Origin of the sequence: Streptomyces sp. NPDC013457, assembly GCF_043089925.1 — a bacterium.
GTDB lineage: Bacteria > Actinomycetota > Actinomycetes > Streptomycetales > Streptomycetaceae > Streptomyces.
Window position 1 is genome coordinate 1 of the sequence record NZ_JBICBL010000006.1, and the last position, 225,719, is coordinate 225,719.

General features: G+C 72.2%; 200 protein-coding genes, 7 pseudogenes and 1 riboswitch (1 of these 208 running past the window's edge). Of the genes and pseudogenes, 103 read left to right on the top strand and 104 right to left on the bottom strand.

Going from position 1 to position 225,719, the window contains the following annotated elements; genetic code table 11:
- The 3 genes and pseudogenes from ACF1G2_RS17265 to ACF1G2_RS17275 all read right to left on the bottom strand — a co-directional run.
- Positions 1-173, bottom strand: a pseudogene (locus tag ACF1G2_RS17265) (histidine kinase); the annotation flags it as partial.
- A gap of 182 nt (positions 174-355) precedes the next feature.
- Positions 356-598, bottom strand: a complete 243-nt coding sequence (locus tag ACF1G2_RS17270; protein ID WP_391799044.1) for a hypothetical protein — start codon at positions 596-598, stop codon at positions 356-358.
- On the bottom strand, positions 595-1,497 hold the full coding sequence (locus tag ACF1G2_RS17275; RefSeq protein ID WP_391799045.1) for a universal stress protein: 903 nt from the start codon (positions 1,495-1,497) through the stop codon (positions 595-597). The genes ACF1G2_RS17270 and ACF1G2_RS17275 overlap by 4 nt, the downstream gene beginning before the upstream one ends.
- A gap of 233 nt (positions 1,498-1,730) precedes the next feature.
- Between ACF1G2_RS17275 and ACF1G2_RS17280 the strand changes: the two genes are divergently transcribed.
- Together ACF1G2_RS17280 and ACF1G2_RS17285 are read left to right on the top strand one after the other, a co-directional pair.
- Entirely contained in the window at positions 1,731-2,354 is a 624-nt protein-coding gene (locus ACF1G2_RS17280; RefSeq protein WP_391799046.1) for a CBS domain-containing protein, read from the top strand.
- 22 nt (positions 2,355-2,376) lie between these two features.
- Positions 2,377-3,366 (top strand): Acg family FMN-binding oxidoreductase, encoded by a 990-nt coding sequence (locus tag ACF1G2_RS17285; RefSeq protein WP_391799047.1) that lies wholly within the window; start codon positions 2,377-2,379, stop codon positions 3,364-3,366.
- A 2-nt stretch (positions 3,367-3,368) separates the two neighbouring features.
- Here the strand turns inward: ACF1G2_RS17285 and ACF1G2_RS17290 are convergent, their stop codons facing one another.
- From ACF1G2_RS17290 to ACF1G2_RS17300, 3 genes are read right to left on the bottom strand one after another with little or no spacing between them, the layout of a single operon-like run.
- Positions 3,369-5,762, bottom strand: coding sequence for a glycoside hydrolase family 65 protein (locus ACF1G2_RS17290; RefSeq protein ID WP_391799048.1), 2,394 nt, complete (start codon positions 5,760-5,762; stop codon positions 3,369-3,371).
- Positions 5,759-6,550 carry an HAD family hydrolase gene (locus tag ACF1G2_RS17295; protein ID WP_391799049.1) on the bottom strand — a complete coding sequence of 264 codons (792 nt, stop codon included), beginning with the start codon at positions 6,548-6,550 and terminating at the stop codon, positions 5,759-5,761. Before ACF1G2_RS17295 ends, ACF1G2_RS17290 begins: the two co-directional genes overlap by 4 nt.
- On the bottom strand, positions 6,550-7,629 hold the full coding sequence (locus tag ACF1G2_RS17300) for an alcohol dehydrogenase catalytic domain-containing protein (protein WP_391799050.1): 1,080 nt from the start codon (positions 7,627-7,629) through the stop codon (positions 6,550-6,552). The genes ACF1G2_RS17295 and ACF1G2_RS17300 overlap by 1 nt, the downstream gene beginning before the upstream one ends.
- A 287-nt stretch (positions 7,630-7,916) precedes the next feature.
- On the opposite strand from ACF1G2_RS17300, the gene ACF1G2_RS17305 reads away from it, so the two are divergent.
- On the top strand, positions 7,917-8,570 hold the full coding sequence (locus ACF1G2_RS17305) for a CBS domain-containing protein (protein WP_391799051.1): 654 nt from the start codon (positions 7,917-7,919) through the stop codon (positions 8,568-8,570).
- 18 nt (positions 8,571-8,588) lie between these two features.
- Here the strand turns inward: ACF1G2_RS17305 and ACF1G2_RS17310 are convergent, their stop codons facing one another.
- The 5 genes and pseudogenes from ACF1G2_RS17310 to ACF1G2_RS17330 all read right to left on the bottom strand — a co-directional run.
- Positions 8,589-9,185 carry a hypothetical protein gene (locus tag ACF1G2_RS17310; protein WP_391799052.1) on the bottom strand — a complete coding sequence of 199 codons (597 nt, stop codon included), beginning with the start codon at positions 9,183-9,185 and terminating at the stop codon, positions 8,589-8,591.
- A 48-nt stretch (positions 9,186-9,233) separates the two neighbouring features.
- A complete protein-coding gene (locus ACF1G2_RS17315; RefSeq protein WP_391799053.1) occupies positions 9,234-9,737 on the bottom strand; it encodes a flavodoxin domain-containing protein in 504 nt (167 codons plus the stop codon).
- Complete coding sequence (locus ACF1G2_RS17320) at positions 9,734-10,204, bottom strand: Hsp20/alpha crystallin family protein (protein WP_391799054.1); 471 nt, start codon at positions 10,202-10,204, stop codon at positions 9,734-9,736. Before ACF1G2_RS17320 ends, ACF1G2_RS17315 begins: the two co-directional genes overlap by 4 nt.
- Before the next feature lie 302 nt (positions 10,205-10,506).
- Positions 10,507-10,899 carry a universal stress protein gene (locus ACF1G2_RS17325; RefSeq protein WP_391799055.1) on the bottom strand — a complete coding sequence of 131 codons (393 nt, stop codon included), beginning with the start codon at positions 10,897-10,899 and terminating at the stop codon, positions 10,507-10,509.
- Positions 10,900-11,003: 104 nt separating this feature from the next.
- Positions 11,004-11,357: pseudogene (locus ACF1G2_RS17330) on the bottom strand (universal stress protein); the annotation flags it as partial.
- A 536-nt stretch (positions 11,358-11,893) separates the two neighbouring features.
- Between ACF1G2_RS17330 and ACF1G2_RS17335 the strand changes: the two are divergent.
- Positions 11,894-12,292 carry a molybdopterin-binding protein gene (locus ACF1G2_RS17335; protein WP_391799056.1) on the top strand — a complete coding sequence of 133 codons (399 nt, stop codon included), beginning with the start codon at positions 11,894-11,896 and terminating at the stop codon, positions 12,290-12,292.
- 92 nt (positions 12,293-12,384) lie between these two features.
- Here ACF1G2_RS17335 and ACF1G2_RS17340 read toward each other — a convergent pair whose 3' ends face one another.
- Positions 12,385-13,077 carry a PucR family transcriptional regulator gene (locus tag ACF1G2_RS17340; protein WP_391799057.1) on the bottom strand — a complete coding sequence of 231 codons (693 nt, stop codon included), beginning with the start codon at positions 13,075-13,077 and terminating at the stop codon, positions 12,385-12,387.
- A gap of 38 nt (positions 13,078-13,115) precedes the next feature.
- On the opposite strand from ACF1G2_RS17340, the pseudogene ACF1G2_RS17345 reads away from it, so the two are divergent.
- The 5 genes and pseudogenes from ACF1G2_RS17345 to ACF1G2_RS17365 form a co-directional block, all read left to right on the top strand.
- Positions 13,116-13,502: pseudogene (locus tag ACF1G2_RS17345) on the top strand (molybdopterin cofactor-binding domain-containing protein); the annotation flags it as partial.
- A gap of 147 nt (positions 13,503-13,649) precedes the next feature.
- Positions 13,650-14,162, top strand: coding sequence for a molybdopterin-dependent oxidoreductase (locus tag ACF1G2_RS17350; RefSeq protein WP_391799058.1), 513 nt, complete (start codon positions 13,650-13,652; stop codon positions 14,160-14,162).
- Positions 14,163-14,271: 109 nt separating this feature from the next.
- Entirely contained in the window at positions 14,272-14,664 is a 393-nt protein-coding gene (locus tag ACF1G2_RS17355) for a molybdopterin-binding protein (RefSeq protein ID WP_391799059.1), read from the top strand.
- A 96-nt stretch (positions 14,665-14,760) separates the two neighbouring features.
- Positions 14,761-15,576, top strand: coding sequence for a molybdate ABC transporter substrate-binding protein (gene modA, locus ACF1G2_RS17360; RefSeq protein ID WP_391799060.1), 816 nt, complete (start codon positions 14,761-14,763; stop codon positions 15,574-15,576).
- Between the two features lie 102 nt (positions 15,577-15,678).
- Positions 15,679-17,634, top strand: coding sequence for an ABC transporter permease (locus ACF1G2_RS17365; protein ID WP_391799061.1), 1,956 nt, complete (start codon positions 15,679-15,681; stop codon positions 17,632-17,634).
- Between the two features lie 141 nt (positions 17,635-17,775).
- On the opposite strand, the gene ACF1G2_RS17370 is transcribed toward ACF1G2_RS17365, so the two are convergent.
- Positions 17,776-18,195, bottom strand: coding sequence for a molybdopterin-binding protein (locus ACF1G2_RS17370; protein WP_391799062.1), 420 nt, complete (start codon positions 18,193-18,195; stop codon positions 17,776-17,778).
- A 718-nt stretch (positions 18,196-18,913) separates the two neighbouring features.
- On the opposite strand from ACF1G2_RS17370, the gene ACF1G2_RS17375 reads away from it, so the two are divergent.
- Positions 18,914-20,419 carry a cryptochrome/photolyase family protein gene (locus ACF1G2_RS17375; RefSeq protein ID WP_391799063.1) on the top strand — a complete coding sequence of 502 codons (1,506 nt, stop codon included), beginning with the start codon at positions 18,914-18,916 and terminating at the stop codon, positions 20,417-20,419.
- Between the two features lie 41 nt (positions 20,420-20,460).
- Positions 20,461-21,717, top strand: coding sequence for an NAD(P)/FAD-dependent oxidoreductase (locus ACF1G2_RS17380; protein ID WP_391799064.1), 1,257 nt, complete (start codon positions 20,461-20,463; stop codon positions 21,715-21,717).
- Between the two features lie 60 nt (positions 21,718-21,777).
- Here the strand turns inward: ACF1G2_RS17380 and ACF1G2_RS17385 are convergent, their stop codons facing one another.
- From ACF1G2_RS17385 to ACF1G2_RS17405, 5 genes and pseudogenes are all read right to left on the bottom strand, one after another.
- Positions 21,778-22,032, bottom strand: a complete 255-nt coding sequence (locus tag ACF1G2_RS17385) for an alkyl sulfatase C-terminal domain-containing protein (RefSeq protein WP_391799065.1) — start codon at positions 22,030-22,032, stop codon at positions 21,778-21,780.
- A gap of 142 nt (positions 22,033-22,174) precedes the next feature.
- A complete protein-coding gene (locus tag ACF1G2_RS17390; RefSeq protein ID WP_391799066.1) occupies positions 22,175-23,680 on the bottom strand; it encodes a SulP family inorganic anion transporter in 1,506 nt (501 codons plus the stop codon).
- A 35-nt stretch (positions 23,681-23,715) separates the two neighbouring features.
- Positions 23,716-23,856: pseudogene (locus ACF1G2_RS17395) on the bottom strand (carbonic anhydrase); the annotation flags it as partial.
- A gap of 69 nt (positions 23,857-23,925) precedes the next feature.
- Complete coding sequence (locus ACF1G2_RS17400) at positions 23,926-24,303, bottom strand: hypothetical protein (protein WP_391799067.1); 378 nt, start codon at positions 24,301-24,303, stop codon at positions 23,926-23,928.
- Between the two features lie 247 nt (positions 24,304-24,550).
- Complete coding sequence (locus tag ACF1G2_RS17405; RefSeq protein WP_391799068.1) at positions 24,551-25,954, bottom strand: DUF5685 family protein; 1,404 nt, start codon at positions 25,952-25,954, stop codon at positions 24,551-24,553.
- Between the two features lie 330 nt (positions 25,955-26,284).
- On the opposite strand from ACF1G2_RS17405, the gene ACF1G2_RS17410 reads away from it, so the two are divergent.
- A complete protein-coding gene (locus ACF1G2_RS17410) occupies positions 26,285-26,662 on the top strand; it encodes an FKBP-type peptidyl-prolyl cis-trans isomerase (RefSeq protein WP_391799069.1) in 378 nt (125 codons plus the stop codon).
- A gap of 25 nt (positions 26,663-26,687) precedes the next feature.
- Here ACF1G2_RS17410 and ACF1G2_RS17415 read toward each other — a convergent pair whose 3' ends face one another.
- Positions 26,688-28,202 (bottom strand): DHA2 family efflux MFS transporter permease subunit, encoded by a 1,515-nt coding sequence (locus ACF1G2_RS17415; protein ID WP_391799070.1) that lies wholly within the window; start codon positions 28,200-28,202, stop codon positions 26,688-26,690.
- 412 nt (positions 28,203-28,614) lie between these two features.
- Between ACF1G2_RS17415 and ACF1G2_RS17420 the strand changes: the two genes are divergently transcribed.
- On the top strand, positions 28,615-29,532 hold the full coding sequence (locus ACF1G2_RS17420; protein ID WP_391799071.1) for a squalene/phytoene synthase family protein: 918 nt from the start codon (positions 28,615-28,617) through the stop codon (positions 29,530-29,532).
- A 347-nt stretch (positions 29,533-29,879) separates the two neighbouring features.
- The gene (locus ACF1G2_RS17425) at positions 29,880-30,416 is read left to right on the top strand and encodes a transglycosylase SLT domain-containing protein (protein ID WP_391799072.1); all 537 of its coding nucleotides are present in this window, start codon (positions 29,880-29,882) and stop codon (positions 30,414-30,416) included.
- A 113-nt stretch (positions 30,417-30,529) separates the two neighbouring features.
- Here ACF1G2_RS17425 and ACF1G2_RS17430 read toward each other — a convergent pair whose 3' ends face one another.
- The 8 genes from ACF1G2_RS17430 to ACF1G2_RS17465 form a co-directional block, all read right to left on the bottom strand.
- A complete protein-coding gene (locus ACF1G2_RS17430) occupies positions 30,530-31,069 on the bottom strand; it encodes a 2'-5' RNA ligase family protein (protein WP_391799073.1) in 540 nt (179 codons plus the stop codon).
- 86 nt (positions 31,070-31,155) lie between these two features.
- Positions 31,156-31,494: a hypothetical protein gene (locus ACF1G2_RS17435; RefSeq protein WP_391799074.1), complete on the bottom strand. Its 339-nt coding sequence runs from the start codon at positions 31,492-31,494 to the stop codon at positions 31,156-31,158.
- 154 nt (positions 31,495-31,648) lie between these two features.
- The gene (locus tag ACF1G2_RS17440; RefSeq protein WP_391799075.1) at positions 31,649-32,752 is read right to left on the bottom strand and encodes a class I SAM-dependent methyltransferase; all 1,104 of its coding nucleotides are present in this window, start codon (positions 32,750-32,752) and stop codon (positions 31,649-31,651) included.
- A complete protein-coding gene (locus ACF1G2_RS17445; protein ID WP_391799076.1) occupies positions 32,749-33,945 on the bottom strand; it encodes a glycosyltransferase in 1,197 nt (398 codons plus the stop codon). The genes ACF1G2_RS17440 and ACF1G2_RS17445 overlap by 4 nt, the downstream gene beginning before the upstream one ends.
- Positions 33,942-34,820, bottom strand: coding sequence for an alpha/beta fold hydrolase (locus tag ACF1G2_RS17450; RefSeq protein WP_391799077.1), 879 nt, complete (start codon positions 34,818-34,820; stop codon positions 33,942-33,944). Before ACF1G2_RS17450 ends, ACF1G2_RS17445 begins: the two co-directional genes overlap by 4 nt.
- A gap of 3 nt (positions 34,821-34,823) precedes the next feature.
- Entirely contained in the window at positions 34,824-35,147 is a 324-nt protein-coding gene (locus ACF1G2_RS17455) for an acyl carrier protein (RefSeq protein WP_391799078.1), read from the bottom strand.
- Complete coding sequence (locus ACF1G2_RS17460) at positions 35,144-40,102, bottom strand: beta-ketoacyl synthase N-terminal-like domain-containing protein (protein WP_391799079.1); 4,959 nt, start codon at positions 40,100-40,102, stop codon at positions 35,144-35,146. Before ACF1G2_RS17460 ends, ACF1G2_RS17455 begins: the two co-directional genes overlap by 4 nt.
- Position 40,103: 1 nt before the next feature.
- Positions 40,104-47,360: an SDR family oxidoreductase gene (locus tag ACF1G2_RS17465; protein WP_391799080.1), complete on the bottom strand. Its 7,257-nt coding sequence runs from the start codon at positions 47,358-47,360 to the stop codon at positions 40,104-40,106.
- 462 nt (positions 47,361-47,822) lie between these two features.
- Between ACF1G2_RS17465 and ACF1G2_RS17470 the strand changes: the two genes are divergently transcribed.
- The 3 genes from ACF1G2_RS17470 (at position 47,823) to ACF1G2_RS17480 (ending at position 49,390) form a co-directional block, all read left to right on the top strand.
- Complete coding sequence (locus ACF1G2_RS17470) at positions 47,823-48,194, top strand: hypothetical protein (RefSeq protein WP_391799081.1); 372 nt, start codon at positions 47,823-47,825, stop codon at positions 48,192-48,194.
- A gap of 92 nt (positions 48,195-48,286) precedes the next feature.
- Positions 48,287-49,114, top strand: coding sequence for a DUF1206 domain-containing protein (locus tag ACF1G2_RS17475; RefSeq protein WP_391799082.1), 828 nt, complete (start codon positions 48,287-48,289; stop codon positions 49,112-49,114).
- 111 nt (positions 49,115-49,225) lie between these two features.
- Positions 49,226-49,390 carry a hypothetical protein gene (locus ACF1G2_RS17480; RefSeq protein ID WP_352190666.1) on the top strand — a complete coding sequence of 55 codons (165 nt, stop codon included), beginning with the start codon at positions 49,226-49,228 and terminating at the stop codon, positions 49,388-49,390.
- Positions 49,391-49,444: 54 nt separating this feature from the next.
- Here the strand turns inward: ACF1G2_RS17480 and ACF1G2_RS17485 are convergent, their stop codons facing one another.
- From ACF1G2_RS17485 to ACF1G2_RS17495, 3 genes are all read right to left on the bottom strand, one after another.
- Complete coding sequence (locus tag ACF1G2_RS17485) at positions 49,445-50,089, bottom strand: dihydrofolate reductase family protein (protein ID WP_391799083.1); 645 nt, start codon at positions 50,087-50,089, stop codon at positions 49,445-49,447.
- 109 nt (positions 50,090-50,198) lie between these two features.
- A complete protein-coding gene (locus ACF1G2_RS17490; protein ID WP_391799084.1) occupies positions 50,199-50,795 on the bottom strand; it encodes a hypothetical protein in 597 nt (198 codons plus the stop codon).
- A gap of 121 nt (positions 50,796-50,916) precedes the next feature.
- Positions 50,917-51,369, bottom strand: a complete 453-nt coding sequence (locus ACF1G2_RS17495; RefSeq protein WP_391799085.1) for an Lrp/AsnC family transcriptional regulator — start codon at positions 51,367-51,369, stop codon at positions 50,917-50,919.
- 102 nt (positions 51,370-51,471) lie between these two features.
- Between ACF1G2_RS17495 and ACF1G2_RS17500 the strand changes: the two genes are divergently transcribed.
- The 3 genes from ACF1G2_RS17500 to ACF1G2_RS17510 all read left to right on the top strand — a co-directional run bounded on the left by ACF1G2_RS17500 (position 51,472) and on the right by ACF1G2_RS17510 (position 54,673).
- Positions 51,472-52,431 (top strand): SMP-30/gluconolactonase/LRE family protein, encoded by a 960-nt coding sequence (locus ACF1G2_RS17500; RefSeq protein ID WP_391799086.1) that lies wholly within the window; start codon positions 51,472-51,474, stop codon positions 52,429-52,431.
- A gap of 64 nt (positions 52,432-52,495) precedes the next feature.
- Positions 52,496-53,482, top strand: coding sequence for a glutathione S-transferase family protein (locus tag ACF1G2_RS17505; protein ID WP_391799087.1), 987 nt, complete (start codon positions 52,496-52,498; stop codon positions 53,480-53,482).
- Between the two features lie 90 nt (positions 53,483-53,572).
- Complete coding sequence (locus ACF1G2_RS17510; protein ID WP_391799088.1) at positions 53,573-54,673, top strand: hypothetical protein; 1,101 nt, start codon at positions 53,573-53,575, stop codon at positions 54,671-54,673.
- Positions 54,674-54,743: 70 nt separating this feature from the next.
- Here ACF1G2_RS17510 and ACF1G2_RS17515 read toward each other — a convergent pair.
- Both ACF1G2_RS17515 and ACF1G2_RS17520 read right to left on the bottom strand, forming a co-directional pair.
- Positions 54,744-55,924: pseudogene (locus ACF1G2_RS17515) on the bottom strand (PQQ-dependent sugar dehydrogenase).
- Between the two features lie 231 nt (positions 55,925-56,155).
- A complete protein-coding gene (locus ACF1G2_RS17520; protein WP_391799089.1) occupies positions 56,156-56,962 on the bottom strand; it encodes a class I SAM-dependent methyltransferase in 807 nt (268 codons plus the stop codon).
- A 200-nt stretch (positions 56,963-57,162) separates the two neighbouring features.
- On the opposite strand from ACF1G2_RS17520, the gene ACF1G2_RS17525 reads away from it, so the two are divergent.
- From ACF1G2_RS17525 to ACF1G2_RS17540, 4 genes are all read left to right on the top strand, one after another.
- Positions 57,163-59,124, top strand: coding sequence for an acyl-CoA dehydrogenase (locus ACF1G2_RS17525; RefSeq protein WP_391799090.1), 1,962 nt, complete (start codon positions 57,163-57,165; stop codon positions 59,122-59,124).
- Positions 59,125-59,262: 138 nt separating this feature from the next.
- Entirely contained in the window at positions 59,263-59,571 is a 309-nt protein-coding gene (locus ACF1G2_RS17530; protein WP_391799091.1) for a hypothetical protein, read from the top strand.
- A 175-nt stretch (positions 59,572-59,746) separates the two neighbouring features.
- Positions 59,747-60,391: a GAP family protein gene (locus tag ACF1G2_RS17535; RefSeq protein WP_391799092.1), complete on the top strand. Its 645-nt coding sequence runs from the start codon at positions 59,747-59,749 to the stop codon at positions 60,389-60,391.
- A gap of 160 nt (positions 60,392-60,551) precedes the next feature.
- Positions 60,552-60,836, top strand: coding sequence for a hypothetical protein (locus ACF1G2_RS17540; protein ID WP_391799093.1), 285 nt, complete (start codon positions 60,552-60,554; stop codon positions 60,834-60,836).
- A gap of 27 nt (positions 60,837-60,863) precedes the next feature.
- Here ACF1G2_RS17540 and ACF1G2_RS17545 read toward each other — a convergent pair whose 3' ends face one another.
- Positions 60,864-61,352, bottom strand: a complete 489-nt coding sequence (locus tag ACF1G2_RS17545) for a DinB family protein (protein WP_391799094.1) — start codon at positions 61,350-61,352, stop codon at positions 60,864-60,866.
- 39 nt (positions 61,353-61,391) lie between these two features.
- Entirely contained in the window at positions 61,392-62,021 is a 630-nt protein-coding gene (locus ACF1G2_RS17550) for an SAM-dependent methyltransferase (protein ID WP_391799095.1), read from the bottom strand.
- Between the two features lie 86 nt (positions 62,022-62,107).
- Between ACF1G2_RS17550 and ACF1G2_RS17555 the strand changes: the two genes are divergently transcribed.
- Positions 62,108-62,716, top strand: coding sequence for a helix-turn-helix domain-containing protein (locus ACF1G2_RS17555; protein ID WP_391799096.1), 609 nt, complete (start codon positions 62,108-62,110; stop codon positions 62,714-62,716).
- 25 nt (positions 62,717-62,741) lie between these two features.
- Here the strand turns inward: ACF1G2_RS17555 and ACF1G2_RS17560 are convergent, their stop codons facing one another.
- Positions 62,742-63,098, bottom strand: a complete 357-nt coding sequence (locus tag ACF1G2_RS17560; RefSeq protein WP_391799097.1) for an HGxxPAAW family protein — start codon at positions 63,096-63,098, stop codon at positions 62,742-62,744.
- A gap of 84 nt (positions 63,099-63,182) precedes the next feature.
- Between ACF1G2_RS17560 and ACF1G2_RS17565 the strand changes: the two genes are divergently transcribed.
- On the top strand, positions 63,183-63,707 hold the full coding sequence (locus tag ACF1G2_RS17565) for a MarR family transcriptional regulator (RefSeq protein ID WP_391799098.1): 525 nt from the start codon (positions 63,183-63,185) through the stop codon (positions 63,705-63,707).
- A gap of 17 nt (positions 63,708-63,724) precedes the next feature.
- Here ACF1G2_RS17565 and ACF1G2_RS17570 read toward each other — a convergent pair whose 3' ends face one another.
- Positions 63,725-64,948, bottom strand: coding sequence for a saccharopine dehydrogenase family protein (locus tag ACF1G2_RS17570; RefSeq protein WP_391799099.1), 1,224 nt, complete (start codon positions 64,946-64,948; stop codon positions 63,725-63,727).
- Between the two features lie 118 nt (positions 64,949-65,066).
- On the opposite strand from ACF1G2_RS17570, the gene ACF1G2_RS17575 reads away from it, so the two are divergent.
- Positions 65,067-65,789, top strand: coding sequence for a TetR/AcrR family transcriptional regulator (locus ACF1G2_RS17575; RefSeq protein WP_391799100.1), 723 nt, complete (start codon positions 65,067-65,069; stop codon positions 65,787-65,789).
- A gap of 110 nt (positions 65,790-65,899) precedes the next feature.
- On the opposite strand, the gene ACF1G2_RS17580 is transcribed toward ACF1G2_RS17575, so the two are convergent.
- Positions 65,900-66,562 carry a DUF4232 domain-containing protein gene (locus ACF1G2_RS17580; protein WP_391799101.1) on the bottom strand — a complete coding sequence of 221 codons (663 nt, stop codon included), beginning with the start codon at positions 66,560-66,562 and terminating at the stop codon, positions 65,900-65,902.
- Positions 66,563-66,974: 412 nt separating this feature from the next.
- On the opposite strand from ACF1G2_RS17580, the gene ACF1G2_RS17585 reads away from it, so the two are divergent.
- The 7 genes from ACF1G2_RS17585 to ACF1G2_RS17615 all read left to right on the top strand — a co-directional run bounded on the left by ACF1G2_RS17585 (position 66,975) and on the right by ACF1G2_RS17615 (position 75,189).
- On the top strand, positions 66,975-67,847 hold the full coding sequence (locus ACF1G2_RS17585; RefSeq protein WP_391799102.1) for an NAD(P)-dependent oxidoreductase: 873 nt from the start codon (positions 66,975-66,977) through the stop codon (positions 67,845-67,847).
- A gap of 203 nt (positions 67,848-68,050) precedes the next feature.
- Positions 68,051-68,974 (top strand): NAD(P)-dependent oxidoreductase, encoded by a 924-nt coding sequence (locus tag ACF1G2_RS17590; RefSeq protein WP_391799103.1) that lies wholly within the window; start codon positions 68,051-68,053, stop codon positions 68,972-68,974.
- Between the two features lie 251 nt (positions 68,975-69,225).
- On the top strand, positions 69,226-70,653 hold the full coding sequence (locus ACF1G2_RS17595; protein WP_391799104.1) for a flavin monoamine oxidase family protein: 1,428 nt from the start codon (positions 69,226-69,228) through the stop codon (positions 70,651-70,653).
- A gap of 252 nt (positions 70,654-70,905) precedes the next feature.
- On the top strand, positions 70,906-72,135 hold the full coding sequence (locus ACF1G2_RS17600; RefSeq protein WP_391799105.1) for a cytochrome P450: 1,230 nt from the start codon (positions 70,906-70,908) through the stop codon (positions 72,133-72,135).
- A gap of 5 nt (positions 72,136-72,140) precedes the next feature.
- On the top strand, positions 72,141-72,344 hold the full coding sequence (locus ACF1G2_RS17605) for a ferredoxin (protein ID WP_391799106.1): 204 nt from the start codon (positions 72,141-72,143) through the stop codon (positions 72,342-72,344).
- Positions 72,341-73,741 carry an activator-dependent family glycosyltransferase gene (locus ACF1G2_RS17610; RefSeq protein WP_391799107.1) on the top strand — a complete coding sequence of 467 codons (1,401 nt, stop codon included), beginning with the start codon at positions 72,341-72,343 and terminating at the stop codon, positions 73,739-73,741. Before ACF1G2_RS17605 ends, ACF1G2_RS17610 begins: the two co-directional genes overlap by 4 nt.
- Positions 73,742-74,010: 269 nt before the next feature.
- Positions 74,011-75,189, top strand: a complete 1,179-nt coding sequence (locus ACF1G2_RS17615) for an acyl-CoA dehydrogenase family protein (RefSeq protein WP_391799108.1) — start codon at positions 74,011-74,013, stop codon at positions 75,187-75,189.
- Here ACF1G2_RS17615 and ACF1G2_RS17620 read toward each other — a convergent pair.
- The gene (locus tag ACF1G2_RS17620; RefSeq protein ID WP_391799109.1) at positions 75,180-76,064 is read right to left on the bottom strand and encodes an SDR family oxidoreductase; all 885 of its coding nucleotides are present in this window, start codon (positions 76,062-76,064) and stop codon (positions 75,180-75,182) included. The two genes, ACF1G2_RS17615 and ACF1G2_RS17620, sit on opposite strands and share 10 nt — an antisense overlap.
- Before the next feature lie 64 nt (positions 76,065-76,128).
- Between ACF1G2_RS17620 and ACF1G2_RS17625 the strand changes: the two genes are divergently transcribed.
- Positions 76,129-76,497 carry a winged helix-turn-helix transcriptional regulator gene (locus tag ACF1G2_RS17625; RefSeq protein ID WP_391799110.1) on the top strand — a complete coding sequence of 123 codons (369 nt, stop codon included), beginning with the start codon at positions 76,129-76,131 and terminating at the stop codon, positions 76,495-76,497.
- A 56-nt stretch (positions 76,498-76,553) separates the two neighbouring features.
- Here ACF1G2_RS17625 and ACF1G2_RS17630 read toward each other — a convergent pair whose 3' ends face one another.
- Positions 76,554-77,300 carry a class I SAM-dependent methyltransferase gene (locus ACF1G2_RS17630; RefSeq protein ID WP_391799111.1) on the bottom strand — a complete coding sequence of 249 codons (747 nt, stop codon included), beginning with the start codon at positions 77,298-77,300 and terminating at the stop codon, positions 76,554-76,556.
- A 273-nt stretch (positions 77,301-77,573) separates the two neighbouring features.
- Between ACF1G2_RS17630 and ACF1G2_RS17635 the strand changes: the two genes are divergently transcribed.
- A complete protein-coding gene (locus ACF1G2_RS17635; RefSeq protein WP_391799112.1) occupies positions 77,574-78,071 on the top strand; it encodes a cupin domain-containing protein in 498 nt (165 codons plus the stop codon).
- A gap of 18 nt (positions 78,072-78,089) precedes the next feature.
- Here the strand turns inward: ACF1G2_RS17635 and ACF1G2_RS17640 are convergent, their stop codons facing one another.
- Complete coding sequence (locus tag ACF1G2_RS17640) at positions 78,090-79,511, bottom strand: PLP-dependent aminotransferase family protein (RefSeq protein WP_391799113.1); 1,422 nt, start codon at positions 79,509-79,511, stop codon at positions 78,090-78,092.
- A gap of 47 nt (positions 79,512-79,558) precedes the next feature.
- Between ACF1G2_RS17640 and ACF1G2_RS17645 the strand changes: the two genes are divergently transcribed.
- Complete coding sequence (locus ACF1G2_RS17645) at positions 79,559-80,023, top strand: carboxymuconolactone decarboxylase family protein (RefSeq protein WP_391799114.1); 465 nt, start codon at positions 79,559-79,561, stop codon at positions 80,021-80,023.
- A 23-nt stretch (positions 80,024-80,046) separates the two neighbouring features.
- On the opposite strand, the gene ACF1G2_RS17650 is transcribed toward ACF1G2_RS17645, so the two are convergent.
- Entirely contained in the window at positions 80,047-81,345 is a 1,299-nt protein-coding gene (locus ACF1G2_RS17650) for a GDSL-type esterase/lipase family protein (protein ID WP_391799115.1), read from the bottom strand.
- A 579-nt stretch (positions 81,346-81,924) separates the two neighbouring features.
- Here ACF1G2_RS17650 and ACF1G2_RS17655 point away from each other — a divergent pair.
- Positions 81,925-82,392: a lamin tail domain-containing protein gene (locus ACF1G2_RS17655; RefSeq protein WP_391799116.1), complete on the top strand. Its 468-nt coding sequence runs from the start codon at positions 81,925-81,927 to the stop codon at positions 82,390-82,392.
- Between the two features lie 410 nt (positions 82,393-82,802).
- Complete coding sequence (locus tag ACF1G2_RS17660; protein WP_391799117.1) at positions 82,803-83,063, top strand: hypothetical protein; 261 nt, start codon at positions 82,803-82,805, stop codon at positions 83,061-83,063.
- Positions 83,064-83,108: 45 nt separating this feature from the next.
- Here the strand turns inward: ACF1G2_RS17660 and ACF1G2_RS17665 are convergent, their stop codons facing one another.
- Positions 83,109-83,393 carry a hypothetical protein gene (locus ACF1G2_RS17665; RefSeq protein WP_391799118.1) on the bottom strand — a complete coding sequence of 95 codons (285 nt, stop codon included), beginning with the start codon at positions 83,391-83,393 and terminating at the stop codon, positions 83,109-83,111.
- Positions 83,394-83,658: 265 nt separating this feature from the next.
- Between ACF1G2_RS17665 and ACF1G2_RS17670 the strand changes: the two genes are divergently transcribed.
- Positions 83,659-84,096: a nitroreductase family deazaflavin-dependent oxidoreductase gene (locus tag ACF1G2_RS17670; protein WP_391799119.1), complete on the top strand. Its 438-nt coding sequence runs from the start codon at positions 83,659-83,661 to the stop codon at positions 84,094-84,096.
- Positions 84,097-84,196: 100 nt separating this feature from the next.
- Here the strand turns inward: ACF1G2_RS17670 and ACF1G2_RS17675 are convergent, their stop codons facing one another.
- Positions 84,197-84,652: a suppressor of fused domain protein gene (locus tag ACF1G2_RS17675; protein ID WP_391799120.1), complete on the bottom strand. Its 456-nt coding sequence runs from the start codon at positions 84,650-84,652 to the stop codon at positions 84,197-84,199.
- Positions 84,653-85,726: 1,074 nt separating this feature from the next.
- Between ACF1G2_RS17675 and ACF1G2_RS17680 the strand changes: the two genes are divergently transcribed.
- On the top strand, positions 85,727-86,488 hold the full coding sequence (locus tag ACF1G2_RS17680; protein ID WP_391799121.1) for a hypothetical protein: 762 nt from the start codon (positions 85,727-85,729) through the stop codon (positions 86,486-86,488).
- A 3-nt stretch (positions 86,489-86,491) separates the two neighbouring features.
- Here the strand turns inward: ACF1G2_RS17680 and ACF1G2_RS17685 are convergent, their stop codons facing one another.
- Positions 86,492-87,973, bottom strand: coding sequence for a fused MFS/spermidine synthase (locus tag ACF1G2_RS17685; RefSeq protein ID WP_391799450.1), 1,482 nt, complete (start codon positions 87,971-87,973; stop codon positions 86,492-86,494).
- A 235-nt stretch (positions 87,974-88,208) separates the two neighbouring features.
- Positions 88,209-89,306: a methyltransferase domain-containing protein gene (locus ACF1G2_RS17690; RefSeq protein WP_391799451.1), complete on the bottom strand. Its 1,098-nt coding sequence runs from the start codon at positions 89,304-89,306 to the stop codon at positions 88,209-88,211.
- 83 nt (positions 89,307-89,389) lie between these two features.
- Between ACF1G2_RS17690 and ACF1G2_RS17695 the strand changes: the two genes are divergently transcribed.
- The 4 genes from ACF1G2_RS17695 (at position 89,390) to ACF1G2_RS17710 (ending at position 94,296) form a co-directional block, all read left to right on the top strand.
- Complete coding sequence (locus ACF1G2_RS17695; protein ID WP_391799122.1) at positions 89,390-90,118, top strand: ribonuclease H; 729 nt, start codon at positions 89,390-89,392, stop codon at positions 90,116-90,118.
- Positions 90,119-90,191: 73 nt separating this feature from the next.
- Positions 90,192-91,232 carry a vWA domain-containing protein gene (locus ACF1G2_RS17700; RefSeq protein ID WP_391799123.1) on the top strand — a complete coding sequence of 347 codons (1,041 nt, stop codon included), beginning with the start codon at positions 90,192-90,194 and terminating at the stop codon, positions 91,230-91,232.
- Between the two features lie 109 nt (positions 91,233-91,341).
- Positions 91,342-92,250 (top strand): allantoinase PuuE, encoded by a 909-nt coding sequence (gene puuE, locus ACF1G2_RS17705; protein ID WP_391799124.1) that lies wholly within the window; start codon positions 91,342-91,344, stop codon positions 92,248-92,250.
- Between the two features lie 288 nt (positions 92,251-92,538).
- Positions 92,539-94,296: a lysyl oxidase family protein gene (locus ACF1G2_RS17710; RefSeq protein WP_391799125.1), complete on the top strand. Its 1,758-nt coding sequence runs from the start codon at positions 92,539-92,541 to the stop codon at positions 94,294-94,296.
- A 102-nt stretch (positions 94,297-94,398) separates the two neighbouring features.
- On the opposite strand, the gene ACF1G2_RS17715 is transcribed toward ACF1G2_RS17710, so the two are convergent.
- Positions 94,399-95,484, bottom strand: coding sequence for an S-(hydroxymethyl)mycothiol dehydrogenase (locus ACF1G2_RS17715; RefSeq protein WP_391799126.1), 1,086 nt, complete (start codon positions 95,482-95,484; stop codon positions 94,399-94,401).
- A gap of 226 nt (positions 95,485-95,710) precedes the next feature.
- Between ACF1G2_RS17715 and ACF1G2_RS17720 the strand changes: the two genes are divergently transcribed.
- The 3 genes from ACF1G2_RS17720 to ACF1G2_RS17730 all read left to right on the top strand — a co-directional run bounded on the left by ACF1G2_RS17720 (position 95,711) and on the right by ACF1G2_RS17730 (position 98,165).
- A complete protein-coding gene (locus ACF1G2_RS17720; RefSeq protein ID WP_391799127.1) occupies positions 95,711-95,944 on the top strand; it encodes a hypothetical protein in 234 nt (77 codons plus the stop codon).
- A gap of 27 nt (positions 95,945-95,971) precedes the next feature.
- Positions 95,972-96,394 (top strand): acyl-CoA thioesterase, encoded by a 423-nt coding sequence (locus tag ACF1G2_RS17725; protein WP_391799128.1) that lies wholly within the window; start codon positions 95,972-95,974, stop codon positions 96,392-96,394.
- A gap of 151 nt (positions 96,395-96,545) precedes the next feature.
- On the top strand, positions 96,546-98,165 hold the full coding sequence (locus ACF1G2_RS17730; RefSeq protein WP_391799129.1) for an MFS transporter: 1,620 nt from the start codon (positions 96,546-96,548) through the stop codon (positions 98,163-98,165).
- 78 nt (positions 98,166-98,243) lie between these two features.
- On the opposite strand, the gene ACF1G2_RS17735 is transcribed toward ACF1G2_RS17730, so the two are convergent.
- The 5 genes from ACF1G2_RS17735 to ACF1G2_RS17755 form a co-directional block, all read right to left on the bottom strand.
- On the bottom strand, positions 98,244-99,137 hold the full coding sequence (locus ACF1G2_RS17735; RefSeq protein WP_391799130.1) for a geranyl diphosphate 2-C-methyltransferase: 894 nt from the start codon (positions 99,135-99,137) through the stop codon (positions 98,244-98,246).
- 17 nt (positions 99,138-99,154) lie between these two features.
- A complete protein-coding gene (locus ACF1G2_RS17740) occupies positions 99,155-100,540 on the bottom strand; it encodes a family 2 encapsulin nanocompartment cargo protein terpene cyclase (RefSeq protein WP_391799131.1) in 1,386 nt (461 codons plus the stop codon).
- Positions 100,541-100,929: 389 nt separating this feature from the next.
- Positions 100,930-102,342 carry a family 2B encapsulin nanocompartment shell protein gene (locus ACF1G2_RS17745; RefSeq protein ID WP_391799132.1) on the bottom strand — a complete coding sequence of 471 codons (1,413 nt, stop codon included), beginning with the start codon at positions 102,340-102,342 and terminating at the stop codon, positions 100,930-100,932.
- A gap of 564 nt (positions 102,343-102,906) precedes the next feature.
- Positions 102,907-103,341: a VOC family protein gene (locus ACF1G2_RS17750; RefSeq protein ID WP_391799133.1), complete on the bottom strand. Its 435-nt coding sequence runs from the start codon at positions 103,339-103,341 to the stop codon at positions 102,907-102,909.
- A gap of 149 nt (positions 103,342-103,490) precedes the next feature.
- Positions 103,491-105,323 carry a CAP domain-containing protein gene (locus tag ACF1G2_RS17755; RefSeq protein WP_391799134.1) on the bottom strand — a complete coding sequence of 611 codons (1,833 nt, stop codon included), beginning with the start codon at positions 105,321-105,323 and terminating at the stop codon, positions 103,491-103,493.
- A 324-nt stretch (positions 105,324-105,647) separates the two neighbouring features.
- On the opposite strand from ACF1G2_RS17755, the gene ACF1G2_RS17760 reads away from it, so the two are divergent.
- Positions 105,648-106,343, top strand: a complete 696-nt coding sequence (locus ACF1G2_RS17760; RefSeq protein WP_391799135.1) for an MOSC domain-containing protein — start codon at positions 105,648-105,650, stop codon at positions 106,341-106,343.
- A gap of 139 nt (positions 106,344-106,482) precedes the next feature.
- Complete coding sequence (locus ACF1G2_RS17765; RefSeq protein ID WP_352192338.1) at positions 106,483-107,010, top strand: NUDIX hydrolase family protein; 528 nt, start codon at positions 106,483-106,485, stop codon at positions 107,008-107,010.
- Positions 107,011-107,089: 79 nt separating this feature from the next.
- Here the strand turns inward: ACF1G2_RS17765 and ACF1G2_RS17770 are convergent, their stop codons facing one another.
- The 6 genes from ACF1G2_RS17770 to ACF1G2_RS17795 all read right to left on the bottom strand — a co-directional run bounded on the left by ACF1G2_RS17770 (position 107,090) and on the right by ACF1G2_RS17795 (position 111,967).
- On the bottom strand, positions 107,090-108,175 hold the full coding sequence (locus ACF1G2_RS17770) for a S1 family peptidase (protein WP_391799136.1): 1,086 nt from the start codon (positions 108,173-108,175) through the stop codon (positions 107,090-107,092).
- 213 nt (positions 108,176-108,388) lie between these two features.
- Positions 108,389-108,757: a hypothetical protein gene (locus ACF1G2_RS17775; protein WP_391799137.1), complete on the bottom strand. Its 369-nt coding sequence runs from the start codon at positions 108,755-108,757 to the stop codon at positions 108,389-108,391.
- Between the two features lie 148 nt (positions 108,758-108,905).
- On the bottom strand, positions 108,906-109,481 hold the full coding sequence (locus ACF1G2_RS17780; protein ID WP_391799138.1) for a hypothetical protein: 576 nt from the start codon (positions 109,479-109,481) through the stop codon (positions 108,906-108,908).
- Positions 109,482-109,636: 155 nt separating this feature from the next.
- Positions 109,637-110,440 carry an SGNH/GDSL hydrolase family protein gene (locus ACF1G2_RS17785; RefSeq protein WP_391799139.1) on the bottom strand — a complete coding sequence of 268 codons (804 nt, stop codon included), beginning with the start codon at positions 110,438-110,440 and terminating at the stop codon, positions 109,637-109,639.
- Between the two features lie 146 nt (positions 110,441-110,586).
- Complete coding sequence (locus tag ACF1G2_RS17790) at positions 110,587-111,171, bottom strand: hypothetical protein (RefSeq protein WP_391799140.1); 585 nt, start codon at positions 111,169-111,171, stop codon at positions 110,587-110,589.
- A gap of 46 nt (positions 111,172-111,217) precedes the next feature.
- Positions 111,218-111,967: a lysophospholipid acyltransferase family protein gene (locus ACF1G2_RS17795; RefSeq protein ID WP_391799141.1), complete on the bottom strand. Its 750-nt coding sequence runs from the start codon at positions 111,965-111,967 to the stop codon at positions 111,218-111,220.
- A gap of 327 nt (positions 111,968-112,294) precedes the next feature.
- On the opposite strand from ACF1G2_RS17795, the gene ACF1G2_RS17800 reads away from it, so the two are divergent.
- On the top strand, positions 112,295-113,737 hold the full coding sequence (locus ACF1G2_RS17800; protein WP_391799142.1) for a S1 family peptidase: 1,443 nt from the start codon (positions 112,295-112,297) through the stop codon (positions 113,735-113,737).
- A gap of 23 nt (positions 113,738-113,760) precedes the next feature.
- Here ACF1G2_RS17800 and ACF1G2_RS17805 read toward each other — a convergent pair whose 3' ends face one another.
- The 3 genes from ACF1G2_RS17805 to ACF1G2_RS17815 all read right to left on the bottom strand — a co-directional run bounded on the left by ACF1G2_RS17805 (position 113,761) and on the right by ACF1G2_RS17815 (position 117,178).
- A complete protein-coding gene (locus ACF1G2_RS17805) occupies positions 113,761-114,324 on the bottom strand; it encodes an HPP family protein (protein ID WP_391799143.1) in 564 nt (187 codons plus the stop codon).
- Positions 114,325-114,656: 332 nt separating this feature from the next.
- Positions 114,657-115,538 carry a diacylglycerol/lipid kinase family protein gene (locus ACF1G2_RS17810; RefSeq protein WP_391799144.1) on the bottom strand — a complete coding sequence of 294 codons (882 nt, stop codon included), beginning with the start codon at positions 115,536-115,538 and terminating at the stop codon, positions 114,657-114,659.
- Positions 115,539-115,582: 44 nt separating this feature from the next.
- Positions 115,583-117,178 (bottom strand): FAD-binding oxidoreductase, encoded by a 1,596-nt coding sequence (locus ACF1G2_RS17815; RefSeq protein WP_391799145.1) that lies wholly within the window; start codon positions 117,176-117,178, stop codon positions 115,583-115,585.
- Between the two features lie 74 nt (positions 117,179-117,252).
- On the opposite strand from ACF1G2_RS17815, the gene ACF1G2_RS17820 reads away from it, so the two are divergent.
- The 3 genes from ACF1G2_RS17820 to ACF1G2_RS17830 all read left to right on the top strand — a co-directional run bounded on the left by ACF1G2_RS17820 (position 117,253) and on the right by ACF1G2_RS17830 (position 120,435).
- Positions 117,253-117,852 (top strand): TetR/AcrR family transcriptional regulator, encoded by a 600-nt coding sequence (locus ACF1G2_RS17820; RefSeq protein WP_391799146.1) that lies wholly within the window; start codon positions 117,253-117,255, stop codon positions 117,850-117,852.
- On the top strand, positions 117,849-119,408 hold the full coding sequence (locus ACF1G2_RS17825; RefSeq protein WP_391799147.1) for a glycerol-3-phosphate dehydrogenase/oxidase: 1,560 nt from the start codon (positions 117,849-117,851) through the stop codon (positions 119,406-119,408). The genes ACF1G2_RS17820 and ACF1G2_RS17825 overlap by 4 nt, the downstream gene beginning before the upstream one ends.
- A 160-nt stretch (positions 119,409-119,568) precedes the next feature.
- A complete protein-coding gene (locus ACF1G2_RS17830; RefSeq protein WP_391799148.1) occupies positions 119,569-120,435 on the top strand; it encodes a PhzF family phenazine biosynthesis protein in 867 nt (288 codons plus the stop codon).
- A gap of 32 nt (positions 120,436-120,467) precedes the next feature.
- Here the strand turns inward: ACF1G2_RS17830 and ACF1G2_RS17835 are convergent, their stop codons facing one another.
- The 4 genes from ACF1G2_RS17835 to ACF1G2_RS17850 all read right to left on the bottom strand — a co-directional run bounded on the left by ACF1G2_RS17835 (position 120,468) and on the right by ACF1G2_RS17850 (position 125,455).
- The gene (locus tag ACF1G2_RS17835; protein WP_391799149.1) at positions 120,468-121,172 is read right to left on the bottom strand and encodes a helix-turn-helix transcriptional regulator; all 705 of its coding nucleotides are present in this window, start codon (positions 121,170-121,172) and stop codon (positions 120,468-120,470) included.
- A 1-nt stretch (position 121,173) separates the two neighbouring features.
- Positions 121,174-122,550, bottom strand: a complete 1,377-nt coding sequence (locus ACF1G2_RS17840) for a nucleobase:cation symporter-2 family protein (protein WP_391799150.1) — start codon at positions 122,548-122,550, stop codon at positions 121,174-121,176.
- A gap of 399 nt (positions 122,551-122,949) precedes the next feature.
- A complete protein-coding gene (locus ACF1G2_RS17845) occupies positions 122,950-124,737 on the bottom strand; it encodes a serine/threonine-protein kinase (RefSeq protein WP_391799151.1) in 1,788 nt (595 codons plus the stop codon).
- 70 nt (positions 124,738-124,807) lie between these two features.
- Entirely contained in the window at positions 124,808-125,455 is a 648-nt protein-coding gene (locus tag ACF1G2_RS17850; RefSeq protein WP_391799152.1) for an alpha-ketoglutarate-dependent dioxygenase AlkB, read from the bottom strand.
- Positions 125,456-125,580: 125 nt separating this feature from the next.
- On the opposite strand from ACF1G2_RS17850, the gene ACF1G2_RS17855 reads away from it, so the two are divergent.
- Positions 125,581-126,306 (top strand): SMI1/KNR4 family protein, encoded by a 726-nt coding sequence (locus ACF1G2_RS17855; RefSeq protein WP_391799153.1) that lies wholly within the window; start codon positions 125,581-125,583, stop codon positions 126,304-126,306.
- On the opposite strand, the gene ACF1G2_RS17860 is transcribed toward ACF1G2_RS17855, so the two are convergent.
- Together ACF1G2_RS17860 and ACF1G2_RS17865 are read right to left on the bottom strand one after the other, a co-directional pair.
- Positions 126,303-127,466, bottom strand: a complete 1,164-nt coding sequence (locus ACF1G2_RS17860; protein ID WP_391799154.1) for a glycosyltransferase — start codon at positions 127,464-127,466, stop codon at positions 126,303-126,305. The two genes, ACF1G2_RS17855 and ACF1G2_RS17860, sit on opposite strands and share 4 nt — an antisense overlap.
- 126 nt (positions 127,467-127,592) lie before the next feature.
- Complete coding sequence (locus tag ACF1G2_RS17865; RefSeq protein ID WP_391799155.1) at positions 127,593-128,189, bottom strand: HD domain-containing protein; 597 nt, start codon at positions 128,187-128,189, stop codon at positions 127,593-127,595.
- Between the two features lie 72 nt (positions 128,190-128,261).
- Here ACF1G2_RS17865 and ACF1G2_RS17870 point away from each other — a divergent pair, with 72 nt between their 5' ends.
- Both ACF1G2_RS17870 and ACF1G2_RS17875 read left to right on the top strand, forming a co-directional pair.
- Positions 128,262-128,630 carry a VOC family protein gene (locus ACF1G2_RS17870; protein ID WP_391799156.1) on the top strand — a complete coding sequence of 123 codons (369 nt, stop codon included), beginning with the start codon at positions 128,262-128,264 and terminating at the stop codon, positions 128,628-128,630.
- Positions 128,631-128,721: 91 nt separating this feature from the next.
- Positions 128,722-129,642 carry a glycerophosphodiester phosphodiesterase gene (locus ACF1G2_RS17875; protein WP_391799157.1) on the top strand — a complete coding sequence of 307 codons (921 nt, stop codon included), beginning with the start codon at positions 128,722-128,724 and terminating at the stop codon, positions 129,640-129,642.
- On the opposite strand, the gene ACF1G2_RS17880 is transcribed toward ACF1G2_RS17875, so the two are convergent.
- Both ACF1G2_RS17880 and ACF1G2_RS17885 read right to left on the bottom strand, forming a co-directional pair.
- Positions 129,590-130,864, bottom strand: coding sequence for a sensor histidine kinase (locus tag ACF1G2_RS17880; protein WP_391799158.1), 1,275 nt, complete (start codon positions 130,862-130,864; stop codon positions 129,590-129,592). The two genes, ACF1G2_RS17875 and ACF1G2_RS17880, sit on opposite strands and share 53 nt — an antisense overlap.
- A 77-nt stretch (positions 130,865-130,941) precedes the next feature.
- Positions 130,942-131,601 carry a response regulator transcription factor gene (locus ACF1G2_RS17885; RefSeq protein ID WP_352191315.1) on the bottom strand — a complete coding sequence of 220 codons (660 nt, stop codon included), beginning with the start codon at positions 131,599-131,601 and terminating at the stop codon, positions 130,942-130,944.
- 88 nt (positions 131,602-131,689) lie between these two features.
- Between ACF1G2_RS17885 and ACF1G2_RS17890 the strand changes: the two genes are divergently transcribed.
- The 5 genes from ACF1G2_RS17890 (at position 131,690) to bla (ending at position 136,566) form a co-directional block, all read left to right on the top strand.
- Positions 131,690-132,193 (top strand): hypothetical protein, encoded by a 504-nt coding sequence (locus ACF1G2_RS17890; RefSeq protein WP_391799159.1) that lies wholly within the window; start codon positions 131,690-131,692, stop codon positions 132,191-132,193.
- Entirely contained in the window at positions 132,190-133,251 is a 1,062-nt protein-coding gene (locus tag ACF1G2_RS17895; protein ID WP_391799452.1) for a peptidoglycan-binding protein, read from the top strand. The genes ACF1G2_RS17890 and ACF1G2_RS17895 overlap by 4 nt, the downstream gene beginning before the upstream one ends.
- Positions 133,248-134,057, top strand: a complete 810-nt coding sequence (locus tag ACF1G2_RS17900; protein ID WP_391799160.1) for an ABC transporter ATP-binding protein — start codon at positions 133,248-133,250, stop codon at positions 134,055-134,057. The genes ACF1G2_RS17895 and ACF1G2_RS17900 overlap by 4 nt, the downstream gene beginning before the upstream one ends.
- The gene (locus ACF1G2_RS17905; RefSeq protein ID WP_391799161.1) at positions 134,057-135,262 is read left to right on the top strand and encodes an ABC transporter permease; all 1,206 of its coding nucleotides are present in this window, start codon (positions 134,057-134,059) and stop codon (positions 135,260-135,262) included. The genes ACF1G2_RS17900 and ACF1G2_RS17905 overlap by 1 nt, the downstream gene beginning before the upstream one ends.
- A 374-nt stretch (positions 135,263-135,636) precedes the next feature.
- Positions 135,637-136,566: a class A beta-lactamase gene (gene bla / locus ACF1G2_RS17910; RefSeq protein WP_391799162.1), complete on the top strand. Its 930-nt coding sequence runs from the start codon at positions 135,637-135,639 to the stop codon at positions 136,564-136,566.
- Between the two features lie 3 nt (positions 136,567-136,569).
- Here the strand turns inward: bla and ACF1G2_RS17915 are convergent.
- Positions 136,570-137,916 (bottom strand): annotated as a pseudogene (locus ACF1G2_RS17915) (amidohydrolase); the annotation flags it as partial.
- A gap of 297 nt (positions 137,917-138,213) precedes the next feature.
- Here ACF1G2_RS17915 and ACF1G2_RS17920 point away from each other — a divergent pair.
- Positions 138,214-138,699 (top strand): SRPBCC family protein, encoded by a 486-nt coding sequence (locus ACF1G2_RS17920; RefSeq protein ID WP_391799163.1) that lies wholly within the window; start codon positions 138,214-138,216, stop codon positions 138,697-138,699.
- Positions 138,700-138,748: 49 nt separating this feature from the next.
- On the opposite strand, the gene ACF1G2_RS17925 is transcribed toward ACF1G2_RS17920, so the two are convergent.
- Positions 138,749-139,303 carry a DM13 domain-containing protein gene (locus tag ACF1G2_RS17925; RefSeq protein ID WP_391799164.1) on the bottom strand — a complete coding sequence of 185 codons (555 nt, stop codon included), beginning with the start codon at positions 139,301-139,303 and terminating at the stop codon, positions 138,749-138,751.
- Entirely contained in the window at positions 139,287-140,828 is a 1,542-nt protein-coding gene (locus ACF1G2_RS17930; RefSeq protein ID WP_391799165.1) for a glycosyltransferase family 87 protein, read from the bottom strand. The genes ACF1G2_RS17925 and ACF1G2_RS17930 overlap by 17 nt, the downstream gene beginning before the upstream one ends.
- 113 nt (positions 140,829-140,941) lie before the next feature.
- Between ACF1G2_RS17930 and ACF1G2_RS17935 the strand changes: the two genes are divergently transcribed.
- Together ACF1G2_RS17935 and ACF1G2_RS17940 are read left to right on the top strand one after the other, a co-directional pair.
- Positions 140,942-142,084: a molybdopterin-dependent oxidoreductase gene (locus ACF1G2_RS17935; RefSeq protein WP_391799166.1), complete on the top strand. Its 1,143-nt coding sequence runs from the start codon at positions 140,942-140,944 to the stop codon at positions 142,082-142,084.
- Positions 142,085-142,261: 177 nt separating this feature from the next.
- Positions 142,262-142,486, top strand: coding sequence for a hypothetical protein (locus ACF1G2_RS17940; protein ID WP_391799167.1), 225 nt, complete (start codon positions 142,262-142,264; stop codon positions 142,484-142,486).
- On the opposite strand, the gene ACF1G2_RS17945 is transcribed toward ACF1G2_RS17940, so the two are convergent.
- Genes ACF1G2_RS17945 through ACF1G2_RS17955 form a run of 3 tightly spaced genes read right to left on the bottom strand, consistent with a single transcriptional unit; the run spans position 142,462 to position 144,719 of the window.
- On the bottom strand, positions 142,462-143,214 hold the full coding sequence (locus tag ACF1G2_RS17945; protein ID WP_391799168.1) for a class I SAM-dependent methyltransferase: 753 nt from the start codon (positions 143,212-143,214) through the stop codon (positions 142,462-142,464). The two genes, ACF1G2_RS17940 and ACF1G2_RS17945, sit on opposite strands and share 25 nt — an antisense overlap.
- Before the next feature lie 60 nt (positions 143,215-143,274).
- Complete coding sequence (locus ACF1G2_RS17950; protein WP_391799169.1) at positions 143,275-143,982, bottom strand: DUF2064 domain-containing protein; 708 nt, start codon at positions 143,980-143,982, stop codon at positions 143,275-143,277.
- Positions 143,979-144,719, bottom strand: a complete 741-nt coding sequence (locus tag ACF1G2_RS17955; protein ID WP_391799170.1) for a glycosyltransferase family 2 protein — start codon at positions 144,717-144,719, stop codon at positions 143,979-143,981. Before ACF1G2_RS17955 ends, ACF1G2_RS17950 begins: the two co-directional genes overlap by 4 nt.
- A gap of 116 nt (positions 144,720-144,835) precedes the next feature.
- Here ACF1G2_RS17955 and ACF1G2_RS17960 point away from each other — a divergent pair, with 116 nt between their 5' ends.
- Together ACF1G2_RS17960 and ACF1G2_RS17965 are read left to right on the top strand one after the other, a co-directional pair.
- Entirely contained in the window at positions 144,836-145,582 is a 747-nt protein-coding gene (locus ACF1G2_RS17960; protein WP_391799171.1) for a response regulator transcription factor, read from the top strand.
- 3 nt (positions 145,583-145,585) lie between these two features.
- Positions 145,586-146,698 (top strand): sensor histidine kinase, encoded by a 1,113-nt coding sequence (locus ACF1G2_RS17965; protein ID WP_391799172.1) that lies wholly within the window; start codon positions 145,586-145,588, stop codon positions 146,696-146,698.
- Here ACF1G2_RS17965 and ACF1G2_RS17970 read toward each other — a convergent pair.
- The 3 genes from ACF1G2_RS17970 to ACF1G2_RS17980 all read right to left on the bottom strand — a co-directional run bounded on the left by ACF1G2_RS17970 (position 146,673) and on the right by ACF1G2_RS17980 (position 149,955).
- Positions 146,673-147,728 (bottom strand): NAD-dependent epimerase/dehydratase family protein, encoded by a 1,056-nt coding sequence (locus tag ACF1G2_RS17970; protein ID WP_391799173.1) that lies wholly within the window; start codon positions 147,726-147,728, stop codon positions 146,673-146,675. The genes ACF1G2_RS17965 and ACF1G2_RS17970 overlap by 26 nt on opposite strands.
- A gap of 106 nt (positions 147,729-147,834) precedes the next feature.
- The gene (locus ACF1G2_RS17975) at positions 147,835-148,566 is read right to left on the bottom strand and encodes a VOC family protein (RefSeq protein WP_391799174.1); all 732 of its coding nucleotides are present in this window, start codon (positions 148,564-148,566) and stop codon (positions 147,835-147,837) included.
- A gap of 165 nt (positions 148,567-148,731) precedes the next feature.
- Positions 148,732-149,955, bottom strand: coding sequence for a cytochrome P450 (locus ACF1G2_RS17980; RefSeq protein WP_391799175.1), 1,224 nt, complete (start codon positions 149,953-149,955; stop codon positions 148,732-148,734).
- A gap of 307 nt (positions 149,956-150,262) precedes the next feature.
- Between ACF1G2_RS17980 and ACF1G2_RS17985 the strand changes: the two genes are divergently transcribed.
- The 3 genes from ACF1G2_RS17985 to ACF1G2_RS17995 all read left to right on the top strand — a co-directional run bounded on the left by ACF1G2_RS17985 (position 150,263) and on the right by ACF1G2_RS17995 (position 153,275).
- Positions 150,263-152,254, top strand: a complete 1,992-nt coding sequence (locus ACF1G2_RS17985) for a discoidin domain-containing protein (protein ID WP_391799453.1) — start codon at positions 150,263-150,265, stop codon at positions 152,252-152,254.
- A 91-nt stretch (positions 152,255-152,345) separates the two neighbouring features.
- Positions 152,346-152,978: a TetR/AcrR family transcriptional regulator gene (locus ACF1G2_RS17990; protein ID WP_391799176.1), complete on the top strand. Its 633-nt coding sequence runs from the start codon at positions 152,346-152,348 to the stop codon at positions 152,976-152,978.
- A gap of 78 nt (positions 152,979-153,056) precedes the next feature.
- Positions 153,057-153,275 carry a DUF6296 family protein gene (locus ACF1G2_RS17995; protein WP_391799177.1) on the top strand — a complete coding sequence of 73 codons (219 nt, stop codon included), beginning with the start codon at positions 153,057-153,059 and terminating at the stop codon, positions 153,273-153,275.
- 38 nt (positions 153,276-153,313) lie between these two features.
- Here ACF1G2_RS17995 and ACF1G2_RS18000 read toward each other — a convergent pair whose 3' ends face one another.
- The gene (locus tag ACF1G2_RS18000; RefSeq protein ID WP_391799178.1) at positions 153,314-154,081 is read right to left on the bottom strand and encodes an NPP1 family protein; all 768 of its coding nucleotides are present in this window, start codon (positions 154,079-154,081) and stop codon (positions 153,314-153,316) included.
- Positions 154,082-154,231: 150 nt separating this feature from the next.
- A pseudogene (locus ACF1G2_RS18005) lies at positions 154,232-154,558 on the bottom strand (MFS transporter); the annotation flags it as partial.
- Positions 154,559-154,710: 152 nt separating this feature from the next.
- On the opposite strand from ACF1G2_RS18005, the gene ACF1G2_RS18010 reads away from it, so the two are divergent.
- Complete coding sequence (locus ACF1G2_RS18010; RefSeq protein ID WP_391799179.1) at positions 154,711-155,436, top strand: transporter substrate-binding domain-containing protein; 726 nt, start codon at positions 154,711-154,713, stop codon at positions 155,434-155,436.
- Between the two features lie 307 nt (positions 155,437-155,743).
- Here ACF1G2_RS18010 and yidD read toward each other — a convergent pair whose 3' ends face one another.
- The 3 genes from yidD to ACF1G2_RS18025 form a co-directional block, all read right to left on the bottom strand.
- The gene (yidD, locus tag ACF1G2_RS18015; RefSeq protein ID WP_391799180.1) at positions 155,744-156,178 is read right to left on the bottom strand and encodes a membrane protein insertion efficiency factor YidD; all 435 of its coding nucleotides are present in this window, start codon (positions 156,176-156,178) and stop codon (positions 155,744-155,746) included.
- Positions 156,179-156,275: 97 nt separating this feature from the next.
- A complete protein-coding gene (gene fusA, locus ACF1G2_RS18020) occupies positions 156,276-158,354 on the bottom strand; it encodes an elongation factor G (protein WP_391799181.1) in 2,079 nt (692 codons plus the stop codon).
- 428 nt (positions 158,355-158,782) lie between these two features.
- Entirely contained in the window at positions 158,783-159,868 is a 1,086-nt protein-coding gene (locus ACF1G2_RS18025; RefSeq protein ID WP_391799182.1) for an enoyl-CoA hydratase/isomerase family protein, read from the bottom strand.
- Between the two features lie 182 nt (positions 159,869-160,050).
- Between ACF1G2_RS18025 and ACF1G2_RS18030 the strand changes: the two genes are divergently transcribed.
- The 8 genes from ACF1G2_RS18030 (at position 160,051) to ACF1G2_RS18065 (ending at position 169,030) form a co-directional block, all read left to right on the top strand.
- On the top strand, positions 160,051-161,079 hold the full coding sequence (locus ACF1G2_RS18030; protein WP_391799183.1) for a 3-oxoacyl-ACP synthase III family protein: 1,029 nt from the start codon (positions 160,051-160,053) through the stop codon (positions 161,077-161,079).
- Complete coding sequence (locus ACF1G2_RS18035; RefSeq protein ID WP_391799184.1) at positions 161,076-161,819, top strand: glycosyltransferase; 744 nt, start codon at positions 161,076-161,078, stop codon at positions 161,817-161,819. Before ACF1G2_RS18030 ends, ACF1G2_RS18035 begins: the two co-directional genes overlap by 4 nt.
- Positions 161,819-163,300 carry a class I adenylate-forming enzyme family protein gene (locus ACF1G2_RS18040; RefSeq protein ID WP_391799185.1) on the top strand — a complete coding sequence of 494 codons (1,482 nt, stop codon included), beginning with the start codon at positions 161,819-161,821 and terminating at the stop codon, positions 163,298-163,300. The genes ACF1G2_RS18035 and ACF1G2_RS18040 overlap by 1 nt, the downstream gene beginning before the upstream one ends.
- Positions 163,297-164,649 carry a cytochrome P450 gene (locus ACF1G2_RS18045; protein ID WP_391799186.1) on the top strand — a complete coding sequence of 451 codons (1,353 nt, stop codon included), beginning with the start codon at positions 163,297-163,299 and terminating at the stop codon, positions 164,647-164,649. The genes ACF1G2_RS18040 and ACF1G2_RS18045 overlap by 4 nt, the downstream gene beginning before the upstream one ends.
- Positions 164,646-165,554 carry an NAD-dependent epimerase/dehydratase family protein gene (locus tag ACF1G2_RS18050; protein WP_391799187.1) on the top strand — a complete coding sequence of 303 codons (909 nt, stop codon included), beginning with the start codon at positions 164,646-164,648 and terminating at the stop codon, positions 165,552-165,554. Before ACF1G2_RS18045 ends, ACF1G2_RS18050 begins: the two co-directional genes overlap by 4 nt.
- A 65-nt stretch (positions 165,555-165,619) precedes the next feature.
- Positions 165,620-166,762, top strand: a complete 1,143-nt coding sequence (locus tag ACF1G2_RS18055) for a PP2C family protein-serine/threonine phosphatase (RefSeq protein WP_391799188.1) — start codon at positions 165,620-165,622, stop codon at positions 166,760-166,762.
- A gap of 109 nt (positions 166,763-166,871) precedes the next feature.
- Complete coding sequence (locus tag ACF1G2_RS18060; protein WP_391799189.1) at positions 166,872-168,299, top strand: FAD-dependent oxidoreductase; 1,428 nt, start codon at positions 166,872-166,874, stop codon at positions 168,297-168,299.
- A gap of 125 nt (positions 168,300-168,424) precedes the next feature.
- Positions 168,425-169,030: a GntR family transcriptional regulator gene (locus ACF1G2_RS18065; protein ID WP_391799454.1), complete on the top strand. Its 606-nt coding sequence runs from the start codon at positions 168,425-168,427 to the stop codon at positions 169,028-169,030.
- A 10-nt stretch (positions 169,031-169,040) separates the two neighbouring features.
- On the opposite strand, the gene ACF1G2_RS18070 is transcribed toward ACF1G2_RS18065, so the two are convergent.
- Positions 169,041-171,266: a PAS domain-containing protein gene (locus tag ACF1G2_RS18070; RefSeq protein ID WP_391799190.1), complete on the bottom strand. Its 2,226-nt coding sequence runs from the start codon at positions 171,264-171,266 to the stop codon at positions 169,041-169,043.
- Between the two features lie 136 nt (positions 171,267-171,402).
- Between ACF1G2_RS18070 and ACF1G2_RS18075 the strand changes: the two genes are divergently transcribed.
- The 4 genes from ACF1G2_RS18075 (at position 171,403) to ACF1G2_RS18090 (ending at position 176,863) form a co-directional block, all read left to right on the top strand.
- Positions 171,403-171,657: a LapA family protein gene (locus ACF1G2_RS18075; protein WP_391799191.1), complete on the top strand. Its 255-nt coding sequence runs from the start codon at positions 171,403-171,405 to the stop codon at positions 171,655-171,657.
- A gap of 11 nt (positions 171,658-171,668) precedes the next feature.
- Positions 171,669-173,312, top strand: a complete 1,644-nt coding sequence (locus ACF1G2_RS18080; protein ID WP_391799192.1) for a SpoIIE family protein phosphatase — start codon at positions 171,669-171,671, stop codon at positions 173,310-173,312.
- 183 nt (positions 173,313-173,495) lie between these two features.
- On the top strand, positions 173,496-175,520 hold the full coding sequence (locus tag ACF1G2_RS18085; protein ID WP_391799193.1) for a phosphocholine-specific phospholipase C: 2,025 nt from the start codon (positions 173,496-173,498) through the stop codon (positions 175,518-175,520).
- Between the two features lie 285 nt (positions 175,521-175,805).
- Positions 175,806-175,992, top strand: a riboswitch (cyclic di-AMP (ydaO/yuaA leader).
- Between the two features lie 4 nt (positions 175,993-175,996).
- Entirely contained in the window at positions 175,997-176,863 is an 867-nt protein-coding gene (locus ACF1G2_RS18090; RefSeq protein ID WP_391799194.1) for a transglycosylase SLT domain-containing protein, read from the top strand.
- An 8-nt stretch (positions 176,864-176,871) separates the two neighbouring features.
- Here ACF1G2_RS18090 and ACF1G2_RS18095 read toward each other — a convergent pair whose 3' ends face one another.
- The 4 genes from ACF1G2_RS18095 to ACF1G2_RS18110 form a co-directional block, all read right to left on the bottom strand.
- On the bottom strand, positions 176,872-178,149 hold the full coding sequence (locus tag ACF1G2_RS18095; protein WP_391799195.1) for a phosphoribosyltransferase family protein: 1,278 nt from the start codon (positions 178,147-178,149) through the stop codon (positions 176,872-176,874).
- 55 nt (positions 178,150-178,204) lie between these two features.
- Entirely contained in the window at positions 178,205-179,317 is a 1,113-nt protein-coding gene (locus ACF1G2_RS18100; protein WP_391799196.1) for a CapA family protein, read from the bottom strand.
- Between the two features lie 169 nt (positions 179,318-179,486).
- Entirely contained in the window at positions 179,487-180,404 is a 918-nt protein-coding gene (locus ACF1G2_RS18105; protein WP_391799197.1) for an AAA family ATPase, read from the bottom strand.
- Between the two features lie 3 nt (positions 180,405-180,407).
- Positions 180,408-181,628 (bottom strand): RNA ligase, encoded by a 1,221-nt coding sequence (locus tag ACF1G2_RS18110; protein ID WP_391799198.1) that lies wholly within the window; start codon positions 181,626-181,628, stop codon positions 180,408-180,410.
- Positions 181,629-181,894: 266 nt separating this feature from the next.
- On the opposite strand from ACF1G2_RS18110, the gene ACF1G2_RS18115 reads away from it, so the two are divergent.
- The 5 genes from ACF1G2_RS18115 (at position 181,895) to ACF1G2_RS18135 (ending at position 187,345) form a co-directional block, all read left to right on the top strand.
- Positions 181,895-182,518: an ankyrin repeat domain-containing protein gene (locus ACF1G2_RS18115; protein ID WP_391799199.1), complete on the top strand. Its 624-nt coding sequence runs from the start codon at positions 181,895-181,897 to the stop codon at positions 182,516-182,518.
- Between the two features lie 317 nt (positions 182,519-182,835).
- Positions 182,836-183,999: a YncE family protein gene (locus ACF1G2_RS18120; RefSeq protein WP_391799455.1), complete on the top strand. Its 1,164-nt coding sequence runs from the start codon at positions 182,836-182,838 to the stop codon at positions 183,997-183,999.
- An 11-nt stretch (positions 184,000-184,010) separates the two neighbouring features.
- Positions 184,011-185,279: an amidohydrolase gene (locus ACF1G2_RS18125; RefSeq protein WP_391799200.1), complete on the top strand. Its 1,269-nt coding sequence runs from the start codon at positions 184,011-184,013 to the stop codon at positions 185,277-185,279.
- 98 nt (positions 185,280-185,377) lie between these two features.
- Positions 185,378-186,322, top strand: a complete 945-nt coding sequence (locus ACF1G2_RS18130; RefSeq protein ID WP_391799201.1) for an endonuclease/exonuclease/phosphatase family protein — start codon at positions 185,378-185,380, stop codon at positions 186,320-186,322.
- A gap of 306 nt (positions 186,323-186,628) precedes the next feature.
- Positions 186,629-187,345 carry a flavodoxin family protein gene (locus ACF1G2_RS18135; protein WP_391799202.1) on the top strand — a complete coding sequence of 239 codons (717 nt, stop codon included), beginning with the start codon at positions 186,629-186,631 and terminating at the stop codon, positions 187,343-187,345.
- A gap of 162 nt (positions 187,346-187,507) precedes the next feature.
- Here ACF1G2_RS18135 and ACF1G2_RS18140 read toward each other — a convergent pair whose 3' ends face one another.
- On the bottom strand, positions 187,508-191,062 hold the full coding sequence (locus ACF1G2_RS18140) for a DNRLRE domain-containing protein (protein ID WP_391799203.1): 3,555 nt from the start codon (positions 191,060-191,062) through the stop codon (positions 187,508-187,510).
- Positions 191,063-191,574: 512 nt separating this feature from the next.
- Between ACF1G2_RS18140 and ACF1G2_RS18145 the strand changes: the two genes are divergently transcribed.
- The 4 genes from ACF1G2_RS18145 (at position 191,575) to ACF1G2_RS18160 (ending at position 201,169) form a co-directional block, all read left to right on the top strand.
- The gene (locus ACF1G2_RS18145) at positions 191,575-198,387 is read left to right on the top strand and encodes an RHS repeat-associated core domain-containing protein (RefSeq protein ID WP_391799204.1); all 6,813 of its coding nucleotides are present in this window, start codon (positions 191,575-191,577) and stop codon (positions 198,385-198,387) included.
- A 16-nt stretch (positions 198,388-198,403) separates the two neighbouring features.
- On the top strand, positions 198,404-198,841 hold the full coding sequence (locus ACF1G2_RS18150; protein ID WP_391799205.1) for a hypothetical protein: 438 nt from the start codon (positions 198,404-198,406) through the stop codon (positions 198,839-198,841).
- Positions 198,842-199,073: 232 nt separating this feature from the next.
- Positions 199,074-200,348 carry a VWA domain-containing protein gene (locus ACF1G2_RS18155; RefSeq protein ID WP_391799206.1) on the top strand — a complete coding sequence of 425 codons (1,275 nt, stop codon included), beginning with the start codon at positions 199,074-199,076 and terminating at the stop codon, positions 200,346-200,348.
- Entirely contained in the window at positions 200,348-201,169 is an 822-nt protein-coding gene (locus ACF1G2_RS18160; RefSeq protein WP_391799207.1) for a hypothetical protein, read from the top strand. The genes ACF1G2_RS18155 and ACF1G2_RS18160 overlap by 1 nt, the downstream gene beginning before the upstream one ends.
- A gap of 125 nt (positions 201,170-201,294) precedes the next feature.
- Here the strand turns inward: ACF1G2_RS18160 and ACF1G2_RS18165 are convergent, their stop codons facing one another.
- The 8 genes from ACF1G2_RS18165 to ACF1G2_RS18200 all read right to left on the bottom strand — a co-directional run bounded on the left by ACF1G2_RS18165 (position 201,295) and on the right by ACF1G2_RS18200 (position 209,997).
- Positions 201,295-201,972: a response regulator gene (locus ACF1G2_RS18165; RefSeq protein WP_391799208.1), complete on the bottom strand. Its 678-nt coding sequence runs from the start codon at positions 201,970-201,972 to the stop codon at positions 201,295-201,297.
- Positions 201,969-203,300 (bottom strand): sensor histidine kinase, encoded by a 1,332-nt coding sequence (locus ACF1G2_RS18170; RefSeq protein WP_391799209.1) that lies wholly within the window; start codon positions 203,298-203,300, stop codon positions 201,969-201,971. The genes ACF1G2_RS18165 and ACF1G2_RS18170 overlap by 4 nt, the downstream gene beginning before the upstream one ends.
- 17 nt (positions 203,301-203,317) lie before the next feature.
- Complete coding sequence (locus ACF1G2_RS18175; protein WP_391799210.1) at positions 203,318-204,475, bottom strand: acyltransferase; 1,158 nt, start codon at positions 204,473-204,475, stop codon at positions 203,318-203,320.
- On the bottom strand, positions 204,468-205,421 hold the full coding sequence (locus tag ACF1G2_RS18180; RefSeq protein ID WP_391799211.1) for an alpha/beta hydrolase: 954 nt from the start codon (positions 205,419-205,421) through the stop codon (positions 204,468-204,470). The genes ACF1G2_RS18175 and ACF1G2_RS18180 overlap by 8 nt, the downstream gene beginning before the upstream one ends.
- A 144-nt stretch (positions 205,422-205,565) precedes the next feature.
- The gene (locus tag ACF1G2_RS18185; protein ID WP_391799212.1) at positions 205,566-206,843 is read right to left on the bottom strand and encodes a YncE family protein; all 1,278 of its coding nucleotides are present in this window, start codon (positions 206,841-206,843) and stop codon (positions 205,566-205,568) included.
- A 123-nt stretch (positions 206,844-206,966) separates the two neighbouring features.
- Positions 206,967-207,176, bottom strand: coding sequence for a hypothetical protein (locus ACF1G2_RS18190; protein ID WP_391799213.1), 210 nt, complete (start codon positions 207,174-207,176; stop codon positions 206,967-206,969).
- Positions 207,139-207,618 (bottom strand): (2Fe-2S)-binding protein, encoded by a 480-nt coding sequence (locus ACF1G2_RS18195; protein WP_391799214.1) that lies wholly within the window; start codon positions 207,616-207,618, stop codon positions 207,139-207,141. Before ACF1G2_RS18195 ends, ACF1G2_RS18190 begins: the two co-directional genes overlap by 38 nt.
- A gap of 15 nt (positions 207,619-207,633) precedes the next feature.
- Positions 207,634-209,997 carry a molybdopterin cofactor-binding domain-containing protein gene (locus ACF1G2_RS18200; protein WP_391799215.1) on the bottom strand — a complete coding sequence of 788 codons (2,364 nt, stop codon included), beginning with the start codon at positions 209,995-209,997 and terminating at the stop codon, positions 207,634-207,636.
- A 200-nt stretch (positions 209,998-210,197) separates the two neighbouring features.
- Between ACF1G2_RS18200 and ACF1G2_RS18205 the strand changes: the two genes are divergently transcribed.
- Positions 210,198-210,860: an NADPH-dependent F420 reductase gene (locus ACF1G2_RS18205; RefSeq protein ID WP_391799216.1), complete on the top strand. Its 663-nt coding sequence runs from the start codon at positions 210,198-210,200 to the stop codon at positions 210,858-210,860.
- Between the two features lie 60 nt (positions 210,861-210,920).
- Here the strand turns inward: ACF1G2_RS18205 and ACF1G2_RS18210 are convergent, their stop codons facing one another.
- Positions 210,921-211,838 carry a glutamate ABC transporter substrate-binding protein gene (locus ACF1G2_RS18210; RefSeq protein ID WP_391799217.1) on the bottom strand — a complete coding sequence of 306 codons (918 nt, stop codon included), beginning with the start codon at positions 211,836-211,838 and terminating at the stop codon, positions 210,921-210,923.
- Between the two features lie 177 nt (positions 211,839-212,015).
- Positions 212,016-212,432, bottom strand: a complete 417-nt coding sequence (locus ACF1G2_RS18215; RefSeq protein ID WP_391799218.1) for a hypothetical protein — start codon at positions 212,430-212,432, stop codon at positions 212,016-212,018.
- A gap of 150 nt (positions 212,433-212,582) precedes the next feature.
- On the opposite strand from ACF1G2_RS18215, the gene ACF1G2_RS18220 reads away from it, so the two are divergent.
- Positions 212,583-213,023 carry an OsmC family protein gene (locus ACF1G2_RS18220; RefSeq protein WP_391799219.1) on the top strand — a complete coding sequence of 147 codons (441 nt, stop codon included), beginning with the start codon at positions 212,583-212,585 and terminating at the stop codon, positions 213,021-213,023.
- 157 nt (positions 213,024-213,180) lie between these two features.
- Complete coding sequence (locus tag ACF1G2_RS18225; protein ID WP_391799220.1) at positions 213,181-213,810, top strand: type 1 glutamine amidotransferase domain-containing protein; 630 nt, start codon at positions 213,181-213,183, stop codon at positions 213,808-213,810.
- Between the two features lie 30 nt (positions 213,811-213,840).
- Here the strand turns inward: ACF1G2_RS18225 and ACF1G2_RS18230 are convergent, their stop codons facing one another.
- Complete coding sequence (locus ACF1G2_RS18230) at positions 213,841-215,286, bottom strand: carboxylesterase/lipase family protein (RefSeq protein WP_391799221.1); 1,446 nt, start codon at positions 215,284-215,286, stop codon at positions 213,841-213,843.
- A gap of 139 nt (positions 215,287-215,425) precedes the next feature.
- Here ACF1G2_RS18230 and ACF1G2_RS18235 point away from each other — a divergent pair, with 139 nt between their 5' ends.
- Positions 215,426-215,797, top strand: a complete 372-nt coding sequence (locus ACF1G2_RS18235) for a hypothetical protein (RefSeq protein ID WP_391799222.1) — start codon at positions 215,426-215,428, stop codon at positions 215,795-215,797.
- A 223-nt stretch (positions 215,798-216,020) separates the two neighbouring features.
- Here ACF1G2_RS18235 and ACF1G2_RS18240 read toward each other — a convergent pair whose 3' ends face one another.
- Both ACF1G2_RS18240 and ACF1G2_RS18245 read right to left on the bottom strand, forming a co-directional pair.
- The gene (locus ACF1G2_RS18240) at positions 216,021-216,551 is read right to left on the bottom strand and encodes a GNAT family N-acetyltransferase (protein ID WP_391799223.1); all 531 of its coding nucleotides are present in this window, start codon (positions 216,549-216,551) and stop codon (positions 216,021-216,023) included.
- A 127-nt stretch (positions 216,552-216,678) separates the two neighbouring features.
- The gene (locus tag ACF1G2_RS18245; protein ID WP_391799224.1) at positions 216,679-217,050 is read right to left on the bottom strand and encodes a cupin domain-containing protein; all 372 of its coding nucleotides are present in this window, start codon (positions 217,048-217,050) and stop codon (positions 216,679-216,681) included.
- A gap of 326 nt (positions 217,051-217,376) precedes the next feature.
- Here ACF1G2_RS18245 and ACF1G2_RS18250 point away from each other — a divergent pair, with 326 nt between their 5' ends.
- The 5 genes from ACF1G2_RS18250 (at position 217,377) to ACF1G2_RS18270 (ending at position 221,137) form a co-directional block, all read left to right on the top strand.
- A complete protein-coding gene (locus ACF1G2_RS18250; protein WP_391799225.1) occupies positions 217,377-217,757 on the top strand; it encodes a VOC family protein in 381 nt (126 codons plus the stop codon).
- Between the two features lie 286 nt (positions 217,758-218,043).
- Positions 218,044-218,430 (top strand): SPW repeat protein, encoded by a 387-nt coding sequence (locus tag ACF1G2_RS18255; RefSeq protein ID WP_391799226.1) that lies wholly within the window; start codon positions 218,044-218,046, stop codon positions 218,428-218,430.
- 210 nt (positions 218,431-218,640) lie between these two features.
- A complete protein-coding gene (locus tag ACF1G2_RS18260; protein WP_391799227.1) occupies positions 218,641-218,997 on the top strand; it encodes a DUF805 domain-containing protein in 357 nt (118 codons plus the stop codon).
- Between the two features lie 201 nt (positions 218,998-219,198).
- On the top strand, positions 219,199-220,491 hold the full coding sequence (locus tag ACF1G2_RS18265; RefSeq protein ID WP_391799228.1) for an ATP-binding protein: 1,293 nt from the start codon (positions 219,199-219,201) through the stop codon (positions 220,489-220,491).
- Positions 220,492-220,558: 67 nt separating this feature from the next.
- Positions 220,559-221,137 carry a YdeI family protein gene (locus ACF1G2_RS18270; RefSeq protein WP_391799229.1) on the top strand — a complete coding sequence of 193 codons (579 nt, stop codon included), beginning with the start codon at positions 220,559-220,561 and terminating at the stop codon, positions 221,135-221,137.
- A gap of 19 nt (positions 221,138-221,156) precedes the next feature.
- Here the strand turns inward: ACF1G2_RS18270 and ACF1G2_RS18275 are convergent, their stop codons facing one another.
- Positions 221,157-221,657 carry a GNAT family N-acetyltransferase gene (locus tag ACF1G2_RS18275; protein ID WP_391799230.1) on the bottom strand — a complete coding sequence of 167 codons (501 nt, stop codon included), beginning with the start codon at positions 221,655-221,657 and terminating at the stop codon, positions 221,157-221,159.
- A gap of 162 nt (positions 221,658-221,819) precedes the next feature.
- Here ACF1G2_RS18275 and ACF1G2_RS18280 point away from each other — a divergent pair, with 162 nt between their 5' ends.
- Positions 221,820-222,470: an NADPH-dependent F420 reductase gene (locus ACF1G2_RS18280; protein WP_391799231.1), complete on the top strand. Its 651-nt coding sequence runs from the start codon at positions 221,820-221,822 to the stop codon at positions 222,468-222,470.
- On the opposite strand, the gene ACF1G2_RS18285 is transcribed toward ACF1G2_RS18280, so the two are convergent.
- Complete coding sequence (locus ACF1G2_RS18285) at positions 222,467-223,696, bottom strand: hypothetical protein (protein ID WP_391799232.1); 1,230 nt, start codon at positions 223,694-223,696, stop codon at positions 222,467-222,469. The two genes, ACF1G2_RS18280 and ACF1G2_RS18285, sit on opposite strands and share 4 nt — an antisense overlap.
- Before the next feature lie 198 nt (positions 223,697-223,894).
- Between ACF1G2_RS18285 and ACF1G2_RS18290 the strand changes: the two genes are divergently transcribed.
- Positions 223,895-225,364: a PP2C family protein-serine/threonine phosphatase gene (locus ACF1G2_RS18290; RefSeq protein WP_391799233.1), complete on the top strand. Its 1,470-nt coding sequence runs from the start codon at positions 223,895-223,897 to the stop codon at positions 225,362-225,364.
- 253 nt (positions 225,365-225,617) lie between these two features.
- Here the strand turns inward: ACF1G2_RS18290 and ACF1G2_RS18295 are convergent, their stop codons facing one another.
- A protein-coding gene (locus ACF1G2_RS18295; protein ID WP_391799234.1) for a hypothetical protein crosses the window boundary here: on the bottom strand, positions 225,618-225,719 show its 3' end. It continues 1,392 nt past the right edge of the window; the window shows 102 of its 1,494 coding nt (coding positions 1,393-1,494); the start codon falls outside the window, past its right edge; the stop codon is at positions 225,618-225,620.

The window sequence follows — 225,719 nt, forward strand, 5'->3', positions numbered from 1 at the left end:
ACCTGCGACAGGTCGAGTTCACGGCCGACGGCCATGACGGCTTCGAGCAGCCCGTGGAGTCGGTCCCTGGTGCCCCGCACCTCGTCGATGCGCACCTGGACCTCGTCCAGCAGCTCGTCGAGTCTGAGGCGCGGAAGCCTGCCGTCCGCGGGCTCGGGGCCTTCACGACCCATCGACACCTCCGGCTGCGACGAACGCACGGTCTCCACCCCGAGCGGGCACTTTCACCGTAGTCCGGATGTGCCGTCGATTCCTGTCGGCCGGTCTCGGAGGGCCGGGCAGCTGCCCGCACCTCGGCGGGGGGTCGACGCGCCGCTGAGGTCGTCACCGCGGACTCACCCCACGGGGAGGGTGATCACCGGGCAGTGTGCGCTGTGCAGCAGGCCGTGGACGACGGCTCCCGGACGGCGACAGCTCGCAGCGAACCCCGCCGGAAGTCGGCCTCCGCGAAGGCCCACGCCGGAGCGGCGCGGGAGGACTCGCTGCCGTCGACGCCGACGACGAGATGCGCGGGCCGCTGGGTGACGTGTTCGGCGTCCGTGCTGCGGCGGGACCGCGACCACGAGGTGCTGTACCGGCGATGCGTGGTACCGGTCATGATGTGTTCCCGTGTCCGGGTCCGCGGCGGGGAATGAGCTCCACCGGGCAGTGGGCGTGCTGCACCACGCCGAGCGTGGTGCGCCCGAGGGTCGGTCCGAGGTATCCGGGCGACCGGCGGCCACCGACGACCAAGAGGTCGGCATGCCACGACGCGTCGACGAGCTTTCCTGGGACGCTTCGGGCCTTCTCGCCGTCCGCATACACCCTGAGGTCCGGGAAGGCATCCCGTATCTGGCCGGCGACCGTCCAGGGCGGGAGGGTCCGGTCACCTGCGGCCGTCTGCGTGCCGTCGCCCGGCGCCGGGCCCGTTCCGGCCGACCGGGTGCCGTTCCCGACGTGCATCAGTCGCAGCGGCACCTTTCTCAGCAGTGCTTCGCCTGCGGCCACCCGGGCACAGCCGAGGTCGGCCTCGTCCCGCACCGCCGCGAGAACCGCGCCCGTCTCCGCGGCTTCCGTGGCCCCGCGCACCACGACCACGGGCGTGTCGGCGTTCGCCACGGTCTCGAGTCCGACCGAGCCGAGCAGGAGGGAGGAGAACCCGCCCCGGCCCCGGTGCCCGACGACGATCGTGCTGCTCGGGGCGGCGACCTGCCGCAGTGCGGCCGACGGCTCGCCCCGGTCGAGTTCTGTGATGACCGCCAGTCCGGGATGGCGCGCCGCAACGGCCTCGGCGGCCCGGTCGAGGATCTCCAGGCCGGTCCGTTCGAGGCGAGCGATCTCGCCCTGGGAGAGGATCGGAGCGTGGCGCTCGACGTCCGTCGCGTGGACGAGGTACAGGCCTCTGCCCCGACGAGCCGCTTCCGCGGCCGCCCACATGACCGCCGCCTGCGCGGACGGCGATCCGTCGACACCGACGACGACCGTACCGAGAGCGGGAGCTCCCATGGTGTCGTTCATGGCTCCTCCTCCCGGCCCCTGGGGCTCCCCTCACGCTAGCAGTCACGTCGGGGCCGGGAGCAGCGCCGCAGGGGGTAAGGGCGGGGACCGAAGGTCCCTCGGCCCCGGAGTCCGAGGACCACGGGCCCGGTCGGCCCCGGTCCTGGACCGTTCGGCCCCTCGCAGGTCCGGAGTGCGCGAGGGACGGTGGTGGCGAAGGCACCCGGACACGGGTCGACAGCGGAGGCGCAACGATGAGACAGACCAAGGTCGGCGGCCTCATGACGGACGAAGTGGTCTCCGCGATCAGTTCGTCATCCTTCAGGGACGTGGCCAAACTGCTGGCCGCACACGACATCAGCGGGGTGCCCGTCGTGGACGCGGACGACCGCGTACTCGGTGTCGTCTCCGAGAGCGACCTCCTCGCCCGCCGGGAGCTCACCGCCGGTGAACTCATGACGACCCCGGCCGTCACGGTGCACGCCGAGCAGACCGTTGCGGACGCGGCGCGGCTGATGGTACGCCGCTGTGTGGAGCGTCTCCCCGTGGTCGACGAGGAGGAGCGGCTGGTCGGCATCGTGACCCGGCGTGATCTCCTTCGCGTCTTCCTGCGCCCCGACACCGAGATACGCCGTCGGGTGAGGGAGGACGTCCTGGCGGACACCATGGACCTGCCGGGGGACGCCGTGGACGTGCACGTCCTGGACGGGGTGGTGACACTCGGCGGCCGCCTGCCACGTCGGAGTCAGGTCCCGATGTTCCTGACGCTCACCGAACAGGTGGACGGCGTCGTCGCCGTCGTGGACCGGCTGTCCGCGCGCGTGGACGACTCGCGGCTCGCACCGCCGGTGCGAAGCGCCCATGACATGCCCTGGTAATCGCTCACAGACAGGACGCACCGTGTCCGACACCGCCCTGACCCGGACGCTCGTGACCTCGCTGATCGAGGACGCGGTCACGGCGCCGTCGATGCACAACGCACAGCCCTGGAACTTCCTCCACCGGTCCGGCACCGGCGTCCTCGAGCTGTATGGCGATCCCGACCGCACCATGCCGTACGAGGACCCCGACCGGCGTGCCCTCCATCTCGGCTGCGGCGCCGCCCTGTTCAACCTCCGGGTCGCCGCGGCCCACCACTCACTGCACGACGACGTCCGGCTGCTGCCCGACCCCGAGGACCCCTGGCATCTCGCCGACGTGCGGCTCCTCCCGGCCGCCTCGCGGGACGACGGCCTGGGGGCGCTCCACCCCGCCCTGAGGCGGCGGCACACGAGCCGCTTCCCGTTCTCCGAGGAGCGGATCCCCTCCGAAGTGACCGACGGACTGTGCGCGGAGGCCCTCCTGGAGGGTTGCCGGCTCGTCGTTCCCGGAACATGGCACACGGACACCGTGCTGGACCTCGTCCACGATTCCGAGATGCTCGAAGCCGTCCACACGGCGGTACGCACGGAGATCGCCGCCTGGACCCGCACCGGCGCGGCGGGCGAGGGCCCAGGGACCGAGGGCATCCCGTCGTACGCCTTCGGCCCCCGGCAGTACGACGTGACCTCCCCCGTACGCGACTTCGGCTCTCACCGCAGCGCTTCCGGCCGTGGCTCGGCCGTGTTCGAGAAGCGACCCCAGATCGTGCTGCTCGGCACGGGCACGGACACCCCGGGCGACTGGCTGAAGGCAGGCCAGGCAATGCAGCGCGTGCTGCTCCGGGCCACACTCGACGGCCTCTCCACTTCCCTGATGTCGCAGCCGCTCGAGTGGCCTGAACTCCGCTCGGTCGCCCGCGATCCGCTGTCCGCGATGGGGTTCGTCCACATGGTGATCCGTCTGGGCTACGGCCCGGAGGGCCGGGCCACGCCGCGCCGCCCCGTCTCCGATGTGCTCCGCTTCGTCTGACCTCACCCGAGGCGGAACCAGCGTTCCTCCCCGGGAGCGACGGTCCCCCGTCGTTCCTCCGAGAGGATGATCGTGAGCGGGCTCGGCGAGGAGTCCGGCACGCGGACACCGAGCCGGCCGGGAAGCATCCGCAGCCGCACACCTCGATGCCCGGCCAGGCAGAGGGTGAAGGCGAACCGGGGGATCTCCCGCAGCGCCACGGGGGTCACGCGCAGTCCCTCCGGCCCGGCTTCCAGGCCGGTCATCCCGCGCTCGACCAGGTCGACGGTGCCCGCCATCGCGCCGAGGTGGATGCCTTCGCCGGTCGTTCCGCCCTGGACGTCGGCCACGTCGCCGAGCAGGGCCTCCTGGCAGTAGTCCCACGCCTGGGCACCCTTCTGACGGGCCAGCACCCAGCCGTGGACCAGGCTGCTGAGCGTCGATCCGTGGCTGGTCCGCCGCAGGTAGTACGAGGTGGTGGCACGCCACACGTCGTCGTCCAGGAAGTATCCGAGCCGACCGAAGAGGTCACGCAGCTCCGCGGGTCGGAAAAGGTAGCCGAGCATGAGGGTGTCGGCCTGCTTCGACGCCTGGTACCGGTTGACCGTGTCGCCCTCGGCCTCCAGGATCCGGTCGAGTCTGCGGATGTCGCCGTACCGGTCGCGGTAGTGGCCCCAGTCCAGTTCGGCCAGATCTCCGTAACCCTCGAACTGGCCCACCACGCCATGGTGGAAGGGCACGTACAGGCGGCGCGACACCGCCTCCCACCGGGAGAGCTCGTCGTGGTCGAGCGACAGACTTCCGGTCAGCTCCTCGCGCCGGGCCTCGGGCAGTTCGCCCAGCAGGTCGAGGGCCCGGGCGAGGACCCAGGCGGCGGTCGCGTTGGTATACGCGTTGTCGTCGATGCCCGGGGTCACGGCGTCCGGGTACGCGTCGTGGTACTCGTCCGGTCCGACGACACCGCGGAGCCGGTACCGGTCGCGCTCGGCGTCGTACGCGGCCGCGCCGGCCCATTGGCGGGCGACCTCCAGGAGGATCTCCGCTCCGGCGGAGTGGAGGAATCCGCGATCCCCGGTGGCCTGCGCGTACCGCCAGACGTTGAGCGCGACGGCCGAGCTCACGTGGCGCTGGAGGTGGGAGTGATCGGGCAGCCAGCGGCCCGATCGCGGGTTCAGGTGGAGCTCCTGAGTCTCCTCACGCCCCGAACTCGCGCTCTGCCAGGGATACATGGCTCCCTGTCCACCCGCTCTTCGCGCCGCGGCACGTGCGGCGGGCAGCCGACGGTGACGGTACATGAGCAGAGCTCGGGCCACCTCGGGGAAATGCAGGGTCACGTACGGCAGGACGAAGAGCTCGTCCCAGAAGACGTGGCCCCGGTAGGCCTCGCCGTGCAGCCCTCGTGCGGGCACGCCGACGTCGAGTTCGGCCGTGTGGGGGGAGAGCGTCTGCAGCAGATGGAAGAGGTGGAGACGCAGCACTCGTCCCGGTTCTCCTGGGACGCGCAACTCACCCTGTTCCCAGAGCCGTTGCCAGGACGCCTTGTGCGTCGAGAGAAGAGTGGGGAAGGCCGGAGCGATCGCGGCGGCGTCGACGGCCGCAGCCCTGGGCTCGTCGGCGGGCCGGTCCAGAGAGGTGTACAGGGCGAGCGTCTTCACCACGGTTGCGGATCGGCGGGGGCCGATGGGCAGACGGTACGTCTGAACGGCGCGCGCCCCTCTCCTGCCCTCCGAGGCACGGCGCGAGGGCGAGGTCCCCAGTCGGACGGCCATCGCGATCCGGATGCCCGACTCGACGGTACGGCAGGAGAGCCAGGCGACCCCGCCGGGCTCGAAGCCGGTTTGGTGGTCCGTGAGGTGACGGCCGTCGAGATCCCGGTATCGCTCGACGCCGGCGTTGACGACGGCGCCGTCCAGGACGGACTCGATCTCGACGGCGCCGCTCCAGCCGTAGGCGCGGAACCTGCTGCGCTGGGCCGCGATCCGCGCGTCTCCCATGTGGACGATCCGGACGTGGGTCACATGCAGACCGCGACCGTGTGTGTCCTGGAATTGCAGTCGGCGGGTGAGCACGCCGCCGTGCAGGTCGAGGCGGACGTCAAGGTGGCGCAGCGATGCCGAGTCGGGGTCGAGCCATGCGCCGGGCGGGGCGTCGTCCGGGAGGCAGCGGTAGCGCAGAAGTGTCCAGTTCGGCAGGTTGACGATGTCCTCGTTCTCGACCCTTGCGCCGTCGACGAGAGAGGTGAGTCTGTCGTAGCAGCCGGCCAGATAGGTCCCCGGGTAGTGAACGGGGCCGGCCGGGCACTCGGGTGCGGATCCGCGGGTCGCGAACCTTCCGTTGCCGAGCGTGCACAACGCTTCGACCAGGCGCTCCCGTTCCGGCTCGTAGCCGTCGTAGTCCCAGCTCCATTCCGAGGTCATACGCGCGCTCCCCACACCTGTTCCACCAGGGCGACGAGGTCGGGGGCGACCGTGTCGGCGCCCTCCTCCCGCAGACGGCTCGTGTTGCGCCGGTCCGGGGTGCGGTCGAGTCCGGCGACGAGCCCGAAGTTCCCGCGGCGCGCCGCGGTGACTCCGGCGACCGCGTCCTCGACCAGCACGCTGTCCTGGGGCCGGATCCCGAGGAGACCGGCCGCGTGGAGGAAGAGTGCGGGGTCCGGCTTCCCGGCGAGGCCCAGCCGGGCCGTGTCCTCGCCGTCCACCACGACCGCGAGGAACCGGCCGAGCCCGGCCGCGGCGAGCAGCGTCCGGGCATGCCGGGACGCGGACACGGCGGCGCACGGGACGTGATCCCTGTGCAGGGCGGTGAGTGCGGGCTCGGTATCCGCGAAGGCCACGACCCCCTCGGCACGGAGCGCGTCCTGGAATGCCCGTTCCTTGCGTGCCGCGACGGCCCAGACCGTGCCGCAGCCGGGCGGGTCGTCTGGCCGTCCCGGAGGGAGCCGCAGGCCTCGTGACGCCAGGAACGCCCGAGCCCCGTCGTACCGGGACCTGCCGTCGACGAGCCGACGGTACTCGGCGTCCGCGTCGAAGGGCGGTTGCGTCGCACCGCGCGACCGTGTCCCGCTGTCGGGCGCGAGTTCGTCGAGGCAGGCGTCGAACGCGGTCTTCCATGCCGCCGCGTGCAGGCGGGCGGAGTCGAGCAGAACGCCGTCGGTGTCGAGGACGACACCCCGTGGCAGCCGATTCCTCGGGCTTCGGCCGACCATCACGCTGCCGGTGAGGCCGGGACGCTCACGGCCGCGTGCTGCGGGCCGCCCAGCGCCACCTTGATGGCGCCGGTCCGGGCCGCGCGACCGAACACCTCGTACGCCTCCTCCATCTCGGCCAGCTCGAAGCGGTGGGTGATCAGTTCCGCCGACGGCAGCCGCCCCGCCGCCAACAGGCGCAGCAGCATGGGCGTGGACGCGGTGTCCACGAGCCCGGTGACGATCGTGACGTCCTTGATCCAGAGGTCCTCCAGGTGGAGGACCGCGGGCTTGCCGTGGACGCCGATATTGGCGACCCGGCCGCCCGGCCGGACCATCCTCGTGCACATCTCGAAGGACTCCGGCACGCCCACGGCCTCGATCACGGCGTCGGCGCCCAGGCCGTCCGTCAGATCCTCGACGAGCTGCTCCGGGCCCTCGTCCGCGCTCACCGTGGCGTCCGCGCCGAGCTTGCGGGCCGCGGCCAGTCGCGACGCGTCGAGGTCGACGGCGACGATGCGTCCGGGGCTGTAGAGGCGGGCGGTGGAGACGGCGGCGAGGCCGATGGGTCCCGCGCCGACCACGACGACCGTGTCGCCGGGCCCTACGCCGCCGTTCAGGACACCGACCTCGTAGGCGGTGGGGAAGATGTCGGCGAGCAGGACGGCGTCGAAGCTGTCGACCGTGTTCGGGAGGGCGTACACGGACAGGTCGGCGAACGGCACCCTGACGTACTCCGCCTGGGTGCCGTCGACGGTGTGCCCGAGGACCCATCCGCCCCCGCCCCGGCACTGCCCGTAGCGGGACTCTCGGCAGAATCGGCAACGGCCGCAGGCCGAGATGCAGGAGATCAGCACGCGGTCGCCCGGTCGTACGGTACGGACGTCGCCGCCCGTCTCGACTACGGTGCCCACCGCCTCGTGACCGAGGACGCGGCCGGGCTCCACCTCCGGCACGTCGCCCTTGATGATGTGCAGGTCGGTGCCGCAGATGGTCACTGCGTCGACGCGGACGATCGCGTCGGCGGTGTCCTTGATGTCGGGATCCGGCACGTCCTGCCATGCGATGCGGCCCGCCCCCTGGAACACGAGTGCCTTCATGACGGCTGCCCTCCTCCTGCCGTGCCCCGCGGGTCTCTTCCCAGGGGCTCGACGTCAGGCTCGCCCGGAGGAGGTCCGCGGCACATGTGCCGGTCAGGCCACAATCGGGGCCCCTCGGCCCCTGCCGCACGCTCGCGGCGGTGTGACGGTGAAGACGGGCCGACGGCCCGGTTCCCTGTCGACTGCGGTCGCTTCCAGGGTTTCGCGAACCTGCGGAGACGCAACCGGGAGCGGAGATGTGCGGGTGACGTGCCGGAGGCCCATCATGAGCACGAGAGGAAATTGCGATGGCTCCAGACCTCTTCACTGTCGCGGACGGCATGACCACGAAGGTCGTCGCCGTTCTGCCCGGCGCGGGCTTCAAGGAGATCGTCGCCGCCATGGAGCGGTGGAAGGTGACGGCCGTGCCCGTCGTCGAGAGGGGAGGGCGCATCGTCGGAGTGGTCTCGGAGGCCGATCTGCTCCTCAAGGAGGAGTTCCACGACCACCCCCTCGGCATCATCGAGCAGATGCGGCGCCTCGACGGCACGGCCAGGGCCGGCTCGCGCCGCGCGCAGGACCTCATGACCTCGCCGGCGGTCACCGTCACCCCCGACGCGACCCTGCCTCAGGCCGCCCGCCTCATGGCCGCGCACCACGTCAAACGACTGCCGGTCGTCGACGCGAGCGGGACGATCCAGGGGATCGTGAGCCGGGCCGACCTGCTCAAGGTGTTCCTCCGCCCGGACGACGATCTCGCGGCCGAGGTACGCAGCGACGTGGTCGACCACCTGTTCCCGCTCTCACGCGGGCAGGTCCACGTGCAGGTGGACGCCGGGGTCGTGACCCTGTCCGGAGAGGTCGGTGACAGCGCGCGCATCCCGCTCGCGGTACGCCTGGCGCGCGCCGTCGAAGGCGTGGTGGACGTACGGTGCGCGCTCACCGCCCCGGACCGGGAGTAGCCACGCCTCCCGGAGCGGTCAGTCGTCACCGTTCCCGGGGGCGCCGCCGCCCCTGCGGAGCCGCCCGGACCATACCGGCTCCACCTGTTCCCACTCCTGCTCCCAGGCTTCGAGGCTGTGCGCCTCGCTTCTCCGTCGTACGAGGAAGAGAACTCCGGCCCCGGCCGTTCCCACCGCTCCTGCGACTGCGGCCCCGCCCGCCAGTGAGGTCAGCGACCGATCTGCGGCGCCGCCCGGGCCGCGTGCCGGGACTCCTGAGTCGTCCACCCAGATCGTCAGGGTGTGCCCCTCGGGCGTGCGGGGAGGAACGGAGACGGTCCCGGACCGCCGTACGTCGCGGGGGTACTCCCATACCGCCGGAGCGACGGACTGCGGCTCCGCACCGTACCGCGCGGCGACGGGCTGCTCCTTGGCCCGCTCGGTGGTGGTCGCCGTCACCTGGTGGCGGTGGACGGCGAGTTCGCGGTCGGCCTCGGCTCCCGCGCTCCACAGCATCCCCGCTGCCACCGCACCGCAGATCAGGGCGATCACGAGGACGAGGGCGAAGGCACTCCGACCGGCGGGGCCGCTCCCGTGCAGGGAGAGTCCGCGGTCCGCCCCCTGGTGATGGACCATGTCGCACCTCCGGGTGAGGCGGCCCGCCGAGAGCTGAGCGGCATCCCGTCATGGGGCGAAGCCGAGTTCCATGCCGATGTGGTGCGCCCACGCCTGGATCCGTTCCGGATTGCGGAAGTCCCCGCCCCTGCCCCGGCTGACCATGTGGCGGGCTACCGGGTCCGACGTCTCGGCGGTCACCGCGCCGCCGAAGGTGACGTGCTCACGGGCTCCGATCTTCTCCATCCGCCTGGCGACCCCGCGTACGGGCGGGATGTCGTGATCCTCCGCGGAACGGTCGAGCGGACCGCTGCTGAAGAGCCAGACGGGTCGGTGCCGCAGCTGCTCGGCGTTGCGCCGCGCGCACCGCCGGGCCTTGCCGCTCCAGTGCCCGGCGTAGAGGGCTCCGCCGAGGACGACTCCGTCGTAACCGCTGACGTCGGTGACGGTGTCGGCCGGCAGGACGACGGAGTCGAAGCCGTCGTCCCGGAGCGTCTGGCCGATCTCCTCGGCGATTCCGGCGGTGGCACCGGCCTTGCTGCCGTACGCCACCAGGACGCGCTTGGCGTTCATCGCGCTCCTCCCCCTGCCTTGGCGTCGGCCCGCTTCACGGGAATGATCCGCCCGGCCGATATCTCCTGCTCAGGCATCGGGACACGGATGGTGAGGATGCCGTCCGCGTAGGAGGCGTCCACGCCGTCGGCCGGGATCGTGCCCGGGAGGCGGACCGTCCGGCGGAACGATCCGTAGCGGAACTCCGAGTGCTCCTTGTCCTCCGTGCTCTCGCCGTGCTCCGCGCTCACGGTGATCAGGTTGTCGTCGACCTTGATGCTGATGTCCTTGTCCGGGTCCATGCCCGGCAGTTCCGCCTTCAGGACGTACTCCCCCTCCCCGAGGGTCGTCTCGACCGGGATGGAGTGGGCGGCGGAGCCGGGCCGCCAGCCCGGCAGCCCCGGGAACTCCCTGTTGAACCAGTCGTTGAAGTCGGGGATGTGGCTGTGGCGGGCGGAGTGCCTGCGTGCCGCCTTCTCTCCGGTCATCGTGTGCTCCTCGGGGTGCGTGTCGGCGTGCGCCGCCCTCGCGGGGCGGCCGCGGCTCACGTGCAGGGCCGGTGCGGCCTCCTGTGTCCACCCTCCCGTGGGGTGCGTTCCGGGCGAAGTACCGAAGGGGTCGAGGGGCCTGGGCCGGATGGGCCGTATCCGCGATGGACCGACCGGCCCCTCCGGACCGCCACTCCGTATGTCCCGGCCCCGGTCCGCGAGGGGGATGTACGTCCTGTGGTGGTCGTAGGTACGACGGCCCTCGCGGTCGCGGTCGCGGTAGAGGTCGACGAGTCCGCGGGTCACCTGCCGGAAGCACGCGGGACGGTGATCACCGGGCATCCCGCGTGGTGCAGCAGGCCGTGGACCGTCGAGCCGAGACGCAGGCCGGAATAGCCGCCGCGCCCTCTGCGCCCCACGACCACGGCGAGGGATTCCTGTGCGGTCATGGCGAGTTGCTCGACCGGGTGACCCCGGAGAACCTCCTGGGCGACGAGGACGTCCAGGTACCGCTCCGCCCACTCGGCCACGGACTCGGCGAGCAGCCGTCGGCGCCTGGACAGTCCCGCTCCGCCGTCGTCACGGGCGACCACAGGACGCGGCCAGACCCAGGAGGCGCGCAGCCGGGCCCCGCGCAGGCTCGCCTCCTCGACGGCGTATGCGACGGCGGACCGGGACGAGTCGCTGCCGTCCACCCCACAACGAGGGTCTGGGGGTGGATCGCCGTGTGCTCCGGTCCCCGGACCACGACGACGGGGCAGTCTGCTCGGGCGCTGAGCGGGACGCTCACCGACTTCCCGCCGGGGAACTCGGCGGCTCGTCCCAGGCGCCGCGATCCGAGGACGACGAGCGCGGCTTCCGCCGCCTTGTCGCACAGCACCGTCGCGGGCACGCCGTCGTCGAGTTCGGTCGCGGTCCGCAGCTTGCCATGGAGCACCCGGACCAGATCCTCGGCATTCGCGAGGGCCGACTCCGCCCGCAGCCGTGGCGCGCTGCGAGGGGAGAACACGTGGTACCCGAGGCGGGCGCGGGCGGGCGGGACCGCCGCCACCAGACGCAGCCGTAGTCCTCGGCGAACGGCCTCGTCAGCGGCCCAGACGAGAGCGGGGATGGACTGGTCTCGCGGATCGACCCCGATCAGGATGTCGTTCACGGCGACTCACCCTGCGCGACGAAGGCGAGCGGAATGATCTCCACCGGGCAGTGTGCGTGGTGGAGGAGGCCGTGTACGCCGGTCGGTGGCGGCCGCGTGCACGAGAGGGAGGGGGCGGCCCCGGCGGTCGGCTTCGGCGGCGGCCCGGAGCGGGGCTCCCCCGGCGGAGGCCGAGCCGTCGGTCTCCGCGATGACGCGACCCAGTGCAGGCCGGGTCGGGATCTCGCTGGTCATGGCTTCTCCTCGGGCTGTGTGCCGCGGGGTGGGACGGGCATCCCAGGGGCGACATCTCTCACGCTCGCACCGCGAAGGGGTGGCTGCGCATGGGCCCTTCGGCCTTTATCGGGTCCGGGCGGCCCCCTCTCCCTCGGCCGTGGGCTGAGGGACGACGGATACCGGACCGTACGCATGGTGCAGGGTGCGCTGGGCGAGCCGTCCCAGCTCCATGCCGAGGGGGCCGCGTGCCTCCACCTCCGTGAACAGCGCGCACGAGCCCGCTGCGGCGTCGAGGCATCGGCGTGGCCTATTGTGCGGGTGTGCCGTCGTACAGCATTGGGCAGGCCGCGCGGCTGCTCGGAGTGAGCTCGGAGACCGTTCGCCGGTGGGCGGACGGCGGCAAGCTGGGCATGGAGCGGGAGGGGTCCGGCAATCGGGTGATCGAGGGCGCTGCCCTGGCCCGCTTCGCCCAGGAGCGGGGTGCCGGTCTCCATGCCGTCCCCGAGGGTGACGTGCCGACCTCGGTCCGCAACTCCTTCGTGGGGATCGTGACCGCCGTACGGGTCGACGACGTGGCCGCGCAGGTGGAGGTCCAGTCGGGTCCGCATCGGCTGGTCTCGCTGGTGACACGGGAGGCGGTCGAGGAGCTGGGGCTCGACGTGGGCGTCACCGTGACCGCCCGGGTGAAGTCGACCAGCGTGCACATCGACGTGCCCTGACCCTCCGGCACGGGCCCCTCCTGGACCGGGCACCTCCGCCGTAGCCCCTCCGCCATAGCCCCTCCGCGACGGCCCTCTCCCCCGCAGGCGCTTCAGCGGCAGAGCAGTGCCGCGTGCAGGTCCACCCTGTGGTCGAGCCGTGACAGGTCCCGGCCGGTGAGGGTCTCGATGCGTTCGACGCGGTAGTGGACCGTGTTGACGTGGATGTGGAGGGCCTCGGCGGTCCTCGCCCACGAGCAGTCGTTCGCCAGGAAGGCCTCCAGGGTCTCCAGGAGCATCGCGCCCGATCCCCGGCCGGCGCCGACGAGCGGCCCCAGGGTCGTCTCGCGGTACACGTTCCGTACGTCGGCGGGGATTCCGGCCATCAGCTTGCGCAGCCCGTCGAGGTCGTCGAGGCCGGCGACGCCCGCCGAGGAGGGTCTGCCGTACGCGCTGACGCCAGGGCGTAACGGGCCTGCGTGAGCGCCGTGTTCAGTCCCGTGGTGCCGGCGGTCGGCGACGGCGAAGGCGGCGGTCGGCAGGTGCTGCAGCGCCTCCCTCAGCGCGGCGCCGCACCCTGCCTCTCCGTTCGGCTTCAGGGCCGCGACGACCACGGTGTACGCCTCCGCGTCACCGAGGCCGCAGGCGGCCAGCGCGCTCCGCACGCGATGCGCGTCGACGTACGAGGCGCCCACCGCATCCGCGAGGTCCTCGAACGCCGTTCTGTTCGCCGCGCGGTCCCGGTCCTGCCGCCGCCGGTGCCGGCCGAGGAACTCGGCGATCTCCTGGAGGACCCGCGGAGGCACCTGGCCCGCCTCGGGCAGGTGGAGGTGCCAGGTGTCGTGTGCACGCCGCCGACGCCGGCAAGGTCATGAACCCCATGCAGTGCCGCGGGCAGCTCGAGGGCGGAGTCGCCCAGGCCCTCGGCGCGACGCTCTTCGAGACCGTCCGGATCGACGAGCGCGGCGAGGTCACCACCGCAGCCTTCCGACGCTACCGGCTCCCCCAGTACGCCGACGCCCCCCGCACCGAGGTCCACTTCACCGAGACGTCCGACGCCATCGGCCCGCTCGGGGCCAAATCCATGAGCGAGAGCCCCTTCAACCCCGTCGCCCCCGCGTTCGCCAACGCGCTCCGCGACGCCACCGGCATCCGCTTCACCGAGCTGCCCGTGACCCGCGACCGTGTGTGGCTGGCTCTGGACGAGCAGGCTGGGAACGTCGGTCGATGAACCGGGAGAATACGAGGGCTCGACTCGTAGCAAGCTCACAAATGCTGGGGACGGAGCCTCAATCGAGTGGCAGACATGGTTCTTCGGTCCGCCGGTCGGGTATCACTGCGCGCAGCCGCTGCACCGATCTCCCCGAGGGGACAGACGATGAGCCGGCCGAGCGCCGCACCCCACTCCGCGCCCGTAGCCCTGCCCGCCCGTGCCGGAACCTTCGACCTCTGGGGGGACGTGGCCCACCCGGCCGCCCTCACCGTCCCCGACCTGCGGCAGGGCTGGGAGCAGCACCGGGCCGACGTGGTCTTCGACTGCGCCACGGCGGGACCGCAGCACCACACCTTCGTCGGGGCGCTCCTGCGCGAGGTCGCGGCCGTGGCGCAACCTCGCTTCGACCCCGTACGTCGCAAGGAGCGCTCCCGCTTCCTGCTGGCCGTGAGCGGTGGCGACGGCCACCACGCCGTTCTCTCCTGGGCGGAGATCGATCCCGACTTCGGGAACGCACCCGTCCTGCTCGCGACCCGTATGGACGACGAGGTGCTGGACGCGGCCGGCACCCAGCTCGTCGTGCCGTCGGACCGATGCGGCGCACGCTACGTCAGCGCCGTGACCGGGATCTGGATCGGCAGCCCTCGCCTTCCCGGAGGCCGTACGTCCGAGGACTGAGACCCCGGGCGCAGCTTCTCGTCCCTTCCTCCAACTCACCTCTCATTCGCAATGGAGGCTCCCACGATGTAGTTGCAGATACGAGTGAGACCGCCCTACGGTGTCGCACATGCAGTCCTACACCATCGGGCAGGCCGCACGACTTCTGGGCGTCAGCCCCGACACCGCGCGGCGCTGGGCGGACGCGGGCCGTGTCGCCACCCACCGCGACGAGAGCGGCCGGCGCGTCATCGACGGCGGGTCGCTGGCGGCGTTCTCCGCGGGGATCGCGCAGGGCGACGACGACGAGGACGCGTCGTACACGTCCGCGCGGAACGCGTTCCCCGGCATCGTCACGGGGATCAAGCTCGGCGACATCGCGGCCCAGGTCACCATCCAGGCCGGTCCGCACCGGCTGGTCTCCCTCCTCACCCGTGAGGCAGTGGAGGAGCTGGGACTGGAAGTCGGCATGCAGGCCACCGCCCGCGTGAAGTCGACCAGCGTGCACATCGACCGCACCTGAGCACTGACCCCTCACGCAGTACCGAGACACCTCGGCCGTCGGCGCGACCGGCCCCCATCCGCACTTTCCGTTCGTCCCCAAGGAGTTCAGACCCTCATGTCCCTCACCCTGTCCGTGGCCGGACGTCGTGCCGCTGCCGCCGCGCTCACCGCCGCGCTGCTCGTCCCGCTCGCGGCCTGCTCGTCCGACGACACCAAGAAGGGCACCGGCGGGTCCCCCGCCTCCGGTACCGCGAGCGGCGCGCCCGCGGCCGACCTGACGGTCCTGGCGGCCGCCTCGCTGACCGACGTGTTCAAGACGGCGGGCGCCGCGTACGAGAAGGCGCACCCCGGCACGAAGGTCACGTTCTCCTTCGCGGGCTCGCAGGAACTCGTCGCCCAGGTGTCCCAGGGCTCGCCCGCCGACGTGCTGGTCACCGCCGACACCAAGAGCATGGACAAGGTGAAGGCCGACACCGGCACCCCGGCGATCATCGCGAAGAACCGTCTGGTCATCGCCACCGGCGAGGGGAACCCGCACAAGGTCGACGACCTCAAGGACCTCGCGGACACCGAGATCAAGGTCGTCCTCGCGGCGCCCGAGGTGCCGGCCGGCAAGTACAGCAAGCAGATCCTCGACGCCCAGAAGATCACGGTGAAGCCGGTCTCCCAGGAGCCCAACGTGCGCGCCGTGCTCAGCAAGGTCGAGCTGGGCGAGGCCGACGCCGGGCTCGTCTACAAGACCGACGCCGAGAGCGCCAAGGACAAGGTCGACGCCGTCGAGATCCCCGACGCCCAGAACGCCGTCGCGCAGTACCCGGCCGCCACGCTGAAGGACTCCAAGAACGCCGAGGCCGCTGCCGCGTTCGTGGCCTGGCTGTCCTCGCCCGAGGGCCAGAAGATCCTGCAGGACGCCGGCTTCCAGAAGCCGTAACGGACGGACCGGGATCGGTCAGATCGCGAGGGGCTGTCCGTCCGGGGGGAACGGACAGCCCCTCCTCATGAGTTCAGGTGCTTCATGTCTTCGGGGTCATCGATGAAACGATCAGGCGTACGCACGTCCGGCGCGCGTCCGCCCCTCACGCTGGCGCTGCCCGCGCTCGCGGCCGTGGCCTTCCTGGCCCTGCCGCTGCTCGGCATCCTCGTCCGGACCGAGTGGGGCGAACTCGCCGACCATCTGAGCTCGCCGGGCACCGTCGAGGCACTGAAGCTGTCGCTGCTCGTCTCGTTCTGGGCCCTCGGTCTCTCGCTGGTCCTCGGAGTGCCGCTTGCCTGGCTCCTCGCCCGAGTGCCGTTCCCCGGCAAGGCGTTCGTCCGCTCGCTCGTGCTGCTGCCCATGGTGCTGCCGCCGACGGTCGGCGGTGTCGCACTGCTGCTCGCCTTCGGCCGGCGCGGGCTGCTCGGGCCGTGGCTGGAGGACGCCTTCGGGATCACGCTGCCGTTCCACACCTCCGGTGCCGTGGTCGCGGCGACGTTCGTCGCCATGCCGTTCCTCGTCATCAGCCTGGAAGGCGCGCTCGGCGGACTGCGTCCCCGTTACGAGGAGACGGCGGCCTCGCTCGGCGCGTCACCGGTACGCGTGTTCTTCACCGTCACCCTCCCCATGGTGGCGCCCGGAGTGGTCGCGGGCGCGGCGCTCACCTGGGCGCGCGCCCTCGGCGAGTTCGGCGCGACGATCACGTTCGCCGGCAATCTGCCGGGCACCACCCAGACCCTGCCGCTCCAGGTGTACCTGCTGCTCCAGGACGAGCCGGAAGCCGCGACGTCCGTCTCGCTGCTGCTGCTCGCCATCGCCATGGGCGTCCTCGTCGCCCTGCGCGGACGGTGGACGGGCACCCCTGCCGGCCGCACGCGCCGCACGGCCCCCGAGGCCGGTGCGACCCCCGCCGCGGCGGAGCCGGCGACCGAGGTCATCCAGCCGGTCGCCGCGCCCGCGCCGCCGGTTCCGGCCGGAGAGCGCTGGGCGCTGCACGCCGACGTCACCGGCTTCACACACCTGACGCTGGACGCCGAGCCCGGCACCACCATCGCCGTCGTCGGCCCCAACGGCGCCGGCAAGACCACCCTCCTGCGCGCCCTGCTCGGTCTGACGCCCCGGGCGCACGCGGAGCTGACCCTCGGGGGCACCGACGTCACCGGGCTGCCGCCCCACCGGCGACGCGTGGCCTGGGTGCCGCAGGACGGCGCGCTCTTCCCCCACATGTCGGCCCTCGCGAACACCGCGTACGGTCTGCGCGCCCAGGGCGTTCCCCGCTCCGAGGCCCGACGGGAGGCCCAGGGCTGGCTCGACCGGCTCGGCGTCGGCCATCTGGCCCACCGTAGGCCGACGCAGCTGTCCGGCGGGCAGGCCCAGCGCGTCGCCCTGGCCCGGGCCCTCGCCGCCCGCCCCCGGCTCCTCGTCCTCGACGAGCCGCTCGCCGCCCTCGACCAGACCACCCGCGCCCACGTCCGCCACACCCTGCGCGCCCACCTGGCGGGCTTCCGCGGCGTCTGCCTGATCGTCACTCACGACCCCGTCGAGGCGGTCTCCCTCGCGGACCGTGTCCTGGTCGTCGACGAAGGGCGCGCGCTACAGGACGCGACCCCGAGTGAGGTCACCCGGCACCCCCGCTCCCCCTGGGTCGCCAGGATGCTGGGCCGCAACGCCTGGGTCGGCAGGGCCACGGCCCACGGCCTGGCACTCGACGCGGGCGGCTCCCTGGTGACCGCCGACCCACTGGAGCCCGGCACGGAAGCCGTCGCCGTGATCGCCCCCGAAGCGGTGGCCGTCCACCGTGAGAAGCCCGGAGGCAGCCCTCGTAACGTGTGGCCCGGAACCGTCCGCGAGATCACCGCAAGCGGCAGCAGGCTGCGGATCCTCGTCACCTCCGACAAAGCCCCCGACCTCGTCGCCGAGATCACCCCCCAGGCCGCCGCCGAACTCGGCCTCGCCGACGGCGTGTCCGTCTGGACCAGCGTCAAGGCGACCGAAGCCACGGTCGTGGCGCTGTGACCGGCCGGAAGGAACGAGATGTCGAGATGTCGAGATCAGCGGTGCGGCGGGGCGTCTCCGCCCCCTGGCGACGCCACCGACTCCGGTCCTGAGGCTGCCTCACGCGCCGAGGAGGCGGCCCTCCGGCGCTGAGTCGGGAGATCAGGCGGAGGCGAGAGAGATCTCGGTCGACTTGATCAGCGCTACGACGGACGTTCCGGCGCTCAGGCCGAGGTCCTCGACGGCGTCCCTCGTGATCGCGGCGGTCAGGTCGCCACCTTCCACGGAGACCTTCACCGAGCTCATCGCCCCGCCGGTGGACACCTCGGTGACCGAGCCGGCCAGCTGGTTGCGGATGGAGATGCCGTCGACGGGACCGGTCGCGAGAGCGACCTCCGTGGACTTCACCAGCGCCCTGACCACGGAGCCCTCCGCCAGGCCCAGGTCCCTGACGGCATCGACGGTGATCGCGGCGGTGATGTTCTGACCGCCGGCCAGACGCACCTTCACGGACGCCATGGCCTCGCCCGAGGTGACGGCGGTGACGGTACCGGAGAGCTGGTTACGAATGGACAGGGTCATGGAACACGCCTCGCAGAGCCGGAAACGGAGCAGTCGTCACATCTGTGACCTGCGTCATCACCGACGCTAGTGGACGGGAAATCCCCCGCGGCGACACGCGTCGCATCCACCAGCCGAATGGACGCGATGCCCTCGCGAACTCGCAGGCCGGCTGCTGATCCCCATCCGCCGGACGGGCCCCATGACCTGACGCTCCACCGACTTCTCGTCAGCCGCCCACGCCGGATCCACATCAGCGAGACGATTTCGAGAACAGTCCTCGCAGATGAGCGCCAAAACGCCCCGTGTGCCTCTTGGATGATCCACCGTATCGAGACCTGCGGCGAGGGTCGAACTCTGTGTCCTGATCCAGTCGCCCCAACAGCCTGCCGCTTGCTTGACTGTGCCTCACCGGCCCCGGCGCGGCGGAGTGGCTCTCGCCGCGACGGGTCGACCGGGCCACGAGGGCCCTGCGCGTCGATTCGCGATGTTCGGCGCGCAGGGGCCGGGGCCCGTCCTGCCGGAGGCGGCGTGCTTCGGCCGGCCCGAGATGCTTCTCGAGGCCGGCGCCCGGGACGAGCGCTCCGGCCACCTGCGGACGCAGCCGACGTACCGGGGCTCGCTCGTCACCGTGCACGCGACTCCCCGACCCCGCCCCGCGCCTGCCGCATCCGCCGGGCGCCCGCGGGGCGAAGGTGAAGGGACGGTGCGACAGAGCGCCGCGCACGGACGGACGCGCATGACGAACCCACACTGGCTCTTCGGCGATCAGCTCGGTCCCTCCTTCCTCCAGGCGGGGGACGGCGGGCCCGCCCGAGACGCGCCCGTGGTCATGATCGAATCGCGCTCCGTCTTCAGACGCCGCCGTTTCCACCGGGCCAAGGCGCACCTGATCCTGTCGGCGATGCGGCACCGCGCCGCCGAACTCGGCGACCGGGTCACGTACCTGCGGGCGGACACCTACCGGGAAGGACTCCGGAAGGCCGTCGGCCGCGAGCGGGTGACGGTGCACCACCCCACCTCACGGGCGGCCCTGCGTCTCGTACGGTCGCTCGCCGACGTCACGGTGCTGCCTCCGCGCGGGTTCCTGGTCCGGCAGGAGGACTTCGCCGCCTGGGCGGCCGGCCGGCGCACGCTCCGCATGGAAGCCTTCTACCGCCAGGTCCGCCGTGACCACGACCTCCTGATGGAGGGCGGGGAGCCGGCCGGCGGCACCTGGAACCTCGACCACGAGAACCGTCGGCCGCCGCCGCGTGGGGCCCGCTCGCTCGGCGCGTCCCCGCCGTACCGGCCCCGGGAGGACGCCGTCGACGAGGAGGTCCGGCGCGACCTGGACCGCTGGGAACGCGACGGGGACGTCTCCTTCGTCGGCCGCGACGGTCCGCGGGCGTTCCCGGCGGACCGCCGGGAGGCCCTGGCCGCCCTGCGGCGCTTCCTGAGCCACCGGCTCGCCGGGTTCGGCGCGCACGAGGACGCCATGCTCGCCGACGACGCCACCATGAGTCACAGCCTGCTGTCCTCGTCCCTGAACCTCGGGCTGCTCGACCCGGCCGAGTGCGTGGAAGGGGCGGAGGCCGTCTGGCGGGAGGGTGATGCGGCGCTCAACTCGGTCGAGGGGTTCGTCCGGCAGGTCGCCGGCTGGCGCGAGTACGTCTGGCAGCTCTACTGGTACTTCGGCGAGGACTACCGGACGTCGAACGCCCTCGGCCACACCGGTCAGCTGCCCGACTGGTGGGACGACCTCGACGCGGACGCCGTCTCGGCCCGGTGCGTGGCGACGGCACTGCGCCAGGTCAGGGACACCGGATGGACGCACCACATCCCGCGCCTGATGGTCCTGGGCAGCTACGCCCTCCAGCGCGGCTGGGACCCGGCAGCCGTGACGGACTGGTTCCACCGCAGCTTCGTCGACGGATACGACTGGGTGATGCTGCCCAACGTGGTCGGCATGTCGCAGTACGCCGACGGCGGCCGGATGACGACGAAGCCGTACACCTCCGGCGGCGCCTACATCGACCGCATGAGCGACCTGTGCGGGCCCTGCCCCTACCACCCGGACCGGCGCGTCGGCGAGGACGCCTGCCCGTTCACGGCGGGGTACTGGGCCTTCCTCCACCGGCATCGGGACAGCCTCGGCCACAACGCCCGCATGTCCCGGGCGTTGCGTGGTCTCGACCGGTTGCGGGACCTGTCCGCCCTCCTGGAGCAGGAGCGGGAGCGCGCGCAGCGGGACACGCCCCCATGAGCGGTCTCCCCGCAGAGGACAACCCAGGGAAAGAGGACGGCATGGAACGGACGGCGAACAACGGAACATACGACGCGGTGGTCGTGGGAGCAGGCGCCGCCGGCCTGGCCTGCGCCGGTGACCTGAGTGCGGAGGGCCTGCGGGTGGTGCTCCTGGAGGCCGGCGACACGGTAGGCGGGCGGATGCGCACCGACCGGGTGGCCGGATTCACCGTGGACCGCGGCTTCCAGGTCTTCAACACGTCGTATCCGCAGGTGAAGCGCCGCATCGACCTGAGGGCACTGCGGCTGCGGCCGTTCACCCCCGGGGTGCTCGTGCACACCGAAGGCGGGCCGCGCCGGTTCACCGACCCGAGCCGGCGCCTGAGGGAGAGCCGGGATCTGCTCCCCGGACGGCTGGCCTCCGGTCGCGACCTGCTCGCCCTCTCCGCCCTGTCGGCCCGGGACGCGCTGGCCCCGGCGTCGGTGCTGCGGCGCGGCTCCGACGGGACCACCCTCGACGCTCTGGCCGCGGCGGGCGTGTCGCCGCGACTGGTCGAGACGTTCTTCCGGCCGTTCCTGTCCGGCGTCTTTCTGGAGGACCGGCTCGAGACCTCGGCGCGCTTCTTCCACCTGGTGTGGCGGAGCATGCTGCGCGGCACGCTCTGCCTCCCGGCCGGAGGGATCGGCGCCGTGCCCGTCCAGCTCGCGTCCCGGCTGCCGCGGGGCGCGCTGCGTACGGAGACCCCGGTCGCCGCGCTGACACCCGGAGGCGTGACCCTCGCCGACGGCAGCGAAGTGCCGTGCCGCGCCGTCGTCGTGGCGACCGGGCAGCGGGTCGCGGCGGAGCTGCTCCCGGGGCTTCGTGTCCCGGACGGACGGACCGTCACCACGGTGTACCACGCGGCGGCGCGGCCTCCGTCGGAGGAGCCCGTCCTCGTCGTCGACTCCCGGCGCAGGTTCCTCAACACGTGTGTCCTCACCGCCGTCCAGCCCGGGTTCTCCACCGACGGCCGGGCGCTGGTGTCCACCTCGGTGCTGGGCTCCCCCGGCGCGACGGACATGGCACCCCTGCTGCGTGCCCTGGGCGAGGTGTACGGAGCGGACACGGCCGACTGGGAGCTGGTGCACCGCGTCACGGTCACCGACGCGCTGCCGGCGATGCCGGGCCCGACGCCGCTTTCCCGCACCACGCGGTGGGCGCCCGGCCGGTACGTGTGCGGGGACCACCGGGCGACCGGTTCCCTCCAGGGCGCGCTGGCGTCGGGGGCGAGGGCGGCCCGCACGGTCCTGGAGGACCTCCGCTCGGGCGCGGTCTGAGGCGCCCGCGCCGCGGGGCCGACGTACGCCTTCACGAACCGACGTGTGCCGGCCGAACTGTCAGAACAGCGCCCCCCAGGGCGTGACGATGGCGAAGTCGGGGTCGGGCTCGCCGAGAAGGTCCATGAGCCCGGAGAGCCGGCCGAGGTCGCCGTCGACCGTCAGCCGCCCCTCCTCGACCAGATCGGCGGCGGAGGCGGCACCGAGGAGCAGAGCGCGCAGATCGTCCTCGGCGAGCGTCAGCTGGACGTCCGGCGGTGCGGCCGCCGGTCCGGTGCCGGACACGTGTGTGAGCACGCCGTTGCGCAGACGCATACGGGCCAGGCAGCCGGGCAGCCGACTGGCCGCCCGGCTGCCCGGCTGCCTGGTCCCGGCCGGTTGGACCCGGCCGCTCGGGCCTGGCCGCTCAGGCCTGGCCGATCGATCCCGGTCGGCGGTCCCGGTACGAGACCGGGCGTCAGCGCGAGGGGCCCACCGGGGCCGCGGCCGCGTCCTCACGGCGGTCGGGGGCGGTGGCCGCGCGCACGGCCTCGGCGTCCGCGCCGCCGTGCCGTTCCGCCCATGTCTCCAGCGCGGCGCGGCAGGCGTGGTCGAGGTGGTGGACACCGGTGAGGTCCAGGACCACCCGTCGGTCGCTCGGCAGGGCTTCCAGGCTGTCGAGTATCTGGGGCAGCCGAAGGAAGGTGACCGTCCCCTGAAGACGTACGCGGACCACTCCGCGACCGTCGTCGGTCTGTTCGATCCGGAGCTGTGAGGCCTCCCACGCGGCCTTTCCGACCGACAGGGCGAGGCCGATCAGGACGCCTTCGAACATGCCGACCGAGACGATCGCCGCCGCCGTCGCCACGAGGACGACGGCCTCGCCCCGGTGGCGTCGCCACAGTGTCAGGACGCCCTTGAAGGGGATGAGCTTCCAGCCGGCGTGCACGAGGATCCCGGCCAGCGCCGCCAGCGGGATGTACGCGAGGACGGCGGGCAGCAGGGCGACGAAGAGCAGCAGCCAGACACCGTGCAGGATCCGGGACGCCTTGGTCCGGGCGCCGGCCTCGACGTTGGCCGAGCTCCGCACGATGACCGCGGTGAGCGGCAGCGCACCCAGCAGCCCGCACACCGCGTTGCCCGCGCCCTGGGCGACGAGTTCCTTGTCGTACTCCGTGCGCGAACCCGCGTGGAGCCGGTCGACCGCCGCCGCGCTGAACAGCGATTCGGCGGAGGCGATCAGGGCGAACGCGAGGACCGTGCCGAGGAGGACCGGATCGGCGAGGGAGGAGAGGGCTTCCGTGCCCGGCAGGTGGACGGCCTCCAGCACGCCGCCGACCCGCACGGTCTCCACCGGAAGACCGAACACCGCGGTCGCGAGGGCGGCCAGCAGCACTGCCACCAGGGCTCCGGGAACCGCCCGGACCCTGCCGGGCATCCGTCGCCATCCGACGATGACGAGGACGGTGCCGGCGCCGACGGCGAGCGACACGAGGGCCGTGCGGCTGCCCAGTGCCTCGACCAGCGCGCCCGGCAGGCCGGCGAGCTCGTCGAGACCGGAGTCCGGGGCGGGGATGCCCGCCGCGGCGTAGAGCTGCCCGGCGATGATGACCAGCCCGATGCCCGCGAGCATGCCCTCGACGACGGAGAGGGAGATGGCGCGGAACCACCGGCCCCACCGGAGGAGGCCCATGGCGATCTGCAGCACACCGGCCGCCAGCACGATGGCTCCGAGCGCGGCGAGTCCGAAGGCGCGGACCGCTTCGAGGACGAGAACGGTGAGGCCGGCGGCCGGACCGGAGACCTGGAGGCTGCTGCCCCGCATCAGGCCGGTGACGAGACCGCCGACGATGCCGGTGATGAGGCCCAGTTCGGCGGGGACGCCCGAGGCGACGGCGACGCCGAGGCAGAGCGGAAGGGCGACGAGGAAGACGACGAGCGAGGCGGCGACGTCCTGCCGCAGGAAGGGGAAGGAGCGGAGCATCGGGACGTCCTTCCTCACAGTGCCTCGAAGGCGTCGGACCCGGTGACCAGGGCGGGTACGACCCTGGAGTCGGAACAGGTGATGAACAGGACGGGCGGGGACTGGCCCGCGGTACGCGCGGCGAACTCCTCAGAGCGCTGTCCGTATCGGCGGGCGATGTCGACGAGGGGCTGCATGAATGATTCCTCCTGGCGCGCCGTGGGGGCGCGTCGGGCTGACAGGTCGGCGCAGGTCGGCAGCGCCTGTCAGCAGCGGAACACCTGCAGGGCGGAGGAGTCGTGGCGGTCGTTCGGTCTCGGCCCGGTGTCCGTGCCACCGGGGCGGGCCGCCGACGCATCCACGAGCGGGACGGTGCGCGTGACCGCCGGCAGGCAGGGAAGGCCTGCGTTCGCGGCGAGGGGCCGCCGCCGGTCACGGTGGAGGACGGACCCGTCGGAGGTGTCGGCCTCGCCGCCCCCCGCGTGTGCGGACTCGAACGCCGCGGCCGGCGCGACCTGCTGGGCGCAGGGCCGGGGAAGCTGTGTCGCGGACGCGACGGGGGAGAGTGAGAGGCCGGCACAGACGAGGACGAGGGCGTAGAGGAGGGCCGCGCGCAGCGTCGCGGACACGCGGACGGACCACATCCGGGCGCGCCTCCCTCCGGTCGAACCATCATCAGGCTTCACCAAAGCAAGCCCAAGTGCGAGTCAAGGAAGAGTAATACGCCCAAGTGAACGGCGTTCCGCAACACCCTTGCCGTACGAAGGTTTTCGAATGGAATCGGCCTGATGTTGACGCGAACGGCTCCATCGACACGCGTACGCATCGCACGAACGGAGCGGCCCACCAGGATTCCTGGTGGGCCGCTCCTCCGCATGGCTCATCCGTTGTTCAGTCGCAGCAGTCGCAGCAGCACTTGCAGGGGTTGCAGCAGCCTCCGCCACAGCCGTCGCCCGAGCCGCCGCAACCACCGGACCCACCACCGGACCCACCGCCGGAGCCACCGGAGCCGCCGGAGCCACCCGACCCGTGACCTCCGCCCGAACCGCCCGAGGAGCCCCCGGAGTTGCCGCCGCCATGGCCGCCGAACCAGCCCTCACCCCCGGAACCGTCCCTGCCGGACCCGCCGCTGCGATTGCCGTCGCCGAACTGCCAGGACTCCCCGTCACCCGGGTCCGCGTCGTCGTCGCAGCGGCAGCAGTTGTAGCAAAGCCTGCAATCGCCACACAGTCGGCGCACCTCGCGGCAGCGGCGGCACTGCCCCTCCGGCGGCCGGCCCGATGCCGTCGGCGCGCCCCCCGGGCCCGCGACGGCGAGCGCACCGACACCGCACGCCTCGCCCGCGCCGCCCTGCGAGGGCTCTTGCGTCGCCGTACGGCGGCCCAGCCAGGGCAGCATGCGCACGCCGCGCGCCGGGCGGCTGTGCCGATGGTGGCGATGCCGGGGGTCGAAGACCCGATCGACGGCACGCTCCAGCTCGCCGCCCAGAAGCGCCCGCACCAGCCGGCCGTCGACGAACTCGGCGTCGGACAGGGAAAGCCGGATTCCGTGAACGGCGTCGTCGCAGAGCCTGCGGACCTCGGCGCGGTCCGCTCCTGTCACGGCGACGGGGTTCCACGCGCCCGACGCCTCGTCCGCGTCCAGGTCCTCCACCGCGTCCAGCAGATGCGCCAGTCGGCCGAACAGACGACCGGCCTCCGCCAGCGGTTCCGCGTTGGCCGGGCGGTCCGTGAGTACGGCGGTGTACGCGAAGGCGGCGGCGGTCGCCGTCTCCGTGGGCTCCGTGACCGTCAGCAGCGAGCCGCCCGGGCCGGTCGACCGCTCGATCTGCGGCTGCCGCTCGACCGCCTCGAGCAGCACCGCGGTGTCGAAGCCGAGCCGTTCGCCGCCTGCGGCGCCGGCACGGTCCCAGCCCCGCGCGATCCGGCGGGCCGCCAGCGCAGCCGGGCGGCGTCCCAACAGGCCGTCGCCGTCGGCCACATGGTCACGTATCTTCGCGGCGGCCAGCACCAGGGACACCGTCGCCGCAAGCCGTGCGCCCTCGCCCTGCGCCACGTCGGCCGACCGCATCCCGCGCAGCGGGCACGGACCGGCCTCTCGCCGCCAGTCGCCGCTTCGCTCCGACTGAGCTTCGGTCAGTACCGAGATGATCAGACCGTCGTAGTTGGTGGCCACCCTCGCGAACTGCCCGTACTCTCCGCGCAGCGCCAGGCACAGCCCGCACAAGTGCGCCATCCACTCGGTACGCAAGCCCTCGCCCAGCCGATGACGGCATGGCCTGATGATTCCGAACACCGGATCTTCCCCCGTAGATCAGCTACCTGAACGCAGCCGGTCGGACGGCTCACGGACGAAAGTCCGCGCAACTGGTCCGACCGGCATGGACGTCGACGGCATGCGCCGTCGACGTGCGGTCATTTTAGATGGTCTCTTCCGAGGGATGCCCGCGCTGGTCCGGACGCGGCCCCGGTCTGTGGCGGGACCGTCGACGACGAGCACCGGCCCTTGTGGCACGCCGGCCGATCAGTGTTCTCGGTAGCGTGATCCTCGGAGCGCACGGGTGTCACCGTGCACCCGGCCGGTCCGTGCAGGGCGGGCCGCTGGAGAGGAACGAGGCGGCAGGACATGAGCGAACCGACGAAGCCCGAGATCGACCTTCCGGAGGGCGAGGCTCCCACAGAGCTGACCATCCGGGACCTCGTCGTCGGGGACGGGCCCGAGGCGAAGCCGGGCAGGGTGGTCCGGGTTCACTACGTCGGAGTCACCTTCGCGTCCGGCAAGGAGTTCGACGCCTCGTGGGACCGGGACCAACCCTTCAAGTTCGCCGTGGGCGGCGGCAGGGTCATCAAGGGCTGGGACCGGGGAGTCAGGGGGATGAAGGTCGGCGGCAGGCGCGAGATCATCGTTCCCCCGCGCCTCGGCTACGGCAACCAGTCCCCCACCCCGTTGATCCCGGCCGGTTCCACGCTCGTCTTCGTGGTGGACCTGCTCTCCGTGGCCTGAGGAGGACCTGGCCGCCCGGCAGCACCTAGGTGGTTGTGGGTGCGGTCTTGGTCGCCGTGGTGCCGTCTTCGTCCTGGGCCTCTGGCGCAGCGGGGGCCTGCGGGACGGGCGGCGTACGGACGAGCAGCGCGACCAGGACCGTCAGCCCTCCGAGTACGGCGCCAATGCCGAACCCCCACCGGATACCCGTGGCCAGGGCCTCCGTCGGGCCGGCGCCGTAGGCTGCTGCCGTGGCGGCGCGTCCCGACATGACACTGATGACCAGGGCGGTGCCTGCGGCGGCCGCGACCTGCTGGAGCGAGCCCAGGATGGCCGAGCCGTGGGGGTAGAGGTGCGGCGGAAGCACGGACAGACCCGAGGTGAAGACGGGGGTGAAGACGAACGCCATGCCGGCGCTCAGGGCGACGTGAAGGGCGAGCACGACCCACGGAGACGTCTCTTCGCCCGTGAGGGCGAACAGCGCCAGGCAGAGCGCGGTGAGCACGGCTCCCGGGACGACCAGCCGCGGCGCGCCGAGCCGGTCGTAGAGCTTGCCGACCTGAGGCCCGAGCAGGCCCATCGTCAGGCCGCCCGGGATGAGGAGCAGCCCGGTCTGCAGTGAGGTCAGCCCGCACACCTCCTGCAGGTAGATCGGAAGCAGGATGAACGCACCCATGAGCGCCATGAAGGACAGACACATCAGGCCGAGCGCCACGGAGAAGTGACGGAACGTCAGGGCGCGCAGGTCGAGGAGCGGCGTGGACGAGCGCTGCAAGGCCAGCTGCCGCCAGGTGAAGAGGCCGACCAGCACGGCACCGACCAGGGTCGTCGCCTCCGGCAGCACGACCGCCGTTGCCTCGTCCCCGGCACCGAGGCCGCTCAGGCCGTAGACCAGGGCGCCGAAGCCCGCTGCCGCCAGAGGGACGGACAGCCAGTCGATCGGACCGGCCTGCGGTTCGCCGATGTTGACCAGCTTGCGCTGACCGACTATCGCCATGGCCGCGGCGATGGGCAGGACCGCCAGGAACAGCAGGCGCCAGTTGCCCAGCTGCAGCAGCACGCCGGAGACCGCCGGACCGAGGGCGGGCGCGACGGAGATGACGAGGGTGATGTTGCCCATGACCCGGCCGCGGTCCTGCGGGGGCACGAGGGTCATCAGCGTCGTCATGAGCAGAGGCATCATGACGGCGGTGCCGCCGGCCTGGATGACACGCGCGACCAGGAGCACGGGGAAGGCGGGCGCGGCCGCGGCCAGCGCCGTACCGACGAGGAACAGCGCCATGGCCAGGCCGAAGGCGGTCCGGGTCGTCACGCGCTGGAGGAACCACCCGGTCACCGGGATGACGACGGCCATGGTGAGCATGAAGGCCGTGGACAGCCACCCCGCGGCTGCCGCCGTGACCTCGAACTCGCGCATGAGCCGCGGGATCGCGTTGACCATGATCGTCTCGTTGAGGAGAACGACGAACGTGGACAGCACGAGGATCCGCAGCACGGCAGTGACACGGTCGGGCGAGTGGGTGGGGGTTGCGTGGGGTGCGAGCATGGCGCCTTCCGTCATGTGAGTGTCCTCCGCGCGTAGCAGGTCACACCGACAGACCGCGGCGCCGGGAAGAACTCATCGGTGTTCCCCGATCCTGTCCGTCCCACCGCCCGAGCTCAAGCCATTTAACGGCTGCCGCGAACGGCGTCGGAACGGTCCGGGACACGGTCCTCGACCGTTCCCGTGCCGCGCAGCCCGCCTCGGTCGACGTATCAGCGAGCCCGGTGGCGGACACCGTCGGCGAGGGGCACGAACCGTGACGACTCCGCCCATCCACGAGACGCGCTTCTCTCGCGCGACGCTGCACGCCGGAACCCGGGACGCAGCGACGGCGAGACTGCACGGCGGCAGCGTGACCGACCGGGCGTGTGGAGGAATGGTGCACCAGGCGTCGTCGTAGGCTCTCAGCGGGCGTGGAGAGGGGATCGGTATGTGGCAGCGGCATCTCGACCGGGCCGGGGTCAGGGAGCCGCGGCTACGGCGGGACTACACGGAGCAGCGCCGGGCGGTGCGAAGGTTCGCGACCGCCGAGTACGCGGCCGCGCGGCTGCTGCTCCCCGCCGCACTTCTGCCCCATGTCGTCGCCGCTGTCGCCTTCATGCACGACACCGACGACCGGATCGATCGCGGGGCGCCGGACGTTCGGGCGGCCGCGCTCGTGGAGTGGGGCGGGCTCGTGCGGAAGGCGTTCGCCGAGGGTGACTCCGCGCTGCCCGTCCTGCGTTGCCTGGTGAGCACCGCCGAGCGGCACCCGAGCGTGCGCGCCCACGTGGACGCGTTCCTGCGGGGCTGCGAGCGCGAGGTGGCGTGGCGCACCATCGCGGACGAGGAGCAGCTGGAGCGGTATGTGCGGGAGTACTCGCTGCCCGCGCTGATGCTCACAGCCTGTCTCCTCGCCCCCGCCGGCGCGCCGGCCCGGGAAGCGTTCACGGACGGCTGTCACCGTCTCATCCACGCCATGCAGCGCATCGACTTCCTGGAGGATCTGGCCGAGGACGTGCGCGGGGGCCGGACAGGTGTCCCCGCCGACGCGGTGGCACGCCACGGCGCGGACCTCACCCGGCCCGACGCCGCCCTGGGCCGGCTCGTCCAGGAGCAGGCGGACCGGGCCGCCACCGGCCTTGCGGCGGCCGCGGCCCTCGCGGGCGTGGTGGACCCGCCGTACCGACCCTTCATCCGCGCCCTCGTGGGTGTCCAGTCCCTCCGCCTCGACGCGGTACGCCGGGCGGGCGCGACGTTGGCGACGCACGGCTCCGGGCCCCCCGCGCCGGCGGCGGCCCTTCTCCTGCTGCGGGAGACGGCTGCGCGGGCGGCCAGCGCACGGAGTGTGATCTCGCATGATCGGTGAGTCATGTGGAAGCCCGGGCAGGAGGCGTGGCTGTGATGCCCCGCACAGGAGCCACGTCACGTCTTAGGAGAGGTAGTACTGCGGCGTTCCGCGGTGCCGCGCCCTGGCGCCTTGCGTACGACCGGCAGGGCATTTGCTACGTGATGGGGTAGTACGTCACATCCTTGCGCCGCGATCGGTGGGGCCCTAACCATGGCTGTCGTTGCGGGGATCCCGGTACGGGCCGGAGCACAGCACGCTCGCCCGACCGCCCGATCCCCCAGCCGCCTCGCGGAGAGCCGCTTCTTGCGCCGTACCGCGTTCGGCCGGCATCCCCACGTCGTCCCCAGATGGAGAGTCACTCGCGTATGACCGCCCCCACGCAGAACACCACCCGCCGCATCGTCCGCTTCCGCAAGCTGTCCGTCGCAGGCATAGCCACCGCCGGTGCCGCAGCCGCGGCGCTCACGCTGGCCCCTTCGCCCGCTCAGGCCGCCCCGGTACCGGCGAACGTCTCGGCGTCCCAGGTGTCGGCGGTGGACGCTCCGGTCGCGAAGAAGGCCAAGAAGGCGAAGAAGCAGTACGCCGACAACCTCGACGGCTGGATCAAGGAAGCCCTGGACATCATGAAGTCCGAGGACATCCCCGGCAGCTACGAGGGCCTGCACCGCAACATCATGCGTGAGTCCTCCGGCAACCCCGACGCCCAGAACAACTGGGACGTGAACGCGCAGAACGGGACGCCGTCGAAGGGCCTGCTGCAGGTCATCCAGCCCACGTTCGACGCCTACCACGTCCCCGGCACCCCGCACGACCTGACCGACCCGGTCGCCAACATCACCGCGGCCGCCAACTACGCGGCCGACAAGTACGGCTCGATCGACAACGTCGACTCCGCCTACTGATCACCTTCCCCGGCCCGACAGCCGCCTCGCAGGCGGCCGTGACGGGGGAACACGACGAGGGGCCCGGCTGAGCCGGGCCCCTCAACCATGGTCGCGGGACAGGATCGAGCTGTTCATCCCCCGAGCGGGAAAGACGCCCGTTCCTGCCACTTCGTCCCGTCAAACACGATGAGTTCGACCGACGAGACGCGCGAGGTGAACGGGAGCTTGCCGAAGAGCTCGGCCTCGATCTCTTCCATGACGGTGTCGTCCTGACCTTGAGAGACGGTCAGGTGCGGCACGATCTCGGCGAACCGGCCGCCGTACGGCGGTGCCTCAGGCCAATGGTCGGCGATCGCCTCCGTGAGCCGCCGCAGCGGCGTGTCAGGTTCGGGGACGAGAAAGAGCACTTCCGGAAGCCGCCCGCATCTCTCGAACCGCAGGTCGAACGCCGGGTGGCTGCCCAGCACCTCGGCGAGAGCGGAGTGGACGAGCGCGTCTGTCCGGCTCTCGTCGAGGAACGGGAAGAGCACCGTGACGTGGGCTGGGACCCCGGCGCGGGCTGAGGGGTCGAGCCGTTCACGCCACCTGCGGACCGCCGGCTCCGCCTCCGGAATCCGGACGATGAGCGCCGTCATGCCCGCCTGAAACCCACTATTCCTGTCATCTGCCATGACACCGGAGGGTGTCATGGCAGCCGCAGACGGCGCGCTCCGATTCCGCTGCTCGGTCTTCCCTCCGGCCCGGTCGGGGGAAGCCCTCAGGGGCCTTCGTCGAACAGTCCGGCCTCCACCTGGAAGGCCAGCGTCTGCAGCACCTCGGTCGACGAGATGTCGCTCTGGCCGCTGTCGTGCGTCATGGCCAGGCTGGTGAAGGCCAAGGTGAAGCCCGCGACCATGGTCTGCAACGCGGGTCCGAGAGCCGAAGCGACGAGCCGGGCCACCTCCTGCGGGGTGGCATCGGCCGGCACCCTGATGGAGGGCAGCATCTCGTTCAACATCTGCGTCACCACGCTGGATCCGAACTCGGAGCTGTCCTCGTTCTCCCCTGCCTCCGCGGCGCGGCGGATCTCCGCGGCCTCCGTCAGGATGCCGATCACTCGTTTCAGAACCTCAGCTCGCTGCATCCGACAGAGCCTAGGCCCACCGTGGCCGGCCAGTCTCGACCTCTGCTCGCGCACACCGGGACCGCAGCTGCGGGCGGCCGCGGTCGGTCAAGAGCGATCAGACATCGGTGCCCTTCCGGGCAGCCCGTCAGTCGGGCACGTACGAGGTGCTGTCGGGTCCCCGTCTGGCTATCAGGCGGTACGCGTTCGTCAGCCGTAGGCGGCCGGCGAGCGGGCGGGCCGCCAGCCGGTCCAGGGTGGTCGCCGCCAGCAGCAGGGGTACGCCGGCGAGCAGGACGGCCGTCCTCGCCGCGCGGCGCCACGGTCCGGGTGGGGAGGAGAGCCACGGCAGGTCCTCTCGTGGGGCGAGCGCGTCGAGTGCGATCCATGTCGCGGCCACCAGGTCGACCGCGTCGTGCGCCTCGGTGCGTTCCTCGGCGAGGACGGTGAAACCCGTCTCGGTCAGCCGACGGCGCAGGTTCGCCGCCGGTGCGAGGTGCAGGTGCTGCGGCTGGAGCCAGGGCAGCCACCAGCGGCCCAGCAGCCGCGCGAACCGGCTCTCGGGGTCCGGGACGTCGATCACCAGCAGCCCGCCCGGCCGTAGCACGGTGTGCGCGGCCTCCAGTTCCCGCCAGGGGTCGGTGGAGTGCTCCAGGTAGTGGAACATGCTCACCACGTCGTACGAGCAGGCCATCGGCTCGGCGAGCTCGGGGAACGTTCCCCGGTGGCCCCGGCGTACGCGGCCGGCCCGCTCGGCGAGTTCGGCGCCTTCGGAGCGGTCCAGGCCGTCGAAGACAACTGCCGGGAGCACGGTCCGGGCGTTCTCGCAGAAGTGGCCGTGTCCGGTGCCGACGTCCAGCCACTCGGCGGCGGCTCCCGCGAGGTGCGGCCGTAGGGACTTCGCCCGGGAGTGGTATGCCGCGACGCGCCCGCCGAACAGGCCGCCGAGGCGCTCCTCGCCGAGGCCGTCGTAGAAGTCCCGGTAGTAGAAGGCGAGTCCGCGCTCGTTCAGCCGGGGATTCTGGAACACGTGGGCGCAGTCGTGGCAGCGGTCGAGGGTGAAGACGCCGGGCTTGTGCTGGAGCAGGTCCGTGGTGCGCAGATGCTCGCCGAGCCGGGGCGAGCCGCACCAGGGACACACAAGGGCGCGTGGTGCGAAGAACGCGGCGGTGCCCTCGGCCAGATCCTTGCCGTACGCGGAGCGCAGTGCGGCCACCCGAAGCGTACGGGCCTCGCGGGATACGGAACTCATGCGTCCTCCTTCTTGCCCTCGGCCAGCCGTTCCAGATGGAGGGCGGCGGCCGTGGCGCCGCCCGCGCTGCGGAAGGCCCGTGCGACGTGGCGGGCCGCCTCCCGGGGACGTGGGTCGGAAAGGACGGTGTCGACGGCCGCCCCGATCGTGTCCGCGGATGCCCGGCCGAAGCGGATCCGTACACCGGCCCCGGCATCGGCCACCTGCGCGGCGACGACCGGCTGGTCGTCCCGGATGGGCGCCACCACCAGGGGGACGCCGTGCCAGAGCGCCTCGCACACGGTGTTGTGCCCCGCGTGGCAGACGACAGCGTCGGCGTGCGCGAGCAGCTCCAGCTGAGGGACCACGGGCAGGGTGATGACATCCCGGTCTTCAGGTCCGGTGCCGAGGGTGCCCTCCGGATCGACGACGACGGCCTGCACCCGGTCGGACCGGGCTCGCAGCGCCTGGGCCGCACGGTCCAGGAAACGCGCCCCCACATCGGTGTTGGCGGTGCCCAGGGTGACCAGGACCAGTGACCGTCTCGGATCGAGCCGCTTCCAGGGGAAGGCGGCGGCGGAAGGCCGGGCGGTCAGGGAGGGGCCGACCCAGCGCACCCGGTCGCCGCCCCGCGCGGGAGACCCCGCCAGCTCCGGGGTGCTGAAGGCGAGCACGAGGTACGGAGAGAAGCGCGGGTCGCCGCTCCCCGCAGGATCGCCGATCCGGGCACGCAGCTCACCCAGCAACGCCGCGTTCCAGGCGGCGACGCGGGGCATCGACGCCAGAGCGTCCGTGAACTCGGCCGAGGTCGTCGCCGACGTGGCCCACGGCAGCCCCAGATCCTCGGCGACAAGGGCGCCTGCCAGTGCCTGCTGGTCGGCGACGACCACGTCGGGCCGGAAGGCGTCGACCGCCCGCCGTACGCCGGGCGCCATCGCCTCGGCGAGCGGGACGAGGAAACGCTCCCACAGGAACCGCAGCGCCTCAGGGCCGCGGATCTCCGAGGGCCGTGTGCTCTGTTCGGCGCCCCCGGCGGCCGCGGCGGCCGGTGGGCACGGGTGGACGGTCGCGTCCCCGCCCGCGAGGCGCTGGACGAGGGCGGGCTCGCCCGCCCATGCCACCTGGTGGCCCCGGGAGGTGAGCGCCGCCGCGACGCCCACGGCCGGGTTGATGTGCCCGACCAGCGGCGGTACGACGAAGAGGAAACGGCTCACCGGACACGCACCGCGTCGCGGTCGCCGGCCGGGGACGCGTGCCGGCCCACCCAGTCCAGGACGAGATCGCGTACCCGGCCCGGCGCCTCCACCAGAACCGAGTGCTGGTGACCTGGGAGCGACTCGGTCGCGCAGTGCGGCAACAGCGACCGTATCCGCGGTGCCTGCGCGGCCAGATCCGAGTCGGCGCCGTAGAGGGCGAGGACCGGGCAGCGGATCGCGCGCACGTCGTCGTCGCCCAGGACCGCGCTCGCCGGGATGTCCCGGGCGAGGGTGGTGTCACGGACGAGCCGGCCGGCGGATTTCGCCAACCGGGCGGTGTGGCCACCGTGATGGGCGGCGATCCAGTCGAGAGCGGCGTCCTCGTTCACGCTCATCTCATGGCGGACCCGCTCCAGCAGACCGCCGAGCTTGACCGCCCAGGACGGGGTGGCCGGCTCCGACTCGATCACCACCATGCCGGCGACCCGCTCCGGCCGGAGCAGCGCGTATCCGAACGCGACCGTACCGCCGAAGGAGTTGCCCACCAGATGGACCGGGTTCTGGATGTCGAGTCGATCCAGGAGTGCGTCCAGGTCGTGGACGAACGCCCCGAGCGTGTAGCCGCGCTCGGGCCGTCCGCTGCGGCCGTGGCCCCGGTGGTCGTACATGACCACGTCCAGGCCGGCGGCCGCGAGGGCCGGAGCGACGGTGAAGTAGTAGCTGGCCAGGCTGTCGGTGAGCAGCCCGTGGAGCAGGACTACCGTGGCGTCCTGGGCGGCGGCTCCATCGCCGAGGGGGGTGGCGGCCGTTCCGTCGGCGGGGCGCGCGGCTGCCGGGCGGGCGGCCAGGCGCTGGACGTGCAACCGGACGTCGCCGGTGTCGACGATCGCCATGGCTCAGTCCCGCCCCTCGGCCTTCAGGCACAGACAGACGTGCTCGACGAGCCGGCCCACGCTGAGTTCGACGATCTCCTCCAGCTCCATGGAGGCCACGAACTCGGCGAAGTCGACGGTGCTGCCGTAACGGTCCCGGAGCAGGCCGGCGAGCGTCACGAGATCGATGCTCTCCAGTTCGAGGTCGCGGCCGAAGCGCGTCTCCATCGTGATCTCGGTGTCGTCGAGTTCGTACTCCACCAGGACCTGTTCGATCATGTCCGTCAGTTCGGCGAGAACCGCCGCCTCGTCCGCCCGCGCGGAGTCGAAGGGCTGGGTGGTGGTCACGTCTGATCCCTCTCGTCACGTTCGGTGCCCGCCCCCGGCTGCTCCGGGTCCGGGCCGGTGGTCCAGGCGACGACGTACACGCGCGGTGGCAGGCCCGGCGGATTGGCGACGCGTTCGCAGCTCACCCGGTACGTACGGGTGGGCGCGTCCGGCGGGCGCACGGTCACGGTCAGCCGGTTGCCTTCCGCGCCCGTCACCTCGAAGGCGCGCGGCCGTCCGCCCAGACCCGTGCCCTCGGCCTTGGCGACCGCCTCCTTCGCCGCCCAGAAGCGCGTGAACCACAGCGCCGCCTGCTCCCCGCCCCCGTCCCCTCCGACGGCCTGGCGGGCCGCCAGCAGTTCCTGTTCGGCCGGGGAGAGCGCGGTGGCGACGGTCGCCCCGCCGGGCAGGGTGACCTCCTCGATGTCGATCCCCACGCCGCATCCGCCTGCGCCGGAGCCCTCGTCGGCGCCCCGGGGCCGGTGCGGGTGCGGGTATCGGTATCGATGGTGGTGCCGGTGCTGGGCCAGGGCGACACCGGCCTCGGCGCAGTGGGCGACCGACACGTCCAGCGGCGGGAGTTCCCGCCCGTGACGGCCGGTGACGTACGGACGCCCCGACGCCTCGTTGCCGACGACGAGCTCGGCGGGGTACACCGGCCCCTCCCCGTCCGCCCACAGCAGGCGACGCACGGCGTCCTTGGCCGCGATCCGTCCGAGCAGCCACTGCCGGCGGCCCCGCGGTGACCGCTCCGCGTACGCCGAACGTTCCGGGCCGCCCAGCGCGTTGCGCATGATCAGCTCCCTTGAGGCGAGGTCGGGCCAGCGCTCGAAGACCAGTGACCAGCCGCCGGGCCGAACGGCGGAGAGCGTGTTGCGGTCCGGGAACCGTTCCACAGGCCGGGTGTGCGGGTCGTTGTCGAAGCGCCGGTCCTGCCAGCCGGTCAGCTGTGCCCACACCCGCCCGGAGACGGTGAGCACCGCGTCCGCTTCGAGGACCGTGTCGGTGAGGGACACGATCCGGATCACGCATTCCACCGGTGTGCCGGGGGCCGGGTGAGGGCCGAAGAAGCGCATCTGTCGCATCCGCACGGGGAAGACCACGGTGCGTTCGGTGTGCGTCGCCATGATCCAGTAGCCGAGCACCTGGCCCACGTTGTCCAGCAGAGCGCCCGGCGCCGGCGGGGTGGTCAATGTGGCGCGCACGTGCCGGTCGCCGATGGCGGTCAGCCGGCTCATGCCCTGGTACGACGGACCGTGGAACATCCACCGCTCGCGGTAGACCTGCTGCGCGGTGTGCGCGGGCACGCGCTCGGAGCCGGGCTCAGGGGACGGAGGGGCAGGCGGCGCCTCGGGGTGACGGTCTGCCAGCTCCACCACGGCGCGGGCGTCGGGGCCGAACGACACCACGACCCGGTCCCGCCCCTGCGAGGTCACTGTGACGGGCACGTCCACGGGATCGGCTGCCGTGAGCCACCGGTCGAAGCACGCGTCCTGCACGGCTACGGCCACGCTGCCCGGCACGGCCCGCTCGGCCGCCGCCATCAGGTGCGCCACGATCGTGGTGGCCGGCACGACGGGCCAGCGGTCGGCGACGTCGGGCCAGCCTTCGCGCTGCGGGAAGAAGCAGTGGTCGAGCAGGTACGGCATCTGATCCACGCCGACCCGTACGCGGTCGTGCCACGCCGTGCCGGGAGCCCGTGGGTCGGCCGACGCGGACCCAGCCCCGGACTCGGACTCCCACTCCGACTGCACGGGCACGGCGGGCGCAGACCCGGACGGTGCGGTCGGGGGGGCGGCGGTGCTCCTGACCGACGCTGTCGCCGGTCGCCCGGACGTACGGGGCGTCCCCGCCGTTGCCATCAGGGTCGCGGCCGTCTGCGCGGTCTCCCTCAGCAGGGCCGACAGTTCGCCGGCCAGAGGCGACACGGTCGCGGCCGGTTCGAGAGCGGCGGCCGGATCCGCGGTCCGGTCCGCGGCCTGGTCCCGGGTCAGCGCGGCCACGAGCGCCGGGTCCGGCGCCAGGTTCACCAGCGCGCTGCCCAGGTCGAGGCGGACACGTTGCCCGGCCGACGCCGGGGCGGGCGGGGACGACGGGACGGGGGACGACGGGGCGGCGGCGACACGCGGCCCGGGTGCGTTCAGCAGGCGGGGGTCGGTCTCCGCCCCGGCCGTCCACAGCGCGGTGGCCACCCTTCGGAGCTGTGCCAGGCCTGAGCGGTGCGGGGAGTTGGCGGCAACGACCAAGTGGTCCCGGCCGGCCAGCGTGTCACCGACGAGTGAGCCGAGCTGCCCCGGCCCGGCCTGGACGAAGACCCTGAAGCCCGCTCCGTACAGAGCCTCGGTCAGCCTCCGGAAGCGGACCGGTTCGAGGAGATGGCGTACGAACAGGGCGCGGACCGCGGCCTCTTCCCCGGGGAAAGGCGCCGCCGTCGTGCCCGACCAGACAGGAACGTGAGGGGCCCGCAGCCGCATTCCGTCGGCGGCCGCCTTGATGGGCCCCAGGAGCGGTTCGAGCATCGGAGTGTGGAAGCCGGAGCGGAACGGCAGGACTCGGACGAGGACGCCCTCGGCGCGCAGTCCGGCCGCGAACCTCTCCACGGCCTCGGGAGGGCCGCACACCATCGACTGGTTCGGGGCGTTGTCGTGGGAGAGGACGACGGACGGATGTCCGCCGTCGGCCAGGCGCCGGGTCACCCGGTCCGCGTGGGCGCCCACGGCGGCGTACGCGAGGTCGACGCCCCGGACCGACTCGGGGTCGAGGGCGGTCATGAAAGCGTCGACGGCCGCCTCTTCGTAGAGCCCGCCGACGGCCATCGCCGTCCATTCGCCGACACTGTGCCCGGCCACGGCGTCGGGGACGACGCCGATGCGGCGCAGGGCTGTGTCGAGCAGCCGTCCGACGGCGACGACACCGAGCCCGTGACGGCCGAGGCCGCCACCGGGCTCGCGCGTCCGGCCGTCGAGGTTCGGCGCAGGCGCGGGGAGGAGCGGACGGGGCAGCCCGAAGTGGTCGGCGATGTCGTCGACACGGGGCGCGAACTCCCCTTCCAGGCCGGGGAAGAGGAAGGCGGTCCTGCCCCTCGCGCCGCAGCCGAGCAGGGGGCCGGGACGGAACCAGACGTCGTTGCGACCGTGCCAGGCCTCCCCCTTGGCGACGACCCGGCGGGCCAGTGCGAGCCGCTTGGGCGTGGGGCCGACGATGCCCAGCCGTACGGGTCCCGCGTCCACACCGGGCGGAGTGCGCGGGTCGGCTGCGTCGAGCAGCGCGCCGAGCGCCTGGGGCGTCGCCGCGCTCACCAGCAGCACGGGCTCGCTCTCCTGGACCACGGCCCGGGGCGGCCCCGCAGGTGCGGCGAGGTGCGCTGTCGTGAAGGGAGGGCCACCGGAGGTCGCGGGCGCCTGTTCGAGGACGACGTGGGCGTTGATGCCCCCGAAGCCGAACGCGTTCACGGCGGCCCGCCGCGGCCGACCCGGCCCGTGCACCCATGGAACCGCTTGGGAGAGCGGGGCGAAGCGGGTGGAGGCCAGCGCCGGATGCGGGTCCTCGCAGTGCAGCGTGGGCAGCAGCGTGCCGTGGTGGACGGCGAGGGCGGCCTTGACCAGTCCCGCGACGCCGGCCGCCGGCATGGCGTGCCCGATCATGGACTTCACCGAACCGATCACCGGCCGGTTCCCGGGATCGGCTCGATCCGACGGATCCGTGGCGTCCGCCGTCGCCACTCCGGACCGCCCCGCCGACTCTGGTGACCCTGGCGGCCCGAACACCTCGCGCAGCGTGGCAAGTTCGGCGGCGTCACCGGCCGGAGTACCGGTGCCGTGGGCCTCCAGCAGGCCGAGAGAGCCCGGCTCCGCGGGATCGAGACCGGCGGCCCGCCACGCGGCCCGGACCGCCCGTGTCTGCCCGGCGGGATCGGGATTGACCAGCCCCGAGGTGCGGCCGTCACTGCTGACACCGGTCCCCCGGATCACGGCGTAGACCCGGTCGCCGTCCCGCTCGGCGTCGGCGAGGCGCTTGAGCACCACCACCCCCGTGCCCTCACCGATGAGGATGCCGTCCGCGCCCCGGTGGAAGGGGCGGATCCGTTCACTGGGCGAGAGAGCGCGCAGCTGCGCGAAGACGCTCCACAACGTGATGTCGTGGCAGTGGTGCACACCTCCGGCCAGCATCACGTCGCAGCGTCCGGAGACGAGCGCGGCCACCGCCTGGTCCACGGCCAGCAACGACGAGGCACACGCCGCGTCGACGGTGTAGGCGGGGCCGCGCAGATCGAGACGGTTGGCCACCCGGGAGGCGGCGAGATTGGGCACCAGACCGATGGCGTCCTCCGGCCGTCCGGGCCCGAGACGGTCGGTGAACGCCTCCCGTACGCGCTCCAGTTGCCCCTCGTCCAGGCCGGGCACGAGATCACCGAGTGTGCGGACGAGCTGCCGGGCCGTACGGACACGCTGGTCGAGGCGGACCAGGCCCGGCGTGAGGTAGCCACCGCGGCCGAGGACGATCCCGACCCGGTCGCGGTCGGGAAGCCGTTCCGTGCCGCCCGCGTCCGCGAGGGCGCTCGCCGCGACGTGCAGGGCGATGAGCTGGTCGGGCTCCGTACCTGGCACCGAGTGCGGCATGACGCCGAACCGCGTGACGTCGACCTCTGCGACGGCGTCGACGAAGCCGCCCCGCCGGCAGTACACCCGGTCGGCGACGGCCGGTTCCGAGGCACTGCCCGGGTGGTAGTACGCGCTGTCCCAGCGTCCCGGAGGCACGTCGCCGATCATGTCGGCGCCGGTGGTGAGGTTCTGCCAGTACGTCGCCAGGTCGGGCGCACCGGGCAGCATCACCGCCATGCCGGTGATGGCGACGGGCGCGTGGGCCGCCGCTGCGTACGACGCGTGGGCGGCACCTCCGGACGAGAAGGGCCTGCGGGCGGCGCCTGCGGGCGCGAGCGGCGCGGCGCCGGCCCCCTGGTGGGCGGGGAGGGTCATCTCACCACTCCGAGGCGGTGTGGACGACCGAGCGGGCCGTCTCCTCGCCCCAGGCCAGCTCCCGCAGCAGCGCCAGGGCTCCCTCCTCCGGATCGATGAGCGTGATCCCGCGCCGCGCGTAGCTGCGGGCCAGCTCGGGGCCGACCATGCCGGCGTGGTCGTCGGACGGCGCCCACGGACCCCAGTGGACCGTCAGCGCGCGTCGGCCCGTCCGTGCGGCCCAGGCGGCGCCGAGGGTCTCCAGGGCGTCGTTGGCGGCCGCATAGTCGGCCTGGCCGCGATTTCCGAGTACGGCGGCGACGCTGCCGAACAGCACGGCGAAGGACGGCGGCCGGGGCAGTTGCTCCACGGCGGCGAGCAGCGCCGCCGCGCTGTCGGTCTTGGTGCCGTAGACACGCCCGAACGACTCGGGAGTCTTCTCCTCCATGAGCCGGTCCTCGATGATTCCGGCGGCGTGGATCACGCCGTCGACGCGGCCGTACTCGGCGTGGATCTCCTTGACCGCCTGAAGCACGGCGGTCGACTCCCGGCAGTCCACGCTGCGGTACCGGGCCCGGCTCCCCGCTGCGCGCAGCGCGTCCAGCGTCGCGGTCACCTCACGTCGGGCCAGGATCAGATCGGCGGCACGTTCGACCGCGGCGGGGCCGTCGTAACGCCCGGTCCCCGCCAGTACGGACCGCAACTCGGCCCTGTCGGGGGCGCCCGCGGTCTGCGGGTCCTCAGGCCCGTCGGGTGCCGGGGTGCGGCCCAGGAGCTCGATGCGGCACCGGGAGGCGGTCGCGAAGGCACCGACGCACCGCGCCGTGATGCCACGGGCTCCGCCGACGACGATCACGACGCTGTCCCGGTCAAGGCCCAGCGCCTCCGCCTCGGCGGCTCCCTCGCCCGAGGGGCCCGCTCCCGTCGTGCCGAGCGCGCCGAGCGGCTGCGCGGTCAGCTCGGGAGCGAACCTCCCGGCCGGGGTGCGCAGGACGACGGGCAGGGCGTCGTCCGCGAGGAGTTCGGCCGCCAGCGCGTCGGCCGCGTCGGCGGGGGCCTCGGCGGTGCCCGGGTCGAGCACGACGCAGCGTACGCCCACGGCCGGGTACTCCCGGGCGGCGGTCCGCAGGAGCCCGTCCACCCCGGCGGCCCGGACCCCGTCCGCCGCGCGGGCCAGGAGCAGCCGCCGGGGTGCGCGCAGAAGGAGGTCCCGTACGAGGGGGAATCCCGCGGGCAGGAACGGTGCGCCGTCCTCCCCCAGGGCCGCGAGAAGGACGACACCGTCCAGGGACTCGTCCACCTCACCCGGTACGGGATCGCCCTCCAGGACGACTGCTTCGGCGCCAAGTCGGGCCAGGCGGGCGGACAGTTCGGCGGCGACACCGCGGAAGACGCCCGTGCCGTCGCCGATCAGGACGTACCGCGACCCGGCGAGGGCATCCGGCCCGACTCCCGCCTCCGGCACGGGAACAGGAGCGGGCACCGGCAGCATCCGCAAGCGGCGGGGCGCGGCGATCCGCGGCCCTTCTTCCGCGGCACCGTCGGGTCCGGGCGTGGCAAGGGTGGGCGCGGCGGGGCCGGGAGCCGCCGGCGAGACCGTCCCACCGGCGCCGGGAGCCGCCGGCGAGGTCTGCCCACCGGGGTCGGGAGCAGCCTGCGGGACCTTCCCACCGGCACCAGCAGCGCGGCTGTACATCCAGCGCGCGATCGCCGACGCCGTCCGGGCGCCCGTGAGCTCCTCCAACTCCCCGTCGTCCAGAACCGGCGCGGCGTCACCCGCGCCGCCCAGGCGCCTGGCCAGCTCACCGGCGATCTCGGCGCGCTTGATGGAGTCGACGCTCAGGTCCGCCTCCAGGTCGAGGTCGGGCTCCACCATGTCCAGGGGGTAGCCGGTGCGCTCGCTGATGAGTTCCAGGACCGTGCGCAGCACACCTTCCTCGGTGAGATCCGCGGCCGTGGCGGCACCGGACGCCGCCGAAGGCGTGAGCGTCTGTGCGAGCGCGGGGGCGGGGGTGGGCGCGGCGAGCTCGGCGTACGGCGGCACGGCGGCCGGCAGGCCTGCCGGCTCGTGCGGTGTCGTCGGTACGGGCAGAGGGGGTCTGCCTCCCGCGGCGGCGCCGAAGTAGGCGAGCAGGACGTCGCGTTGCGCGGAGATCATGTCCCGGCTGGTCCGGAGGAATTCGGCGACGAGGGCATCGGCCTCACCGGCCGGGGTCTGACCGGGATTCGTTGTCACGGGCGTCTCCACGACTCGTCTGGCCGGCGCGAGGGCGCCGGGGAGCGGATCGCCGGCGGCGGTGCGGACGAGGTGTCCGTCCACCGTCCAGCCGGGTCGGCGCGGTGCGGTTGCCTGATCGAAGTGCCTGCCGCCGTCTCCGTCGAAGTCCCTGCCGCCGTCGATGCCTACGGCTTCGCGGCCCCGGAACATCCAGTCCGTCGCCACCGGCAGCCCGGCGACGGCGAGCCTGGCGAGCGCGTCCAGGAGGCCGGCCAACCCGCTGTCGGCACGCGGCTCGCAGGCGACGACACGGTGCGGGCGCCCGCCGAGGATGTCGGCGACGAGGCGGGTCAGGACGCGACCGGGCCCCACCTCGACGAAGGTGCGCGCACCGGCCTCGTACATCGCCTCGATCTGCTCCACGAAACGCACCGGGGCGCCGATCTGGGCGGCGAGCTCGTCGCGTACGAGGTCGGGGGCGGAGACGTAGGGGCGGGCGGTACGGTTCGACCACACCGGGAACTCCGGCGCGTGGAGCGGCTGTTGCTCAAGGGCTCGCCGGAAGACGGGACCGGCGGCGGCGAGCGGCGGACTGTGGAAGGCGCAGGCGACCGGCAGCCGCTTCGCTCCGTGCCCGGCGTCCCGCAGTCTCCCCAGCGCCGCTTCGACGGCGGCCGTCGGGCCGGACAGGACACTCTGCCGTGGGGCGTTGTGGTTGGCGACGACGAGGCCGTCCGGCATCCGACCCCCGAGAGCCGTGTGGATCTCCTCGGGTGTGGCGGCGACGGCGGCCATGGCACCGGGATCGTCGCCGGCCGCGTCCAGGATCGCCGCCGCGCGCGCGGTGCTGAGGCCGGCCAGGGCGTCGGGGTCGAGGACGCCCGCCGCGCACAGGGCGACCAGCTCGCCGTAGCTGTGGCCGGCGGCCAGGTCGGGGCGCACACCGGAGCGGGCGAGGAGGTCGTACAGGGCGAGTTCGACGACGCCCAGGGCCGGCTGGGCGGCCCGGGTGTCCGTCAGGGCCTGCCGGGTACGTTCCCTCGCGGCGTCGTCGAACACGGCGGGCGGGTAGAGGGCCTTGGCGATGCGGGCCCCGTCGCCGGTGTCCAGCAGCCGGCCGAGTTCCGGGAAGGCCGTGAACAGGTGCGCTGACATCCCCGGGCGCTGGCTGCCCTGCCCGGGGAACAGGAACGCCGTGAGACCGGGGTCGACGGCTTCCTCCGCCGCGAGGTGAAACCCGAACGGCGGACTTCCCGGCGCGGAGGCCCGCCGGCCCCCGGCGGCGCTCTCGCGCCCCCCGGGAAGAGGGGCGTCGCCCGTCCCCGCCGCGTCACCCGTTCCCCTCGCGTCGCCCGTCCCCGCCGCGTCACCCGTTCCCGCCGCGTCGGACACCCCCGCCCCGTCGGACGCCCCGGAATCCAGGGCGGCGAGGGCGTGCCGCAGTCGGCGGCACAGCTCGGTCACGTCGTGGGCCACCAAGGCCGTGTGCACGCGTCCGTGGGTACGGCCCGCGCGGTGCGAGGCCGTGGCGGCGAGGTCGCGGAGCCGCCAGGGGGCGGTGCCCGCCTCGGCCGCGGCGGCGAGGTCGAGCAGCTCGGCGACCGCGCGGCGGGCCGACGCACGCGTGGGGCCTCGGAAGGTGAACAGCTCCGCCGGCCAGAGGTCCCTGGAGTGGACCGGCGGCGCCCCGTCGCCGTCGTGCGCGGCGAGGACGACGTGGAAGTTGGTCCCGCCGAAGCCGAAGGCGCTCAGGCCCGCGAGCCGCTGTCCGGGCGCGGCGGGCCACGGCAGCGCCTCCCGGTGGAAGACGAACGGGCTCTCGTCCTCCTTCCATACGGCGAGAGGCCGCTCCAGGTGCAGCGTGGGCGGCAGTACCCCGGTGTGCAGGGCGAGCGCGGTCTTGATCAGCCCGGCCAGTCCCGCGGCGCACTTGGTGTGCCCGATCTGCGACTTCACCGACCCGAGGACACACCCACCGGGTGAGGCACCCGCCTGGTCGAACACCTCCGTGAGTACGCCGAGTTCGGTACGGTCGCCCACGACGGTGCCGGTTCCGTGGGCCTCCAGGAGGGTGACCTGAGCCGGCGAGACGCCCGCAGTGCGGTAGGCGCGTTCCAGCGCGGCGCGCTGGCCTTCCGGGCGCGGGGCGGTCAGCCCGAGGGACCGGCCGTCGCTTGAGCTGCCGACCCCCTTGATGACGCCGTACACGCGGTCGCCGTCGCGTTCGGCGTCCGCGAGGCGCTTGAGGACGACGCAGGCCACGCCCTCACCGAGCGCGATGCCGTCGGCGCTCTCGTCGAAGGGCCTGGAGCGGCCGGTCGGGGAGAGCGCGTGCACGGAGGTGAACAGGGCGTAGTCGTTGATGCCGTTGTGCAGGTCGGCGCCTCCGCACAGCATCAGGTCGCTGGTGCCGAGCACCAGTTCCTTGCAGGCGGCGTCGACGGCGGCCAGGGAGGAGGCACAGGCGGCGTCGACGGTGTAGTTGGCGCCGCGCAGGTCGAGACGGTTGGCCACCCGCCCGGAGATGACGTTCGCGAGCATGCCGGGGAAGGAGTCCTCGGTGAGCCGCGGCAACTGCTCGTCGAGGCCTGCGGGGAGGTGCCCGTAGTAGGAGGGGAGCACGGCGCGCAGGGTGGCGGCGTTGGCGAGGTCGCTGCCCGCCTCGGCGCCGAACACGACACCGGCCCGCGTACGGTCGAAGACCCGCCCCTCCTCGCCGTATCCGGCGTCGTCCAGCGCGTGCCGGGCGGCTTCGAGCGCCAGGAGCTGTACGGGCTCGATGCTGCCCAGCGAGGCCGGCGGGATCCCGTACCGCAGCGGGTCGAAGGGGATCCGGGGCAGGAACCCGCCCCACCGGGAGGCGCTCGCGGCCCCCGGTTGCGTGGAGTGGTGCACGGCGGGGTCCCAGCGCTCCGGGGGGACTTCGGTGACGGCGTCGTGCCCGTCGAGGACGAGCGCCCAGAAGGCGGCCAGATCCGGCGCCTGCGGGAACATGCAGGCCATGCCGACGATCGCGACGTCCAGCGGCGCGGCTGTGGGCACGGGCGCCGCGGCGCGGTGCGTGTCCGGTGCGAGGCGCTCGCGGAGGTCGGTGGAGCGCCGGTCGAGGAAGGCGACCGCATCGTCGGTGACAGACGCGTGGAGTGCGGCGACCGTGGTGGTCGTCGTGCGCAGCACGGCCACCTCGCCCGCCATGAACATCCCCTCGGCGTACTGGCGGGACTCGTCCACGGGCTCCAGGTCTCCGGCCGCGGTGCGCTCGACGCCTTTGCTGGCGATGCGCAGCCGGCCGACGTTGAGGCGTTCCAGCCGCTCCCATGCCTCGCGGCCTGGGACGCCTTCGGCGCGCAGCGCGGCCTCCAGGTCGCCGAAGCCGTCGCTGAACGGGCTGGGGACGCAGCGGGTCGCGTGCCCGGGGGCGGTCCTCAGCAGTGCGGTCCGCTCGGCGGCGAGGACTTGTCTCTGGAAGAGCGGTTGCACCGCGCCGCACGCGACCGCCTCCTCGGTGAACAGGTAGGCGGTGCCCATCAGGACGCCCACCGCGCAGCCGCGGGCGGCGAGGGGGGCGGCGAGCGCGGCGACCATGGCGGCGGAGCGGGCGTCGTGGACGCCACCGGCGAACAGCGCCTCCACACCTGCCGCGGCTTCCGGGTTCTGGGCCGTCCAGTCGCCCAGCACGGCCAGTTGGGCCTCCCAGAGCGGGAAGCTGTTACGGGGTCCGACATGGCCACCGCATTCGGCGCCCTCGAAGACGAACCGCCGGGCGCCCTGCTCCAGGTACTGGCGCAGCAGACCGGGCGAGGGCACGTGCAGGAAGGCCTTGATGCCGTCGGCTTCCAGGTCGTGTGCCTGCGAGGGCCGGCCCCCGGCGATGATGACGTGCGTGGGCCGGTGGGCGCGTACGGCCTCCAGTTGGGCGGTGCGGGTCTCCTCGGGTGCGAAGCCGAGCACGCCGACGCCCCAGGGCCGGCCGGCCAGAGCGGCGCCCGCCGCGGCCAGCAGCGCATGGGCCTGGTCACGGCCGGCGAGCGCCAGGGCCACGACGGGCAGGCCCCCGCCGTCGGACACGGCGGCGGCGAAGTCGGCACCGTCGCTGACCCGGGTCATGGGGCCCTGGACGATCGGCAGTTCGGTGCCCAGTGCGCGGCTCATGGGCGATCCGCGACGCAGGACGTCCGCGGCTCCGTCCCCCTCGACCGCGGCCGACACCGCCTGGGTGACGGCGCGGACGGCGCCCGCGGCGTCGCGGAACCGGTCGGCGAAGCGGAGTGCGAGAAAGCCGTCCTGTCCGACGGGCAGCAGTTGCCTCATCGGGTCACGGCCTCCCAGCAGGGCCGCCACCCGCTCTGGATCGTCGGGCGCTTCGTCCGCGAGCGCGTCCCCGGGAACGCGGCGGCGCAGGAACCGGTGACCTGCGAGTACGGTGGTGTCGGAACCGTCCGTCCCTCGCAGGAGGGATGCGACGGGCGCGGGAACCGCCGATTCGGCCAGGAGCGCGAGCTGGGTGTCGAGCACCACCCCCGCCGCCCCGCCCACCACGGCGGCGGCCGCCGTGTCCGGCGCCATGCCGCCGCAGGCCCACACCGGCGGGCCGTCGGGGCCGACCATGTCGAGGAGCCGCTGGAGCAGGACGAACGTGCCGAGTTCACCGATCCGTCCACCGCACTCGCTGCCCCGGGCGACGAGTCCGTGGACGCCGGCGGCCAGGGCGTCCCGGGCCTCGTCCGCATCCGTCACCTCGGTCAGCACGCGGACACCGTCAGGGAGTTCACCGGGCCGCCAGGAGGCCCCGTGGGCGAGCACCACGGTGTGCGGCAGGATGCTCCCGCGCACCACACTGTCGACGGGTAATCGGCACCGCGGTCCGACGCGGATCCCGTGACGCGCCGGGAGCCACCTGCGCAGGTCCGCCCACGCCTCCCTGGCCGCACGGTCTCCGGTGCCCAGATCAAGCACGCCGAGCCCTCCCCCGCGTGTGACGGCGGCCGCGAGCCGCGCGTCGGGCTCGCCGAAAGGAGTCACTCCGATGACCAGGTCCAGGACGTACTCTGCTGACGTCATAATTCTCCGAATGTGCGATGCATTGCCCGGGAATAATTTCGGTCAAACAAAAGAGCCGAACAAAAGGCATGGGGTCGCGCGGGCCCGCGGCAAGAAGATCGGGCCGTTCGGTGGACGCAGCGAAAGTAGCGCCAAGTTACTGAAGGGTCAACGTCCTGACCCTGATCAGAGCGGTCCAGGCGGCGGACGACGTACCGCCCCAGGGCGATGGAGGCTAAAGCAACGCGCCCTTCGCCCCACACGTCACGGAGAAAGAGCGGCGCGAATGCAATGCACACCCGCACGCATCGAGAAGCCATAAGTACTGGCCAGTAGGCGCTCGCGGTCCAGCGTCGCGCATTCCCCCTCTGTCCGGTTCACGACCTTGGGCAGACCCTCGCTCCCCCGCGGAGCGGCGGCCGGGGGCATGGGTACATACTCACCGGTAACACGTCAGCGTCCGCCTCTTCCCGAAGGAGCCCCATGCCTCGGCCCAACCGTCCCGCTCTTCTGCTCGCCGGCCTGCTGGCCGCCGCGGGCACCGCACACTTCGTCGCACCGCGGCAGTTCGACGCCATCGTCCCCGAGGCACTGCCCGGCAGCCCTCGGGCCTGGACGAAGGCGAGCGGCGTCGCCGAGCTGACGCTGGCCGCGGGGCTCGCGATTCCGGCGACGCGCCGGGCGAGCGCCGGAGCGGCGGCCCTGTTCTTCGCGGCCGTCTTCCCGGCCAACGTGAAGATGGCGTACGACTGGCGCGACCGCCCCGCCGCGGCCAGGACCCTCGCCTACGCCCGCCTCCCCCTCCAGGTGCCCCTCATCCTCTGGGCCAGGAAGGCGGCCCGCGCCGAAGACTGAGCGCCTGGCGTCCGGTCCCGGCGGAGGAGCGGGGGTTGGGCCGGTGGAGGCGGGGAACCCGATGGTCCTGACCAGGAGGGGAGTGACCGGAGATGACCGCAGCGAGTTCGTCCACGGTGGCCAGAAGGGTGGCCCGCGGCGACGCCGTCCGTGGCGGGGCGCGTATGGGTTTCGTGGCGCGTGGGGTGCTGTATCTGCTCGTCGGGGCGCTGGCCGCACGGATCGGCCTGACGGGTACGGGCGAGCAGGCGGACCGGGGCGGGGCCCTGGCCGAAGTCTCGGGGACCCCGTTCGGCGCGGTGCTGCTGTGGGCGCTGGGGGTGGGCCTCGCCGGTATGGCCCTCTGGCGGCTGTCGGAGGCCGTGTTCGGTGCCGCAGGCCCCAAGGGCGACGGCGCGGCCAAGCGGGCCATGTCCGGGGCGCGTTGTGTGTTCTACGGCGCCACCGCGTTCGTCGTGTTCTCCTTCGCGGCGGGCTCACGGGACAGCGGGGCGGGGTCGAGCGACCAGCAGAGCCAGGACATCACCGGCCGGCTGCTCGGGCTGCCGGGGGGCCAGTGGTGGGTCGGCGCGGTGGCCGTCGGTTTCGCGTCGGCCGGTCTGTGGCTGGCCGGGAGCGCGGTGATGCGGAGGTACCGCAAGCACCTGACGTGGGGGCAGATGTCCCGCAAGGCCCGGCGCTTCATGGATGTCACCGGCACGGTCGGTGGGGTCGGGCGGGCTTGCGTCTTCGCGGCGGTGGGCTGGTTCGGCGTCAAGGCGGCGGTCGAGTTCGATCCGGCGGAGGCCAAGGGCATGGACGACGCGATCCGTTCGTTCGCGCAGACGTCTGCCGGACCGTGGCTGCTCGTGGCTGTGGCGGTCGGACTCGTCCTGTTCGGCGTCTTCTCGTTCGGTCAGGCGAAGTGGCGGAAGGTCTGACCTTCGCGGGAGGCGGACGGCAGGCGCGTGGGGCGGGCGGCAGGCGTGTGGGGCGGACAGCGCCCCCCGTACACTCATGAGCCGATTCCACCGCAGGTAAGGACCAGCGCAGTGAACCAGTACGACCCCATGGGCCGGGCAGCGGCCGACGCTCCGATCTACGCGACCCTCGTCCGGGAGCGCGGAGACGTTCCGGCGGAGGCGAGGCAGGTGGCCGCGCGGGTGCTGGAGGAAGCGGACCGGGCTGTCGACTTCAGCTCGGTCCGTACCATCTGAGCGGACCTCGGGCACGGCTTGCCCCCAGCCCCGGGCCCAGGCTGTCCGGACCGGTCACTTCCGCCAGAACAGGTGGTGCGTCACCCCGCTCGGGCTGGGCACCACGTCCAGATGGAACCGGTCGAGCAGCTCGTCGGGTGACTCCCAGAGTCGCACTCCCGATCCGAACGTCACCGGCGAGACCACCACGTGCAGGGTGTCGACGAGATCGGCGTCGAGGAACTGCCGGATGGTGCTCGCCCCGCCCCCGAGTCTGACGTCCTTGCCGTTCGCAGCCTCCTTGGCCTGCTCGAGGACCGTGGCGGGGTCGCCGCCGACGAAGTGGAAGGTGGTGTCGGCGAGTGTGAACGAAGGCCGTCCGTGGTGGGTCAGGACGAACACCGGAGTACGGAACGGGGGCTCGTCGCCCCACCAGCCCTGCCACTCGAGGTCGGGCCAGGGGCCGCGCTGGGGCCCGAACTTGTTACGGCCCATGATCTCGGCGCCGATGTTGCGGTCGTAGTCACGCGTGAAGTAGTCGTCGAGACCCCGACTGCCCCCGGGCTCGGTGCGCATGGTCCAGCTCGCCGTCGCGCCCGCCCAGGCGAACAGCTTCCCTGGATCGACATGGCCGAACGGCCTCTCCAGGGTCTGGTCCTCGCCGGCGCCGATTCCGTCACTCGAGACGTTGAAGTTCTGGACCCTCAGCAGCTGAGCCACGTGTTCCTCCTGCGCTCCACGACGCCGCCCGCCGCGAGCGACGCCCGCCCGGCTCGCGCCGCTGCCATTCTGCCGCCCGGGACCGCCGCCCGCCGCCGGCGACACCCCATCAGCGAAGACCGCGCTTCTCACGTTCGGCCTCGATCAGCCGCTCCATGAGTTCTTCCGGGTCCACCGTGAACTCGGTGTCGTCGAGGGCGTCGTGGTTCTCGGTGCTCAGCGGCAGGCCGAGCTCGGCGAGATCGGCGGCCAGCCGGGTGAACGCGATGCGCTCGTCGGGCTCGTCCTGACGGTACGCCTGCTCGGCGGCACGCCCCTCGGTCAGGGTGAGTCCGCCCACGCGCCAGAAGGTGAACTCGGTGTCCAGCTCCACGAGGCGCCACGCACGGTCCGCGGGTTCGTCGGGGTGCAGCCAGTAGCCGATCCACCCCTTGCCGCCCTTCGCCACGAGCTTGGCGTGCGTGGCCATCTCCGCGGCTCCGGCGTTGACGGCCTGCATCTCTGGGTCCGCGAGTTCCTTCTCGCTCAGATAGCTGGTGTCCAGGAGCGGGTGGACCTCTCCCGCCTCGAAGAAGTCGAGGTCGAGAAGGTGAGTGAAGTCGGTGCGGCCGTCCCACTGCGCCACCAGCAGCACGCGCAGGTCGTCGGGTATCGGTCTGCCGTCCAGCCGCTCGCGGGAGAACTCGGCGAGCCGTTCCTCGTACATGTGCCCTCTCAGGAAGTCCAGGCAAGATCCTCGCGTCAACGTAACAGCGAGGTCCGACAAGCGGGCGGGTGTGCCGACGGCCGCCGACCACACCCGTGATCCGCACCGGCGGCGCGCACGATCACCCCTGATCGGCCGTCAGCGGCGAGACCTGCCGTTCGAAGAAGGTCTCCAGGACCACCGTGGCCCGGGTGCCGCTCACTCCGTCGATCGCGTAGATCCGGCGCAGCACGTCCTGCAGCTGCTCGGTGGTCGCGGTCCTGACCTTCACCAGGACCGATGCGCTGCCCGCGATGATGTGCGCCTCCAGGATCTCGGGGAGGGCGGCGAAGCTCTCGGCGGTGTCCCCCATCCAGGACGTCGAGTCGACCGTCACGTACGCCAGCACGCCGCCGCCCACCGCCGCCGGATCCACTTCGGCCGCGGTGCGCCGGATCACTCCGCGTTCGCGGAGCTTCCGTACGCGCTCATGGGCCGCGCCGGCCGAGAGACCGACGGCCTCGCCCAGCGCGGCGTAGGACCGGGTGGCGTCCTGCTGGAGCAGTGCCAGCAGGGAGCGATCGATGTGATCCACGACTCTCCATTCGAACAGATCTTGCGTTGACCATAGCTCATCCTCCAGGCTTCCCGATGTGCCGAACCACATTCGACACTTGCCTGGATCGGGAGGACCACAATGACCACCGAGCGGCCCGCGCTGTACGAGATGTTCGACGACCGGTTCCGCACCGGCCGATGCATGAACGGCGATGAAGGCCTGGAAGTCCTGTACACCGGCTGCCGTTGGGCCGAGGGGCCGGTCTACGTGCCCGCCTGGCGGCAGTTGGTGTGGAGCGACATCCCCAACGACCGGATGCTGCGCTGGGACGAGGAGACCGGCGCCGTCGGCGTCTTCCGCCGCTCCGCCGGTCACACCAACGGCAACACCCTGGACCGCGAGGGCCGGCTGGTCACCTGCGAGCAGGGCAACCGCAGGGTGACACGTACCGAGCACGACGGCACGCTCACGGTGCTGGCCGACCGCTGGCAGGGCAAGCGTCTGAACAGTCCGAACGACGCGGCGGTCAAGTCCGACGGCTCCGTCTGGTTCTCCGACCCCGACTTCGGCATCACCAGCGACTACGAGGGCCACCGCGCGCAGAGCGAGATCGGCTCCAACAACGTCTACCGCATCGACCCGGCCACCGGCGACGTGCGGCTGGTCGCCGACGGGTTCGGCGCCCCGAACGGACTCGTCTTCTCCGCCGACGAACGGCAGCTCTTCGTCTCCGACACCCGGGCAGGCTTCATCCGGGTCTTCGACGTACGCGACGACGGCACACTCTCCGACGGCCAGGTCTTCGCCGCGGCCGCGGCCCGCGGGACCGCACGCTTCGACAACCTCCGCTTCGACGACGGCGGCCGGCTCTGGGTGGCCGCGATGGACGACGGGGTGCACTGCTACGACCCCGACGGCACTCTGATCGGGCGGCTCGACATTCCGGAGACGGTCGCCAACATCACCTGGGGCGGTGCGAAGCGCAACCGTCTCTTCATCGCCGCGGAGACCAGCCTCTACTCGGTGGTCATGGGGGTCACGGGTACCCACCCGACCGGACCGGGGCGCAGGCTCTGGCTGGATTCCGCGCCTAGGTGACCTTTCGGGGAACGCCGGCGACGGGACAGGCGTACATGTGGCTCCCCATGGCTAGGCTCGGAGTATGGCTGGTGACGGTGAGTTCAAGCGGGACAAGCGCTACATCACGACACGCATCACGGCCGACGGCCGCGACGGATATCCCGTGGAGCCCGGACGCTATCGCCTGATCATCGCCAGGGCGTGCCCGTGGGCGAACCGGGCGGCGATCGTCCGGCGCCTGATGGGTCTCGAGGACGTGATCTCGATGGGCGTGGCCGGGCCGTTGCACGACGAGCGGAGCTGGTCGTTCCATCTGGACCCGGGCGGCAAGGACCCGGTGCTGGGCATCGAACGGCTGCAGGAGGCGTTCTTCGCCCGCCGGCCGGACTATCCGCTGGGCATCACCGTGCCCGCGCTCGTCGAGGTCTCCACGGGTCAGGTGGTGACCAACGACTTCGAGCAGATCACGCTCGACCTGGGCCACGAGTGGGCGGCGCACCAGCGGGAGGGCGCGCCAGAGCTGTACCCGGAGGCACGGCGCGACGAGATCGACGACGTGGCCGACAAGGTCTTCCACGACGTGAACGACGGTGTCTACAAGTGTGGCTTCGCGCGCTCGCAGGAGGCGTACGCCAGGGCGTACCAGCGGTTGTGGGAGCGGCTGGACTGGCTGGAGCAGCGACTGACGAGCCGGCGCTACCTGGTGGGTGACACGATCACCGAGGCCGATCTCCGGCTCTTCCCCACACTGGTCCGGTTCGACGCCGTCTACCACGGCCACTTCAAGTGCAACCGGCAGAAACTGACGGAGCTGCCGGCCCTGTGGGCCTACGCGCGGGACCTGTTCCAGACGCCCGGTTTCGGCGACACGATCGACTTCGACCAGATCAAGGCCCACTACTACGTGGTGCACCACACCATCAACCCGACCGGGATCGTCCCCGGCGGCCCCGACACGAGCGGCTGGCTCACCCCGCACGGTCGGGACGCGCTCGGTGGACGGCCGTTCGGCGACGGCACACCGCCCGGTCCGCCGCCGCGGTCCGAGCGAGTGCCCACGCTCGCCTGAACGACCCCACCACGGCACCACGTACGGCTGTGCGATCATCGGAATCACGATCATGGGGATACCGGATCACGCAGAGCTGAGGAGTGCGGAGTGAGCGCGGGCGGGGGGCGGGGCGGTTCGGCCGTGCCCGACGAGGAGTGGGATCGGTTCCTTCGGGACTCGGTGGCCGGAACGGCGGATGCCCCCAGGGAGCTGTCGGCCGAGGAGCGTGGCAGGACCGCGAAGTCGCCCGAGCAGCGGCCCGTCGGCGGCGCACCGGTCTGGCGCGCGTCCGCACCCGCCCGGCCTCGCCGTCGGGGTAGGGGATGGTACGTCGCCGGCATGGCCGCCGCGGTGGCGGTGCTGGCCGCCTCGCTGACGCCCGGGCTCCTCACCGACTGGTTCGGCGCGGGCGACATCAGGCCGCTTGCCGTGGAATCGGGACGCCCCGACCAGGCGCCCCCGCCGGAGACCCCGCGACGTGCGACGCTCGCGGAGCCGTTCCTCGGCTCACCTGCGGCGCGCTGGGCGGACGGCGCGGCCGGGGTCGGCATGCCGCGCCCCAAGGCGACGGGCTGGATGAACAGCGACCAGGTCGGGCGCGCGCTGGACCGGACGCGGGACTTCCTCACCTGGTCGAATCTGGACCGGCAGGTGCTCGAAGGGAAGCGTCCCGCGCGGGCGATCTCCCTGATCAACCCTCACCAGCAGGATGTCCAGGCCTTCCTGGGCTCCGCCTTCCGCAAGCCCGACCGGGAGACCGACCCCGTCCTGCTCTTCAGCCGGTTCGACCCGGCCACGACCCGACTCGTCGGCGAGACCGTGAAGACCCGCGGCCGGCTCACCTTCGAGGAAGGACCCAAGGGCTCGGTACGGGTCACGGGGGACGTCACCTACGTGTACCCCGTGGTCCGCGCGGAGGGCGGCAGCGAGGACGTCGTCCGGACCATCGTGCGGCGCGAGGTGGTGGTCAGCTGGGACGATCCCACGAAGGTGGTCACCGAGCCGGGGACGTTCTCCCTCGTCTCGTACAAGGCCGACATGACCAACGGCGGCTGCGGCCCCGTCACCGGCTTCCTCACCCCCGACTTCGACCGTTCGAGCGCGGACGCGGAGACGAACGGATCCACTGTGGATCCCTACGACCGCAGCACGTCGATGGCCGAGCGCCCGGAGCCGGACGGGGGATGCGGGACCGCGACGCGGTCGTAGCCTTCTCCCGCCGTGTGCCGTCCGGCTTCGCCTCCCACCGGAGAGCCGGACGGCATACGGCGCTGGTCGGCTACGCCGGGTCGATACGGGCGATGTTGCCGCCGATCGCGAGGACGTACAGCTCGCCCGCGCGGCCCTCCACGAAGGAGATGACCTCGCCACCGTTGACGACGAGGTCGTTCTCCGCCGTCACCTTTCCGTTCTTCAGCGCGAGGGAACGGATGGTGCCGTCGCAGTAGTCGCTGAACACGTACTGACCCCTGAGGGCCGGGATCGCGCTCCCCCGGTACACGAACCCACCGGTCACGCGCAGCCGAGACCGGTTCGGGCGTACTCGTGGATCGGGCGCACATGGTTCGCCGGCTCGGTGCCGCCCCGGAAGGGGTGATTGCCCTCCATCTGGGACCAGCCGTAGTTCTCACCGCCCTTGCTCCTCGCGGGCGCCCAGTCGATCTCCTCCCAGTCGTTCTGACCGACGTCGCCGATCAGCAGGTCACCCGTACGCGAGTCGAAGGAGAACCGCCACGGGTTGCGGAGCCCGTAGGCCCAGATCTCGTCCCGCGCGCCCGGGTCGTCGGCGAAGGGGTTGTCCGAGGGGATCGCGTACGGCGTGCCTCCGCGCGGGTCGATCCGCAGCAGCTTGCCGAGCAGCGTGTCGAGGTTCTGCCCGTTGCCGTGCGGGTCGCCGCCGGCGCCTCCGTCGCCGAACGCGATGTAGAGGTATCCGTCGGGCCCGAACCTGATGTCGCCGCCGTTGTGGTTCGCATACGGCTGAGTCTGGGTGAGGACGGTGCGCCGGGTCTCCGGCCGGATCCTGCCTTTCCGGACGGCGAACTCGTCGATGGTGCTGGTGCCTTCGAGATTCGTGTACGAGATGTAGAGGTGTGCGCGTGCCGGGTCGAACGCGATGCCCAGGAGGCCGCGTTCCCCGTCCGTGGTGGTCTCGGAGGAGATGTCGAGCACAGGTTCACCGAGCCCTTGAGCGCCCAACACCCTGACAGTTCCCGCACGTTCGGCGATCCAGATGGCGCCACCGGGTCCGGCGGCGCCGGCGGTCGGATTGCGCGCCGTGGCGACGCCGGTGAGCCTGATCTTCGCGGCGTGCGCGCCGTGCGTCACTTTCGCGGCCTGCGCGGTCGTCGCGGTCGACTGCCGGGCTTCACGGCTCTCCGCGGAGGCCGTGGTCAGGGCGAGGGAGGCGACGACACCGAGGGCGCAGATGACCGCCGGGCTTCTGGTGCGCATGTTCACCGTGATCCTCCTGGAGGCGGCGACGGGGGAACCCGGCTGCTCGGGGCGACGTTGGGGCGGCGTCGCACGCACCAGCACGCGGCCGGGGTGGAGGGAAGGGGGTACCGCTGGCCACGGAGGAGACTACGGGGACTCGGGCAATTGGTATAGGCCAAGTGCGGCACCCCGCCCCCGCACGGACGGCGGGGTGCGGGGTGCGGGGTCGCGCGACGGCGGTTCCTGGTCTCGGGGTCAGGTCTGCGGGCGCGTGGCCGTGACGACGTAGTAGTCGAGGCTGCCCTGCTCGTAGGCCTTCAGAAAGTTGCGCGGCCAGGTGCCCGGCTTCCACTGGTCCGACAGCCAGCGGTCCCAGCCCTGCCACACATCGGGCCCGATGGACACGGCCTGGGCGTCCGTCAGACCCGCCCGGCTGAACGCGTCGGTCACGAGCGAGACGGGGCGCGCGATGTCCAGCCCGTCGGCGTACGACTCCAGGCAGGACGCGAGCCGGGCTCCGTTTCCCGGATCGTCGTCCGGGGTGAAGAAGCTCGCGACGACCACCCGGCCACCGGGCCGCAGTACGCGGGCCGTCTCCTGGGTGAAGGCGATCATGTCGTCGAAGTGCTGGGCCGCCTCGACGCTGTAGACACAGTCGAACTCCCCGTCGGCGAACGGCATCTCCTCCGCCGCACCCCGGACGAAGCGGAGCCCCGTCGGCGAGGTCTCCAGCAGCTCCGCGTTGGTCCGGCGCGCGCGGTCCAGCTGTTGCGGATGGATGTCCATACCGGTCACCTGCTCCGGTCCGTACTCGCGCAGGGCCAGCGCGCAGCCGACACCGAGCCCGCAGCCGACCTCGACGATCCGGCGGCCGGCCAGCGGACCGGCGGCGTCGAGCACCTGCCGGTACATGTCGCTCTGACTGCGCACCCGGTCGTCGACCGTGATCGGTCCGGCGAGGTCGATCGAGCGCCAGTACCCGAAGTTGATGAACCCTCCGGCGAACACCGGGACCGAACTGAGGTCGGCCGGACCGTACGTCTCCCGGACAGCGGCCCGCATTTCCACCGATTCTTCCACCACTCGCGTCACCTCCGCGAACAGTCTGGTGCCCGGAGCCACCCCTGTCGACGACGCCCCGCCCCACTCGACCCGAAAGGGGCGGCTCCGGAAGCCGACGTGCCCGCCGCGCCGCCCGTCGGCTCCGGCCCGCCACCCGGCCGGCGCCGGTTGATCTTGCCGCGGCGGGGTAGCGAAGCGGCATGGCCCTCGACAACTCACCCTCCACGGCGACCGGCTACATACAGCCCGACATCGACGTCCGTGCACTGGCCGCCGTACTCGACGGCGAGTACGCCGGGATTCGCGACCTCGTCCGGAGCAATCTGGGGACGCACGCCTCCGTACTCGACGAAGCCGACGAACTCGGCGTGGACGCGTTCCGCGAGCGGGTGCGCGAGATCGTGGTCGAGATGGCGGCGACGGGCCAGACCGGCATGGGCTTCCCGGCGGAGTACGGCGGCGGTGGCGACGTCGGAGCCTCCATCGCCGCGTTCGAGACGCTGGCCTTCGGTGACCTGTCCGTGCTGGTGAAGACCGGTGTGCAGTTCGGGCTGTTCGGGGGCGCCATCCTGCACCTGGGCACCGAGCGCCATCACGAGACCTGTCTGCCGCGGCTGATCACCGGCGAGCTGATGGGCTGCTTCGCGATGACCGAGACCGGTCACGGCTCCAACGTCCAGGCGCTCGGCACCGTCGCACGGTACGACCCCGCACGCCAGGAGTTCGTCGTCACCACCCCCGACGACCGGGCGCGCAAGGACTACATCGGCAACGCGGCCCGCCACGCCGAGCTGGCGGTCGTCTTCGCCCAGCTGGAGGTGGACGGCCGGTCCGAGGGCGTGCACGCCTTCCTCGTGCCCATCCGGGTCGACGGCGAGCCGGCACCCGGCGTCCGCATCGAGGACGACGGCCGCAAGATGGGTCTCAACGGCGTCGACAACGGCCGCATCTGGTTCGACGGTGTACGGATCCCACGCGAGGCGCTCCTCAACAGGTTCGCCGACGTCAGCCCGGAAGGCGTCTACGAGAGCTCGATCGAGAACCCGAACCGGCGCTTCTTCACCATGCTCGGCACGCTGGTGCAGGGCCGGGTGAGTGTCGGCGGCGCCGGGGTCGGCGTCGCCAAGGTCGCTCTGGCGGTCGCCACGAAGTACGGCGCGCGGCGACGGCAGTTCGAAGCCACCTCCGGCGCCGAGGAGCAGGTACTGCTCGACTACGGCCTGCACCAGCGCCGGCTGCTGCCGCTCGTCGCCCGGACGTACGCCCTGCACTTCGCGCAGGACGTCGTGCGCTCGCACCTGCACGACGTCTTCTCCGGCATCGAGGACGACGCACAGGCGCGGCGCCGGCTCGAATCGCGGGCCGCCGGCCTCAAGGCGCTCGCCACCTGGCACGCCACCAGGGTCGTCCAGGAGTGCCGCGAGGCCTGCGGCGGCGCCGGGTACCTCGCCGTCAACCGGTTCGCCGCGCTGAAGAGCGACAGCGACGTCTTCACCACCTTCGAGGGCGACAACCACGTCCTGCTGCAGCTCGTGGCCAAGGGGCTGCTCACCGACCACGCCAGCGAGTTCGAGGACCTCGACCAGCTCGGCACGGTCCGTTACCTCACCAACCTCGCCGTGGAGACGGTCATCGAGCGCACCTCCGCCCACAAGCTGCTCGAGCGGGTACGCGACCTGCTGCCCGGCGGCGACGAGTGGGACCAGGAAGCCGGTCTGCGCGACTCGGAGTACCAGCTCGCCATGGTCCGCTTCCGGGAGGAGCACATGCTCGCCGGGCTGGCCCGCCGGATCAAACGCGGGATCGACCAGAAGCGTGACCCCGGCGCCGTCTTCTCGCAGGTGCAGGACCATGTCATCGCGCTCGCCCGTGCCCACGTCGAACGGCTGGTGACGGAGGCCTTCGTCGACAAGGTGCGGGCGATGCCCGAGGGCGACGAGAAGGTGGCCCTGGCCCTGCTGTGCGACCTGTTCGCCCTGTCGACGATCGAGGCCGACCGGGCCTGGTTCATGGAGCACGGCCGGCTGACAGTCCAGCGTTCCAAGGCGATCAGCCGGGAGGTGAACGACCTCTGCCGCAAGGTCCGGCCTGTGGCGGTCGACCTCGTCGACGCGTGGGGCATCCCGCCCGAGATGCTGCGCGCACCGGATCTGGTGGGCTGATCCGGGACGGCCCTGAGGCGTGGTGCGGTGAGCGCGCAGGTGGCCGGCCGGTGGGCCGGCCGGCGTACCGGCGGCTTCGGCACGACAGACGGGGGAAGCAGTACGCCACGCACACTCTGGCCTACGCGAGGAGTCGCCATGACCACGTTCGTCATCACCGTTCCCGGCACGTTCCTTACGCGGATCACCGATTCCGCGCGCGCGGTCCTCGAACGGGAGCTGGCGTCCCAGCACACCGACGTGAGCGAGAGCGAGGGTCTGGACCTCCTCACGCTGAACGGGGACGGCACCTTCTCGATCCGCCTCGAGATCGACGCACGGGACCGGTACGAGGCCGAACTGGACGCCACCCGTCTGGTCGCGGCCGCCTTGAAGGACGCCGGAATCGCGGAAGGCGACGCACCCCTCGGCCCGCCGGCGGTCACGGGCATCGACAGCGACCTCTGACCAGCCCGAGTCGAGGCGGAGCGGCCGGCAGGGGGTCACGGGCGTGGCTGGCTTGACCGGCCGGGCCGCCCCCTGCAAAGTCGGAACGCGGTCCCACACGACGCGGTGACCCGACTGCTCGGCCCCCCTGTCCCCACGTTGCGGACACCCTCGAGACCAAGGAGCGGCTGTTCCGATGGTCCTCGACCTGATGGTGATCGGTACGGCCATCACCCTGGGGCCCTTGCACAACAGCGCCTTCATCCTGCTGCTCTCCTCCCGGCGCGGTGTCCGTAAGGGTCTGGCGTTCCTGTTGTCGTGGCTGGCCAACCTGATCGCGGTGATCGCCGTCGTGGTGCTGCTGACCGGCGGTCAGCCTCCCGCGCGTCACAGCGCGCCCTCGACCGCCGGGATCGCCGTGAAGCTCGCGATCGGCCTGGCTCTGGTGCTGTACGGCGGGTACCGGCACCGGCGGCCGCCCCGCCCGCACGGCCCGCCCCGCTGGACCGCCCGGATCGACAACGCGTCGGCGGTCACGGCAGCCGGTCTGGCATGGCTGCTGCAGCCCTGGGGTCTGGTGGGCGCGGGCGCCGCGACCGCTCTCGACGCGGATCTCTCCACCCTCACCGACTGGCTCGCGCTGTCGGGCTACTGCCTGCTGGCCACGCTCAGCCTCATCGTCATGGAGATGTACGTCGTCTGGTCGCCCGCGGTCGCGAACGCCCGCCTGAACGCGTTGAGGAACTGGCTGGAGCACCACCAGGAACAGCTGGTGGTCACACTGGCCCTGCTGCTCGGCCTGTGGCTGTCGGCCCGGAGCATCTACGAGCTGGTCGCCTGACACGGGCGGCCCGGAGGGCGGCCTCGACCCGGCGAACAGGCGGCACGACCGGTTCGGCGTCGGCTCTTCAGGTGATTGTCGGACGCCTCATGATCCGGACAGTCGTCGCAGGGTACGACTCCTCAGCACCAGTCGAACCCTGCACTGAGGAGCCATGGCGATGTACGCAGCTGTCCGGAGGTACGAAGGGGTGACCGATCCGGCTGAGGCAGGCCGCGTCGTGAGCGAGGGGTTCGTGCCGCTCATGCGCCAGGTCTCCGGTTTCGTGGCCTACTACTGGGTCGACGCCGGGGACGGGGTGATGGTCTCGACCAGCGTCTTCCAGGACCGGTCCGGCGCGGAGGAGTCCATCGCGAGGGCGGCCGACTTCGTGGCGGAGAACCTCGCCTCGCTCCTCCCCAACCCTCCCCAGATCTCGGCAGGCGAGGTCGTGGCCTCCGCCTGACGGCCGCACGCGCGCTCCGGCACGGGATCAGCGGCCGGTCGTGCCGTCGATGAGTTCGCGCAGGATGTCCGCGTGGCCCGCGTGCCGGCCGGTCTCCTCGATCATGTGGGTGAGCGCCCAGCGGATGCTGGGAGCGGGGCGGTCCGGCCGCGGTCGGGGAACCCGCGCGCCGAGATCGGTGCACGTGTCGAGAACGCCGTTCGCGCGCTCGACCGCGTCCCGGTAGCGGGCGAGGACATCGGCCACGGTGTCCGTCGGTGCGGCTCGGAACGTCGCCTCCCAGTCGGCGACGTCGTCTCCGAGGAACATCGAGCGCTCGACGAAGGTCAGGTGGTTGAGCAGGCCGAGCAGGTTCGTGCCCGACGGCACCGCGGCTGTTCGCACGTGCGGTTCGGGGGCGCCTTCGACCTTCGCGGCGATCGAGTTCCGGAGGTGGTCGAGAAATCCGCGCAGGACCTCCGCCTCGTCGTTTCCGGTCCGGGGCGGCGGGGTGTCGCGGCGCCTGGTGCCGGGCATCGGGATCTCCCTTGCTCTGTCGATGGGGCGGCGGGGGTGTCAGGCGGCGCGGCGGACGAGGAGGACATGGTCGGTGACCTCGGCGGTACGTCCGTCCGGGCCGGTCGCGATCCGGCGGGGCGCGTCGGCACGCTCGACCGTCCATGTCTGCGGCGCCAGACCGATGCTCACCGCGACCTCACGCGGGGTCGGAGGGCGAACGCCGGAACCCTGGTCCCACGACCATGGCGCGACCGAGCCGTGGTCGACGACCAGCAGTCGCCCGCCCGGGCGCAGTGCGAGCGCGGCGGAGCGCAGGACTGCTGACCGGTCCAGGTCGAAGGGAGTGTGCAGGTAATGCGCGCAGACCAGGTCGAATGCGCCGGGTGGGAACGTCCGCCGCAAGTCGGCCCGCACGGGCGTGACGCGGTCGTCCAGGCCGTGCGAGCGGGCGACGGCGGCGAGCTGTTCGACAGCCACCCCCGAGACGTCGACGGCGGTGACACGCCATCCCGCGCGGGCGAGCCACAGCGCGTCGCCGCCCGCCCCGCAGCCGAGGTCCAGCGCGTCACCGGGCGGCAGACCCGTGACCGTCTCGGTGAGACGGGCATTCGGCCGCCGCTCGCCGGCCTCCGCTCGCGCCGCGTGGACGCCGTCCCAGAAGGCGACCGTATCGATCCTGCTGTTCATCAAGACTCCTTGTGTCGGTACGCACCGAGTCTCGCCAGGCCCCCACGACAAGGCACGGAATCTTGCGGTTACTGCAAGATGGCCTGATGGATCACACGACGGACGAGGACGTGCTCGACGCGGTGGGGCCGCGCCTTCGCGCACTGCGCCGTGCCCGCGGCATCACTCTCGCCGACCTCGCGGCGACGACGGGCGTGTCGGAGAGCACTCTGTCCCGGCTGGAGAGCGGGCACCGCCGGCCGAGCCTGGAGTTGCTGCTGCCTCTGGCGCGCATCTATGACGTTCCGTTGGACGATCTCGTCGGTGCCTCACGCACGGGCGATCCGCGGATACACCTCAAGCCGATCAGCCGGTTCGGCATGACGTTCGTGCCCCTGTCCCGGCGGCCGGGCGGGGTGCACGCGTTCAAGATGATCATCCCTGCCACCCACGAATTGCTCGAACCGACGCCGCAGACCCACGAAGGCTTCGAATGGCTCTACGTACTCACCGGACGCCTGCGGCTCGTCATCGGCGAGCGCGACCTGACGCTGCCGTCCGGTGAGGCGGCGGAGTTCGACACGTCGATGCCTCACTGGCTGGGCAGCGCCGACGGAGGCGCGGTCGAGCTCCTCGTCCTGTTCGGCCCGCAGGGGGTGCGTGCGCACGTACGCGCCGACCCGGTCGTCACCGGCCGCCGTGTCCCGAAGGGCTGACGGTCACCCGAAGGACAGAGCCTTGCTACGACGACTGTCCCGCGAGTGCGGGCTCGATCGCCGCGGCCGGGGCCTCGGCGGGATTGCGGCCCGCAAGGCGGCAGCCGAGGCAGTCGGGATGGCCCCGGCGTGCCGCCGCGTCACGGACGCGCCAGTGCTGCTGATCGGCCGGCCGGGGTCCGGAGGGTTTGCCCCATCCCGCCAGGTGGAGACACCAGGTGGTGAGCACGGCGAGGGCCACGACCCCGGCGCCCAACAGCAGCCCCGCGGTCGAGTGGGCGGCGAGCGCCACACCCGTCGCCGTACAACCGATGGTGGCGATGCCGGTGCCTGTCCAGCCGGCGACCGTGTGGCCCAGATCGTGGTCTCCGTGCGCGCTCACGGCGCCTCCTCGGGAAATGGGATGCTCAGGTGGCGGGCCGCGGCCCACCCATAGATGTCTTACCTCGCGAGATAATTTACTTAGATGCTAAGGGGAAATGTGGTGCAGGGCAAGGCACGTCCGGCGGCGACGGCGGAGCAGGCGCTGTATGCGATGGACCGGATGATCGCGACCGCGCAGTTCGGGCAGCAGGACATCGCGCGGCTCCTCGGCCTCAACGTCACGGATCTGACCTGTCTCGGCTTCCTCGTCGAAGCCGCCACGGCCGGCGAGTCGCTGGTGGCCGGCGACCTCGCCGACCGGGCCCGGCTGACCACCGGTGCGGTGACGGGCGTCCTCAACCGCCTCGAGAAGGCCCGGTACATCCGGCGCCAGGCGGACCCTCAGGACCGCCGGAAGGTCCGGCTCGTCATGGAAGAGTCCGCACTGGAGCGCATCCTCCAGGCCTACGGCCCCTTCTACGAGCGCCTTGGCCTCCTCTTCGCGGACTACAGCCCTGACGAGGTCGCCGTACTGGCGGACTGGTTCACCCGCGCCAGGGCCCTGCTGCAGGACTCACTGGACGAGATCCGCACGGGGGTCTCCGCATCGCCACCGTCCGACCGCTGACCGCCCCGCCGGGCGGGTCAGCTCTCTTCGCGCAGCCCCCACGGAGACCCGTACGCGCCGAGCAGGTCCAGGAACGGCCGGGGCGGCAGCGCCTCGGGGCCGAGGACGCCGCTTGCCTTCCACGTACCGTCAGCGATCAGCTCCAGGGCGATCACCGGGTTGATGGCGGTCTGCCAGACCACTGCCTGGGAGCCGTACTCGCGCATCGACCACTCGTTGTCGACCACGTGGTACAGGTACGCCTCCCGCGCCGCGCCGTCCTTGGTTCCCTTGACCCAGGTGCCCGCGCAGGTCTTGCCCTTCATCCGGTCCCCGAGCGTGGCGGGGTCGGGCAGACAGGCGGCGACCACGTCGCGCGGGGAGACCTGGACCGGTCCGTCGGCGCCGGGGACGGTGACCTTGGCCGTGGAGTCGAGCCCCAGATCCCGGAGGGTCTTCAGCTTGGCGATGAAGTCGTCGCCGAGGCCGTACTTGAACGTCACCCGGCGGGCGTCCACCCAGCGGGGCATGAGGAGGACCTCCTCGTGCTCGACGTTGACGCACTCCACGGGGCCGATGCCCTCGGGGAAGTCGAAGACCTCCGGCTCGCTGAAGGGCGCGGTGGTGAACCAGCCGCGGCCCTTCTCGTGCACGACGGGCGGGTTGAGGCACTCCTCGATGGTGGTCCAGATGCTGAAGGAAGGCGCGAAGTCGTAGCCCTCCACGGTGAGGTTCGCACCGTCGCGGACGCCGATCTCCTCGATCTCGTCGAAGAGTTCGTCGGCCGCGTACCGGGCGAAGACGTCCGAGAGGCCGGGCTCCACGCCCATGCCGACCAGGGCGAGGCGGTCGGCGTTCTCCCAGGCCTCGGCCAGGGCGAACTGCTCGTCGCCCAGCTTGACCCCGCACTGTTCGTAGGGTGCGGTGGGGTGCGGAACGGACAGTGACATCGCCATGTCGACGTAGTGCACACCGGCGGCGAGCGCCGCGTGGAACAGCGGCATCACGAACCTGGGGTCGGTCGCGTTCAGCAGCACGTCGCAGCTCTCCTCGACGAGGAGGCGCCGGACCGCAGCCTCGTCGGAGGCGTCCAGACGGTGGGCGCTGAACCGGCCCTCCTGGTCGTCGAGCGCTGCCACGGCGGCCTCGGCCCGGGCCGGATCGTAGTCGGCCACGACCATGCGGGTCAGGAAGTCGCGGCGGGCCGCGATACGGGTGACGGCGGTTCCGACGCCGCCGGCGCCGACGAGAAGTACGCGCATGTCACACACCACTTTCGCTAGACGGTCCCGGCGAGCGCCTGGGAACACCTCGATGCAACACGGTCCCGGCGGTTAAGGTCTACAGCGTTGGCATAAGGAGCGACGGGACGGTGGAGTGATGCCGAAGAAGGTGGTTCCGGAGGCGGAACGGCGCAGGCGGCGGCCGACCCGGCAGGGCTCCGTGCTGTCGGAGAGGCTGATCGTGGAGACAGCGCTGCGGATGCTGCGCGAGCACGGGAGCGCCGGACTGACCGCACGTCGGCTCGGCGCCGCTCTCGGAGCCGACCCCAGCACCCTGTACAGGTACTTCGCGGGCCTGGACGGTCTGACCCGGGCCATCGGCGAGGAGCTGATGGGGCGCGCCCTGGACAGTTGGACGGCCACCGGGAGCTGGCGCACCGACCTGCGTTCTCTGGGTCTGGCCATCCACGCCTCCTACCTCGCCCACCCGCAGGCCGCCCTGCTGACCGCCAGCCGTGTCACCGGCCGCCCCCGGGAGATCGAGGTGGACGAGACGATTCTCGGCATCCTGCGCGGCGCGGGCTTCGGCGAGGCGGACGCCGTCGGCGTGTACCACGCCTTCATCGACCTGGCCCTGGCCTTCGCCTCCCTGGACGCGGGCGCGCTGGCGATCAAGGACGAGGTCAGGGAGGCGGACGAGGACATGTGGTCCTCCACCTATGCCCGGCTGCCGGCCGAGACACATCCGCACATCGCCGCCACCGCACACCTCCTGGCCGACCGGATGAATCGCAGCGCCTATCCGGTCGTGCTGGACACCCTCCTGGGCAGCGCGGAGGCACGGCTGGCCTCCGCGCGGAACGGCACCGGCGCGGCGTGAGGCGAGTCCCGACGACGGGACATGAAGGCCGACGACAGCCGGCGCCCCGGCGGCTCTCCCGCCCGCGCGCGCCTCCGCCGCGCGGCGGAGGCGCCCGAGCGGGAGACCGGCTACAGGCTCAGCGCGTCCTCGGCGTTGTCCATCCACGCGGTGACCGAGTTGTCGTCGGAGACGTTGAGTCCGGGCGTCGAGGCCTTGAGCGGGACCTGCTTCAGGTCGGACTCGGTGTTCATGGTCATCGCGATCGAGGAGACAGTCTTGCTCTTGGCGCCCTTCAGGCCGCCCATCAGGCCGGCATAGGCGGACTGGCCCGGTGCGAGCCGGATGGCCTCCTCGATGCCAGGGGCCGTACCGCGCTCCGTCGCCTGCCCGTCCAGGTCGCCGAAGGTCACGACGGGGTGGCCGAGCACCCGGCACGGCTTGCCGGACTTGTTGGTGACCTTCAGCAGGTAGCTGCTGGTCGTGGGCTCTGCAAGGCTCGCGGTGAACGTCACGTCGAAGGTGCTGCAGGGGAAGACGTCGTAGTCCGGATCGACCGACGGCGACGCCGGCTTGCCGGGCGCGGACGGCTTGGCGGATGCGGACGGCTTCGCAGGCGAGGACGGCTCGGCGGGCGAGGACGACTCGGCGGGCTGCGACGGCGAGGCGGGAGTCGCCGACGGTACGCCGGCCCCGCCCGCGGCACCGTCCTCGCCGGGACCGCAGGCGGTCAGGGCCAGCGCGGACACGGTGACGACGGTGACAGCGGCAAAGGCTCTGCTCAAGGTGCTCATGGCGTACTCCCCCGATGACGGCGTGAAACGTTCCTCTGGTGGACTCCAGGTTCGCGCGTGTGCTTCACAGTTCGGTGACAGCGCCTTGCCGAATCCACCACGGTTCATCTCGCGGACCTCTGGGGGCTCGAGCGTTCCTCGACGACGTGCGGAAGCGGCCGCGCCCCCGATCAGCGCAAGGGCTTCCCCTGCCGGCCTCCGGTCGATGACTCGCTGGTTACCGTTCGATGAGGGGCGAATTCCGGCGGGCCGATAGCTTCTGGACAGCTCACCCATGCGGAGCGTCGCGTGCCAGCGCCCATTCGAATCAGAGAAGATGGTGCCATTTTTCTATGAGTCTCACTGCAGACACCGCCGGTTTCCCGAGGAGTTCGGCAGCGCGTTGCCCTGAAGGCGGGACGGTGTGATGGCAATGGACGACAACACTCCGGTCACGGTCATCGGCCTGGGGCTCATGGGCCAGGCGCTGGCCGGCGCGTTCCTCGGTGCCGGGCACGCCACGACCGTGTGGAACCGGTCCCCCCAGAAGGCGGACGGGCTCGTCGCCGACGGCGCCACGCTCGCCCCTTCGGTCGCCGAGGCGATCGCCGCCGCCCCGCTGGTGATCGTCTGCCTGACCGACTACGACGCCGTGCGTGAGGTCCTGGAGCCCGTCCGCTCCGCCCTCAGGGGCAAGACCCTGGTGAACCTCACCTCCGGGCACTCCGAGGGAGGCAGGCAGACGGCAGAATGGGCCGCCGGCCTCGGAATCTCGTATCTCGACGGCGCGATCATGGCCATTCCGCCCGTCATCGGCACGGAACACGCGGTACTGCTCTACAGCGGCCCCGAGGACGTGTTCGGCGCCCATGAGGCCACCCTCGCCCGCCTGGGCGCGGCCACCCACCTCGGCGCCGACCACGGGCTGGCGTCGCTCTACGACGTGGCCCTGCTCAGCATCATGTGGGGTGTCCTGAACAGCTTCCTGCACGGCGTCGCGCTGCTGGAGACGGCAGGCGTGAAGGCGACGACGTTCTCCCCGCTGGCCAACCAGTGGATCGGTGCGGTGACGAACTTCGTGTCCGCCTACGCGGAACAGATCGACCAGGGCGCGTACCCCGCGCACGACGCCACGATCGACACGCACTGGGCCACCATGGTCCACCTGATCCACGAGAGCAAGTCCACCGGCGTCCCGGTCGAACTGCCGCAGTTTGTCGCTCAGTTGACGGATCGCGCGATCGCGGCGGGCCATGGCAAGGACAGTTACGCAGCCATGATCGAGCAGTTCAGGAAGCCGTCCTGACCTGCTCGATCGCGCGGCGGACGGCTGTCGTGCTCACGACGGCCGGCGTGCGGCCCTCCCTTACCTCCAGGTAAGTGCTTACAAAATAGTGCGCACTTGGCAACCCGTCAGATCGGCGGAAGGATCGTTCCAGCCCCTGGGTGCGGCAGTCGATCCGACCCCCCACGTGCGGCTGACGTCCCGGTTGGCCAAGGAACGAACCCATGCGGAAGATGGAGACCACGAACATGAACGAGTACGCCCCCCAGCCCGCTGAGGCCACACCTGTCACCGTCATCGGCCTCGGCTCGATGGGGCAGGCGATCGCCGGTGCATTCCTCGCGGGCGGCCACCCCACGACCGTCTGGAACCGGACTGCCTCCAAGGCCGACGCCCTCGTCTCCCAGGGTGCGACCCTCGCCACGACCCCCGCCGAGGCGGTCGAAGCCGGCGAACTCGTCGTCGTCTGCGTACTGGACCGCGACGCGGCCCAGGAGATCCTGAACCCGGTCACCGGCCGTCTGGCCGGGCGCGGCCTGCTCATGCTGACCAGCCTCTCCCCCACGGAGGCCAACGAGACCTCCGCATGGGCGGCCCAGGAGGACATCGCGTTCCTCGGCGGCGCCATCATGGCCACCCCGGACCTGATCGGCAACCCCGAAGAGGCGTCGCTGCTCTATGCCGGTTCGTCCGCCGTGTTCGAGAAGCACAAGGCGGCGCTGGCGCTGCTGGGCACCTCGACGTACCTCGGTGACGTCGCCGCCCGTGCGTCGCTTCTGGAGACGGGTCTGCTGGCGTCGATGTACTCGATGTTCGCCGGGTTCTTCCACGGTGCGGCGCTCGTCGGCACGCAGGGCGTCACGGCCGAGGAGTTCACCGCGCTGGCCGTGCCGTGGCTCAAGGCGATGACCACGTTCCTGCCCGGCCAGGCCGAGTTCATCGACAAGGGCGACTACACCACCGACGTGCAGAGCCTGGCGTTCAACAAGGGCGGCCTGGACCACATCATCCACATCAGCGAGGACCAGGGCATCGGCACCGATGTCATGAAGCCCATCGCCGAGCTCATCGACCGTCAGGTCGAGGCGGGCCACGGCGCCGACAGCCTCGCCCGGCTGATCGAGGGGATCAAGAGCCCCAAGGCGTGATCGTCTGAGCACACACGTCTCTTCGAGGGGCCGTCGGTTCGCCGACGGCCCCTCTTCGTGCGTCCGGGGAGACCATCGCGTGATGTCGGGCCACGAGGGTTCCCGCGTGCGGTGCGGCGGATGCGCGCACCGCACGGAGAGACGGTCGATTACCGCCCCGTTACCAGGGCATGGGGAAGCGATGGACGGGCGCTGGTCGCTCATCTGGCTGAATTCAGGCCAGCAGCGGATCACTCAGCGCAAGGAGCGTCATGCAACCGGAGAACAGCATTCCCCGCCCGGGCCACGCCTACACACCGCGCCGCAGGACACTGCTCAAAGTCGCCGGGCTGGCCGGAATAGGCACAGCGACCGCGGCTGCCTCCACGGCGCGGGCCGCCGGCACGAAGGCGGACGCCACGTTCGACGTGATCGTCATCGGCGCGGGCTTCGCCGGTGTCACCGCGGCGCGCGAGCTGCAGGCCGCGGGCAGGAGGACGCTGCTGCTCGAGGCGCGTGACCGTATCGGCGGGCGCACCTGGACCACCACGTTCCAGGGGCAGATGGTGGAGATGGGCGGCACCTGGGTCGATGCCAAGCAGCCGCTGATCCAGGCCGAGATCAAGCGGCACGGGGTCCGGATCCTGGAGGACCCCGCGCCGGAGAAGGTCATCTTCCGTAATTCCGGCCAGTTCAGGGCGTTCACCCCGGAGGAGGCCTTCGGTCGCCAGGGCGAGCTCTTCGAGCGTCTCGTCGCGGGCTCGAAGGACGCCTTCCCGCAGCCCGAGCAGCCCTTCCTCCGGGCCGACGTGGTGGCGGAACTCGACAAGCTCACGCTCCGGGACCGGCTCCAGCAGATGCGCCTGACGCCCGAGGAGGAGGACTGGATCACTCCGGTCACCGCGGTCGAGGGCGGCGCGGCCCGTGGCGGGCTGGCCGACCTGTGCCAGACCCACGCCCTGTGCGGTTACAGCTACATGGGTTACCTCGGTCTGAACACCTACCGCCCTGAAGGCGGTATGACCCCGCTCCTCAAGCGGATACTGGACAGCTCGGGCGCCCAGCTGAAGCTCGCCTCCCCGGTCCGGTCCGTCTGCGACAACGGTTCCAAGGTCACCGTCACGACCCGCGCGGGCCAGTCCTACTCGGCGGCGGCCGTCGTCGTCGCGGTTCCGGTGAACGTATGGAAGTCGATCCAGTTCACGCCCTCGCTTCCGGCCGCCCACGCGACCGCCACCCAGGAGACGATGTCCGTCACCGCGGGTCAGAAGTTCATGATGAACGTCCAGGGCGACGTGGGCCGGTTCGTCGCCCAGCCGCCCGAGGGCCACCCGCTGCTGACCGCCGTTCCCTGGGCGCAGACCCCCAACGGCCTTCTCATGGCCGGTTTCAGCTCCGACGCGACGCTGGACACCGGCAATGTGGACCAGGTACAGGCCGCCGTCCAGTCCCTGGTGCCGGAAGCCCGGGTCACGGCGGTCAAGGCGGCCCGCTGGGGCCTGGAGCCGTTCTCCCAGGGCGCGTGGTCCTGGATGCAGCAGGGGCAGATGACCAAGCTGCTGCGGGCCGTCCAGCAGCCCCACGGACGGATCTCCTTCGCCACCAGCGACATCGCCACCGGGTGGTCCGGGTTCGTCGAGGGCGCCATCGAGCGAGGCGTCGAGGCCGCGGCGCAGGCCTCCCGAGCGGTGACCCGCTAGCGGGCCTCCTTCGGGCCGTGCCGGCGTCGCGGGCTCCCGCCGGTGCCTGTACGGCCCACCGGACCGCGCGGCGCAGGGCCGGTTCGGCGCGGAGAGGCCAGTGATCGGGCCGTTACTGCGCACTTGAGGCGGCTGTGTACGTTCCATGCAAAACACTTCGCGTCAATGGAGAACCGTCCCAGGCCAGACGCGGATCACCCGCAGGTCGCACGCAGATCAGACTCCGAACGTCCGGACTCAGGAGATCTATCCATGACTTCTTCGATGCCATCGCTCTTCACTCCGGAGTATTACCAGAACCAGTACAAGGCTTTCGCGTGGCTGCGCGAGAACTCGCCCATTCACGAGTTCCGGTTCCCCGTCGGCGACATACGCACCTGGATCGTGTCGCGTTTCGACGACGTGCAGGCCGTGCTCGCCGATCCCCGGTTCAGCAACTTCGCGCCCACCCACGGAAGTTCCGAGTTCAAAGAGTCCGGCATGATCCTCGGCGCCGACACGGTCGTCTCACGCATCATGACCGTGCTCGACCCGCCGGACCACACCCGCATCCGCAAACTGGCCATGGGATCGTTCACCCCACGCCGGACCGCACAGTGGCGCGAGCCCACGGAACGCGTCGTCCAGGCGGAACTCGACCGGCTCGAGAAGCAGGAGAGCCCTGATGCCGTGGCGTACGCGAGTGCGATCCCCGCGGCCGTCATGGGCGAGATCCTCGGCATTCCGCTCAGCCAGTACAACGAGATGCTCGACGCGATCGAGCGGGCGTTCCACCCGGACGACGACAAGGGCAGCGCGCAGCGCGCGTTCGAGGAGATCGCCGACTACGGACGCACCCTGATCATCGAGAAGCGCTCGATGCTCGGGGACGACCTGATGTCGAGCTTCATCGAGGCGCGCGACGGGGACGAGCGGTTCAACGAGGACGAGCTCGTCGCCATGCTCGCCCTCATGATCATGGCCGGTCTCGACACCACGCGGAACCTGATCGGCTCCTCGATCCTCGCCCTCTTCGACCACCCCGACCAGCGGCTGCTGCTGCCGAAGTGGCCCGAGATCCAGGCGACGGCCGTCGAGGAGTTCCTCCGCTACGAGGGTGCCCTGTGTGTGGGCGTCTTCCGTTTCGCCAAGGAGGACATGGACTTCCGCGGTACGAAGCTGCCCGCCGGCGCCCCGGTCGTCGCCGCGCTGCAGTCGGCCAACCGTGACCCCGACCGCTTCACCGATCCCGATCGCCTCGACCTCACCCGCAGCGGCCCCCGCCACCTCGGTCTCGGGCACGGACTGCACAACTGCCTCGGGGCCGCCCTCGCCCGGCTGGAGGCCCAGATCGCCATTCCCGCGATCTTCGAACGCTTCCCCGACCTGTCGCTGGCCGTCCCGCGCGACGAAGTCACCTACGCCGAGAACTGGCTGCTGCGCGGCCTCGTCTCGCTCCCCGTCGAGCTGGGCGCGAGCAGGTCCCACCGGACCGGCGGGTGAACGCCGTGACCGCGAGGCTGACGATCGATCGCACCGTCTGCGGTGGCGGCGGACTGTGTGCCATCACGTATCCGAAACTCTTCCGGCTCTCCGACGACGGCCACGCCGTCGCCCTGGCGGCCGAGCTCCACGACGCCGACGACATCGCCGCGGTGGAGGACCTCGTCGCGTGCTGCCCCACCGAGGCGATCACCCTCACGTCCGGATGACGACGTCCGCACCGGCCCACGGAGCGGCCCCGCCCCGCCGGGTCGCCGTGCGGCGGTGGAGTCCGCCCAAGCACCCCATGGAGAAGACCCCCATGCGTGTCCTGTTCACCATCTGGCCGGCGACGGCCCACGTCTACCCGATCGTGCCGCTGGCCTGGGCCCTGCAGGCCGCGGGGCACGAGGTGGTCGTGGCCTCTCATCCGGCCGTCGCGCCGGCCGTCAACTCGGTCGGCCTGACAGCGGTCTCACTGGGCGACGAGACGACACTTCCCCCGCCGCTCGGCGCGGGCAAGCCCCCGACCGCGGAGACGACGCGCGTCCTGGACCGCATCACGCGAGCGCTGGCCATCGACCCCGCCGATGAGCACGCCTGGCGGTTCCACCGGGACTACATGCTGCCCGCGATCCGTGACTTCCACCCGGTGGACGTCACGGCCCAGGACCCTCAGCCGCTGCTTGACGAGCTGGTCGGGTTCTGCCGGAGCTGGCAGCCCGACCTGGTGCTGTGGGACCCCACGATGCCGTCGTCACCCGTGGCCGCCCGTGTCTCCGGCGCGGCCCACGCGCGGTTCCTGTGGGGCCTTGACCACTTCACCTGGGCCAGGGACCTCTTCACCGAGCGCACCAGGCAGCCCGGGCCGGCGCTGACGGACGAGGAGCCGCAGATCGCCTCGCTGCGGCCGATGGCGGAACGGTACGGCTTCGAGGTCGACGACGAACTCCTCAACGGCCAGTGGACCGTCGACCCCATGCCGACCTCCGCCCGGCTCCCTTCCGGCCTCCGTACGGTGCCGATGCGCTGGGTTCCGTACTCGGGAGCGGACGTCCTGCCCCCCTGGCTGTACGCGAAGCCGGAACGCCCCCGGGTGGCGCTCTCCCTGGGTGCCTCGATCCGGGTCTTCTCCAAGGACAGCGAGGCGCTCATCGCCAATCTGCTGAAGGCGCTGGGTGAACTGGACGTCGAGGTGGTCGCGACCCTGAACCAGGCGCAGCTGGAGGGGATCGATCACGTTCCCGACAATGTGCGCACCGTCGACTACGTGCCGCTGGCCCAGCTCCTCCCGACCTGCTCGGCACTGATTCACCACGGCGGCTACGGCACCATGTGCGCCGCCGCCGCGGCGAACATCCCGCAGATCGTCGCCATGGACAACTACCAGGGAATGGAAGGCCCGCTCAGCGCCCGGTTCGTGACCGAGTCCGGAGCGGGCCTGGTGATCAGGCGAGAAGCGCATTCCGCGGCCGACATGCAGAAGCGGATCGACCGCGTCCTGACCGAGCCGTCGTTCCGCCAGGGCGCCGCGGACATCCATCGGGATCTGCTCGCGACACCCGGCCCGCGCGAGACGGTGTCCGTTCTCGAAGGGCTCACGGCGCAGTACCGGCGCAGCGTCTGACCAGCCTGCGCGTCGAGCGGTTGCCCCCACGTTCCCGAACGACGGGAGCGGGGGGCAACCGCCTTCTTCCGTACGGGAACTGCCGGCCCCCTGCCGGGCGGAGGTCACATTCTTCGGTAACGGAGGACTCATCGCCCGTGGTGGGCAACGCGATTACCCCGACATTACTCGGCACGAACCCAGCGCTCCCATAATCGGAGAAGAGCCGCGTTGAAAGCGCGTATCGCAAGCATTCGCACACCGACGCCCATGAGAGTTGAGGAGTCAGGATGACCACGCCTGCAATTGAATCGGATTCGATACTGGACGCAGTGCGAGAAATCGTCCCCCGGCTCCGTGAGAATGGCATCAAGGCCGAAGAGAACCGCTGGATCCCGGACGAGAACATCGAGCTTCTGGAGAAGGCCGACGTCTTCCGGATCGCCGTCCCGAAGCGATTCGGCGGGCTCGACCTGCCCGTCGCGGACCAGGCGCGGATCATCGAGGAGGTCGGCCGCGGCTGCGGCTCCACCGGCTGGATCCTGTGCTCCTGGATCTCCAGCGCGTGGATCGCCACCCAGTACTCCGACAAGGCCCAGGAAGAGATCTTCGCCGACGGCGCCGTCCGCATCTCCGGCGGCTTCACCCCGACCGGGACGGCGGTGGAGACCGAGGGCGGGTACATCCTCAACGGCAGCTGGCGCTTCAACACCGGCATCCGCGGTTCTCACTGGAACGTCCACGCCGCCATGCTCGAGCGGCCCGGCCAGGAGGACGAGGAGATCTTCGCCATCGTGCCGGCTTCGGAGGTGGAGATCCTCGACGACTGGCACGTCTCGTCGGCATCCGGCACGGGCAGCTCGACCACGCGCCTGAAGGACGTGTTCGTCCCCGCGCACCGTGTCGCCGGCGCCGTCGAGGCGCTCGAAGGCCTCGTCGAAGGCCGGAGCAACACCGGCGCGACCGGCCGCAACTACGGCCTCACGGCCCTGGTGATGGGGCTGTCCGTCCCTGTCTACACCGGACTCGCGCGCGCCGCTCTGGAACTCTTCCTGGAGCGGCTCCCCGGACGGGGCATCGCCTACACCCACTGGGCCGAGCAGCGTGAGCACCCCTACACGCAGATCCAGGTCGCCACGGCGGCGAACAAGATCACCGCCGCCGAGGCGCTCGCGGCCGGCTGGCTGCGCCGGATGCAGGAAGCGGCCGATTCCGGCGAGCAGCTGCCGATGGAGCAGCGGGTGGCCATCCGCGGACAGATGGGGTACGCGGTCCAGCTCGCCAAGGAGGCCGTCGGCGTCCTCCACGACGTGAGCGGCGCCTCGATCATCCAGCGAGCCGTGCCCTTCCAGCGCGTCCACCGCGACATCGAGGGACTGTACCTGCACGGCCTGATGACGCCCCTGGGCAGCCTGGAGGCCCACGGCCGAGTCCTGGTCGGACTCGACCCGGACACCGACTACCTGTAGGCCCCCTGGGCCCGGCTCCCTCCCTCCGAGGGGGCCGGGCCGGCGTCCGCCAGCCACTGGAGAGTGGTGCGGGGGGCCAGGCCGAGCAGCTTCTGGGCGGAGCGGGCGGAGGCGATCGCGTTGTCCGGGAGCGTGGCCAGGAAGTCGTACAGTCCCGCCACGCCGCCCGCCGCACCGCTGCCCAGCAGGGGTGCGAGGGATTCCGCGAACGCCGCGGGTGTGAGGGCCTCGTAGGTGACCGCGCGTCCCATACGGGCCCCGAAGGCCTCGGCCAGTTCCGGACCGGTGGTACCGGGATCGTGGCCGACCTCGACCAGGCCGTTGACGTCCGGGCGCCGGAACAGGGCCACCGCCGCATCGGCGACGTCGAGGTGCGAGGCCCACGAGACGGCGTAGTCGCCGCGGAGCGGGTAGCGGAGCACGCCCTGCTCGCGGGCACCGGTGACGACCGGCGGCAGGAGCAGGTTCTCCAGGAACAGTCGCGGTGCGATCACCGCGTGGGAGGGGCTGCCGGCCTTCAGCCCGTCGATGACCGTCACGACCGCAGGGTCGGCCATCTCGACGGGCGTACCACCGCTCGTGGAGAACACGACTCGCGCCGGGCGGGCAGCGGTCAGGGCCGCGACGACGTTGCGCGCGTACGCCAGCCGGTCCTGCTCCGCACCGAGCGGGAGGTGGACGAAGACGCCTTCGGCCCCGCGATAGGCCTCGGTCAGTGCTTCGACGGAGTGGAAGTCGACCGCCCTGACCCGCGCGCCCGCCACGACGGCGTCGGCGTTCCGGGTGAGGGCGGTCACGGACGCGCCGGAGGCGGCGAGCGCGGCGGCGACGGGGGCACCTTGGGCGCCGGTGGCGCCATGGATCACATAGCTCATGAAATCCATTAGTGCACACACTGCACCGGTTACTTCAACTGCACTAATGGGCTACCGTGGCATCGTGACCACCACTCCCCTGCCCGAGTGCGGTGTCGCCCGGTTCCTCGCCCTCCTCGAAGGCCCGTGGGCGACCCTCATCGTGCGCGAGCTGCTCCATGGCCCGCACCGCTTCACCGAGCTGCGCCAGGCGCTCCCCCGCATCAGCCCGCACACCCTCACCAGCCGTCTACGCCAGTTCGAGACCTACGGCCTCGTCACCCGTACCGCCTTCCCCGAGATCCCCCCGCGCGTCGAGTACCGCCTCACCCCGCTCGGCGAAGGGCTGCGCCCCGTCCTCGAAACGATGGCCGAATGGGCCACGTCGATCCCGGACCCGGCCTCCTCCGACGCCGGGGCCGACGCGGACACGGACGCTCCCCGAGCGGTCTAGGACACGCCACCGCCCGGGGCCGGCCCGCGCTCCCCACCGTGCCCGCCCAGGGGCCGTCAGGCGCGGCAGCGCAGCATCTCGAACGCCGGATTGGCGCGGTAGTCCGCCCAGAACGCGTCACCGTGCGCGGCCACTCCGGCGGGCGACACCTCCGTCTGCACCCACTCGATCCCGCTGAACCCCGCCTTCGACAGACACGTCTCGAACACCTCGCGCCGCGCCGGGCCGGCGGTGAACGTGATCGGCGCCCCCTCCAGCAACGCGGTGATCCGAACCCGCGGGCCGGTGCCGCCCTCCTCGCCCGTCAGCTCCGTGAGGAACCCGTACTCACGCGGTGACGGGCCGGAGAAGTCGTAGTCCGGCGTCTGGTGGAGCATGAAGAACTCGCCCCCGCTCCTCAGGCTCCCGTGCACCTTCCGGCACAGGTGCTCGAACTCGGCCACCGTCTCCGCGTAGTTGAGGAACATCACCGCGGTCGCCACGTCGAACCGCTCTCGCACCGGCGCCAGGTCGGCCACATCACCGACCTCGTAGCGCACGCCCAGCGGGGCCGCCCGCTCGATGCCCTCCGCGGCGCGGATCATCTCGCCGGATACGTCGACGCCGAACACGTCCGCCGCACCGCGCCGCTTCAGCTCACGCGTGTAGAAGCCGGTACCACACGCAAGATCGATGACCCTCCGACCCGCGACATCCCCGACCATGCCGAGGAAGCTGGGCGCCTCCACATACCGGGCCAGCGGCAGAGCCTTGAACCCCTCGAAGGCCTCACCGATCTCGTCGTACAGCTCCTGCGTGCTCATCGCACACTCCTCCCGTGAGGTCGCCCGAGCCCCGGGCGACATCGGAAGTCTCTCCACACCCGAAGGCCGGATCGCACTGGCAGATGCCACTAAGAACGGTCAACCGGCCCTTCGTACATACGAATTGCGGTGCCTCACGCCCGTCGCACGCGCTCGAATTGACCCGAGTTTCCCCGCCTCCAATGCACCCGTCCATGGGTCTTTCCGGAGACTAGATTCATGGGTGTCGCCAGGAACACCGGGCGGCGGAACCACGGAGATACGGGAGTCACCATGACCTTCACCAGCACCCCGAAGCCCGTCCTCGTCCGCGCCGACGAGGCCGAGAGCCTGCAGGACGGAGCGACCAGCCTGATCACGCTGCTGGCCGACGCGAACGCCACCGGCGGTGCGCTGACCGCCAATCGCGCGACGCTGCAGAAGGGCTCGCCGGGCGCCCCCGCCCACTTCCACACCCGCGCCACCGAGATGTTCTACGTGCTCGACGGGTCCATGCGGATCCTGCTCGACGACAAGGTGCTCACGCTCGGTGCGGGCGACTTCCTGACCGTCCCGCCGACCGTACCGCACGCCTTCGCGCCGGCCCCGGACAGTGGGGCCGAGATGCTGGTCGTCTTCACTCCGGGGATGGACCGGTTCGACTACTACCGGCTCCTGGAGCGCGTCTACCGGGGCGAGGCCACGATCCAGGACATCCGCGACAGCTCCGAGCAGTTCGACAACCACTACTTCGAGAGCCCTGTCTGGCAGGCGGAGCTTGCCCGGCGCTGAACTCACCCACCGTGGGTGTCACGGTGGGGGCGGCAGGATCCGGCAGAGCGCGTCCAGGGCGGCGGCGTACGCGTGGTCGGGCGGGGTCGCGTAGCCGACGACCAGCCCGTCGAAGAGCACCGCCTCGGTGGCGGGGTGCCGGAAGCCGGAGAGTCCGTCGAGGGCGAGACCGAGCCAGGTGGCGGCGTTCACCGCGGCAGCCTCGGTGCCCGGAGGCAGCCGCAGTACGGCGTGCAACCCTGCCGCGATTCCGGTGACTTCGATGTGCGGCGCGTGCTCGGCGAGAGCGGCGACCAGTCGGTTCCGGCGGTCCCGGTAACGCTGGCGCATCTGCCGGACGTGCCGGTCGTAGGCACCGCAGGTGATCAGGTCCGCGAAGGTGAGCTGGTCCACCGCACTGGTCCAGCGTTCCCGCCTCCCCTTCGCCGTGAGGACCGGACCGACCAGATGCTCCGGCAGCACCATCCAGCCCAGCCTCAGGGCGGGCGACAGGCTCTTGCTGGCCGAACCGACGTACAGGACGTGGTCGGGATCCAGCGCCTGGACGGCGCCGACCGGTTCGCGGTCGTACCGGAACTCGCCGTCGTAGTCGTCCTCGATCACCACACCGCTCCGGGCACGCGCCCAGTCGACCGCCGCGTTGCGCCGCGCGGGATCGAGCGGCCCGCCGACGGGAAACTGGTGGGCCGGTGTGAGCAGTACCGACCGCACGCCACGGCGCCCGTCCAGGTCCTCCGTTCTCGTGCCGGACTCGTCCAGGCCGAGCGGAATCGTCCGTACTCCGTCGGCCGTCAGCAGGGAGCGGTGGAACGGCAGGCCGTACGCCTCGACGGCGAGCGTTCCGCGCAGCACACCGCCGCCGAACAGCAGCCTCAGCGCGTCGGAGAAGCCCGAGCAGATCACGATCCGCTCGGGGCCGGTACGCACGCCCCGTACCCGGGCGAGGTAGTCCGCGAGCGCGGTGCGCAGCTCGATCCGGCCCTGTGGGTCGCCCGGCCCGAAGGCGTCGTTCGGGGCCGCGGTGAGCGCCCTGCGGGTCGAGGTCGACCATGCGTTCCGCGGGAACGACGCCGCGTCCGGCTGACCCTGCATCAAGTTGTGTACGGGCGCGGCCGGTCCCGTCGGCGGCTTCTTCGGCACGCGCACGGTCCTGGCGGGTGCTGCGCGCTCCGCGACCCGGGTCCCTGAACCCTGCCGGGCGGTCAGCCAGCCCTCGGCGACCAGTTCCGCGTACGCGTCGGCGGCCGTGTTCCGTGAGATGCCGAGGTCGGCCGCGAGCGAGCGGTAGGGCGGCAGCCGTATGCCGGCGGCCAGCCGCCCTTCCTGGATCGCCTCGCGCAGAGCCCGGGCGAGGGCGGCCCGGCGCGAGCCCGTTCCGGCCAGCTCAAGGTGCAGGTCGGCACCGATGCGCTCGGCCAGATTGACCCAGGATTCCGCCACTTGAATGCACCTCTCGGGGGGTCTGTGGGTTCCCTAGGTTAGTGACCATGCAGAACACCACCGCACCCCGAATCGACTTCGCCGCCACCGCACCCAAGGCGTTCAAGGCGCTCATCGGTTTCGACAGCACGGCCCGCGAGGGGATCGATCCGGCTCTGGTCGAACTCATCCAGATCCGCTCGTCCCAGCTCAACGGCTGCGCCTACTGCCTCCACATGCACGTCGGAGACGCCCTCAAGGCGGGCGAGGACGCCCTCCGTCTGCACATGGTCGCGCTCTGGCGTGAGGCCAGGCACTACTTCACCCCGAAGGAGCAGGCCGCGCTCGCCCTCACCGAAGCGGTCACTCTGGTATCCGTCGGCGGCGTCCCGGACGAGGTGTACGCCCGGGCAGCCGCCGAGTTCGACGACACCGAACTCGCCCACGTCCTCGCGGTCGTCTTCGCCATCAACACCTGGAACCGCATCGCCGTCAGCACCGCGAAGGCGGCCGGCACGGACGAGCGCCGATAGGTCGCTTCGACTGCGGCCTGGGCTTACGGAATGGTCAGCGAGCACACCCGGCTGGCGGGGTCGAAAAGACGCAGGTCTCTGATCATCTTCTTGGCGAGGAAGAGGTGGCCTCGTTGGTCCGGGTGCAGTCCGTCGCCGAGAAGGTTCGGAGGCACCGTGCCACCGTTGCTCGCGAGCCAGTGCGCGTGGTGGTCGATGAGCACGACACCCAGCTCCGTCGCGACCTCGCGCATGACAGTGACGTAATCGGCAAGGGCGGCGTGGGTCGGCCACCGGTTCAGGTCGACCGGATTCGGGGTCTGGAGCACGGGTACGGCACCGCCGGGGAGTGCGCGGACGTTCGCCACGAGCTTGCGCAGGTTGGCCCGGTACACATCGCGTCCGGTCGCGGCCGTGGCGGCGTCGTTCGTACCCAGCATGATCGACACGACCTTGGGCTGGAACGCGGAGACGCGGTCGGCGAATTTCGCCACCAGGTCGTTGGTGGTGCTTGCGCTGACGCCGGTGTCGATGACGAAGTCGCTGTGCTTGGGCTTGCCGAGTTCCCAGCGCAGCCGCTCCTGGAAGTGCTCGCAGTAGCTGCGCCAGCCGTTGGTCCAGAGCGCGCCGTGGGTGATGCTGTCGCCCGTGGTCAGCCAGACGGCCGGAGCGCTCGAGTTGAGGATCGAGGAGAGCGTGCCGAAGTCGACGAGGTCGAGGCGCACGCTCACCGAGGCCACCTCCCTCGCCGACAGGACCCTGCCGTAGACGGCGACGCGTTTGATGGTGCCGGTGTAGAACCCTGTGCCGCCGAGGTGTTCGCTGTCGACGTTCCGCGCGATGTTGAGCGCGGTGAGGTTGGCCGCGCCGGCGAAGAAGTTCGCCTGAGGCGTGGTGAGGACGCGGCGCCCGTCGGCGTAGAAGGTGGTCCCGCCGCTGTTGACGGTGATCGCGACGGTGTGCGGCAGACCGTCGTCGTACATGGTGCGCGTGAGGTGGTTCTGCTTGACGATTCCGTTGCCGCGCACGGAGAACTGCAGCCTGCCGGCACTGACGCAGACGGCGACGTACGTCCCCGGCCTCGTCGGGTCCGAGGCGCTCACCAGTGTCATCCCCGGGTTGCGGCTGGTCGTGCCGAAGGTGACCAGGATCGTGCCGGCGGCGAGTCCCCGTACCTTCGAGACCTCGCTGGACAGGTCGGTGAACGACTGCCCGTCGTAGACCCTCTCGACCCGGTGGTCCAGCACGGGCGGCATCGGCGAAGCCGCGAAGGCCCGTCTGAACGGCGTGGCCAGAGGGGCGGCCAGGGCTCCCGCGGCGAAGAGGACGGATCGTCTGCGCACAGTGATTCCTCTGCGGTCGGAGGGGCGCTCGCACCGAGCGCCTGCCTCGGTGAAACTGCCGCGCGGCGACGTGGGACCCGACTCTCCCGCGTAACCGCAGCCTGACGCTACGACAGCCAGGGGTGTGTCGTAAGGCGAGCAAACGTCACGTAGGCGTACGGCACGCGGAGAGCGGAAGACGGCGGCGGACCGTGCCGCGTCGCCTTCGTGTGCGAGGGCCTGGCACGTGTGCGAAGAAACGTGCAGAACGGCCGTTACACGGGCCCGCCACCTGATCGGCGGAGCATGTCGGGTGGCGCGATCGGTGGCGCGTCGAGGCCCGCAAGGGCTTGCCGTCGACGATACGACGGGTGGGTGCAACGGTCAGTGAATGTCAGGCCGCGCCCGTCGGGATGCTTGATCGATACAGGCGACAGTTACGGAAATGTCCGTAATCGGTAACCGCGCTCGGCGGGCGTTCCGACGCGTCCGGCGAGGCGGCACAGTTTGCGTCACCCGGCCCACACCGGACCGGAATCCACACCGCTCTCACCGGCGAGTCTCTGCTGGTGAGGCGCCGTTCTCGAGGAGACATCACACATGTCTGCTTCTTCGACCGCCCGCCGTATCGCCGCCACCGCCCTCGCGGCCGGCGCCATGGTCTCCGTCGCCGCCCTGCCGGCCGCCGCGCACGACGGCGACCGCCACCGCCAGGAGCGGGTGGAGATCAGCCGCGTCCAGGCCGACAGCCCCGGGCGCGACAATCGCTCCAACCGGTCGCTGAACGGCGAATGGGTCGAGATCACCAACAACTCCCGCCACGCGGTGAACCTGGACGGCTGGACCCTGCGGGACAGCGACGGCAACCGCTACCGCTTCGACGACTACCGTCTGCGTGGCCGCGCCACCGTCCGGATCCACACCGGACAGGGCCGCGACACCCGCACCGACCTCTACCAGGACCGCCGCGACTACGTCTGGGACGACCGCGACAAGGCCACCCTCAAGGACGACCACGGCCGCACCGTCGACACCGAGTCCTGGGGCAGCCGCCACCACCACCACTGACCCGACGATCCGGCAACCTGGTCTCCGCTCGTCCACGGCGGACCGTCAGGCCGGCCGGGTCGGCGTGATCGGCCCCTTCTGAGAGTGCGTGCGCCGGGCAGCCTGAGCTGTCCGGCGCACGCGCGTGGGGCGGGACGGGGCGGGTGCTGGCATATGCCCATGTTCTCCGTGCACGCCCCTGTCGCACGCCGGGCTGCCGGTGGCAATGTGTCCGTACGCGGTCCCCGCACACCACCCCGGAAGGGGACCGCGCCCCTGGTTCCGCCTGCCGTCCGGCGGGCGGGACCACGCCGCCCCTTCCCGGCTCCCCACGGGAAGGGTCCAGGCGTGCGCCCGGATTGTCAGACCCCCCTCGTAACGTCGTGAACGAGGGCCGGACCACGCCGGCCACCGGAGCACCGGAGCAGGTCATGGGCGAGATCAGTGTCGACAGACAGCACCTGGACCACTTGCTGGCCGACAGCGCCAGCCCGTACGGCAAGCCGTATCAGGAGGCCTTCGCCGCGCTCGCCGCGTCGCACCGCGGCCGCCCGGCGGCGGAGATCCTGCCGCTGCTCCGTGCGGCCGCCGACCAGGCCCTGCTCGGCTTCACGCCGGCCGATCTGCGCGAGCAGGCGGAGGCGATCAGCACCGGCGCGCCGTACACCCTGAGAATCATCGTGACCGGGTGACGAGCGGCTGCGCGTTCCCCGTGGGGAGGGCTCGGCTACGCCCTCCTACACCCCTTCGAGCCTCGCCAGGACCAGCGCCAGGGGCAGTGTGACGACGGCGAGCGCGAGTCCCGCCGCGGCAAGCCCCCCGCGGATCTCCCGCTTGCCACGAACCCCCAGGTAGGCGGCGATCAGCGGAAGGACACAGCACAGCAACAGGCTGAAGCGCCAGCCTTCCTCGCTGATGAAGAAGACCATCACGGCCACACAGGCCGGGACCGACATGACGGTCATCATGCGGCTGCGTGAAAGGAAGAGTTCGAGGTCGTCGACTCCGCTGAAGAAACTCATGCCCCGGCCCCTGTCGCCCTCTTCGCCGCCTGTCGTCCGATGATCGTAGCGACCGACCCCGAGCCGGGACCCACGGGAGCCGGGTGGGTGAATCTCGCCGTCGGCGTGCGCTCTCGGGAATACACCTGGTGCGGGAGTGGCTGCACCGTACGTCGGCGGGGAGATGGTGGTCGCCACGCGGCGCTGCCATGGAGACAGTCCCGACGGCGGTTGTCGGCTGGCGTCAACGGGATCCGGTGTCGCCTGATCTCAGGGAAGGGTGTCCATGCCACTCGAAGGCGTATACGAGCCCAGTCCGTCACAGTGGGTGCGGAACCAGGTCGAGCTGTACGAGTCGTCAGGCGGTACGAAGGGAACGACGATGCGGGGCCTGCCCGTCGTCCTGGTGACGAACGTCGGCGCGAAGAGCGGAAAGATCCGCAAGACGCCGCTGATGCGGGTGGAGCACGACGGAGCCTACGCGCTCGTCGCGTCGAACGGCGGCGCGGTGAAGCATCCGGTCTGGTACCACAATCTGGTCGCCTCCCCTCTCGTCGAACTGCGCGACGGCCAGGATGTCTGGGACATGAAGGCCCGCCTGATCACCGGCGAGGAGCGGCAGGCGTGGTGGGAGCGCGCGGTGGCCGCCTTCCCCGACTACGCGGACTACCAGCGCAAGACCGATCGGGAGATTCCCGTCTTCGTCGTCGAGCGGACCGCCTAGGCCGGACTCCGGACGCGTCCGGACCCGTCGCAGCCCGCCCCGCGCCCCCAGGACATCTGTCCCGGGGGCGCGCACTTCGTACCGACTCCGCCCGCCCGTCTCAGACCACGGAGGCGCGCCCTGGATCGACGGGGTCGATCTCGTGCTCGTCGAAAAGGACTTCGAGCGCCTCGAGACCCCTCTCTCGGCGGTAGTCCTTCTCCGCTGCGGTGATCGGCAGCAGCCACAGGATCCGGGCATGGGCTCCGCCGTCCCACTCGCAGACCTCGAAGTCGGGTCCGAAGGGATACGGCAGGCTCACCAGGTAGTGGTCGCACTCGGAGTCGTCGAGCCACGGCCGGCCGATGGGGACGGTGTGTCCGACGTCGAGTCGCTGGTGTACCGGTCCGCAGTGGTAGTACGCGTTGACGGTGACGCTCTCCAGGTTGATCCATTCGTCGCCCGGTGCCGCAAGGAAGAACTCCGTGCCATGGCCGTCGTGCTGAGTCGCCGCCCAGCAACCCGACGTCACGTACAGCCACCAGTCGCCCGGATGCGCGGGATGAACCCGGAACACCCGGAATCCCGGCACGCGATCCTCGATGGGCCCCGCCACGCCCGGGACCTCGTCGATGAGGCGACCCGGGAGCCTCCGACGGAGGTGATCGAGAAGAGCAGTGCGTGCTGCGGTGTCCGGCATCCGATCATGATGCCCGCGGCCTTCACGCAGGGCGTGCAGGGGGCCTGAGATCACGACCCACTTTGAAACTGGAACGCGGACCCTGAGGGGTACGACCCCGGAGACGCGAGCGTTCACCCTGACGGCAGGCACGACGTCCCGTGACCGGCCCCCGGTCATGATCGTTACCCGCAGTGGCTGCGTCCTCCGGCCTTGGGGCCTGGGCGCGCGTACGACTGGGCCGACGGTGAGGAACGACGAGTGGGTGGCTGGATCAGTGTCGGTCTAGGGGCTGCGGCTGCCCTGTGCCCGCTGCCGCAGCACGGCGATGTCTCCGTCGTCATGGGACACGACCTCTCCGGGCCTCGTCTCGTGGTGTGCGCCCCGGACGTCAGCGTCGACATGGGTTACGGCGATGAGGCGCCCGGACCCCGACAACCGGCGTGCACACCGTCGTCCCCGCCGTCGACTCCACCGCCTGTGGCGGGGCCGTCTCCCTCCCCTCCGGCCCCGTCGGCCCCGCAGCCTGCACCGGCACCGGCACCGGCACCGGCACCGCCGACGCCTCACAGCACGTCCGGCCCCGTGCTCTCGGCTCCGCCGGTAGCTGCTCCGCCCTCGCCCGCTCCCCCTCCCGAGCCGGCACCGCCGTCGGACCCCGTGCCGAGCACCGCTCCGGCCCCGCCCTCGTCGCGGCCGGCGGACGCGCCCCCGGCCTTCCGTTGGGTGCCGCGGTCGCACTACACCGGCGGGCCGTCGCGTCCGGCTCCCGCCAGGATCTCGATGACCATGTCCACGGTCGTGGTCACCCTCCCGGCTGTTCTCGCCGCGGCCGCCCTCCGACCGGGGTCCCGTCGCCGCGGCCGAGGCTGACCGTCGTCTCCCCGATGGGTCCGCGGATCCCCGGCCGCCCGGCCCACCGCGTCGGCCCGCCCCTCGTCCACATCGCTTCACCTGTCATGGAGTTGTCCTATGCCGGAATGGCTCGTCTACACCCTGGCCTCTGTCCTGGTCTGCGTTCTCGTCGTCACAGCGACCGTCGTACGGCACCGGCGCGTAGCAGTCGACGAGGACACCTCCGAGACCCCGGACGTGCTGGAGTACATGGTCATGATGGTCGGCGTCGTCTACGCCATCGTGCTCGGTCTGGCGATCGCCGGCGTGTGGGAGGCCCGTAGCGCGGCCGAGGACACCGTCCAGCGAGAGGCCCAGGCGCTGTACGAGATCGACCAACGCCTGGACGTCTATCCCGCCGCGTTCCGGACGCAGATCAAGACACACATCGACGCCTACGCCCGGCACGCCGTCACCGCGGAATGGCCGGCCCTGAAGGACGGCACGCCCGTCGACGACACCGGCGCCGAGCTGTTGGGCCGTATCCGCAGCGACATCGCCCACCGCGCACCGGCCGACGAACTCCAGGCTCAGGCCTATCAGCCGCTCCTGGACCAGGTGGCGGCCGCGGACGACGCCCGTCACCAGCGGCTGGACACCTCCGGTACGACACTGCCCGCCGCGCTCTGGTTCGGCCTCGTCGCCGGGGCCATGGTCACCCTCGGCCTGCTCTACACCCTGCAGATCCGCCGCTCCGCGCGCGAACTGCTGCTTGCCACCGCCTTCAGCGCCCTGGTGGTCTTCCTCCTCTTCCTCGTCTGGAGTTTCGACGCGCCCCTCGGTCACTCCGGGACGGACTCGGCCCAGCCCCTGAGCGACCTGATCACCACCGCGGTCTGAGCGTCACCGGGTGCTCTGTGGGCGGTACGGCTGGAGGAGCTGGTCCACGGGTGCGTAGTCGTCGGTGAGTTGTCGGGCGTCGCCGATCCAGGAGGTGAGGTCGGCGCCCGTGGCGATCTTCCAGCCGGTTCCTCGGGCGTCCAGCGCTTCCTGGGTCGCGCGCAGGTCGAGCGGCCGGTCGGAGGCGACCACGACGAGGTTGCCTCCCTTGGAGGTGGCGGTCGGGTCGAGGCCGATGTCGGCGGGTTCGCCGAGGACGGCGACGTGCTCGAAGGTCGCCCCGAGGGTGGCCACTTCGGCACGGGCGAAGGCGAGGCCTCCGTGATCGATGAGGTTGGCCACGTACAGGCCGTCGTCGTCGAGCACCCGCCGAACGTCGGCCATGGCCTCCACGGTGGTGAGGTGCCACGGGACACTGACGCCCCCGAAGGCGTCGCCGACGACGAGGTCATGGCCGGCATCGTCCAGTCGCCGCAGGCCGAGCCTCCCGTCCTCGACGCGCACGTCGATACCGCTCTGCGTGCTCAGACCCAGCCGGCTGTGGTCGAGGTGCACGACGCCGCTGTCGATCTCGGACACGAGGCTGCGCGTTCCGGGCCGGGTGGCCGCGAGGTAGCGGGGAAAGGTGAGCCCTCCGCCGCCCACGTGGTGGGCGGCGAGTGGCCGACCCGCGGGAAAGGCCGTGTCGACCACCGCCGCGATGGCGCGCACGTACTCGAACTCCAGGTACGTCGGGTCGTCGACGTCGACGTACGAGTGCCGCACGCCGTCCAGAACGAGCGTGCGGCCGCTGTCCCGGTCGGCGTCCGCGACGACCCGTGCGCAGTGGTACCGGGTCTCCGTGTCGCAGGCACCGGGCGCGACCGTGGTGGCGAGGCCGCCGCCCACGACCACGAGCGTCAGGGCCGCCGTGCCGCGCCATCCGCGCGTGCGCAGCTCGATCACGGCCGAGCCGGCCACCAACAGCGTTCCCAGGCCGATCAGGATGGCGCTGACCGGCAGCCGGGAGATGAGGACGAAGCCGGTGAGGATCGTGCCGACGATGGCGCCGAAGGTGCCGACACCGGAGAGTCGGCCGACGACCGTCCCGGTCTCGGCGAGGCTGGTCAGTCGCAGCTTGGTCACGATCGGCGTCACCGCGGCGAGCAGCGCGCCCGGCAGGAGGATGGTCAGCGACGCGATCAGCAGGAGCAGCCCCGGCGCCCACTCCGCCGTGCTGCGCAGCACGACGGGGGTGAGGGCGACGACCACTCCCGACAAGCCGAGTGCGGGGCCGATCAACCGGCTCGGATCGACCTGGTCGGCGATTCGCCCGCCCAGCCAGGAGCCGGCGGCGATCGCCGTGAGGGCGATGCCGATCACCAACGTACTGGTCTCGAGGGTGAGTCCGAGGTAGGGAGCCAGCAGCCGTAGAGCGACGATCTCCACCACCAGGACCGCGGCCGACGACCCGAACACGAGCAGGGCGGCGGTCCAAGGGCCCATGCCGTGAGGGCGGGGCGTGCCTTCGACGACAGGCTTGGCGGACAATCCGGTCACGGGAGACATCCTTGCTTACGGCTCAGCGGAACAGCCTGGTCACAACTCGGCGTGCACAACGGAACCATGGTCCCGAAGCAGCCGCCGGGGATTACCGTAACCCGGTGGCTTCACTCTCCCGGGACAGGGAGCCCTGCCGCCGTCGAGCCTCGGCCGGGCTCGGCCGAGCCGCGTCCGGTGGTCAGGCCACGAGCAGGCGGAGACCGAGGTCTGCCGCGTCGAGGCCGGCGAGGGCGCGGTTGCGTTCGGCCCAGCGGCCGGAGTCGAGATCGTCGCCGAGGCTCCGTACCGCCCGCTGCTCGGCCTCAGGGCCGACCTTCGTCCACACCGACATCGCGCGGCGTACGTGATCCTCCAGATACGCCCCCGGTCGGCGCCAGTACGCCTCGAACAGGCCGTCCTCGCAGTCCCAGGGGACGGGCACCGGTTCGGCGCGGGCGCCGATCGCGTCGGCCATGGCCGTGAGCGACGGGAAGTCCGCGAGGACGGCGGCGAATTCGGGCAGGTAGTCGCGGGTGAGCCAGAAGCGGTCCGGCCATCCGGGCTCGTCCGTGTCGAAGGTGAGCACCACCACGCGGCGGGCCACCCGCCGCATCTCGCGCAGCCCCGCGATCGGGTCACCCCAGTGGTGAACGGTGGAGACGGCCATCGCGACGTCGAAGGACGCGTCCTCGAACGGCAGGCTCTCCGCGGAGGCCGCCACGCACGGCGCCGATCCGGGCGGCCGCTGCGCCCGCATGACCGCCGACGGCTCCACCGCGGTCACGTCGCGATCGGCGGGCTCGTAGGAGCCGGTGCCGGCCCCGACGTTCAGAACCGTCTGCGCGTCCCCGAGCGCGGCCCAGATCTGTGTGGCGATCCGCGGCTCGGTGCGCCGTGTCGCCGTGTACGCACCGCCGATCTCGTCGTACAACCGTGCACCCAGCATCCGCAGTTGCTCCTCCGGGGTCACCTTCACTCCCTTCGCCCGTGCCTCGAGTTCCCTGTCGACGGCCGCCATCATCGCTTCGGCGCGATCACGCCGTTCCCGCAGCAGGACGCGCAGTCGGCGCAGGTGCGCGACGGCGTCGGTGGAGGGGTCGCCGACCAGTTCCGCGACCTCCCGCAGCCCGAAGCCCAGCCGGCGATAGGCCAGCACCTCCCGCAGCCGCTCCACGTCGGACGCCGCGTAGGCGCGGTACCCGGCCGTGGTCCGCGCCGACGGGCGAACCAGCCCGATCTGGTCGTAGTGATGCAACGTGCGGACGCTCACCCCGGCCAGCTCGGCCACGCGACCCACGGTCCAGTAGTCCTCCACGGCACCGACTATGGAGCCTGACGCCGCGTGAGGCTCAAGGCGGGGAGGCATGTCAGGATCGTGGGATGACGGAAACGAAGATCATCGCGGCGTGCGACGGCGCGTCGAAGGGCAATCCGGGGCCCGCGGCCTGGGCGTGGGTCGTCGCCGGGGCGGACGGGGAGGTCGGCCGCTGGGAGGCGGGCCCGCTGGGCAGGGCGACCAACAACGTGGCCGAGCTGACCGCGTTGCTCAAGCTCCTGGAGCACCTCGACCCGGGTGTGCCGGCGGAGGTGCGGATGGACTCGCAGTACGCGATGAAGGCGGTCACGACCTGGCTGCCGGGCTGGCGACGCAAGGGCTGGAAGACGTCGGCCGGCACCCCGGTCGCGAACAAGGACCTCGTGGTCCGGATCGACGAGCTGCTCACCGACCGGCGCGTCGACTTCGTGTACACCCCCGCGCACCAGGTGAACGGGGACCGTCTCAACGACGCCGCGGACCGCGCGGCGAGCCACTCAGCCCGTACGCAGCAGCCTGTCGGCTCGGCCGCGGGGTCGCCTCTGCCTCCGCCGGAGACCGCTCCGCCGGGCGGGCCGAAGCGCGGCGGGGCGACGGCCCGCAGGCGCACGGGGAGCTCATCGGGCGAGCGGGCCTCGGGCACGCGCTCCGCGGGCGAGCGGTCCTCGGGCGGTTCGGTGAAGGCGAAGTTCCCCGGCCGGTGCCGCTGTGGAACGCCGTACGCCAAGGGCGAGACCATCGCCAAGAACCCCGACGGCTGGGGCCACCCCGGCTGCGTCACCGCGGCGGGCTGATTTCAAGATCGATTGTCAGTGGTGGGTGAGACGGTGGAGCCATCGATTCGGAGCGAACGAGGGGGAGCCCGTCATGTCCGGAAGCCAGAACTACATCAACCACGTCGCCCTGGTGCTGGATGCCAGTTCGTCCATGTCGCACCTGCGCGGCAAGGTCGTCGAGGTCGCCGACCAGCAGATCGCCTATCTCGCCCGCCGGTCGAGGGAGCTTGAGCAGGAGACACGTGTCACGGTGTACGTCTTCGCCGACAAGGTGGAGTGCGTCATCTACGACAAGGACGTGCTGCGGATGCCGTCCCTGAAGGAGCTGTACCGGGTCGGCGGGATGACGGCTCTGCTGGCGGCCGCTCTGAAGTCGCAGCGGGAGCTGGCGCAGACGGCTCAGCTGTACGGCGACCACAGCTTCCTGACGTTCGTGCTCACCGACGGACAGGAGAACGCGAGCCATCGCTGCCCCGACACCCCGTCCAAGAGCCCGCGCGAACTGGTGGACGCCGTGGCCGAGATGATCAGGTCGCAGGAGGACAACTGGACGCTGGCCGTCCTCGTGCCGGACCAGATGGGCAGGCGCGAGGCGATGCAGGGCGGCTTCCCGAAGGACAACATCGCCATCTGGGACGCCACGAGCACGCAGGGGCTCGAGGAGGCCGGCCAGGTCATCCAGCAGGCCACCGAGAAGTTCATGGTGGGCCGGGCGCGGGGCATCCGGGGTTCGCGCGCGGTGTTCTCCACGGGCGGGGAGGCCGTGAACAAGGAGACCGTCAAGGCGGCCGGTCTCGTCCCGGTGGATCCGTCCGGGTACCAGCTGATCCCGGTGGCTCGTGACGCGGGGATACGGGACTGGGTCGTCGAGTGCGGGCACACGTACCGCACCGGTGGGGCGTTCTACCAGCTGAGCAAGTCGGAGAAGGTCCAGGCACAGAAGAAGATCGCGGTGCTGGAGAAGAAGACGGACCGGGTGTACACCGGGCCCGAGGCGCGAGCGCTGCTCGGGCTGCCGGACGTCGAGGTGCGCGTCAGGCCGGACCACAACGACGACTTCACGATCTTCGTGCAGAGCACCAGCGTGAACCGGAAGCTCGTGGCGAACACAAGGCTTCTGCTGATGCTCTGACCTGATGTCAGCCGACCGGAGGAGGGCTTGCCCCGGACCGCGCCCGGTCGCGGAGGCGCGGGGCGCGTCGCGGTGCCGGCCCGGTGGGCGCGGCGGTAGCGTGCCGCCCGTGTCCGAGCATCCACGTGACCTCGTCGGCTACGGGGCCGAGCCGCCGCACGCCTCCTGGCCCGGGGGCGCCCGCGTGGCCGTCAGCCTCGTCCTCAACTACGAGGAGGGCGGCGAGCAGAACGTTCTCGACGGCGACGCCGCCTCCGAGGGGTTCCTGCACGAGATCGTCGGTGCACCGCCGGTGGTCGGGGGACGCGAGCTGAATGTCGAGTCCATGTTCGCCTACGGATCGCGTGCCGGTTTCTGGCGCATCCACCGGACGCTCGCGGCGCACCGTGCCCCGCTCACGGTCTACGCCGTGGCTCAGGCGCTGGAGCGCAATCCGGATGCGGCGCGGGCCATGGCCGGCGCGGGCTGGGAGGTGGCGAGCCACGGCTGGCGCTGGATCGACTACCGGCATGTGCCCGAGGACGTCGAGCGGGCAGACATCGCGCGCTCGGTCGCCACGATCGAGCGGCTCGTCGGGCGCCGTCCCGTCGGCTGGTACACCGGCCGGACGAGCCCGCACACACGGCGGCTCGTCGCCGAGGAAGGCGGCTTCCTCTACGACAGCGACGACTACGCGGACGACCTGCCGTTCTACGTCGAGGCGGCCGGACGACCGCATCTCGTCCTCCCGTACAGCCTGGACGCGAACGACTTCAAGTTCCTTCTCGTCCACGGGTTCACGACCGCCGACGACATGCTGGCGTACCTGATCGACACGTACGACACGTTGCACGCCGAGGGTGCCGACCGGCCGCGGATGATGAGTGTCGGCCTGCACTGCCGGATCGTCGGCCGCCCCGGCCGGATCCGCGCGCTCGACGGCTTCCTGCGGCATGTCGCGCGGCGGGGCGGGGCGTGGGTCGCCACGCGCGAGCAGATCGCACGTCACTGGCTCGCCACGCATCCGCCGCGGCGCTGAGGCACGGGCCCCCCGTCACGTCAGCCCGGACGGTGTCGGGGGCCCTCACTCTCAACGGCCCCCGGCTGTACGGAAGTTTTCGCGCGCCGCCCCCGCGACCGCGGACGGTAGCCGTCCGTTTTCTCCGTAACAGCACTATCCGGCCAATGTCGCGGCGATTTCTTCCCTGCGGACAACCGGGCGCCCGGCACTCTCCTCTCACCGCGCAAGGAGGCGGTCGTCCTCTGTCGAAGCCGTGAACGGCCGCTGCCCCCTTCCTTCTCACAGCACCCGGAAGACGAGGGAACGATGACCAGAACGCGTACCACCCGACTGCGGCGTCCGCTGCTCGCGGGCACCACGGCCATCGCTGTCATGGCCGTGACGGCCGGATTCGTGGCCACCACGTCGAAGTCGGCGAACGCCGCCGCGGGGCCCCGCCTGAGCCTCATCGCGGCGAGCAACTCGATCACGCTCACCTCCTGGAAGGAGGAGCCGGGCGTCTACCTGGATCTCGGCACCTATCTCACGGCGGAGGGGTCGCCGCTGGAGCTGAAGGTGACCCGGAAGTCCTACAAGGACCCGGTGACCATCACCCAGACCGTGTTCGAGGGCGGCAAGGCCAAGGCCAAGGCGCTGCCGAACGGCACCGTGAAGGACTTCTCCGGGCTGCCGGGCTTCGCGGAGATCACCGTCACGGACAAGGCGGGCAAGAAGGTTCTCAGCCGTACCGAGAGCTTCTGCCCGAACAACGCCAGTGGCCGTGTGCGGCCCGACGCGCCCGCCACCTCGAAGTATCCGGAGAGCTGCCCGACCAATCCCTTCACCCTCGGCTCCGTGTGGGGCGTGGAGAAGGGCTGGGCCGCGAACACCTACGCGGGTTCCTACACGCAGCCGGTGAAGCTGCCGGTCGGCACGTACACCGCCACGGTCGCGATCGCCAAGAAGTACCGTGATCTGTTCGGCATCGCGAACAAGCCCGCCACGGTGAAGGTGACCGTGGAGGAGCGCAGCTACGAGAACGGCCGGGGTGTCGCGGCTCGTACCGCGAGCCCGGGTGAGCACGCCGGCCACGGCTCCGGCCACCAGGCGCCGGCCTCCGGCGCCGCGCACGCCGGCCACGGGCCGGGGCACGCGCCGACGCCCGCCCAGGCGGGCGCGGCGCTCACGAGCGGCGCGGGTCCTTCGTACAACGTGGGTCACGGCCCGCTGAAGGCCGCCCCGCCCGCCCTGCCGTGGGCGCTGAAGAAGCAGCAGACGTCGGCGCGTGCGACGGAGGTCGGCGACACCGGGGGCCAGACGGACGGTTCGCGCAAGGCGCCCGCCCTGGGACCGCTGTCCAAGCGGCCCACCGGCAAGCCCGCCGTCCCCGACGTCCCGAAGCCCGATCTGCGGTCGCTGCCTGCCTACGGCATCACCATCAGTGACGGTTACGAGGACGTCCCCGGCAAGGACTATCTGGCCTTCAGCGCCAACGTCTGGAACGCGGGCCCGGCGCAGCTCGTGGTGGACGGCTTCCGCTCGCCCGGCAAGGCCAAGATGGACGCCTACCAGTACTTCTACGACGCGAAGGGCAAGCAGGTCGGCTACACCCCGACCGGCACCATGGAATGGGACCCCCGGCCGGGGCACGTGCACTGGCACTTCACCGACTTCGCCAGCTACCGGCTGCTGAAGGCGGACAAGAAGGAGACCGTGCGCAGCGGCAAGGAGGCCTTCTGCCTGGCCAACACCGACGCGGTCGACTACACGGTGAAGAACGCCAACTGGCACCCGTACAACACCGATCTGTCCACCGCCTGCGGCCAGGAGAACTCGATCTCCGTCCGTGAGGTCCTGGACGTCGGCTCCGGTGACACCTACACGCAGGACCTGCCGGGCCAGTCGTTCGACATCACCGACCTGCCCAACGGCACGTACTACATCCAGGTGCTGGCCAACCCGGAGAACCGGCTGAAGGAGACCAGCACCGCCAACAACAGCGCCCTGCGGAAGGTCGTGCTCGGCGGAAAGCCGGGCAAGCGGACGGTGACGGTTCCGGCGCACGACCTGGTGAACGCGAACTGACGGTACGTCCGTAGCGCACACTCACCCGGAGGCCTCCCCGTGGCCGTCTCGCCCCGGGGAGGCCTTCTCACGCGGCGGGACGAGCGGCGAGGTCGCCACCGCTCACAGGACCACCACCGAGCGCAGGACGTCGCCCTCGTGCATGCGGGCGAAGGCCTTCTCGACGTCGTCGAGCCCGATCGTCTCCGTGACGAAGGCCCCGAGGTCGATACGGCCCTGCTGATGGAGGTCGATCAGCATCGGGAAGTCGCGCGAGGGCAGGCAGTCGCCGTACCAGGACGACTTCAGGGCTCCGCCGCGGCCGAAGACGTCGAGCAGGGGCAGTTCGAGCTTCATGTCCGGGGTGGGGACGCCGACGAGGACGACGGTCCCCGCGAGGTCTCGGGCGTAGAAGGCCTGCTCGTACGTCTCGGGCCGGCCGACCGCCTCGATGACGACGTCCGCGCCGAAGCCGCCGGTCAGCTCGCGGATCGACGCGACCGGATCGGAGGAACGGGAGTTGACGGTGTGGGTGGCGCCCATCGTCCTCGCCGTCTCGAGCTTGCGGTCGTCGATGTCGACGGCGATGATCCGGGCCGCGCCCGCCAGCCGTGCTCCGACGATCGCCGCGTCCCCGACACCCCCGCAGCCGATGACCGCGACGGTGTCCCCGCGGCCGACGTCGCCGGTGTTCATCGCGGCGCCGATGCCCGCCATCACGCCGCAGCCGAGGAGCCCCGCCACGGCCGGCGACACGGCGGGGTCGACCCTGGTGCACTGTCCGGCGGCGACCAGGGTCTTCTCCGCGAACGCGCCGATCCCCAGTGCGGGGCTGAGTTCCGTGCCGTCGGCCAGCGTCATCTTCTGCCGCGCGTTGTGGGTGTCGAAGCAGTACCAGGGGCGCCCCCGCTGGCATGCGCGGCAACGTCCGCACACCGCACGCCAGTTCAGGACGACGAAGTCGCCGGGCGCGACGTCGGTGACGCCCTCGCCAACCGACTCGACGACCCCGGCGGCCTCATGGCCGAGAAGGAACGGGAAGTCGTCGTTGATGCCTCCCTGTTTGTAGTGCAGATCCGTGTGACAGACCCCGCAGGCCTGCACCTTGACCACTGCCTCACCCGGCCCCGGATCCGGCACCAGCACCGTCTCCACCCGTACCGGCTCGTTCCTGCCGAGGACGACCACGCCCTGAACCCGCTGTGTCATACGGCCGATTCTTCCCCTTCTCGGTCCCGTTCATGGTGTGCCGTGCTGCCTCGATGGCGAATTCCGTACGAAGCGCGGCGGTCACGCCTCCGGGGCGGGGCGCTCACCGGGGGCCACACGGTGCGGGCTCGGTGCGGGCTCGGTGCGAGTGCGGTGTAAATCTGATGCACTTCCGCACCAGATCCGTATCATGGTGCGTGGATCGGCATCCGAACCGGAAGGCATCATGACCGTGAATCAGCTCCCCTCCCATCCCGACAGCGAGCGGCTCTCCGTGACGCTCTGCCCGCCCGCCGTGACGGCCGTCGCGGAACTCGCCGCGGCCGGCGGGGTCAGCAAGGCGGACGTCATCAACCGGGCGATCCTGCTCCTGGGCTTCGTCGAGAGCGAGCGCGCCAAGGGCCACGACCTGATGATCCGTGACGCCGAAGGTGCGCTCGAGCGCATCCACATCCTCTGAGACCCCGACAACACCGAGAGGCACACCGTGGCAGATCCGTTTTACGTACCCGTCGTCGTACGCGGGTACGAGACCGACACCCAGGGCCATCTGAACCAGGCCGTCTACCTCCAGTACGCGGAGCACGCGCGCTGGTCGCTGCTGGAGAAGAGCGGCATCCGGCAGAAGGACCTGCTGGAGAAGGGTGTGGGGCCGGTGGCCCTGGAGGTGACGGTGCGGTACCTGAGGGAGCTGCGTGCCGGCGACGAGGTGGAGGTCACCTGCACCTTCGTCTGGGGCGAGGGCAAGACCTTCCACATCGAGCAGACGATCCGCAAGGTGGACGGCACCGTGGCCGCCGAGGTGACCGGCGTGGGCGGTCTGCTGGATCTGAAGGCGCGCAAGCTCGTCGCCGATCCGCGCGCGCACTTCCGTGAGCTGGCCGCGTCCCCGGAGGAGTTCGGCCTCTGACCCGGGCGGATCCGTACACCCGCACGGCCGAACGGGGGCGACTCTCCCTCGGCCGTGCGCGGGGCCCGAGAACGCCCTGATCGCCGTGGACCGCGGCGGCGGGCGCTCGGGCCCGGATGCGTCGGGGCGGGTCCGGGGTGATCATCCGAACATGGCAGGTACTCCCCCACCCCCCGAGACGGCCCGCGACAGCAGCGCAGGGGCGCCCCGCCAGACACTCGCTCTCACGGCGATGTTGTTCGCGGTGTCCATGACGTTCATCGATCAGACCATCGTGTCGATCGCGGCGCCGACCATCACCGACCAGCTCGGCCTCTCGGCCTCGGGCATGCAATGGGTGGTCAACGCCTATCTGCTCTCCCTCGCCGCGTTCTTCGCGCTCGGCGGACGGCTCTCCGATCTCTTCGGACACCGCCGCATCATGCTGATCGGCACGGTCGTCTTCGTCGTCTCCTCGGTGCTGTGCGGCTGCGTCCCCTCCGGCGGCTTCGCGCAGGCATGGCTCATCCTCTTCCGAGCCACCCAGGGCCTGGGCGCGGCGCTGATGTTCCCGGCGGCGCTGGCCGTCGTCGTCGCCGTCTTCCCCGTCGGCCGGCGCGGGCGGGCCCTGGCTCTCTTCTTCGGTCTGTCGGGGGCCCTGACGGCGGTCGGACCCCTTCTGGGCGGCTGGCTGACGCAATGGACCTGGCGGGCGATCTTCTGGGTGAACGTGCCCGTCGCCGTCGTCGCGATCGTCCTCGCCGTGCTGGCCCGGATCCCGGAGAAGCGCCGGGCCGAACAGCTCGACGTCGTCGGTGCGGTACTGGTGGCGGCCGGTATGGGCCTGAGCGTGCTGGGCTTCCAGCAGGCCGCCGCCTGGGGCTGGAGCAGCGTGGCGACCTGGGCGTGCGTCGTCGGCGGCCTGGCGATCCTGGCGGTCTTCTACGGCTACGAGCGGCGTGTCAGCCATCCGCTGATCAATTTCGACGTCTTCCGGGACCGGGCCTTCACCGTCGACAGCCTCGTGCTGTTCTTCGCCATGCTCGCCTTCGTGCCGGTGTTCTTCTTCGCCTCCGTGTACGCGCAGGTGTCGCTGAGCGCCTCACCGAACCAGGCCGCGCTGTTCCTGCTGTACTTCTTCATCGGTTTCGCCATCGCGTCGCAGTGGGGCGGCAAGATCCTGGACAAGCGCGGCGCCCGGCCGGCGATGAAGATCGGCTGTGCGCTCGGCGCGGTGGGCTTCTACCTCTGGGCGGAGAAGCTCACCGACCTGTCGATGCACGACCAGTGGCCGTACGCCGCCATGGCCGGCGCCGGCATCGGATTCCTTCTCGCCCCCGCCTCCACGGACGCCGTCAACCGCTCCATCGACGCCTCGTACGGCGAGGTCACCGGGATCACCCAGACCATCCGCAACTACGCGGCCGCGATCGGCATGGCCGTCTTCGGTACGGTCCTGACGCACGTCACGACGGACCGGGTCACCTCCACGCTGGAGGAGCGCGGTCTGCCGTCGGCCGAGGCCGGATCGACGGCCCGTCAGGTCGCGGAGGCGGTCAGCGGGCACCCGGACGGGAAGGGCCCGTCCGGCGACGGGCCGGTCGCCCAGGCGCTCAAGGGGGCCGGCGACGCGATCCGGCTGGACTTCGCCGAGGCGAACCAGTGGGTCTTCTACGGCATGGCGATCGCGCTGGCCGTCGCCTTCGTGTGCGCGCTCGCCCACCCGGGAACCCAGGTCACGGCGGGTCGGAGCGAGGACGTCCCGGTCGGGGAGTCCGCGCCGCGGAGCTGACCGCCGGGGCCGGTCCGCCGCGCGCCGAAGGGGCCGGGTCCGCGTCGGCGGCGGGCCCGGCCCCTCGGGGCGGTGGGGTCAGACGCGGTCGGCGGCGATGAGGACGTACTGGAAGGAACCGTCCTTGTACGAGTTGATGAACGCCTCCTCGATGCCGGTGACCAGCGACGACGTGGCCCGCAGCTCCCAGTAGGGCAGGGTCTCCGGCGTCAGGTCGATGACGGCCTGCGGGACGAGGCGGTTGTCGGCCATGGCGCGCAGGTACTCGCGGCGCGAGTGGATGTTGCACTCGAAGTGGGCGTTGATCTGGGAGACCCACTTCGAGGGCTGGCCGTACCGCGGGTTCCAGCAGCCGGTGATGGTGACGTAGCGGCCACCGACCTCGAGGATGCGGGAGTGCTCGGCGAACAGGTCGTGCAGGTCGACGTACATGCTCGACTCGTTGTTCCAGGAGGCCGCGGCCTGCCCGGTCTCGAAGGGCATGTCGAGCATGTTGCAGACCCGGGCGCGGACGTGGTCGCCGATACCGAGCTCGTGGGCGCGGTTGTTGGCGAAATCGGCCTGCTTGGCGGAGAGGGTCACGCCTTCGACCTTGCATCCGAACCGCTGGTGGGCCATGACAAGGGAGCCGCCGCGTCCGCAGCCGGCGTCCACGAGGGTGTCGTCGCCCTCGATGGCGCCGAGGTGGTCCAGAAGGATGTCGGTCTGCGCCGACTCCAGGCGGTGGAGTTCGGCGATCAGCTTCTTCTCGTACTCGCTGTCGGCCGGGTCGCCGAGGGCGGCGTGGTCGATGTCACCGATGCCGTAGTGGTGGTGGTAGAGCCCGTCGACGTCGCCGAGGCGGAGGTTCACGGGCCGGGCCTCGTGGTCCCAGTACCGGGCGATGTCGCCCTGGTAGGGGGAGGCCGGGGAGGGGACGAAGGGAGAGCCGGCGGAGGTGGAGACGGAGGTGGTGGTGAGCTCAGTGGTCATGGATGGTTCCTTTGTATTTACCAGAAATCGGGCAGGCTGTAGCGGTAGGTGTTGGTCTGGTGCCAGTAGTGGTTGCCGTCGACCCACACGGCGACGCCGCGCAGGAAGCGCAGGACGTTCGGGACGGGGCAGGCGGCCGCCAGGGCGGCGGCCTCCGCCTCGAAGGCGTGCATGAGGTCGTTGTGGACCTCGACGGCCTTGAGGTAGGCGTCACGCTCGGAGAGGTTCTCGCGTTCGGCGATCACCACGGGCAGGTTCAGGTGCCGGCCGGGGCTGGCGAGTTCCTTGGTGTACGAGTAGAGGTCGTTGACGATCGTGGTCGCGTTCCCGGCGAGCGCGATGACCCGCTGCATGGCGGGCTGGGCGTGCAGGTCCGCGGGGAGCTCGTAACCGCCGACGGCGTCGGTGATGGTGGGGCAGGGACGGAAGTTGTTGAACTGGCGCATCGCCAGGTACTCCCACACCTCGGGGACGTGGTCGGTCTCGGACCACGCGGCCTCGGCGAGGTACCCCATGTGAAGGCGGGCCATGTCGTGCCGGAACCGGTCCGCCTGGGAGGGTGTGGCCTGCTGGAGGAAGTACTCCATGGCGGAGCGGTACGCGCGCCGGGGGGCGTCCGCGTGGAGCGAGTCGGCCCAGGCCCCCTCGTACTCCTTCGTGGTGTGCACCGGGTCGAGGGCGGTGTGCGCGAGCAGCAGCCGGCCACCCAGGCCGATGGGTGAGCCGCCGTGGTCCTCGCAGTAGCAGTCGTCGACGGCGTTCTCGGCGACCATCAGCCGGGTGGCGAGCATCAGATGGTCGATGGTGGGCGCGTCCGGGTGGCAGGCGACCATGTAGCGGCCGACGGAGAAGCCGTCGAACTGGTCCTCCCACTCCTCGGGAACCGCCTGTACCTCGTCCACCGCCCAGGACTTGATCCTGCGGCTGACCTCCTCGACCCGTACGGGGTCGGGCTCGGCCACCGGGTGGAAGTAGAGGCCTGGGATGGGGGTGCCCTCCGCCGGGGCGCCGGGCGCCGGCGGGGCGGCCTCCTCGCTCAGGGTCAGGTGCAGGCCTGCCGTGCCCAGGCCGCTTGGTCCGCGGAGGACCCGCTCCAGGGCGGGCTCCGCCTGATCGGCGACGGCGGCGGACGCGGCTTCGGCCACGGCGGCGGTCGGGGCGTCGGTGGTGGGCCCGGCCACTGGTGCTGCTGCCGCTGCGGGGCGCGGCAGGGTGAGCGGGGCGGGCGGCCCGGGGAGAGCGGGCGCGGGCGCGGTGTCGGGCCCGGGTGGGGTGTCCGCCGCGGTGTGAGGCGTGTCGGTGGCAGGAGCGGAGGCGAGGGTGGTGGCGAGGAGGTGGGCCCCGAAGTGGGCCGCGGCGGTGGGCAGGCTCGACTGCAGCGGGGAAAGCCCGGGATCGGGCATCCGTGGCTCCTTGGTGAGGTGGGTGGGCAGTCCCTGGTTCCGGACGCGCACGCCCGGACCGGGTGCGTCGGGGCCGTCGCGGCCGCCGGACGATCGTCCAGGGGTGTCTCGTGGGTCGGGATCGGGAACGGGAGCGAGGCTCGGCCTCTGGCTCTGGCTGGCTCTGGCTCTGGCTCGGACTCCGGCTTCAGGCTCGGCCCGGCTCGTGCTCAGGGGTTCCGGCGCGGGGCGGAGTGCGACGCCCGGGCCGGTCAGTGAGCGGCGCCCCCGCCGGTGCGCTCCGCGGGCCGCGCCATTCGAGCGCCCCGGCAGCGCGGCGAGTCGCCGTGCACGGGGTCTCGTGGGCCTGGCGCCGACCCCGGCGCCGTCCTGAATCCGTCGTGCATGCCCTAGTCGCGCCTGCGCGCGATCTGTACGTTCTCCAGCACGCCGAGCGCGTTGGGCACCAGGATGGCGGCGGAGTAGTACGTGGTGACCAGGTACGAGGTGATGGCCTGCTCGCTGATGCCCATGAAGCGGACCGAGAGGCCGGGCTCGAACTCCTCGGGCAGCCCGGTCTGGTGGAGGCCGATGACGCCCTGGTTGTCCTCCCCGGTCCGCATGGCGAGGATCGAGCTGGTGTTGTCCTCGTTGATGGGGATCTTGTTGCAGGGCAGGATCGGGACCCCACGCCAGGCGAGGACGCGCTCCCCGTGGAGTTCGACGGTGTCCGGGTAGAGCCCGCAGGCGTTGAGCTCACGCCCGATGGCCGCGATCGTCCTGGGGTGGGCGAGGAAGAACTTGGTGCTGCGGCGGCGGCAGAGCAGCTCGTCGAGGTCGTCCGGGGTGGGTGGTCCCGAGTGCGTCTGGATGCGCTGCTTGAAGTCGGCGTTGGCGAGCAGGCCGAACTCGCGGTTGTTGATCAGCTCGTGCTCCTGGCGCTCGCGCAGCGCCTCGATGGTGAGCCGGAGCTGTTCCTTGGCCTGGTTCATCGGCCCGTTGAAGAGGTCGGAGACCCTGGTGTGCACCCGTAGGACGGTCTGGGCGACGGAGAGTTCGTACTCGCGGGGCTTGAGCTCGTAGTCCACGAAGGCGCCGGGGAGCCGGGCTTCGCCGACGTGGCCGGCGGACATCGCGATCTCGGCCTCGCCGTGCTTGTTCTGCCGCTGCCGGGGAAGCGAGCCGAACTGCTGGATGTGGGCGTGGAGATGCGGCGCCGAGGCCACCACGGCGTCGAAGTCGCGCCGGGACAGACTGAGCAGCGTGCCCGCGGTGGCGGCGACGGCGGTGCTGTCCCAGGGGCCGCCGCCGTCGAGGAGTGCGTGGTCCCCGAACCGGTCGCCGTCGGCGAGGACGGCCACGGCGACCTCGTCGCCGTACTTGCCGAGGGCGCTCTGGGTGACGCGACCGCGGGCGATCAGGTGGATGTGCTCGGCGGGGGTTCCGCGCTCGACGAGCACCTCGCCTTCGCGGAAGTCGCGTTGGACGCACCGGCCGGCGATCTCGGTCAGCACCTCCACGTCGTCGAAGCCGCGGAGCAGGGCGAGTTCGCCGAGCTCGCGGGGGATCACGCGGACGTCGGCACCGTCCTGGACGAACTCGATGCGTCCGTCACCGACGGTGTAGCTGAGCCGGCGGTTGACTCGGTAGGCGCCGCCCTTGGTCTCCACCCAGGGGAGCATCCGCAGCAGCCAGCGAGAGGAGATCTCCTGCATCTGCGGGGCGGACTTGGTCGTGGTGGCGAGGTTACGGGCAGCCGCAGTACTCAGACTGGAGGGCCGGGGCGGCTCTACTTGCGCTTCCGGGCTGGTCTCGACAGTCATCGGGCGAGCGCTCCTTCGCGAGGCGATGATCGGCGTCCACACGCGTCAACCGGTGAAAGAAGGACGACGGAGAGGAAGTAGGGAGAGAAGCGGAGGAAGAGGGGCGTACCGGGAATTCCTCCAGATCCCGTGGAACAATAACGTCCGGTAAGCCCGGCTCACCCCGGGAGAGGGCATGGTTACCCAGATGCAGTGATCTTGCTCGGCACCGTGTTTACCCCGGGAATGGACGACATCCGGACACGGGCGAGGCAGGGGTGTGACGCGTCGCAGGGAGACGTCTTGGGTGCGGCTCGCCGACGGGCGGAGGGTCACGCGCGCGCCTGGCGTCCTCGGGAGGGCCTGGCGGTCAAGCGCTCGGCTCGACGCCCGGCAGAGAGCGGGCGCCCTGATCCGGCCAGGGCGGAGGGCAGGCCTGGTCGGCGTCGGAGCCGCCTGCCCGCAGGTCCGTTCGAGTCGTACGGGTCGGTGATCGGCCCAGCGCGCGGGGCGCCCGACGGATACGACGTCACCTCGAAGGGGCCGTGCGCCGACCGCAGTTGGCGGCGCACGGCGGGCCCTGCCTCAGTCCAGGCAGAACTCGTTCCCCTCCGGGTCCTCCATCACGATGATCCCCTCGTCGATGCCGTCGGGCTCGAGCCGGTACTGCCGCTTGGCTCCCAGCGCCTCCAGCCTGGCGGCCTCCTTCTCCAGCGTGGCCATCCGGTCGTCCCCGGTCTGTCCGGGCGCGGCACGGACGTCCAGGTGCAGGCGGTTCTTCGCCGTCTTGCCCTCGGGGACCTTCTGGAAGAACACCCTCGGCCCCCGGCCGTCCGGATCGGTGATGGCCGACCGGTCGTTGTGGTTCTCGGGCGGCACGCCCCACGCCGTCAGGGCGGCCGTCCAGTCGGGGAAGCCCTCGGGCGGCGGTGCGAGGCGGTACCCCAGCGCCTCGGCCCAGAACGCCGCCAGCGCACCTGGATCGCCGCAGTCGTACGTCACTTGGAATTCCTTGGCCATGCCGCCTCCGACCGCTCGAACTCTGCCAGTCCTCGCCCGGGCGTCTCCCGGGGCGCCCGGCCATCCTCGCACCGGTCTCTGACACCTGGCATGACGAAAGGGAGGTGGGCGGCCGGCCACCCAGGGTGGCCGGCCCTGCCTCGCGGGCGTCAGCCTCGGCGGGCGCCGAAGACCTGGGTCCAGTACGGGCCGCCTTCGTCGTGGACGCCGATGCCGATCTCCTTGAAGTCGCAGTTGAGGATGTTCGCGCGGTGGCCGGGGCTGTTCATCCAGGAGTTCATGACCTGCTCCGGGGTGCTCTGGCCCATGGCGATGTTCTCGCCGTAGGTCGACCAGGGGTACCCGGCGGCCGTGACGCGTTCGCCGGGTCCGTCGCCGTCGGGGTTGGTGTGGTCGAAGTAGTCGCGCGCCGCCATGTCGTCGGAGTGGCCCTGGGCCGCCCTGGTCAGGGTCGCGTTCGCCGAGAGCGGCCCGCATCCCGCCTTCGCACGCTCGGCGTTGACGAGGCTGATCACCTGGTCGGCGACCGAGTCCGAACCGGAGCCGCCCTGCTTGCCCGCACCTGTCCCGCTGTCCGAGCCCTTGCCGGAATCGCTGCCGGGCCGCGTGGTCTTGGGCTTGGGCGACGAGGTGCGGGGGGCGGCCGTCCTGGTCGGTTCGGAAGTGGCGGTGCTCTTGGGGCGGGGCGATGCGGTGGTGGCCCTGGCGCTGGGCGATGCCGACGTCGAGGCGGAGGCCGATGCCGATGCCGATGCCGTCGAGGGGGTGGCGGAGAGGCCGTTGGGCTCCTGCGCGAGCGGCAGGTCCGGGGCCGGGGCGGCCGCGCGGTTCGCTTCGAGGAGTTCGCCCTCTCCCCCGCGTCCTCCGCTCAGGTAGAAGGATCCGCCGGTGAGGGCCACGACGGCCATCCCCGCGGTGACGGCGACCTTGCGGCGGCTGCGTTCGCGCTCCTGCCGGCGGCGACGGCGCGCGTTCCGGGCCGCCCGCGGGCCGGGCCCGCCGGTCCACGCCGCGTGCGCGTCCTGCGGCACGCCCGGTGCGTACGGCGGGGTGAGGTCGACGTGACCGATGAGCTGGGTCTGGTCGGCCTCGTCCAGGTCGGCGGCCGGATCGTGGCTGCCCGCTCCGTCGTCGAACGGGTCCGGTGCCGGGGAGGCGTACGCCGTCTGCGCGTACGAGGTCGTCTTCGGGTTCTCGGCGGCCGTCAGCCCCATGAGCAGCTTCGTCGGCGGGGGGACCAGGGGCAGTCCGGCCAGCAGCGTCTCCGTCGGCACGAGGCCGCGCCAGCGGGCGGCGCACTGCACGCAGCCGCCTGCGTGCCTGGCCAGGTGCTCGCGCCAGGGGGCGGAGGGGCGGCCGTCCCAGGTCCCCGCCTCGTACCCCAGGGCGGGGCAGAGCGGGTTCGTCGCGAGTGCGCCGACGACGACCCGTGCCGCGTCGAGCCGGGCCCGCATTCCCTCCACCCGTACGGCCGTGTTCTCGACGGACCACTGGAGGGCCGCGGCGACCTCGTACCGGCTCAGCTCTCCGGTGCACTCCAGCCACCACAGCGCCAGCAGGTCGGCGTCCTCGGGCTCGATCCAGCGGGCCGCCTCCGCGGCCTCGCGCTGCTGACCGGTCAGGTAGAGGTGTCCCACGGTCGCGTCCGCGAAGTCCGGGCCGGGGGCGGCGAGTGCGGCCGCGTCGCCGAGGAGCCGGCTGTGCTGCATGTGCCTGCGGACGCCGTCCACGGCGATGGCCACCAGCCAGGGGCGGAAGGCGTCCAGGTCCCGAAGGCCGGCCAGCCCGTCGAGGGCCCGCAGCATCGTCTCGTGTGCGAGGGCGTCGACGTCCTGGTGTCCGTTCAGCGCGCGCCCGACGATGTTGTAGACCAGGGGCAGATGGGTGGCGACCAAGTGGTCCCGTGCCCAGGCGTCGCCGTACTGCGCCGCCCTGACCAGCTCCGTATGGTGCCCCTGCTCCGTACCTATGCCCTGATTCACGCTGTCTGTCCTGCCTGTTGAAGATGTCGGCACATGGGAGATGCCGGCGCGGCCGGCCGATAACGGGAAACGGCGCCTCCGTGACGTGATGTAGGTCACTCGACCTGGAGGACGTTCGTTCCGCGCCCGCGGGCAACAGCGCGACTCCACATGCATATACGGCGCGAACGCCGGGCCTGTCTCACCGCGGGCCGGTCCGGCGGCGGGCCGGGTACGTATGGCGGGAAGTCGGCCACGGGTGTCCCGGGAGGTACTGGAGCCCCGGGGCCGGCGGCACGAGAATGCCGTCTGACAGCGCCGGTCCGGGACCCGAGAGAGATTCACGTGCACCTTCGAGAAGTCTGGCGATTCCCCGTCAAGTCCATGCGCGGGGAGCGGCTGAAGAGCGTCGAGCTCACCGACAACGGTCTGACCGGTGACCGGCACATCCACGTGCGCGACTCCCGCGGTCTGCTGACCGCCCGGGTGCGCTCCCGGCTGCTCGGTCTGTCGGCGACGACGTCGGACGACGGCGGCGTGCTCGTCGACGGGCATCCGTGGGACGGCCCGGAGGCGGCGGCGCTGATCCGGGGCGCGGCCGGCCCCGACGCGGAGGCGGTGCACTACACCGGCCGGGAGAGGTTCGACGTCCTCAACCTGACCGTCATCACCGACGGGGCGGCGCAGGCTCTCGGCCACGACCCGCGGCGGCTCCGTTCCAATCTGGTGATCGGCGGCGTACCCGGGCTCGCCGAACGCGACTGGCCTGGCCGTACGCTGCGCATCGGGGGCGCCGTCATCGGCGTCCTCAAGCTGCGGTCCCGCTGCGTCATGACGACGGTCGACCCTGACACGGGCGAGCGGAACCACGACGTGCTGCGCGACATCCACCGGTTGTACGACGGGACGTTCGCGCTGGACTGCTGGGTGGCCTCCGCCGGCACCGTGACCGAGGGCGACGAGGTCCGGCTGACCGACGAGGAGTGGCCGGAGCCGGTGCGCGGCGGTTGGATCGTCGGGGCGCCGTACCTGGTGCCCTGACGACTCTCGCCGGGCGGGGCGCTCCCCCGGGGTCCGCCCCGCCCCGCATGCCGTCGTCCGCCCGCGTTCCCACCCGCCTGGCAGACACGCGATCTGGGCCGAAGGCCGACCTGGAAAGTATGATCAAGCGATGTCTGACATGACCGAGACCACGCCCGGCTGGCTGACGACGGACGAGCTTGATGTCGCCAGGGCCCGGATGCCCATCCTGTACGTCGAGGCCGTGCCCGTGCGGGTGGACGACAGCGGCGAAGTGACCAGCATCGGAGTGCTTCTGCGGATGGGTGCGGAGGGGACGATCAGCCGTACGCTGGTCTCCGGGCGTGTCATGCACCACGAGCGGGTCCGTGACGCGCTGCTGCGCCATCTGGAGAAGGACCTCGGCCCGGTGGCCCTGCCCCGCGTTCCCGCCTCGCTCCAGCCCTTCACGGTCGCCGAGTACTTCCCCACGGCGGGCATCACCCCGTTCCACGATCCGCGTCAGCACGCGGTGTCCCTCGCGTACATCGTGCCGGTGGCGGGTGACTGCCGCCCGCGCCAGGACGCGCTGGATCTGGTGTGGTTCAGCCCGCAGGAGGCGGCCTCCCCTGCTGTGCAGGGTGAGATGCCGGGCGGCCACGGGGTGCTGCTGAAGCAGGCCCTCGCACATGTGGGACACGCCTACTGACGTCTCCGGGCACCCCGACCACGACGGCGGGCCCGCCTCCATCGGGAGGCGGGCCCGCCGCGACGGTCGATCCCGCGGGTCAGCCGATCTCGGCGCCGAAGGTCGACAGCGCCTCGGTCACGGGCTGGAAGAACGTCTCCCCGCCCGAGGAGCAGTCGCCACTGCCACCCGAGGTGAGGCCGATCGCGGTGTCGCCGGCGAAGAGCGAGCCGCCGCTGTCGCCGGGCTCGGCGCAGACCGACGTCTGGATGAGGCCCTCGACGATGTCGCCGTTGCCGTAGTTCACGGTCGCGTCGAGGCCGGTGACCTGACCGTCGTGGACCTGGGTGGTCGAGCCGCTGCGCTGCACCTGCATGCCGACCGTGGCGTCGCCCGCCTTGGTGATGGGCTGGGCGCTGCCGTTGTAGAGGTCGACCTCGCTGGGGTGCGGGGTGTCGCCGCTGTACTTCACCAGCGCGAAGTCGTTGCCCGGGAACTGGGAGTCGACCATCGAGCCGATCGCGGCGCCACCGGCCGAGTCGGACCATTCGCTGCCGGTCTCGCCGCAGTGTCCGGCGGTGATGAAGTGGGGCTCGCCGTCCTTCACCACGTTGAAGCCGAGGGAGCAGCGGCCCCCGCCGGAGTGGATCGCGTCGCCGCCGGAGATGAAGGGCTTGAACTCACCGGCGGTGCGCTTGAGTTCGGCCTTGCCCCCGAGGCCCTTGACGACCTGCTGCAGCGTGGTGAGCTCGGCGCCCGAGACGGTGCGGTCGGCCGTGACGACCACCTTGTTGGTGACCGGGTCCGTGGCCCAGGAGGTGCCCGGGATGGTCGCCTTGTCGGTCAGGGTCTCCCGCGCGTCGGTCAGTTCGGCCAGGGTGTTCTCGACGATGCGGGGCTTGGCGCCCGCCTCGCGAACGGTCCGGGCGGCGTCCTCGGACACCACGTTGACGACGAGCGCCTTGGTGGCGGCGTCGTAGTAGGCGCCGGCCTCGGCCGTGCCGAGGTCCACCTTGAGGGAGAGGGCGAGCGTTCCGGCGGCCGGCGCGGTCAGCGTCTTGACCGAGAGCTGCTCGGTGCTGTCACTGGCGTTCGCACTCTGGAACGTGATACCGGCGACGACGAGGGCGGCGACCGCGCCACCCGCCACGACGGTCTTTCGCCTGGCTATGCGACGGTGCTTCAAAATTGACCTCCTGTGGGGGCCGTGCCCGGACGATGAGGGGTGTCCGGGTACGGAGGATGACCCGCCGCACTATTCCGATGCGTCGCAGTCGCACACAAGAGCCCATTGCAGACGCACACGCGACAACTCGCTTGCGTTCACAGGTTCTTCACGCCGCGGCCCTGCCTGGGCAGGGTTTGTCCCACTCCCGCGAACGTCCGGGCGGCGGTCCCGTCACTGACCCCTCTCCATGCGGATGGTCTGCCGGAGCTCGTCCGCCGCTTCCCTGCTGTCACCCTCACGCTGCTCCAGCAGCGCCGCCGCGATGGCGTCCAACTTGGCCTGGATGGCGTGTGTGTCACGGCGTTCGGTGTTCTTCAGCAGAGTGAGCAGGAGGAGGTTGACGGCCGTCATGAGATGCCCCGCGAAGATCAGCCACGGCACGGGCAGGTGCGCGAAGTGCACGGCGATCATGCCGAGGAACAGGAACACGCACAGGACGTAGAACAGCGGCGAGCTGGTGACGTTCGACGCCCGCTCGGCGTAGGCGGCGAACCAGTCGCGCCCGTCACCGCCCCGCTCCGCGGGATGCTGAGTGGTCATGCCGGCCATCGTCGCCGCTCGGAGCCCGTCGTCGCGGGACCCGCCCCGACGGGGCGCGCCGGTGGTCCCGGCCGCCCGCCCGCGTCGGAGCCCCGCCGGAGCGTCCGGGCGGGTCGCCCGGACGCTCCGTCACGGAGTGGTCGCCGGGTCAGCAGCCGCCGCAGTTGTAGAAGGTCACGTCCCAGTGGTTGCCCTCGTCGGCGTAGACGTTGCCGGCACCGGACCTCCACTGCGGAGCGCCGTCACCGCGCACACCGATGTAGGTGAACGTGTTCTTCACGTAGTTCGTGACGCAGGTGGCCTTGGAGAAGTCGAGCTTGTAGCCGTTCCAGTGCGAGTACGTGCCGGAGGCGTGGCCGGTCTCGGTGCCGCCGGTGATGTTCAGGGCGCAGCCGCTCGCACTCCTGAGGGTCTGGGCGCCTTGGGCGGTGGCGAGGTTGAGCTGTTCGAAGGAGGTGCAGGTGGGGTTGTTCCGGTCGGAGCAGCCGCCGGACGAGGACCAGGTGATCCCGGAACTGCGGAACATCGAGGTGGCCGTGGCGTGGCTGATCTTGGTCGCCGCGTGCGCGTCGGTCGCACCGCCGATGACGCCCACGCCGGGAGCGAGGAACGCGCCGAGCACGAGCGCGAGGGCGGTGAGGACCGCGCGGAGCGCGGTTCCCGGTGTCCGGCTCGTGGCCGTGTCGGCGGCCCGAGAGGTGTTCGGGGCCTGTGGATGCTTCATGAGCTTTCCTCCTGGTGCGGATTGCGGCGGACGGAAGCGTGGAGCCTTTCGAGCCGGTCGAGCCGGTCGAGCTGGTGGACCGGAGGGTCTACCCGCGTCGACTCCTGGGCGTGGGAGACCTTGGAACACGGCCCGGGAACGCCCGGGCAGGAAGGTCAGGCGGCCGAGCGGAACGCCGGGAGGTAGCCGCCGGACTGGCCCGTGGCCGTGGGGTGGTAGCTGTTGGAGACGGGCACCGTGAGGCTGTGCAGCCAGGCGTTGCCCGAGCAGATCTCGTGGCCGGTGAACTCGTCCACGACGCTCGAGTACGTGAATCCCGCGTTGGCGGCCTGCTTGGCGAGCATGCCGTTGAGGGCGTCACCGCCCCGGTTGATCGCCGCACGCTCGGTCTCGCTCAGCCCGGCGATGCAGCTGCCGCTGAGCTGGTAGAACCGCGGATAGCCGAGCACGACGACGTGAGCCTGCGGGGCCCTGCTGCGGATGGACGCGTAGAGGGACGAAAGGCTGCCGGGCAGGGTGTTGTCGATCTGCGAGATCGCGGAGTTCACCGCGTTGACGCAGGTCGCCTCGCTCTGCAGGACGCAGGTCTGCATGATGTTCGCGAACCCGACGTCGTTGCCGCCGGCGGTGACGCTGACCAGCGTGGTGGAGCTGTTGAGCGGGGTCAGCTGGCTGTTCTTGACCGTACTGGTGGTCGCTCCCGAACAGGCGGTGAAGGAGAACGAGGCGGGCGCGTTGGCCGCCGCCCACAGGGACGGATAGGCCTTGCTGCTGCGCTGGCAGCTGCCGCTGTCGGACAGGTAGCTGCCGGCGCCCACTCCCGAGGAGTAGGAGTCGCCGACGGCGACGTAGCGCTCCCCTGCCGCCGTGGCGGCGGAGGCGGGCTGGGCGAGGCCGAGGGCGGCGGCGGCCATGGCGAGGAGCGCGGGCAGAACCCGTCTCAGCCTGGATGCGTACATGACAAACAGCTCCATAGGACGGTGCGCGGGCAGGAGTTGTTGAAGCGTCACTCTTGTAGCAGTGATCGACGTCCTCGCGATAGACGCGCGGATCGGATTGTTTCCGTGAGCCCCCGAGACACCCCGAGTCCTCTGATGAGGGTGCGTCAGGCTGCCGTGCCGTAAGGGGCGGACGACCAGCGCCGGATCACCTGAAGACAGACGGTCGCGGCCACCAGGAGACGCCGCTGCTCACTCTCGGCCCGCGGGTCCGGTTCGACCTCGTACCGCTGCAGACCGTCCATCGAGCGCCATGTCGAGACCGTCACCCGGCCCACCGCGCGGTCGAGATGGTCCTGGACGAGCCAGGTCCGGCCCATCACCGCGGTGCGGGTGAGCCGCAAGGCGCCGCTCCCGGTCCGTATGTCGAGCAGACGTGTGCGGTTGACCCGGCCCGGCGCACGGGCCTCACCGAGGGGCAGGCCGTCACCGTCGGTCAGCCGGAAGCGCGGCCGGGCGATCACCCCCTGGGAGACGAGGTCGACACCCAGCACGGACCGGCCTGCGAGGTCCTGGAGGACGTACGCGAAGGTTCCGCGCTCGTGCAGGTGTGCCAGGACCGTGCCGTCCTCGGCCGCCACGTGCATCCTGGGACCGTGATAGCGGCGCAGGACCGGCCGCTTCGGCTCGGTGAGGATCAGCCTGCCGAGGGCGAACAGCTCGTGGACCGGGCCCGCTTCGTCGCCGCCCATGCCGTGGCCCCTCCGCCGTCACTCCCGCCGCCCCGAGTATGGCCGGTCATGCACCGTGCCGAGTAGCTCCGTGCGCGGCCGAGTTGTCCGGCACGCCGATCGTGACGGCCCGCCCCCGGCCGGCCCGCCCTCGGCCGAGCCGTCGTGAGCGGCCGGCCGCGCAGCGGTGTGCGGCCGTGCTCCACGCGTGCGTCACGGACCGGCGTGCCGTGTGGGTCGCGGCGGCCGTGTCGGCGGGCAGTCGCGGTGGCGTCCCGATGTGGACGTGCAGGCGCGGCCTGCGCAGCGGCGCGGTCAGCAGTCCGGCCAGCTGCTTGGTGGCGCCGCCCGAGGTGATACGGCGGGCACCGGCCTGGCCGAGGGGGACCAGCGGGACCCCGGCGGCCGCTGCCAGCCGGGCGGGCCCGCTGCGGAAGGCCTGCGGCGGCGCGTCCGCCGAGTCCGGGCGGTCCGGGATGCACCCCTCGCCGTAGACCAGGACGTGGCGTCCGGCGCGCAGCGCGGCCTCCGCTTCGGCCAGTGCCTCGGCGGCCCGCGCGGTCCCACGGCGCACCGGGACGTACCCCTCGCGGGTCAGGGCGCGGCCCAGGAGCGGAATGCGCCAGAGGCCGGCCGCGCAGAGCACGACGGGCTCGATGCCCATACGGCGCAGGGCCGCGAGGACCACGAGCGGGTCGGCGAGGCTGGTGTGGTTGGCGACGATCACGGCGCCGCCCTCGGGTACCCGCGGGATGTCGGCCGTGACGGCCAGCCGTCCCAGGAGGGGGACGACTGCGGAGGCGAGGCGGCTGAGCATGCGGGGCCTTCCTGACTGACGGTCGCGGGTGCAGGCCCTCATCGTCGGACCACGGCACCGCGGCGGACCTGAGCGCCCGTACTCATCCGCGCACATGTCCCCGGACCCAGGGCTGAGTACGTGTGTCACGCCGCAGGCAGCTCATCGGCCACCGCGTGTCCCGAGTCGCGAGCCGCGAGCCCCGAATCGCGGCGAACTCCGTTGCCGGGAAGGGCAGATGCGACTCGGGCTGAACACGCGCCGCCTCCCGCACGTACTGACGGGCGGGTCCCGGTCGGCGGGGCCTCAGGTGGTCGAAGCGGCGCGGCGGCACGACGAGGGAGCGGGATGAGGCACGCACGACGGGGCGTGAGGCGGGTGATGCGGCTCGCCGCCGCAGGCGGGCTGGTCTGCGGTTCGCTGATGGTCACGTACGCGGTGGCCGGCGAACCGTCAGGAGCGGGCACGGGCACGGTCGGGACACTCAGGGCGGGAGGTGATCCGGCACGGGCGGCGGCGGAGATCGTGACCCGGCTCGGCGACACCCGTACCGCCGGCAGCTGGACCGGCGCGGACGGCCGGACGGTGGTCGGGGTGACGGACGCCGCCGCGGCGGCCGAGGCCAGGCGGGCGGGCGTGGCGCCGAAGCTGGTCCGCCACAGCATGGACCGCCTGCGCGCCGCGACCGAGACCCTCGCGGCGCAGCCCCGGGTTCCGGGCACCGCGTGGGTGACGGACTACTCCTCCAACCGGATCGTCGTCCGGGCCGACAGCACCGTCTCCGCCGGCGACTGGTCGCGGCTCTCCGGGGTGGCCGGGAGCATGGGGGACGTCGTGCGGATGGAACGCACGGAGGGCAGGTTCACCACCCGGGTGAGCGCGGCGGCCCCCATCTTCAACGACGGCGGCCGGTGCTCGGTCGGCTTCAACGTCACCGACGGACGTGACGTCTTCATCCTGACCGCCGGACACTGCGGCGGCGCCGGAACGACGTGGTTCCGGAACCCGGACGACTCGCGCCCGCTCGGGACCACCGTCACCGCCGACTTCCCGGGCGGGGACTTCGCCCTCGTACGGTACGAGGACGGCGCGTCGCTCGACGGCGCCGACATGGTGACGCTCGGCGGGCGGCAGGGCATACGGATCATCGGTGCGGCCGAGCCGGTCGTCGGCCAGCAGGTCTTCCGCAGCGGCAGCACCACCGGGCTGCGCACCGGCCGGATCACCGCTCTGGACGCGACCGTCAACTATCCCGAGGGCACCGTCACCGGGCTGATCGAGACCACGGTCTGCGCGGAACGCGGCGACAGCGGCGGCCCCCTGTTCTCCCGGGGGCTCGCCCTCGGCGTGACCTCCGGCGGCAACGGCAACTGCGCGCGGGGCGGCATCACCTACTTCCAGCCCGCGCTGAAGGCGATGCAGACGCTCGGGGTGAGGCTGGTCGACCGGGACACCGACCCCGGCCGGCAGCCGAGTCCCGGCCTGCCCTCCCCCACGTCCGGGGCCCCCTCCGACGGCTCCACCACGGACTCCCCCTCGCCGCGGCCCACCTCGTCGGCCGACGCCCAGGCGGGCCCTCCCGGAGCGCCACCGGCGGCGGGCGGCACGGGGGGCGGTTCGGGCCCGGGCACCGTCTCCGGGATCGCGGACGACTTCGGCCCGCTGGGGGGTGTGGCGCCGGGCCTCGGCGTCGTCGGGGCGAGTCTCGTCCTGCTGTTGATCAGCCGCTGGATCGAGGCCAGGCAGGGCAGGCGCAACTACCAGGACTACTACTCCCAGACATGGGCCTGAGCCCCGGGCGGACCGGGAGCGGGTCACCACCAGTAGGCGGGGTACCTCGGTGAGGTGCGGCGGATGCGGGAGCCGGCGTACCCCGTCAGTACGAGCAGGACCGTCGCACCGAAGAGAAGCGGGACGAAGCGGGCGGGCGCGGGTGTCTGGAGCACGATGACGACGGCCGTCGCGCAGGCGGCGGAGTGGGGCGTTCGCGCGAAGGTGGTCAGCGCCAGGGTGAGGCCGGCGGCGACGGCGGCGGTCCACGCGTTGCTGCCCCCGACGGCGAGGGCGGCGTACCCCGTGGCGGCGCCGAGGAGGTGGCCGACCACGACACTGCGGGGCTGGGCCAGGGGCAGCGTCGGCGCGGCGTGCACCAGCGCGGCGCTGGCGGCCAGCGGAGGTATCAGCACCGGCTCGTGGATGACCGCGCCGATCGCGACCAGGGTCAGCAGAACGGCCGTCGCGGCGCTCACGCTGTGGAACGCGGCCAGCGGAGTGGGCCTGGCCGGCGCGCGGCCGGTGAAGCGGGCGGGGCCTTCTCGGCGGGGAGCGTCGACGGGGGCACGGGCGGGCTGGGGACGCGAGGGGGCGTCGGTGGTCATCTGTTGCTGTTTCCGTGGCAGGCGGCCGGGGGCCGGTCGGGGCGGTGGCGGTACGGCGGACGCGAGGACGTCCTGGGGCTCTGTGATCGACAGCCGGCCCGGCCCTGCGCATCGCCCTGGTGCGGCGGCGCGACCGTCCATGACTCTAACCTGCGGGTTTGTCGCCGTTCGTGGCGGGGTGGGTGCCCGGCGACACGAGGACGGGCCGCCCGCTGTGTGGGCGGGCGGCCCGTGGTCGTACGAAGAGGACGGGGTACCGCGTCCCGGCCGTGGGTCTGGGACGGCCGGGACGCGGCCCTTCCGTCCCGTGGGGGGTCAGAAGGGCGGAGAGGTCAGACCAGGACGTTGAGCGCCCCCGGCTGCACCCGCACCGTCACCGGCAGGGTCGCGTCGACCTCGCCGTCGGCGCCGTACGGGAGCGGACGGTCCGCCTCGATGCGGATCTCCCTGCCGCGCAGGATCTCCACCTGGGGGCGGTTCACGTGCGCCCCGGTCTTGAGCTCGTTCATCGTCGCGAAGAAGTGCCGCTTGGGCGCGTCACCGATCACCACGACGTCCAGCAGCCCGTCGTCGACGCTGGCGCCGGGCGCGACGTTCCGGCCGAAGCCGTAGAAGCCGGAGTTCGCCGCGACCACGGTGTAGCCGGAGCGTTCGTGCGGCACCCCGTCGACGGTGATCCGGTACGTGGCCGTTCGCCAGGCGAGCACGGCCCGCAGGCCGCCCGCGTAGTACGACGCGGCACCGCGCAGCAGACGCGAGGCGTTGGCGTGGCTGTTGGCGACCGCGTCGACGCCCGCGTACACGCTGCCGAGGACGGAGATCCGCGCGTGCGTCGCGGACTCCACCTCGATCGTGTCGACCGCGCGCGGTGCGCCGTCGAGCAGCACCCGTGCGAGCCCCGGGGCGTCGGTGGGAAGCCCCAGCGCCCGGGCGAAGTCGTTGCCGCGGCCCGCGGGGACCAGGCCGAAGACCGTGTCCGTACCGCTGAGCGCGCCGCCGACGCACCCGGCCATCCCGTCACCGCCCACCGCGAGCACGACCTGGCCCTGTGCTCCCGCCCGGCGGGCGAGTTCCTGCGCGTGTTCCAGGCTGCGGCTGTACACGGTGTCGAGCCGCGCGCCCGCTTCACGCAGCAGCCGGGCCAGCGGGAGCAGGGCCGCTGTCCCGCTGGAACCCCCTGCGGTGGGGTTGACGACGGCGGTGAACTGTCGCATGGATCAGGCCTCCGGACGGGAGAAGGGGTCGGTCGAGGAGACGGTCAGCGGACGGGGATGAGCACCCCGGGGCTGAGCACGCCCGACGGGTCGACCTCCGCCTTGACCGCCTGCAGCATGCGCACTCCCAGCGGGCCGATCTCGCGGGCGTACCAGTCGCGGTGGTCGGTGCCGACGCCGTGGTGGTGGCTGATGGTGCCGCCCGCCGCGAGGATCGCGTCGTTGGCAGCACGCTTCACGGGGGCCCAGTGGGCGACCGCGTCCTCTCCCTGCGCCGAGACGACGGTGAAGTACAGCGAGGCGCCGTTCTCGTAGGTGTGCGAGATGTGGCACATGACGAGCGGCGGGGTTCCGGCCTCGGTGAGGGAGCTCGTGAGTGCCTCGCGTACCGCCGTGTACAGCTGGGGCAGCGTGGACCAGAAGCCCGCGGTCTCCAGCGTCTCGGCGAAGGCGCCGGCGTCGAGCAGGGCGTCGCGCAGGTACGGCGCGTTGTAGCGGCCGTGCTCCCACCGGTCACCCGGTTCCTCGCCGACGTACTCGCCGCCGCAGGCCAGCAGGATCTCGCGGGCGGCGGCGCGCCGGGCGGCCGTCTCCTCCTCGGTGCCCTCGTAGCCGGTGATCGCCATGCAGCCGGAGCCGGCCGGGGTGTCGGCGGCGCCGATCGCGTCCGGCTGGGCGAGTCCGATGAAGGTCTCGGTCTCGTCCGAGAGCCGCAGCACGGTGGGGCGCGGGCCGTCCTGCGCGAGCCGGCGCAGGGCGGCGGACCCGGCCTCGAAGGAGGCGAAGCGCCAGCCCTCGTAGACACGCTTCTGCGGCAGGGGACGGATCCGCACGGTGACGGCCGTGATGACTCCGAGGGCTCCTTCGGAGCCGAGGATCAGCTGGCGCAGGTCGGGGCCGGCGGCCGAGCGCGGGGCGCGTCCGGTTTCCAGCGTGCCTTCGGGGGTGGCGACGATGAGGGCGAGGACCATCTCGTCGAAGCGTCCGTAGCCGGCGGAGGCCTGGCCGCTGGAACGGGCCGCGGCGAAGCCGCCGACGGACGCCCACTCGAACGACTGGGGGAAGTGGCCGAGGGTCCAGCCCTTCTCGTTCAGCAGCGCCTCGACGCGGGGTCCGCGCAGGCCCGGCTGGAGCGTCGCGGTACGGGACACCTCGTCGACGGCCAGCAGCTGGTCGAGGCGGCGCAGGTCGAGGGCGACGAACGGCCGCTTCGTCTCGGGCCTGAGGCCGCCGACGACGGAGGTGCCACCGCCGAAGGGGACGACGGGGAGGCCGTGGGCGGCACAGGCGCGCAGCACGGCGAGCACCTCGTCGTGGTCGGCGGGGAGGACCACGGCGGCCGGGATGTCCTCGACCTCGCCGGCGCGGATGCGGAGCAGGTCGGGGGTGGACTTGCCGCGGGTGTGCCGGATCCGGCTCTCGGCGTCGTCGCGCAGCGCGTCCTCGGCCGCCAGCGCCGACCGCAGCGCGGTGCGCGCCTCGTCGGTCAGGACCGGCGCGGGGAGCTCGATCTCGTCGAGGGTCGACGGTCCGCTCTCCCGGGGGGTGACGCCGAGCAGGTCGCGCAGCAGGCCGGTCACCGCTTCGGGCAGGGGGGCCGCCTTGGCCGGGTCGCCCCAGCCGCTCCACAACATGTCCATTTCGAGATGTTCCTCTCGGTCTGATTCACGGACGGTGCTGCCGCTCGGCCCGTACTGGCATTACACTGTGACAGATGACGCCCATTCGTCACAACCACTCGGACGCAGATCCCGTGCTGGACGCCGCGCGCGACTGCGTGCTCGCCGTCGGCGTACGGCGCACGACCCTGACCGACGTCGCCCGGCGCGCGGGCGTGTCCCGGATGACGCTGTACCGGCGATGGCCCGACGTCCGCAGTCTCGTCGGCGACCTGATGACCCGTGAGTGGATCGCCGTCGCCGCCCAGGCCATGCCGGCCCCCGGCGACGGCCGGCCCGTGCGGTCGCGGATGGTGGACGGGCTCGTCGCGGGCGCCGCCGCGTTCCGTGCGCACCCGCTCTTCCACAAGATCCTCGACGTGGATCCCGAACTGCTGCTGCCCTACATCCTCGACCGCCGGGGCGCGAGCCAGGAGGCCTTCCTCGGGCTCCTCGTCACGGCGCTCGGCGAGGGGCACGCGGACGGGTCCGTGCGCCGTGCCCCCGTGGACCTGCAGGCGAGGTCCCTGCTGCTCGTCGTGCAGTCCTTCACGCTCTCGCTGCGCACCATGACCGACGAGAGCGATCCCGAACTGAGCGAAGCCGCCTTCCTCGACGAGCTGCGCACCCTGCTGGAGAGGACCCTCACCCCATGAACTCCCTGAGCAGCCCCTCCCTGCCCGGCTCCTCGCTCGACGCGGAGCGACGGAGCCGTGAGCTCGCCGAACTCGCCGACGGCGCCCAGGTCGACGTCCTGGTCGTGGGACTCGGCGCCACCGGCGCGGGAGCCGCGCTCGACGCGGCGACGCGCGGCCTCTCCGTCGCCGCGATCGACGCCCACGACCTCGCGTTCGGCACGTCCCGCTGGAGCTCCAAGCTGATCCACGGCGGGCTGCGCTACCTCGCGAGCGGGCAGCTCGACGTCGCCCACGAGAGCGCCGTCGAACGCGGCATCCTGATGGAACGGACCGCTCCCCACCTGGTCCGCGCCCAGCCCTTCGTCCTCCCCCTCACCCCGCTCGTCAGCCGCGGGCAGGCGGCCCTCGCGCGCGCCGGGTTCTTCGCCGGCGATCTGCTGCGCGTCTCCGCCCGTACGGCACGCACCACTCTGCCCGCCCCGCGCACGCTCTCCGCCGTCGAGACGCGCCACCTCGCCCCGGCCCTGCGCCCCACGGGACTGCGCGGCGGGCTGCTCTCCTGGGACGGCCAGCTCACCGATGACGCCCGGCTGGTCACCGCGATCGCGCGCACGGCCGCCGCGCACGGCGCCCGTGTCCTCACCCGGACCCGCGCCCTCGAACTCACCGGCGACGGCGCCCGGGTACGCGACGAGACGACCGGCCAGGAGCTGCGCATCCGCGCCCGCGTCGTCGTCAACGCGACCGGTGTGTGGGCGGGCGGCCTCGTCGAGGACGTACGGCTGCGGCCCTCCCGGGGGACCCACCTCGTGCTGCGCGACGTGGACCTCGGCCGGCTCTCCGCGGGCCTGCACATCCCGATCCCGGGCGAGACCAACCGCTTCGTGCTCGTCCTCCCCCAACAGGACGGGCGGGTGTACGTCGGGCTCACCGACGAGCCCGTCGACGGCGACGTGCCCGACGTGCCGGAGGTGCCGGAGACCGACATCGGCTTCCTTCTCGACGTCCTCGGCTCCGCCCTCGACGTCACCGTCCGACGCGCGGACGTGGTGGGAGCCTTCGCGGGTCTGCGCCCCCTCCTCGACACCCGCGGGGAGGGAGGCCGCACCGCCGACATCTCCCGGAAGCACGCGGTGCTCACCTCGCCCGACGGGATCGTCACGGTGGTCGGCGGCAAGCTCACCACGTACCGGCGCATGGCGCAGGACGCCGTCGACGCCGCCGTCGCCGCCCGAAGCCTCACCGCCGGCCCGTGCCGCACCGCCTCCACGCCGCTCGTCGGCGCGGCACGGCCGCGGACCCTCGCCCAGCTCGACGTGCCCGCGCGTCTCGTACGCCGGTACGGCACCGAGGCGACGGCCGTGCACGAGCTCGGCGTCGAGAACCCGGAGCTCGCCCGGCACGTCGTTCCCGGCCATCCGGTCACCTGCGCCGAACTGCTCTGGGCCGTCCGCCACGAAGGGGCGCTGGACGCCTCCGACCTCCTCGACCGCCGTACCCGCATCGGGCTCGTCGCCGAGGACCGTGACACGGCCGAGGCGGCGGCGCTCGACGCGCTGGCCCGAACGGCCTGACGTCCGGGCGCCCACGAAGGCCCGGTGCTCCGCGCGGCGGGAAGGCTCCCGCCGCGCGGAGCGCGTGCGCGGGATGCCGGGCGGTCCGAGGCGCCCGCTGCGGCCGATGCGGCTCCAGCGCGACGGGAACAGCCGGACAGGTTCCGGAGTTGTGCCGATCATGACGACTCAGCACGCGGTCCTGCGCTACACCGCCTTCTCCACCGACCCGGCAGGCGGCAACCCCGCCGGCATCGTCCTGGACGCGGCAGGGCTCGACGACAGCGCCATGCTCGCCATCGCAGCGGACCTCGGCTACAGCGAGTCGGCGTTCCTGACCGCCCCGCCCGCGGACCTCGACGGCGCGGACGGACGGGCCTTCACGATCCGGTACTTCAGCCCGAAGGCGGAGGTCCCCTTCTGTGGTCACGCCACGGTGGCGACCGCCGTCGCCCTCGGCGAGCGGTTCGGCTCCGGCGAACTGGTCTTCGCCACACGGGCGGGGACCGTGCCGGTGAGCGTGACCGAGGACGCCGGTGCCGTCCGGGCCACACTCACCACCGTCGAGCCGTACGTCGAGACGATCGGCGACGCGGACCTCGTCGAGGCGCTCGCCGCTCTGGACTGGCCCGCCGGCGACCTCGACCCCGCGCTGCCCCCGCGCATCGCCTTCGCGGGCGCCCGCCATCTCGTCCTCGGTGCGGCGACGCGCGAGCGGCTCGCCGACCTCGCGTACGACTTCGCGCGGCTCGAAGCGCTGATGCACCGGCTCGACCTGACCACCGTGCAGCTGGTGTGGCGCGAGTCCGGAACCGTATTCCACGTGCGCGACCCGTTCCCGGTCGGCGGCGTCGTCGAGGACCCCGCGACGGGCGCGGCGGCCGGTGCCTTCGGGGCGTACGCCCGCGAACTCGGCCTGGTCCCCGGTGCCTCGGTCCTCACGCTCCACCAAGGCGCCGACATGGGGCGCCCGAGCCTGCTGACGGTGGAACTGCGCGAGGGCGAGGCCCGGGTGCGGGTCAGCGGAACGGGGACCCGCATCGTCTGAGCGAGCCCGTGTCGGCGTCGCGCGGTGACCGCTCACCTCGGCGGCTCGGGATGGTGGCCGACGAGGTGGAGGAACCGGTCCGGCAGGTCGTGCAGCCAATCCGCGCGCTCCGTGGCGAGTTCCCTGAGCCGGGCGGTGTCGTTGCGGGCGACGAGGTGGCCCATGTAGCGCTCGTTGAACCGGGCGTACTCCTGGTGCAGGGCGCGGAGCACCTGGGCCACCGTGCGCTCGGGCGCGGCGACGAGCCGCGCGAGCGAGGCGGTGTGCTGTTTCCACCGGCCTTCGACGGCGTGGCGGAGCAGCTCGTCGAGGTCGCCCGCCCGCCGCATGACGCGGAGCAGTTCGTCCGGCGCGAGTCCGAGGGCGTCGGCAAGCCCCAGCGTCTGGCGGTCCGTTCCGCTCCAGCGGTGATCCCTCTCCGCGCGCGCGTAGGCGTCGGCGTCCATGCCGATGCGCCGGGCCAGTCTCTCCGCGCTGAACTGCCGGGCGAGGCGGTGCTCACGCAGGGATCTCGGGTGCCGCGCCATGAGCTCGGGGGTGGGGCACCAGAGCGCGTCGGCCAGCGCGAAGAGTTCGGCCTCCGACGGTGTCATCGCCCCTGTCTCCCAGGCCAGTACGGCCGTCACGGAGCGATGCACCCCCAGCTGTGCCATGGCGGCGACGACCTGTTCCGGGGCCAGACCGATGCGCAGCCGTGCGGCCCGGGCCCGGTCGGGAGAGAACGGGGGCTGGGACATCTCAGCGGGCCGTGGTCGTCTGCGGGCTCGTACCGTCGTCGTGTACGGCGAGGCCGTCCCAGTCGATGGCCTCCCGTCCACGCCGGCGCTCGAACGCGTGGAAGAACAGGTTCAGCAGGACCGCCGAGAGCGTGCCGAGGGTGATTCCGCTGCCCAGGACGGCCCGCACCTCGGTGGGCATTCGCTCGAAGAAGGGCGCCACGGCGGTCGGGAGCATCGCCGCGCCGAGACTGACGGCCAGGACGAGGGCGTTGCGTTCCTGCCTCAGGTCGACCTTGGCGAGGATCTGGATGCCGACGGTGGCGACCATGCCGAACATCACGACGGCCGCCGCGCCGAGGACGGGGTGGGGAACGGAGGCCACCACCGCGCCCGCCTTCGGTACGAGTCCGAGGAGGATCATCAGGACGCCGGCCGCCACCACGACGAACCGGCTGGTGACACGGGACATCCTGACCAGACCGATGTTCTCGGCGAACGCCACGTACGGGAAGGAGTTGAACACTCCGCCGAGCACCGTGGCCAGACCGTCGGCCCGCAGGGCGCGGCCGACCGTTTCGCCGTCGACCTGCCGATCGGTGATCTCCCCCATGGCGTAGACGTCTCCGGTCGTCTCCACCATGGTGATGAGCATGACGACGACCATGGCGATCATGGGGAAGACGGAGAAGTGCGGCATCCCGTAGTGGAAGGGGGTGCTGACGCCGAGCCAGTCGGCCTGTTCGACCGCGCCGAGGTCCGCGTCACCGAGCAGCCAGGCGACCGCGGTGCCGCCCACGAGCCCGAGGAGGACGGCGACGCTGCGCAGGAACGGGCCTCCGAAGCGCACCACCAGCAGGATGAAGAGCAGTGTCCCTCCCGCGTAGGCGAGGCTGGCGTGGTCGCCGTAGCGGGGCCCGCCGTTGAGCGCGGAGCCGCCGCCGACGTCCTGGAGCGCCACCGGTATGAGGACGACGCCGATGACCGTGAGGAGGGTGCCGGTGACGATCGGGGGGAAGTACGCGGTGAGTCTGCCCGCGAACGGGGCGAGGAGGAAGATCGCGACACCGCCGGTGATCACGGCGCCGTACACCACGAGAAGACCGGCCGTGCCGCCGCCCGCGCCCTGGCCGATGGCGATCATCGGTGAGACGGCCGTGAAGGTCGCTCCCTGCACGAGCGGCAGACGGGCGCCGATCCGCCAGAAGCCCCACGCCTGGATGATGGTGGCGATGCCCGCGGTGACCAGGTCGGCGTTGATGAGGTAGACGAGCTCCTGCCGGGAGAGTCCGAGGCTGTTGCCCAGGATCACCGGCACGAGCACCGCACCGGCGTAGAACGCCAGGACGTGCTGGAATCCGTAGAGCGTGAGCGTGGGGAGCGGAAGAACCTCGTCCACCGGATGCGTGGTGGTGCGGGGTCGTCGGCGGGGGGCCAGTGGTGCCATCTCTGCCTTGCCTGAGGGTAGGTGAATGAGAAGGCGCGACGCCGGTCGCGCGGGAAGGCCTCGAAGGGGGCATCCGGGCGGCCGCGCTGATCGGGCGGTTCACCGGCTGGCGGCACGGGGTTACCGGTGCGCGGCCAGGCGTCCAGACATGGAGGCGTGTCGAGCCGGGGCCATGAGGCCCGGGCCGGACACCGATCCTGACGGACGTGTCCGGCGCCGCGCAAGACGGTGCACCATGCTTTTTGAAGTAAAACCCTGAAGTAACTTAGGAATCAGTGGCCATGGAGTGCTCCAGGTGCGGATTTCGTTGCCGTGCACCGGCCGTTGGATGTCGGGCCGGTGCACGTCGGCTCAGGACGCCGGGTGGCTCGACACGACCTTTCCGCCGGTGTCGGCGGCGAGGTAGCCGACCGCGCTGTACTCGTTGATGAGGTAGAAGCGCAGGGTCGGGCGGTCGTCGTTGAAGGTCCAGCGGTCGACGATGACGTAGCGCATGTTCGGGTTGTCGACCTTCAGTTCCTTCTCCCCGCGCTTCATGAGCGCGGGGAGACCGTCCCAGGCCATGGCCGAGACGTCGAACGGCTGCTCGTCGGCGGCGTCCGCGGAGATGGTCCCGCCGGGGCCGGTCTTCCGGGCCACCCCGTTGCGGTACTCGTACGCGTCGTAGGTCTTCGCGCCGGGCCGGGTCGGGATCTCGGCGAGGGCGTACTCCTCGTAGATCGTCAGCTCCTTCATCGTGGCCGAGCCGCCGGCCTCGCGGAACGCCGCGATGACGGCGCGGACGTTCGCCGTCGTGAGAAGCGTGCCGCGGGTCGTGGGCGCGGCGTCGGTCTGCGAACCGCCGCCCTTCCCGGTGCCGCCGGCCGAGATGCCGGCGCCCGGGGTCCGGCCCGCTGTCGTGGGAGTCGTGCCTCCCTTGCCCTCGGAGCCCGTACCGCCGTCGGGGAGCAGGTTCACGATGCCGACGGTGACCGCGGCAGCCGCGAGGACGAGCGAGACGGCGAGCACGGCGGTTCGGCGGCGGGTGGGGGGTGTGCGGGGCCCGGAGGGTGAGGCGGGCTGCGTGGGCGGTCCGAACCCGCCGCCGAGTCCGCCGCCGAGTCCGCCGCCGAATCCGGCGACCGCAGGCGGCGCGTGGGAGGGGACGGTCGGGGTGGCCCACGGCTGCGGGACGGGCTGCTGCTGAGGCTGCGCGTACGCGGGGTGGGGATGCGATGGCGGATGAGGCTGCGGATGGGCGTGCGGCGGGCCGAAGGGGCCGGGGGCCGCTTCCGCCGGTGCACTCGTGCCGGAGTGGCCGGACGCCGCCTCGGCCAGCAGTTGTTCCAGCCGCGCCGCGTCGGGACGCGACGCCGGGTCGCGTACGAGGAGTCGGGCGAGTACGGGAGCCAGCGCACCGGACCTCACCGGCGCCGGGATCGGGTCGTCGAGCACGGCGACGACCGTCGCGAGGCTGGTGGACCGGCGCAGCGGGTGGTGGCCCTCGGCGGCGACGTACAGGAGCATTCCGAGCGACCAGAGGTCGGAGGCCGGGTTGCCCTCCTCGCCACGCACCCGCTCGGGGGCGATGAACTCGGGCGAGCCGATCAGGTCGCCCGTGGCCGTGAGCCTCGACGTCGCCTCGCTGATCACGGCGATGCCGAAGTCGGTGAGGACGGCGCTGCCGTCGGGGCGGAGCAGCACGTTGGCGGGTTTGACGTCGCGGTGATGGATGCCGGCGGAGTGGGCGGCGCGCAGGGCGGAGAGAACCTGTCGCCCGAGCGTGACGACCTCGGGGACGGACATGGGTCCCACGGCGAGTCGGTCGTACACCGAGCATCCCTCGACGAGCTCCATGACGATCCAGGGGTGCGAGCCGTCCTGGGGCTCGACGATGTGGTGGATCGTCACGACGTGGGGATTGGAGAGCCGCGCCAGCGCCCGGGCCTCGCGGACGGCCCGCTCTCGCATCTGTGCGGCGAGTCCGGGGTTCGCCTCCTCGATGGCGGGGTCGGGAGGACGTACCTCCTTGAGGGCGACATCGCGCTCCAAGGCGATGTCACGTGCTCGCCAGACGGTGCCCATGCCGCCGCTGCCCAGTCGGGAGATCAGGTGGAAACGCCCGTCGACCAGGGGTCTTCGGTCCTCGCTCGCGCTCATGAGCGGTCATGGTATGCGGTGCCGGTGACAGGCCGTACGTCGGCGGCCGCCGTCCGCCCGTGCGCGCGGGTCAGCCCACGCCCCGGGGACGGAACTGGACGCTGATGCGCGGCCCGACGGCGCGGCTCGTCTTGGGGACCGCGTGTTCCCAGGTGCGCTGGCACGAGCCGCCCATGACCACGAGATCGCCGTGCCCGAGGGGGAGCCGGAGGGCGACGGGGCCGCCGCCGCGGGGGCGGAGGGCGAGGTCGCGGGGGTCTCCGAGGGAGAGGATGGCGACCATGGTGTCGTGGGTGGCGGAGCGTCCCGTCCGGTCGCCGTGCCAGGCGACGCTGTCGCGGCCGTCGCGGTACAGGCAGAGGCCGGCGGTCACGAAGGGCTCACCGAGCTCGGAGGCGTAGTGGGCGCTCAGGCTCTCCCGGGCCTCGAGGAGGGCGGGATGCGGGAGGGGGACGCCCTCGCGGTAGTAGGCGAGGAGACGGGGTACGGCGACCACGTTGTCGTACATCGTGCGCTCCTCGGCCTGCCACGGGACGTCCGCGGCCAGCTGCTCGAAGAGCGCGTCGGCTCCGAGGAACCACCCGGGGAGGTGGTCGACCCAGGCACCGCCGTCGAGAGCGGTCCGCCGGACCCCCTCCAGCGGACCGGGCCGGCTGTCGTCGCCCTGGTCGAAGAGCGAGCCCTGCAGTCCGGGCATCTGTGGTCGTGGTGCGGTCATGGTTCCAGCGTAGACGAATATTCGCACGTATGAGCGAATCAAGCGCCGGCGGCGGCGCCACGGGGGACGGCCTCGTCCGGATGCACGCAAAAGGGTGTGTCGGCGTGCACCGATATCGTCCCGGCATGACACATGAGTTCGACATGGCGCGGTCGCTGGGTGCGGCGGTACAAGACCGCCGGGGTGCCTGGGAGTTCATCCGCGGGTTCGTCGCGGACTGGGCGGAGGGGCTCGCCGACGACGGCTGGAATGAGACGGACCTCGCGGCCGCGGAGAAGAGGCTCGGCCTCCGGCTGCCGTCGGCCCTCCGAGAGGCGTACCTGCTGTTCGGCCGCCGCAAGGACCTCACCAGCAACCACGACGTGCTGCTCGGCCCCTCGGAGCTGTATGTCGACGAGGCCGGGAAGGCCCTGGTCTTCCGGCACGAGAACCAGGGGGCCGCGTCCTGGGGAATCCGGCTCGCGGAGCTGACGGACGACGACCCGGCCGTCCTCGTCAAGACGGACCTGGCCGACAAGGCTGCCGAGCACTGGGAGAACTGGCTGGAGCGGCTGTCCCTGTGCTTCGTCGAGATCGTGCTGTCGGAATCCGTGCAGGCCGAGGGCGAGCTCTGCGACTTCCTGTGCGACTTCGACGACCGCGGAGTCGAACTGCTGGAGGAGAACTGCACCCGGCTGCCGTTCCCGGCCTATCCGATGAGCGAGGAGGACCACCCCACGCGTTGGTTCCTCGGCCATGACGTGCTGCTGCGCGACGACGGCGCGTTCCTTCTGGCCCGCGGCCGCACCGAAGCGGCCCTCGACGGCATCCGTGAGCTGGTTCCGGGCGACTGGCTGAACGACGCCGGTTAGATCCCGTCGAAGAGCAGCCGGGCGGCCGTGGCCGCGCCGTCGGTGCGGATCGTGCCGGACACCGCCTCTGCCCGTACCCGCGACTCGGGCGTCAGAGCCGTCTTCAGCGCGGCCGAGAGGGAGGCGGCGGTCGGAGTCGGACCGTCGTGTGCCACGCCGATGCCCAGCGCGGACACCCTGCCCGCCCAGTACGGGTGGTCCGCGCCCTGCGGTACGACCACCTGAGGCGTCCCGGCCAGGGCGGCCGTCGTCGTGGTGCCCGCGCTGCCGTGGTGGACGACCGCGGCCGTCCGGGCGAACAGGGCCTGGTGGTTGACCTCGCCGACGGCGAAGCAGTCGTCCGCATCGTCGATCAGGGGCAGGTCGGCCCAGCCGTGCGACACGACCACGCGACGGCCCTGCTCCCGGAGCGCCTCGACGGCCGCCCGGGCGACGTCCTCGGGGGCGCCGAGGGGCGTGCTTCCGAAGCCGACGAAGACCGGTGGTGTCCCGGCGTCCAGGAACGCCACCAGCTCGGGCGGTAGCGGACGGTCGTCCGGCCTGAGCCACGCACCGGTCTGGACGACGTCGAGCTTCGTGGCCCGCCACGGGCTCAGGACCGGATCCGTCGCCAGCCACGGGCGGTCGGTGAACGCGTAGTCGCGGACGTTGTCCAGCGGCGGCAGGCCGATCGCCGCACGGTGCGTGTCGATCGCGTCGCCGAACATCTCGTTCGCATTCCGGGCGTCCTCGTCCCACAGCGTCCGGTTGTCCGTCACTCCCGGTGACAACGACCGGCCCCGACGGCCGGGCGGCCGCTGGTACGGCGACGGGAGGACGACCGGCTGGTGGCTCACGTGTATATGACGAACCTCCAGTTTCTCGGCCACCGACCGCGCGGCCGCCGTGACCGGCAGCGGGCCGCACGCCACCAGCGCGTCACACCCCTCCGCCGCCGAGGCGACAGGGCCGAACTGTGCGGCGATCAACTCGGCCGCACGCTCCGCCAGCCCCAACGCCGACCCGGGCTCCACCGAGGCCACCACCTGACGCACGGGCCGGCCCACCGGGATCAGGGTCACGCCGACGTCGGCGAAGAGCCGTGCGAACTCCTCGTCCGGCGGCGCGCAGACCCGTACCTCCGCCCCCGACTCCCGGAGCCGCACCGCGAGTCCCACCATCGGCTCGACGCTTCCGCGCGCCCCATACGTCGACAACAGCACACGCACTTCGGCGACTCCCGTTTCAGTCGGCTCCGGCCCGGTGCCCATTCTCCTTCACGCCCGGGGCCACGCCTCCACCGGCTTTCACGTCAGGGCATGCCGGTGAGCCTCCGAGAGCGGCCCGAGGATCGGGTCGCCGAACGTGGCACGCAGCTCGTCGAAGACCCGGACCTTGTGCGCGCCGTAGCGGGAAAGGTGGGCGGCGTACGTGTGGGGGCGTACGAAGGTCGGCGGGGTCGTCTTGCTGTGGAACTTGTCCGCATACATCACGAGCCGTTCCTCGTGGGTCGCCGCCAGGTAGTCCCCCGGCGGCAGCGGAAGCCCCTGCTCACGAATGTCGTGCCGGCTCAGTCCCACACCTGTGTGGCAGGAGCAGAACCGGCACAGGGCCTCCGGCAGCCCCTCCTCCGCCAGGATCTCGTGGCCCAGCACCCCGTGGCGTACGTAGTTGCGGTGGTCCAGCCGGCCTTCGGCGTCGTACAGGCGGTAGACGCCGATGTCGTGGAGCAGGCTGCCCGCCCGTACGAGGTCTCCGTCGACGGTGAGGTCCGCGACGGGGAGCAGTTGCCGCGCGATCTTCCAGACGATCTCGCAGTGGGTGAAGACGAGTTCGAAGGCCTCCGCGCTCGGCGCGTGCTTCCGGTGCAGCGAGCGGATCTCGTCGACCGAGGGACAGTTCATGCCTGGGAGGGTAGAGGCCGTCCGGATCAGGGCGACACCCGGCGGTGTCGCGAGTACCGAGGAGTTGTCTCCATGTCCCCGCTGATGCGGCTTTCGGCCGTCACGCTCGACTGCGCCGATCCCCTGGCCCTGGCCGTCTTCTACCAGCAGGCCACCGGTCTCGACCTGCACCCCTCGTCCGACGGCGACTTCGCCGGTGTCGTCGGGGCGGACGGGCTGCTGATCGGATGTCAGCGGGTCGACGGCCACCGGGCGCCCGAGTGGCCAGGCCAGGACGTGCCGCAGCAACTGCATCTGGACTTCACCGTCGACGATCTCGACGAGGCGGAGTGCCGTCTGGTGGAGCTGGGCGCGACCAGGCCGCAGTACCAGCCGAACGAACGGTGGCGCGTCCTCGTCGACCCGGCCGGGCATCCCTTCTGCCTCACCACGGCAGGCTGAGACTCTCCGTGCGTACGTCCACGGCGTGGCGGGGGTGTGCTCCGGTGTGGTGACCGCCGTGCGGGGCCGCCCGTCGTACTAGCCTCGCCGCATGCGTCCGGCACACCTCCGCACCGCCCTGGTCACGGCCACCGCCGTGGCCCTGCTCTGTCTCACCGGTGCCACCGCCACCGGTACGCGGCCCCCGGCGCCGGCGGACGTCGTCGTCCGCGAGGACGACGGCCCCGTCGCCTCGCCGTTCGTCCGTGCGGCCGGGGCGCCGATGACGGTCGTCGCCCATCGCGGTGCGTCGTCGCTCGCGCCGGAGAACACGATGGTCGCCCAGGAGGTCGGACGGCGCTCCGGGGCCGACTACATCGAGAACGACGTCCAGCTGAGCCAGGACGGCGTGCCCTACCTGATGCACGACGCGACCGTGGACCGTACGACGAACGGCAGCGGGGACATCACCACGCTGAGGTCGGCCCAGCTCGACCGGCTCGACGCCGGGTCCTGGTTCGCCCCGGTCTTCACCGGCGCCCGCGTCCCCACCCTCGCCGCCCAGCTGGCCGACCTGCGGACCCGCGGCGGGAATCTGCTCCTCGAGATCAAGCGGGCCGACACCCTCCAGCAGGTCGCGGCCGTCCTCGACGTCGTCGAGGCGGAGCGGATGACGGGCCGGGTCCTCGTCCAGAGCTTCGAGCCCCGGCATCTGCGCTGGGTCCACGAGCTGGCCCCCGGACTCCCCCTGGCCCTCCTCCGCAGCACCCTGGACGCCGACCCCGTGGCCGTCTCGAAGGACCTCCACCTCGCCTCGTACAACCCCAGCGGAGCGGCGCTGGAGGCCCGGCCAGGCATCGTCGCCGACCTGCACGAGGCCGGCGTCGCCACATGGGTGTGGACGGTGGACACGGCCGACAGGTGGAGCAGGTACGAGCAGTACGGCGTCGACGGTGTCATCACCAACCGCCCCGCCGAGCTCACCGGCTGGAACCACGCCCGGTCGGGGACGCGAAGCGTACCCGGACCGTGAGGCCGCCGCCCTCCCTGTTGGCGGAGGCCTCCGCCGTCGCGCCGTGGGCGCGGGCGATCGAGTCGACGATCGAGAGGCCGAGGCCCGCGCCCTCTCCCGGGGCGTGCGTGCGTTCGGTCAGGCGGCGGAAGGGTTCGAAGAGCAACGGGACCACGTCGGGAGGTACCGCGGGGCCGGTGTTCTCCACCTCGATGCCCTCCGGTCCCGTACGGACCTGGACGCGGCCGCCCGGCAGGTTGTGGCGTACCGCGTTCGCGACGAGGTTGTGCAGCAGGCGGTCCAGCAGGACGCTGTCGCCCGGAACCGTCAGGGGGCGGGCGTCGAGCCCGACGGTCACGCCGCGCTCCTCGGCCTCCGCCTCCAGCGCCTCCGTCGCCCTGCGCGCGGCCTCGTGGACGGCCACCGGCCTCCGCTCCCGCAGGCCCTGGTCGCAGGCGGCGAGCAGCAGCAGCCCGTCGATGGTCCGTTCGCTGTCGTCGGCGACCTCGATCAGCTTCGCCCGGATCCGCGCGACCCGCTGCGGCTCCGGCTCGCCCGCGAGTCCGATCTCGGCCGCGGCCCGCTGAACGGCGAGCGCGGTCCGCAGCTCGTGCGCCGCGTTGGCGGCGAACCGCTGCTGCGCCGACACCAGCCGTTCCATGCGCCCGAGCATGTCGTCGAAGGTGTCCGCGAGGTGCTTCAGCTCTCCCGGCGGGCCTTCCAGGGCGATCCTCTCGTGCAGGTTCTCCCCCGACAGGCGGCGGGCGGTGTCGGTGATCACGGCGACGGGCCGCAGGACCCGGCCCGCCATCCACCAGGCGAGGGCGACGGACACGATCGCGTAGACGGCGAGGACGACGAGGGAGACCGTCAGCAGCCGCTCCAGGGCGGCGCTCTCGGCGGCGTCGCTCAGCGTCCGGGTGATCGCCATCCCGCGGCTGACACCGGGTGGCAGCGGGCCCGGGCTCGCGGGAACGGCCTCCCGCCACAGGGGCGACGCGGTGGGGTCCGGGGTCTCCGCGGTGGCGGGGAGGTCTTCGAGGCGCTGCGCCGGTACGGCGGTGGTCATCGCCACGCTGATCGAGGCGTAGAGCCCCTCTTTGACCAGGAAGTACACCACTCCCGTGAGCAGCGCTCCGGCCAGCAGCAGCAGGCCGCCGTACAGCGCCGTCAGCCGCGAGCGTTCGCCGCCGGCGACGCGCCGCGCCACCGCCGTGATCCGGCGGGTTCCCGCGCCGCCCACGATCCTCCGGGTGTCCTCTCCGCCCGGCTCGGTCCCGGCCGGCCGAGCGTCCGGGCTCCCTGCCGGGTTCCGGCGGCTCACGACGCGATCCGGTAGCCCGCGCCCGGCACCGTCTCCACCACCGGCGGCTCGCCCAGCTTGGCCCGCAGTTTGCTGAGGGTCACCCGGACCGCGTTCGTGCGGTAGCTGGTGTGCTCCTCCCACACCTGCTCGATCAGGTCCTCACCGCTGACCACGGCTCCCTCGGCGCGCAGCAGGGCCTCCAGGACCGCGAACTCCTTGCGCGACAGCTGCAGATGGCGGCCGTCGCGGCTCGCCTGGCGGCGGGCGGTGTCCAGGACGATCCCCGCGCGTTCGAGGACGGGCGGCAGCGCGGGCCGGGCGCGCCGGCCGAGGGCGAGGACGCGGGCGAGCAGTTCGTCGTACGCGAAGGGCTTGGTCAGGTAGTCGTCGGCGCCGAGGCCGAGGCCGTCGACCCGGTCCCGTACGGTTCCCGCCGCCGTCAGCATCAGGACCCGGGTCATCAGACGCTGCTCGACGACCCTGCGGCACACGTCGTCCCCGTGCATCCCCGGCAGGTCACGGTCGAGGACGACGACGTCGTACTCGCCGAACTGCATCTTCCGCAGCGCCTCCAGGCCGTCGCCGGCCACGTCGACGGCGAGCGCGTCACGGCGCAGCCCCTCGGCGATCATCTCGGCGAGGAAGGCCTCGTCCTCCACCACTAGTACACGCATGCACCCTGTGTATCGGAAGAGACCTTTCGTCTCTGTTAACCGATCCGCTGAGAGAAACGAAACACCTCCCGCCCGCACGATCCGGGGCATGACGACTCGACGTACCCGAGAGACCCTCCAGCTGGCCGCCGCGGCCTCCCTGGCCGCCCTCTGCCTCCTCGCCACCGCCTGCACCGCCGAGGGGGGCGGCAAGTCCGGCGGCGAGACCGTGAGCGAGGAGGGCAAGAAGGCCGACCAGGCCCTGGAGCACCGGAAGTGTCTGCGCGAGCAGGGCCTCGACGTGCCCGAGCCCAAGCCGGGCGAGGAAGGCGTCGGCCTGACCATCGGCGGCGACGGCATGTCCAAGGAGAAGATGGAGAAGGCGTTCAAGGCCTGCCGGGACAAGGGCGGGGCCGGTATGGGCAAGGAGCTGACCCAGGCCGACAAGGACGAGATGATCAAGTACGCCCAGTGCATGCGGAAGAACGGCTTCGACATGCCGGACCCGACCTTCGGCGAGGGCGGAGTGTCCGCCGCACGGCCCATACCGCAGGGCGCGGAGATGAAGAAGTTCGAGAAGGCCAACAAGGCGTGCGAGAGCGTGTCGCGATGAGCGGGCGGCGCAGGCTGGTGGCCGCCCTGGCCACGATCGCGGCGGTCGCGGGCGGTGGCGTGGCCGTCACCGCGCTGGATCCGGGGGAGGGACAACAGGCCGTCGCCGACCCGCGGCTGCCGCCCTCGACGGTGCCGCTGACCCGCGGCGACCTCAGCGACAGCTCCCAGCAGGAGGGCACGCTCGGCCACCTCGGGGAGCGCAGGATCAACGCGGGCCCGGCGGGCACCCTCACCTGGCTGGCGCCGAGCGGCTCGACCGTGGAACGGGACGGGCGGCTGTACGAGGTCGACGGCAGGCCGGTCCGGCTGATGTACGGCGCCGAGCCCATGTACCGGACGCTGAAGACCGGCGACAAGGGGAAGGACGTCCGTCAGCTGGAGGAGAACCTCGCCGCCCTGGGGTATGTCGGCTTCACCGTCGACGAGGAGTTCTCGGCGAAGACCGCCGACGCCGTGAAGCGGTGGCAGAAGTCCCACGACCTGAAGCGGACGGGCACGGTCGGCCCCGACACGATCGCCTTCGCCGGCAGCGCGGTCCGCGTCAAGGAGGCGGGCGCCGCGTCGGGCGACCAGGTCGCCCCCGGTCGGCCGGTGCTCACGGTGACGGGTTCCGAGCGTGTCGTACGGTTCCGGATCCCTGTCGCGGACGCGGGTCTGGCGAAGGCCGGCACCCGGGTCGTCGTACAGCTCCCGGACGGGACGCGCGCCCCGGGGAAGGTGTCCTCCGTCGGCAGGACGGCCTCCGCGGGAGACGATCCTCAGGACCGGACGCCGAAGATCGACGTCAGGGTCTCCTTCGACGCGCCGGGGAAGGTCACGGGAGTCGACCAGTCCCCCGTCACCGTCGAGCTCACCGGCGAGACGCGCAAGGACGTCCTCACGGTCCCCGTCAACGCGCTGCTCGCGCTGCCGGACGGCGGCTTCGGCATCCAGGTCGTCGAGAACGGCACGGCAAGGGACGTCGAGGTGGAACTCGGCATGTTCGGCCAGGGCCGGGTGGAGATCAGCGGCAGCGGGCTGCGGGAGGGCATGAAGGTCGGGGTGCCGTCCGCATGACCGACATGACCGATACGGCCGATACAGCCGATGCCGGAACCGTGAGTACGGTCGTACGGCTCACCGGCGTCACCAAGGAGTACGCGGGCGGGGTCCGCGCGCTCGACGGGGTCGATCTGACGGTCGGCGAGGGGGAACTCCTCGGCATCGTGGGGCCGTCGGGATCCGGCAAGTCCACCCTGCTGCACATCGTCGGCACCCTGGACCGGCCGAGCGCCGGCACCGTCGAGATCGCGGGGCACGACGTGGCCTCGCTGACCGACCGGCGGCTCTCCGCGCTGCGCTCCCGGCACATCGGCTTCGTGTTCCAGGCGTTCCACCTGGTGCCCGGGGTCGGCGCGCTGGAGAACGTGGCCGAGGGGCTGCTCTACTCCGGACTCCCCCGGGCCCGGCGGCGGACGATGGCCGCGGACGCCCTCGACCGGGTCGGGCTCGCCGACCGGATGGGGCACCGGCCGCACGAACTGTCGGGCGGGCAGAAGCAGCGGGTCGCCATCGCCCGCGCGGTCGTCGGCGAGCCGGATCTGCTCCTCGCCGACGAACCGACCGGCGCGCTGGACTCGGCGTCCGGAGAGGCGGTGATGGAGCTGCTGCACGAGCTCAACGCGCAGGGCGCCACGATCGCGGTGATCACCCATGACACGGAGATCGCCGGACGCCTGCCTCGCCAGGTGCGCATCCGCGACGGGCGGGTCACGGCGGACACCTCGAACACGGCGGGCACGGCGAACACGGCGGGCACGGCGAGTACGGCGAGTAGGGCGGGCAAGGCGCACGGCAGCGCGCTCGGAAAGGCCGGCGTCTGATGCCCCGTACACGCAGGCCGCTCAGGGCCGCCCGTCTCACTCCGCGTGACGTCCTCCACGTCGGGTCGGCCGGATTGCGCAGCCGTCCCGTACGGGTGGTGCTGTCCGCACTCGGCATCGCCATCGGGATCGCCACGATGATCGCCGTCGTGGGCATCTCGGCGTCGAGCCAGGCCCAGTTGATCCGCCAGCTCGACGCTCTCGGCACGAACATGCTGGTGGCGAAGCCGGGTGAGGGGATGTTCAGCGGGGAGGAGGTCAAGCTGCCCAAGGAGGCGGTCGGCATGGTGGGGCGGATCGCGGGCGTCGAGGGCGTGGGGGCCACCGGCGAGCTCACGCACTCGGTACGGCGTTCCGAGAAGATCCCCGAGGGCGAGACCGGCGGCATCGCGGTGAAGGCCACCACGGAGGGGCTGCTCGGCGTGGTGCGCGGCGGCATGGCCACCGGCACCTGGCTGAACGCCGCCAACGGGCGCTACCCCTCCGTCGTCCTCGGCCATGTGGCAGCCGAGCGGCTCGGGATCACCGAGCCGGGTCGTCAGGTCTGGATCGACGGCCGGTACTTCACGGTCGTCGGCATCCTCGACCCGCTGCCCCTCGCGCCGGAGATCGAGCGCTCGGCGCTGGTGGGCTGGGAGGGCGCGCAGAAGCTGCTGGGCTTCGACGGGCATCCGACGGCCGTGTACGAGCGGTCCACGGACGCGTCCGTGGAGACCGTCCAGAAGCTGCTCGCCCCGACGATCGACCCGCAGAACCCACAGAACGTCCAGGTGAGCGACCCGTCCTCGGCGCTGAAGGCCAAGGCGGCCACCGAGGGCGCGTTCTCCACCCTGCTCCTGGGTCTGGGCGGGATCGCCCTGCTGGTGGGCGGGGTAGGCGTCGCGAACACCATGATCATCTCGGTGCTCGAACGCCGCCACGAGATCGGCCTGCGGCGCTCGCTGGGGGCGACACGGGGTCAGATCAGGATCCAGTTCGTCACGGAGTCCCTGATGCTCTCCGGTCTCGGCGGCGTCGCGGGCGTGGCGCTGGGCGGCGCGGCGACGGGCGTGTACGCGTACACCGGCGGGCTGCCCTGGGTGGTCCCGCCGTGGGCGGTCGCCGGCGGCTTCGCCGCCACGCTGGTGATCGGCACGGTCGCGGGTCTGTACCCGGCGGTCCGGGCGTCACGGCTCTCCCCGACGCTGGCGCTCGCGGCGGCGTGACGGGACGGACGGCGGCCCCGCCGGCTCCGTCGACGGCGAGGCCCGGGGCTGCTGCCCCGGGCCTCGCCGTACGGGTGCGGAGACGCGTGGCCGACCAGCCGCGGCCGGCCGGCTCGTGGAGGTCAGTCGCCCTCCCGGGCCAGGCGCTCCCAGGTCGTCGCGAAGGCCTTCAAGCGAGACGATCACGCCGTGGATCGTCGCATGTCCCACTGACACCGCCGTGGGCTGTCCACCCGGGCGCGGGCGGCACGTCGGAGACGGCGTCCGGTGCGAGACACACCGACCGCCGAGCCGCGGCGTCGCGACGGGATGGCCCGGTGGCAGAGTGGAGCGGACAGACCCGAACGCCCCACACCCGACCGGAAAGCCTCCCCATGCGGCTCCACCGTCCCCGGCACCGACTCCTCGCCGTACTGGCCGCGTTCGCGCTCGTACCGCTCACCGGATGCGGCGGCAACCGTCCTCCGGCGGACAGCGCCCCGCCGCCGCGGGAGTCGGCCACCGCGCCGGACGGCGTGGCCGCGGCCCGGGCACGGTTCCGGGCGCTGGAGCGGAACTACGGTGCCCGGCTGGGCGTGTACGCCCTCGACACCGGCAGCGGCCGCGAGGTCGCGTACAACGACAGCGCCCGGTTCCCCTACGCCTCTACCTTCAAGGCCCTCGCCGCGGGTGCCGTGTTGCGCGAGAACCCCGGCGACGGCATGAAACGGGTGGTCACGTACTCCCGGGACGACCTGGTCGCCCACTCCCCCGTGACCGAACGGCACGTCGCCACCGGGATGACGCTCGCCGAGCTGTGCGACGCCGCCGTACGGTACAGCGACAACACCGCCGCCAACCTGCTCTTCGACCGGATCGGCGGTCCCGGGGGACTGCAGGCGACGCTGGCGGAGCTGGGCGACGGCGTCACCCGGATGGAACGGCGCGAGCCCGAGCTCAACGAGTGGGCGCCCGGCGCCACGCGTGACACCAGCACCCCACGGGCTCTCGCGGGGAGCCTGCGTGCGTTCGTCCTCGGCGACGCGCTCCGGCCCGACGGGCGCGCCGCGCTGACCACCTGGCTGCGCACCAACACCACCGGCGCGGAACTGATCCGCGCCGGTGTCCCCGAGGACTGGACGGTCGGCGACAAGACAGGGGCGGGCGGTACGTACGGCACGCGGAACGACATCGCCGTCCTCTGGCCGCCCGGCCGCGCCCCCATCGTCCTGGCCGTCCTGTCCAACCGTCTCACCGCCGACGCCTCGTACGACGACAGGCTGATCGCCGAGGCGGCGGCGGCCGCCACCGAGGCGCTGTCCTGACCCTCAGAGGCTCGCGTCGCGGTGGGTGGGGCGCCCGTCGAGGACGGTGAGGAGCACGGGGAGGTCCGCGAGGTCCGTCGCGGCGACGGTGAGCGGGCTGTCGGCAAGGACGGTCAGGTCGGCACGGTGGCCGACGGCGAGACGGCCCGCCTCGTGCTCCTCCCCCGCCGCGAACGCGGGACCCGTCGTCATCCCCTGGAGCGCCTCCAGGGCGGTCAGCGCCTGCTCGGGGCCGTGCGGGGGCTGGGTGAGGTCACGGGTCGGGCGGCGGTGGCGGGCTCCCGCCATCACGCCCAGCGGCGGGAACGGCGCGATCGGCCAGTCGGAGCCGAGGACGACCGTGGCCCCGGCGTCCCACAGGTCACGGCACCGCCACGCGCGCGAGGCGCGCTCCTCGCCCAGCCGGCGGGACCAGTTGTCGGTGTGGTCGGCGCGGGTGAAGTCGCAGCAGTGGGTGGGTTGCATGGACGCCAGGACGCCGAGCTCGGCGAACCGGGCGGGTGTGTCGTCGGGGACGCTCTCGATGTGTTCGATCCGGTGCCGGACCACGCCGCCGCCTCCGCCACCGGCTTGGGCCTTCTCGACGGCGTCGAGGACGTGTCGGACGGCCGCGTCGCCGATCGCGTGGGTGGCGGTCGGCACGCCGGCGCGGTGCAGTTCGCCCACGATCCGGGTGTAGACCTCGGGGTCGGGCCAGAAGGCGTGCGTCGACTCGCCGTGGCAGTCCGGCCGTTCGAGCCAGGCCGTGCCGTTGTCGATCGTGCCGTCCATGAACAGCTTCACCCCCGCGACGCGCCACAGCTCCCCGCCGGTGCCCTGCCGCGCGACGAGGGAGCGCAGCCCCTCCTCGTCGATACCGGGCTGGCACCAGGGGGCGACCCGCAGCCGTAGCGGGAGTTCGCCGGCCGCTTCGAGCTCCGCGTACAGGGCGAGGCTGTCGCCGTTGGCGTCCATGGCGTGCCCGCCGGTCAGGCCGGCGGCGGCCATCCGGCGCAGCGCGACGGCGAGGCGGTCGCGACGCTCCGCGTGCGTGGGCTGCGGCGCCGCGCGTTCCACGAGTTCGCAGGCCGCGTCCTCCAGGAGCAGTCCGGTGGGCCTGCCCGCCTCGTCGCAGACGATCTCGGCGGCCTGGCCGAAGGTCCGCGGTCCGTCGATGCCGGCCAGTTCGAGGGCGCGGGGGCTGGCCAGCATCGAGTGGGCGTCGAAGAGTTGGAGCAGCGCGGGTACGCCGTCCAGTACGGGGGCGAGTGCGGCGTACGCGACGGGCCGGTCGCCGAACACGTTCGGGTCCAGGCCCCAGCCGGACAACCACGCGCCGGGGGCGAGCGTCCGGATCTCGCGCGCGAGGGCGAGACCCCGGACAGCCCGTTCTGGCACGCGGGCGGGGTCAACCTGGCCGGCGCGTCGGCGCTGGGCGCGGGTGTCGCCGCGGCCGCCCTGTGCGTCAACACCCTCTACACCGGCCCCATCGCCGCCGCCCTGGGCGGAGTGGACCTCGCCCTGCCCGTCGGCATCGTCGTCACCTCGGCCTGCTACGCGCTCCTGACGCGGACGTCCGTCCGGGGACGCTCCGCCACTGCCGCGTGACCGGGTCGGTCCGCTAACCTACCCGCCGGTAAGTCCGACGCAGCGACAGGGAGGTCGTCGATGGGGCGCCAGTGGAGTCTTGAGGAGTCCGTCGTGGTGGACGCCGCGCCGGAGGTCGTGTACCGGCTGGTGGCGAACCTCCGGGACATGGGCCGGTGGAGTCCCGAGTGCCGGGGGGTCTGGGTGGCGCGCCCTCCCGTGACCGCCGGGAGCCGGTTCGTCGGCTTCAACCGGCGGGGGCTCTTCGTCTGGTTCACGACCGGGCGGGTGTCGGTCGCCCGCGAGGGCGAGGAGTTCACCTTCGACGTCGGCGCCTTCGGGCTGCCGATCGCCCGCTGGGGCTATCGCTTCGCGGCCGAGGGGACGGGTACGCGAGTGACGGAGACCTGGCAGGACCTGCGGACCGGCCGGGGTTCGCGCCTGGCGGAGGTCCTCGGCACCGTCTTCGCGGGCACGAACCCCGAGCGCCGGATCGCCGTCAACCGCGACGGAATGCGGACGACCCTCGACCGGATCGCGCGCACCGTGGCGGCCCCGGCCTCCTAGCGCCTCGCCCGGGGGCCCGCGCGTCGGCGCAGACCCCCGGGCGGACATGTCAGACCCGCAGGCCGGCCGCACCGAAGGAGACGTCGAAGCGGTCGCACCAGATGGTGACGCTCGTGAAGGCGGACGGGTCGGTGCCGGGCGGGAGCGGGTAGTTCTGGTCCCCCTTGTTGCCCTTCAGCCTGCCCAGGCTGATGTACCTGCCGTCGTCGAAGACCCGCCAGCCCGCCACGCCCTCCTTGACCGGGGCGTCGGTCAGCCACACGCGCAGGTCCGGGCCGTTGCTGGTGTTCAGGTCCTCCAGGCGCAAGGTCAGGCTGCCGTCGGCGAGGCGGATGAGCTTCGCCGTACCGGTGGTCCTGTGCTCGTGGCTGATCAGGTCGCCCTGGGCGACCGTCTGCGGCCCCGCTGCGGGGCTCGCGCCACCGGGAGAGGAGGCGGGCCCGGGCGACGAGGCGGACCCGGGCACCGCCGTCGGAAGGGCCTCGTCGACCGTCTCGTCCTGCCACAGCTTCCAGGGCTGGAACCAGTAGAGCCCCAGGGCGGCCAAGGCCACCGCCACCGCCGTCGCGCCCCAGAGCAGCGACTTCTTACCCCCACCTGCCACGATCGTCCTCGTTCCGTGCTGTCGTACGTCGGTCCTGGGCATTCCATCCCACCGCGCGGGGGGCGCGCCACATGCGCCCCGATGACGAAAGTCTTACGTCACACGCGGGATCCACGGCACCGGCCGCCCGACGTCCGCGCGGCATCGTGGCTCCACCGCCCCGGCGGCGCAGCAGGGTGCCCGCGAGGACGGCGACGGCCGCGGCGGCGTACGCGAGGGTCCCCACCGCGTTCGGGTCGTCGAACGCTCTGCCCGCCACGTACTTCGCCGCCCCCGCCACCGCCACGAGCAGCCACTCCCACCGGCCGTCCAGGGCGACCAGCGCGACGAGGAGCAGGGCGTACCAGGAGTATCCCGGGGTCAGCAGGAGGAAGGCGGTCCCGGTGACCAGGAGCGCGCCGCTCCACGGGCGTTCGGGATCTCCGCGCCGTACGACATGGGCGCAGCAGACGAGCAGGGCGGCGACCAGCGCAGGCACGGCCCACGACGGGGGCAGCACGAGCCGGAGCAGGGCGTAGCGGTTGCCGGCGTCCGCGTCGTCGTACCCCTCCTCCTCGACATAGCCGCCGAGGTAGCCGAGGACGGAGCCGTCGGAGATCAGCAGGTAGGGCAGATAGGCCAGTACCGTCACGGCCCCGGCCGGCACCAGGATCGCGGCCGCGTCCCGCACGCGCCGTACACCGGACAGCGCTCCGGGCAGCACGATCGCGGGCATCAGCTTCACGGCGACGGCGGCTCCCACGAGCGCGCCGCCCGCCACCCGGTGGCGGGCGACGAGGCCGAGTCCCGCGACGGCGAACAGTACGCCGAGCGTGTCGACATGGGCGTTGTTCACGGCTTCGAGGGGGACGGCCGGGCACCAGGCCCAGAAGACGGCGGTGCGGGGATCGCCGCGTCGGCGCAGGATCCGCAGCAGGAGGCCGGTGATGCCCACGGACAGGAGCGCGCCCCCGATCTGAAGCGGCTTCAGGCGGGCGCCGTCCGGGGCGAGCAGGTGGACGCCGAGGAAGTACCCCTCGGCGATCGGTGGGTAGATGGTGTGCACGGTGGGGCGGTTGACGCGGGTGCAGTGGTGTGCGGCGGGGGCCGGAGCGGCGTCGAGCGTCGCCGGGACCCGTGCGACGTCCGGGCTCCGGCAGGCCGCGGCGCCGCTCGGGAACAGCCAGTCGTCCCGGAGCGGGGCGAGTTCGGGGTCCGCGGGAGCGTGGTCGTAGGGCGGGATGCCCGCCGCCTGCACCCGGCCGTCCCAGGCGTAGCGGTACGCGTCGGTGCTCGTACGCGGCGGGGCGAGCAGGCCGGTGGCGGCGACCAGCGCCGATCCCGCCAGGACGAGGACGACCGCCTGACGGGGCGGCACCTTGCGCAGGGCGAGGGCCGCCGCGGCGAAGAGTGCCCAGGAGGCGGCGTACCACCACGACAGGCGGCCCGGATCGGTGTGGTAGCCGTCCTCCCGGACGGTGCACACGAGGACCGTGACGAGAGCGGCCAGGAGGCCGCCGGCCACCGCGGTACGAGGAGAGATCACATTCCGCAGCGTCGCAGCCGGACGCCGCCCCGAGGGGCCCGCCGCCCCGGCCGTCCGAGTTCCGTAAGGAGTCGATCCGCCTCCCGAGGCCCGGTGCACGGTGAGATGGGAGCGTGAAATCCCCCCTCGCGACACCGCCCCTGCCCACCTTCCGCGGCCGTCTCCATGACGGGAGAACGGCCACGGCGATCGGCCGCTGGCTCGGGCTCGCCCTCGCGGTCTGTTTCCTCACCGGCGTCACGAGCCACTATCTGCAGCGGCCGCCGGACTGGCTCGCCGACGTCCTGCCGAGCAGGCCGACGTGGGGCTACCGCTTCAGCCAGGGGTTGCACGTGGCGAGCGGGATCGCCGCGATCCCGCTGCTCATGGCGAAGCTGTGGGCCGTCTATCCGAGGCTGTTCGTCCGGCCGCCGCTGCGGTCGGTACGGCACGCGCTGGAGCGTCTGTCCGTGGCCGCCCTGGTCGCGGCCGGAGTGTTCCAGCTGTTCACCGGGTTGCTGAACATCGTCGAGTGGTACCCGTGGCCGTTCTCCTTCGTCCCCGTGCACTTCGCCGTCGCGTGGCTGCTCGCCGGCGCGCTGCTGCTGCACGTGGCCGTCAAGTGGCCGGACATCGCGTCCCATTGGGGGCGCCGCTCCCCCGGCACGCTGACTCTTCCGGCCGAGGACGAGCCCGACCGACGCTCGCTTCTGACGGGCGTCGCGGCGGGCGTGGCCGCGGTCACGCTGACGACGGTCGGCCAGTCGTTCACGCCGCTGAAGCGGCTGGACCTGCTCGCGCCGCGTCATCCGGACCATGGAACGCAAGGCCTGCCGGTCAACCGGACCGCCGTCGCGGCCGGGGTGACCGCGGCGGCCACCCGCGACTGGCGGCTGACGGTCGCCGGGCCCCGGTCGTACGCGCTGGGCCTGGAGGAGCTGCGCGCGCTGCCGCAGACCGACGTCCGGCTGCCCATCGCCTGCGTGGAGGGGTGGAGCGTGGAGGCGCGCTGGACGGGCGTACGGATCCGGGATCTGCTGGAGCGTGCGGGGGCGTCACCACGGTCACGGGTACGGGTGGTGTCCCTGGAACGCCGGGGCGCGTACCGGGTCATGGAGATGGGAGCGTCGTACGCGGAGGATCCGGCGACGCTGCTGGCGCTGCGGCTGAACGGGCAGGTGCTGTCGCTGGACCACGGCTTTCCGGCACGGATCATCGCGCCGAACCGGCCTGGTGTGCTGCAGACCAAGTGGGTCGCCGGGCTGGAGGTGCTGTGAGCGTGGTCCGGTACGTGTGCGGTGCGCTGGGGGTCGCGCTCATGGTGCTCGGGGCGGTGCTGGTGGTGCGGACCGGAACGGTCGGGGAGGTGGTTCTCTGGCTGGCGGGGGCGATCGTGCTGCACGACGGGGTGATCGCGCCGGTCGTGCTCGGGGGTCGGGCTGCTGATCGCCGCGGTGCCGGCACGGGGCGCGGTGCGCGGTGGTCTGATCGTGGCGGGGAGTCTGACCCTGATCGCGCTTCCCCTCATGGTGCGGCCGGGGGCCCCGCCCAACCCGACCGCCCTTCCCCTCGACTACGTCCGCAACTGGCTGGTCCTGATGGGGGTGGTGGCGATCGGGACGGGCGTGGTGCTCGGCGCACGACGGCTGCCGGCTCAGCGGCGGCGTCGCCGGAGCTGAAGGAAGCTCCGGTTCCCGGCCCGCCAGCGGCGTTCGACCCGCCACCCGGTGGCGTCGGCGTACGCGGGCAGGGCCCGGGCGCCGACGCGGGCCCAGCGGAAGTCGGCGCCGTGCGCTCCGCGGCCGTCGACGACCCGGACGGCGACCCGCTCGTCGACGTCGGGGGCGGCCGCCTCCACGAGGAGCTGTCCCTCGGGTTCGACCAGTTCGGCGGCGCGTGCGAGGAGCTGTCCGGGGTCGCCGCCGATGCCGATGTTGCCGTCCATGAGCAGGACGGTGCCCCAGCGGCCCTCGGCCGGCAGCGGGTCGAAGACGGACCGCAACAGGGCGGTGCCGCCGCCGTCGACCGTACGGTCGACGGCCTCCTGGCAGACGTCGATGCCGAGGACGGGCCGCCCGGCGGCGGCCAGCGCGTGCACCAGGCGTCCGGGTCCGCAGCCGACGTCCAGGACCGCGCCCTCGCAGCGGTCGAGCACCGTGCCGTCGGCCGGATCGGCGACCGCGCACCATCGTTCGACCAACCTCCAGAGGCAGCAGCCGGCCGTCGTCGCGCCGGAGGAAGACAGGGCCGCGACCGGAGCGGAGGGCGTCCGCCCAGGGGTCGGCGAGCCAGGGGTCGACGAGGCCGCCGCCGGGGGACGACGGGACGCGGGCGGTGACCGGGGTACGGGCCGGGACACGTCGCGCTCCGGCCGCCTGGGCGGGCGGTGAGGTGTGTACCTCGTCATCGGCGTACGTTCCCGCGGTCCCGAAGTTGTCGGCCGTACCGCACTCCGATTCCAGCGCGCTCATGCGGCACCCGTCGCCGTCGTGGGCGCGGTCGCGGTCGGGGTCGCGGTCGCGGTCAGGGTCGCTGCCGCCGTCGCGGTCGCGGTCGCCGTCGACGTCGCCGTCAGCGCGTGGTGGGTGGCGGCGAAGCGCGTGCCGGGGGCCGCTTCGGCGACGGCCTGGGCGTCGGCGGCCGTGTCGACGTCCCGGAGCCACGGCAGATCGCGCACGTGCAGACCCGCGTCCGTGAGGCGGCGGCGCTGCACCGTCCCGGTCTCGGGGACGGACATGGGGACGCCGCGCAGCAGGGCGGGGTCCGGTGTCGCGAGGCCGAGCGCCCAGAAGCCGCCGTCCTCCGCCGGACCGAACCACGCGTCGCAGCCGCTGAAGTCGAGTCCCGTGCACAGGAGTTCCGGGGACACCTGCGGGGTGTCCATGCCGACCAGCAGGGTGGGGCCCGTACAGGAGGCGAACGCGGCGGCGAGACGCGCGTCCAGGCCGCCGGGGCTCTGCGGCACGGTCTCGAAGCCGCGCGGGAGCCAGTCGCCCGGTGCGCCGTCGAGGACGAGGACCCGGCGGTCGGCCGGGGTGGCGAGCACCGTGGCCAGGGTGTCGGCGAGCGCCGCCTCGGCGAGGCGCGCCGCCTGCTGCGGGCTGAAGGGCGGGGTGAGCCGGGTCTTCACCCGCCCTGGTACGGGTTCCTTGGCGATGACGAGAAGGGTGCTCACCGGTTCGCCTCCACTCGTGCCGCCGGGGCGGTCTCCTCCGTGGTCGGGTGCGCCTCGCGCAGGACCTTGCGCATGTCGCGGACGGCATGCCAGGTGCCCAGCCAGGTGCCGGTGACCTTGGACTTTCCCGTACGGGACAGGTACGGGACGTCCCGCTCGGCCACCCGCCAGCCCGCGTCGGCGGCGCGCACCACCATCTGGAGGGGGTATCCGCTGCGCCGGTCGGTGAGGTCCAGGGCGAGCAGCGCGTCGCGGCGCGCGGCGCGCATGGGGCCGAGGTCGTGGAGGCGGAGTCCGGTGCGGCGGCGCAGCATGCGGGCCAGGGCGACGTTCCCGGCCCGTGCGTGCGCCGGCCATGCGCCGCGTGACGCGGGTCGCCGTCGGCCGAGGACGAGATCGGCCTCGCCCGCGGCCACCTGGGCGGCGAACGGGACGAGCAGGCCGGGGTCCAGCGAGCCGTCGCAGTCGCAGAAGCAGACGATGTCGGAGTCGGCGGCGAGCAGCCCGGCGTGGCAGGCGGCGCCGAAGCCGCGGCGCCGCTCGGTGACGACGGTCGCCCCGAGGTCACGGGCGATCCCGGGGGAGCCGTCGGTCGATCCGTTGTCGACGACGATCGGCCGCCAGCCGGGCGGCACGCGCTCCAGGACCCAGGGCAGCGCCCGGGCCTCGTCGAGGCAGGGCAGGACGACGTTCACCGCGTACGTGGTCGCGGAAGGCGATTCGGTCACGGATTTCACCGTACGAATCCGGACGGGACAGAAGGGATCCGCGGACCTTACGAAACGCGGACGTCGCTCCCCTGCGCCACCCCCGAGGTGCGCGAACGGCACGGACCGGTGCGAGGCTGGCCCCCATGCAGCAGCCTGAGCAGTCCGAGGGGACACCACAGCGCGTCCTGGTGGTGGACGACGATCCGACCGTCGCCGAGGTGGTCACCGGCTATCTGGAGCGGGCCGGATTCGCGGTGGACCGGGTGGCCGACGGGCCGTCCGCGCTGTCCGCCGCAGGGGCACGGTGGCCGGATCTCGTGGTGCTCGATCTGATGCTTCCGGGCATGGACGGCCTGGAGGTCTGCCGGCGGTTGCGGAGCATCGGCCCGGTCCCGGTGATCATGCTGACGGCGCGCACCGACGAGGAGGACCGCATCCTCGGCCTCGAGATCGGCGCGGACGACTACGTCACGAAGCCGTTCAGCCCGCGCGAACTGGTCCTGCGGGTGGAGGCCGTGCTCCGCCGCCACACCACCGTCCGGCGGCCCGGTCCGCTGCTGCGGGCGGGCGGTCTGGAGGTCGACCCGGCGGCGCGGCGCGCTACGAGGGACGGGCGGCCGCTGGCGCTGACGCTGCGTGAGTTCGACCTGCTGAGCTACTTCCTGCTGCACGCCGGCGAGGTGTGCGACCGCGAGCGGCTGATGCGGGAGGTGTGGGGGTGGGACTTCGGTGATCTGTCGACGGTCACGGTCCATGTGCGCCGGCTGAGGGGGAAGATCGAGGAGGATCCGGCGCGTCCGACGCTGATCCAGACGGTGTGGGGCGTCGGCTACCGCTTCGAGGCGGCCGCCGACCGGCCCGCCGCGCCCGCGCCGCCGACGGAGGGCTGAGCCGTGCGCGACATACTTCTCATCGCCCTGTACGCCTTCTTCGGCGCGGCCGCGGCCGGGGTGCTGGGGGCCGGGCTGCTGCGGTTGCTGCGCAGCCGCTCGGTCGCCGTGTCCCTCACGGTCGTCGCGAGCGTCGCCGTGACGGCGATGCTCTCCGGGACCCTCGCCGTGGCGTGGGCCATGTTCCTGTCGGCGCACGACCTGTTCGTCGTCACCACGGTCGTCGCGATGGCGGCGGCCGCCTCGCTCGGCACCGCGCTGCTTCTGGGTCGCCATGTCGTCGTCAGCTGCCGGGAACTCGCCGTCGCGGCGCGGGACTTCGGGGAGGGCGGGGTCTTCTCCGCGCCTCGTGTGCCGGCCCCCGCCGAGCTGGCTGCACTCAGCCGTGAGCTGTCGGCGACCAGTGCGCGGCTCGCCGAGTCCCGGGAGCGCGAGCGCGCCCTGGAGGCGTCCCGGCGTGAGCTCGTCGCCTGGATCTCGCACGATCTGCGCACGCCGCTCGCCGGTCTTCGGGCGATGTCGGAGGCTCTGGAGGACGGAGTGGTCGCCGATCCGGTCCGCTACCACCGGCAGATCCGGACGGAGGTCGACCGGCTCAACAGCATGGTGGGCGATCTGTTCGAGCTCTCCCGCATCCACGCGGGGGCGCTGACGCTGAGCCCCGTCCGGGTCTCGGTACACGACCTGGTGGGCGACGCGCTGGCCGGCGCGGTGCCGCTCGCGCGCGAGCAGGGGGTGCGGCTGGTGGGCGAGCGGGTCGCGCCCGAGCCGGTGGAGGTGGACGGCCGGGAGATGACCCGGGTGCTGGCGAACCTGCTGGTGAACGCGATCCGTCACACTCCGGCCGACGGCACGGTAGCCGTGGCCGCCGAGCGCCGCGCCGAAACCGTCGTCCTGTCGGTCACGGACGGCTGTGGCGGCATCCCCGTGGACGAACTGCCGCGCGTCTTCGACACGGGGTGGCGCGGCACGGAGGCCCGGACCCCGCCCGGTGGGGCGGGACTCGGTCTAGCCATCGTGCAGGGCATCGTGGAGGCCCACGCGGGGCGCGCCGACGTGCGCAACGTGGAGGGCGGCTGCTGCTTCGAGGTCACGCTCCCCGCAGCTCGCTCGTAGCGAACTCGGTCATGCCCTCGGCGAAGCCGACGGCGGGACGCCAGCCCAGGTCGGCCCGGAGGCGGGTGGGGTCGGCGGTGATGTGGCGTACGTCGCCGAGGCGGTACTCCCCCGTCACGACCGGCGGCGGTCCGCCGTGGGCGGTGGCGAGCGCCGTCGCCATCTCGCCGACCGTGCGGGGGTCGCCGCTGCCCGTGTTGTACGGGGTGAGTGAGGCGGGCGCCCGGTCGGCGAGGGCCTCCAGGGCCAGGGCGTTGGCGGTGGCCACGTCCCGTACGTGGACGAAGTCCCGCCGCTGTCCGCCGTCCTCGAAGACCCGGGGCGCCACACCGCACGCCAGGGCGGAGCGGAAGAGCGAGGCGACTCCGGCGTACGGGGTGTCGCGGGGCATGCGGGGTCCGTAGACGTTGTGGTACCGCAGGGAGACGGCACGGCCGCCGGTGGTGCGGGCCCAGGAGGCGGCGAGGTGTTCCTGGGCGAGTTTGGTGGTGGCGTACACGTTGCGGGGGTCGGCGGGCGCGTCCTCGCCGACGAGCCCGGGCGCGAGTGCGGCGCCGCACCGGGGGCAGCGGGGCTCGAACCGGCCCGCCGCGAGGTCGCCTTCGGCACGGGGACCGGGACGCACGGGCCCGTGGGTGGGGCAGTCGTAGCGGCCCTCGCCGTAGACGACCATGGAGCCGGCCAGGACGAGGCGGCCGATCCCGGCCTCGGCCATGGCGGCGAGGAGAACGGCGGTGCCGAGGTCGTTGCAGGCGACGTAGTCGGGGGCGTCGGCGAAGTCCTTGCCGAGGCCGACCATGGCGGCCTGGTGGCAGACGGCGTCGACACCGTCGAGCGCGCGGGCGACGGTCTCCCGGTCGCGCACGTCTCCGTGCAGCCACTCGGCCGCCGCGGGCGGCGACGGCGGCGGTCCGGAGTGGGCCGCCGGGAGGAGGGCGTCGAGGACGACGGGGTGATGGCCGCGGGCGGCCAGGGCGTCGACGATGTGTGAGCCGATGAAGCCCGCGCCGCCGGTGACGAGTACACGCATGGGGATCACCGTACGGAGCGGGCGGGGGGTGCGGGTGGCGTGCGCGCCGACGTCCGGGATTCGTAAGGTCCCGTCCGCCGCGCCGCCCGGGCGGTGGGACCGGTCGTCAGCGGGGAGGCAGGACCCGAAACTCCTGGCCGTCGGGGTCCACGAGCAGCACCGGCGCGGGCTCGCCCGTGGTGGTCGCGGTGGGGTTGTCGAGGCGCGTGGCTCCGAGGGAGAGGAGACGTTCGACCTCGGCGTGCTGGTCGCCGTCCGCGGGCGGGGCGAGGTCGAAGCGCAGGCGGGCCCTTCCGGTCCTGTCCATGTACGGCGGCCCGCCCCAGGTGATCTTCGGCCCGCCGTGCGGCGAGCGGATCGCGGTCTCCTGGTCCTGGTCCCAGACCAGGGGCCAGCCCAGTGCCCGGCTCCAGAAGTACCCGACCTCCTGGGAACCGTCGCAGGCGAGCGCTCCGATGAAGCCGCATTCGGCGAGGAAGGCGTTCCCCGGCTCGATGACGCAGAACTCGTTCCCCTCGGGGTCGGCGAGGACCACGTGCCCGTCGTCGGGGCTCTGGCCGATGTCGATGTGGCGGGCGCCGAGTTCGAGGGCTCTCGCCACGATCTGCCGCTGGTCCTCGTCGTTGCTCGTGAGGTCGAAGTGCAGGGGGTTCTGGTCCGTCTTCGGCTCCGGGGCCGGGAGGAACCGGATCAGGAATCCCGTGTCGTCGGCCGGCCGGAGGACGATGCCGCCGTCCGGGTCGTCGGTGGTCTTCCAGCCGAGGAACTCGCTCCAGAACCTGGAGAGACGCTCCGGGTCGTTCGCGTCGTAACAGAGGGCATGGAGGCGGGACGTCATCCCTCGGTCTCCGATCCGCCGGCTCGTCGCCCGAGCATCGATCGCCTCGGGCCGTCACCGGACATGTGGGCGGCCAGTCGTGGCGCAGCCTGACCGTGGACGGCCGCGCCGGTCAACTCGTTTTCCGGTGCCCGCGCGTCCCCGCGGGCGCCGTGGAGGCCGGGTCTACCTCGGGTGGAGGCGGACCGGCAGGGACTGGTGGCCGTTGCTGATCAGCGAGGGCAGGGGGCGGAGTTCGGCGGGGTCGACGGCGAGGGCGAGGTGGGGGAAGCGGGTGAAGAGGTGCTCCAGTGCGGTGGCCACCTCCAGCCGGGCGAGGGGGGCGCCCAGGCAGTAGTGGATGCCGTGGCCGAAGGTGAGGTGGTCCTTGGCCGGGCGGGTGACGTCGAAGTCGTCGGCCGTCGGGCCGTGCCAGTCGGGGTGGCGGTTGGCCGCCGCGTAGGAGGCGAGGACGGCGTCGCCCCGGGCGATGGTCCGGCCGTCGGGGAGCGCGATGTCGGTGACGGCGTAGCGGAGCGGGAGGTGCGCTACGGCCGGTTCGAGGCGGAGGGTCTCCTCCACCACGTCGTTCCAGCCGGACCGGCCGGCGCGGACGTGGGCGAGCTGGTCCGGGTGGGTCAGCAGGGAGGTGACCGCCTGGTCGATGACGTTGACCGTCGTCTCGTACCCGGCGCTGATCACCAGCAGGAGCGTGTCGCGCAGTTCGGCCTCGCTGAGGGCGGAGCCCTCCTCGTCGTGCGTGGCGATGAGGAGCGAGGTCATGTCGTCGCCCGGTTCGGCCCGCCTGGCGGCGATGAGGTCGTCGAGGAGCCCGTAGAGGCGTACGGCGTTGGCCGCGGCCTCCTCTGCCGTGAGCGTGGTGTCGAAGACGCCGTCCACGAGGGCGCGGAAGCCGGCCCTGCGGGTTTCGGGGACGCCCATCATGTGGCCGATGAGGGCGATGGGCAGGGGGTAGGCGAGACGTTCGCGCAGGTCGACGACCTCTCCGTGCGGCTCGGCCGCCAGGCCGTCGAGGAGCCCGGTCACGAGGGTGTCGACGACCGGTTGCAGGGCGGCGACCCGGCGGGCGCTGAAGGCGGGAGCGACCAGGCGGCGGAGGCGGGCGTGGTCGGCTCCGTAGGCGGTGAACATGTTCGTGACGGCGACCCAGAGGGCGAGCGGCCAGTCGCGTACGGCCTCGTCGAAGGCCGGCCAGTGGCGGCGGCCGTCCTTGGAGACGTCCGGGCCGGTCAGCAGTTTCCTGAGCAGGACCGGGTCGCTGACGGACCACGCCTGTACGCCGAGGACGTCCACGAGGGTCGCGGCGCCGTGGGCGCGCAGCAGCCGGTGTTCGGCGTGACGGTCGGCCCCTGTCGGGTCGAGGACGATCGGGATGTTCGGCCGGTTCACGGGGAGTCCTTTCGGCGGCGCGTGGAGCGAGCGGTTCCCAGCGTGGAGGTCCCACGCTTCTGACGGAAGATCAGAAAGCCGCCCCGATGGCCGGATCGAGGCGCTACCCTCTCGCATCAGGTCATCTGTCCCGGACTCTTGACTCCCTTACCCGGAGTCGGGATCCTTCACCACACCTTTCGCGCGGAACATGACAATTCCCCGACCGAAGACGTGAGTGATGTCCATGATTCCCCCCACGCACAGCCGTACGTCCGGCAGGCGCGGGCCGCTGGCCGTGCTGTCGCTGCTGCTCGCCACGGTGGCCATGCTGCTCGGGCCCGCGCCCGGTTCGGCCGCCGACAGCTCCTGGTGGGACCCGACGGCCCGGCCCGCCCCCGACTCCGAGATCAACGTCACGGGCGCACCGTTCAAGGGAACGAACGAACGGGGCGAGGTGCGCGGCTTCGTCGACGCGCACAACCACCTGATGTCCAACGAGGCCTTCGGCGGCCGCCTCATCTGCGGCAAGAACTTCTCGGAGCAGGGCGTGGCCGACGCGCTCAAGGACTGCCCCGAGCACTACCCGGACGGCTCGCTCGCGGTCTTCGACTTCATCACCAAGGGCGGAGACGGCAAGCACGACCCGAACGGGTGGCCGACGTTCAAGGACTGGCCCGCCCACGACTCGCTCACCCACCAGCAGAACTACTACGCCTGGGTGGAGCGGGCCTGGCGCGGAGGTCAGCGGGTGCTCGTCAACGACCTCGTCACCAACGGGGTCATCTGCTCGGTCTACTTCTTCAAGGACCGCAGCTGCGACGAGATGACCTCCATCCGCCTGCAGGCGCGCAAGACGTACGAGATGCAGGACTACATCGACAAGATGTTCGGCGGCCCGGGCAAGGGCTGGTTCCGGATCGTCACCGACTCCGAGCAGGCCCGCGACGTCATCCAGCAGGGCAAGCTCGCGGTCGTCCTCGGCGTCGAGACCTCCGAGCCCTTCGGCTGCAAGCAGATCCTCGACGTCGCGCAGTGCAGCCGGGCCGACATCGACCGCGGCCTCGACGAACTCCACCAGCTGGGCGTGCGCAGCATGTTCCTCTGCCACAAGTTCGACAACGCCCTGTGCGGGGTGCGGTTCGACAGCGGCACGCTGGGGACCGCGATCAACGTCGGCCAGTTCCTGTCGACCGGCACCTTCTGGAAGACCGAGAAGTGCACCGGCCCGCAGCACGACAACCCGATCGGGCTCGCCGCGGCGCCGCAGGCGGAGAAGCAGCTCCCGGCAGGCGTGACGGTCCCCGGGTACGCGGCCGACGCGCAGTGCAACACGCGAGGTCTCACCGAACTCGGCGAGTACGCGGTGCGCGGCATGATGCAGCGCAAGATGATGCTCGAGATCGACCACATGAGCGTCAAGGCCACGGGCCGCGCGCTGGACATCATGGAGTCCGCGGACTACCCGGGCGTCATCTCGTCGCACAGCTGGATGGACCTGAACTGGACCGAGCGCGTCTACGGGCTCGGCGGTTTCATCGCCCAGTACATGAACGGCTCCGAGGGCTTCATCGCGGAGGCGAAGCGGACCGAGGCGCTGCGTGACAAGTACGGCGTGGGGTACGGCTACGGCACCGACATGAACGGGGTCGGCGGCTGGCCGGGCCCGCGTGGCGCGGACACCCCCAACCCGGTGAAGTACCCCTTCCGCAGCACCGACGGCGGCTCGGTCATCGACCGGCAGAAGACCGGGCAGCGGACCTGGGACCTCAACACCGACGGCGCCGCGCACAACGGCATGGTGCCGGACTGGATCGAGGACATCCGGGTGGTCGGCGGCCAGGACGTGGTGAGCGACCTGTTCCGGGGCGCCGAGTCCTACCTCGACACCTGGGGCGCCTCCGAGCGGCACCGGGCCGGCGTGAACCTCGCCTCGGCGAAGCCGGCGGCGGCGTCCACCACGGAGTGGTGGAACCCCTTCACCACGTTCGCGGCGAGCCGGGCCGTCGACGGCGACCCGGGGACCCGCTGGGCGAGCGAGTGGAAGGACGGCCAGTGGCTCCGGATCGATCTCGGTTCGCCGCAGCTGGTCAAGAAGGTCACGCTCGACTGGGAGCGGGCGTACGGCAAGGCGTACCGTATCGAGGTCTCCGACGACGGCGCGGCCTGGCGTACCGCCTGGTCGACCACGAGCGGTGACGGCGGTCTCGACACCGTCACGTTCGCCGGGACGACCGCGCGGTACGTCCGGATCTTCGGTCAGCAACGCGGCACCGACTGGGGGTACTCCCTCCGCGAGGTCGGCGTCTACAGCGGCTGAGGGCCGCCCCGGGCGGGGTGACGGGGCTGAACGCCTCGTCGCCCCGCCCGGGGCCGTTCGGACCCGGGCCGCACCAGAAAGGAACCACCGCATGCCCCGTATGCCGCTCGCCGAACGGCGCCGGCAGTTGACCGAGGCGGCCATCCGCGCCATGACCCGGGACGGCGTGCCGCGCACGACGACCCGGTCCATCGCGGCGGAGGCGGGCGTGTCACTGAGCGTCTTCCACTACTGCTTCGACTCCAAGCAGGCCCTGCTGGAGTCCGTGATCACGGCGATCACCGACCACTACGTCGGCACGGTGAAGAAGGCGCTGCGGCCGCGCGCGACGTTCAGGGAGACCATGCGGGCCGGATTCGAGGCGTACTGGGAGCATGTCCGCACCCATCCGGGCGAGCACATGCTGACCTACGAGCTCACCCAGCACGCGCTGCGCACCCCGGGGTTCGAGGAGCTGGCGCGCCGTCAGCACGAGCGGTACGCCGAGATCTACCGGGAGCTCATCGAGGAGCTCGACGCGAGCATGGTGCTCGACATCCTGGTCCCCGTGCCGGTGCTGGCCCGCTATCTCGCGTCGGTCACCGACGGTCTGACCCTGAACATCCTCGTCCTGGGCCACGACGAGGAGTCGGCGGCGCTGCTCGACCTGGTCACCGACCAGGTCGCGGCGCTCGTCAGGGACGGGGCCGGCGCCGCCCCCTCCGGTGCGCGCGCCGCCGAATGATCGGTTTCCGGCGTCCGTCCGGGCAGCGGTGCCCCGCGGACCGCCGATTCGGCGTCAGGTGTCGGTATAAACAGGCGCATGCAGCATGCCGAGCGGTTCGAGCTGACCTTCCCGACCTCGGGTGACTCCATCGTCGTCACCCGCACGGACCGTAAGGGGGCGGGCGGGCACCCCGTGTACTCCGACGAGACGGGCATCGTGCAGGCCGAGATCGACGAGGACGGCAACGTCCGCATGCTCGCCAGCGGCGGACACCAGAGTCACGACGTGCCCACCCGCGCCGTCCCCGTGGACTGAGGCGTCCCCGGGGGCGGCACGGCAGGCGTGGGGGCCGCTCAGGCGTACGGGTCGAACGGGATGCCTGCGGGCTTCGCCTCGGCGAGGTGCGGGGCGAAGCTGCCGTCCTTCAGGCCGAAGTGGGCGCTTCCGAAGTCCGTCTGGACCAGCTTGTCGCGGACGCCCGCCGGGTAGCCGTTCCAGCCGACGAGGGCCGGGAACTGCCACTGGCCCTTGTGGTTCTCCGGCGGCTCGTCGTTCGCGTTGGCGGGGCGGAAGCAGTGGGTGCTCACACCGTCCTTGTGGTAGACGACCTTGGGGTGTGTCCCGTCCCAGCGGATCTGGTCGCGGCCGTACGTGTTGAAGTCACCGTGCGCGGACGTGGAGACGTACTTGGCCTGGTTGTCCTGGATCCAGACCACGACGTGCTCCCAGTCGTGGCGGTGGCCGCCGAGGGAGATGCCGGGGATCGCCTGGTCCTTCTCGAAGTAGAGCCCGTAGAGGACGGCGCACCAGCCGTTGTTGCACTTGGAGCGGGAGTAGCTGTTGGTGTTGTCCAGGTCCCAGGCGTCCCGGCACGAGCCGTTGAGGGCGCCCGTGGGCTTGAGTCCCGGGTTGACCGTGCCGTCGGGTCCGATGGCCGCCGAGGAGTAGCAGCCGTCCGTGTCGTAGTCGAACGCGGGCTGGAACGTCCGGTCGAGCCCGTCGGCGTTGGCGGGCAGCGGCGGGGGCGGCGCGGCGAACGCGCTGCCCGAGACCGCGACGACCAGCGCGATGCTGCTGCCGAGGGTGAACGTGACCCTGCGGGTCCACGAACTCGTCTTCAACTGCGTCCTCCTGAGGGACCGCCGTGCGGGGCGCGAGAGGTGATGCGGGGGTTGCTCGATTGGCATGCCCAGATCAGTTCTCTCGAACCCCGCTGTCGCCAGGAGGACCGGCCGATGACGGCGCGGTGAAGGGTGGCGGTCGACGGCCCGTCAGGCAGGCGCCCCGGACGGCAGGTGCGGCGAGGCGGCCTCGTCGGCCCCGTCGGCATCGTCGACGCCTTCGGTACCGGCCGCCGGCGCGACGGGGATGAGGTAGGCGACGACCGCGGCGGCAAGACCCACGCCGCTGCCGCTGAGGAGGGCCACACGGAAGGCGTCCTCGGAGGGCAGGAGACGGCCGGCGAAGTCCGTGGTCATCTGCGCCAGGACCACGCCCGCCACCGCCGCGGATACGGAGCTGCCGATGGAACGCATCAGCGTGTTGAAGCTGTCGGCCGACGCGGTCTCGGAGCGGGGCACGGCGCCCACGAGCCGCGCGTCGGTCTTGGAGCTGGTCACGAACGCCGCGTACCTCCGGCGCTTCAACAGCGACATCGAGCGCCTGGAGGGGCGTCCCTGGCCGCGCCCCCGGCCCAGCGACCCGGGCGGCGGGCCGACACCCCCCGAACGGCTGTCCTAGACTCCGCCGCATGACGACTCCGACCGCGGACATCGCCCGGGATCTCGCGCCGACCGGCGTACTTCGGGCCTCGATCAACCTGGGCAACCCGGTCCTGGCGCACGGCACGCCCGGCGCCCCCGGCGGGGTCACCGTCGACATCGCCCGGGAGATCGCCGCGCGTCTCGGCCTGCCCGTCGAGTTCGTCTGCTTCGACGCGGCCCGCAGTTCGTACGAGGCGATGACCACGGGCCGCGCGGACGTCTGCTTCCTCGCAGTGGAGCCGGCGCGCGAGGCCGAGGTCGCCTTCACCTCCCCGTACGTCCTGATCGAGGGGGTGTTCGCCGTGCCCACGGGTTCCGGGTTCGCCACCTCCGCCGACGTCGACCGGGAGGGGGTACGGATCGGTGTGAAGCGCGGCTCCGCGTACGACCTGTACCTCACGCGCACGCTGCGGTACGCGACGGTCGTACGCGGCGAGGAGGGGGTCGACACGTTCCGTGCGGAGGGCCTGGAGGTCGCGGCCGGGATCCGGCAGCCGATGACCGCGTACGTAGGCGCGCACCCCGACGTCCGGCTGATCGAGGACCGGTTCATGGAGATCCGCCAGGCCGTCGGGACGACTCCGGCGCGGCGTCCCGGCACGGTGCGTTTCCTCACGGACCTCGTCGAGGAGCTGAAGGCCTCCGGCTTCGTCGCCGAGGCACTGCGCCGCGCGGATCAGTCCCCCACCCTGGTGGCCCCGCCCCGGGACTGACTCGACCGGTCCTGTGGATCCGGCGCGCCACACGGAGGTCCGGCCTTCGGTGTCCGAACTCCTCCGCACGAGCACGGCGATGCCGTCCGTGCGCCGGGAAGCGGGGCGGACCCGCGCCAGGAGGGTGTCGCCTCGTGGCGGCTGACGGACTCCGGGCCGGTGCCATGCCAGCGGGCGGGCTCGGGAGGCCCGGCGGCCGCGGGGGCCCGGCGGCTCGGGAAGCCCGGCGGCTCGGGAAGCCCGCGGCTCGGGAAGCCCGCGGCTCGGCTCGTGGCTCCCTGGGCGGGTTGGCCGCCGGGCCGGGCGCTCAGTCCGGGACGGGGTCCGTGAAGCCGCGGCGACGGGCCGCCGCCGGGCGGCAGCGGAGCAGTCGTGCCACCGTCAGTCGCCCGCCCCGGAGCGCGCCGTGGCGGCGCAGTGCCGTGACCGCGTACGTGGAACAGCTCGGCGTGTACGGGCAGCACGGCGGGCGGGTCGGGCTGATCTCCTCCCGGTAGTGCCGGACGCCCGCGTGCAGCGCCCCGGCCACCCGCCCCTGCGGCCGGTCGGCCGTCGCGCGCGGGCCGGACGCGGGGCGCAGCAGCGCCGCGATCAGGGTCGGAAGCAGCACCAGCGCCATCTGGGGGCAGTGCATCGCGCACCACGAGGTGCAGTCGTCGAAGGCCCATGCACAGCAGCCCTCTTCCTTCTCCTCGCGCCGCTGCTCGCGCCGCGACCGCGCGGACCCGTTCCATCTCGTCATCGCGCCCCCTCCGTTCGCCGACATGATCATATGTGCGGCGCGGTGGGCGGCCCGACGGGCCCGCCCCCCACCGGGGAAGCGGGCCCGTCGGCCGCTGTCAGGCCCTCGTGCCGACCACCGTGGCCGGCGCGGGTGCGTAACCCGTGGGCCGGGTGGTGAACGTGCCCCGGCCCTGGGTGCGGCTGCGCAGCCGGGACGCGTAGCCGAACAGCTCGGCCAGCGGCACCGTCGCCGTGAGGACCGCCGTCCCGGCGCGCGCCGTCGAGCCGGAGACCCGGCCCCGGCGGGCGGCGAGGTCACCGAGCACACCGCCCACGGCGCTGTCGGGCACCGTGACCGTGACCTCGACGACCGGCTCCAGGAGCGTCATCGCGCTCGCGCGCAGCGCCTCACGGAGCGCGAAGCGGCCCGCCGTACGGAACGCCATCTCCGAGGAGTCCTTGGAGTGGGTCGCGCCGTCCGTGAGCGTCACCCGCACACCGGTGACCGGATGGCCTCCGAGGGGACCCTCCGCGAGGGCGTCCCGACAGCCGGCCTCGACCGCGCGGACGTACTCCTGCGGCACGCGGCCGCCGGTGACGGTGGAGGAGAAGGCGAACTCCCCCGCGCCCGGCTCCTCGGCGTCGAGCGGTTCGACGTCGAGGACGACATGGGCGAACTGCCCCGCACCGCCGTCCTGCTTGACGTGCCGGTACACCAGCCCGGAGACCCCGCGGGCGACCGTCTCCCGGTAGGCCACCTGCGGTCTGCCGACGACGATCTCCAGGCCCTGGGCCAGGCGGATCTTCTCCACGGCCACCTCCAGATGGAGTTCGCCCATGCCCGAGAGCACGGTCTGGCCCGTCTCGGTGTCGGTCCTGACCGTCAGCGAGGGATCCTCCTCGACGAGCCGGGCCAGCGCGGACGCCAGCCGGTCGGTGTCGAGACTCCGGCGCGCCTCGACAGCGACCGAGACGACGGGGTCCGCCACCGTGGGCGGTTCGAGGAGCAGTGGGGCCGAGGGCGTGCAGAGCGTCGCACCCGCGCGCGCCTCCTTCACGCCGACGACCGCGACGATGTCCCCGGCCACAGCCCGGTCCACCTCCGTGTTCCGGTCGGCCTGCACGCGCAGGATCCGGCCGATCCGCTCCGTTCGACGGGCCGCGACGTCGAGCACGACATCCCCCTTTCCGATGGTCCCCGCGTAGACGCGGAGGTACGTGAGCCGCCCGGTGGCGGTGGAGTTGACCTTGAAGACGAGCGCGGCGAACGGTTCCTCCGGGTCGGCGGCCCGCTCCTGCTCCGCGCCGTCCGCCGTGCCGCGTACGGGCGGTACGTCGAGGGGCGAGGGCAGGTAGGAGACGACGGCGTCGAGCAGCGGCTCCGTTCCGCGGTTGCGGTACGCCGAGCCGCACAGCACGACGACGGCGTCCCCGGTCCGGGTCAGGTCGCGCAGCGCGGCCGTGAGGGTCTGGGCGCCGAGCGAGGACGTGTCGCAGAACTCGTCGAGCGCGGCCGGGTGGAGTTCCGCCACCGCCTCTTCGAGCGCGCGGCGCCGACGCCGCGCCTCGTCCACGAGCGCCTCGGGCACGGGGCCCTCGGCGTACGTGTCGGCGCCGGCGGCCCAGACGAGGGCGCGCATGCGGACGAGGTCGACCACACCGCTGAACTCGTCCTCGCGCCCGATCGGCAGCTGCACGACGAGCGGAACCGTGTGCAGGCGGTCCCTGATCGACGCCACGGCCGTGTCGAGGTCGGCGCCCGCGCGGTCCAGCTTGTTGACGAAGGCGATCCGCGGGACGCCGTGCCGGTCGGCCTGGCGCCACACGGTCTCGCTCTGCGGTTCGACCCCCGCGACGGCGTCGAACACCGCGATCGCGCCGTCGAGGACGCGCAGGGAGCGTTCCACCTCGTCGGAGAAGTCGACGTGTCCGGGTGTGTCGATGAGGTTGATCCGGTGGTCGTCCCAGACACAGCTGACCGCCGCCGCGAAGATGGTGATGCCGCGGTCGCGTTCCTGCGCGTCGAAGTCGGTGACGGTGGTGCCGTCGTGGACCTCGCCGCGCTTGTGGGTGGCGCCGGTGAGGTAGAGCATCCGCTCGGTGACGGTGGTCTTGCCGGCGTCGACGTGGGCGAGGATGCCCAGGTTGCGGACGCGGCTCAGGGAGGTGGTGAGGCGGGGAAGGTGGGTACGCACGGCCCGGACCTTTCGGTGGGTTCGAGAAAGGGCGGCGCGATTCCCGGACGAAGCGGCCCGGAGGCGGGCGGAGCACGACCCCACCGGACGGCACGAGGCCTGCGGGCAGGCGGACTTCACATGCGCGAGGCTCCTGGGTCCCCAGGGCGTCACGACGTGTCCGTGCCAGGCGGTTCGCGGGTGTGCCGGCCGAGCGGCCCGGAGGCTCCTCGGAGGTGAGGAGGGGTCAGGCGTTCGTCACGGGCTTCCGGTGGCGGCCGCGCAGCCGGCACCGGGCAGGGAGAGACATCAGGATCACGTCGTACCGGGACCGGGGCACGACGACAGCGGTGTGGCGACACATGGTCGGGCTCCCCTCTTCGGTCGTCGGCGCGCGCCGTGATCTCGGCGGCACGTGCGGCGAGTCTAGAGAAGGGAGCCCGGTCGCGTCACCGGAGTTTTCGCGGGTCGCTCGGCCGGGTGAAGTACCGAGCCACGTCGGCGTCCGTCACCTCGGCGAGCGTGGGCGGTGTCCACCGCGGATCGCGGTCCTTGTCGACGACCTGCGCACGGATGCCCTCGACGAGGTCGGCGGAGGAGAGGGCGATGCGGGAGAGCCCGAACTCCATGTCGAGGGCGGCCTCCAGAGAGTCCAGGGTCCGGGCGCGGCGGACCGCCGCGAGGGTGACCTTGAGTGCGGTCGGCGACTTGGTGAGGAGGACGGTGGCGGTCTCCTTCGCCTCGGGGGCGCCGTGGTCGAGGAGCCGGTCGACGATCTCCTCCACCGTGTCGGCCGCGTAGCAGGCGTCGATCCACTCGCGCGCGGCGGCCAGTCGGCCGGGCGGCGCCGTCCGCGCGAACCGGGGCAGCACCTCGTGCGCGGGGGCCCTGGTGAGCTCGTCGGCCAGACGGGGTAGGTCCTGGGAGGGTACGAAACGGTCGGCGAGGCCGGCGAGGAGGGCGTCGGCCGCGTCGGCCTGTGCGCCGGTGAGGGCGAGGTGTGTGCCCAGCTCGCCGGGCGCCCGGCCCAGCAGGTGGGTGCCGCCGACGTCGGGGGCGAAGCCGATGCCCGTCTCGGGCATCGCGACACGGGAACGTTCCGTGACGACGCGGATGGAGCCGTGGGCCGAGACGCCGACTCCGCCGCCCATCACGATGCCGTCCATGAAGGCGACATAGGGCTTGGGGTAGCGGGCGATGAAGGCGTTGAGCCGGTACTCGTCGCGCCAGAAGCCGAGGGTGGCGGTGCCGCCGGAGCGGGCGTCCTCGTGAATGGCCCGGATGTCGCCGCCCGCGCACAGTCCGCGCTCCCCGGCGCCCTGGAGCACGACGGTCTCGACGGCCGGATCGCGCTCCCAGGCGGTCAGCGCCTCCTCCATGCGGAGCACCATCGGGTGGGTGAGCGCGTTGATGGCCCGGGGCCGGTTCAGAGTGAGGAACCCGGCCCGCCCCTCCGTGCGCACCAGGACGTGCGGAGCTTCCGCCGCGTCCGTCGCCGGGGTTCCGCCGGGCGTCTTGGAGGACCCCGCCGTCATCGTGGGGGCTCCGTCACGCCGGAGGCCTGAATGAGTCGCATGTTCCCGTCACCTTCCACCGGACGATCTTCCGCCCACCGTATCGGCAGGGCCGGACCGTGCCGGGGGACGGGTCTTTTCCTCAGGGAGGTTGAGTACGGGCACTCAGGCCGGGGGCCGTCGTCCTTCGTAGCCTCCGGCGTATGAACAGTCATCAGGCCGTCGCGGACGGCCCTCTCCGTATCGGGATCACCGGGGTCGGCGCGTGCCTGCCCGATCGGGTCATGGATTCGGAGCGGCTGCGGCAGCGGGTCGTGGCCGGCAGTGGGATGGCGTTGCCCGCCGGGGTGTTCGAGCGGGCCACCGGGATCGTGACCCGGCGTGTCGTGGGGCCGGGCGAGTACGCCTCCACGCTGGCGGTGGGGGCCGCCCGGCAGGCCCTCGCTCGGGCCGGGGCCGAGCCGCAGGACATCGACCTGCTGGTGTTCGCCTCCGCCACGCGTGACATGGTCGAACCGGCCACCGCGCACATCGTGCAGGCCGAACTGGGCTCCCGGGCCCATGCGTTGGACGTCACCAACGCATGCAACAGCTTCGTCAACGGCATCGACCTGGCCCGGAGCATGATCCTGGCCGGGCGGGCCCGGCGGGCACTCGTCGTCACCGGGGAGACGCCGAGCCGTGCCGTACGCCACGACCCGTCGGATCCGGCCCAGTTCCGGGACGGGTTCGCCGGCTACACCTTCGGCGACGCCGGCGCCGCGGTGGTCCTGGAGGCGGTGGACCGCGGCGGGATCCTCGACGTGGACACCGAGACACACTCCGAACACTGGCCGGTGGGCGGGATATTCGGCGGCGGTTCGCGCCATCCGCGCGGCGACGAGCACACCTACTTCCGGGGCGACGGCAGCGAGCTGCGCGAGGTGTTCGAGAAGGTGGGCACGTCGGTCGTCGACCGGGTGCTGCACCGTACGGGACTCGAGTGGCGGCACTTCCGGTACGTCCTGGTGCACCAGGTCACCGTGCCGTACCTGCGGCGGTTCGTGGAGATCACCGGCGTTCCGGAGGACCGGCTCGTCGTCACCGTCCCCGAGCTCGGCAACATCGCGAGCGCGACCCTGGGGGTCCAGCTGGAGCGGGTCCAGGCCGGACTGCGCAGCGGTGACCGCGTACTGTTCGTCGGCCTCGGCGGCGGCGTCAGCATCATGACGATGGTCTGGGAGAAGGCGTGAACGACGCACTGTGGGTCGTGGTGCCCGCCCACCAGGAGGCCGCGCGCATCGGCGCCACGCTGGAAGCGCTCGCCGCCCAGGACGACCGGGACTTCCAGCTGGTCGTGGTGGACAACGCGTCCGAGGACGACACCGCTGCCATCGCCCGCGCGTTCGCGCGGCGGGCGCCGTTCCCCGTCCATGTGCTCGACGAGCGGGACAAGGGCGTGGGGTGCGCCGTGGACACCGGGTTCCGGTACGCGATCGGGCACGGGGCCGCGCTGCTGGCCCGTACGGACGCCGACTGCCTTCCGCACCCCGGCTGGAGCGCCGCCGCCCGGGCCGCGCTGCGCGGCGGCGCGGGGCTGGTCTGCGGCCGGATCGACGCCCGCAGGGACGAGCACGGACCGGTCGGCCGCGCACTGTTCCGTACCCTCGTCCGCGTCGCCGCGCTCTTCGGCCGGGTGCGGCCCGCCCACCGGCGGCGGCACGGCTACCTCGCGCCGTACCGGATGCACGCGGGCAACAACATGGCCATCACCGCGTGCCTGTACGAGGCCGTAGGGGGGATGCCCCGCCGCCCCTCCCCCACCGACCGGCTCTTCCTGAACCGGGTGCGGCGGCGCACCACGGCCATCGTGCACGCCCGCGACATGGTGGTGGAGAACTCCACCCGGCGCCTGCGGGCGTACGGAATCGTCGGAACCGCCCGCTGGTACCTGGACCGGGGACCGGGGCGGCACGGGGAGGACCCTCGCTGATGCTGGACGCTCTCGCCCACACCCTGCGGTCGGACCCCGGCCGCCCGGCCGTGCTCGGCACCACCCGGTCCGGCGCCGTCCGGACGAAGGCCACCTGCGGGGAGCTCGCCGACCTCGCGGACCGCTACGCCTCCGCGCTGCACGCGCGGGGTCTGCGGCGCGGCGACACGGTCGGGGTCGCGGTACGGCCCGGGCCGCGGGCGCTCGCCGTGATGCTGGCCGTGCACCGGCTCGGGCTGCGGGCGGCCGTGCTCGACCCGGGCGCCGGTCCCGACGTGCTGCGGGCCCGCCTCGCGCTGGCCCGCCCGGCCGTCGTACTCGCCGACGCGCCCGCCCAGGCGGTCGCCGGCTGGGCGCGGCCGCTCGCCCGCCGGGCCCGGCTCGCGCTTCCGGACCTCGCGGAGCTGGGCGGGCCCGTGGCCACGGTAGGGCGCCGACTGCCGGGGTGCGCCCCGGCGTTGGAGGCGGTGACCGGGACGTCGGTGCTGCCCCGTGCGGTCGACGAGGACGGGGACGCGGTGATCGTCTTCACCTCGGGCACGACCTCGCGCCCGCGCGCGGTGGTGCACACGCGGGCGTCGCTCGCCGCCGGAATGGCGACGGTGACCGATCTCGTCCGTCCGAAACCGGGGCTCCCCGTGCTCGGGGGTACGTTCTTCGTCCTCGTGCCGTCGCTCGCGAGCGGCGCGCCGGTCGCGCTGCCGGCCCGGTCACCGCGCGTACTGGCCCGTCAGATGCGTCGTCTCGCCCCGCAGGCCACCTATCTGACACCACCTCAGCTGAGGGCGACGCTGGCCGCCGACGCGCGGTTCGGCGGTCGGGTGTGGACCGGTTCCGCCCCGGCGAGCGCGGAGCTGCTCACGCGGGTGCGGCGGGCCGGGGCGGACGAGGCGTGGGGCGTGTACGCGCTCACGGAGCTCTTCCCGGCCGCGGCCGTCGAGCAGGCGGAGAAGGCGGCCTTCCCGGGCGACGGCGATCTGGTGGGCGCGCCGCTGCCCGGGGTGACGGCGCGGACCGGGCCGGACGGCGAGCTGCTGCTGTCCGGGCCGGGGGCCCGGAACCGCTACCTCGGCGAGGATCCCGACCCCTGGATCCGTACGGGCGACCGGGGGCTGCTGGACGGGCGCGGCCGGATGGTGCTCGCGGGGCGCTGCAAGGACATGGTCCTGAGAGGGGCGGAGAACATCTACCCGGGTCTCTACGAGCCGGCGCTGCACGTGCCCGGTGTCGAACTCGCGCTCCTGGTGGGCGTTCCGGCCGGTGACGGCGACGAGCGCCTGGTCGCCGTCGTCCAGCCGCGCCCGGGGGCCGACCGCGGCGACGTCCGGGCGGCGCTGGCGGGCCCGCTGCGCCGCATGGGCACCGCACGCCCGGACGCCGTCCTCCTCGCCGACATCCCGCTGTCCGGCCGCTCCCTGAAGCCGGACCGCGCGGCGACGGCCAGACTGGCGGCGACCCGTCCGACGGAGCCGGTCCGATGACGTCGACAGGGACGGACGGGAACGCTGCGCCGGATTCCGGCGCGCGGCCGGCAGAGCGGGCGAGGGTGCGGGCCGCCGCACCCGAGACCGGTTCGGCGTCGCCACCTCCGACGCCTGCCCCGCACGCCGCACAGGACGGCGGTACCGAGCTGCGCGCCGCGCCGGGCGACACGCTCGCCGCGGCCGACGACGCGGCGGGGTACGGGGCCTGTCCGGCGCCGGGCGCTCTGCGCCGGGCGCGGCGGCGCGACCGGCGGGTGTATGTGCGGGCGCACCCTTTGCTGTTCGCCCTGCTCGGGGCGGTCCGCGGGCGGGCGGTGACACGGCTCGGGCGGGCCGTGGTGGTGAGCGGTACGGAGCCGTACCGCGAGGCCCTCACCAGGATCCCGCTGGACCGTGCGGCGGCCGGCACGACCGGGGGCGCCGCGCGCGAACTCTCCGGTGGGGGAATCCTGTTCGACCAGGACGGGGGCGACCACCGCGACACCCGCCGCGCCGTCGCCGGTGATCTGGGCGCCGCCGGTGTGGAGCGGCTGCGCCCGGTGTGGCGGGCCGTGCTGGTCCGCCGTCTCGCCCCGCTCGCGGCGGGGCGTCCCGTCGACCTCGTCCCGCTGGCCCGCGAGCTCGCCGGTGCGACCGTCCGGACCCTCCTGGAGTCCCGCGCCGACGCCTCGGCCCTCGCCGAAGCGGCGGCGGAGGCCGCGGCCGCCGCCGTCCGCGACCACCTCCCCGGTCCCCGGCCGCCGGGCTCCGCCCGCGCGGCGGCGAGAGCCGCCGCACGGCTGGAGGCGCTCCTGGCCGACGGTCCCGGGGAGTCGACGGCCCCGCACGCCCTCCACTCCATGATCGCCGTCGCGGCCGTCAACACCACCGTCGCCGCGGTGCCGCGCGCCGTCGCGTGGTGCGCCGACGGCGGTCTGTGGGAGCAGGCGGCCGACGCACGGCTGCGGCCCGCGCTCGTCGACGAGTTGCTGCGCGTCACCGCGCCGTCCCCGCTGCTGCCGCGCGTGGCGGCCGCCGATGCCGTGCTCGACGGGTGCCCGGTGAAGGCCGGGGACCGGCTCGTGCTGGTGGCGCGGCATGCCGTGGGAGCCGACCGCGAACCGCCGGACGCCCTCCGGCCCGCCCCGCCCGCCGTCGCACGGCTCGTCTTCGGTGCCGGTCCGCACGCCTGCCCCGGGGCGCGGCTCGCGCTCGCGCAGCTCGACGACGTCCTGGCCGCCCTCGCCCCGTACCGTCCGGGCGTCGTCGACGCCCGTGTGGACCGGCGTGCCGCCCTGCCCGGCTGGCGCCGGCTGACCGTGCGCGCGACGGCCGCGCCCCGCCCCCTCACGGAGGACCGCGTATGACCACGATCGCCGTCACCGGTGCGAGCGGCTTCTGCGGCTCCCATGTGGCCGCCCTCGCCGCCGCGCGGGGCTCCGACGTGCTCTGCCTGGGGCGCCGGCCCGGGCCGGTGGGCCGCCACGTGCCGTGGGACGCCGAGGCCGGACCGCCCGACCTCGCCGGGGCGGATCTCGTCGTGCACTGCGCGGCGGCGGTCGGCGACCCCGTGCCCGGTTCGCCGGCCGAGGCGGCGATGCGGGCCGTGAACGTCGACGGCACCGCCCGGCTCCTGGAGGCGGCGGCGGGCCGCCCGGTGGTCTGGGTGAGCAGCGCCAGCGTGTACGAGCCGGGTCCGGGCCGGGACCGGATCACCGAGGACCACCCGGTACGGGGGCAGCTGAACGCCTACGGCCGGACGAAGGCGGCGGGCGAGGCCCTGGCGCTCGCGGCCGGCGCGGTGGTCCTGCGGCCGCGGGCGGTCTACGGCCCCGGCGACCCGCACCTCGTGCCCCGTCTCCTCGCGCGCGTGCGCGGCGGCCGGGTGCTGCTGCCCGGTCCCGACGTCGTCCTGAGCCTGACAGCCGTCGAGAACCTGGCCGACGCGTCCCTGCGCGCGGCCGGCTGGTACCCGGGCGCCTACAACATCGCCGATCCCGTGCCCTACCGCCGTGACGAGGCGATCGGTACGGTCCTGCGGGCCCACGGCGTACGCGCCCGGATCCGTCACCTGCCTCTGCCGCTGGCCCGCGGGGCTGCGACGGCGGCCGAGGCCGTGGCGCGCCTTCGCCCGGCCGCCGAGCCTCCGTTGACGAGGTACGCCGTCGATCAGCTCGCGCACCGGGTCGTCCTGGACGTCACCAAGGCGGAGGGCCAGGGCTGGCGGGCCGCCCGCACCCTCGCCGACTACGCGGCGGTGTGCCGGGTCTGAGGCGCGCGCCGCGCCGGGGAGCGCGGCAACAGGACACGCCCCATCCCCTGAGGTATGCCTTTCACATGGATGCCCGCCGACGCGACGCCACACCCCGCCTCTCCCGGCGCGGCGGCCGGCTGCTGCTCACGGCGTCGTTCGCGCTGATCGCGGCGGTGACCGTGGTGGACGTCCTGGCTCCGCCCGAGGTCCATCTGGGACCGTTCCTGATCGCCGCGCCGGCGGTGACGGCCTCGTTCGCGGGGCCGCGCATGACGGCGTTCGTGGGCGCTGTCGCGATCCTCGCGCAGTCGGTGGTGGCGATCCTGCGCACGAGCCTGACCGACCTGAACCACACGTACCAGATCGTGGCGCTGGTCCTGATCACGGTCATCGTCACGTTCTTCGCCTACCTGCGCGAAAGGGACGAGATCCGGGTCTCGCGGCTGCGCTCGATCGCGCAGGCCGCGCAGAGCGTCGTCCTGCGCCCGCTGCCGCACCGCGCCGGCCCGCTCCACATCGCGTCCGTCTACCTCGCGGCCGAGGAGGAGGCGCAGATGGGCGGCGACCTCTACGCGGCCGCCCGGACGGCCACGGGGACCCGGCTGTTGATCGGGGACGCCCGGGGGAAGGGGCTCGACGCGATCAGCGAGGCGTCGCTCGTCCTGGGCGCGTTCCGGGTCACGGCCCGGCGGGAGACGGAGCTGCCCGCGCTGGTCGGGCATCTGGAGGCGGGCGTGGGGTCGGCCGAGGAGCCGCAGGCCGTGACGGAGCCCGGGGCCGACGCCGACGAGCCGGCCGACGACGCCGACGAGGCCTTCGTCACCGCCCTCGTCCTCGACGTCCCCGACCGGGAGCCGGTGGTACGGCTCGTGAACTGCGGGCACCCGCCGCCCCTGCTGTTGCGCCAGGGGCGGGTCGTCTCCCTCGACACCCCCGACGCGAGCCCGCCCCTCGGGCTCGCGGACGTGCTGTCCCCCGACGTCACCGTCGAGACGTTCCCCTTCGACGTCGGCGACGTGCTCCTGCTCTACACCGACGGCGTCATCGAGGCCCGCGACCGCACGCGCGCCTTCTACCCGCTCACGGAGCGGCTCGCGGCCTGGGTCGGGGACGACCCGCCGACCCTGCTCGGCCGCCTGCGGGACGACCTCCGCGCGTACGCGGGCGGCCATCTCGGCGACGACGCGGCGCTCGTCGCGGTCGAGCGCCTCGCCCCGAAGCCGTAGCCTGGTCGTAGTCGTAGCCCCCGGCCGCAGCTCCAGGGCCGCGCGTGATCCGGAACCTGGCGGGCAGACGCGGGCCGACGGTCCCCGCCCCGGCCCGAAGGAGCGCGCGATGCCGGCGGACGCGAGTTTCGGCACGTCGTACTGGATGCGGGGCACCGCCCCTCCCGGCCGTCCGGCCCTCGCCGAGGACCTCACGGCCGACGTCGTCGTCATCGGCGGCGGCATCGCCGGCGTCTGCACCGCGCACGAGCTGGTCCGCGCCGGGCGGAAGGTGGTGCTCCTGGAGGCCGACCGCATCGGCGGCGGCGTCACCGGCCACACCACGGGGAAACTGACCGCCCTGCACGGCCTCACCTACGCCCGGATCCGTGACACCCACGGCATCCTGGCCGCCGCCCGGTACGCCCGCGCCCAGCAGGAGGCCCTGGAGCACGTCGTCCGCCTCTGCGAGGAGACGGGCGTCGACGCCGAGCTGGAGCGGGCCCCGGCCTACACGTACGTGACCGACGCCCGGCGCGCCGACGAGATCCGGTCCGAGGCGGCCGCAGCCCTGGAGGCGGGTCTCGACACCGCGTACGTGACGGAGACCGAACTCCCCTTCCCGGTGGCCGCGGCGGTACGCCTCGACCGCCAGCTCCTCTTCCACCCCCACCGCTTCCTGCTCGGTCTCGCGGAGGATCTCGTCGCCCGCGGCGGCAAGGTCCACGAGCACACGCGGGTCACGGAACTGCGGGAGCACGCGGACTGCCGGATCACCACCGCGGCCGGTCACACCGTCCACGCGCGGGACGTCGTCGTCGCGACCCATTTCCCGCTGACCGTGCACAGCTCGCTGTTGACGAGGCTGACGGTGCGGCGCGAACTCGTGGTGGCGGCCCCGGTGCCGGAGGACCGGGCTCCGCACGGCATGTATCTCACGCCTGAGGACCGCACCCGCTCGGTGCGTACCGCGCCGTACGACGACGGCCGTCGGCTGCTGATCGTCACCGGCGAGGCCTTCGAGCCCGGTACGGATCACACCGGCGAGCGCCTCGAACGACTCACGGGCTGGGCGCGCCGGATCTTCCCGGGGTTCGGCGAGGCGCGGACGATGTACCGGTGGGCCGCGCAGGACGTGCGGTCGGCGGACCACCTCCCGTACGTCGGCCATGAGCACCCGGACACGCAGCACGTCTTCGTGGCCACGGGGTTCGGCGGCTGGGGGATGAGCAACGGGGTGATGGCGGGCCGGCTGCTCGCCGCCCATGTGACCGGGGGGCCGCGTCCGGACTGGACCGAACTCTTCGACCCGCGCCGTACGCTGCCGCTGCGGGAGTACCCCGACGTCGTCAGGGCCCAGGCCTCGGTGGCCCGCCACTACCTCGTCGCCCGTCCGCCGCGGTGTACCCACATGGGCTGCGAACTCGGGTTCAACGAGCTGGAGGACACCTGGGAGTGCCCCTGCCACGGCTCCCGGTTCGCGGCGTCCGACGGCCGTGTGCTGCAGGGGCCGGCGACCGGCCCCCTGGATCTCCCGGAACGCGGGGAACGGCCCTGACGGCCGGTCACTCCCCGGCCTCGACGACCCGTTCCCGATCCGCTTCCCGGTGTGAAATCGCACGAAGGTGCGGCGCCACGCCCGGCGGCCGGGCGGCGCGTCACATGGACATCGGAGAACGGCACATGGGGCATCTGAAGCAGAGCCGGCTGATCACCGCCAGGGAGCGGCTGCGCGACCAGGTGGCCCACGCCCTGCGGGCGGCGCTGATCTCCGGGGAGCTGAAGCCGGGCGCGGTGTACTCGGCACCGGGCCTGGCAGAGGACTTCGGCGTCTCCGCGACGCCGGTGCGCGAGGCGATGCTCGACCTCGCCCGTGAGGGCCTGGTGGAACCGGTACGGAACAAGGGCTTCCGCGTCACGGAGGTCGATGAGCGCGACCTCGACCAGTACACGGACATCCGGCTGCTGATCGAGGTGCCGACCGTGGGCCGGGTGACGCTCACGCTGTCGGGCAACGCGCGCCTCGTGGAGACCGTCGGCGAACTGCGCAAGCGGTCCCGGCTCTACGGGCTGACGGCTCTGGACGAGCGCGGTGAGCTGTTGCCGTCCGCCGAGGAGCATCTGGAGCTGCTCGACCTGATGCTGGCGGGGGACGTGCGGGGCGCGGAGGAGTGCATGGTCCGGCATCTCAGCCATGTGCGCTCGCTGTGGGCGGCGCGGGACGAGGCCGACGCGCGGGGGGCCGCCGACGCGGACGCGCGGGTCGGCAGGCCACGCGTCGGACTCTGACCACGAGGCTTCACGGCGTGTACGAGGTCTCGGTCCAGACCGTCTTGCCCTGCTCCGTCCAGCGCACGCCCCAGCGGTCCGACAGTTCGCCAGAGATGAAGATGCCGCGCCCGCCCTCGTCGGACGCGCGGGCCCGTCGCAGATGAGGGGCGGCGGTTCCCGCGTCGGAGATCTCGCAGGTCACCGTGTGGTCGGCGGGGTTGCGGATGATCCGGAGCCGGATCGGCGGGACGCCGTGCCGGATCGCGTTGGTCACCAGCTCACTGACGATGAGCTCGACGGCGAACGCCGTCTCCGACAGGCCCCAGTCGTCCAGTCGGCGGACGGCCCAGCGGCGGGCCCCGGAGACGGCGGTGAGGGTGGGTGTGACCTCCCGACAGGCGACGTCGTCCGCGTCGAGGGGCCGGGTACGGGCGACGAGGACGGCCGCCTGGTCGAGGGGCAGGTCGTGGAGGTCCGAGGCGCTGAGCGGCCGGGGCGGGTCCGCGCCGGCCAGCCGCGCGCGCAGCGCGGTCAGCTCCGGATCGTCGGGGTCGGCCCGGCCGGAAAGCAGGACGAGGGCGCTGCCGGGTGGCGCGGGAATCTCGTCGGCGGCGAACGGCGGCCCTTCCGCGCCCAGCGCGGTGGTCTCCTCCAGGAGACCGTGCCACCATCTCCCGTCGGGGTGGCCGAGGAGGACGGTCTGATCACCTGCGCGGGCGATCGCGCAGGTCTCGGTGACCGGATCGTGCACGGCGTACACGCACGTGGCCGTCAGCGGCCCGCCCGTACCGGCGTCCACCCGTTCCTCACCGAGGCGGCGGGTGGTGTCGTCCAGTCGTGCGAGCAGGTCGTGCGGGTCGAGGTCGAGGGTGGACAACACCTGCACGGCTGCCCTGAGTTGGACCATGGCGGCCATGACGTCGGGTCCGACGCCCACGATATGACCGACGGTCAGGGCGACGCGGTTGCCGGACAGCGGGATGACGTCGAACCAGGCGCCGGTGCCGAGACCGGTGGGGAGGTAGCGGTGTGCGGTCTCCATCGCGCTCCGGCCGGTGCGGCCGGCCCCGACGAGGTTCCCCTTCAGGGCGAGCGCCACCGCGTGGTCGTGTTCGTAGCGCCGGGCGTTGTCGACACAGACGGCGGTGTGGGCGGCGAGGTCCGCCGCGAGGCGCAGATCGTCGTCCTCGAAGGGGTCGGGCCTGCGCGAGCGGGAGAAGCGGGCGACACCGAGCAGCGTGCCGCGCACGGTCAGGGGCACGACGAGGGTGGGCCCGGCCGGGTCCGACTCCTCCACGTACGGGGCGGAGTCGCGCACACCGCCGCCGGGCAGGTCCAGGGCGACCCCCACCTCAGGGACCTCGTCGGCCTCGGGGGGCCATCTCGCCACGCAACGCGGCGTGGCGTCGACCGACGAGGTCGCGTCCGTGTCGAAGCCGTGCAACTCGGAGGGGGTGAGGGCCACGGTGGCGACGTCGGCGACGGTGGGCACGACGGCCCGGACGAGCTCCCGGGCGCACTGCACGGGGTCCAGGCGGAGCCCCATCCGCGCGTGGACGCGGTGCAGCACGGCCAGGCGGCCGCCCGCCCGTACGCGCGGGGTGACGTCGACGGAGGAGGCGACGAGGCCGAGGGGGCGGCCGAGGTCGTCCTCCAGCCGGAAGACGGAGACGGAGAAGACGTGCTCGCGGGCGGGATCCTCACGGGGGTATCCCGTGACTCGCCGGTCGACGAGGGGCACGCCCGAAGCCAGGACCTCACGGAGGGTGTCCTCCATCGATCCCGTGGCGAAGCGGGAGTAGACCTCGGCGAACGGCCGGCCGACGATCTCCTGCTCGGGGACCCCGCGCATCCCGGCGGCCGCGGAATTCGTCCGGAGGACGCGCAGATCGAGGTCGAGCACGTGCAGGCCGACCGGGGACTGGGTGAAGACGGCGTCGAGGACTCCGGAGCGGATGCCTCCCGGGAGCGGGCCGGCGGGCCAGAGACCCCAGCGGCCGGGAGGATCTCCCTCCCCCACGGGCCCGATCGTGACGCCCTGGGTCAGCGTCTCGACGTCGACGAGCGTCAGGAGCTCGGTCACCGGGCGGCCCAGGATCTTGGCGCTGTCGACGCCGAGGAGGCGTTCGGCGGCCGGCGTCCAGACGGCTACGACGCCGCTCGCGTCGAAGACGGCGACGGCCTGACGGCCAGGGAGGTCAGCACGGCGCCCCTCGGAGGCTTCCTCCTCCGCTCGTTCCTCACGCTCTGCCATCGTGCCTCGCACTCGGCGTCGACTGACGTCTGCGGTCGTCGAAGCAGCGTAACCCCGGGCGCGGACCGGGGCATCCCGGCCAGGACGGGCGCACGACAGCCAGCACGTTCGCCCGAAACGTCCGATAATAGGCTTCATGGCCCGTAAGGAATCAGCGCCGCATCCGCCCCCGACCGTGACCGTCAAGGGCCGGGACATGCGGCTGCGCACGATCGGTTTCCTGGTTCTCGCGGCTCTCGCCATCTGGTTCATCGCCGCGAACACCGGCTCGGTGACGATCCGTCTGTGGATCCCGGAGGTCACGCTGCCGCTGTGGAGCGTGCTCACGGTCACTCTGCTCGTGGGGATCGTCCTCGGCCTGTACATCGCCCGTCGGCGCGCCCGGCGCTGACCGGCACCCGCATGGGCGACAGGGGTCCGAGGCTGGAGCCCGGCGAGGCGCTCACGGCGAACGGCGTCGGCTGTTTCGCATGGGACCCTGCGACCGGGCGCCTGACCCTGGACGCCGTCGCCCGGACCGTGTTCGATCTGCTCCCGGCAGAGCTCACCGGCCGCGCCGACGTTCTGCGCCCGCGGATCCAGCCGGAGGACTGGTCTCTGCTCTCCGGCCTCTCGGCGGACGTCCTGGCGGGCCGGCGCGACACGTTCAGCGCCTTCTTCCGTGTGCTGCCCCGGGGCGGGCACAGCCGCTGGACGCACGCCCGGGGCAGCGTCGTACGGGAGCCGCACGGCGGCATCCGGGTGGTGGGGGTGGTCGGGGACGCCACGCCGGACCTGGCGCACTCCGCGCTGCGACTGCCGGGCGAGGAGGCGCAGGATCCGCTGCGCGCCCTGGGCGAGGGCGCGCTCGCGCTGGCCCGGGCCATGAGTGTGCGTGAGGTCTCCGCGGTCCTCGGAGACGAGGTGGGCCTGCGCCCGCTCGGCGCGAAGGCGATGTCGCTCGGGGTGCTGGAGCAGGGGCGTCTTCAGATGGTCCGCACCGTCCTCGCCCCGGACGCGGCGGGGTTCCCGCGGAAGTCGCGGCTCGCGGACTCCTGGCCGTTGAACGACGCCGTACGCACCAGCCGCCCGCTCTTCTTCACCTCGGTCCACGCCTTCCTGGACCGCTACCCGCGACTGGCCCGCCATCGGCACGGCTTCCACGCGACGGCCGGCGCGTTCCTGCCGCTGGTCGACGACGGGCATCCCCTCGGCGCCCTGGGCATCTTCTACGACGACCGGTCCGTCTTCACCCTGGCGGACCACGCCCTGATGAAGGCCTGGGCGAAGGCGGTCGCCCGGGCGGTCCAGCGCGTGCTGGCGCTCGACCGGTCACGGGAGATCGCCTCGGGTCTGCAGAACTCCATGCTGCCGCGCCGGATCCCGGCGATCCCCGGGGGCCGGATCACGGTGCGCTACCGGACGGCACGACAGGGGGTGCGGGTCGGTGGCGACTGGTACGACGCGGTGGTGCTGCCCGACGGGGGGCTGGGGCTCGCGATCGGTGACGTGCAGGGGCACGACATCGAGGCCGCGGCGCTCATGGGGCAGGTGCGCGTCGCGATGACCGCGTACGCGGCGGAGGGCCACGGGTGCGACAGCGTGCTGGGGAAGGCGTCGGCGTTCCTCGCGGACCTGGACGCCGACCGCTTCGCGACCTGCGCCTATCTGAGGGTCGCGCTCGCCACGGGAGAGGTGCGCGCGGCGAACGCGGGCCATCCGCCGCCGCTGCTCCGACGCGCGGACGGCACCGTCGAACGCCTGCTCCTCGCGGGCGGCCCGCCGCTGGGGCTCCCCTCGGCCTGGGGGCTCGCCCCGTATCCGTACACGACGGCTCATCTGGCGCCGGGTGAGACCCTGCTGCTCTACTCCGACGGACTGGTCGAGAAGCCGGGCGAGGACTTCGACGTCGGGCTCTCGCGGCTGGCCGCCGCCTTCTCCGACGGGCCTCCGGATCTGGAGGAGCTGGCCGACCACCTCCTCGGCTCCCTCGCGGGCGGGCCGCACGCGGAGGACGACGCGGCGCTGCTGATGTTGCGCCGAGACGGCGCCGAAGCCCTCCCGTAGACGGCCGACCGCAGGGTACGCTTCGTCGCATTGGTTCGATTGGGGACCAATCAAAACTCAGCGACCTCCCACCCTTCTTAAGTTCACCAAAGAATTACCGCACGGCTGTATACCTTTAGATGCGCCTCCCTCATTCTGTCCACCGTGTGCCAAGCGGGCACGCGGTGACACGAGAGGCGGGGCATGACTCCCATCAGCCGCAGGGGATTCGTCGGGATCGGGGCAGGGCTCGTGGCGGGAGCGACGCTGCCCGCGGGCACGGCGTCGGCCGCCGCCACCGCCGCGACCGGCACCATCACCGACGTCAGGCACGTCGTGATCCTCATGCAGGAGAACCGCAGCTTCGACCACTACTTCGGCAGGCTCCGCGGCGTCCGGGGCTTCGCCGACCGGGCGGCGGGAAACATCCCTGGCGGCTGGGGCATGTTCAACCAGCCCAACTGGGGCGGGCGTCAGTACCCGTGGAAGCTGAGCTCCACCCCGCCCGCGGGCGGGGTGGACGGGGAGACCCTGGCTCAGTGCAACGGGGACCTGCCGCACAGCTGGACCTCGCAGCACGCGGCGTGGAACAAGGGCCGGATGGACAACTGGGTCACGGGTGTCGGCAACACCCGCACCCTCGGCTACCTCGACCGCGGCGACATCCCGTTCCACTACGCCCTCGCCGACAACTACACCGTCTGCGACGCGTACTTCTGCTCGGCGCTCAGCGCCACGGGACCGAACCGCACCTTCCTCTGGAGCGGCAAGATCGACGCCTCCAGCAAGGACGGCGGCGAGGAGTCCGGGCTCACCTGGGAGACGTACGCCGAGGCGCTCCAGCGGGCCGGTGTGAGCTGGAAGGTCTACCAGAACGCCCAGGACAACTACGGCGACAACGGTCTCGCGTACTTCAAGAAGTTCACCGACGCGCGGCCCGGCAACCCCCTGTACGACCGCGGCATGGGCTCCGTACCGAAGGTCACCGGGTCCACCCCGGACGACATCGCCGCCGCGATCCGCGCCGACGCGGTCGCCGGAACGCTTCCGCAGGTCTCCTGGGTGGTGGCGAGCGAGGCCTTCTCCGAGCACCCCTACGCCCCTCCGGGCGACGGCGCGCACTTCGTCGACCTGGTCTACCGCGCGCTGGCCGCGAACCCGGAGGTCTTCGACTCGACCGTGCTGTTCCTCAACTACGACGAGAACGACGGGTTCTTCGACCACGTGCCGCCGCCGGTCGCCCCGCCGGGCACCGCGGGCGAGTACATCGACGGCGTGCCGGTCGGCCTGGGCTTCCGCGTCCCGATGCTCGTCATGTCGCCCTGGACGCGCGGCGGCTGGGTCAGCTCCGAGGTCTTCGACCACACCTCGGTCCTGCGCTTCATGGAGACCTGGACGGCCGCCCTCGGCACCCCGGCGACCTGCCCGAACATCAGCGCCTGGCGACGGAAGGTCACCGGGGACCTGACGGGAGTCTTCGACTTCGCACGCCCGGTCTACGGAGTTCCCACGGGCCTTCCCTCCACCGCCAAGGTCATCGGGCAGTCGACCTGCGGCCCGCTGCCGAACCCGCTGCCCCAGGACAACGCCCTGCCCGCACAGGAGACCGGCACCCGACCGGCGCGCGCCGTGCCGTACCAGGTCAACGGAAACCTCGACCGGTTCGAGTTCGGGGCGGCGGGCAAGATCCTCGCCTGGTTCTCGATGACGAACCAGGGCGCGGAGGCGAAGCGGGCCGCCCACTTCACGATCCACCCGCACCAGCACCGGGACACCGCGGCCTGGCAGTACACCGTGGACCCGGGCGCGACCGCCACGGACTACTTCAACATCGGACTCGGGTCCGGGTCGGGCAAGTACGACATCTCGATGATGGGCCCCAACCGCTTCCTGCGGCGCTTCATCGGGGACGCGTCCAAGGCCGGCAAGGCGATCGAGGTGGCGGCGCGGTTCGCGACCGAGCCGGGCACCGGGAAGACGGCGCTCTACCTCAGGATGACCAACACCTCGGCCGGTCCCGTGGCCTTCACGATCCGCTCGAACGCCTACCGCACGGACGGGCCGTGGACGTACACGGTCCCGGCCGGCTCATCGCGCGAGGACTTCTTCAACGCGGTGGCGTACAGCAACGGCTGGTACGACTTCACGATCACGGCCGACGTCGACGGCACCTGGTCACGCCGCTACACCGGCCACATCGAGACCGGCACAGCCAGCGTCACGGGCTGACGTACACCACCACTTCCGACAAAAAGGGACACAAGGGCAATTTCATGCCCTTGTGTCCCTTTTCTTGACTGGGTCGAAAATGCCCGTATGACCGTTTTGGGGTCACGGGTGACGTGAATCACGCGATGAGGACGCAACCTATGCGGAGGGGCATCTTCCCCTTACGCCGCACGGCAGTTCGGCGCGGCCGTGATCACTTGGAACGCATTTCTGAATTTCCTGTTCATTTCGCATCCATGCCCCACCTTGTTCCGTCCGACATTCCTCGCCTACGGTCACCTCGACCCGGACGGATCGCCGAATCCTGCCACCGTCCGAAAAGACCAGCCATTCACCCGTCGGCAGGAGCGGGGGACCCAGTTTTTTCGCCGTCCCGGATTTCCGGACCGGCTTGGGGTGTAGCCGCACGCGTGCGGCCGGGCAGCTCCAGCCCGAACCCGACAGCTCACCCCGCAGGCGCCGGAGAGGAATCCTGCATGTCCGCTCACGGTAAGCACCGGCGCCCCAAGCGACGTCCCCTCAGCCGAGGTATCGCCCTCGCAAGCACGGGTGGAGCCGCGCTGGCTCTCCCCCTCGTGGCCACGGCCACCGCGCACGCGGCGCCGAACACGGCACCCGCGGCCGCGCCCCTCGAGAAGACCGTCTTCAGCAGCCCGGCGAAGATCGCCGAATCGATTCCCACCGCCGGGAATTCCGCTGCCAAGATCTATACCGTCGTCCGTGGCGACTCCCTTTCCGTGATCGCGCACGAACAGGGTGTGCGGGGCGGCTGGAAGGCGCTGTACAAGGCGAATCGCAAGGCCGTCGGTGACAATCCGTCACTTATTCGTCCGGGGCTGGAACTCACGCTGAGCGGGAAGCCCGCGGCCGCGACGAAGCAGCAGAAGGCCCCGGCCCGTACGACGAGCACGGACCGCGCCGACCGCTCGCAGCAGCGCAGTGCCGCTCCCGGCGCCGCATCGGCCAAGACCGTGACCAAGGCCGCCCCGGCCAAGGCCGCGCCGGTCGCCGCCAAGAGCTACACCAACGACCTCGACGGCTGGATCCGCGAGTCGCTCGACGTCCTGCAGAAGTACGGCATCCCCGGTTCGTACGAGGGGATCCACCGCAACGTCATGCGTGAGTCCTCGGGCAACCCCCAGGCCATCAACCTCTGGGACTCCAACGCCGTCAAGGGCACCCCGTCCAAGGGGCTCCTGCAGGTGATCGAGCCGACCTTCCTGGCGTACCACGTGCCCGGTACGTCCATGGACCTGTTCGACCCGGTCGCCAACATCACCGCGGCCTGCAACTACGCCGCGGACCGCTACGGCTCCATCGACAACGTCAACGGACCGTACTGACGGACGCCCTAGAAGTGGTCGGCGAACCAGCCCGAGGCCAGTCGGCCGACCTCTTCCAGCGTGCCGGGCTCCTCGAAGAGGTGCCCGGCACCGGCGACGACCACGAGCCGGTTCTCGCAGGTGAGCCGCGCCTGGGCCGACTCGTTCAGCTCCTGCACGAGCGGGTCGCGGCCCCCCACGATCAGCAGCGTCGGAGCGCGCACCTGCGCGAGGCGCGCTCCGGCGAGGTCCGGGCGCCCGCCGCGCGAGACGACGGCGGCCACGTCGGAGAGCGGGTCCGCCGCGGCCCAGAGCGCGGCCGCGGCGCCGGTGCTGGCGCCGAAGTAGCCGATCCGCAGGCCGTCGAGGCCCGGCCGCCCCACCAGCCAGTGCGCGGCCCGGGCGAGCCGGCCGGCCAGCAGCTCCGTGTCGAAGACGTTGCCGCGGTCGTCGGCCTCCTCCTCGGTGAGCAGGTCGAACAGCAGCGTGCCGAGACCGGCACGGTTCAGGCTCTCCGCGACGGCCCGGTTGCGCGGGCTGTGCCGACTGCTGCCGCTGCCGTGGGCGAACAGCACGATCCCCGGGGCTCCGTCGGGCACCACCAGGCGGCCCGCGAGCCGCACCTCGCCGGCCGGGACGCGCACCTCCGGATCCCGGGCGTCCGCCCCGCGCCCGGAGTGGTGGCGCTCCAGACAGGCGACGACGTCCTCGTCCGGGGTCTGTGAGAAGTCCTCGTAGAACTGGCCGATCGCGTAGAAGAACGCCGGTTCGTGGACGCTGACGGTCTCGTCCGCCTCCCGGCCGATCCGTTCGGGCCAGTCGCTCGGCGCGACCGGCACCGCGAGGACGATCCGCGCGGCCCCCTGGGCGCGGACGACCCGGCAGGCGGCGACCGCCGTTGCGCCCGTCGCCAGTCCGTCGTCGACGACCACGGCCGTGCGGCCGTCGAGCCGGGCCGGCGGGCGGTCGCCCCGGTAGCGCCGGGCCCGCTGTGCGAGGACCGCGCGCTCGCGTGACTCGACGGCCGCCAGATCGCCGCCGGAGACACGGGTGTCCGCCAGGACATGGTCGTTGAGGACCCGGACGCCGCCCTCGCCGATGGCTCCCATGGCGAGCTCCGGCTGGAACGGCACCCCCAGTTTGCGTACGAGACAGACGTCCAGGGGCGCGCCGAGGGCGTCGGCGACCTGTTCGGCGACCGGCACCCCACCGCGCGGAAGCCCCAGGACCACGACATCGTGGCCCTTGAGATGCTCCAGGCGTGCGGCGAGCTGCCGTCCTGCGTCGGTGCGATCGGTGAAGTACATCCCGCTCGTCTCCCTGGTCGGAGCGTGTGCGCGGGCGGGTGCGTGCCGCCGCCCGTCAGGCGGGGCGTGCGACGAGAGTCCCGTCCTCGTCGAGGTCGACCCGCGTTCCGTAGGGCCGGCTGGTACGGCCCAGTACGTCGTGGAGCCAGCGCGCGTCGCGGCGGGGGGCGTGCTCCAGCCGCAGGCGGCGGGCCCGCAGGGGAATCATGCGTACCTCCTGGAGTCGGCCGTCCTCGGGTCTCAGCGCGACGAGGTAGAGGAGACGCAGATCGTCGCGGTACTGCTCGTAGCCCGTGATGCCCTCGTAGTCGTTGATCAGGTCGCCGCAGCCGTGGAGGACCGGCTTGCCCCGGTGGACCTCCAGGGGGCGGGGGTGGTGCGAGGAGTGGCCGTGCACGACGTCCACACCCGCTTCGACCAGCTCGTGCGCGTAGTCGACGTCGGCACGGGAGAGCGCGTACCCCCAGTTCGAACCCCAGTGGATCGAGACCATGACGATGTCGCCGGGGCGCCTGGTGTCCCGGATCCGGGTGAGGAGGCCGGTGGCGGCGGGGTGGCCGGGCCCCGAGGCGAAGTGGACGCCGCCGCGCCGCGCGGTCGCTGCCCAGTCCCGCGGAATGCCACTGGAGGCCATTCCCAGGGCGTACGCGACGAACCGTCCTCCCCCGGGTAGGGGGACGACCACGGGCCGTGTCGCCTCCTCGGCGTCCTCGCCCGCTCCCACCGTGGCCACGCCGTGCTTCGCGAGGGCGTCGAGGGTGTCGTTCAGGCCTTGGTGGCCGTGGTCCAGGACGTGGTTGTTGGCGAGGACGCAGACGTCGGGGCGGGCGGCGGTCAGGCTCGGCAGGTTCTCGGGGTGCATGCGGTAGTGGACCGCCTTGCCGGGCGTGAACTCGTCGCTCGTGGTGACCGCGGTCTCCAGATTCGTGACACGGACGTCGGGCGCCTCGGCGTCCAGGACGTCGAGCGCGACGCCCCAGGGGTAGGTGTAGTCCACGCGGTGCGGGATGGGCCCGTTGACCTCCTCGGCGAGCGCCACGTAAGACCGTGCATCATGCACATACCGCTCGTGGAGCGCCGGGTCGCCGGAGTGGGGAAGGATCTGGTCCACTCCGCGGCCGAGCATCACGTCGCCGCAGAGGAAGAGTCGGACCAGGTCACCGCCCATACACCCAGGGTAGACGCGGCGACGCGGGCGGGCCCGCGTCGCCGCGCTGCTGAGGAGCGGGCGATGGCGGCTCGTGCGGACGGACACGGGCCAATGGCCCGTGTTCTCCCAGCCGCGCGAGCCGGCCCGGATCCTCCTCGACGGCGCGGTGGCGCCGGCGTGACGCGGTCTAGAAGTTGCCGTAGTTGACCTGCCAGGTCGGCAGGCCCATGCGGCGCCAGAGGGCGACGACACGGTCGCGGTCGTCGAGCGAGACCCGTACAGCGAACCGGTGGCGGATGTGCGCGTCGAAGAGCTCGGCCTTGACGATGTCGTCGCCGCGCCCGTCGTCCGAGGCCCGCATCCACAGCTCGTCGTACGGCACTTCATGGCGTGCGAGCCACGCCTCGGTGAGGGCGCGGTGGTCCTCGCTGCGCCCGGACAGCAGCACGATCGTGTCGTTCTCGGCGCTGCGGAAGGCGCGCAGCGCGCGGGCGACGGAGACGTTGAGCAGGTCGAGGTCGCAGCGGGTGAAGTCGTACGGGCCGCGGTCGCCGCGCAGCGCGAGGGTGCCGTCGATGTCGCACAGCACGGCCGAGGGCAGCGCCGGGTCGGGGACGTACGGCACGGCCGCGGGCCGTTCGCCGAGCCACTCGGCGGTCAGCCGCCAGCCGCCCCGGGTGGCCTTGGCGTGCTTGTCGGCGAGGATGCGGATGATCTCCTCCCCGACGGGCCGCTCGCGCGCGGCGTCGCGCCGTACGCACTCCTCGACCGGTACGTCGGTGAAGTCGTGCACCACGAAACGGGCGTCGAGGCCGACGACGGCCGCCTTCAGCCGCTTGGGGATGTGCGGGGTCAGGTGGGTGTTGTCGACGACGACGTCGAAGCCGCCCTCGACGGCCGAGCGGACCGCCGCGTCCTGGATGTCGAGGACGGTCCGCTCGTGGGCGTGGGAGCGGCCACGCTCGGGGGCGGGGATGTCCAGCATGGTGCGCAGGTCGTCGAGGTTGACTCGGCGCATCCGGCCCTCGGCCTCCGTCTGGAGCCGTCGGGCGGCCGTCGTCTTCCCCGAGGCCGGAAGCCCCGTCATGACGTGTACGTCGGGCACGGCTCAGTTCTCCACATCGGTCGTGAACGGGTCGGACGCCTCGGGCCTGACGGAGCGCCAGACGAACAGGTCCGTGGGGCGGCCGTCGAGGCGCAGGAACAGGGCCGACCGGAGGTCGCCGTCGATCGGCAGGGCCTTGACGGCCCGGGCGAAGGCACCCCGGTCCGCCGCCAGGTGGGCGACGCCACGGTACGCCTCGTCGATGGCGCGCTCAAGGGCCGCGGCCTCGTCCTCCAGACGGGCGATGACCCCGCGCACCCAGGCGTCGAACTCGTCCGGCACCTGCTCCAGGAGCGCGTCCAGCGGCCGGCCGCCCGCGGACTTCACGCCGCCGAGCTCGGCGACCGAGCAACCCAGGCCCTGGGCGAGGCGCTTGACGGACGTTCCCGCGAAGCGCTGGATGCCGTGGCTGCGCCAGATGTCCCGCTCGGTGACGCCGGTGAGCACCTTGTGGAGGCGTACGTACTCGCTCAGCTTGGCCTTGGCGCGCACACCTGAGGCGTAGCGGAGCACGAAGCCCTCGGCGTCGGTGCCGGTGGCGGTCTGTCCGCCCGGCAGGGTGTTCGCCTCGGTCAGGGCGATCAGTTCGTCCAGCGGCATCGCGGGCCAGGTCCGCACGACCGAGCCGATCGCGGTCCAGTCGGCGGCCGCCTCGGCGAGCGGGACCTCGGTGCCGTCCGCGCCGAAGGCGGCGAGCAGCACCAGGTCACGCCGGTCGCCGTAGTCGACGACGATCCGGTTCTGCGGGTAGAGGATCTCGGCGAGGTAGGTGACGCCGGGCGTCAGCGCACCGGTGTCCCGGCCGTCGAGCCGGCGCTGCGCCCAGGTCGCCTGCGCGCTGATGAAGGAGCCCTTGGAGGCGACCCGCCACCGGCCCGCGTAGTGGAAGATCACCGCGAGGCTGCCGTCGACCTTGTCGTAGACCTCGAAGGGCTCGTCGGGCAGGGCGGGCGCGTAGGGCTGACCGGCCTCGTGCTCACCGATGTTGAAGAACTTCGGCAGGGGCAGCGCGACGATCTCGCCGGTCGCGTCATCGGCGACGAGTCCCCGGCAGCGCGTCGTGACCTGGTTCCAGATCCGCTCGTACTGGCACGTCCGCGTGTACGTGTAGATCGACAGCGGAAGTTCGGGGTGTGCCTTGCGGGTGACGTGCCCGGCATCGATGGCCTCGGCCAACGCCTGCGGGGGCAGCAGCTCCCGGAGAGTCAGGGATGCCTGGCTCATGGGTTCCTCCTGGTCGGTGAAGGTCCATTCTGACCTGCGGAGAACCCGGCCCGACACTGCTTTTCACGGCGGCCGCGTGAACCCGGGGTCATCCGATCGGTCGACCCCCGGGTCCACCGGTCGGCTCCCCCGGGGCATCCACTGGTCCGACCGGTGGCGCGCGGCGGCGGCCGCACGATGGTGAGGAGAGCGGACCGCCCGCCTCCGCCGTCCGACGGGAAGGGACGACGTCCATGCTGCCGACAGCCGTGAGAAGGAGAACCGCCATGGATCCGAACGACCGGCTGCTGCTCGCGGCCGCCCACCGGGGGGACACCGGCGGCGTCGGCGCCGCGCTCGCCGCCGGCGCGCACGTCGAGTGCCGTGACGCGGAGCGCCGCACGCCCTTGCTGCTGGCCGCGCGGGCCGATCGGGTGGACGCCGCCGCGCTGCTGGTCGAGGCGGGCGCCGATCCCGACGCGCGGGACAGCCGGGCGGACACACCGTGGCTGGTCACCGGGGTGACGGGCAGTGTGCCGATGATGCGTGTGCTGCTCCGCGCCCACCCGGACCTGACGCTCACCAGCCGCTTCGGCGGGACCTCGCTCATCCCCGCCGCGGAGTGCGGCCATGTCGCGTACGTACGGGCCGTGCTGCGGGAGACGGACATGGACGTCGACCACGTCAACCGGCTCGGCTGGACCGCCCTGCTGGAGGCGGTCATCCTCGGCGACGGCGGCCGGGCGCACGAGGAGATCGTCGAACTGCTGATCACCGCGGGAGCGGATCCGCTGCTCGCGGACCAGGACGGGACGACCCCGCTCGACCACGCGCGACGACGTGGGTTCGACGGCATCGCCGGCCTCCTCGCGGCCGCGTCGGCGCGCGCCGGACGGAGGGCGGTCCGATGAGGCGCGCGAGCACGGTGACGTCACGCGCCCACGCGCGAGGGCAAGCCCTGGCGGGCTCGCGGGTCCTGACGGGGGCTCGGGTCCTGACGGGAGCTCGCAACCTGGCCGGGGATCGGGTCCTCGCCGGGGCTCGGGTCCTGGCCGGGGATCGCAACCTGGCCGGGGATCGGGTCCTGGCCGGGGCTCGGGTCCTCGCCGGGGCTCGGGTCCTGGCCGGGGATCGCAACCTGGCCGGGGATCGGGTCCTTGCCGGGGCTCGGGTCCTCGCCGGGGCTCGCAACCTGGCCGGGGATCGCATCCTGACGGGCTCGCGGGTCCTGACGGATCGCATCCTGGCCGGGGCTCGGGTCCTGGCCGGGGCCGCCGCGGTGGCGGCCGTCCTCGTCGGGTGCGCACCGGGCCAGGGCGCCGACGCCGGGTCCGGCGAGGCCTCCGCCGCCGGGGACTCCTCGGCCCCGACACGCTCCTCAGCCGCCTCTCCTCTCCCGGGAACGGCTCCCGCGCCGACGCCCGACGGGACACTCCTCGTCGCCGACTTCGGCTCCGACACCGTCACGTTCGTCGACCCGAAGCGCGGCGCGCTCGGCTCCGTCGAGGTGGGGACCGCGCCATACGGACTGGCCGTCGGCGCCGACGGGCGTGCCTGGGTGGCCACCGCCGAGGGCGTCGCCGTGGTCGACACCCGCACCCGCGAGCGGCTCGCCCTCATCCCGTACGAGACCGACACCGGCCCCGTCACCACGGGCGAGTACCGGGGCGGCGGCATGGGCATCGCCCTCTCCCCCGACGGCGGGCGGGTCTACGTCGGTGTCAACGTCCCCGGCGGTGACGGCACTCTGGAGGTCGTCGACACCGCGCGCCGGGAGGTGACCGGCACGGTCCCCGTCGGGCGGCGGCCCTTCGACGTCGACGTGGCACGGGACGGCTCCGAGGTGTACGCGACGGACCACGACTCGTTCGACGTGACCGTGGTCCGGGCGGACACGCTCGACGCACGCCGTATCGAAGTCGCCCCGTACGGCACGGAGGGCGGTCTCGGCTCGTGGCTCAAGCCGCACTACGCGGTCGTACGGCCCTCGGACGGCCGGCTGCTGCTGCCCTTCGAGGGGGAGCGCCTCGCGGTGGTCGACCCGCGCACCGGCCGTACGGAGATCGCGCCGACGACCGCGGACACGCACCAGCACGGTGCCACGATCACCGCCGACGGCACGCTGTTCGTCGTCGGCACGGGGCCGATCGACCCGTCGGAGGACGAGGGCCCTTCACTGACGGTCCGGGCGCCCGACGGCACCGAGCGGGTGTACCCGCTGGAGGGTCCGCACGAGGACGTCGCCGTCTCTGAGGACGGCCGCACCGTGTACGTCACGGGCGGCTTCACCCGCGACGGCTGGTGGGACGGCATCACGGTCGTCGACGTGGAGAGCGGCGGGACACGGCGGCTCCCCGCAGGTGAACGCCCGCTCGGCATCGCTGTCCTGTAGCCGGCCCGCCCGTGGTACACCACCGTCCGAAGACGTCCCCGCTCGCTCATCGAGGAGTCCCCACCGTGGTCCCGAACGCTTCGTCCGTCGTCACCGTCTTCCGCGACGTCCGTCCCTGGGGCGGCCCGCCGACCGACCTGACGGTGGTGGACGGCATCCTGGCGGAGGCGAGCACGGTCCCCGAGGGGGCCGCCGTGGAGTACGTCGACGGAGGCGGCCGGCTGGCGCTGCCGACCCTCGTCGACGCGCACCTGCACCCCGACAAGACGACGTGGGGCGAACCCTGGCACAGCCGGCGCCCCGCGCGGGGGATCGCGGCCTACGTCGAGGGCGACGTGGAGCTGCACGGCGCGCAGCGGACGCCCGTGTCCGAGCGGGCGCTGCGGCTGCTGTCGCACGCGGCGGCCCAGGGCACCCGGGCGACGCGGGCCCATGTCGACGTCGCTCCCGCGTACGGCCTCGAAGGCGTCGAGGCCCTGGCCGCGGCGCGGGAGAAGCTGCGCGGGGTCCTCGACATCGAGGCGGTCGCCTTCCCGCAGCACGGGGTGGGGCGTACGCCGGGCGTGGCCGAGCTCCTGGAGGAGGCGGCGGCCGGCGGGCTCGTCTCGCACATCGGGGGCATCGACCCGGCGGGCTTCGACCTCGACGGCGCGGGGCGCGACGGCGGGCAGCTCGGCACGGTCTTCGGGATCGCGGAGCGTCACGGCCTCGGGCTCGACATCCACCTCCACGACACGGGCGAGCGTGGCCTCGGGCCGCTGCGTGACATCGCCGCCCGCACCAAGGCGCTGGGCCTGGCGGGGAAGGTCAACGTGGGGCACGCGTTCGCGGTGGCCGAGCTGGCCGGCGGGGAGCTGGACGAGATCGCGGACGTCCTCGCGGACGCCGGGGTCTCCCTCACGACGGTCGCCCTGTCGGTGAACACGATCCTTCCGTTGCGTCGCCTCGCCGAGCGCGGTGTCCGAGTGGGCCTCGGCTCGGACGGCGTTCGGGACAACTGGAGCCCGTTCGGCAACGCGGACATGCTGCACCGCGCCTGGCTGGCGGGCTGGGCGCTGGACGTGCGGCTCGACGAGGAGCTGGAGGCCTGCTTCCAGGTGGCCTCGGACGGCGGTGCGGATCTGCTGGGCCTTCCGCGCGCCGATCTCCGTACCGGCTCTCCGGCCGACTTCATGCTGGTGGAGGGCGAGTGCGTACCCCAGGTCGTGGTCGACCAGCCGCGCCGTGACGTGGTGGTGCGCGCCGGGCGTGTGGTCGCGAGGGACGGACGCCTGGTGTGACGGGCGCGCGGTGTGGGGCGGCCCGGCCCGGCGCCGCCCGCGCCTCTGCCGGGAACTGGATCTCCCCTGTCGGCGTCCCCTCCCCCGAAGGGGGTCATGTGGAGGGGACGCGAAGAAGGCGCGGGCTGCTGACGGCGGTCGTCGTCGCCGTGGCCGGCCTGCTGCTGCTCGTTCATCACCGGCTGCCCCGGCTTCCGGGCAACCCGGTCGGTCTGGCAGAGACGTTTCTGCCCTGGCTCGGTCTCGCCGTCCCCCTCGGGCTCGTCCTCGCCGCCCTGCGCCGCTCGGTCCTCGCGGCCGTGGCGTGCGTGGTCGTGGGCGCCGTCTGGCTGGGGGTGTTCCACGAGCCGCTGGCCTCGCCGGCGCCGGGCGCCTCCCGGGCGTACGACCTGACGGTCGTGCAGCACAACGTGAGCGACGAGAACACCAGCCCTACGCGGGTCGGGCGGATCCTCCTCGGTCCGGACCCCGATCTCGTCGCGCTCCAGGAACTGACGCCGTCGAGCCTGCCGGCCTTCCAGCTCGTTCTCGCGGCCACGCATCCGCACCGCGCGACCGTGGGGACGGTCGGGCTGTGGTCGAAGTACCCGCTGACGGACGTCGCCCGTCTCGATCTGAAGCCGGCGCAGGTGCCTGCCGGCTGGGAGCGGGGGCTGCGGGCCGTCGTCCGCGGCCCGCACGGGCCGGTGGCGACGTACGTGGTACACCTGCCCTCGGTCAGGGTGCGGGCCACACAGGGCTACGCGACCGCGTGGCGCGACGAGAGCGCCGCACGGCTCGGCCGCGCCCTGACGGCCGACCGGTCCGCCGCGGTCCTCGTCCTCGGCGACCTCAACGGCACGGTCGACGACCGGGGCCTGGCTCCCGTCCTCTCCCAGGTGCGCGGCAACCGGGGCGCCTTCGCGTTCAGCTGGCCGGCGAACCTGCCCCTCGCCCGGATCGATCACGTACTGGGGCGCGGCGACGCGGAGGTCGGTACGACCTGGACGCTGCCCGACACCGGCAGCGACCACCTCCCGGTGGCCGCGCGCGTACGGCTCTGAGCGCCGCCCCGCCCGGTGTCGTCCGGTCGCCGGCCCCGCCCCCCGATGCCCGAGACCACGTACCGCTACGACGATCTGCGGGCGCTGAGGCTGATCGACCCGCAGCAGGGCCGTCATGACGGTGAGGCCACGCGGGTGATCGGGCAGCCGGCTTCGTCAGCAGTGGCGCGGCGTTCGGTCGTTCCGTCCGACGAGGCGAGAGAGTGGACGGGATTGCGGCCGGCCCGACCCGGAGCCCTATCGACGTCGGCAGCCGGGCGTGTTTCGCCGCCCGACCCGCCCACTCGTCCGCAGGGGAACGCATCCATGACCGACACCGGCACGTCCTACCGTGGTCTCCGCGCCCTGGTGATCAATTGCACGCTCAAGCGTTCGCCGGAGCGGAGCCACACTCAGGGGCTGATCGACCTCAGCACCGGCATCATGGAGCGCCAGGGCGTCGAGGTCGAGGTGCTGCGAGCGGTGGATCTCGACATCGCGACCGGCGTGTGGCCCGACATGACGGAGCACGGCTGGGAGACCGACGAGTGGCCCGTCATCTACTCGCAGGTGATGGCGGCGGACATCCTCACCCTGGCTGGACCTGTGTGGCTGGGAGACAACTCTTCGGTCATGAAGAAGGTGATCGAGCGTCTGTACGCCTGCTCGTCGATTCTCAACGAGCGTGGCCAGTACGCGTACTACGGTCGTGTGGGCGGCTGCCTGATCACCGGCAACGAGGACGGCGCCAAGCACTGCGCGATGAACGTCCTCTACAGCCTCCAGCACCTCGGGTACGTGATCCCGCCGCAGGCCGACGCCGGGTGGGTCGGCGAGGCCGGGCCCGGGCCCTCCTACCTCGACCCGGGCTCGGGCGGGCCGGACAACGACTTCACGAACCGCAACACGACCTTCATGACCTGGAACCAGCTCCACCTGGCGAGGATGCTCAAGGACGCCGGGGGCATCCCCGCCCACGGAAACCAGCGCTCCGAGTGGGACGCCGGCTGCCGGTTCGACTTCGAGAACCCCGAGCACCGCTGAGCGGTCGGTTTTGACAGCCTCGACTTCCACGGGATGTCGAGGTACAGGCCGGTCGCCATTTCACCAGCGAACCGCCGGTGGGATCGGGACTCGCGTCGACGGCACGGCACGGCGGGGCCCGGCCGGTCGGCCGGGCCCCGCCGTGGTGGCTCAGGTGTCACGTCACCCGATGGCGAGCTTGTTCTTCCAGCCCACGCCGTCGCTGTTGCCGACGATCTCGACTCCGCTGCCCGCCATCTCCCCGCGGCTGCCGGCGTAGAAGCGCACCGCTCCGTCCACCCGCAAGGTCCAGATGTCGGGGATGCCGTCGCCGTTGGCGTCCGGGGTGCCGTGGAACAGCCGGATGTTGCTGCGTCCCCAGCCCGAGGCGCCGTACTGGGCGTCCACCCCGGTCGCGGAGTTGGCGGCGGACGCGAGGGACGTAAGGTCCACGCCGCTGCCGTCGGCGTCCTTCTTGCCGGTACGGAGCAGCAGGCGGCCCGACACGTCGGTGCGGTAGATCAGGTCGGTCACCCCGTCTCCGGTGATGTCCTGGACGGTGACTATGTCACGCTCCAGCCAGGGCGAACTGGACAGCTGGACGGCCGTCTCGATGCTGGCGCCGTTGTAGCCGACAAGGGCCCACAGCGCGTCCCCGACCTTCAGGAAGAAGTCCGTCTTGCCGTCGCCCGTGGCGTCTCCCGCGGAGACGACCTGGGTGATGGTGTCCGGCGCCGGCGCGTTGGGCGGCAGCAGGATCTCCTGCCGCTTGTCGACGTTCACGCCGCCGTAGCCGTCGCCCGGGTACACCCACAGCCGGCCCTCTCGGCGCGCGACGAGGTCCTGGAGGCCGTCCCCGCCGTAGATGTCGCCGAGGTGGGTGATCAGCGTGTTCTTCCAGTAGCCGGACGGTGCCGAGACGTACTGCGGGAGCCCGTCGTCGCCGTTCGGGTCCTTGGCGGGGTTGCCACGGTAGGAACCCGACATCGAGTAGTCCAGGTCGCCGGTGCCCTTCACCAGGTCGGTCGTCGCCTCCGACGGGTAGAGCCGCAGGTTGCCGTTGCCGTCCACGACCATCAGGTCGGGCAGCTTGTCGCCGGTGAAGTCACCGGGGTGGTCCGCCTGGTCCCGAGGGGTCACGTAGAAGAGGTACTTCGTCGGCTGCGACGGGTTGCCCGCGTCGTCGACCGCTCGTACGTACAGCACGTTCGGCCCCGCGAGCGGCGGCTTGACGTTGCTCGCGGTGGTCGTCGTGGAGACGGGCGCGCCGTTCGTCCGGTTCACCGAGAACGGGTACGACGCCTGGTTGAAGCCGTACTCGAACCTCACCACGTCCGTCTGGGCCGCCTTGAAGGTGAAGGAGCCGGCCGTGCCGAACTTCACCGTGCTCCACTTGGAGTCCTCGGAGTCGTTCTCGAAGCCGTTGTCCTTGGCGTCGGCGTCCGGGAACTGCGCCGAGCTCGCGGTCGGCGACGACGGCTTCGAGTTGTCGAAGACGAAGCGGCAGGGCGTCTTGCTGGGCGAGTACGACGAGGTCGCGCCGAACTTGTCGACGGCCTTGGCTCGCCACGAGTAGGTGGTCCCGTTCTTCAGCCCGCTGGTGGAGAAGGGGTCGGTGTGGACCTTCGCGGAGCCGGTCTGGCTGCCGACGGACACCTTGCCCTTGCTGCCGAGCAGGTTGGCGGTGGAGCCGCCGGTCGGCCAGAGCTCGAAGTGGAGCGACTGGAGGTTGCTGTCCTTGTCGGTGCTGTTCGCCCAGAGGGTGATCGAGGACGCGCCCACGTTGAGATACGGGGACGTGGTGTCGCAGCGCACCTCGTTCGGGTCGAGGACCAGGCTGGTCGGCGTCGTCGGCGGACGGTTGTACGACAGGTCGACGAACGGGTCCTGACCGCCGTTGGCCTGGAACTTCTTCCAGGAGTACTGCGAGCCCTCGTCGGAGGCCCTGAATCCGACGGTCATCGTCTTCCAACCGCCGTCGACGGCCTTCTTCGCCGAGGACTTGACGTCGAACGCGACCCATTCGTCGGGGCAGGAGGAGGACTTCCAGCCGTGCGCGAAGCTGCCGCCGCCGATCTTGTTGCCGCTGTTCATCGACGGCGCGTTCTTCCAGTTCGTCTTCGAACTGATCGTGCCGGTCAGATGCACGGTCATGCTGCGCGCGCTGCACGACCACGAATACGTCTCCAGGGCGCGCAGCTTGGCGCTGTGCACCGTGGACCCCTTCAGGTCCGGGTCCCAGTCGATGCTGAAGAAGGACCGCGAGGTGCCCCAGGTGTCGGACTCGTACCCGACGCGGGCCTCGTGCGTGCCGCCCTTGTTGAAGTTCTTGCCGTTGTAGAAGCTCGCGTTCGGGTGGCGGCTGTAGGCCGTCGTCCAATCGTTGGTGTGCTTCTTGATCGACGGGTCGACGAAGACCGGGTACACGGTGCCGGGGTCGTTCAGGAAGTCCTGGTCCGGGGTCATCACCCAGTCCGAGCCCTCCAGGTCCGTCCCGACCAGCGTGCCCTTGGAGTCGGGCTGGGGGCCGTTGACCCCGGGCAGCGAGAGCGTCGCCGCCGCGCCCGTCTGGGACGGCTCCGGCGTCGGCTCCGCGGGGACGGGCGGCGCGGACCCCTCGATCTCACCGATCACGGAGGGGTCGGCGGCCTCGTCGGTCGCCTCCGGCAGCACCTCGTTGAACGTGTCGCCCTGGTCGCCGTCGTTGATGCCGTCCGTCGGCTCGGCGGAGGCGGTCGGCGACTCCTCGGGCTCACCTGACGGGACAGGCGACTCGGAGGGGATGACCTCGGGGGCGGTGGGAGAGGCGCTGGTGCCGCCCCCGCCGTCGGTGGACGTGGGCGTGCCCGAGCTGTCCCACATCAGTGGCGTGGGGGACTCGGCGATGTCCTGCCCACCGGTGTCGGTGGCGGTGACGACGCCCGTGGTCGGGTCCAGCTTGAAGCCGAGGTCCGGCGAGGACAGTCCGTACGCGAGCCGCGCGACGCGCGGGTCGGCCGCGGCCTGACGGTTCTTCACCACCAGGAGCTGGGCGAAGCCTCCGTCGTCGGCGGTGAGGACGAGGTCGGCGCCGGGCAGGATCTCCGGATAGAGCGCCCTGGAGCCGTCGATGACCGGGGTGGGCACGGCGTCGGGCCAGGTCAGCACGATCTGGTGGCCGTTGACCGTGAGGGTGGCGAGGACGTTGCCGGTGGCCGCGGCCGCCAGGGGGACGCCTGCCACCGTGTCCGGCAGCAGCGAGACGCGCTGCGCGCCCGCCCGGGACGCACGCCCGTCCCCCGTGCCTTGGGCGTCCGTGCCCCGGGTGGGGTCGGCGGGTCCGCGCCCGCCCTTCGAGCCGGCGGAGAAGAGGACGCCCACGTTGGTGGCCTTGGTCGCCCAGCCGGCGTCGACCCGCTTCAGATCGGTGTCGATGGCCTTCCAGACCCCGTCGACCTTGGCACGGATCGGGCTGGCGTGGATCCGCCGCTGCATCAGGCCGTCCGGCCGTGCCCACGTGGTCGAGTACGCCGTGCGCATCGCGGTGGCCTCCACCGCCTTGCCGGTCGTGCGGGCCAGCGTGCCGGCATCGGATTCGCTCAGGGGAGCGCTGTTCCTGGTGCGCGGGGCCGCGTCACCACGACGCTCCTGTGGACCGCTGTCGAGACCGACGTACGTGAGGCCCGAGGCCACCACGACGGCGGCCGCCACGGCCGCGACCGGTCGACGCCTGGGCATGCGGCGCCATCTGCTCGTCATGAGCGAGGTTCCTTCCCCCTCGAGAACCGGCGTACGGCAGACGGCCGACCGGGCTCCTGCTGGCTGGTCACGCGGGCGCGGCGGAGCGCGCCCCGGAGTGACGGATGCCTGCAGATCATGGCTCACGGGGGATCAGCCGTCACGCGGCGGCCACAGAATCTCCGCACGGAGCCGGCCGCCCTTCCGTACGCCCGGCGGGTGGTGCGGCCGCGTCGGGAGAGCCCGCGACGGCCCCCCAAACGGATTTTCCCGCCAGTTATCCGGACGAAAGTCCGCAGGAATTACGGCAGTTGATGCCGCTTCATCCACAGGACACGGGAAACATCGCTTACGACAACGGACTTGCGATTCCGGGGTCACTGAACGGGTTCGGTCGAAGCTGTTCCCATTCGACCGAAGTATGGCTGTGATCATCACCACGTGATCACTTTCTGCCTGGTCTTTATCCGCAACTCACACACAGAATGACCGCGTTCACTGGCCTCACCTGCGGTCCGCCCAGGCGCCGCTTCATGTCGTCCGGGGGGACCCCACCCGTGCCTGCCTTCTTGCCCGCGCGCCGAAAGCGCCTGCGTACCGCAGTGGTTCCGGCCCTCGGTGCCGCGCTGCTGCTCACGCTCCTGCCGACCCAGGCAGCCGCCCAACCGCCGGACCCGTCCAAGGACGAAGTGCCCCGCGAGGAACTCGTCCTGGAGAACCTCCCCGAAGAGAAGCAGGTCGACGGGGCGACGCGCAACGCGGGCCTCGACACGATCGCGGCCCCGCCGCCGGACGACCAGGAGGAGGCCCCGGCCGGCACGGCGACCCCGCCGGCGGGCGGCACCGCCGCCGTCACCTTCGGTGACCCCGCCCCGCAGCAGGCCTCGTTCACCACCGGCCGTTCCGCCGAGGGCTCCACCACGGACGCCACTCCGGTCTCCACCGCCACCCAGGCCGAGCTGGAGCCGGTCGGCACGCTGCCCGTGAAGCTCGGCCAGGCACCCGGCGCCGCGACCCCCACCGGCCGGTGGGAGGTCGGCGTCTATCCGCGCACCGCGCCCGAGGCCGACAGCGTCGACGGCGCGGTCGTCACCGTGACCGCCCCCTCCACCGGCTCCGTCCCGGTCTCCGTGCAGCTCGACTACAAGGCGTACCAGAACCTCTACGGCGCCGACTGGGCCTCGCGGCTCACGTTCGTCCAGTTCCCGGAGTGCTACCTGACGACCCCGGACGTCGAGGAGTGCCGGACCTACGACGAGCTGGAGACGGTCAACGACACCGACACCAAGACCATCACGGCCACGGTCGACACCGCCGCCGACGGCACCGTCACCCCGGCCGTCGCCCCGCGCGCCACGACCCCGCCGTCCGGCGTCTTCCAGGCCTCCTACGTCCGCTCGACCGGCGTGCAGCAGGTCGCGGCGAGCGGTGACAGGGCCGTCGTCGGCGCCGTCGACTCCGGCATGGGCGAGGGCGGCTCCTTCCGGGCCACCCCGCTGATCTCCAACGGCAAGTGGGAGGCCGGGACCTCCTCCGGCGCGTTCACCTGGTCGTACCCCGTCGAGGTCCCGTCGGCGCCGGCCGGCCCCTCACCGGAGATCTCCTTCGACTACAACTCCCAGGCGGTGGACGGCAGGACCGCCACCTCCTCCCCGCAGTCCTCCTGGATCGGCGAGGGCTGGGACTACGACCCCGGCCACATCGAGCGCCGCTACCGCACCTGCAAGGACGACCGCGAGGCGACCTCGGCCGGTGAGCCGAACAACACGGCGAAGAAGGCCAAGACCTCCGACCTGTGCTGGGTCTCGTACAACGCCGTCATGTCCCACCAGGGCCGGACGCTCGAACTGGTCCGTGAGGGCACCAGCAACATCTACCGCCCGCAGCACGACGACGGCACCCGCGTCGAGCTCAGGACCGGTGGCACCAACGGCGACAACAACGGCGAGTACTGGGTCGTCACGGCGACCGACGGCACCCAGTACTTCTACGGCCTGAACAAGATCGGTGACGGTCACGCCGACACCCAGTCGGTCTTCACCGTGCCCGTCTTCGGCAACCACCCCGGTGAGCCGTGCCACGCCGAGACCTTCGCGGCCTCCCGCTGCAACGACGACGCCACCAAGCAGCAGGCCTGGCACTGGGGCCTGGACAAGGTGATCGACGTCCACGGCAACGTGATGATCGTCAACTGGCACAAGTCGACGAACTACTACGCCGTCAACAAGAAGTTCAAGACCCCCGAGAAGTACGACCGCGGCGGTCTCCCGGACTCCATCGAGTACGGTCTGCGCGCGGGCGCGCTGGGCGCCGAGCCGGCGGCCAAGATCGACTTCCTGCTGTGGCAGCGATGCGTGCAGGACGACACGGTCTGTGCCTCCGAGAAGTTCGACGACACCAAGAACCCCGCCTCCTACCGCCCCTGGTGGGACAGCCCCGGCAACCTCAACTGCAAGTCCGGCTCGAAGCTGTGCCCGGGCTTCCCCTCCTTCTGGAACCGGCTGCGGCTCGGCGGCATCACCACCTACGGCCACCGCCCCGGCACCACGGGCCTGGCCAAGGTGGACACCTTCCTGCTCAACCACTCCTTCCCCCGGGACTGGTACGACACCGCGCCCGGCCTGTGGCTGAACTCCGTGACCCGCTACGGCTTCAAGCCCGGCGACACCAGCGGCACCCTGCTCACGAAGGCCGGCGTCTCCTTCAAGCCCTACGTCGTCGGCACCGGTACCGCGCACCCGCTGAGCGGCTACCTGAAGGACAAGCAGCTCCCCAACCTCGTCCCCCGCAGCAGCACCGACGCGCGCCCCGGCTTCACCCGCCCGCGCATCGGCACCGTCTCCACCGAGCACGGCGGTGACGTCGAGGTCACGTACAAGGGCGGCTGCAAGGTCCAGCCCACCGTCGCACCCGAGGACAACCACGGCACCTGCTTCCCGCTGCGCTGGTCCCCCGACGGCGAGGTGGAGAAGCCGGCCCTCGCCTGGTTCAACAAGTACGTCGTGCACACGGTGACCGAGACCGACCGCATCACCGGGGTCTCCGACCGGATCACCCACCGCTACGACTACACCGACGCCGCCTGGGCCAAGAGCGACGACGAGTTCACCAAGCCGGCCCTGCGCACCTACAGCGAGTGGCGCGGCTACCGGCAGGTCTCCACGGTCAAGGGCAGCAAGAACACCCCCTCCACGGGCAATCCGCAGACCCAGTCCCGCACCGTCGCGCGTTACTTCCGCGGCGCGGGCGGCGCGGTCAAGGACTCCACCGGCGCCGTCACCCTGGTGGCGGACGACGCCGCCCAGTACGCCGGCATGCCCGCCGAGACGATCACGTACGACGGATCCGGCGGCAAGGTCGTCAAGCGCACCCTGACGTTCCCCTGGTCCAAGGAGACCGCCTCGCGGACCCGCGACGGCGGCCTGCCGCCGCTCAAGGCGTACCGCGCCGGAGTGAAGCGCTCGGACGCGATCCAGACCGTCGGCACCAGCTGGCAGGCGGTCCGCACCGAGACGGAGGTGGACCCCGACTGGGGCATCCCGGTCCAGATGCAGACGGCCGTCGTCAAGCCGAACGGCACGGGCGAGACGCTCAGCGACTACGACTGCACCACGACCACGCTGCTCCACAACACCACGGCCCACATCATCGGTGCTCCGTCGTCGACACGTAAGACGGCGACCTCGTGCGCGACGCAGGCGTCCGCCGACCCGGCGACCCAGCTGATCAACTCGGTCCGGATCTCGTACGACAACCAGGAGTGGGGAGCTCCGCCCTCCAAGGGGCTGGTCACCTCCAGCGCCGAGATCGACGGCGCGGGCACCGCGCACTCCGTCGTCACCACGACGACCTACGACCCGCTGGGCCGTACCCGCAAGGTGACCCAGCCCGTGGTCGGCACCACCGAGACCCAGTACACCCCCGGCGACACCGGCGGTGCGGTCACGAGCGTCAAGGTCATCAACCCCAAGGGGCACGCGACCGTCCGCACCTTCGACCCGGGCCGCGGCTCGGAGCTCACCGTCACCGACCCCAACGGCAAGGTCGTCCGGAGCGAGTTCGACGCCTTCGGGCGGCTCGTCAAGGGCTGGTCCACGGGCCGTTCCTCGGGCACCCAGACGCCCGACGTGATCATGAGCTACCAGATGGCCGAGTCCACCCCGACGGTGACCAGGCCCACCGCCGTGACCGCCCAGAGCCTCAAGGACGACGGCACCTACGCCAAGCAGGTCACCGTCTACGACGGACTGATGCGCGCCGTCCAGACCCAGCGCGAGGCCCACGGCCCCGGCCGGATCATCGTCGACACCCGCTACAACGACCACGGCCTGGTCAGCGAACAGACCGGTGCGTACGTCGCGAAGGGCGAGCCCGAGGCCGCCCAGTTCAAGCGGGTGTCCGACGCGCTCGTACCCAGCCTGGTCCGCACGCGCTTCGACGGTCTGGAGCGACCGGTCCGGGCGACGACCTACCACAGCGGTGACACCGCGTCCTGGTCGACGACCACCTACGGCGACACCAGCACCTACAGCCGCCCTTCCGGCGGAGCCGCGCCGGCCACCAACACCTGGACCGACGCACGCGGCCGGATCACCCTGATCCAGCACTACACGAACGACGCCAGCAGCCGCTGGCGCGACACCCGCTACAGCTACGACGCCCGAGGCAACCGCCAGAAGGTCACCGACCCGGCGGGCAACGTCTGGACCTACACCCATGACGCCCGCGGCCGGATCACCTCCGCGACCGACCCGGACACGGGCGACATCGCCTACGGCTACGACAGCGCGGACCGCCAGACCAGCGCCACCGACCTCCGGGGCGCGATCCACACCGCGTACGACCAGCTGGGCCGCGTCGTCGCGGTCCGCGAGGGCACGACGGGCTCGGCGCCCGTCAAGGAGTACACGTACGACGACGTCACCGGCGGCATCGGCCAGCGGACCTCCTCGATCCGCCATGACGCGAGCGGCGACTACATCACCCGCGTCACCGGGTTCGACGCGCGCTACCAGCCCACCGGCCGCCAGGTCGTGATCCCCGCCAACGCCATGACCACCGGCGTCTCGGGCACGTACGGCTACGCCTACAGCTACACCCCGACGGGCAAGCCGCTGTCGGTGACCCTGCCGGCGGCGGGCGGTCTCGCCACCGAGAAGGTCATCACCCGCTACAACGGCGACGGCCTCGCCGAGTCGACCTCGGGGCACACCTGGTACACCTCGGACATCACCTACTCGCCGTACGGGGAGCCGCTGCGCACGGTCACCGGTCCGCAGCCCTACCGCGTGTGGACGACCAACTTCATCGACCAGCACACAGGACGCGTCCAGCGCACGGTCGCCGACCGCGAGACCGCGAACTCCCACCGGATCTCCGACAGCACCTACGCGTACGACCTCGCCGGCAACATCACCGGCTTCGCCCGCAAGCTGACCGACGGCACCGTCACCACGAGGGACACCCAGTGCTTCACCTATGACGCGATGGGCGAACTCACCCAGGCCTGGACCTCCAGCATCACTCCGCAGGGCGACGGCACGGGCTGCAAGGCGGCCAACGGCGCCGCCTGGGGACCGCGCACGGACGGCTGGCCCTCCACCGGTCCGGTGTCCGAGGCGCCCGACCAGGTGACCGACGGCGAGAGCCCGGACAGCGTGCTGACGGCCTCGCTGGCCGCCGGAGCCCCGGCGACCGGCACCGTCGACACCGGCACCACCTCCTACTGGCAGTCCTTCCGGTTCGACCTGCTCGGCAACCGCGCCTCGCTGGTGGAGCACAACACCAAGGACGCCACCAAGGACGTCACGTACACCTACGGGTACGGCAAGCTCGTCACCGGCAACGGCACCTCCCCGTCGTACACCGCCCAGCCCCACACCCTGTCCTGGGTGTCGACGGCGCCGGCCGGCGGCGGCAGCTCGTACGTCAACGACGCCTTCGGCAACACCACCAAGCGGGACCTCGCCACCACCACGCAGGACCTGACGTGGACGCGCGAGAACAAGCTCGCGACGCTCACCGAGGACGGTGTCACCACCAAGTACGTCTACGACGCCGACGGCAACCGCATCCTGGAGAACAGCCCCTCCGGGAGCGTGCTCAACCTGGACGGCACCGAACTGACCACCGCCGCCGGGAAGATCACCCGCGCGACGCGGGGCTACGCCCAGCAGGGCGCGCCCACGGTCGTCCGGTCCACGGTGAACGGCGCGACCACCGGCCACAAGCTGACCGTGCTGCTCTCCGACCACCTCGGCACCGCCACCACGGCGATCGAGCAGACCACCTCCCAGCCCATCACCCGCAGGGCCTTCAAGCCCTACGGTGAGGTGCGCGGACCGAAGCCGGCCTGGGTCGACAGGCGGTCGTACCTCGGCGTCGGCATCGACAGCCCGAGCGGCCTGACCCACATCGGGGCGCGCGAGTACGACGCGTCCACCGGCCGCTTCATCTCCGCGGACCCGGTGGTGGACCTGTCCGACCCGCTCCAGATGAACGGGTACGCGTACAGCAACAACAGCCCCATCACCAACAGCGACCCGACCGGTCTGTTCTTCTTCGGCCTCTTCAAGCAGGTCAAGAAGATGTACATGCAGCTCACCGGCATCGGTCTGCACGCCAACCCCGGCCTGAAGAAGCCGCTCGCCAAGCCTCCGGTGGTGAAGAACACGGAGTTCCAGAAGATCCTGAACTCGATCTACCTTCGGGAGGTCAGGCCGGGGTCGAAGATCACCGGTGACGGAAAGGCCGCGACGGCGTTCATCCACGAGCTGAACTACGGCAAGCCCGTCAACGGCAGGTGGCACGTCCCCAAGGTCCCCGACCTGATGACGCGTCTGTCCAAACTCGTGGAGGCGGACCGCAAGGCGCGGATGGAGAGCGGCAAGGGCATCCTCACGGACTCCGAACGCAAGCTCGCCATGGCCGAGGCGAAGGACCTCTGGCACGCCATGAACCTCGAGGACATCGACGGCAGGATGACGGCGAACGTGAAGGCGAACCCGGAGAAGGAGCGAAGCCTCCTCGCCAGCCGCAAGACCGCCCTGAACGCCGAGGCCATGGCGGACATCACCGGCCAGAAGTTCGAGGTCCATCCCAAGGACCGTTCTCCCAACCCGAAGCCGAGGGCCACGGGCAACCCGAGCAGACTGGGCGGCTTCATGAAGTCGTTCGGCATCGCCGGCGGCGCGCTGACCGGCGTGGGCGGGGCGGCCGGGAACATCAAGGAGCACGGTGTGAAGGACGGCCTGAAGGAGACCTTCGAGGATATGATCGACCCGCTCGGGGTGGAGGACGCGGCGAACGCCGATCCGTGTGAGAACCCCGCCGCCTGTATCGCGTAAGGGAATCAAGCACGTGGTGACGGAACCGATCGCATCGCGCACGTTTCTCGGGGAGATGCTGGAGGTCTTCCCCGAGATGCGTGAGCCGGTCGCGGAGAAGGTCCGCGCGGCCGTCGAACTGACCGGCGACCCGGAGGACGGGGACACGGTCGCTACGGACGTGTACGGCCGGCTCTGGGACCTTTTCAACGACGTGCTGCTGCCGGCACTCGCGGCGGAGCCGGGCCACGAGCGGTCAGAGGTGCTGGGGCGCTCCTTCTCCTTCCTGGAGCGGGTCGCCGCCTCGCCCGAGCCGGTCGTCCGCGAGTTCCTCGGCGGCCTGACCGGCGACTACCTGATCGGCCGGGACGGCCCGCTCTCCTACGCCCATGCGGGTCCGAAGGTCCGAGCGGTGATGGTCAGGGCCTGCGCGGACTGGGGCCTGCCGGTCCCGGCCGACTGGACGGCTTCGTGAGGCGGCTTCGCGAGGCGGCTTCGTAAGACGGCACGACAAGGCAAGGGCCCGCATCTCCTCCGGGGGGGGTGCGGGCCTTCGCGCTGTGCACGGTCGTCCGTGTCCCCCGTCCCGCAGCCAGTCGATTGCGCGATGAACGCGTAGCGGACGTTTCGGACGCGCGGACGCCCCCTCAGGCCTCCGCGCACGGGGCCGTTTTGGATTGTCGGACGATCATCCCTACGATCCGCCCATGATCACGAGAAAACGGCTGTCGACCGGGGCCTGCGCGCTGCTCGCCGTCCTGGCCGTCGGGCTGTTCCCGACCGGCGCCGCCGCCGACGAACCGGTGGCGAAGGAATCCCCCAAGGTCGAGCTGGTGCTCGACGTCAGCGGCTCGATGCGTGCCCGCGACATCGACGGCCAGTCCCGGATGTCCGCCGCCAAACAGGCCTTCAACGAGGTGCTCGACGCGGTGCCCGAGGAGGTGGAGCTCGGCATACGCACCCTCGGCGCGAACTATCCCGGGCAGGACCGCAAGACGGGCTGCAAGGACACCCGGCAGCTCTACCCGGTCGGCCCGCTGGACCGCACCGAGGCCAAGACCGCCGTGGCCACCCTCGCCCCCACCGGCTGGACGCCCATCGGGCCCGCCCTGCTCGGTGCGGCGGAGGACCTCAAGGGTGACGGCAACGCCACCCGCCGCATCGTGCTCATCACCGACGGGGAGGACACCTGCGCCCCGCTCGACCCCTGCGAGGTGGCGCGCGACATCGCCGCCCGGGGCATCCACCTGACCATCGACACCCTCGGCCTGGTGCCGAACGCCAAGATCCGCCAGCAGCTCACCTGCATCGCGGAGGCGACCGGCGGTACGTACACCTCGGTCCGGCACACCGATGAGCTCTCCAAGCGCGTGCGGCAGTTGGTGGACCGCGCGGCCGACCCGGTCGTCACCCCGGTGGCCACCGAGGGCACCGCGCGCTGCGCCGACGCCCCGACCCTGAAGCCGGGCGTGTACACCGACCGCGAGACCTTCGGCCAGCACCGCTGGTACCGGGTGGACGTCCTGCCCGGCCAGGAGCTCCGCGCCTCGGTGAGCGTCTCCGCCGACCGTGCCGTGAACGACGACTACGGCGTCCTGCTGCGGGCGGTGACCCTGCGCGGCCGGGAGATCGTCCGCGGCTCCGAGGCCGGCGACGGACGGACGGACGTCATCTCGACCGGACTGCGCTATCCCAGGCGGGAGGTGGACGGCGCCGACGCGGACAAGCCCGCGGCGGAGACCGTGTGTCTGCAGATCAGCAACTCGTTCTCGGCTCCGCCGTCGGTCAAGACGACGCCCGGTATGCCGATCGAGCTGGCCGTCGACATCGTCGACGCGCCGGACGAGGCCTCCGACGTGGCCGCGTTCGGTCTCGGCAGGGGCTGGTGGCTGCTCGGCGTGCTCGTCCTGGCCGGTTTCGTGGGCGGTCTGCTGTGGGGCTGGCTGTCCCGCTGGCGCGTCGCCGTCTGGAGGACCAACTGATGCGTACCGTACGCGCGCTGAGCGCCGTCGTCCTGGCGGCAGCCGCCCTGTTCGGACCGGCCGCCGTGCCGGTCCTGGCCGACACGCCCACCCCGAGCGGCAGCGCCGGCGCCGCGTCGACGGCCGGGCCGACCGAGGCCGGCACCACGTTCCGTACCGCCGCCTTCTTCCGGCAGGGCCAGCAGGCCACCGCGGAGGCCTCCACGGGTGACTACCTGTACTGGGTCTTCCCCGCGGACACCGGACAGCGTCCCACCGTGACGGCCTCGGTCACCCTGCCCGATTCCGCCGTCCGGCACGGCGCCTCAACCTGGCGGATCGACGTGTACGACGGCCTGCGCCGCCGTCAGCCGTGCATGTACGGGATGCAGTCCAGGACTGCAGCCCAGGAGGCCGCGACCGTCGAGCTGGCCTGCACCCTGCGCCCGGTCCGTCCCTGGGCCGACACCTGGGACGACGACCCGCTGCCCGGCAGCTACTACGTGCGGCTGACGGTCACCGGCCTCCCCGAGGAGGACCTCGGGCAGCCGTTCACCGCCAGGATCGGCGCGACCTCGGTGGAGAAGGGCGGCGCGTACGCGGGCGGAGGCTCGCTCGCTGCCCCGCTGGTGCCCGGCGCCACGACGGAGGACGGGGCCTCGGCCGGCACGCCGTCCGCCGTGGAGGCGCGGGCGCCCGAGGACGGCTGGGCCTCGGGCTGGTGGTCCGACCGCTGGATCTGGACGGCCGTCGGGGGCGTGCTCGGCGCGCTGGCCGGCATCGGCGGATACACCCTGACCAGGGGAGCCGGCCGCCCCTCGCGGGTTCCGCCCGCCGTCTGACACGAACACGCGACGCGTGAGGCCCCGGGTCCTGAGGGATCCGGGGCCTCACGCGTCGAACGGGCCCGTGGCCGAGCCGGCCCGGAGTCGAGCGGGCCCGGAGCCGACAGCCGGCGCCGGGGCGCTCATCCCCCCGCGGGGCGCACCAGACCGATGTCGTAGGCGTGGACGGCGGCCTGGGTACGGTCACGCAGGCCCAGCTTGATCAGGATGCGGCTCACATGCGTCTTGACGGTCTGCTCGGCCAGGACCAGCCGGGCCGCTATCTCGGCGTTGGACAGACCGTTCGCGATCAGGGCGAGCACCTCGGTCTCGCGCTCCGTCAGAGCGCCGACCCGGTCCTTGAGCGGGGCGCGGGGAGCCGCGCTGAGCCGGGAGAACTCGGCGATGAGCCGTTTGGTGATGTGCGGCGCGAGCAGGGCGTCCCCGGCGGCCACCACCCGTACCGCGTGGGCGAGTTCCTCGGCGGACGCGTCCTTGAGGAGGAATCCTGACGCGCCCGCTCGCAGCGCCTCGTAGACGTACTCGTCGAGGTCGAAGGTGGTCAGGACGAGCACCTTGACGGCGGAGCCGGCGACGGAGGTGAGCGAGCGGGTGGCTTCGATGCCGCCGGTTCCCGGCATGCGGATGTCCATCAGGACGACGTCGGGGGTGAGTTCGGCCGACCGGGCGACGGCGTCGTCTCCGTCGACCGCCTGGCCGACGACCTCGATGCCGGGTTCCGCGTTGAGCAGGACGGTGAAGCCCTGACGGACCATCATCTGGTCGTCGGCGATGAGAACCCTGATCGGACCGCTCGTCATATGCCTTCCTTGCGAGGTTCGACGGGGAGGGAGGCGGTCACCTCGTAGCCGCCTTCCGGGGTCGGGCCGGCCGTGAGTTCGCCGCCCAGCATGGCGGTGCGCTCACGCATCCCGAGCAGCCCGTGCCCCAGTCCCGGCGCGAGCGGGGAGGGCGAGGGACCGACGGGCCGGGCCGGTGGTGTGTTGGTGATCCGCAGCGTCAGTCCGGCCGCGAGATGGCCGGTCTCCACGCGCACCCGCGCGCCCGGCGCGTGCCGCATCGCGTTGCTCAGCGCCTCCTGGACGATGCGGTACGCGGAGAGTTCGACGCCCGGCGAGAGAGGGCGTCGTTCTCCCGTGGTGACCGCTTCGACGGCGAGTCCGGTGGCGCGGACGTTGTCGAGGAGCTCGTCGAGCCGGTCCAGGGTGGGCTGGGGGCTGTGCCGGACACCGTCGGCGGCCGGGTCCTCCGACCGCAGGACACCGAGGACCCGGCGCAGCTCGGTCAGCGCCTCGACTGCGTTCTGGCGGATGCCCGCGAGGTTCTCCCTCAGCTCGTCGGAGGGATTCTCGACCAGGTGGGGGGCGACCTGCGCCTGAATGGAGATGACCGACATGTGGTGGGCGACGACGTCGTGCAGCTCGCGGGCGATCCGGCCGCGCTCCTCCAGCAGAGCGCGCCGTGACCGTTCCTCGGCGGTGATGACCTCCTGGGCGACGAGCTGCGTCCGCGCCACCCGGCTCATCCGCAGCGAGGCTCCCACCACCGCCGCGGTGGCGAACGCGATGGCTCCGCCGCCCAGGTCCTCGTTGTGGGGAAAGCCCGTGGGGACGACGGTGTTGACGAGCCCCGACAGCACGGTGATCACGAGGGTGACGACCGTGACCCGCAGCGGGACCCGCAGGGCGAGGAGCAGCACGACGAAGGTGTGCACCACGATGCCCCAGACACTCCAGGGCCACACCAGGTCGGGTCCGACGATCGAATCGCCGACCTGCGCGGTCAGGAACAGCGTGCCCGTCGAGAGCCACCAGGCCGGCACGGGCCGGCTCAGAGCAAGGACCAGAGAGGCGGCCTGAAGGACGACGAGCAGCTGCATCGGCCCCGTGAGCACGGGCATCGCACTGCCGTACTCGGCCATCTTCGCCGCGCCCGCGACGAGGGCGAGCAGCACCAGGTGCCCGTGCGGCAGCCAGCCGAACCACGCCTGGCGGGGCAGTGGATCGCGGGCCATCGTCCAGAGGTCCTCGCGCAGGGCGCGCGGCACCCGTCCCAGGGCGCCGATCAGCGACCGCCCGCTCCCCTCCCCCACCTGTTCCCCCTTGTCCGCTGCGTCCAGCCTAGGCACGTCGGATCTCCCTCTCCTCATCGGGTCGCTTCATGATCGGGTCGCTTCTTGCCGAAGGGGCGACGGCCGCCCTGTTCGTACGCGCGGAACGCGCCGACGCACACCAGCAGCGCGAGCGCGAAGAGCGGGAGCCAGGCGATGCGGGCCAGGACCCAGCCGTATCCGTCGGGCGTGGCGTGGAGACCCGGCAGCGGTCCGTGGCCGAGGAGTTCGCCGGCGAGGAGCCCGGTGACGGTGACCGCGATCATCGCGGTCTGGTGCCAGAGGAACACCGTCATCGCGCCCAGGTTCACCAGCGCGACCGCCGCCCAGGCGGCGGGTCCGCGCAGGGCTCGGCGCAGCGGGTCGAGGAGCAGCAGCGCCGCGCCGCACTGGGCGAGGCCGAACGTGACGGCGGCGAGCGTGGGCGGGTTCAGGTTGGAGACCGGGGCACCGGGCACGCCGACCATCGCGGCGGGATAGCCGGCGAAGAGCACCAGCAGCACGGTGGTCGCCGCGCCGCCGCCGAGCAGGATCCGGCCGGTGGTGCGGCCCTTGAGCCCGTGGCGGGCCCAGGCCGCACCGAGGCAGTACGGAACGAGCCAGCCGGCGGCCACGTTGATCCATCCGATCCAGGCGGGCCCGTCGAGACCGAAGCGGATCAGGTCGACGTGGAGGACGACGGCCAGCGGCCAGAGCGGGTGTACGCGGGCGACGAGCGGGGTCAGAGCGGTGAGCGCGGCGAAGACGAGCAGGAACCAGAGCGGCGAGAGCACCAGCTTCCCCAGGGTGTACACGGTCTGCCAGGGCACTCCGGAGGCGAGGAGCGCGAGCGCCACGGCGGTCCACACCGCGAGCAGGGCGGCGACGGGCCGGAAGAGCCGGCCCAGGCGGGCCGCGAGCCAGGCCCGGTAGGGCTCGCGGCGGTCGCGGGCGGCGGCGAGTCCCCGGGCGGACACCGCTCCGCCGACCAGGAAGAAGACGGCCAGGGTCTGGAACACCCAGGAGACGGGGGTGAATTCGGGCAGGTGGTTCAGGGGGCTGGCACCGCGCACCGTACCGCTGTCGGCGACCAGGGCGGTGACGAGCCAGTGTCCGAGGACGACACCGAGGATCGCGAGCGCGCGCAGGGCGTCCAGGGCGCGGTCGCGGCCGGGTGGGGTGGCGGCGTCGATCCGGCGGGCGAGGTCACGCATCGACGGGCTCCCGTCCCTCGACGATCCGGGCGAGGTTCGCCAGCGGTACGGAGCCGGTGAGGAGGTAGTCGCTGTGTCCGCCGTCGCCGGCGTCGAAGACCCTGGCGCCGAACTCCGGCGCGAGGGGGTCCGCGCCGAAGCCCAGCTCCCCGAAGGGCAGGGACAGGCGGACGTGGGGCACGTGGGCGATCCAGTCGGATCGGCCGCGCCCGGCCCAGACGGTGGCCGTGGTCCGCAGGTCCGCGGCGCTGTCGGCGCCGGTCCCGGGGCTTCCGTAGAGGACGATCCCGGCGACGGGGAGCCCGGGCGCCGCCTCGGCACAGACGACGGAGCCGTAGGAGTGGCAGAGGAGCGTGAGGCGGGCTGCCGGTCGTGCGGCTCTCAACTCGGCTATGAAGTCACGCAGTCCCGGGGCGGCCTCCTCGGCCCGGCCCGGGGTGACGGCGGCCGCGCTCGCGGTGGCGGGGGTCGGGTAGCCGAGCCAGGCGAGGACGGCGCCGCGTTCGCCCAGCCGGCGCTGGAGGGCGACGGCGCCGTCCCGGAAGCGCTCGCTGCCGAGCGGGGTGTCCGATCCGGGGACGAGGACGGCGATCCGGTCGGCGCGCGCGAGGTCGCCGACGACCTCCACGCTGCGGCCGCCGTCACGGCCGTCGAAGGCGAGGAGACGGCGGCCCCTGTCCGCCATCGCGTGCAGCGCGGCCGCCCGCCGCAGGTCGCCGTAGTCCGCGGCGGTCCGTTCGGCGGCCAGGACGGCGTCCCGGGTGGCGGTGTACCGCGCGTCGAGGGTGCCTTCGGTGACGGGGGCGAGCGGCCCGAGCACGGGCGGCGCGGGCGCCGGGACGGCGGCGGGGCGGGCTGCGCCCGCGGTCGGCACCGCCACCGAGGCGATGACGAGCGCGGTGAGCAGGGTGCGACGCAGCCGACGGCTGCGCGGGCGGGACGCCATGGCGTGTCCTTCCGTACCGGAGTGGTTCGTCGTTCCGGTGGAGAAGGTATGGATCACGCGCCGTCGTCGGCGTCCCGCCGGAGGGGACAGTCCGCGGGTGGCTCCGAAGTACTACGAGTAGGGGTGGAGGCGGCGCCCGGGCCGTCAGCGTGCCGTCGGGCCGGTCCAGTCGGCGGGGACGCGGGCGAGTCGGACGCGCTGGGGGTGGTCGCCGACCGAGACGGAGGCGACCTTGCGGCCGGTCGCGAAGTCGATCGCCGTCACCCGGTCCGTACCGCTCTCGGAGATGACGCAGGAGCGGCCGTCTCCGCTGACCGTCGCCCAGTAGGGCTTGGACGCCTCCACCAGCGGTCCCTCCTGCAGCGTCCCGCGGTCCACGACGGTGGCGTAGTCGTCCATCGTGGCGGCGACGCAGAGCTTGGAGCCGTCGGGGCTCATGGACATGCCGTGGTGGCGCGAGTCGTTCACCCAGGTGGTGCGGTCCGGGTCGGTGGCCGGGTTCTCGGGGAGCGTCTTGACGCGGGTGATCCGGTCGGTGGCGATGTCGTACTCGATGAAGCCGTTGAAGAACGAGACCTGGAAGTAGAGCTTCGACTCGTCGGGGGTGAAGGCGACGGGCCGGACGGCGTCGGAGAGGTCCTTGCGGCCGAAGGCGTCGAGCCGGGCGCGCATGTCGATGACGCGGACCTGCTCGAAGGTGCGGGTGTCCACGACGGTGATGCGGCGATCGCCCTTGGTCCAGTCCCAGAACGGGTCGTCGAGGGCGGTGGTGACCTCGCCGATGGCCATGTTCCAGAGGTGTCGCCCGTCGGCCGAGAAGACGTTCTCGTGCGGCTTGTCGCCGGTGGCGAAGGAGCCGACCTGCCTGCCCGTGGTGATGTCCAGCACGTGCACGGTGTTGGAGGTGGAGGCCGAGACCGCGACGCGGGTGCCGTCGGGCGAGACGGCCATGTGGTCGGAGCGGAAACCGGAGACGGGGAAGCGCCAGTTGAGCGCGCCGGTGCGGAGGTCGATGGAGACGACGTCGGCGAAGCTCGGCCGGGAGACGACCATCGCCGAGCCGTCCGGCGTGGCGTACATGTCGTCGACGAACTGGTCGTGGCCCTCGCCGGGGCCCTGGCGGATGCCCAGGAAGAAGGCGAGCTTGAGGGGGTTGAGTCCGATCTCCCACATGCGGCGATCACGGTCCGGTATGACGTTGATCCGGCCGATGCGCGCGAAGTCGCCGGAGGACTCGATGACGTCGGCCGTGCCGTCCCAGTTGTTCCCGACGAACATGACCTCGTGCAGCGCTCCGGGCGCCGTCGGTCCCGCGGGCGGGGCGGCGGCCACGGTGCCGCCGCCGCCGACGGTGAGCACGAGTGCGGTGGCGAACGAACCGAGCAGGAGGCGGCGTGCGCCTCGCGTCCGGGCAGCAGACATCGGTCTTCCTTCCATGAGGGCGTGCGGCACCAACTGCCCTGTTACCCAGGGCAACTTACCCGACAGTAAGGAGTACTGGCGCCACCCACAAGACTCGGAACGCGTCTGCTGTCACGTGAGGCGTCAGCCGTTGGGGAAGGCGCGCGCGATCAGCTTCTGGCGCAGGACGGCCCACTGTGCCGACATGACGTGCACCGGGTAGAGGTCGCGGCGGCGCGTCCAGGGCCGGCCGGACTCGGGGTCGTACGTACCGGGCGGCTCGATCCCCCGCGGACGCGCCGGGCGCCGTGTCCCGTTACGGCATGCGGCGGGCTCCCGCCACGATCGCCTCACGGATCCGGTTGTAGGTCCCGCAGCGGCAGATGTTGCGGATCTCGTCGAGGTCGGCGTCGCCGATCTCGCGGCCGGCCTCCCGCGCGGCGCGGACCTTGGCGACGGCCGTCATGATCTGTCCGGGCTGGCAGTAGCCGCACTGGACCACGTCGAGATCCAGCCAGGCCTCCTGCATCGGATGCAACTCCTCGCCCACGGTGGCGGGAAGTCCCTCGATGGTGGTGATCTCGTCGGTGGGGGCGATGTCCTTGACCGGGACGGAGCAGGGGTTGAACGCCTTGCCGTTGATGTGGCTGGTGCACGCCTGGCAGACGCCGAGCCCGCAGCCGTACTTGGGGCCCGTGACGCCGAGGACGTCCCTGAGCACCCACAGCAGCCGGACGTCGTCCTCGACCTCGGCCGTGACGGCCTTGCCGTTGAGGATGAAGGTGTGGTGCGGCACGGTGGCTCCTGGCTCCTAGAGGACGCGGTCGAGGCCGTCGACCGGCGACGCGGGGATCGGCGGGGTGGTGGGCAGCGGTTCGAAGGCGAGCGGTTCGGCGTGGTTGACGGGGAAGCTCGTCGGCATGGTGCCGGTGGCCCGCCCGTACGCGCATGCCACGGCGGCCATCGCGGCGGGGACGGCCAGCTCGCCGGCGCCGCCCGGCCGGTCGGAGGTCGGCGGCATGACGACGATCTCCAGCTCGGGCGGGGTGTTCCACTGTCGTGTGTAGAAGTAGTTGTCCCAGCTGCCCTCGAGGAAGTGTCCGTCGCGGAGGTGCAGTCCGGAGGTGAGCGCCAGGGCGATGCCGTCCACGATGCCGCCCGCCATCTGGGCTTCCAGGCCGCGCGGGTTGACGGCCAGACCGACGTCGACGGCGCAGACGACCTTGGTGACGCGCGGGCCGGTGTAGGCGTCGTGGATCTTCCGGCCGGTCGTCCCGGGCCGGCAGTCGATCTCGGCGAGTACGGCGACGAACGCGTGGTACTCGGGGTGCAGGGCGATGCCCTGGGCCACACCGGCGGGCAGGGACCGGCCCCAGCCGCCCACCTCCGCGACCTTGGCGAGGACGGCGCGGGCACGCTCGTCCTTCAGGTGCTTGCGGCGGAACTCGTACGCGTCCTTGCCCATGCGCCGGGCGAGTTCGTCCACGACCAGCTCCTGGGCGCAGCGGACGTTGGGCGAGTAGATGCCGCGCATGGAACCGGTGTTGAAGCCCTTGTCGGTCTCGCCGAGCAGCTGGGTGGTGACGCCGAGGTGGTACGGGCTCTGCTGCGTGAGCTGGAAGATCGTCTCGGAGAAGGTGAGGTCCCCCACGGGCAGCTGGGCGGCGGCGCCGGTGATGATCTCGCCGAGCCCGTGGCCGAAGTCGGTGGCCACGGAGGTGTGGCGCAGCTCGTAGGTGAGCACCTCGCCGAGCGAGTACGTCGCCCGGACCCGCGACGTCGACATGGGGTGCGTACGCCCCTGTCGGAAGTCGTCGGTCCGGTGCCACATCAGCTTCACGGGCTTTCCCATGGCCTGGGAGATCTCGGCGGCCTCGCGGGCCGCGTCGAAGAAGAGCTTGCGGCCGAACGACCCGCCGCCCTCGGTGACATGGACCGTGACGGCGGTGGGCGGGAGCCCGAGTGCGAGGGCGATCTGTTCCTGGGCGACGATCGGTGTCTTCAGGCTCGCCCAGATCTCGGCCGAATCCGTCCGTACGTCCGCGATGGCGCAGTTGGTCTCCAGGGCGCTGTTGCTGGAGAAGCCGAAGGTGAAGCGCACGTCGACGGCCTTGGTGAGCAGGGGCAACGGCGGTACGACCAGCGGCAGTTCCGCGGCACGCAGCTTCCGCTGGACGGACGCGTCCGAATCGCCCTCGGCGGTGCCGGGTCCCCAGGTGACCTTGAGGGCGCGGACGGCGTCGATGCACTGCCCGAAGGTGCGGCCGCGGACGGCGACGCCGGTGGAGATCCGTACGACGTCGGTGATGCCGGGCATGGCCCGGACCTCGCCCAGGTTGTCGACCGAGCGGACGGTGCCGTTGATCGTCGGCGGCCGGCAGACCATCGTCGGCAGGGCGTCGGGCACCTGCAGGTCCATGGTGAACGTCTTGCGGCCCGTCACGGCCTCCAGGGCGTCGATCCGGCGCCGGGAGGTGCCGATGACCTTGAACTCGGACGGCTTCTTGAGGGCGACCCCGACCGGGGTGTCGGTGTCGGCGGCCGCCTTCGCGGCGAGTTCGCCGTAGCCGACGCTCCGACCGGTCACCGTGGAGACGACCGCCCCCGCCTTCGCGGTGAGCGACCCCAGCAGCTCTCCGAGTTCGAGCGCGGCGGCGCGCAGCAGCCGGCCCCGGGCGACGGCGGCGGCGACGCGGATGGGGGTGAACGTGGAGATGGTGGTGTTGGAGGCGCCCGTCATCTGGTTGAACAGCAGCTCGGGGCGGGCGTCGGCGAGGGTCACCCGCACCTTCTCCAGGGGCAGGTCCAGCTCCTCGGCGATCACCATCGCGGTCGAGGTGGTGATGCCCTGGCCGACCTCGGCCCGGGGCAGGGCGAAGGAGGCGGTGCCGTCGGCCTCGATCCGGATGGTGATCAGGCCGGCGGTGGGCAGCGCGGCGTGCGTGAGCATGTCGTTGAGGTCGTAGATCTCGGACGGCCCGGGCAGCGAGGGCACCAGGGCGGGGGTCGCCGCAGCCGCCGGCGCAGGCGCGAGGACCGCCTCGCCGAGCTGGGCGGCGACGGTGAGGGTCGGTGCCGCGAGGACGTAGCCGAGGAACCGGCGCCGGCCCGTGCCGTCGGCCGGGGCGGTCTCCCCGTGCTGCGGATGCTGCCGCGCCTCGTCGCGCACTGTCATCGGCTGTCCTCTCGATGCACCTCGAAGTCGTCAGGATCATCGCGCACTTGGTGACCCCTGTCGCCCCGGAACGTCGCAGGATTCACTCCGGGCGCGCCGATCCCTCACGTCGCGGCGGCACAGGAGCGGGAATAGCCCACTCTGCGCCGCGGTTCCGGTCTTGCGTGGCACCCGCCGCACCCGCTCGGAAGGACGTTTCCATGAAGATCGGCATCATCGGCGCAGGCAACATCGGCGGCAACCTCGCCCGCCGCCTCACGGCGCTCGGCCACGAGGTGTCCGTGGCCAACTCCCGTGGCCCGGAGACCCTGACCGCCCTCGCCGAGGAGACCGGCGCGACGCCCGTCACGGTGGGCGAGGCGGCGCGCGGCGCGGAGATCGTGATCGTGACCGTTCCGCTGAAGGCGGTCCCCGACCTGCCCTCCGGTCTCTTCGAGGGCGCCGCCGAGGGCTTCGCCGTCATCGACACCCACAACTACTACCCGCAGCAGCGCGACGGCCGGATCGCCGCCATCGAGGACGACGGCCTGACCGAGAGCCGCTGGGTCGAGCGTCACCTCGGCCACCCGGTGATCAAGGCGTTCAACGGCACCTACGCCCAGGACATCCTCGACCGGCCGCTCCCGGCCGGTGACCCGGACCGCATGGCGCTGCCCGTCGCGGGCGACGACGAGGTCGCCAAGAAGACGGTCCGCGCCCTGATCGACCAGCTGGGCTTCGACACGGTCGACGCCGGCGGCATCGACGACTCCTGGCGCCAGCAGCCCGACACCCCGGTCTACGGTCTGCGAGCCGGGACGGAGGCGGTGGCGAAGGCCCTCGCCGAGGCCTCCCCCGAGCGGCCGGCCCCGTTCAGGGGCTGACGGCCCGGGTCGGCGCGGCGCGCCGTGGTGTGCCGCGCCGTGGTGTGCCGCGCCGTGGGGTCAGTCGGCGTACTCGGCCTTCGGCGGGCCCTCGGGATGGGCGCCGAGGGTCGGGGCCAGCCATCGGTCGTACGAGACCATCCACGGGCTGCCGGCGCCCCCCGCCCGATAGTCCTCCAGGATCGCGTTGACGCGGCGGACGAGGTCGGTGTCGCCCTTGTTCATGGCGACGCCGTACAGAGAGGTGTCCAGGCGCGGTCCGACGAGCCGGAGCGTGGGGTCCTGCGCGGCGAGTCCGGCGGCGAGCGTGGCGTGGGTGAGGATCGCGTCCACGGCCCCCTGTTGGAGTTCGACGAGACAGTCCAGGTGGCTCGACGTCTCCACGGCGACGGCGCCCGTACCCGACGAGCCGAGCAGGTCGACCGCCGAGCTGCCCTTGCTGAGGCAGACGCGCTTGCCGCGCAGCTTCGCGTCGAAGCCCGTGATCCGGGAGCCCTCGGGCACCAGGAGGCGGTGGCCGGTCTCGAAGTACACGCTGGAGAAGGCGACATCGGCCAGCCGCTCACAGGTGATGCTCATGGTGCGGACGATCACGTCGACCTGGCGGGCCTGCAGTCGCGGGATCCGCTGGCTGGGCGGCATGCTGACGAACCGGACCGTGGCCTTCGGGCCGAGGATGTCGCGGGCGATCGCCCGTACGAGGTCGACGTCGAAGCCGACCGGCTCCTGCGCGTCCTGGTCCAGCGAGGCCCAGAGATGGCTGTTGAGGTCCACGCCGGCGACGAGATGGCCGCGCTCGCGGATGCGCCGCACGGCCTCGCCGTCGACGCGTGAGGGGCTCGGTCCGGCCCGCCGTGGGTCGCAGGAGGGTTCGCGCGCGGCCGGCGCGGCGGCGGTCCTCAGGACGGTGGGGCGTGGGGCGTCCGCGGGTCCGGCCGTGCCGACGGCCGCGGGCACCGCGGTGAGAAGAGTCGCCATGAGCAGGAGCCAGAGGGCGAAGCGGCCTCGCGACAGGCCCCTCCCCCGCGGTGCCGACTCGGATCCAGCAGTCACACGCCCCACCCCCGCGCAGCCGACTCCCCTCCCTCAAGGCTACGCATCCATGACCCAACACGAGTGCACATACCGGGAGTTGGCCTGGTGTTGACCCAGGTTTCACCGACGCGGCAGGGCGGCCAGGTCACGCAGACGCGGCAGGGCGCGCAGCGCGGTCCGGACGGGCCTGACCTCGCGGACCGACAGGTCGGACCTGCCTTCCCGGACCGACAGGTCGGACCTGCCCTCCCGGACCGAGAGGTCGCGCAGTGCCCGGCGGGTGAGGACCGGGCGGGTCAGGCCGGACACCCCGGCCCGGCCCTCACGCGTCGGCCGTACGGCGCGCAGCTGGCAGCGGTCCAGTCGGGCGCGCTGGCCGCCACTGGTGATCAGGGCGTTCACCGGAGCCATCGGGTCCGCCCCCACGCTCCGCGCCAGCAGCATCCCGACGGCGAGCGGGAGCAGCGCGCCCGCCAGCGCCGCGCCGGTGGTCGTGACGTGCTGCATGCGGCTGGTGCGCCGGGCGTCGGAGATCATGGTCCTATTCGACCAGCGCGGCCGGGGGCCGGGTATCGGACGACGTACTCACTCGGGACCTGGCCACGTACTCAGGTGGGGACCGCGGAGTGCCGGATGCCCCGCGCCGCACGTTCGGACCCGTACACACACCGAGGAGCCCAGGACACCATGGCCGACTACCGCATCGAGACCCTCCGCACCGGCTACCGGCAGTGGACCGCCCGCAACGACCGAGGCGCGGAGGTGCGCATGGGGGCGGCGGACGATCCGGACGCGCAGCCCTCGTTCACCCCCGTGGAGCTGCTGCTCGCGGCCATGGGCGGCTGCGGCGGCATGGTGGTGGACCGGACGGCGCGCGCCGTGGACCACGACGACCTGCGGATCGTCGTGGAATCGGTCTCCGGACCGGAGGACGACGGCCGGGTGGGCCGGATCAGGGTCAGCTACGAGTTCGAACTGCCCGAGAGCAACCCGCGGGCCGCCGACGTCTTCGCCCGAGGGGTGCGGCTCACGCACGAGAAGTTCTGCACGGTGAGCCGCACGGTCGAGCACGGCGCGACGGTGGAGGCCGTCCTGCCCGACGGGACGATCGGCTTCCGGGCCGGCTGAGGGCCGCCGCGCGGCCGGGGCCGCGGGACGCCACACGGCCGACACTCGTTCGGTTCCGATCCGTCGATCCGTTCGTTTAGGAGCGCCGCGGGTGGTCAGTCGCGGAAGTGTGGCCGGACCACGGCCACTGACGGAGACCGGACGGGAGGCGTCGGCTGTGACGCTCGACGGAAAGCGAGTCCTCTTCCTCACGACCAACTACGGCACGGAACAGGACGAGTTGACGAAGCCGGTGGCCACACTGCGCGAGGCGGGCGCCGAGGTCACCGTGGCGGCGAAGAAGGCCGAACCCGTCGTCACGGTCGTGTCGGACCGGCGGCCGGGCGATGCCGTCGACCCGGACACGTCGTACGAAGAGGTGTCGGCGGACGCGTACGACGCGGTGGTCGTGCCGGGCGGGACCGTCAACGCGGACCGGCTGCGGACGGACATGACGGCCCAGCGGCTGGTGGCCGCCTTCGCGGACGCCGGGAAGACCGTGGCCGCGATCTGTCACGGACCGTGGCTGCTCATCGACAGCGGGCTGGTCGCGGGGAAGGAGATCACCTCCTACCCGTCGGTCAGGACCGATCTCGTGAACGCGGGCGGGACCTGGCGGGACAGCGAGGTCGTCGTCGACGCGTCGGGCGGATTCCGCCTGATCACCTCGCGCACGCCGGCCGATGTGCGGCCGTTCGCGGAGGCGGTCGTCGAGGCGCTCGTCGCGGGCCCGCCCGGACCGGCGGGCCCTCGGCCGCGCAGCGCCGAGACGGGACTCACCGAGACGGGGCTCCCCGCGCCGACGTGAGCGCGGCGCTCGGGGAGCCCGCGCTGCGGGTCAGCGGAGCCAGATGTCGCGGACCCGCTGCAGCGGGTCCGGTTCCACACGGGGCTCGGCGTCCCAGACCATCGTGGCGCGCTCGTCGGCCGTGTAGCACGGCCAGGACGCGCCCGGGTCCTGGTCCCGCACGAAGGAGACCCAGGCGCGGTGCATCGCGTCGGCGAGGACGCGGGGCGGAGCCTCGCCCGCCACGGCGGTGACACCCTCCGCGTCCAGGAGGTCGAAGGCGTACGGCAGGTCCAGGCAGTGGAAGGCCGTGCCGTTGACGGGCGACTCCCACACGAACTCGTACAGCCAGGTGGGGCGCCCGCGCTCCGCCCGGGCGTCGGCGAGGGCCAGGGCGGGGGCGCGGAAGGTGGCGTCGGTCAGGGCCTGGCCGAACAGCGCGGCCGGGTCAGCCGCCCCGTAGGCGGTGGTGAACGAGCCGAGCCGGTCCTCCGGCAGCCCGAGCGCCCCCAGGAGGACCGGCACAGGCGGGCCGTCGGGGCCCGGGGCGGGGAAGGCGTTGAACTCGTGGGCCGTGAAGCCCAGCATGAGCGGGACGTCCGCGCCCGCCTCGCCGGTCGTCAACGCGTCGAGAACCGGCTCCGGGATCAGCTCGCCGTCCGCGAAGGGCGCCAGGGACAGCAGCGGCGGCAAGCCCTCGCGGTCCGGGCCCGGTACGCCCATCAGGTCCTGCAGGTCGAGGAGTTCGTCGTCGCTCAGGTCGCGGAGCGCCGCGGCGGTGGCGGGTACGCCGGTACGCGCCGTGAAGAGACGGGACGCCGCGCGGGCGACCTCGGGGCCGTCGGGGCGCATGACGGCTCCGGAGACGGAGAGCGCGCCGCGGAACAGGTCGCGGGCCGCCGGGACGGCGAGCAGGGTCTGCACGGCGCCGCCTCCCGCCGACTGGCCGGCGACGGTGACCTTGGCCGGGTCGCCGCCGAAGCGGGCGATGTTGTCGCGGACCCATTGGAGGGCGGCGATCCAGTCGCGGACGCCTCGGTTGTCGGGGGCGTCCGCGAGGTGCAGGAAGCCCTCGATGCCGAGCCGGTAGCCGAGGGAGACCAGGATGACGCCGTCACGGTTGAAGGCCGATCCGTCGTACCAGGGGCTGGCCGCCGACCCCGCCACGTAACCGCCTCCGTGGATCCACACCAGGACGGGGAGCCCGGCCTCGGGATCGGTGCGCGGCGTGAAGACGTTGAGATTGAGGATCCCGGTGCCTGGGACGGAGGGCTCCGGGACCGTGGTGACGTCGGCGAAGGGCCGGCGCTGGGCGGTCGGCCCGTAGGCGGTGGCGTCCAGCGGTTCGGTCCACGGCTCCGGCGGCACGGGCGCCGCGAACCGGAGGGCGCCGACGGGCGGCTGCGCATAGGGGATGCCGAGGAAGCGGAGGCTTCCGTCGGGGCGGCGCTCACCGCGTACGGGCCCGCGGGTGGTGGTGACGGTGGTGACGGTCATGCGAGCAGCGTCCGGCCGGGGATCGGCCGCGTCAACGCCTGAAGCAGGAAGGTGACACGTGTCACTTACGCGTGTCAGCCGTGACTGTGCCTGAAATCGGGTCGCCCTGGGTACAGGTCGTTCGACGCAAGGGGGTCGGGTGGCGACGGGACTGCACGCGGAGACGGTCGTGGGGATGCTGGTCGTCGCCGCCGGGGCCGGCCTCATGGCGCTGGGCGCCGTCCGCCAGGGCCGCGCGGTCCGGCCGCCCGCCCCGGCGCGGGCATGGGCCGCCACCCGGCGCGAACAGGAGCGGGTGCTGCGGAGGGCGGCCGTCATGGCGATCGCGTCGGCCCGCGCGGCGGCGGGACCGGGAGAGCCGGTGATCGTCACGGTCGAGGACGTGCTGCGCCTGGCGGACGAACACCTCGCCCACCCGGACATGGACCCCCGCCTCGCGGCAGCCGCGCTCCGTGACGCGTACGAACGCGGCGCGTGCGCCCGGGACTGCGTGACGGACGCGTACGGCTGACAGGCCATCACCCTGGGCTCGAGCTCCTGGGCACCTCCGACCCGCCGGCCGCACTGAGCCGGGCCGGGCGGGGCGGGGGCGCGCAGCCGGCGCGGGGCACACCGCGGGTCGGAGGCGTGCGCGGGGACCGCGCCGAGGGGCCGAAAGAACCGTCAGGAGCGGAGACGCCGTGCTCGCCGTGGGCGCCGTGCTCGCCGTGGGCGCGTCCCGGTCGCCACCGGGCTCACAGGGTGATCCAGTAGCGGCGCTTGCGGCCGATCTCCGTGTCGCGGGTGTCTTCGAGCACCCCGCCGTTGCGCTCGATCGTGCGGGCGGAGGGCACGTTGTCGTCGTCGCAGGTCACCAGGACCCGGTCGAGGCCGAGGGCTCGGGCCTCGGGAAGGACCGCCCCGAGGGCCCAGGTGGCGAGTCCGCGACGGCGGGCGGAGGGCCGGACGCTGTAGCCGATGTGTCCGCCGGCCCTGAGCAGGAAGTCGTTGAGTTCGTGGCGCAGGTCGATCGCGCCGGCGTACGCCCCGTCCTCCACGATCCACCAGTGCGTGGCGCGCACCCGCCCCTGGGCCAACGGCCGTGTCGGGTCACCCTGTTCCCGCAGTCGGCCGACCCAGGACGCGAAGATCTCGGGCACGGCGAAAGCCTCTTCCTCCGCCAGCCTCATCCCCGCTCCGGACTGATGGGCGCCGGGGCTCCACTCGGCGTGCGCTTCGAGCCAGGAGCGATGAAGGCGAGCTGTGGGGGCGATCAGTTCGGGCATGCGGGCGACGATAACAGGCCAATGGCCCCGTTGATCAGGGCTTTTCGGCAGCCGTTCGAGGTGTCCCGCGGACGGCCGGCGGTGCGGCGACGCACTCGACCACCCCGGCCGCCGCCCGCCGCGCCCGTCAGCTCTTCTTCGGTGCCGCGTAGTCCAGGAAGCCGGCCCAGTCCACCACGACGCAGGCCTCGTCGCCGAGGACCCACGCGTCGTGTCCCGGCTTGACGGCCATGAAGTCGCCGGGGCCTATCTCGGCCGACTCCCCGTCTTCCATCACGACCTTCATCCGACCGCTGACGACATACCCGACGTGCGATGCCTCGCAACTGTCCGTCCCGGCAATGGGCTTCACGTGCTGGGACCACTTCCAGCCGGGCTCGAACACGGCACGCCCGACCGGACCGCTTTCCGCGTTGATCAGGTCGAGCCTGCCCTTGGAGTCCTCGAAGGGACGCGTCTCATCTGCGGAGTCGAAGCTCCGGGACACGATTCCGGTCATGTTCGTCCGCCTCCCGGGCGGTGGGACGTTGCAGACCCCGAGTCCACTTCCAGATTACGCCGGGGGACGCGGCGGGACCTCTCGCCGCCCGGCCCGAGAACGCCGTTGCCCGCACCGATGATCATGGGTTAGCGTGCTCGTATGACTGCCGGGTCGGCCATGGGCCGCGAGCGAGTGAGGCACCCGGCCTTGGCGTGACCGCCGCCGGGCGGGCGCGAGGCCCGCCTCGGTCGTCTTCCACGCACGCGTACGCGTTCCCACGCCATGTACGCACGCGACGAGCCCCATCAGGAAGACACCGACGCAGCCTTTCGAGAGGACCCTTCGTGGCCATCGAGCTCAACCACACTGTCGTATACGCCCGTGACAGGCGGGCCTCCGCCACGTTCCTGGCCGAGGTGCTCGGCCTGGAGGTCGGCGCACCCTTCGGTCCGTTCCTGCCGGTGGAGACCGGCAACGGCGTCACCCTCGACTACTACGAGTCGGCGGACGCGTTCACCCCGCAGCACTACGCCTTCCTCGTACCCGACGAGGAGTTCGACGCCATGATCGGGCGGCTCGAGCGGATGGGGGTCACGTACTACGCGGACCCGAGCCACACCGAGCCCGGGCAGGTCAACCACCTCTTCGGCGGCCGCGGCGCCTACTTCGACGACGCCGACGGTCACAACATGGAGATCATCACCCGTCCGTACAGTCGCGGCTGATCACGACGACGGCTGTCCGCATATCCGTACGGCGATGCGCGTGACTTCGGGAAATGTTCATTCGAAGATCATTTCTTTGGTGGTTACGCGCATATCCGTGCCGCCGTTTCTGTGCGAATCCCCTATCGGGTACATCTACACATAAAGGCCAGATAAGCGCACAATGAAACCGCGGCTCGATGCCGCAAGCGCGATCAGACGTGCAAGACGCCAGAAGGAGGCGAGTCGTATGTCTGACGTCTCTCACCGTCCTGGTGACATGAGGGGACATCCCGACGCATCTGAAATGCGTGACCGCTACTCCCGAGTGCTCCAGACCCGTGGTGTCGCCGCGGTCGAGGAACTGATCATGGTGGCCGGCATCTGGGCCGCGATCTCCGCGTACACGGTTCACTTCGCAGGCCTCCACCCGGACCTCGCCCTCAACAACCTGATCGTCGGCATCGCCCTCGCGGGGCTCGGACTCTGTATGTCGATGGCCCCGGAGCGGTCGCAGGACCTGAACTTCGTCGCCCTGCTCGCCGGCGTCTGGCTGATCATCTCGCCCTGGGTGGTCGCCCGGGACGTGGACACGGGAGCGATCGTCAGCAACGTCATCACCGGCGCGTGCGTCTGCCTCTTCGCGCTCACGGCGGGCGGACTCCTCATGAGCAAGTCCAGGAGAGCGACATAAGGCTCTGATCCTCTCCCAGAACGGCGCCGTGTCCCGCACGGGATACGGCGCCGTCGCCTTGTCACATTCGCAAGACCAGACACATCAGCCACCGACTCCCCACCCCAGGTAACGAATTGACCGATGGCGTTTCGGCCACTGGAGTTCTGCGCAAGCTTGCTCCACAGAGACAGGCTCCCGCTTGCGTTTCCCAGTCCTTGGGGGGAATAAGTGAACTGGTACCTCGACGTTCTCAAGAAGTACGCGGTATTCACCGGCCGTGCGCGCCGCCAGGAATACTGGATGTACATGCTGTTCAACGTGATCGTGTACATCGTCCTGGCGGTCCTCGACGCGGTGCTCACCACGGCGCCGCTGCTGACCGGCATCTACGCGCTGGGCGTGCTGCTGCCGACGCTCGGCGTGACGGTCCGCCGTCTGCACGACACGGGCCGCTCCGGCTGGATGATCCTGATTGGCCTGATCCCGCTGGTCGGCGGGATCATCCTCATCGTCTTCTACGCGACCGAGGGCAACCAGGCCGACAACGCCTACGGCCCGAACCCGAAGCTCGCGCCCGCGTACTGAGCCGCACCACGACGAAGCCCCCGGAGGATTCCCTCCGGGGGCTTCGCCCGTTCCGGACGCGCACGCGCGCGCCGTCCGGCCAGTGACGCTTCGTAGCACTTGCCGCGTGCGCCTTGTGCACCGTGGCACACGACCCGCCCCCTCCCCCGCCCCTAGCCTCGCCGCAACGGTTCGAAATCGAACGAACGAGGGGCGGTACCGGTGAACTGGCTCATCCACGACTACCGCGAGAGCGATCTCGCCGCGGTCGTCCATCTGATCGACACCACGGCCGAGCTCGGCCAGGAGTCCGTGTTCTCCCTGGCCGAGTGCATCAGCGCCCTGACCTCCCGCCAGCCCGCCGTCGTCGCCGTCCATCAGGGCGTCCCCATCGGGGCGGCCCTCGCCTGTGTCTCCGGCGAACGGGCCTGGGTGATGCGGATCGCCATCTCCTCCGCCTGGCGTGGCCGGGGGCTCGCCAGCGCCCTGCTCGTCGAGCTGGAACGACGGCTGGTCGCGGCGCGGGTCGGGCGGATCGCGTACGTCCTGCCGGAGGAGGACCTGCTCGGCGAGGGCCTGCTCAACGCCGGCTACACCCGCCAGCCCGCCGTCGCGTATTTCGAGAAGGTCGAGCCGCTGCACGGCCCGGCCGCCAACCTCCTCGACGACCTGGGCGGACGGCTGCTGCCGGGCGACCTGTGGGCCAAGGTCGCGGGCATGGAGCGGGAGAAGGACCTGATCGAACGGCGCGTCGTGCTTCCGCTGGCCGAGCCCGAGCGGGCGGCTCGGCACGGAGTTCGGCCGCCGCGCGCGGTGGGGCTCTTCGGCCCGCCGGGCACCGGCAAGACGACGTTCGCCCGGGGCATCGCCTCGCGCCTCGGCTGGCCGTTCGTGGAGATCCTGCCGTCCCGGCTCGCCGACGAGGGCAATCTCGCGGCGGCCCTGCGCTCGGCGTTCGCGCGGATCGCCGAACTGGAGCGCGTACTCGTCTTCATCGACGAGGTCGAGGAGATCGCCCCGGTCCGTCAGGAGCCCGCGCAGCCCGGTGGCATGCACGGCGTGACCAACGAACTCCTCAAGCTCATCCCGGGGTTCCGTGAGCGGGACGAGCGGTTGCTCGTCTGCGCCACGAACTCGATCCGCTCCCTCGATCCGGCCTTTCTGCGCCCGGGACGCTTCGACTACCTGATCCCGATCGGCACACCGGACAAGGCGGCCCGCGCCGCGATCTGGGCGCGGTACACCGAGGGCCGGTCCGACGTCGACATCGACGAACTGGTTTCCGCGAGCGATCTGTTCACGCCCGCCGACATCGAGCACGCCGCGCGGATCGCCGCCCAGAACTCCTTCGAGCGCGATCTGGTCGCCGTCGGCGGCCGCCCGGTGAACGACGACCGGCTGCCGGGCGCGACCACGGCCGACTATCTGGAGGCGATCGGCCAGTGCCGGCCGACGGTGACACCGGAGATGATCACCCAGTTCGAGTCGGACATCACCACCCACGCCCGGTTCTGACGCAGCGTCACTACGGCCTGGTGAGGAGGCCGCCCGTATGTCCGGGGCCGGCGCCTATCGTGGTCCCATGGAGCGGTACGAGGGACTCGAACTGATCACCGTCACGAGGGCCGCGGAGCTGGAGGCGTGGCTGGAGGCCCACCACGCCGACACACCCGGGGTCTGGCTGCGGATCGCCAAGAAGGGCGGGGGAGGCGAGTCGCTGACGATTCCGGAGATCCTCGACTGCATGCTCTGCTTCGGCTGGATCGACGGGCAGCGCAAGGGCGGGGACGGGGTGTACTACGTGCAGAAGTACACCCCGCGCAGAGCGGGCAGCCTCTGGTCGCGGGTGAACGTGCGCAAGGTCGAGGCACTCACGGCGGCCGGCCGGATGCGCGCGCCGGGGCTCGCCGAGGTGGCGGCCGCCCAGGCGGACGGCCGGTGGGGCGCCGCGTACCCGTCGCAGGCGGAGGCGACCGTACCGGACGATCTGGCGGCGGCCCTTGCGGCCGACGAGCGGGCGCGGCTCTTCTACGAGGGGCTCGGCAGGACCGATCAGTACCTGGTGATCCTTCGGCTGTGGCAGGCCCGCACCCCGAAGGGCCGGGCGCAGCGGCTCGAGCGGATGGTGGCGAAGCTGGCGGCGGGCGAGAAGGTCCGTTGAGGGGCGCGGGCCGAGGGGTTCAGCGCCGGCGCCGGTAGAGGACCTGGTGGGCGTCGTGTTCGACGAAGGACGCGGCGTGGGTCATGCCGACGGCTTCGAGGAGCCGCCGGGAGGGGCGGTTCGCCTCCTGCGTCAGGGCGACGACACTCGGCGTGCCGCGGAGCGTGGCGTCGAGGACGGCGGCGACGGCCTCGCGGGCGTAGCCGTGCCCCCAGTGCTCGGGCAGGAACTGGTACGAGATCTCCGTCTCCCCGTCCCTCGCGCCGGGCTCGACGGTCACGAGCCCGAGCAGCACCCCGTCGGCGGCCCGCACCACGGCGTGCACGCCGGCCGCACCGACGACTCGTCGCTGGCGGATCCGTACGACCTGCTCGGTGACCGGCCCGCCAAGATGCCGCCGTACCTCGGGGTCGGTCCACAGCCGGGTGACGGCCGGCACGTCGGCCGCGCGCACGGGGCGCAGCAGCAGGCGCTCGGTGGTGAGGGCGTCGGCCGGCGCGGAGGAGGAAGAGGCGTGCATACGTACGATCATCGCAGCCCGGACCCTCCGGTCGTGCGGCGCGTGGCGGCGGCCGGTCCGGCCCGAGACACCCCCTGGGCCTCGGGGCCTACGTCCTCGAGCCGTGCGGGCCCGACCAAAGTCCGATGCGGCACCGGGCGGGCGGCGCCTAGCGTCGTGGCCATGCGAATCGGAATTCTCGGCACAGGGAATGTGGGACGGGCGCTGGCGGCGGGCTGGGTCCGCGCGGGCCATGACATCGTCCTCGGGTCACGGCGGCCCGAGGACCCGGAACTGCTCACGGAACTGAGGGAGCTGCTGGACGCGGGGGTCCGGGTCGGTGATCCGGCGGCGGCCGCGACGCACGCGGAGGTCCTGGTGAACGCCACGCCGGGGACGGCTTCGGTGCCGCTTCTGGAGTCGGTCGGCGCGTCCGCGCTGGAGGGGAAGGTGCTGCTGGACGTCGCCGTCGGCTTCCTGGAGGACGAGTCGCTCTCGCACCCCGTGGTCAGCCTCGGAGAGGAGATCCAGCGGGCGTTCCCCGGGACGCGCGTCGTCAAGACGCTCTGCACGGTCGACCGGGTCGTGATGGTCGCACCGCACTCCCTCGAGGGGCCGAGCACGCTCTTCCTGTCCGGCGACGACGACGCGGCCAAGGAGACGGTGAGCGGTCTGCTGCGTGATCTGGGCTGGCCCCAGGACTCACTGCTCGACCTCGGCGGCATCGCCACCGCGCGCGGCCAGGAACACTTCGCGCTCCTCTTCATCGGGATCGCCCTGTCGACGAAGACCTTCGGCTTCGGCATCCGAGTGGTCCGTCCCGCGGCGACCTAGGAGACCGGCCCGCCCTCGCCTGTGAGCGCGGGCACCGCGGTGACGGGACCGGTGGGGGCGTGACCTGTGGGCGCTGACTCGGCGGGTCCTTCCATCCTGCGTCGGAGCGCGGCGAGCGCGCCGGCCGTGCGGCCCGGCACGCGGTGCCGCAGCGCGACGAGGGCGGGGCCGAGCGCGTGGGCGCGCGCGGGGTCCGTGATGCGCTCCCACTGGTGGTGTGCCCGGTCCACGGCGCCCTCCACGTCCGGGTCCTGAGGCGCCTGGCCCAGGTCGAGCCTGGCCTGGGCCGCACCGATCCACAACTCGCAGCTGCGCGCGGGCTCCCCGGCCAGCCGCGCGAGGTCGGCACGGACCTCCTGCCAGTGCAGGGCCTCCCGCGACCGTGGACCGTACCGCCGCAGCGCCTCCTGCTCCCAGGCCACGGCCACCGCCACGGCCTCCCCGTGCCGCCCCGCCCGCGCGGCGGCGAGAATCGCGGGGTGCGGATCGGGACGGGGGTGAGGAACCGGGTCGCGGTCGGCGGCCGGAGCCACCGCCTGGGCGGGAGCGACCGGTCCACCGTGCGCGGGCGGAGCCGCTGTCTCCGGCGTCATGTACAGCGCGGGCCCCGGGCCCATCCGGGCGGCCGCGGCCGCGTGCAGGTCCGGGAGCGGGGGCCGGGCTCCCGTGCGCCAGACCGTGGCGAAGTGACGGAGGTAGTCGGGCGTCGTGGGAGCGCCGCGCCTCGGTGCCGGGGCGACCCGCCCGTACAGCTGTACGTCCGGCCCCAGGGAGAGGAGACCGGGCGTGGAGCCGAGGCTCTCCCACAGCTCCGCGTCCGCGACCAGGTCGGCGACGACGCTCGTCGTTCCGGGCCGTCGGACCGCGAGTTCGCCCGCGAGCCAGTGCCACGGCAGGCCCGTGTAGCGCAGGGTCGTCGCCGTACTCCGCGCCAGCGCCAGGTGCGGCAGGTGTTGACGGCGGTCAAGCTGGAGTTGACCGGCGAGGTGGACGGAGAGCGGTCCCGGCGCGGCGGCGGCCGCGCGCAGACGTGTCAGGACGGTCTGCGGGTCGAGCGGGTCCGCCAGTTCGACGACCGTCGCGACCGGCGTACCGGTCAGCGCGCCGGGCGGTACCGCCGCAAGGGCGGGGAGTACGGACGCCGCGTCGATCGCCCGGCCCCGTCCCGCCGGCGCCGCCGCGAGCAACAGCGCCGTCCCCACCGTGTCCACCTCGTCGTTCACCACCCCAGCACCGTAACCTTCCCACGGTGTCGCTCCGTTACCACCTCGATGGCCGATAATCGACGGGCCGTTGGCATATGTCAGAAGCACCACCGTATCGAGTGTTGCCAAATCCCTTACGGGGTGTCTCCGCCTGTGCAACAGTCGTATCCGGGCCTCGTTCCACCGCTTGCCCGCGTCGCGCCTGTATCGGAGTACGACATGCCGTCCCCTCTCTACGCGGACCGTCCAGCCCAGCCGCCGGAGCCCGGCACCGTGGACGCGCTGATCTCGCAGACCCGCCGTCTGCGCGGTGACGTGGACGCCGTGCGCCGGGACGCGGTCCTGGACGAGGACGACCCGAAGAACCGCTGGCAGCGTGCGCTCTGCGACCTGGCTGTACATCAACTCGACGACCTGGGCGCCCACTTGGGCCAGCTCAAGGCCGGCGTCCCCGACGAGCTTCCCGCCACCTCCGGTGCCGATGTCATCGAGGTGGAGGCCGAAGGCCTCTCGGACCCCGGCGCCGCCTACGGCGTCCCGGCCCCGCGCACCGGCTCCCTCCTCAGCCGCGTCGGCAGCGCCGAGTGGAACCTGCTGAACGACGAGGTGAGCTGGTCCGAGGAGCTGTACCAGATCTTCGGCCGGAACCCCGAGAGCGGCCCGATGTCGCTGGACGAACTTCCTTCGATGGTGTTCGCCGAGGACCAGTCCCTGCTCCAGGCGATGGTGACGGACTGTCTGATCGACGGGAAGCCCATCGACGGCGAGTTCCGCATCGTCCGCACCGACGGCCGGGTCCGTACGCTCCACATGATGGGCGAGCCGGTCCTCGACTCCGACGGCTGCACGGCCTCCATGTGGGCCGTTCTGCGTGACGTCAGCGAGCTGCGCCGAAGCGAGCGCGCCGTCCGCGAGTCCCGGGACAGCCTGCAGCGCCGTCGCCACATCGAGCGCACCGAGCGTCGCGTCGCCGTCGAGCTCCAGGAGGCCGTGCTGCCTCCGTGGCGCGGCTCCCTGCGCTTCGCCCACGGCGGCCCGGGCGCCCCGCTCGACGTGGCGGGCCACTACCTGCCCGCCGCCTCGACCGGTCTGATCGGCGGCGACTGGTACGACGCGCTGGCGCTCCCCGACGGCGACGCGCTCCTGACGGTCGGTGACCTCACCGGTCACGGGGTCTCAGCGACCTCCTCCATGGCGATGCTCCTCGGCGCGCTGCGCGGCATGGCCGTGGCCGGAATTCGCCCTGGCGCCCTGATGGGTCATCTGAACCAACTGCTGGAGTCGGCGGTGCAGCCGGCGCTCGGCAGCGCGATGTGCTGCCGCTACGAACCGGTCAGCCAGACCCTCTCCTGGGCTCAGGCAGGGCACCCCGCCCCGCTGCTCTTCCGCGACGGCACGGGGCGCGCCCTGAAGCGGCCCGACGGCGTGCTCCTGGGAGCGACGGCCGGGTCCGCGTACGAGGAGGCCGAGATCCGGCTGCTCCCCGGGGACCTGCTGATGCTGCACACGGACGGGCTGACCCGCCGCGGCGGCTTGGACGACACGGGTACGCAGCGACTGCTCGCGCTGGCTCCGCGGCTGGCCGGGGCCCGCGACGCGCAGGACTGTGTACGGTCGGTGGTGGAGGAGTTCGGCGAGGCACCGCGCGAGGACGACGCCTGCCTGATGGTGGTCCGCGTCGGCCACTAGCTCCACTGCGGGCCGCTGCTCCACTGCGGGAGCACGGGCTCCGCGGCGGGGCCACAGGCTCCACAGCCGGCACGAGCTCCGCGCCGGGCCGTCGAACCCACGCAGAGACCAGCTCGCTCCGGCCCTCGGGTCCGCGGGCCGCGGTGCCACCCCGCACCGGCGAGCGAGCCCCCTTGGCGAGCACCCCTCAGGAGGGCATACCGGCACGTGCCGGTGTGCCCTTGCTCGTACGGTCGGGAGTCGGACCGGCCCCTCAGATCCCGCGGGCCCTCGGCCGCTTCGCCGCCGGCTCGGGCAGCGCGAGCGCGATCTCCTCGCGCAGGTCCTCGATCTTGGCGTAGCCGGCGTACTGCCC

Coding starts and splice junctions, on each gene's coding strand:
- ACF1G2_RS17270 (WP_391799044.1), bottom strand. CDS start 598: ATGACCGGTACCACGCATCGCCGGTACAGCACCTCGTGGTCGCGGTCC.
- ACF1G2_RS17275 (WP_391799045.1), bottom strand. CDS start 1,497: ATGAACGACACCATGGGAGCTCCCGCTCTCGGTACGGTCGTCGTCGGT.
- ACF1G2_RS17280 (WP_391799046.1), top strand. CDS start 1,731: ATGAGACAGACCAAGGTCGGCGGCCTCATGACGGACGAAGTGGTCTCC.
- ACF1G2_RS17290 (WP_391799048.1), bottom strand. CDS start 5,762: ATGACCTCGGAATGGAGCTGGGACTACGACGGCTACGAGCCGGAACGG.
- ACF1G2_RS17295 (WP_391799049.1), bottom strand. CDS start 6,550: ATGGTCGGCCGAAGCCCGAGGAATCGGCTGCCACGGGGTGTCGTCCTC.
- ACF1G2_RS17300 (WP_391799050.1), bottom strand. CDS start 7,629: ATGAAGGCACTCGTGTTCCAGGGGGCGGGCCGCATCGCATGGCAGGAC.
- ACF1G2_RS17305 (WP_391799051.1), top strand. CDS start 7,917: ATGGCTCCAGACCTCTTCACTGTCGCGGACGGCATGACCACGAAGGTC.
- ACF1G2_RS17310 (WP_391799052.1), bottom strand. CDS start 9,185: ATGGTCCATCACCAGGGGGCGGACCGCGGACTCTCCCTGCACGGGAGC.
- ACF1G2_RS17315 (WP_391799053.1), bottom strand. CDS start 9,737: ATGAACGCCAAGCGCGTCCTGGTGGCGTACGGCAGCAAGGCCGGTGCC.
- ACF1G2_RS17320 (WP_391799054.1), bottom strand. CDS start 10,204: ATGACCGGAGAGAAGGCGGCACGCAGGCACTCCGCCCGCCACAGCCAC.
- ACF1G2_RS17350 (WP_391799058.1), top strand. CDS start 13,650: ATGAGCCGGCCGAGCGCCGCACCCCACTCCGCGCCCGTAGCCCTGCCC.
- ACF1G2_RS17355 (WP_391799059.1), top strand. CDS start 14,272: ATGCAGTCCTACACCATCGGGCAGGCCGCACGACTTCTGGGCGTCAGC.
- modA (WP_391799060.1), top strand. CDS start 14,761: ATGTCCCTCACCCTGTCCGTGGCCGGACGTCGTGCCGCTGCCGCCGCG.
- ACF1G2_RS17365 (WP_391799061.1), top strand. CDS start 15,679: ATGAAACGATCAGGCGTACGCACGTCCGGCGCGCGTCCGCCCCTCACG.
- ACF1G2_RS17370 (WP_391799062.1), bottom strand. CDS start 18,195: ATGACCCTGTCCATTCGTAACCAGCTCTCCGGTACCGTCACCGCCGTC.
- ACF1G2_RS17375 (WP_391799063.1), top strand. CDS start 18,914: ATGACGAACCCACACTGGCTCTTCGGCGATCAGCTCGGTCCCTCCTTC.
- ACF1G2_RS17380 (WP_391799064.1), top strand. CDS start 20,461: ATGGAACGGACGGCGAACAACGGAACATACGACGCGGTGGTCGTGGGA.
- ACF1G2_RS17385 (WP_391799065.1), bottom strand. CDS start 22,032: ATGCGTCTGCGCAACGGCGTGCTCACACACGTGTCCGGCACCGGACCG.
- ACF1G2_RS17390 (WP_391799066.1), bottom strand. CDS start 23,680: ATGCTCCGCTCCTTCCCCTTCCTGCGGCAGGACGTCGCCGCCTCGCTC.
- ACF1G2_RS17400 (WP_391799067.1), bottom strand. CDS start 24,303: ATGTGGTCCGTCCGCGTGTCCGCGACGCTGCGCGCGGCCCTCCTCTAC.
- ACF1G2_RS17410 (WP_391799069.1), top strand. CDS start 26,285: ATGAGCGAACCGACGAAGCCCGAGATCGACCTTCCGGAGGGCGAGGCT.
- ACF1G2_RS17415 (WP_391799070.1), bottom strand. CDS start 28,202: ATGACGGAAGGCGCCATGCTCGCACCCCACGCAACCCCCACCCACTCG.
- ACF1G2_RS17420 (WP_391799071.1), top strand. CDS start 28,615: ATGTGGCAGCGGCATCTCGACCGGGCCGGGGTCAGGGAGCCGCGGCTA.
- ACF1G2_RS17425 (WP_391799072.1), top strand. CDS start 29,880: ATGACCGCCCCCACGCAGAACACCACCCGCCGCATCGTCCGCTTCCGC.
- ACF1G2_RS17430 (WP_391799073.1), bottom strand. CDS start 31,069: ATGGCAGATGACAGGAATAGTGGGTTTCAGGCGGGCATGACGGCGCTC.
- ACF1G2_RS17440 (WP_391799075.1), bottom strand. CDS start 32,752: ATGAGTTCCGTATCCCGCGAGGCCCGTACGCTTCGGGTGGCCGCACTG.
- ACF1G2_RS17450 (WP_391799077.1), bottom strand. CDS start 34,820: ATGGCGATCGTCGACACCGGCGACGTCCGGTTGCACGTCCAGCGCCTG.
- ACF1G2_RS17460 (WP_391799079.1), bottom strand. CDS start 40,102: ATGACCCTCCCCGCCCACCAGGGGGCCGGCGCCGCGCCGCTCGCGCCC.
- ACF1G2_RS17465 (WP_391799080.1), bottom strand. CDS start 47,360: ATGACGTCAGCAGAGTACGTCCTGGACCTGGTCATCGGAGTGACTCCT.
- ACF1G2_RS17470 (WP_391799081.1), top strand. CDS start 47,823: ATGCCTCGGCCCAACCGTCCCGCTCTTCTGCTCGCCGGCCTGCTGGCC.
- ACF1G2_RS17475 (WP_391799082.1), top strand. CDS start 48,287: ATGACCGCAGCGAGTTCGTCCACGGTGGCCAGAAGGGTGGCCCGCGGC.
- ACF1G2_RS17490 (WP_391799084.1), bottom strand. CDS start 50,795: ATGTACGAGGAACGGCTCGCCGAGTTCTCCCGCGAGCGGCTGGACGGC.
- ACF1G2_RS17500 (WP_391799086.1), top strand. CDS start 51,472: ATGACCACCGAGCGGCCCGCGCTGTACGAGATGTTCGACGACCGGTTC.
- ACF1G2_RS17505 (WP_391799087.1), top strand. CDS start 52,496: ATGGCTGGTGACGGTGAGTTCAAGCGGGACAAGCGCTACATCACGACA.
- ACF1G2_RS17520 (WP_391799089.1), bottom strand. CDS start 56,962: ATGCGGGCCGCTGTCCGGGAGACGTACGGTCCGGCCGACCTCAGTTCG.
- ACF1G2_RS17525 (WP_391799090.1), top strand. CDS start 57,163: ATGGCCCTCGACAACTCACCCTCCACGGCGACCGGCTACATACAGCCC.
- ACF1G2_RS17530 (WP_391799091.1), top strand. CDS start 59,263: ATGACCACGTTCGTCATCACCGTTCCCGGCACGTTCCTTACGCGGATC.
- ACF1G2_RS17535 (WP_391799092.1), top strand. CDS start 59,747: ATGGTCCTCGACCTGATGGTGATCGGTACGGCCATCACCCTGGGGCCC.
- ACF1G2_RS17540 (WP_391799093.1), top strand. CDS start 60,552: ATGTACGCAGCTGTCCGGAGGTACGAAGGGGTGACCGATCCGGCTGAG.
- ACF1G2_RS17545 (WP_391799094.1), bottom strand. CDS start 61,352: ATGCCCGGCACCAGGCGCCGCGACACCCCGCCGCCCCGGACCGGAAAC.
- ACF1G2_RS17550 (WP_391799095.1), bottom strand. CDS start 62,021: ATGAACAGCAGGATCGATACGGTCGCCTTCTGGGACGGCGTCCACGCG.
- ACF1G2_RS17555 (WP_391799096.1), top strand. CDS start 62,108: ATGGATCACACGACGGACGAGGACGTGCTCGACGCGGTGGGGCCGCGC.
- ACF1G2_RS17565 (WP_391799098.1), top strand. CDS start 63,183: ATGCTAAGGGGAAATGTGGTGCAGGGCAAGGCACGTCCGGCGGCGACG.
- ACF1G2_RS17570 (WP_391799099.1), bottom strand. CDS start 64,948: ATGCGCGTACTTCTCGTCGGCGCCGGCGGCGTCGGAACCGCCGTCACC.
- ACF1G2_RS17575 (WP_391799100.1), top strand. CDS start 65,067: ATGCCGAAGAAGGTGGTTCCGGAGGCGGAACGGCGCAGGCGGCGGCCG.
- ACF1G2_RS17580 (WP_391799101.1), bottom strand. CDS start 66,562: ATGAGCACCTTGAGCAGAGCCTTTGCCGCTGTCACCGTCGTCACCGTG.
- ACF1G2_RS17585 (WP_391799102.1), top strand. CDS start 66,975: ATGGACGACAACACTCCGGTCACGGTCATCGGCCTGGGGCTCATGGGC.
- ACF1G2_RS17590 (WP_391799103.1), top strand. CDS start 68,051: ATGCGGAAGATGGAGACCACGAACATGAACGAGTACGCCCCCCAGCCC.
- ACF1G2_RS17595 (WP_391799104.1), top strand. CDS start 69,226: ATGCAACCGGAGAACAGCATTCCCCGCCCGGGCCACGCCTACACACCG.
- ACF1G2_RS17600 (WP_391799105.1), top strand. CDS start 70,906: ATGACTTCTTCGATGCCATCGCTCTTCACTCCGGAGTATTACCAGAAC.
- ACF1G2_RS17610 (WP_391799107.1), top strand. CDS start 72,341: ATGACGACGTCCGCACCGGCCCACGGAGCGGCCCCGCCCCGCCGGGTC.
- ACF1G2_RS17615 (WP_391799108.1), top strand. CDS start 74,011: ATGACCACGCCTGCAATTGAATCGGATTCGATACTGGACGCAGTGCGA.
- ACF1G2_RS17620 (WP_391799109.1), bottom strand. CDS start 76,064: ATGAGCTATGTGATCCATGGCGCCACCGGCGCCCAAGGTGCCCCCGTC.
- ACF1G2_RS17630 (WP_391799111.1), bottom strand. CDS start 77,300: ATGAGCACGCAGGAGCTGTACGACGAGATCGGTGAGGCCTTCGAGGGG.
- ACF1G2_RS17635 (WP_391799112.1), top strand. CDS start 77,574: ATGACCTTCACCAGCACCCCGAAGCCCGTCCTCGTCCGCGCCGACGAG.
- ACF1G2_RS17645 (WP_391799114.1), top strand. CDS start 79,559: ATGCAGAACACCACCGCACCCCGAATCGACTTCGCCGCCACCGCACCC.
- ACF1G2_RS17655 (WP_391799116.1), top strand. CDS start 81,925: ATGTCTGCTTCTTCGACCGCCCGCCGTATCGCCGCCACCGCCCTCGCG.
- ACF1G2_RS17660 (WP_391799117.1), top strand. CDS start 82,803: ATGGGCGAGATCAGTGTCGACAGACAGCACCTGGACCACTTGCTGGCC.
- ACF1G2_RS17665 (WP_391799118.1), bottom strand. CDS start 83,393: ATGAGTTTCTTCAGCGGAGTCGACGACCTCGAACTCTTCCTTTCACGC.
- ACF1G2_RS17670 (WP_391799119.1), top strand. CDS start 83,659: ATGCCACTCGAAGGCGTATACGAGCCCAGTCCGTCACAGTGGGTGCGG.
- ACF1G2_RS17680 (WP_391799121.1), top strand. CDS start 85,727: ATGCCGGAATGGCTCGTCTACACCCTGGCCTCTGTCCTGGTCTGCGTT.
- ACF1G2_RS17685 (WP_391799450.1), bottom strand. CDS start 87,973: ATGGGCCCTTGGACCGCCGCCCTGCTCGTGTTCGGGTCGTCGGCCGCG.
- ACF1G2_RS17695 (WP_391799122.1), top strand. CDS start 89,390: ATGACGGAAACGAAGATCATCGCGGCGTGCGACGGCGCGTCGAAGGGC.
- ACF1G2_RS17700 (WP_391799123.1), top strand. CDS start 90,192: ATGTCCGGAAGCCAGAACTACATCAACCACGTCGCCCTGGTGCTGGAT.
- ACF1G2_RS17710 (WP_391799125.1), top strand. CDS start 92,539: ATGACCAGAACGCGTACCACCCGACTGCGGCGTCCGCTGCTCGCGGGC.
- ACF1G2_RS17715 (WP_391799126.1), bottom strand. CDS start 95,484: ATGACACAGCGGGTTCAGGGCGTGGTCGTCCTCGGCAGGAACGAGCCG.
- ACF1G2_RS17720 (WP_391799127.1), top strand. CDS start 95,711: ATGACCGTGAATCAGCTCCCCTCCCATCCCGACAGCGAGCGGCTCTCC.
- ACF1G2_RS17730 (WP_391799129.1), top strand. CDS start 96,546: ATGGCAGGTACTCCCCCACCCCCCGAGACGGCCCGCGACAGCAGCGCA.
- ACF1G2_RS17735 (WP_391799130.1), bottom strand. CDS start 99,137: ATGACCACTGAGCTCACCACCACCTCCGTCTCCACCTCCGCCGGCTCT.
- ACF1G2_RS17740 (WP_391799131.1), bottom strand. CDS start 100,540: ATGCCCGATCCCGGGCTTTCCCCGCTGCAGTCGAGCCTGCCCACCGCC.
- ACF1G2_RS17745 (WP_391799132.1), bottom strand. CDS start 102,342: ATGACTGTCGAGACCAGCCCGGAAGCGCAAGTAGAGCCGCCCCGGCCC.
- ACF1G2_RS17750 (WP_391799133.1), bottom strand. CDS start 103,341: ATGGCCAAGGAATTCCAAGTGACGTACGACTGCGGCGATCCAGGTGCG.
- ACF1G2_RS17765 (WP_352192338.1), top strand. CDS start 106,483: ATGACCGAGACCACGCCCGGCTGGCTGACGACGGACGAGCTTGATGTC.
- ACF1G2_RS17775 (WP_391799137.1), bottom strand. CDS start 108,757: ATGACCACTCAGCATCCCGCGGAGCGGGGCGGTGACGGGCGCGACTGG.
- ACF1G2_RS17780 (WP_391799138.1), bottom strand. CDS start 109,481: ATGAAGCATCCACAGGCCCCGAACACCTCTCGGGCCGCCGACACGGCC.
- ACF1G2_RS17785 (WP_391799139.1), bottom strand. CDS start 110,440: ATGTACGCATCCAGGCTGAGACGGGTTCTGCCCGCGCTCCTCGCCATG.
- ACF1G2_RS17790 (WP_391799140.1), bottom strand. CDS start 111,171: ATGGGCGGCGACGAAGCGGGCCCGGTCCACGAGCTGTTCGCCCTCGGC.
- ACF1G2_RS17795 (WP_391799141.1), bottom strand. CDS start 111,967: ATGCTCAGCCGCCTCGCCTCCGCAGTCGTCCCCCTCCTGGGACGGCTG.
- ACF1G2_RS17800 (WP_391799142.1), top strand. CDS start 112,295: ATGAGGCACGCACGACGGGGCGTGAGGCGGGTGATGCGGCTCGCCGCC.
- ACF1G2_RS17805 (WP_391799143.1), bottom strand. CDS start 114,324: ATGACCACCGACGCCCCCTCGCGTCCCCAGCCCGCCCGTGCCCCCGTC.
- ACF1G2_RS17810 (WP_391799144.1), bottom strand. CDS start 115,538: ATGCGACAGTTCACCGCCGTCGTCAACCCCACCGCAGGGGGTTCCAGC.
- ACF1G2_RS17815 (WP_391799145.1), bottom strand. CDS start 117,178: ATGGACATGTTGTGGAGCGGCTGGGGCGACCCGGCCAAGGCGGCCCCC.
- ACF1G2_RS17820 (WP_391799146.1), top strand. CDS start 117,253: ATGACGCCCATTCGTCACAACCACTCGGACGCAGATCCCGTGCTGGAC.
- ACF1G2_RS17825 (WP_391799147.1), top strand. CDS start 117,849: ATGAACTCCCTGAGCAGCCCCTCCCTGCCCGGCTCCTCGCTCGACGCG.
- ACF1G2_RS17830 (WP_391799148.1), top strand. CDS start 119,569: ATGACGACTCAGCACGCGGTCCTGCGCTACACCGCCTTCTCCACCGAC.
- ACF1G2_RS17835 (WP_391799149.1), bottom strand. CDS start 121,172: ATGTCCCAGCCCCCGTTCTCTCCCGACCGGGCCCGGGCCGCACGGCTG.
- ACF1G2_RS17845 (WP_391799151.1), bottom strand. CDS start 124,737: ATGAGCGCGAGCGAGGACCGAAGACCCCTGGTCGACGGGCGTTTCCAC.
- ACF1G2_RS17850 (WP_391799152.1), bottom strand. CDS start 125,455: ATGACCGCACCACGACCACAGATGCCCGGACTGCAGGGCTCGCTCTTC.
- ACF1G2_RS17855 (WP_391799153.1), top strand. CDS start 125,581: ATGACACATGAGTTCGACATGGCGCGGTCGCTGGGTGCGGCGGTACAA.
- ACF1G2_RS17860 (WP_391799154.1), bottom strand. CDS start 127,466: ATGGTGGGACTCGCGGTGCGGCTCCGGGAGTCGGGGGCGGAGGTACGG.
- ACF1G2_RS17865 (WP_391799155.1), bottom strand. CDS start 128,189: ATGAACTGTCCCTCGGTCGACGAGATCCGCTCGCTGCACCGGAAGCAC.
- ACF1G2_RS17870 (WP_391799156.1), top strand. CDS start 128,262: ATGTCCCCGCTGATGCGGCTTTCGGCCGTCACGCTCGACTGCGCCGAT.
- ACF1G2_RS17875 (WP_391799157.1), top strand. CDS start 128,722: ATGCGTCCGGCACACCTCCGCACCGCCCTGGTCACGGCCACCGCCGTG.
- ACF1G2_RS17885 (WP_352191315.1), bottom strand. CDS start 131,601: ATGCGTGTACTAGTGGTGGAGGACGAGGCCTTCCTCGCCGAGATGATC.
- ACF1G2_RS17890 (WP_391799159.1), top strand. CDS start 131,690: ATGACGACTCGACGTACCCGAGAGACCCTCCAGCTGGCCGCCGCGGCC.
- ACF1G2_RS17895 (WP_391799452.1), top strand. CDS start 132,190: ATGAGCGGGCGGCGCAGGCTGGTGGCCGCCCTGGCCACGATCGCGGCG.
- ACF1G2_RS17900 (WP_391799160.1), top strand. CDS start 133,248: ATGACCGACATGACCGATACGGCCGATACAGCCGATGCCGGAACCGTG.
- ACF1G2_RS17905 (WP_391799161.1), top strand. CDS start 134,057: ATGCCCCGTACACGCAGGCCGCTCAGGGCCGCCCGTCTCACTCCGCGT.
- bla (WP_391799162.1), top strand. CDS start 135,637: ATGCGGCTCCACCGTCCCCGGCACCGACTCCTCGCCGTACTGGCCGCG.
- ACF1G2_RS17920 (WP_391799163.1), top strand. CDS start 138,214: ATGGGGCGCCAGTGGAGTCTTGAGGAGTCCGTCGTGGTGGACGCCGCG.
- ACF1G2_RS17945 (WP_391799168.1), bottom strand. CDS start 143,214: ATGACGAGGTACACACCTCACCGCCCGCCCAGGCGGCCGGAGCGCGAC.
- ACF1G2_RS17960 (WP_391799171.1), top strand. CDS start 144,836: ATGCAGCAGCCTGAGCAGTCCGAGGGGACACCACAGCGCGTCCTGGTG.
- ACF1G2_RS17970 (WP_391799173.1), bottom strand. CDS start 147,728: ATGCGTGTACTCGTCACCGGCGGCGCGGGCTTCATCGGCTCACACATC.
- ACF1G2_RS17975 (WP_391799174.1), bottom strand. CDS start 148,566: ATGACGTCCCGCCTCCATGCCCTCTGTTACGACGCGAACGACCCGGAG.
- ACF1G2_RS17985 (WP_391799453.1), top strand. CDS start 150,263: ATGCTGCTCGGGCCCGCGCCCGGTTCGGCCGCCGACAGCTCCTGGTGG.
- ACF1G2_RS17990 (WP_391799176.1), top strand. CDS start 152,346: ATGCCCCGTATGCCGCTCGCCGAACGGCGCCGGCAGTTGACCGAGGCG.
- ACF1G2_RS17995 (WP_391799177.1), top strand. CDS start 153,057: ATGCAGCATGCCGAGCGGTTCGAGCTGACCTTCCCGACCTCGGGTGAC.
- ACF1G2_RS18010 (WP_391799179.1), top strand. CDS start 154,711: ATGACGACTCCGACCGCGGACATCGCCCGGGATCTCGCGCCGACCGGC.
- yidD (WP_391799180.1), bottom strand. CDS start 156,178: ATGACGAGATGGAACGGGTCCGCGCGGTCGCGGCGCGAGCAGCGGCGC.
- ACF1G2_RS18025 (WP_391799182.1), bottom strand. CDS start 159,868: ATGACGGCGGGGTCCTCCAAGACGCCCGGCGGAACCCCGGCGACGGAC.
- ACF1G2_RS18030 (WP_391799183.1), top strand. CDS start 160,051: ATGAACAGTCATCAGGCCGTCGCGGACGGCCCTCTCCGTATCGGGATC.
- ACF1G2_RS18040 (WP_391799185.1), top strand. CDS start 161,819: ATGCTGGACGCTCTCGCCCACACCCTGCGGTCGGACCCCGGCCGCCCG.
- ACF1G2_RS18045 (WP_391799186.1), top strand. CDS start 163,297: ATGACGTCGACAGGGACGGACGGGAACGCTGCGCCGGATTCCGGCGCG.
- ACF1G2_RS18050 (WP_391799187.1), top strand. CDS start 164,646: ATGACCACGATCGCCGTCACCGGTGCGAGCGGCTTCTGCGGCTCCCAT.
- ACF1G2_RS18055 (WP_391799188.1), top strand. CDS start 165,620: ATGGATGCCCGCCGACGCGACGCCACACCCCGCCTCTCCCGGCGCGGC.
- ACF1G2_RS18060 (WP_391799189.1), top strand. CDS start 166,872: ATGCCGGCGGACGCGAGTTTCGGCACGTCGTACTGGATGCGGGGCACC.
- ACF1G2_RS18065 (WP_391799454.1), top strand. CDS start 168,425: ATGGGGCATCTGAAGCAGAGCCGGCTGATCACCGCCAGGGAGCGGCTG.
- ACF1G2_RS18070 (WP_391799190.1), bottom strand. CDS start 171,266: ATGGCAGAGCGTGAGGAACGAGCGGAGGAGGAAGCCTCCGAGGGGCGC.
- ACF1G2_RS18075 (WP_391799191.1), top strand. CDS start 171,403: ATGGCCCGTAAGGAATCAGCGCCGCATCCGCCCCCGACCGTGACCGTC.
- ACF1G2_RS18080 (WP_391799192.1), top strand. CDS start 171,669: ATGGGCGACAGGGGTCCGAGGCTGGAGCCCGGCGAGGCGCTCACGGCG.
- ACF1G2_RS18085 (WP_391799193.1), top strand. CDS start 173,496: ATGACTCCCATCAGCCGCAGGGGATTCGTCGGGATCGGGGCAGGGCTC.
- ACF1G2_RS18090 (WP_391799194.1), top strand. CDS start 175,997: ATGTCCGCTCACGGTAAGCACCGGCGCCCCAAGCGACGTCCCCTCAGC.
- ACF1G2_RS18095 (WP_391799195.1), bottom strand. CDS start 178,149: ATGTACTTCACCGATCGCACCGACGCAGGACGGCAGCTCGCCGCACGC.
- ACF1G2_RS18100 (WP_391799196.1), bottom strand. CDS start 179,317: ATGGGCGGTGACCTGGTCCGACTCTTCCTCTGCGGCGACGTGATGCTC.
- ACF1G2_RS18110 (WP_391799198.1), bottom strand. CDS start 181,628: ATGAGCCAGGCATCCCTGACTCTCCGGGAGCTGCTGCCCCCGCAGGCG.
- ACF1G2_RS18115 (WP_391799199.1), top strand. CDS start 181,895: ATGGATCCGAACGACCGGCTGCTGCTCGCGGCCGCCCACCGGGGGGAC.
- ACF1G2_RS18135 (WP_391799202.1), top strand. CDS start 186,629: ATGACCGACACCGGCACGTCCTACCGTGGTCTCCGCGCCCTGGTGATC.
- ACF1G2_RS18140 (WP_391799203.1), bottom strand. CDS start 191,062: ATGACGAGCAGATGGCGCCGCATGCCCAGGCGTCGACCGGTCGCGGCC.
- ACF1G2_RS18145 (WP_391799204.1), top strand. CDS start 191,575: ATGTCGTCCGGGGGGACCCCACCCGTGCCTGCCTTCTTGCCCGCGCGC.
- ACF1G2_RS18155 (WP_391799206.1), top strand. CDS start 199,074: ATGATCACGAGAAAACGGCTGTCGACCGGGGCCTGCGCGCTGCTCGCC.
- ACF1G2_RS18160 (WP_391799207.1), top strand. CDS start 200,348: ATGCGTACCGTACGCGCGCTGAGCGCCGTCGTCCTGGCGGCAGCCGCC.
- ACF1G2_RS18165 (WP_391799208.1), bottom strand. CDS start 201,972: ATGACGAGCGGTCCGATCAGGGTTCTCATCGCCGACGACCAGATGATG.
- ACF1G2_RS18175 (WP_391799210.1), bottom strand. CDS start 204,475: ATGCGTGACCTCGCCCGCCGGATCGACGCCGCCACCCCACCCGGCCGC.
- ACF1G2_RS18180 (WP_391799211.1), bottom strand. CDS start 205,421: ATGGCGTCCCGCCCGCGCAGCCGTCGGCTGCGTCGCACCCTGCTCACC.
- ACF1G2_RS18185 (WP_391799212.1), bottom strand. CDS start 206,843: ATGTCTGCTGCCCGGACGCGAGGCGCACGCCGCCTCCTGCTCGGTTCG.
- ACF1G2_RS18200 (WP_391799215.1), bottom strand. CDS start 209,997: ATGACAGTGCGCGACGAGGCGCGGCAGCATCCGCAGCACGGGGAGACC.
- ACF1G2_RS18205 (WP_391799216.1), top strand. CDS start 210,198: ATGAAGATCGGCATCATCGGCGCAGGCAACATCGGCGGCAACCTCGCC.
- ACF1G2_RS18210 (WP_391799217.1), bottom strand. CDS start 211,838: ATGGCGACTCTTCTCACCGCGGTGCCCGCGGCCGTCGGCACGGCCGGA.
- ACF1G2_RS18215 (WP_391799218.1), bottom strand. CDS start 212,432: ATGATCTCCGACGCCCGGCGCACCAGCCGCATGCAGCACGTCACGACC.
- ACF1G2_RS18220 (WP_391799219.1), top strand. CDS start 212,583: ATGGCCGACTACCGCATCGAGACCCTCCGCACCGGCTACCGGCAGTGG.
- ACF1G2_RS18230 (WP_391799221.1), bottom strand. CDS start 215,286: ATGACCGTCACCACCGTCACCACCACCCGCGGGCCCGTACGCGGTGAG.
- ACF1G2_RS18240 (WP_391799223.1), bottom strand. CDS start 216,551: ATGCCCGAACTGATCGCCCCCACAGCTCGCCTTCATCGCTCCTGGCTC.
- ACF1G2_RS18245 (WP_391799224.1), bottom strand. CDS start 217,050: ATGACCGGAATCGTGTCCCGGAGCTTCGACTCCGCAGATGAGACGCGT.
- ACF1G2_RS18255 (WP_391799226.1), top strand. CDS start 218,044: ATGCGTGACCGCTACTCCCGAGTGCTCCAGACCCGTGGTGTCGCCGCG.
- ACF1G2_RS18270 (WP_391799229.1), top strand. CDS start 220,559: ATGGAGCGGTACGAGGGACTCGAACTGATCACCGTCACGAGGGCCGCG.
- ACF1G2_RS18275 (WP_391799230.1), bottom strand. CDS start 221,657: ATGCACGCCTCTTCCTCCTCCGCGCCGGCCGACGCCCTCACCACCGAG.
- ACF1G2_RS18280 (WP_391799231.1), top strand. CDS start 221,820: ATGCGAATCGGAATTCTCGGCACAGGGAATGTGGGACGGGCGCTGGCG.
- ACF1G2_RS18290 (WP_391799233.1), top strand. CDS start 223,895: ATGCCGTCCCCTCTCTACGCGGACCGTCCAGCCCAGCCGCCGGAGCCC.